The sequence below is a fragment of the Streptomyces sp. NPDC059909 genome (genome assembly GCF_042730885.1).
In the GTDB taxonomy this organism is placed as follows: domain Bacteria; phylum Actinomycetota; class Actinomycetes; order Streptomycetales; family Streptomycetaceae; genus Streptomyces.
Window position 1 is genome coordinate 1 of sequence record NZ_JBHWKX010000002.1, and the last position, 225,719, is coordinate 225,719.

Here is a 225,719-nt window from a genome sequence, read left to right on the forward strand (position 1 = left end):
GACCTGCGCACGTCCCCTGCCTCCGCAGCCGGGCCTGCAGGCACGGACGCACCCCGCTCGAGTCCCGTGTCCCGGCCGCCGGCCCGGCCACGGCCACGGTCGCGGCCGCGCTCACCGGCACGGTCGCGCACGAGCGGGATCCACGGCAGTACGGCGACGGCGGCGACCAGGGCCCACACCCCGAGGCCGGTGCGCCAACTGCCGCCCAGCGCCTCGGTCATGGGCACGGTGGCGGCCGCGGCGAGTGCGGTCCCGAGCGACAGGGCCATGGAGTAGAGCCCGGTGACGCTGCCGACGCGCTCCGGGAAGTACCGCTTGACGATCACCGGCATCAGGACGTTGCTGACGGCGATGCCCATGAGCGCGAGCGCGCTGGCGGCGAGGAAGCCGGGGGTGCCGCTCGCGAAGGGCCGTACCAGCAGGCCCGCGGTGATCGCCACCATGCCGGCACAGACGATCGCGGTGGGCCCGAAGCGGCGGGCGAGCCGCGGCGCGGCGAGGCCGAAGACCGCGAAGCACAGCGGCGGTACGGAGGTGAGGATCCCGGCCACGCTGCCGCTCATGTGGAGCCCTCCCCGCACCTCCTCGAGCAGCGCGCCGAGGCTGGTGATGGCGGGGCGGAGATTGAGGGCGGTGAGGACGAGTCCGACGAGGACGAGACGGGTGAGCCAGACTGAGGGCTTCCCGGCGGGAGAATCGGTGAAGGCACGCACTGCCGTGGCGGCGGGGCTCAGGGTCCTGGTACGGGTCCGGGTCTCGTCGGGCATGGGGCCATCATAGAATCATGGGATGATTAATTGTCCAATCCCGAACGAATCTCGTGGACAAGGAGCACCATGGCGCTGACCTCTCCCCGGCGCTCCGCACTCTCGGACCAGGTGATCACCGAGCTGCGGAACCAGATCACCTCGGGCGAGTGGCCGGTGGGCTCACGGATCCCGACCGAGCCGGAGCTGGTCGAGCAGCTGGGCGTGGCCCGGAACACGGTCCGCGAGGCGGTGCGCGCGCTCGCGCACAACGGCCTGCTGGACATCCGCCAGGGCTCGGGCACCTATGTCGTGGCGACGAGCGAGCTGGCCGGGGTCATGCACCGGAGGTTCGCCGACGCAGATCCGCGCCATGTCGCGGAGGTGCGCTCCACCCTCGAGTCGTCGGCGGCACGACTGGCCGCCGAGCGCCGCACGGAGCGGGATCTGAAGCAGCTGGACGCGCTGCTGGCGCGCCGCGAGGAGGCCTGGGAGACGGGCGACGCGGAGCGGTTCGTCACCGCCGACGCGACCTTCCACCTGGCCGTGGTCGCCGCGTCCCACAACGAGGTCCTGACCGGGCTCTACGCGGACCTCGGTGATCTGCTGCGCGACTGGCTCCGCGACGACGTGGGCCATGAGCTTCGGCCGGAGCACCACATGGACCATGCACGGCTGGTCGAGGCGATCCGCGAGGGCGCCGGGGCCACCGCCGCGTCGGAGGCCGCGAGCTACCCCTTCATGTGCCTGCGCAAGCCGGCGGACGGGGCGGAGGCGTAAGACCCCGCGGACCCGGACCCGGACCGCCGGACCATCGGACCCTCGGACCCTCGGACCCTCGGACCATCGGACTCGGACCGCTCAGGAGACGCGTACGTGGCTCACCCAGGCGGTGCGTATCTCCTTCCAGCAGCGCTCGGTGAGCGTGGCGTGGGCGGTCGGAGCGACATCGACGGCATGACTGTCCGCATCGAGGTCCCACCACCGCTCGCACTCGACGTGCAGCTGGACCCGATCCGTGTCGGGATAGGGGTTGCGGCAGTACGCCGTGGCACGCGAGCCCTCGACGACGACGTCGCAGGCGGCTCCGAACGGCCGCGGGGCGGACTCCCCGGGCGACAGCGAGGCGGCCTTGGAGACCGGCAGGAGCAGGGTCGCCAGCACCCCGAGTGCGGACATGGAACGCCAGGTCGTACGCACAGCAGACCTCCTCGGCCGTACTGCGGTATGCACCGCTGCTGCACCACAAGGGAGGGATTGCCCCTCCAGCCTCGCCGCTCGGCGCCCCGGGCGCCCGTTCCACTACTCCGAACGGGCGATGCCCCGGCCACCCGCACACAGCGGGTGACCGGGGCATCACGGGCGTACGGGTGAATCCGTACTCACAGGTAACGGTGCGTTACGCGCCCATCATGTGTACGCCGCCGTCGACGTGGACGATCTCGCCCGTCGTCTTCGGGAACCAGTCCGAGAGCAGCGCGACGACACCGCGGCCGGTGGGCTCCGGGTCGGACATGTCCCACTCCAGCGGGGAGCGGTGGTTCCAGACGTCCGCGAGCTCGCCGAATCCCGGGATGGACTTGGCGGCCATCGAGCCGATCGGTCCGGCCGAGATCAGGTTGCACCGGACGTTCTGCTTGCCCAGGTCGCGGGCGAGGTAGCGGGAGGTGGCCTCCAGCGCCGCCTTCGCCGGGCCCATCCAGTCGTACTGCGGCCAGGCGAACTGCGCGTCGAAGGTCAGGCCGACCACCGATGCGCCCTCGTGCGGGAACAGCGGCAGGCAGGCCATGGTGAGCGACTTCAGCGAGAACGCCGAGACGTGCATCGCGGTCGAGACGGACTCGAACGGCGTGTTCAGGAAGTTGCCGCCGAGCGCGTCCTGCGGCGCGAAGCCGATGGAGTGCACGACACCGTCCAGGCCGCCGAGCTCCTCACGGACCAGGTCGGCGAGGCGGCCGAGGTGCTCGTCGTTGGTGACGTCGAGCTCGATGACCTTGGCGGGCTTGGGGAGCTTCCTGGCGATCCGCTCGGTCAGGGTGGGCCGCGGGAAGGCTGTCAGGATGATCTCCGCACCCTGCTCCTGGGCCAGCTTCGCGGTGTGGAAGGCGATGGAGGACTCCATCAGCACACCGGTGATGAGGATGCGCTTGCTGGCGAGGATTCCACTCATGTGATCAGTGACCCATGCCCAATCCGCCGTCAACCGGGATGACGGCTCCAGTGATGTACGAGGCGTCGTCGGAGGCGAGGAACTTCACCGCGGCGGCGATCTCCTCCGGCTGCGCGTAGCGGCCGAGCGGCACCTGCGAGACGATGCCCGCGCGCTGCTCGTCGCTGAGCACCTTGGTCATGTCGGTGTCGACAAAGCCGGGTGCGACGACGTTGAAGGTGATGTTCCGCGATCCGAGTTCGCGGGCGAGGGAGCGGGCGAAGCCGACGAGACCGGCCTTGGAGGCGGCGTAGTTGGCCTGGCCCGCCGAGCCGAGCAGCCCGACCACGGACGAGATCAGGACGACACGGCCCTTCTTGGCGCGCAGCATGCCGCGGTTGGCGCGCTTCACGACCCGGAAGGTGCCGGTGAGGTTGGTGTCCAGGACGGAGGTGAAGTCGTCCTCGGACATCCGCATCAGCAGCTGGTCCCTGGTGACACCGGCATTGGCCACCAGCACCTCAACGGGACCGTGCTTGTCCTCGATCTCCTTGTAGGCCTGCTCCACCTGCTCGGCGTCGGTGATGTCGCAGCGGACCGCCAGGCAGCCCAGCTTGGTGAGCTCCTCCGGCGGCTCGCCCGACCGGTACGTGATCGCGACCTTGTCGCCGGCGTCGGCGAAAGCGCGGGCGATGGCGAGGCCGATGCCCCGGTTTCCTCCGGTGACGAGAACCGAGCGGCTCAACGGATCACCCTTTCGATAGCGGTCTGGTACCCGAAAACCTATCGGTACCGCCCGGCATCGGGGGAATCGGCCACCGACAGTGGCGCCGAGTGTCTGCTGTGGGGACCCTACAGTCGGTGTCCCCCGTGGCCGGGACGCGCGCCGATGCGGCCCTGTCCGGCACCGACGGCGGCGACGACTGTGGAAACTCCCTCGGAACTGTCCTGGGCGCGTGCTTGACTTCGCGTAGTGATCCGAGCACGCACGCGTGAAAAGGAGAGGCCGCCTGTGGCCCATGACATCGATCAGACGTTTCTCGCGCTGCCGCTGCGGGCGCTCGCCGACGCGGCACTCGCGCGGGCCCGTGCGCTGGGCGCCGAGCATGCCGACTTCCGGCTGGAGCGGGTGCGCAGTGCGGCGTGGCGGCTGAGGGACGCGAAGCCCGCCGGCTCGTCCGACACGACCGATCTCGGGTATGCGGTGCGGGTGGTGCACGGCGGGGCGTGGGGTTTCGCGTCCGGCGTGGATCTGACCATGGACGCCGCCGCCCGGGTCGCGGGCCAGGCGGTGGCGATGGCGAAGCTGTCCGCCCAGGTGATCGCGGCGGCCGGTTCGGACGAGCGGGTGGAGCTCGCCGAGGAGCCGGTCCACGCGGAGCGGACGTGGGTCTCGTCGTACGAGATCGACCCGTTCACCGTCGCCGACGAGGAGAAGTCCGGGCTGCTCACGGACTGGAGTGCCCGGCTGCTGGGCGCGGAGGGCGTGGCGCACGTGGACGCCTCGCTGCTGACCGTGCACGAGAACAAGTTCTATGCGGACACGGCCGGCACGGTCACCACCCAGCAGCGGGTGCGGCTGCACCCGCAGCTCACGGCCGTCGCGGTGGACGGGACGACCGGTGAGTTCGACTCGATGCGGACAATCGCGCCGCCCGTGGGCCGCGGCTGGGAGTATCTGACCGGCACGGGCTGGGACTGGGACTCCGAGCTGGAGGAGATCCCGGTGCTGCTCGCCGAGAAGATGCGCGCACCGAGCGTCGAGGCGGGGCGGTACGACCTGGTCGTGGACCCGTCCAATCTGTGGCTGACGATCCACGAGTCGATCGGCCACGCGACGGAGCTGGACCGGGCGCTGGGCTACGAGGCGGCGTACGCGGGGACGTCCTTCGCGACCTTCGACCAGCTGGGCAAGCTGCGGTACGGCTCGCCGGTGATGAACGTGACGGGCGACAGGACCGCGGAGCACGGTCTGGCCACGATCGGGTACGACGACGAGGGCGTCGAGGCACAGAGCTGGGATCTCGTCCGGGAGGGCACGCTCGTCGGCTACCAGCTGGACCGGCGCATCGCGAGGCTGACGGGCCTCGGCCGGTCCAACGGCTGCGCCTTCGCGGACTCCCCCGGGCATGTCCCGGTGCAGCGGATGGCGAACGTGTCGCTGCAGCCGGAGCCCGGCGGTCTGTCGACGGAGGACCTGATCGGGGGTGTGGAGCGCGGGATCTTCGTGGTCGGCGACCGGTCCTGGTCGATCGACATGCAGCGCTACAACTTCCAGTTCACGGGGCAGCGGTTCTTCCGGATCGAGAACGGCCGGCTGGCCGGTCAGCTGCGCGACGTCGCCTACCAGGCGACGACGACGGACTTCTGGGGCTCGATGGAGAAGGTCGGCGGCCCGCAGACGTACGTCCTGGGCGGCGCCTTCAATTGCGGCAAGGCCCAGCCGGGCCAGGTGGCGGCGGTCTCGCACGGCTGCCCGTCCGCCCTGTTCCGCGGCGTGAACATTTTGAACACGACGCAGGAGGCAGGCCGATGAGCACCGGTCGCGCCCACGTCCCAGGAACGCACAGCCCGAAGACCCCGCAGGAGGCCGGTCGATGAGCCCCGTCAGCAAGCCGCACGAGATCGTCGAGCGTGCCCTCGAGCTGTCCACCGCCGACGGCTGCGTGGTCATCGCCGACGAGCACTCGTCCGCCAATCTCCGCTGGGCGGGGAACGCGCTGACCACGAACGGCGTCACCCGCGGCCGCACCCTCACCGTCATCGCCACGGTCGACGGGACGCAGGGCACCGCGTCCGGTGTGGTGTCGCGGTCGGCCGTGACGGCAGAGGACCTGGAGCCTCTGGTGCGGGCGGCGGAGGCCGCCGCCCGGGCGGCCGGGCCCGCCGAGGACGCGCAGCCACTGGTGACCGGCGTGCCGGTCGCCGGTGACTTCACGGACGCGCCGGCCGAGACGTCGTCGGCCGTCTTCGCGGACTTCGCTCCCGCGCTGGGCGAGGCGTTCGCCCGGGCCCGTTCGGGCGGCCGTGAGCTGTACGGCTTCGCCCATCACACGCTGACCTCGACGTATCTCGGTACGTCCACGGGTGTGCGGCTCCGCCACGACCAGCCCACCGGCACGCTGGAGCTCAACGCCAAGTCCCCTGACCGGACCCGTTCCGCCTGGGCGGGCCGGGCGACGCGGGACTTCAAGGACGTGGACCCGGCCGCGCTGGACGCGGAGCTGGCGACGCGCCTGGGCTGGGCCGAGCGGCGGATCGAGCTGCCCGCCGGCCGGTACGAGACGCTGCTGCCGCCCACGGCCGTGGCGGACCTGCTGATCTACCAGCTGTGGTCGTCGACCGGCCGGGACGCCGCGGAGGGCCGCACGGTCTTCTCGAAGCCCGGCGGCGGCACCCGTATCGGCGAGACCCTGTCCGAGCTGCCGCTCACGCTGCGCAGCGACCCTCACGAGCCCGGTCTGGAGTCCGCGCCGTTCGTGATCGCGCACGCCTCCGGCGACGACGCCTCGGTCTTCGACAACGGTCTCCCGCTGTCCGCGACCGAGTGGGTCCGGGAAGGGAAGCTGGACCGGCTGGTCACCACCCGGCACAGCGCGGGCCTGACCGGCCTGCCGGTCTCCCCCGGTGTCGGCAACCTGATCCTGGAGGGCGGCGGTGAGCGCTCCCTGGAGGACATGGTCGCGAGCACGGAGCGCGGGCTGCTGCTGACCTGCCTCTGGTACATCCGCGAGGTCGACCCGGCGACGCTGCTGCTGACCGGGCTGACCAGGGACGGCGTCTATCTCGTCGAGAACGGCGAGGTGGTCGGCGAAGTGAACAACTTCCGGTTCAACGAGTCGCCCGTCGATCTGCTGTCGCGGGCCGCCGAGGCAGGCCGGACGGAGCGGACGCTGCCGCGCGAGTGGAGCGACTGGTTCACCAGGGCCGCGATGCCCGCGCTCCGGGTCCCCGATTTCAATATGAGTTCGGTCAGCCAGGGCGTATAACCTCGGAGACGTCCGCGAGGACGTTCGCGAGGACATTCGCGAGGACACCCGTAAGCACACCTGAGGAGACGAGAGAGACGTGACGGACATCGTCGACGAACTGCAGTGGCGGGGGCTGATCGCCCTGTCCACTGACGAGGACGCACTGCGCAAGGCGTTCGCGGACGGTCCCGTCACGTTCTATTGCGGCTTCGACCCGACCGCGCCCAGCCTGCACCTGGGGAATCTGGTCCAGATCCTGACCATGCGCCGGATCCAGCAGGCGGGCAACCGCCCGCTGGGTCTGGTCGGCGGTGCGACGGGCCTGATCGGTGACCCGAAGCCGAACGCCGAGCGCACGCTCAACGCGCCGGACGTCGTCGCGGCCTGGGTGGGACGGCTGCGCGGGCAGATCGAGCGGTTCCTCGACTTCGACGGTCCGCACGCCGCGACCATGGTCAACAACCTGGACTGGACGGCGGGCCTGTCGGCGATCGACTTCCTGCGTGACGTCGGCAAGCACTTCCGGGTCAACAAGATGATCGCGAAGGAGGCGGTCGCCCGGCGGCTGAACTCCGACGCGGGCATCAGCTACACCGAGTTCAGCTACCAGATCCTGCAGGGCATGGACTTCCTCGAGCTGTACCGGCGGTACGGCTGCGTCCTGCAGACCGGCGGCAGCGACCAGTGGGGCAATCTCACCGCGGGCGCCGATCTGATCCACAAGGTCGAGCCGCATGCCGCGGTGCACGCCCTGGCCACTCCGCTGATCACCAAGGCGGACGGCACGAAGTTCGGCAAGACGGAGTCCGGCACGGTCTGGCTGGATGCCGAGCTGACCACGCCGTACGCGTTCTACCAGTTCTGGCTGAACGCGGACGACCGCGACGTCTCCAAGTTCCTGCGGATCTTCAGCTTCAAGTCCCGCGAGGAGATCGAGGAGCTGGAGCGGCTGACCGAGGAGCGTCCGCAGGCGCGGGCGGCCCAGCGGGCGCTGGCGGAGGAGCTGACGACGCTGGTGCACGGCGCCGACCAGTGCGCGGCGGCCGTGGGCGCCTCGAAGGCGCTGTTCGGGCAGGGCGAGCTGACCGAGCTCGACGAGCCGACGTTGCGGGCGGCGCTCGCCGAGCTGCCGCAGGCGCGGGTGGCCGAGCTGGCTCCGGTCGTGGACCTCTTCGCCGAGGTCGGTCTGGTGGCCAGCAAGTCGGCGGCCCGCCGCACCGTGAAGGAAGGCGGGGCCTACGTGAACAACGTGAAGGTCACGGCCGAGGACGCGGTCCCGGCCCAGGACGATCTGCTGCACAGCCGCTGGCTCGTGCTGCGCCGCGGCAAGAAGAATCTGGCGGCCGTCGAGGTCGCGGCCGGCTGACCCCGCGCACAGGACGCGGCAGCGGCCGGGTGGGTACCGATCCCCACCCGGCCGCTGTCGTACCGGGATGTCGTGCCGAGGCCGCGCCCGTGCTCACGCCGTTCACCGTGGCCCGCCCCGGATCGCGCCGATCACGAGGCCCGTGGCGACGTCGAGGAGCGTGTGTCGTACCGGGGCCGCCCGGCGCCGGTCAGGCGTGCTGCTTTCTGCGGCGCAAGGCCATGTAGGCCATGTCGCCGAACCCGACGACGACCAGCGCAGCGACGATCTGCAGCGCGTGCCGTCCCCAGTCGATGCCCGGGGTCTCGCCGATGCCGAACGCCACGGCGAGGGAGTTGCCGACGATCCCGCCGATGATGCCGAAGATCGTGATGAGCCAGAGCGGGCTGTGCTGCTTCCCCGGCAGGATCGCCTTCGCCAGCAATCCGAGCACGAACCCGACAATGATCGCCCACAACCAGCCCATGGCTGCCTCCTGGTTCGGATTGACGTGAGCAGTTACGGGACAGTCTCGACGTATACGCCATACGGCGCATGTCGGACAGCTCCGTACCTGGTACGGCGGCGGGTGTATGCCCAGGTAAGCGGTGACCCGGTCTCGAACGCGTCGCAGCCGCGGCGTACCGTGGAGCCAGGACCGGGCCGGGGAGAGTCCGGCGTGGCGGTCGGGCGGTGGAATGTCATGCGGAAGCGGAGTACGGCGGAAGTCTTCCGGATCACCGGAGCCCGCAAGGGCCTCGCCGACGATGTGCGCGGCCGGCAGCGCCGCTACGTCATCTCGATGTCGATCCGGACCGTGTCGGTGATCCTGGCCGCGGTGCTCTGGAACGTCGAGCGGCATGTGGCGATCGTGGCGCTGGTGCTGGGTGCGCTGCTGCCCTACATCTCCGTGGTGATCGCCAATGCCGGCCGGGAAAACGCGCCGTCCCTGCCGTCGACGTTCATCGCCCCACCGGTGCGGCCGATGCTCGGCGCGGGCGGATCCGCGGCCGGCACGGCGACCCCCGCAGCGGAGGCTGGCGGACCCGGAGCGGAGGAACAGGCGGAACGGCCCGCCCATCAGAGCTGACGCCGCTGGGCCCCCGGGGGCCGGTGCGCCGCGGGCCTCGAGGCCCGGAAACCAGGCTCCGCGAAGCTCAAGAAAAGCTCAGATCAATCGTGAAGTTCCAGTGCACCGCAGCCGGTCCTGCGTGACATACTGCCTGTGCGCTCCGCATCCCCCGTCGGAGCGACGGACCGACGCCGGGCAGCTCCCCCCGTGGCTGCTCGGCGTCGCCATGTGGGGAGCCGTTGATCGTCGGCGATCGTGGACAATGATCGAATGAGTGACGAGACCCCGATCTGTTCCGCCAAGGGCTGCCGTGCCGCCGCCGTCTGGGTGCTGGCGTGGAACAACCCGAAGCTGCACACGCCGGAGCGCCGCAAGACCTGGCTCGCGTGCGACGAACACCGCCAGCACCTGTCAGAGTTCCTGGGTGTCCGGGGTTTCCTGAAGGACGTCGTGACGCTCGACGAGTGGGAGCGGGACTCAGCCGCCGATGGCTGACATGGGGCGCTCGGGCTGAAGGAACGACGGGTCGTCGAGACCGGACCCGGCCTTCTTGCCCCACATCGCGAGCTTCCAGATCCGGGCGACCTCCTCGTCCGGCGCGCCGGAGCGCAGGGCCCCGCGCAGATCGGTCTCCTCCTGCGCGAAGAGACAGGTGCGGACCTGTCCGTCGGCGGTGAGCCGGGTGCGGTCGCAGGCGCGGCAGAACGGGCGGGTGACGGAGCCGATGACCCCGACCCGATGCGGTCCGCCGTCCACGACCCAGCGCTCGGCGGGTGCGGATCCGCGGGCCTCGTCGCCCTCAGGGGTGAGGCTGAAGCGCGTACGCAGCGATTCCAGGATGTCACCCGCGGTGATCATGCCGTCGCGCTTCCAGCCGTGCTGGGCGTCCAGCGGCATCTGTTCGATGAACCGCAGCTCGTAGTCGTGCTCCACGGCCCAGGCGAGCAGGTCGGGGGCCTCGTCGTCGTTGAGCCCGGGCATCAGGACCGTGTTGACCTTCACGGGGGTCAGTCCGGCGTCGCGCGCGGCCTCCAGCCCCTCCAGGACGTCGTGGTGGCGGTCGCGGCGGGTGAGGGTCTTGAAGACGTCGGGGCGCAGGGTGTCCAGCGAGACGTTGACCCGGTCCAGGCCGGCGGCCTTGAGCGCGGTCGCGGTGCGCTTCAGGCCTATGCCGTTGGTGGTCAGCGACATCTTCGGACGCGGCTCGAGCGCGGCGCAGCGCTCGACGATGCCGACCAGTCCGGGCCGCAGCAGCGGCTCTCCGCCGGTGAAGCGGACCTCGGTGATCCCCAGGTCCGTGACGGCGATACGGATCAGCCGGACGATCTCGTCGTCGGTGAGCAGGGTCGACTTCGTCAGCCACTGCAGCCCCTCTTCGGGCATGCAGTACGCACAGCGCAGATTGCACCGGTCCGTGAGCGAAACCCTCAGGTCAGTGGCCACACGGCCGTAGGTGTCGATGAGCACTGCGGGCCCCCTCCCCGGTGTCCGGAAGTTGTACAGGAACTCGTGTATACAGCCGAGCCTACGTGACACCTGCGACATCGACAGGTGCTGATTACCACGACGAACGACGCGGCCGCGTCGTAGGACCCTACGACGCGGCCGCGCTCATCGGTATGACAGAACGCTCCTCAGTGGGCGCCCACGCCTGTGAGCGACTTGACCTCGAGCTCCGCGTACTTGCCCTTGTCCGGCTCCTCCTTGGAGAACAGGGAGCCCATCCAGCCGAGCAGGAAGCCCAGCGGGATGGAGACCAGGCCGGGGTTGTCCAGAGGGAACCAGGCGAAGTCCACCGACGGGAACATCGACGTGGGCTTGCCCGAGACGACCCCGGAGAACAGCACCAGCACGACCGACGAGATCAGGCCACCGTAGATCGACCAGAGGGCGCCCTGCGTGGTGAACCTCTTCCAGAAGAGGCTGAAGAGGATCGTCGGCAGATTCGCGGAGGCGGCGACCGCGAAGGCGAGTGCGACCAGGCCTGCCACGTTCAGATCGCGGGCCAGTGCGCCGAGCGCGATGGAGACGATGCCGATCAGGACCGTGGCCCAGCGGGCCGCGCGGACCTCTTCCTGCTCGGTGGCCTGTCCCCTGCGGATGACGTTGGCGTAGATGTCGTGCGCGAAGGACGACGAGGACGCCAGGGTCAGTCCGGCGACGACGGCGAGGATGGTGGCGAAGGCGACCGCGGAGATCACGGCGAGCAGGATCGCGCCGCCCGCCGAGTCGACCCCGCCGATGTGGAGCGCGAGCAGCGGTGCCGCCGTGTTCCCGGCCTTGTTGGAGGCGGTGATCTCCTCGGGTCCGACGAGCGCCGCGGCACCGAAGCCGAGCGCGATCGTCATCAGGTAGAAGGCGCCGATGATGCCGATGGCCCAGATGACGGACTTACGGGCGGCCTTGGCGGTCGGCACCGTGTAGAAGCGGATGAGGATGTGCGGCAGGCCCGCGGTGCCCAGCACCAGTGCGATGCCGAGCGAGATGAAGTCCAGCTTGGAGGTGCCGGTGGCGCCGTACTTGAGGCCGGGCTCCAGGAACGCCGCGCCCTTGCCGCTCTGCTCGGCGGCCCTGCCGAGCAGGTCGGAGACGTTGAAGTTGAACTTCCACAGCACCAGGAACGTGATGAGCAGGGTGCCCGCGATGAGCAGGACGGCCTTGACCATCTGCACCCAGGTGGTGCCCTTCATCCCGCCGATCGTGACGTACACGATCATCAGGACGCCGACGAGGGCGACGATCGCGATCTTTCCGGCGTCGGTGGTGATGCCGAGCAGCAGCGAGACGAGCACGCCCGCACCCGCCATCTGGGCGAGCAGGTAGAAGATCGAGACGACGATGGTGGAGGTGCCGGCGGCGGTACGCACCGGGCGCTGGCGCATGCGGTACGCGAGGACGTCGCCCATGGTGAACCGGCCGGAGTTGCGCAGCGGTTCGGCGACGAGCAGCAGGGCGACCAGCCAGGCGACCAGGAAGCCGACGGAGTACAGGAAGCCGTCGTACCCGAAGAGGGCGATGGCACCGGCGATGCCCAGGAAGGACGCGGCGGACATGTAGTCGCCGGAGATGGCGAGGCCGTTCTGGAAGCCGGTGAACTGGCGGCCGCCCGCGTAGAAGTCGGCGGCGCTCTTGGTCTGCCGGCCGGCCCAGACGGTGATGAACAGCGTCGCGACGACGAAGGCGGCGAAGAGCGAGATGATCAGCGGCCGGTGCTCGGAGGTGGCACTCGATGCCGCGAGCTGGACGCTCTGGAGGGTGGTGCTGCTCATGCGTCGGCCTCCATACGGGACTTGATCGCTTCCGCCTTGGGGTCGAGCTTCTCGGCCGCGTGCCGCGAGTAGAACCAGGCGATGAGGAACGTGGTGGCGAACTGGGCGAGCCCGAGGACGAGCGCCACGTTGATGTTGCCGAAGAGCTTGGTGCCCATGAAGCCGCCCGCGTAGTTGGACAGCAGGACGTACAGCAGGTACCAGGCGATGAAGGCGACGGTCAGGGGGAAGGCGAAGGAGCGGTACGTGCGGCGCAGTTCGCCGAATTCCGCACTCTCCTGCACCTCGGCGAACTGCTCCGTCGTGGGCTGTGCAGGACTGGTGTCCGTACCGCCCTTGGGCGGCGGTGCATCGGTAGCCACGGAATCTCCTCGCGACGCGGGTGCGGTAGTCATGGGTACGGGGACCTCACGGGGGAGGAAGTGATGGTGCTCCACTCCCTGACAACGGCACGGACGCGACAGCGAAGCGGTTCACTTCCGGTCCCTTCTCGTCAGGGTTTTCCATCGGAAGTCGTTGATGTACCCCGATGATCGGGATAACTTCACTCGTCATGTACCCGCCCATTCGCACCGGGTGTCTGGGCGGCTTTACGGATGATGTGGAGAACCCATGGCTCATCTGCGATCCAGACGGACGCGCGCAATAGCTCTGCCCGCCGGTCTGGCGCTCACGGCCTCGCTCGGTTTCCTGCCCTCGGGTGCGGCGTCGGCCGCTTCCCTCGACGACGCCACCCCGGCCGCGGTCACCACCGACGGTCCCAAGCTGTCGTACGTCGTCAACACGCATGGCGGTCACTCCACTGCCAAGGCCGTGAAGAGGGCGATCGCGAAGGCCGGCGGCACGGTGGTGATCGCCTACGACCAGATCGGCGTCATCGTCGTCCACTCGCAGAACCCCGACTTCGCGGAGCAGATCCGCACGGTCAAGGGCGTCACCTCGGCGGGCGCCACCCGCACCAACCCGCTGGCCCCGCAGACCGACACGGCCATCGACGTGGAGCAGCCCCTCGGCAGCGCCGAGGCGGCCCAGGCGGCGGCCGAGGCCACGGACGAGCAGGACCCGTTCGAGCCGCTGCAGTGGGACCTGCCCGCCATCAAGGCGGACAAGGCCCACCAGAAGACGCTGGGGAGCAGGAACGTCACCGTCGCCGTCATCGACACGGGCGTCGACGACACGCACCCCGACCTCGCGCCGAACTTCGACGTCGAGGCGTCCGCCAACTGTGTGTCCGGCGCGCCGGACACCACCCCCGGCTCGTGGCGTCCGGCCGTGGGCGAGAGCGACCACGGCACCCATGTGGCGGGCACCATCGCCGCCGCGAAGAACGGCGTCGGCGTGACCGGCGTCGCCCCCGGCGTCAAGGTGTCGGGCATCAAGGTGGCCAACCCCGACGGCTTCTTCTACACGGAGTCGGTCGTCTGCGGGTTCGTCTGGGCCGCCGAGCACGGTGTCGACGTCACCAACAACAGCTACTACACGGACCCGTGGCTGTTCGCCTGCAAGACCGACGAGGACCAGAAGGCCCTGCTCGAGTCAGTCACGCGGGCCGCGCGGTACGCCGAGCGCAAGGGCGCGGTCAATGTCGCCGCGGCCGGCAACTCGCGGATGGACCTGGCCGCGGACGAGCTCACCGACACCACCAGCCCCAACGACACCACGCCGGTGACGCGCGTCATCAACCCGCGCGACTGCCTCGACTACCCGACCATGCTGCCGGGTGTCGTGACCGTCTCCGCGACCGGTGCCAAGGGCCTGAAGTCGTCGTACTCGAACTACGGCAACGGCACCATCGACATCGCCGCGCCCGGCGGCGACTCGACGGCCTTTCAGAAGCCGGACGCCCCGGCCACGAGCGGCCTGATCCTGTCGACGGTGATGAACGGCGGCTACGGCTACAAGGCCGGTACGTCGATGGCGTCCCCGCATGTCGCGGGCGTCGCCGCGCTCATCAAGTCGACGCACCCGCGCGCCTCGGCGGCCGAGGTCAAGGCGCTGCTGTACGCGCAGGCCGACGACACGGCGTGCGGCGCTCCGTACGACATCAACGGTGACGGCACGATCGACGCCGTGTGCGAAGGCGGCACGAGCAAGAACGGGTTCTACGGGACCGGGATGACGGACGCGCTGGACGCGGTTCGCCGGTAACCGAGCTCTGCTGGGGGCCCGGACGTGGGGGATCGCGTCCGGGCCCTTCCCTTGCCGTCGTTGTCGTGCCGTCGTTGTCGTGCCGGCGCTGCTGTTCCGTCGCGCCCGTCCCATGGAGTGGCACGGAGTGCCATAGTGCGACCATGATGACCGACACTTCTTCGCACGGGACTTCGGACGGCCGTTCGGACCGGACTTCGCGCGGGGCCGAGCAGCTGTGGGCGGCTCTCGGCGGTGACCCCGAGCTGATGGGCCGTATCGCGTACAGCGGCCCACGGGGTCTGCTCGCTGCCCGGCTTCCCGTCATGGAACTGGCCCGTGCCACGGTTGCGGTGTGCGCGCTCGCGGCGGCGGAGTACGCCGCGCGCGGCGCCGGAGGCCCGGTCCCCGCCGTGCGCGTCGACGACGCCGCGGTCGCCACGGCCTTCGTCAGCGAGCGGCATCTTCTGGTGGACGGGCGGGCTCCGGTGACGTTCGCCCCGCTGTCCCGGTTCTGGCGCACGGCCGACGGCTGGGTACGTACGCACGCCAACTACCCGCACCACCGGGCGGCGCTGCTCACCGCGCTGGACACCGACGAGGACGGGGTGGAGAGCGCGCTGGCCGCGCGGCGGTCGCTGGACGTCGAGGAGGCGGTGTACGCGGCGGGCGGCCTCGCCGTCGCCCTGCGCACCCCCGGGGAGTGGGCGGCGCACCCGCAGGGCGTGCTGGCGGCCCGGCGGCCGCTGCTGACGCGGGAGCGGCTCGACGACACGGCCCCGCGGCGCCGTTCGCGCCCGCTGCGGGTGCTCGACCTGACCCGGGTCATCGCGGGCCCGGTCGCCACGCGGACGCTCGCGCTGCTCGGCGCGGATGTACTGCGCATCGACCCGCCCCGGCTGCCGGAGCTCCCCGACCAGCACGCCGACACCGGCTTCGGCAAGCGGTCCACGACGCTGGACCTCGACAGTCCGGCGGACCGGCGGACCCTGGACGAACTCCTCGACGCGGCCGACGTCCTGGTCACCGGCTACCGCCCGGGCGCGCTGGACGGCTACGGCCTCACCCGGCCCGGTCTGGTCGTCGCACAGCTGTCGGCGTGGGGCGACGACGGGCCGTGGGGCGGTCGGCGCGGCTTCGACAGTCTCGTACAGGTGGCGAGCGGGATCGCGGTCGTCGAGGGATCCCCGGACCGTCCGGGCGCCCTGCCCGCGCAGGCACTCGACCACGGCACCGGGTACCTGCTCGCGGCGGCGGTGCTGCGGTCGCTGACCGAGCAGGAGAGGGAGGGCGGCACGCGTCTCGTACGGCTGGCGCTGGCGCGTACGGCGCGCTTCCTGACGCACGGTCTGTCGCCGGCGGCGCCCGGGGGCGGCGCGGACGACGGCGACGCGGCCTACGGTCCCGGCCGCCGGCTGGCCGGGACCGACAGCCCGCTCGGCAGGCTGCGGTACGCGCTGCCGCCGGTTTCGTTCGCGGGCGCCCCGGAGGACTGGTCACGCCCGCCGGGCAAGTGGGGTGCGGACGCGCCGAGGTGGGCGTAGGCCGCCTTCGGCGGGCTTCTCTCCCCGCCCCCTTCCTGCCCTGGAGGCATGCCATCGGGCCAAGACTCCGCGACGCGCCCACCATTGGCCCCTGACGTCCGGCGGCCGCGGATCGAGCCATCCTCGACGGAGCTGAGCGGATGAGTAGCTGAGGAGCTGAGGCTCACCCAGCTTGCTCTGGACGGTGACGAAGCCACGGACAGGAGAAGTCATGCCGCACTCATCGAAGGCACCCCGGCATCTGAGCGGTCTGCGGAACGCTCGCTATGGCGAGATCCTGCTCATCTCGCCGGACGAGGGCGGAGCTCTCAAGGCGGCGGTCTACAACACTCTCGGTCTCAATGACTGTCCGCCCGAGCGGTGGAAGGCGCTCGACCCCCGCTCGCTGGCGGAAGAGTTCCGGGTGCCGATGGTGTTTCTGAACGGCCCGCGCTTCTGGGTGGTCGACGAGATCACGGCGTTCGCGTGGGGGGACACAGCCGTGTTCGACGGCCTGGAGGCCCGCCTGGTGGCGGAGCTCCGCATCCCCCAGGAGCTCGGCTTCACCAGCACACAGTCCAAGAACTTCTACGTCGATGCCACGGTCGAACGGGACACGGAGTACGTCCTGCACAGCGGTGAACCCGTCCACGAACTGCTCGCTCCGGGCGATCGGACCTACGTCATGCAGACGTACTCCCATATCGTGGACGACAGCCTGACGATGGACTCCCTGGCCGTGCTCGGCGAACGGCTGCAGCTCCCGCAAGGCTGGCGGTACCGGGTCCGCACCCCGGAGGACGACCTGACCATTCGCACGGTCGAGGGCGAGGCCCACGTCGTGCAGGACGAGCTGCAGAACACGTACATGCTCGTCCCCCGCTGAGTGGCTGCCGAGGCCCCGTTCGCGGGTGACTCCTGTGCCGGCGGGGTGGGAAAGGCCTGCGGCAGGCACCACCACGCCCACCCTCGCCGCACACGTCGCGCTACGGCTTGACCAGCACCTTCAGTGCCGTGCGTTCGTCCATGGCCTTGTAGCCGTCGGGGACACCGTCCAGTCCGACCGTGAGGTCGAAGACCGGGGACGGGTCGACGGTCCCGTCCAGGACGTCCGGCAGCAGCTCGGGGATGTACGCGCGGACGGGCGCGACCCCGCCCCGCAGCGCGATGTTGCGGTCGAACATGAGGCTGAGGTCCAGGCCGGTGCCGCTGCCGTGCGGGACGCCGACGTAGCCGATGGCGCCACCGTCGCGGGCGATCCCGACGGCAGTGCGCATGGACTGCTCGGTGCCGACGGCCTCGATGACGGCGTGCGCGCCCTGGCCGTCGGTCAGCTCACGCACCGCCGCCACGGCCTCGTCCCCGCGCGCCGCGACGACGTCCGTGGCCCCGAAGGTCCTGGCGATGTCCGTCCGCACCTGGTGGCGGCCGAGCGCGATGATCCGCTCGGCGCCCAGCCGCCTCGCGGCGAGCACCCCGCACAGGCCGACCGCGCCGTCGCCGACGACCGCGACGGTGCTGCCGCGGGTGACGCCCGCGCCGATGGCGGCATGGTGGCCGGTGCCCAGGACGTCGGAGAGCGCGAGGAGCGCGGTGAGCAGCCGGTCGTCGGAGGCGGCGCCGGCGGGGAGCTTGACGAGGGTGCCGTCGGCGAAGGGCACGCGCACGGCCTCGCCCTGGCCGCCGTCGGAGCCGGGCGAGCCCCAGAAGCCGCCGCGCGGACACGACGTCTGCAGGCCCTCGGCGCAGTACTCGCAGGTGCCGTCGGACCAGACGAACGGCGCGACGACCAGGTCGCCGGGTGCGAACCCGGACACCTCGGCGCCCGCCTCCTCGACGATGCCCAGGAACTCATGGCCGATGCGCTGCCCGGGCTGCCGTTCCGCCTCGCCGCGGTACGCCCACAGATCGCTGCCGCAGATGCAGGCCCGCAGGACCCTCACCACGACGTCCGTCGGCTGCTGCAGCTCCGGGTCGGGAACGTCCTCCACGCGCATGTCGAACGGGGCGTGGATCGTGGTGGCGCGCATGACGGGCGTGTCCTTGCTTCTCAGACGGCAGTACGGGCCTCACGGTACGCCCGGTCGGGTGCGGACGCGCACCCGAATGCGCCCAGGGCGCCCGTCACCAGCAGGTACTGGGCCCCCACGTACGTGAGCATGATCCAGAAGTCGGACGCCGGAAGCTGCGGCCATTCGGCGATCCCGGTCGCCAGGATCATGTCGGAGACCAGGAACAGCGCCCCGCCCACCCCGGCGGTCCGCCCGAGCGCGCTCGACCGGTAGGCCATGGCGGTCAGGAGCAGCGAGTAGACGCCGACGGGGATCCGCAGCCCGGCCGGCAGGTCCGTCCAGAGCAGCCCCATGGCGGCGACGAGGAACGCGCCGTACGCGAGGCCCAGCGCCGGGCTCGTACGCCCCCGGCCGAAGAGGGCGAGGTAGCAGACGTGCCCGGCGGCGAAGAGCCCCATCCCGACGAGGAAGGCCCAGTCGGCGCCGGCCATCAGGAACACGTCGCCGCCCCAGCCGCAGAGCAGCGCCGCGACGAGTAGCCGGGGCGCGCCCCGGGTCGCCGCGTACGCCGCGAGGAGCGACATCAGCAGCGGCTTGGCGATCAGATGGCCGGTCTCCCGGCCGGCGAGCTGCGCGCCGAGCTCGAGCAGGACGGCGGCCCCGAAGAGGGCCTGCAGGATCCGGGCGAGGTTCTCCCGGCCGCCGCGGCGGCCGGGGCCCGGCCGGGCGGCAGCGCCCGGCTCTCCGGCGGCGGAGGCGGGCGCGCTCACGCGGCGCGCTCCGCGGTGGCCGGCCGACCGGGCGCCGGGGTGTCCCCGGAGCTTCCCGGCCCGTCAGGACGCGGCTCCCATCCGGGTCCCCGGAACAGCCGCCCGGCGCGCTCGTGCCAGGTGCTCGCGGCGCGTACGTCGCGGGCGATGGCGACGTACTCGTGCGTGGCGACGCGCAGGGGGTTGTACGTCCGGATGTTCTTGGTGAGCCCGTACACGGGCCGCTCGGTCTCGGCCGCGAAGGACCGGAAGAGCCGGTCCCAGACGATCAGGATCCCGCCGAAGTTCCGGTCCAGGTAGCCGCCTTGGGACGCGTGGTGGACCCGGTGGTGGGAGGGGGTGTTGAGCACGAACTCGAAGGGCCGCGGCAGCCGGTCGATCCGCTCGGTGTGGATCCAGAACTGGTAGACGAGGTTCACGGAGGAGCAGAACGCGAGGGCGGCCGGGTGGACGCCGCAGGCGATCACCGGGAGGTAGAACGGCCAGGAGGTGAACCCGGTCCACGGCTGCCGCAGCGCGGTGCTGAGGTTGAACTTCCGGCTGGAGTGGTGCACGACGTGGCAGGCCCACAGGATCCGGATGACGTGATGGCCGCGGTGGGACCAGTAGTAGAAGAAGTCCTGCGCGAGCAGCATCAGCGGGATGGTCCACCACAGGACGGGGACGCGGAGCGGGGTGAGTTCGTACACCGCGGCGTAGATCGCGACGACCGGGATCTTCCAGAGGACGTCGAAGAAGAGGCTGCCGAGCCCCATGCTGATGCTGGTGGCGGCGTCCTTCGCCTCGTAGCCGGCGGCGTCGTCGTCGGGATGGAGCCGGTAGCTCACCATCTCCAGGACGGTGAGCAGGACGAAGGCCGGTATCGACCACAGCACGACATCGGGCAGGTTGGACGGCATGCGGGCACCGTAGAGGTGCGTGCGGCAGCTCGGCTAGATGCCGTTACCAACAAGTATGCGAGACAAGCTGTCAGCGACTTTTGGCCACTTCCGCCAAGCGGGTCCGGGGCCGGTTCGTGCGCCATAGAGTGATCTCCGTGGTGCAGGGACTGGAAGTCGCGCTGGCACGGCTCGCCGGCACGGTGATCGGTTCCGTGGCCAGATCACTCCTCGCGCCCCGCCCGGGTGCGGGTCTCGTACGGGCGCCGCTGCGCCCCCTCCCCCGCCCGGCCGGGCCCGACCGGCTGGCCAAGGTGCTGGGCGGCCGCCTCCAGGACGCGTACGGCGGGCTGCCGGAGCACGAGCGGCTGGCGGCCGTCGACGCGGTGCGGGACAGCTTCGCCGCGGCGGGGGTCATCGACGCCGAGCGGCTCTTCGCCGTCGGTCTCGACCCGGAGCGCCTGCGGGACACACTGCGCCGCGTGCCGGAGGCCGCCGGGCTGAGCGCGCGTGCGGACGAGCTGTACGAGGAACTGCTCGGCCTCTGCTGCACCCATCTGGTCGAACAGGTCACCGCGCAGCCGTCGTTCGCGGCGCGTGCGGCGGTGGAGCAGACACGCGCCGCGGGGCGGACCCTGGACGCGGTGGAGGCGCTGGCCGCGCAGGCGGCCCGCACCCCGGCCGCGGCGGCCCTGGAGTTCGAGCAGCGGTACGCGGAGTACGTGGCGGCGACGCACGGACGCCTGGAGCTGTTCGGGCTGACGCTGGGGCGGTCGGCGCGGGAGTGGCCGCTGGACACGGCGTACATCAGCCTGGGGGTGAGCGGGGACGCGGGCCACCAGGAGGGGTTCGAGCTGCCGCACACGGGCCAGGCCACCGTGAAGGCGGAGCAGATGCTGGCCGCAGCGGACCGGCTGGTGCTGCGCGGTCCGGCCGGATCGGGCAAGAGCACGCTGGTGCAGTGGCTGGCGCTGAACGCCGCCCGGCGCGGCTTCGACGGCGCTCTGGCGGACTGGAACCGGTGCATTCCGTTCGTCCTGCGGCTGCGCGCCTTCACGTCGGCCGACGCACTGCCGACTCCCGAGGACTTCCTGCGGGCGAGCGGGGTGCCGCTGAGCGCACCCGCGGGATGGGCCGAGGATCTGCTTGCCGGGGGCCGGGCACTGGTCCTGGTCGACGGCGTGGACGAGGTGCCCACGCGGCTGCGGCAGCGCACGGAGTCCTGGCTGAGGTCACTGGTCACGGCCTTCCCGCAGGCCCGCTACGTGGTGACGACCCGGCCGTCCGTGGTGCCCGGGGACTGGCCGGCACGGCAGGGATTCACGGCGCACTCGCTGCTGCCGATGGACCGGGACGACATCCGGGCGTTCATCGGCCACTGGCACGAAGCGGCCCGGCTGGAGTGCCCCGACGGCACCGAGCGCGACCAGTTGGAGGCGTACGAGGCCTCCCTGCTCCAGGCCGTGTCCACCCGCAGGGACCTCGGCAGGCTCGCCACCAACCCGCTGATGTGCGCACTGCTGTGCGCGCTGAACCGCGACCGCCGGATGCAACTGCCGCGTGCCCGCAAGGAGCTGTACGACGCGGCGCTCGACATGCTCCTCGTACGGCGTGACACGGAACGGGAGATCATCGGGGTCGAGGGCGTCGACCTCACCCGCGAGGAGCAGACGGCGCTGCTGCAGCGGCTCGCGTACTGGCTCATCCGCAACGGCCAGTGGGAGGCCGACCGGGCGGAAGCCGTCGAGATGGTGGCCGAGTGGCTCACGTCGATGCCGCAGGTGCGGGGCACGGCCGAGCAGGTGTTCTCGCATCTGCTGATCCGCAGCGGGCTGCTGTGCGAACCGGCGCCGGGTGCGGTGGACTTCGTGCACCGCACCTTCCAGGACTATCTGGGCGCGAAGGCGGCGGTGGAGGCGCGGGACTTCGGGGTGCTGGTGCGCAACGCGCACGACGACCAGTGGGACGACGTCGTCCAGATGGCGGTGGGGCATGCCCGGGCGGAGGAACGGGCCCGGCTGCTGAAGCAGTTGCTGCGCCGCGCCGACCGTGCGCCGAAACTGCGCCACCGGCTGGTGCTGCTGGCGGCGGCGTGCCTGGAGCATGCGCCGGAACTGGACCCGGAGGTGCGGGTCACGGTCCGGGCGCGCACGCGGGAGCTGGTGCCGCCGCGCAGCCTCGAGCAGGCGGAGGAACTGGCGAAGGTCGGCCCCCTCGTGCTGGAGCTGCTGCCGGGTCCGGAGGAGGGGCTGGACGAGGACGCGGCGGCGGCGGTGGTGCGGACGGCGGCGCTGGTGGGCGGCGACGCCGGCATGGAAGTCGTCGCCCGCTTCCGGGAGGACGAGCGCTATCCGGTGTGTCTCCAGCTGTCCCATGCCTGGCGCCTGTTCGACACCGAGGACTACGCGAGGGCGGTGGTGGCCGGCGGGACATGGGAGCACAGCTACCTGCACGTACGTACGGTGGAGCAGCTGTCCGCGCTGCGGCATGCACCGAAGGCCCGGAGTGTCCATCTGACGGGTGATCACACCGATCTCACCGCGCTGCACGTCCTGCGGAATCCGCGGGCGTTCCTGTTCCACAAGAACGCCGGCCTGACGGACCTTTCACCGCTGGGCAGGTTCCCCGGTCTCAAGGGGATCGCCTTCGATCAGTGCACCGGGCTGACCGACCTGTCACCGGTCGCGGGGCCGGCGCTGGAGCAGCTGTACCTCCACGAGATGGGGCCGGACGTACGCCTGGAACCGCTGCGGGAGATGACCGGGCTCGACCGCGCCGTGTTCGGCTACGCCGTTCCGGTACGCACCGTCGGCGAACTGCCGATCGGCCCCCAGCTCACCGAACTCGGGCTGCTCCCGGGCTCGCAGGACGTGCGGCTCGACGGGATCGAACGCTGGCCAGAGCTCCGCGACCTCACGGTGGTGGGCGACAGGCAGGGCCGGCAGGTCGCCGCGATGCCCTCACTCGCCGGGCTGACCCGCCTGCGGTTCCAGATGCAGAGCTCGCTCGACCTGCGCCGGATCGTTCACCTGACCGAACTGGACCGGCTGATCATGTGGCGCTGCGAGGTGCCGAGCGGGCTCGACGCGCTGCGGGAGCTGCCCGGGCTGACGTCGCTCTGGCTCTCGGAGTGCACAGGGCCCGAGGGGGGACTGGACCTGCGGCCGCTGCTCGGCCTGGAACAGTTGGTGCTCACCCTGAGCGGCGGCACGCCCGTGACCGGCGATGAGCTGTTCCCGCCCGGTCGTATCGTGCGCCGCGGCCAGGGCGGTGCCGGACGACAGGGTTAGACCCCCGCCGCCCCCAGCAACGACCCCGCCGCGTACGTCACCCCCATCGCCAGCGCTCCCCCGCCCACGTTCCGCACCATCGCCGGCCGTGCCGGCGCCGCCCCCAGCCGGGCGCTCCACCAGCCGGTGAAGGTCAGGGCGACGAGGACCGACACCACGGTCACCCACAGCCGGGACGAGGACGGCGGCAGCACCATCGCCAGCAGGGGGAGCAGGGCCCCGGCCGTGAAGGCGAGGAAGCTCGCGCCGGCCGCCTGCCAGGGGCTGGTCAGCTCGTCCGGGTTGATACCGAGCTCGACCCGCGCATGGGCGCGCAGGGCGTCGCGTTCGGTGAGCTGGATCGCGGCCTCGCGGGCGAGATCGCGGGTGAGGCCGCGTTCCTCCAGCAGGTCGGTGAGCTCGTCGAGTTCGGCCTCCGGCTCCTCGCGCAGCTCACGCTTCTCGACCGCCAGCGCCGCCTTCTCCGAGTCGCGCTGGGTGGAGACCGAGACGTACTCGCCGGCCGCCATGGACATGGAGCCGGCGAGCAGTCCGGCGAGGCCGGCCGTGAGCAGGGCCGCCCGGTCGCTGGTCGCGCCCGCGACGCCGACGACGAGGCCCGCCGTGGACACGATGCCGTCGTTGGCGCCGAGGACCGCGGCACGCAGCCAGTTGAGGCGGATGCCGAGGGATTCGCCGTGGGGCTCATGGTGCGTCGGTTCGGTCACCCGGGGAGGGTCTCATCCCGGGCGGTCACCAGACGCGCACCGACCCGCCCGGTGCGAAGGCGGGGCTGGTGGCGTCGGCCGGGACCTCCTTCAGGGGTTCGGCGATCTCCTCGACGGTCGGGCCGTGGACGGCGGCGATCCCGTCGAGGAAGGCGAGGTCGAAGCCGTACACCCGGGCCGCGTTGCCGCCCGTCATCGCCGCGATCTCGTCGCGGGGCAGTCCCGCGTAGGCGATGCGGAGGCCTTCGCGGGAGTACGGGGTCGTCCCCTCGTCGTGCGGGTAGTCACAGCCCCACATGATCTTGTCGAGGCCGATCCGGTCGCGCAGCGGCACCTCGTGGGGGCGCATGAAGCTCGCGCCGACGAAACAGTTGTCGCGCCAGACCTCGCTGGGCCCCTTGCCCATGGAGGCGGCGAGTCCCGCACCGAATTTGGACTCCGCGGTGGAGGCCCGGGAGGCCGCGGCGACGAGCCGGCCGTGGTAGTAGTCCAGCATCTCGACGACCGCCGGGATCCAGCCCGAGCCCTGCTCGGTCAGCACGAGCTTCAGCCCCGGGTGGCGGCGGAAGGCGCCGCCGAAGATCAGGTGCCAGAGCGCCCGGTGCGAGAACCACGTCGTCTCCACCATGAACACGGCCCGCGCGGCGGGTTCGTCGCCCAGCGGCGGGGACGCGGAGCCCCCGTGGTGGTTGACCGGTACGTCGAGCTCCTCGCACACCGCCCACAGCGCGTCGTACGTGGCCGAGTACAGCTCGGGGATGCCCGAGCCGGGCGGGGCGCCTGGCAGCAGGATGCCGCCGGTGAGGCCGGCCTCCTTGGTCCGGCGGATCTCCGCGACGGCCTCGTCCACGTCGTTCAGCAGGATCTGTGCGACACCCGCCCGTCGCCCCGGGACGAGGGAGCAGAAGTCGGCGAGCCAGCGGTTGTGGGCACGCAGCCCGGCCCACCGCTGCTCGTACTCCTCGCGCGTCGGCGCCGGTGCCATCAGCGAGGCGGACGGGAAGAAGGGCGGGATGGTGTTGGGGAAGACGACCTCGGCGACGATGCCGTCGGCCTCCAGTTCGGCGACCCTGCGGTCCGAGTTCCAGTTGCGGTCCGCGGTGTCGGCGAGCAGGTCCTCGTACGGATTGACGTACGTCGCCGCCCACGCGTCGAAGTCGTCGTGGTACCGCTTCTCCAGGTACGGCTTGTAGTCGAGCAGGTCCGCGCCGGCATGGCAGTCGGCGGAGATGACCGTGTAGCGGTCGCCCATCGGTCAGTTCACCCCCAGGACCGGGAAGTCGTGGTCGGTCAGCCAGTGGCGGCCGACCTCGCGCGAGCGCGCCCAGGACGCCTCGACCGCCGCCTGATCGTCGGGCTGGCCCAGGTCGGCCGGGGTCGGGCCGATCCGGCGTGCGATCGGCGCGAGCCCGGCGGTGTCGAAGCCGAACACCTCGGCGGCCGCGAGGCCGAGGATGCGGCGGGTCTCGGCGACCGGGATGTCGTGGAAGGTGTTCTTCAGCCAGGCGCGGGTGTTCGGCCAGGTGCCTTCGGGGTGCGGGAAGTCGGAGCCCCAGAGGATGTTGTCGATGCCGATCTCGTACCGCTGGGCGAGTTCGCGGCGCTTGGTGTTGGTGGCGCAGATGAAGACCTGCCGGTCCAGGTACTGGCTCGGCGGACGCCGCAGCTCGGCGAAGGGCGAGAGTTTCTTGCCGCCGTGCGCGCCGAGATAGAGCCGGTCCATGAACCAGAGCAGATTCGGCAGCCACCAGCAGCCCGACTCCGCGACGCCGAATTTCAGGCCGGGGTGCCGCTCGAAGACCCCGGACCAGAGCAGGAACCACAGGGGCCGGGCGGGCCACCAGGTCACCTCGGACACGTAGATCCCGAGGTGGTCGCCGTACTCGTGGCGCGGGGCGGCGCCCGAGTGGGTGACGAGCGGCATGGCGGTCTCGGCGGCGGCCGCCCAGACCGGGTCGTAACGCCGGTCGTGGTACGGGGCCTTGTCCACCCACATCGACGGGATCATCAGCGCGCCGAGCCCGGACTCCTTGGCCCGGTGGATCTCGGCGACGACCTTGTCGACCCCACCGGTGACGGGGAGCAGCGCGACTCCGCAGTGCCGTTCAGGGTTCTCGGACACGAAGTCCGCCAGCCAGCGATTGTGCGCCTGCGCACCCGCCATGCCGAGGTCCGGGTCCTGGTCTCCGGAGAGCCCGAGGCCGACGCCGAAGGGAGCGGCGGTCCGGCTGTCGACGGCGTCCGCGTCGGGGAAGACGACCTCGGCGGCCACCCCGTCACCGTCGAGTTCCTTCAGCCGCTGCGCGGTGTCCCAGCCGCCGCGCAGGCCTTCCTCGTTGTCGCTGAACCATTTGTTCGCGAAGGCCTCGTTGCGTACGCCGAGCCGGGTCATCTCCTCCCGGCGGCGGTCGCGCCCGGCGAGGAACTCGTCGAAGTCGCGGTGGAAGCGGGCGTCGAGGTAGGGCCGGTACCGCTCGGTGGGCAGCCCGGCGTGGCAGTCGGAGGAGATGATCAGGTAGGGGTCGTTCGGGTGCGGGTCCTTCGTGTGCGGTTCGTTCGGGTCCGTCATCACGGCTCCCTCGGTCAGGAATGCGAGCGCGGTCAGTCGAGAATGAAGCTCTCCAGGTACGACGGGTCGGCGCGGTCGAGCATCGACTGCGACCTCGCCCGGATCTGGCGGTCGCTGTGCTCGCTCGCCGGGAGCATCCAGAAGCGGTCGGCCCTGATCCCGTCCACGACGTGCTCGGCGACCTCCTCCACCGGCGTGAACGTCACCTCGTTCCCGGCTGCCCTCATCGCCGCCTCCCACTGGTCGAGGCTGCGGTACGGGGTCCTGCGCGGCCGCTCCTTGGCGTAGCGCGAGGGCCTGTTGCGGTGCGACTCCCACAGGCCGGTGCGGAGCATGTGCGGGCCGGGGAAGAGCACGGAGGCCCCCACTGCGGCTCCCTCGGCCCGCAGGTGCGCGTAGAGCGACTCGGTCATCGTCACGACGGCCGCCTTGGTGACGGCGTACACGGACGCGGTGGGCAGCGGGGCGATCCCGCCGTCGCCGGACGAGGTGTTCACGACGTGGCCGGGCTCGCCACCGGCGATCATGCGCGGGACGAAGGCCTGGATGCCGTGGAAGACGCCCCACACATTGACCGCGAAGGCCCACTTCCAGTCGTTCGGCTCGTGCTCCCACATCCGGCCCTCGGCTCCGGAGCCGACCCCCGCGTTGTTGCACAGGACATGGACGGCGCCGAAGGTCTCGTACGCGGTGTCGGCGAGCCGCTGCACGGAGTCGCGGTCCGACACGTCGACGACCCGCCCGAGGACGTGCGCGCCGTCCGCGGCGAGATCGTCCTCGGCCTTGCGCAGGGCGGCCTCCTCGACATCCGCGAGGACGACCCGCAGCCCCTCGGCGGCGAACCGCCGCGCCATCGCCAGCCCGATGCCGCTCGCCGCGCCGGTGACGACGGCGACCTGTCCCTCCTCGAGCCTCACCGGACGCTCCCCTCCGGCGGCCCGTCGAGGATCTGCTGCGGGTCGTCGTACCGCTGGTGGATGTACGGCAGAAGGGCCTGGGCGCTGACGCGTTCGACCACGCGCCCCTTCTGGTCGGTGGTCTTCTCGCCGATGGTGAGCTCCACGATTGTGCGTACGGGCAGGTCGGCGACCGGGTCGTACATCGACTCGCGCAGGACGACGTCGCCGGTGAGCCGCTCCAGCCTGCGGAACTTCTCGTTGCGTACGCAGTGGACGAGGACCGGGTCGGTGTCGAAGCCGGTACCGCCGCCGTCCACCGCCGGAAGGAACTTGAAGTAGAAGTCGACCTTCTCGGTGGGCCCGGGCAGCGGCAGCGGCCCGGACACCGCGCCCCGGACCTCGACGAACGCGATGCCGTGCCGGGCGAGGGACGCCCGTACGACCAGGCCGTCGCGCTCGACGCCGACCTCGCCCAGCTTCTTCGGCTCGCCGAAGACCTCACGGCCGCCGATGAGGGCGCGCTCATGGGTCATCGGCATGACGAGCGGATACCAGCCCTGCTGGTCGCCGTGGGCGGCGGCGACGGCGACCGAGCCCGCGCCGAGAGGATAGCCGGGGAGGTCGACCTTGCTGATGTTGGCCCGTACGAGCGGGCGTTCGGTGGGTTTGAGCGGCGGCGGCAGGACGGCCGCGACCGCGTCCGGGTCGGTCTCCCACACCGCCACGACGCCCGTGGACCAGATGTCGGGGAGCTTGGCACCGGCTGCGCGGGCGGCCGCGATCTCGGCCTCGGTGCGCGCGCCGTACCGTACGCGTGCCATGTCGTACCACCCTTCGTCGGGGCGCGTTCCCTGATGCGGGCTGCACAGTTACACGTGCCGGGCGAAGGGTCCAGAGACGTGCGCATCCGAGTCGGAACGCCCATTCGGGTGAACGCACCGGAGAAGCGGTCGACTTGAGGCAAGAGATTCGTACTGTCGTGCATGCACATCGCAGTTCGCCCGCGGCGTCGAGTGGCACCGCCCCCGTACCACCGGAGGATGGTGCGGGGCATCGGACCAGTCAGGCCTGGCCGGACTCGTTGCGCAACAGGGACTCCGCCCGCCGCGAACTGGATCACACGCAGGACGTGTGCCGCCGCCGCGGTGCGTACGCGGGGAACCAGGTCACCCAAGACCGTTCGGGGTGACCCGCTGCACAAGAGCTAGCCCCGCCTCGTAGCGCCAAGGAACGGTAAAGAGCCGTGCACGCCCCGGAGCAGGGGGGCGCCGACCCCGAATCTGGTCGGGCCTGTGAAGGGCCGTGCCGAGCCACACAGCTTCAGATCGTCGGCTTCGTCCTCGTCGAGCGGAACCGGGAGCGCGCGCCCGTGCAGTCCCCGGGCGAGGAGGAGCTGTGGGCCACCGAGACCGCCGAGCACGATCCGGCCCTGGCCCGTGCGCTGGCCCGGCGCGCCGATCCGGAGAAGCTCTTCGCCGTCTCCGTGAAAGCACTGGTGGAGTCGCTGCTCGCGCACGGGAACTGACGGAATCACCTGTCCGTGCCGGGGAACACGTACCAGCTGTACATCGACCAGGTGTTCACGCTGCTCCTGCAGTGGCCCGATCAGCGTGCGTGCTGTGCGGCACGGTCGGCGGCGTGCGCCCGGTCGCGCCGTGCGCGCATCTCGTGTGCCGGACCTGCTGGGACGGCGCGGACTACTCCGGCTGCCCGGTCTGCCACCGCCGCATCGACCGCACGGACCCCTTCTTCCGGCCGTACCGGCCCGCCGCACGCAAGGCCGACGGCTACGCGGGCCCGCTGAAGCCCCTCGCGCTCGGTATCGACGCGGGCGCCGACACGGCCAGGGCCCTGGAGAAGCTGCTCGCCCGCCGCACGCCGCTGCCACCGCGGGACCGGGACGACGTGAAGGTGCTCCTCGCGCACGCCCCGGCCGATCTCGACTGGCTGCCGGACGACATTCCCGTACCCGAGACCAAGGCCCTCGTCCTGGGCACGCTCCTGCTGGACCGGCGCACGCGCGAGACCGCACGGCCGCTGCTGCCCGCGTACCTGACCACCACGACCGATGTGCTGCGGCTGCTGTGCGTCTGGTCGGGCGGTGAGGCCGATCTGCTCGAGGAGCGGCGGTTCCGGTCGCTGCCGCGCGGGCTGCGGCGCGAACTGCTGGGCGTGCTCGACGCGCTGGACCCGACGTCACTCGTCGAGGACCTGCTGCGTCACTCGATGCGGTGGAAGCGGGCGGCGGAGATCCTTCACCCGTACGAGCGGTACGAGCGCCACCCGAGTGCGGCGCTCGCGTTCGCTGTGGTGCGTGCCACCGACCTGTCCGCAGGGCCGATGGGCGAGGCACTGCTGCGCACGGCAGCCGGGCATCCGGGGGCGGTACGGATCGACGACGCCGGCATCGGCGCCGGCGTCCGGGTCAAGCCGAACACCTGGACGGGACGGGTCGGGTCGGCGCTCGCCGAGCGCGAGCTGGACACGGCCGTCCGTCTCCTCGCGCAACGGCCCGGCGAGCTGCTGCGCCGGCTCGACCACGTCCTGCGTCTGCACGAGGACGGCGAGCCGTCGTCCGCGGTGCTGAACGTCCTGGAGCACGGGCTGGCCAAGGCGGGTCCCGGTCCCCTGCCGGCCGCGCTCGGACGGATGAGGATCCGTCAGCTGCCGGGCGAGCGCCGGGGTTCTTCCCGCGCGGCCAGGTGGCGCATTCGTACACGCTGGACGACACGCGCGCCCCGCTGCCCGCGGCCACGGTCGAGCGGGTGTGCGCGCTGCTGGAGCGCGAGGTCGTGCGCCGGCTGTCCGGTGCGTCCCGGTTCGACGTGGCCGTGCTGGACGCGGACCTGGCAGGTCTCACCGTCCCTGCGGCCGAGAGCAGGGCGGCGAGGGCGCTGGTCTCCCTGCCGCGCGGCAGCACCCAGCCGCTGCCGCAGGGCGAGGTCCGCGCCGATCTGGGCCGGATCGGCAAGGACCTGTACCAGTACTTCACGGCGGGCCGTACGACCCTGTGGGACCTGGCGGTCTGGCATGCGGCCGCGCGCACGGACGAGGTGGCGGTGGTGCGGCGCGAGGAGCTGTGGCACTACCGGCGGCGCGAGGGCGAGCAGCGCACGGACTTCGCCGCCCGTGTGCGGGGGCTGACGGAGCCGCAGGGCCGGGGCAGGGCCGTCGACGCGGAGCAGGTCGCGCAGGGGCGCGAGGTGCTGCTCGCGCTGGTGCAGGGCGACCTGGCACCGTCGGGTGCCGCCCGGTCCGTATACCGGCTGCTGCCGGGGCCTGTTGACAGCTGCGGGCTGGAACAACTGGCGGCGGGGGACCTTGTGGCGGCGCTCGGCTGACCGGTCGCTCCGGCCGACCGGTCACCACCGGCCCGGGACAGGCGTGTCAGTGGTGGCCCGTAAGCTCTGTGACCATGCTCGACGACCGTACGACAGCTGCAGCGTGGCCGGCCGCGTATCCCCAGGGGTACGCGGTCGTCGACGTGGAGACCACCGGACTCGCCCGCGACGACCGGATAGTGTCGGCTGCCGTCTACCGGCTGGACGCCCAGGGAAACGTCGAGGACCACTGGTACACGCTGGTGAATCCGGAGCGGGATCCGGGCCCGGTGTGGATCCACGGCCTGACGAGCGACCTGCTGGAGAGCGCGCCCCTTTTTACCGATATCGCCCATGAGTTCGCCCACCGGCTGGACGGCCGGGTCCTCGTCGCGCACAACGCGATCTTCGACTGGTCGATGATCGCGAGGGAGTACGCACGGGCGGAGCGCGTCGCACCGGTGCGCCAGCGGCTCTGCACGATCGCGCTGTCCAAGGAGCTCGCGCTCCCGCTGCCCAACCACAAGCTGGAGTCGCTCGCCGCCCACTTCGGCGTCGTGCAGCAGCGCGCGCACAACGCGCTGGACGACGCGCGGGTACTGGCCGAGGCGTTCCGGCCGAGTCTGCACGCGGCCGCAGAGCGCGGGGTGCGACTGCCCCTGCTGGAGTGCCGGCCGCTGACCGAGTGGTCGTCCGCGCCCACCGCTCCGCGCATCGGCCACCAGGCGTCGGGGTCCTCGTACCGGCTGAACAGCTGGCGCCCGTCCCGCCGACGGCCTGCGTGTCCGTACCCCAACCCGGGCCGCTATGAAGCGGACAAACCACTCAAGCAGGGCATGAGGGTGGCGTTTTCGGGCGACACCTCCATCGAGCGCGAGCTACTGGAGGACCGTGCGATCGAGGCAGGGCTTCATGTCGCGACGAGCGTCTCCCGGCTGACGAGCCTGCTCGTCACCAACGACCCCGACGCGGCGACCTCGAAGACGGTCAGGGCGAAGTCGTACGGGACGCCGATCGTCGACGAGGCGGCGTTCACACAGCTCCTGAGGGACGTGGCCCCGGCGGAGGAATGACGTCCGCGCCGAGGCCGTCCCGGCGCTCGGTGACGGCCCGCATGGTCCGGACGCCGGCTCCCGCGTCCGCGTGGTCGGCCGGTCTGCGCCCGTGACGTCCCGGGCAGGGCTCGCTGCGCCGGTCGGGTGCAGCCGCGCCGACCCGCCAGCAGGGATCTTGCTCCGGCGCCCCGCGCTCCGCAGCATGCGGCGCATGGCACGTTGCGAGGTCTGCGGAAACGACTACGGCATGTCCTTCGAGGTGCACGCGCAGGGCGCGGTGCACGTCTTCGACTGCTTCTCCTGCGCCATCCACCGGATGGCGCCCGTCTGTGAACACTGCCGGGTCCAGATCATCGGCCAGGGCGTCGAGGCCGACGGCCACTGGTACTGCGGCGCCCACTGCGCCCGCGCGGAGGGAAGGACGGGCATCGTCGACAAGGTCTGAGCCACCGACCGCGGGTCCGCACCCTCGGACTCCCCCGGCCTCATCCGGACCCCTCCGGATTCCCCGGGCTCCCCGACCCCTCCCTCCGAGCACCCCATGGCCGAGTTGTACGGTCATGGGGTGTACCGCTTCCTGTTGTCCCGGCAGTGGGTGATCCTCACCCTCGTCAGCCTCGTCCTCATCCCCGTGATCGTCGAGCTGGGCTTCTGGCAGCTGCACCGGCACCAGCACCGGGTCGCGCAGAACAAGCTGATCGCGGACAACCTCTCCGCCCGGCCCGTCCCGGTCACCGAGCTGACGTCCCCCGGAAACACCGTGCCGCGCGCCGACTACTGGCGGCGGGTCACCGCGACCGGCACCTACGACACCGCCCACGAGGTCGTCGTACGCCGCCGCACGAACGCCGACGACCGGGTCGGCTTCCACGTACTGACCCCCCTGGTCCTCGCCGACGGCCGCGCGGTCCTCGTGAACCGGGGCTGGGTGCCCGCCGCGGCCGACCAGGCGGCCTTCCCCGAGGTGCCGCCGGCGCCCAAGGGCGAGGTGAACGTCACCGGGCGGCTCATGGCCGACCAGACGACGGGCTCCAGCGGGATCAAGGATCTCTCCGGGCTGCCGCCCCGCCAGATCATGCTGATCAACAGCGGGCAGCAGGCGAAGAGCCTCGGCCGGCCCGTGCTCGGCGGCTATCTGGAGCAGACCGCGCCGGAACCCGCCGGGGGCTCGCCCGAGCTGATCCCCGACCCCGACCACGACTCCATCGGCCCGCACATGGCGTACGCCGTCCAGTGGTGGCTGTTCGGGGCCGGTGTGCCCGTCGGCTGGGGGATCCTCGTGCGCCGCGAGAAGCGTGACCGGGCGGCGGCCGCGGGCGAGCCGGAGGCGGCGGAGCCCGTGACGACGGCCGCGTAACGGACGACGGCCGCTAAAGCCCCCGGACTGTCGCCGGCCACACACGAGACGGCAGGATAGGGCCCATGGATCTTGGACTGAAGGACCGTGTGTACGTCGTCACCGGAGCGACGCGGGGGCTGGGGAACGCGGCGGCGCGGGCCCTGGCCGCGGACGGCGCGAAGCTGGTCATCACGGGGCGGGAACAGAAGTCGGTCACGGAAGCCGCCGCCGAACTGGGCCCGCACGCGGTCGGCGTCGCCGTGGACAACGCCGACCCGGCCGTCGCCGAGCGTCTGATCACGGCGGCGCGGGAGCACTTCGGCCGCTTCGACGGCATCCTCATCAGCGTCGGCGGCCCGGCGCCCGGCTTCGTCGCAGACAACACGGACGAGCAGTGGCGGTCGGCGTTCGACACGGTCTTCCTGGGTGCGGTGCGGCTGGCGCGGGGCGCGGCGGAGGCGCTCGGCGAGGGCGGGGTCATCGGGTTCGTGCTGTCGGGCTCGGTCCATGAGCCGATCCCGGGCCTGACCATCTCCAACGGTCTCCGCCCCGGCCTGGCCGGCTTCGCCAAGTCCATCGCCGACGAACTGGGCCCGCGCGGCATTCGGGTCGTCGGGCTGCTCCCGTCCCGCATCGACACGGATCGCGTCCGCGAACTCGACGCCCTCTCGGGCGATGCGGACGCGGCCCGAGCGGCCAACGAGTCCCGCATTCCGCTGCGGCGCTACGGCACTCCGGAGGAGTTCGGCCGTACGGCGGCGTTCCTGCTGTCCCCGGCCGCGTCGTACCTGACGGGCATCATGGTCCCGGTGGACGGCGGGGCCCGGCACGGCTTCTGAGCACGGCGCCGGGGCGGCGTCCGGGCCGGAGCCGCTTTCGTGGGGGGTGTGCACGCACACATAACCGGTGGCTGCTCGCGCCCGATGTGTCGCGAGCGGCCACCGGCCGGTGAGCGCCGGAGTGCATCACTCCTGGGGGTATATGTCCCCCGCACCCATGGCGCTCTCCTGCTCGCTCTGCTCCTGCAGCCTGCGGGCCTTGTCCTGGAGCCGCTGCCGCTCCTCCGGGTCGGTCGCCCTTTCCGCAGCCTGCTTCAATTCCTCTGCCTTCTGACGCATCTGCCGGACGCGCCCACCGGATTCACCTGCAACGCTCATGGTCACTCCTCGGACGTCGGGATGAGCGGGCACCACCAGCCAACCAGCGCCCCCGCACGCCCGCATCCCGAACGATTGCCCAGCGCGATCCCCCCAGGTCGTCCCCTGCACCCCGCTACGCCACGCGATGCGGGCAGGGGCAACGCCGACCGAGCCGATGTTCAGCCCGTGCGGCGTTCGAGGACGGACGATCGGAGCCGCCCGCGCGGTACCGGGCACGCCTCCCCGGGCGTTCGGGGCGGAGCCCCGGTGGGGTTCGGGCGAGAGCCCTGGGACCTGGAGCAGGGTCGTCACGTCACCCGGCGCGCCCGGTGCTTCTCCGCGCGCAGGCGAACCTCCGACGGCAGCGACGCGAGCCCCGCCGAGTCGCGCGCATGGGTCAGCGCCTCCATCGAGAGGCGGCGGAGCGTCTCGCCCGGGGACGCGTAGGGCTCAAGGAGGAGTCGGACACGGGCCGTCGGGGCCGTGCGGCGTCCGTGGAGGGCGATCTGCGCGCGGGCCACCCCCTCCAGGTCCTCCGCCTCGCCCCCGAGGACGGCCTCCAGCGCGCGCCCCCTGAGCAGCGCGCCCTCACCGTCGCCGCTCTCGACCAGCACCTCCGCGAGGCGGGAGCGGCGCAGCTGCGCCAGGAGCCACCACAGGGCGAGCAGCACGAGGACCGCGAGCGCCGCGATGGCGACCGGCCACCACCAGCCCTCGGCCCGCCACCGCTGCCGCGCGCCGGCGCTCAGCAGGACGTCGTCCGGACCCGACCAGGGCCACCACGACGGCACCCCGAGGCCGAGCCCGGCGGCGAGCACTGCTCCCCCGGCCGCCAGCAGCACCAGCCCGGCGAGGCCCAGCAGCACACGATTGACGACGCCCAGCATCCCGGTCACCCCTTCTTCGCGGGCCGTCGGACGACCACGGACAGCGCCGGCGGATGCGCCAGCCCCAGTTCCCGGATGGCCGCACCGAGCACCGCGTCCATATCGGCGCGTACGTCGTCGAGTTCACGGAAGTGGGACACCGCCCGCACACCGACCCGCCGCCGCCCCATCCGGACCCGTACGGACTGCACCCCGGACACCTCCGTCGCCCGGTCGCGCAGCACCAGCGCGGCGGCCTCCCGGTCCAACCCGGCCCGTACGTCCTTGTCGGCCGCGTCCCGCCGCATCGGCAGCAGTCCCCGCAGCCCGGGCGTCACGGCGAGCACCATCAGCCACACGCCGAGGGCCATCGCGACGCCCGCGCCCACCAGCACCCAGGTGTTGTCGAGGGGCCACCGCTCCAGCTGGTCGGCGAGCGACCGGCGCCAGGCCATGGCCGGCCGCTCCGCCCGTACCGCCACGACGTCGTACAGGAGCAGCCCCGTGCCGGCGGCCACCACCACCGCGAGCAGCCCGGCCGGGATCCGCCGCTTGGACCAGAAGCGTCCGCGGCGGTCGTGCCCGTCCGCCGCGGCGGGCCGGTACGCGGCGGCGGAGGCCGACTGGTCCAGCTCCTTCTCCTTCACGGACTCCTTCACGGACCCCGGCACCGGTCCGGTTCCCTCGACGGGTTCGGTCATCGGAGCCTCCCCTGGGCCGCCCGGCGCGTGTGGACGGAGTGCAGCCGCTCGACCTGTACGTCGACCTCGGGCACCTTCATCCCCGCCAACGCCTCTACCCGCTGCGTGACACGGCCACGCACGGCACCGCACTGCGCGCCGATGTCGGAGGGGTATTCGAGTTCGAGACTGATCCGCACGCGGGCGTGGTCATGGTGCACCGTGACCGTGGCATGGGGGGCCTCCGCCCCCTCCGGTACGTGTACGAGGGCTTCCCGCGCCGCCTGCGCGGCGATCTTCGCGACGACCCGGTCGGCGATCGTCGTCGCTCCCCGCTCGGCCGCCTCGATGTCCTTCGTCGCCACGGGCGGAGTCGACTCCGCGGCCACGCCGTGTCACCTCCGCCGGTCGCCGTGCTCGCGTCCCCGGAAGAAGTCGCCCGGTTCGAGGTCGCCGTCCAGGACGCGGCCGACCACGAACCCGACCGCGCCGAGCGCGGCCACGAGGAGAAAGGCCCCGAAACCGCCGAAGTAACCGGCGAAGCCGAGCGCCATGCCGGCCAGCAGGCCGGCCACCGCCATGCTCATCGTGAGCTCCTCTCGTGAGCTCGCTCCGCTACTGGATCCGCGGCTCCGGCTCTTCTTCTTCCTCTTCCGGCAGTTTCACGTCGCTGACCGCGATGTTGACCTCGACGACCTCGAGTCCGGTCATGCGTTCCACCGCGGCTACGACGTTCTCGCGGACGGCACGGGCCACGTCCGAGATCGACACCCCGTAGTCGACGACGATCTCCAGGTCGATCGCCGACTGGACCTCCCCCACCTCGGCCTTCACCCCACGGGTGGCGCTGGAACGCCCGCCGCCACCGGGCACGCGGTCGCGCATGGCCCCGAACGTACGGGAGATTCCGCTGCCCATGGCGTGGACGCCGAGCACTTCCCGGGCCGCGAGTCCGGCGATCTTCTCGACCACGCCGTCGGCGATGGTGGTACGCCCTCGGGTGCCCGGGTCTCCGCCGCCCCGCCTGACCGGGCCGGACGGCTCCTTCTTGACATTGACATCGGTCTCGGTCATGGCCATACGTCCCTTCGGGGCGGTGGTGGACTTCTGACTCCGCTGACCACACTAAGTGCGCTTGCCCCGTCTCGCGCCGGGGATGCGGCAGGCTGGAGCAATGACGAGGCGGAAGCCGTGAGGGGGCGCGGGCGATGACGACGGCGGGATGGGCCGGGGCGGTACGTGCCCGGCTGGCCCTGGGCAGGCTCCTCCCCCTCGGCGGCGCGGCGGACGGCGCCTGGCTGACGGAGCGCGCGGCGGAGGCGGTGCTGCGCGCGGTGGCGGCGCGGGAGGTGCGCGGCGCCGTGCTGGGCCGGCTGCGGATCGCGCTCGCCGATCCGGAGCTGGCTGCGGAACCCGTGGTCCCGCCCCCGCCCGGGGCCCTGCCGCCGGGCCTGTTGCGTATCGAGGCGGATTTCGCGGCGGCCCCTGACGAGCCGATCCCGGCCGTGGCGGACCGTCTTCGCGCGGCCCTCCACACCGCGGCCGTGGAGCGGCTGGACCTCGCCGTGACGGAGATCGATCTGCGGGTGACGGCGCTGCTGGACGCCGTACCGAAGCCGGAGCCGGCGAGTCCGCCGGCCGGCGTGCCCGCGGTGGGGCCGCAGGGCGAGGTGGGCACCACGGCAGCCGCCGTGCCGGGAGTCGCCCGCCTCACGGGCACGCTGGGTGTGCCGGTCCGTATCGAGGAGTCGTCCGTGCGCGTCGAATGCGCGACGGCACGCGGCCACCACCCCTTGGCGGTGGCGCTGGCCGTCCGGGAGGCGGTCACTCCGGTGCTCCCGTCGCCCGTGCCGGTGGCGGTCCTGATCACGGACGTGCCCACCGGGGCCTGAGGACACTGCGGCGTGCGCCCCGCCGCGCGGCGAGGCACGGCGGGGGCACAGGTGCGGTGCGCGCCGTCGGATCAGTCCGCGAGGCCCGCGAGGTCCCGCAGGCGCCGGGCCTGGGCGGCCCGCTCGGCCGTCCGCTGCTCCTCGTACGTACGCTCCTGGGCTCCCCGCAGCAGCGCCTTGGTCTCGATCACCGCGTCACGCGGCGCGGCGAGCAGCGCGGCCGCCAAGTCGCGTACGGACGCGTCGAGTTCGGCGGCGGGCACGACGAGGTTGGCGAGACCGATCCGCTCCGCCTCATCGGCCTGGACGAAGCGTCCGGTGGCGCAGATCTCGAGCGCGCGGGCGTAGCCGACGAGCGAGACGAGCGGGTGGGTCCCGGTGAGGTCGGGGACCAGTCCGAGACTGGTCTCGCGCATGGCGAACTGCACGTCCTGTGCGGCGATCCGCAGATCGCAGGCGAGGGCGAGCTGGAACCCGGCACCGATCGCATGGCCCTGGACCGCCGCGATCGACACGATGTCGTTGCGGCGCCACCAGGTGAAAGCCTCCTGGTACTCGGCGATGACCGCGTCCAGCTCCTCGTCCGAGCCGCGCGCGAGGTCGAGGAACGACGGCTCTCCGTCGAAGCCCTCGGGCGTGAATGCCTGCCGGTCGAGCCCCGCGGAGAAGGACTTGCCCTCACCGCGCAGCACGACGACCCGCACGTTGCCCGGCAGTGACCGCCCGGCCTCCGCCAACGCCCGCCAGAGAGCGGGGGATTGGGCATTGCGCTTGTCCGGGTTGGTGAGGGTCACCGTGGCCACCGCGTCTTCGACGGTGAGCCGTACGCCGTCCTTGTCGAGCACAGAGTCCAACGAGTCGAGCGAAGTCATGAGGTGCCTCCGGTTCCGGTGCGGTGCAGTCCGTACAGCGACGGTTAAGTGACTGCACAGTAACCACCCGGCCGACCCCGCGGTCGACCGGGTGGCCGGCACCGGAAACGGCCGGCCGGCCTCACACGCCGCTCTCGGCAGCTGCCCGCTCCGGCCGTCAGGCCGAGGCGGCCTTCTTGCCGCGCGTCGCTCCGCCGCGTCCCCGCAGCGTGACTCCGGATTCGCTGAGCATCCGGTGGACGAATCCGTAGGAGCGGCCGGTCTCTTCGGCCAGCGCCCGGATGCTCGCACCGGAGTCGTACTTCTTCTTCAGGTCTGCCGCGAGCTTGTCGCGCGCGGCGCCGGTCACCCGGCTGCCCTTCTTCAGAGTCTCGGCCACCCGTGCCTCCTCATGGGAAGTGCGCTCTGGACTCTCATGATCACCCCTCAAGGGCTTCATGGCCACCCATTCGACAAGGTCCGTACGACAAGCTTTGGCGGCCGCACGGCCGCCGTCACGACCGGAATCTGGGATTCCGGGGTTGACTGCCGAGACGTTTCGGCGTCTCGGAGGGTGAAATTCCAGGTCAGGGCGGCTGTGGTCCGGACGGGGCGGTTCCGGGTGCCGGGCAGGCCACGGCGGACCGTTTCGACAGATCGCCACGCCGGAGTACGAGACGCACTCACTCAGATGAAGGATCACTCATGAGCCGAATGATCCATACGAAGTGGATCAGGCCCGCCCGGCCAGAGCAGGGCGGGCCGGAACGCGGCCAGGCAGGGCCACGACCGGTGGCGACGGAGCCGGTCACACCGTGACCGGGCAGCTCCGCGACCGGCCGCGACAGGGTGTCCGACCATGGCCGGCCGGCGTCCGGCCGGTGGCGGCACCGTGGCCGGGCGGCCCGGGTCGGGTCGGGTCGGGTCGGGTCGGGTCGGGTCGGGTCAGGTCAGGCGAGCGCGACGAGGTCCGCGTAGTCCGCGCCCCACAGGTCCTCGATGCCGTCCGGCAGCAGGATGATCCGCTCCGGGCTCAGCGCCTCGACCGCGCCCTCGTCGTGCGTGACCAGCACGACCGCGCCCTTGTAGGTGCGCAGCGCGCCCAGGATCTCCTCGCGGCTGGCCGGGTCCAGGTTGTTGGTCGGCTCGTCGAGCAGCAGCACGTTCGCCGACGAGACCACCAGCGTCGCAAGGGCCAGCCGGGTCTTCTCACCGCCGGAGAGCACCCCGGCCGGCTTGTCGACGTCGTCGCCGGAGAACAGGAAGGAGCCCAGCACCTTGCGGACCTCGACCAGGTCGAGGTCGGGCGCGGCGGAGCGCATGTTCTCCAGCACCGTGCGGTCCGGGTCGAGGGTCTCGTGCTCCTGGGCGTAGTAGCCCAGCTTGAGGCCGTGTCCCTCGACGACCTGGCCGGTGTCGGGCGTCTCGACCCCGCCGAGGAGGCGCAGCAGCGTGGTCTTGCCGGCGCCGTTGAGGCCGAGGATGACGACGCGGGACCCCTTGTCGATCGCGAGGTCCACGTCGGTGAAGATTTCGAGGGAGCCGTACGACTTGGACAGGCTCTCGGCCGTGAGCGGCGTCCTGCCGCAGGGCGCGGGCTCGGGGAAGCGCAGCTTCGCGACCTTGTCGGCCGCCCGGACGTCCTCGAGGCCGGAGAGCAGCCGCTCGGCGCGGCGCGCCATGTTCTGCGCGGCGACGGTCTTGGTGGCCTTGGCGCGCATCTTGTCGGCCTGGGCGTTGAGCGCGGCGGCCTTCTTCTCCGCGTTCTGCCGCTCCCGCTTGCGGCGCTTCTCGTCGGCCTCGCGCTGCTGCTGGTAGAGCTTCCAGCCCATGTTGTAGATGTCGATCGTCGAGCGGTTCGCGTCGAGGTAGAAGACCTTGTTGACCACCGTCTCGACGAGGTCGACATCGTGGGAGATGACGATGAAGCCGCCGCGGTACGTCTTCAGGTAGTCGCGCAGCCAGACGATCGAGTCCGCGTCGAGGTGGTTGGTCGGCTCGTCGAGGAGCAGCGTGTCGGCGTCCGAGAAGAGGATCCGGGCGAGCTCGACACGGCGGCGCTGACCGCCGGAGAGGGTGTGCAGCGGCTGGCCGAGGACGCGGTCGGGCAGGTTGAGCGCGGCGGCGATGGTGGCGGCCTCGGCCTCCGCCGCGTAACCGCCCTTCGTCAGGAACTCGGTCTCCTGGCGCTCGTACTGCTTCATCGCCTTGTCGCGCGTGGCGCCCTTGCCGCTGGCGATGCGCTGCTCGTTCTCGCGCATCTTGCGGATCAGGAGGTCGAGGCCGCGGGCGGAGAGGATGCGGTCGCGGGCGAGGACGTCGAGGTCGCCCGTGCGCGGGTCCTGCGGGAGGTAGCCGACCTCGCCGGAGCGGGCGATCTGGCCGGAGGCGGGGATGCCTTCGCCCGCGAGGCACTTGGTGAGGGTGGTCTTGCCCGCTCCGTTGCGGCCGACGAGGCCGATGCGGTCGCCCTTGGCGATACGGAAGGTGGCGGACTCGATGAGGACGCGGGCGCCGGCGCGCAGCTCGATGCCGGAAGCGGTGATCACGGTAAAACTCCAGGACGGGACGGACGGCGGAAGGACGACGGGGCGTGCGGCAGCTTCGACGCCGTCTAATCCACGAGGAGAATTGCCATACGGGGCAGTCTACCGGGCATGTGCAACCGGTTTTCTGTGGTTCTCCCCACGGTGGAGCGGTCACCGGGAGCGCGGACGGAGCCCGCGAAGGTCGCAAAACGGGCGGAACATACGGGGCTGATCGATACTCGGGGGCATGCAGTTCGACGACAACGCCGACCTGGACACCTCCGAGGTCAGGGATGTGCGTCGCAGCCGCGTCCCGGGTGGCAGGGCCACCGTCGGGGGCGGCATCGTCGGATTCATCGCACTGATCGTGGGGCTGCTCTTCGGCGTGGGTCCCGACCAGCTCGGCCTCACCGACGGAGGCCAGGAGCCGGCCGTGAGCGCGTCCTCGGCGGCGGAGGTCGACCAGGCCTGCCGCAAGGGTGCGGCCGCGAACCTCCGGGAGGACTGCCGGACCGTCGCGGTGGTCAACAGCGTGCAGGACTTCTGGCGCGCGGAGTACGCGCGGCGCGGCGGGCGCTACTCGGACGCGCCGACCGTGATGTTCACGGGCAGCGTCCGCACCGCCTGCGGCACGGCCACATCGGCGGTCGGGCCGTTCTACTGCCCCGGGGACCATCAGATCTATCTGGACGTGGACTTCTTCAACGACCTGCGGACCAAGTTCGGTTCGAGCGGCGGCCCGTTCGCGCAGGCCTACGTCGTCGCGCACGAGTACGGCCACCACATCCAGAACCAGATGGGCACGCTGGCCCGCGCGCAGGACGGGGGCCAGGGCGCGGGCAGCAACGCCGTGCGCGTGGAACTGCAGGCGGACTGCTACGCCGGGGTATGGGCGCACCACGCCACGACCACGCCGGACGAGAGGACGGGCCGTCCGCTGCTGACACGGCTTACGGACGCCGACATCCAGGACGGTCTGAACGCCGCCGCCGCGGTGGGCGACGACCGGATCCAGGAGCGGTTCCAGGGGCGGGTCACTCCCGAGACGTGGACGCACGGTTCGGCCGCCCAGCGCCAGGAGTGGTTCTACAGGGGTTACCGCACGGGCGACATGGCCCAGTGCAACACCTTCCGCTGACACCTCGCCGCCGCGGACACCTTCGTCTTCCGCCGGCCGGCGCGGACGTCACCTTCCGCCGGCCCGCGCCGACGCCTCCGTCCCTCGGGTGCCGGGCATTGTCGGTGCCCCCTGCCAGACTGAGAGTCAGATCACATTCCTGTCGTCGAGCGAGGAGTTAGGGGTGATCGACATGGCGGAGGCACCGGACATCTGTCCGACGCTGGTGTACGCGGACGCCAAGGCCGCGATCAAGCAGCTCACCGAGGCCTTCGGCTTCACGGCGAACGCCGTGTACGAGGGTGAGGACGGCAGGGTCGTCCACGCCGAGCTGTCGTACGGGAACGGGTTGGTGATGCTCGGCAGCAAGGGCACGGGGAGCCAGTTCGACAAGCTGATGGAGGGCGCCGGGCCGGCCGGCGTCTTCGTGCACGTCGACGACGTGGACGTGCACCACAGCAGGGCCGCGGAGCACGGGGTGGAGATCGTGATGCCGCCCACCGACCAGGACTACGGCTCCCGGGACTACATGACGCGCGACCTGGAGGGCAACGTCTGGAGTTTCGGGACGTACCGGCCGGGGGCGGCGGAGGGCTAGGGGCCCGACCCTGCCGCTTCAGGTCCGCTGCCGGGCGCCTGTCAGGCACCCCCCGTGTGGACCTGGAAGGCCGCCCGCCGGACGGCCTTGGCGAGGGCGGGGTCGGGGTGGGCGGCCGCGAGGGCGACCAGGACCTGCACGGTGCGCGGGTGGCCGACCGCCCTGACCTCGTCCAGCAGGGCGGGGACGGTGCCCTGGACCGCCGAGTCGAGGTGGCGGACCAGCAGTGCGGCCTCGCCGTGGTCGGCGACGGCGGCCGCGGTGTCGACCCAGAGCCAGGTCGCCTCCTTGCGGGTGAGCACCTCGGCGGTGTCCTCGGGGTCCGCTCCCTCGTACTCGGCGAGCCAGAGCAGGGCGTACGGCCGCAGGGACGGCTCCTCGGCCGCTGCGCGGACCCCGGCCTCGGCCGGGGCGCCGACGACCCGGAGCGCCTCGAAGGCGACGCCGCGGAGCAGGGCGTCCTCGCCGCGGGCGGCGGCGAGGAGTTCGGTGACGGCGCTGGAGACGGTACGGGCGGCGAGCCAGGCGCGGTACTCGTCACGGGCGGGGCCGGGGGTGAGCAGGGCGCAGGCGCGGAGCATGTCCTCGGCGGACTGCTCGATATGGCCTGCGGGGCTCTGGGCGGCGACGCAGATCTGCTCGAGCTTGACCCAGACCGCCCAGTTGCCGAGCGGGGTGAGTGTGGCCTGGCCCGGACCGAGGGTGAGGGCGCCGACCGCGGCGAGGCCCTCCAGGGCCCAGTCAAGCAGGGCGGAGAGGGAGACGTCGGAGTCGGCCGCGGCGGGGGCGGTCGCGCCGGGGCCCACCGGGACGGAGTCGGCCGGGACGGAGTCGGGCTGGGGTCCGTAGGGCACTTCGCAGCGCTCCTCGCGGAGTTCCACGACGCGCTGCTGGAGCAGATCGAGCAGGGCCGGTACGAGCACGGGTCCTGCGGAGAGCTGGAGGAGGGAGAGCACCTGGGGGACGGCCTCGACGACCTCCGCGACGGCTGTGGGAGCGACGTCCGCGGGCGCGGGGTGGACGAGGGACCAGGCGTCGAAGAGGGCGACCCAGCCGCGCAGCACGGCGGTGTCGTCGCGGTCCCAGGCGTTCAGCCGCCAGCCGGGGCGCGCGGTGTCGCCGTGGAGCTCCACCAGTCCGGCGAGCCGGGCGCGGTCCCAGCCCGCGCTCACCTGGTCCGGCGTCAACTCCAGTGCGGCCGCGGCCCGTTCCAGCACAGCAGGGCCGACCGCCGCGTCGCGCTCGGCGGCGGCCCAGCGGGCGACACGGACCGCGTCGGCGAGCACCTCGCGCGCCTGGCGGGCCAGTTCCGCGGCCGGAGGAGTGCCCTCGGGCGGGCGCGGAGCGGGGCGCGTACGCCGGTTCGTCACGGCGCGGCGCGCCGTGACGGTGGGGCGGGGGCGGACAAGACGGAGTCTGGAGTCGCGCAGGTTACGGGACGTCACGGGAGCAGTCTTCCCGTTGACGGCCCGAAAGCCCAAACGGAATCCGTGATCTCGCGGAAAGGGGTGGCCGGGAGGCGGCTCCGGAGCGGCTCCGAGGCTGCTCGGAGGTGGCCGCGGGGTTGCCGGACGGGTGGTCAGACGAGGGGGGTGAGAAAGCGGCGGAGGGTCTCCTCGTAGCGGGCCGGGTCCACGTTCCACATGGCGCCGTGCGGGGCGTCGGGCACGGTCTGGAGGCTGACCAGGTCCGGGCGGCGGGCCGCGAGCTCCTGGGACGGGGCCCAGGGCGCGAGTCTGTCGTCAGGGCCGTGGAAGATCAGCGCGGGGACGCGTACGGCGTCCGGGTCGGCGGCCTCCCGCAGCCGGTCGCCGTGCAGCCCGGTGCGGCCCTTGGCCGCGCGCACGGCGAGGGGCAGCAGGAAGGACGGGGTGCGCCGGGCGGTGGCGAGGGCGCGCAGGGTGGTCTCCCAGTCGAGCACCGGGGAGTCCAGGACGAGCCCGGCGATCCGGTCCCGGTACGCCGAGTTCGCGGCGGCGTGCAGGGCCATCGAGGCGCCGGTGGACCAGCCGTGCAGGATGACGCGCTCGGCGCCGCGGCGGACGGCGTACCGGACGGCGGCGTCGAGGTCGCGCCACTCGGAGTCGCCGAGGTGGCCGAGGCCGTCCGGGGAGCCGGGCGCGCCGGGGTCGCCGCGGTAGGTGACGGCCAGCACGGGCAGCTGCCGGCCGACGAGGAAGGGCATGAGGTTCAGGGTGTGCTGCCGCGTGGCGCCGAGGCCGTGCACGGCGATGATCCAGGTGCTGCGGGGGCCGGGGACGAACCAGGCGGGAAGCGAGCCCAGTTCACCGGGGATGTCCACGTCCTCGTGGTCGATGCCGAGGGCGCTGGTCGGGGTGCCGCTGTGCACCTGCGGGGTGAGCCGCACCTTGGTGCCGATGTCGAGGCTGCCGTGCCCCACGCTCTCCAGCCGGCGCACGACGGTGTCCGCCGCGTGCGGCACGTCCTCGAGGACGGGGCCGACGACAGCGTGCACATCGGTGCCGGTGAGTCCGTAGGTACCGGGCCGGAGGGAGACGAGGCTGCGGGTGAGGGTGATCCTGCCCGGTCCTGTGGCGTGCACGGTGAGCCGGGGCTCGCCGGGCAGGGGCCGTCCGGGAGGTGCCTTGAGCGCGGCATCGCTGGCGTAACGTCCCGCCGCGAACGTGGCCGCGCCAAGACCTATCAGGGTGGTGACGGCCGCTGCCGTCGCTGTAACCGGGCGCACCGCTCCAGTGTCGGCACGTCCCGGCCGGGCTGCCAGTGGACGGGTCACGATGGGTGACGCTCCCCAGCGGTCCGGCCGACCGGTCAGCGGGGCTGTCCGTAGCTGCGGAGCTTGTCGCGCACCTCGTCGACCTGGGCGCGGGACAGCAGGGACGGCTCATGGCCGGGGACGGAGCTCGCGGTGAGCCAGACCCGGCACATCCACTCCAATTGGGCCGTTCGGTCGTACGCCTGGTCGAGCGAGGCTCCGTAGGCGACGGTTCCGTGGTTCTGGAGCAGGCATCCCGTGCGGTCCGCCAGGGCCCGGAGCATGTTCGCGGCCAGCTCGTCCGTTCCGTAGAGCGCGTACGGGGCGACGCGGACGGGGCCGCCGAGGGCCGCGGCCATGTAGTGGATCAGCGGCAGCTCGGTGACCAGGGTGGAGACGGCGGTCGCGTGCACGGCGTGGGTGTGCACGACGGCGGCCGCGTCCGTGGCCCGGTAGATCTCCAGATGCAGCGGGAGCTCGCTGGTGGGGGTGAGTTCGCCGAGCAGCTGCCGCCCGTCGAGGCCGACGGCGAGGGGGGCCTCCGTGCCGAGCCGTTCGTAGGGCACCCCGCTCGGGGTGACCAGGACCAGCTCGCCGTCTTCCGTGGAGACCCGTACGGAGACATTGCCCGAGGTCCCGACGACGAGTCCGTCCGCCGCGGTTCTGCGGGCCGTGGCCACGAGGTCCGCCCAGGCCCGCCCGATCACGTCCTGCCGCTGCCCCTGCTCCTGCTGCCTGGTCATGCGGTGATCCTTCCACCACGGCGCCGGCCTCCGGAGTGACCAGGATCTCCTCGGCGGACCGGCAGCCCCTGCCGAAGGGGGTCACCACCCGCCCACTGGCGGGCCCCTGCCCGTTTCTGGCGCCTCTTCCTGCACAAGCGGAACGACTGTAGCCATGTCGAGACACCGCACCGCCCGCCTCAGTTCACCTTCCGTTCACCCAGGTTGCCTACGGTCGCCGAGCCACTGACATCCAAAAGAAGCCTGGGTAAATGGAAAACATCACGCTTCTCCTCGGGATCGTGATCATCACCGCTCTCGTGTTCGATTTCACGAACGGTTTCCACGACACAGCCAACGCGATGGCGACGACCATCTCGACCGGCGCACTCAAGCCCAAGACGGCGGTGGCCATGTCCGCCGTGCTGAATCTTGTCGGCGCATTCCTGTCCGTCGAGGTCGCCAAGACGATCTCCGGCGGGATCATCAACGAAGAGGGCATCCGCACCGAAGTGATCTTCGCGGCGCTCGTCGGCGCCATTCTGTGGAACCTCTTCACCTGGCTGCTGGGCCTGCCGTCCAGCTCCTCGCACGCGCTCTTCGGCGGTCTCATCGGCGCAGCCGTGATGTCCGCCGGTTTCTCGGCCGTCAACGGCGGGACCATCGTCACGAAGGTCCTGATCCCGGCCGTCGCCGCGCCGATCGTCGCCGGTCTCGCCGCGCTCCTCGCGACGAAGCTGACGTACCGCATCGGCAGCAAGGCGGACGACAAGGCCACGTCCAAGGGCTACCGCGCCGGCCAGATCGCCTCGGCCGGACTCGTCTCCCTCGCCCACGGCACCAACGACGCGCAGAAGACCATGGGTGTCATCACCCTGGCCCTCGTGACCGGCGGCGTCCTCGCCCCCGGCTCGAACCCGCCGCTGTGGGTGATCGTCTCCGCCGGTATGGCGATCGCGCTCGGTACGTACCTGGGCGGCTGGCGCATCATCCGCACCATGGGCAAAGGCCTCACCGACCTCCGGCCGCAGCAGGGCTTCGCCGCCCAGACCAGCGCCGCGACGGTCATCCTGGCCTCCTCGCACCTCGGCTTCTCGCTCTCCACCACCCAGTCGTGCTCCGGCGCGGTCATGGGTGCGGGCCTCGGCCGCAAGGGCGGCGTGGTCCGCTGGTCCACCGCCACCCGGATGTTCATCGCCTGGGGCCTGACGCTGCCGGCCGCCGCTCTGGTCGGCGCCGGGGCCGAGTTCCTCACCAGCCAGGGCGCCTGGGGCGTCGGCGCCGTGGCGGTGCTGCTGATCGCGGGTGCCGCGGTCATCTGGTCCCTTTCGCGCCGCAAGCCGGTCGACCACACCAACGTCACGGACGACGAGATCGCCGAGCCCGCGGGCGTGGTCACCACCGCCATCGCGGCCGTCACCCCGCCCCCGGCCGGCGTCGCCACCGCCGCGGCGACCGAGCCCGAGGACCTGAGGGCCACCATCCCCGCCCCGGCCGCCGAGACCACCCCGGCCCCCGCGACCGTCCCGGCGCCCACGACCGCCCCCGCGACCACCGCGGCGCCCGCCGCCACGGTGTAAGGAAAGAACAGCATGAAGATCGACTGGGCAGCTCTGGGCTCCGTCTTCGGCGTGAGCCTCGTCGTCACCGTCGCCCTGGTGGGCCTGTTCACCCTGGGCATCGCGGGCCTCTCCAAGCAGGAGGCCGCAGCCGCACAGGGCGGCTCCGCCGGACTCGCCCGAACAGGTGCGTACGCCTGCTTCGCGCTCTGCACGGCAGCGGTGACCTACGGGATCTGGCTCATCGTCGCCTGATCACCGTCGGACGGCGCCGCCCGACGGTCGGCACGGCACATCCTCGGTACAGGGGCCGGGCACACCTCCGGGTGGGTCCGGCCCCTGTCGTGTGCGCCCCCGCGTGCGCCCCCATGTGGCACTCCGCACACTGTCCCGCCGCAGGTCAAGGGCGAGTTGACGGGTGTTCGCGGCCATGGTGGACTTCCGGAGCCATTTACGGCGGCAGAAGAGGAAGCCGGTGCGAATCCGGCGCGGTCCCGCCACTGTCACGGGTGCACTCCACTCCCGGAGCCAGGAACTCTCACCGCCGGTCACGTCGAGCCAGGGCGCGGACCCTGAGTGAGGACGAACATGCGTGCAGAGCGGACCTTTGCATGCGGTGCAGCTGCCGGACTCGCCGGCGACCTGCTCTTCGGCGATCCGCGCCGAGGACATCCGGTCGCCGCGTTCGGCCGGGCCGCCGCTGCCGTCGAGCGGGCGCTGTGGCGCGACCACCGCGGGTGGGGCGCGGTCCACACCGCCGTGTGCGCCGGGGGCGCCGTCGCCGCAGGCGCGCTGGCCGCTGCTTCCGTACGCCGTTCCCGTACCGCATCGATCGCGCTGACCGCGGCCGCCACCTGGGCCGTCGTCGGCGGAACGTCACTGGGACGGGAGGCCAGGGCCGTCGGCGGAGCGCTGGCGGCCGGGGACATCGAGGTCGCGAGGGAGCGGCTGCCCCATCTGTGCGGGCGGGACCCGCAGGCGCTGGACGGCCCCGGAATCGCCCGCGCGGTCGTCGAATCCGTCGCGGAGAACACCTCCGACGCGGTCGTCGGCGCGCTCGTGTGGGGCGCACTCGGCGGGGTCCCGGGACTGGTGGGCTTCCGTGCCGTGAACACGCTGGACGCGATGGTGGGTCACAAGTCGCCCCGCTACCGGCGGTACGGCTGGGCGTCGGCGCGGCTCGACGACGTCGCGGGCTGGCCGGGCGCACGTCTCACCGCCGCACTCGCGGTCCTGGCGGGGGGCGACCCGCGCGGCGCCGTACGGGCCTGGCGCGCCGACGCCGCGAAGCATCCGAGCCCCAACGCGGGACCGGTGGAGGCGTCGTTCGCGGGGGCCCTCGGCGTACGGCTCGGCGGGACGCTCTCGTACGGCGGACGGGTCGAGCACCGGCCCGTGCTCAACGGCGACGGCCGGGCCGTCGAGTTCGCGGACATCGAGCGTGCGGTACGGCTGTCGCGGCGCGTGGGCGTACTGGCGCTCGTGGCGTGCGCGGGCGCGCGGCTGGCCGCCGGGGCCCTGAAGGGGAGGCATGCATGAGCGGGGGCGGACTGCTGGTCGCCGGGACGACGTCGGACGCGGGCAAGAGCGTCGTCACGGCGGGGATCTGCCGGTGGCTGGTGCGCCAGGGCGTGAAGGTCGCGCCCTTCAAGGGACAGAACATGTCCCTCAATTCGTTCGTGACGCGCGAGGGCGCGGAGATCGGCCGTGCGCAGGCCATGCAGGCGCAGGCGGCGCGGGTGGAGCCCTCGGCGCTGATGAACCCCGTGCTGCTCAAGCCGGGCAGCGACCGGTCCAGCCAAGTCGTGCTGATGGGCAAGCCGGTGGGCGAACTGAGTGCACGCGGGTTCTTCGGGGGGTCTGGGGGGTCCCCCGGGAAAATGCTGCACGGCGGGCGGCAGCAGGCGCTGTTCGGGCCCGTCATGGAGTGCCTGGAGGAGCTGCGGGGCACGTATGACGCCGTGATCTGCGAGGGGGCCGGCAGCCCGGCCGAGATCAATCTGCGGCGCACGGACATCGTGAACATGGGCGTCGCCCGGGCTGCGGGCTTCCCCGTGGTGGTGGTCGGGGACATCGACCGGGGCGGGGTCTTCGCGCAGTTCTTCGGTACGACGGCGCTGCTCGCCGCGGAGGACCAGGCGCTCATAGCGGGCTACCTCGTCAACAAGTTCCGGGGCGATGTGACGCTGCTGGAACCGGGGTTGGAGATGCTGCACGGGCTGACCGGGCGGCGGACGTACGGCGTCCTGCCGTACGCGCACGGCCTCGGCATCGACGAGGAGGACGGGCTGCGCGTCTCCCTGCGGGGTGCGGTACGCGAGTCCGTCGTCGCCCCGCCGGTCGGCGAGGACGTGCTGCGCATCGCGGTCTGCGCCGTACCGCTGATGTCCAACTTCACCGATGTGGACGCACTGGCTGCCGAGCCGGGCGTGGTCGTGCGCTTCGTGGACCGCGCCGAGGAGCTTGCCGACGCCGACCTGGTCGTCGTGCCCGGCACGCGCGGCACCGTGCGCGCCCTGGAGTGGCTGCGCGAACGCGGCCTCGCGGATGCGATTGCCCGCCGCGCGGCGGAGGGCCGTCCGGTGCTCGGCATCTGCGGTGGCTTCCAGGTGCTGGGCGAGCGGATCGAAGACGAGGTCGAGTCACGGGCCGGGTCCGTGGCAGGGCTCGGGCTGCTGCCGGTGCGGGTGCGGTTCGCGCCCGAGAAGACCCTCGCACGGCCGGTGGGCGAAGCGCTCGGAGAACCGGTCGAGGGGTACGAGATCCACCACGGCGTCGCCGAAGTCCTGGGCGGAGAAGCCTTTTTGGACGGCTGCCGGGTCGGATCGGTGTGGGGCACCCACTGGCACGGCTCGCTGGAGAGCGACGGCTTCCGGCGGGCATTTCTGCGCGAGGTGGCCGCGGCCGCCGGGCGCCGTTTCGTACCGGCCCCCGACACGAGCTTCGGCGCGCTGCGCGAGGAACAGCTGGACCGGCTCGGCGACCTGATCGAGGAACACGCGGACACGGACGCGCTGCTGCGGCTGATCGAGGACGGCGCGCCCTCGGGGCTCCCGTTCATCGCACCGGGCGCGCCGTGAGCGCCTGCGGCGGGGCTCCTTCGGAGCCCGTCCGGCGCTTGAGGAAGAACACCCGGGCCCACCTGACGGTTCCGGTTTCCGATGGAGCCGACGCCCTCGGCAGGGCACGAACGAGCCGCGCAACCGGCGTGGCTCCAGCGAAGGAGTGATCACCCGATGAGCACCCCCTACCCGTTCACCGCCGTCGTCGGAATGGACGATCTGCGGCTCGGGCTCCTGTTGAACGCGGTCTCGCCCGCGGTCGGCGGTGTGCTCGTACGCGGTGAGAAGGGCACCGCCAAGTCGACCGCCGTGCGGGCGCTCGCGGCGCTCATGCCGGATGTGGACGTGGTCGCCGGGTGCCGGTTCTCGTGTGCGCCGGGGGCGCCCGATCCGGGGTGTCCTGACGGGCCGCACGAGGCCGCACCCGGCACCGCCCGGCCGGCCCGGATGGTCGAGCTGCCCGTCGGGGCCTCGGAGGACCGGCTGGTCGGGGCGCTCGACATCGAGCGGGCGCTCTCGGAGGGCGTGAAGGCGTTCGAGCCCGGGCTGCTCGCGGACGCGCACCGGGGCATTCTGTACGTCGACGAGGTCAACCTCCTCCACGACCACCTGGTGGACCTCCTGCTGGACGCGGCCGCCATGGGCGCCTCGTACGTGGAACGCGAGGGCGTGTCCGTGCGGCATGCCGCACGCTTCCTGCTCGTGGGGACGATGAACCCCGAAGAGGGCGAGCTGCGGCCGCAGTTGCTGGACCGGTTCGGGCTGACCGTCGAGGTGGCCGCGTCGCGGGAGCCGGAGCAGCGGGTCGAGGTCGTGCGCCGGCGGCTGGCGTACGACGACGACCCGGCCGGCTTCGCGGCGCGCTGGGCGGACGAGGAGGCGGCGCTGCGCCAGCGGATCGTGGCCGCGCGGGCGCTGCTGCCCGGCGTGGTGCTGGGTGACGGGGCCCTGCGCCGGATCGCGGCGACGTGCGCGGCGTTCGAGGTGGACGGCATGCGCGCCGACATCGTGATGGCCAGGACGGCGACGGCGCTGGCCGCCTGGGCGGGGCGCACGGACGTGCTCGAGGAGGACGTCCGGCAGGCGGCTCTGCTGGCGCTCCCCCACCGGCGGCGGCGTAACCCGTTCGACGCGCCGGGCCTCGACGAGGACAAACTCGACGAGACGCTCGAGCAGTTCGGCGGGGACGACGAGCCCGAGCAGGACCCCGACCACGATCCGGACCCGGATCCCGACGGCCCGGACGGCGGGCCCGGCGGCGGCCCGGGGGGCGGGGGCGGGATTCCGCCCCAGTCGCAGGGGCCCGAAGCCCCGGCGCCCGCCGAGGAGCGGCAGGCCCAGGGCCCGGGCGAGCAGTCCGCCGTACGGGCCGCCGAACCGTTCCGTACGAAGATGCTCAGCGTTCCCGGGCTCGGCGAGGGCGCGGCGGGGCGCCGCTCCCGCGCCCGTACCGAACACGGCAGGACGACCGGCGCCCGGCGGCCCCGGGGGGCGCTCACCAAGCTGCACCTGGCGGCCACCGTGCAGGCCGCGGCCCCGCACCAGCGGGCGCGCGGGCGGTCGGGCGCCGGTCTCGTGGTCCGGCGTGACGATCTGCGCCAGGCCACGCGCGAGGGCCGCGAGGGCAATCTCGTCCTGTTCGTCGTGGACGCGTCCGGGTCGATGGCGGCCCGGCAGCGGATGAGCGCGGTCAAGGGCGCGGTGCTGTCCCTGCTGCTGGACGCCTACCAGCGGCGCGACAAGGTCGGTCTCGTCACCTTCCGCGGTACGGGCGCCGAGGTGGCACTGCCGCCGACGTCGTCCGTGGACGCCGCGGCCGCACGCCTGGAGAAGCTGCCGACGGGCGGCCGGACCCCGCTGTCCGCCGGCCTGCTCAAGGCGCACGACGTGCTGCGCGTGGAGCGGCTGCGCGATCCCTCGCGCCGCCCCCTGCTCGTGGTGGTGACGGACGGACGGGCGACCGGCGGCCCCGACCCGGTGGCGCTGGCCGGGCGGGCCGCGCGGCTGCATGCCGCCGACGGCACCGCCTCCGTGGTCGTCGACTGCGAGACCGGCCCGGTCCGGCTCGGTCTCGCCGGACGGCTCGCCGCCGACCTGAGCGGCACCGCCATCACCCTGGACGAGCTGCGCGCGGACAGCATCGCGGGGCTCGTCAGGGACGTACAGGCAACGACAACGAGGAGGGCCGCGTAGTGCCGCAGGGACAACCGACCGTCGTACCGGACGACGGACTGACCACCCGTCAGCGCCGCAACCGCCCGCTGGTGATGGTGCACACGGGCATCGGCAAGGGGAAGTCGACCGCCGCCTTCGGGATGGCGCTGCGCGCCTGGAACCAGGGCTGGCCGGTCGGGGTGTTCCAGTTCGTCAAGTCGGCGAAGTGGAAGGTCGGCGAGGAGAACGCGCTGAAGGTCCTCGGGGCGTCCGGGGAGGGCGGGACCGTCGACTGGCACAAGATGGGCGAGGGGTGGTCCTGGATCCAGCGGGCCCCCGCCGACGGTGAGCTGTCGAACGAGGAGAAGGCGCGCGAGGGCTGGGAGCAGGTCAAGCGCGACCTCGCCGCCGAGAAGTACCGGTTCTACGTGCTGGACGAGTTCGCGTACCCGCTGCACTGGGGGTGGGTGGACACGGACGAGGTGATCCAGGTGCTGCGCGACCGCCCCGGCACCCAGCACGTCGTCATCACCGGGCGCAACGCCCCGCAGGCGCTGCTCGACTTCGCCGATCTCGTCACCGACATGTCCAAGGTCAAGCACCCGATGGACGCGGGTCAGAAGGGCCAGCGGGGCATCGAATGGTAGGCATCGAGTGGTAGCACGTCTCGTCATCGCCGCACCGGCGTCGGGCAGCGGCAAGACCACCGTCGCGACGGGCCTGATGGCCGCCTTCGCGGCGATCGGTCTCGCCGTCTCCCCGCACAAGGTGGGCCCCGACTACATCGACCCGGGCTACCACGCGCTCGCGACGGGCCGCCCCGGTCGTAACCTCGACGCGTACATGTGCGGTACGGAGCTGATCGCGCCCCTGTTCGCGCACGGCGCGCGCGGCTGCGACCTGGCGGTGATCGAGGGCGTGATGGGGCTGTACGACGGCGCGGCCGGCGCCGGTGAACTGGCCTCGACGGCCCAGGTCGCGAAGCTGCTGCGGGCGCCCGTGGTGCTGGTCGTGGACGCGTCGTCGCAGTCGCGGTCGGTGGCGGCGCTCGTCCACGGCTTCGCCTCCTGGGACCCGCAGGTGCGGCTCGGCGGCGTGATCCTCAACAAGGTCGCGACGGACCGCCACGAGGCGCTGCTGCGGGAGGCCCTGGAGGAGTCGGGGGTACCGGTGCTGGGCGTGCTACGGCGGGCCCCCGCGGTGGCGACGCCGTCCAGGCACCTGGGGCTGGTGCCGGTGGCGGAGCGGCACGCGGAGGCTGTGGCGGCGGTGGCCGCGCAGGCGGAGCAGGTGCGTCTGGGGTGCGACCTGGAAGGGCTGCTGGCGTTGGCACGGAGTGCGCCGGCGCTCCACGAGGAGCCGTGGGAGCCCACCGGGTTGTGGGAGCCCACCGGATTGCGGGCTGCCGACGACCGCAGGCCCGTCGTCGCCGTCGCCGGCGGTGCCGCGTTCACGTTCTCGTACGCCGAGCACGCGGAACTGCTCACCGCCGCCGGGGCGGAGGTCGTCCCGTTCGACCCCCTCCGGGACGAGGAGCTGCCCGACGGCACCGCAGGCGTCGTCATCGGCGGCGGTTTCCCCGAGGTGTACGCCCCGGAGCTGTCCGCCAACTCCCGTCTGCGCAAGGCGGTCGCCGAGCTGGCGCAGGCGGGGTCGCCCGTCGCCGCCGAGTGCGCCGGGCTGCTCTATCTCGCCCGTTCACTGGACGGGAAGCCCATGTGCGGGGTGCTGGACGCCGATGCGCGGATGTCGGAGCGGCTCACCCTCGGCTACCGGGACGCGGTCGCCGTGAGCGACAGCGTCCTGGCCGCGGCGGGGACGCGGATGCGCGGGCACGAGTTCCATCGCACGGTCCTGGAGCCGGGCGCCGGGCCGCAGGCGGCCTGGGGGCTGCGGCAGCCCGAGCGGCGGGTCGAGGGCTTCGTCCAGCAGGGTGTGCACGCGAGTTACGTGCACACGCACTGGGCCGGGGTGCCGGACACGGCACGCCGTCTCGTCCGGCGGTGCGCGGAATGGTCAGGGCGAGCATGAGGCACAGCCGCTGCCCGGCGTCACTCGGCCACACCCGTCACCAGCCAGATGAACGCCACGCCGGCCACGGTGCACAGCAGCGTGGAGCGGGCCGGATGGTCGTGGTGCGCCTCGGGCAGGATCTCCGCGGCGGCGAGGTAGAGCAACACTCCGCCGAAGAAGCCGAGATAGCTGCCGAGCAGCTCCTGCGGCATCGTGAACAGCAGGGTGGACGCCGCACCGGCCACGGGTGCGAGCGCGGCCGCGAAGAGCATGGCGAGGGCCTTGCGGCGCTCGTTCCCGTACAGGCTGGTGATCGTGTACGTGTTGAAGCCGTCGGCGAAGTCGTGGGTGATCACGGCGAGTGCGACGGTGGCGCCCATCCCGCCGCCGGCCTGGAACGCGGCGCCGATGGCGATGCCGTCCATGAGGCTGTGGCCGACCAAGGCCGCGGCGGCGGCCATGCCGAGCTGGGGTGCGTGGTGGTCGTGGCGTCCCCCGTTGTACGCGCCGTGCGACGCCTGACGTCCCGCCAGCAGCCGCTCCACGAGGTGCGCGAGCAGGAAACCGCCCACGAAGAGCAGCAGCGCCTGGGGGACCCCGAACACCTCGTGGCCCGCCGCCTCCACCGCCTCCGGCAGCAGATCGAGCCCGGCCGCGCCGAGCATGAGCCCGCCCGCGAGGCCCAGCACGAGGTGGCGCCGGTCGGTCACGCGCTGCGCCGCCCACCCGCCCACCAGCGTCATCAGGAACGCGCCGAGCGCGACGAACACCGCCATGGGTTCTTGCTAGCGGATGCACCCCCGTCGGCGCCGGGTGCCACGCCATGAGCGCTCTTGTCGTCGGTGTCGGCGCGCGCCGGGGTGCCCCCTTCGATGAGGTGCTCGGGCTGGTCCGCCGTGCGCTGCGGGAGGCAGGAGAGGCCTCGGAGGCGGTCGTCGCCCTGGCGACGGTGGACGGCAAGGCGGCCGAGCCCGGGCTCGTCGCCGCCGCTGCCGCGCTCGGCGTCCCCCTGCGGACGTACTCGGCCCGGGAGCTGGCCCTGGTGCCCGTGCCGCACCCGTCCGGTGCGGCGCGGGACGCGGTGGGTACGCCGTCGGTGGCGGAGGCCGCGGCGCTCGCGGGCGGCGGCGAACTCGTCGTGCCGAAACGGAAGTCGGGGACGGAGGGGCGACCCGGCGGTGTGACCTGTGCGATCGTACGGCTTCCGGACCCCGATGTTGCGGCCCCTCGTGTTCCGGAAGCAGCCGAGCTTGTTCCGGAAGAGGCCGGGCGCCGGGCGGCGGGGTCCGGCACGATGTCGTCGGCCGGCGTGGAAGCGCCGACGGCACCCGCCGGGCGTGGATCCGGCCGCGTTGGACATGATCGATACCGACAGGACCCGCAGGACCCGCAGGACCCCCAAGACCCGCATCACCGGCACCACAGCCCCGTTTCCGAGGAGAACGTGTGACTTCCCCGCCCGCACTGCTCATCGCCGCCCCCGGCGCCCGGCACGACGCCGCAGCGGCCGCGTTCCAGGACCTCGTGGCACTGCTGGGCCGACGCCACCCCGGGATTCCCGTCGCGGGCGGGCTCGTCGGGGCCGACCGGTGGCCGGTCGCCGAGGCCGTGGACGAGCTCGTCACGGCGGGCGCGAGCACGGTCGCCGCCGTGCCGCTGGCGCTGGCGCCCGATGCGCGCACGGACGACGGGATCGCCGGGGCGCTCGCGGACGCGGCCGGAGAACATCCCGGGCTGTCCGTCGCCCGGAGCCGGGCGCTCGGCCCTGACCCGGCGCTGCTCGCCGTACTGGAGCGGCGGCTGGACGAGGCGCTGGGAGCGGGCGCGGCGGGCCGTACGCCGCGGGACCGTGCCGAGGTGACCGTCCTGCTCGTGGCGCCCGGCTCGACCGATCCCGAGGCCAACGCCGAGGTGCACCGGGCGGCGCGGCTGTTCTGGGAGGGGCGGGGGTACGCGGGGGTCGAGACGGCGTTCGTGTCCTCCGCGGCGCCCGATGTGCCGGCCGGGCTCGACCGCTGCGTACGGCTCGGGGCGCGGCGGATCGCCGTCGTGCCGTACGTGCTGTTCGACGGCGGCCCGGTGGAGCGGGCGCGGCTGCACACGGAGGGCTGGGCGGCGGCGCATCCGGACACGGACGTGCGGTTCGCGGAAGTGATCGGTCCCGTCGGGGAGTTGGCCGACCTGGTCGTCGAGCGCTACCGGGAGGCCGTTTCCGTGCCCGAATCCGTGCCCGTACCGGCACAGCACCGACCACCGTCCGTTCAGCGGCAGGACACTCATGCCGGCGCACACTGACACCCACGATCTGCGCCACCACGGCGACGCGGAGGTCCGCGACGGGCGGCTGACCGATCTCGCGGTCAACGTCCGCACCGGCACTCCCCCGGCGTGGTTGCGCGAGCGCATCACCGAGGCGCTGATGTCGCTCGCCGCCTATCCGGACGGGCGCGCGGCGCGGGCGGCGGTCGCGGCGCGCCACGGGTTGCCCGTGGAGCGGGTGCTGCTGACGGCGGGGGCGGCCGAGGCGTTCGTGCTGCTCGCGCGGGCCCTGCGGGTCCGCAGACCGGTGGTCGTGCACCCGCAGTTCACCGAGCCGGAGGCGGCGCTGCGGGACGCGGGGCATGCGGTCGAGCGCGTGCTGCTGCGCGAGCAGGACGGCTTCCGGCTGGACCCGGGGGCCGTGCCCGAGTCGGCGGACCTCGTCGTCGTCGGCAATCCGACGAACCCGACGTCGGTCCTCCACCCGGCGGACGCCATCGCCGGGCTGGCCCGGCCGGGGCGGATCGTGGTGGTCGACGAGGCGTTCATGGACGCGGTGCCGGGCGAGCCGGAGGCGCTGGCAGCGCGGACCGACGTCCCCGGGCTCGTGGTGCTGCGCAGCCTCACGAAGACGTGGGGTCTCGCGGGGCTGCGCATCGGCTACGTACTCGCCGCGCCGGCGACGATCGCGGCGCTGGAGCGGGCACAGCCGCTGTGGCCCGTGTCGACCCCCGCGCTGGCGGCGGCGGAGGCGTGCATGTCGCCCCGGGCGCTGGCGGAGGCCGCCGAGGCGGCCGAACGCATCGCCAAGGACCGGGCCCATCTCATGGCCGGGCTGGCGGAGTTCGACGAGGTACGGGCGGTGACGGAGGCGGAGGGGCCGTTCGTCCTGCTCCGCATGGAGCGTGCGGACGAGGTACGGGAGCGGCTGCGCGGTCTGGGCTTCGCGGCGCGGCGGGGCGACACGTTTCCGGGGCTGGACCGGCGGTGGCTCCGTGTGGCGGTCCGTGACCGTACGACGACGAACCGCTTCCTCCAGGCCCTGGACCAGGCCCTGACGGCAGTCGGCGCGCCCTGAGCCCCTGGGGGCCCGGCCCCGGGGTACGGGCGGGGGCCGGGCGCGCCCGGTGCCGTGACGGTGGGCCGGGGTGTCCGTCACGGCACCGGACACACGCACCGCCGAAGGCTAGGGCGCGGGGGTCGTGATCAATGAGCACCGCAGCTTCCGGGGCGGGTGCCCCGTCTGGGGTACAGGGCCCGGCGATCTGCGGCTGCGCCCGTGTGGGCGCGAGTGACCGGAAGCGATGCCGCAGGCAGGCAGCGGCGGGGCCCGAGGGCCCCGGCTGCGTGCCCGCCGGGATGGTGTGTCAGACCACGGCGAGCCGGTCCACCAGCAGCTCCACCCTCCGCTCGGCGTCCCCTGTGGGCAGCCGTCCCGCCCGGGTCAGGGTCGCCAGCCCGTGCAGGGCCGCCCAGAACACCTCGGTGAACAGTCCCGGGTGGACGCCTTCCCCGGCGACCTCACCGAGGCTTTCCAGCAGGGCGGCGAAGCCATCCTTCAGAGGCTCCGGGGTCTCCTCGTCCGCGAACGCCAGGCCGCCGTCGAGCTCGAACATGGCGTCGTAGACCGCCGGATTGCGCTCGGCGAAGTCGAGGTAGGCGCGGGCGAGGGCGGTGACCCGGGCGCGCGGGCCGTCCGCGGCGGAGGCCGCGGCCCGCAGCGCCGCGGCCATCTCGGTGGCACCCTCGAGGGCGACGGCGCCGATGATCTCGCGCTTGCCGCGGAAATGGCTGTAGAGGACGGGCTGGCTGTATTCGATGCGCTCGGCGAGCCGGCGGGTGGTGACCGCGTCCCAGCCCTGCTGCTCGGCGAGTTCGCGGGCTGTCGCCACGATGAGGCGCTCCCGCTCCGCCCGTTCGCGCTGCTTGCGTTCCTGTACCGACATGATTCGATCCTAGCACCGCTAGACAATCAACCGTCAGCAGTACTAGCGTTGCCTCATCATCTAGCAACACTAGATTCCAGGAGGGGTAGTCATGCTCGACGCACTCGAGGTGTTCACCACCGTGGTCGTCGGCGTGATGGTGGGGGTGGAGTTCTCCGTCGCCTTCGTCATCAACCCGATCCTCAGCGCACTCCCCGAGGACAGTGGCCAACTCGGCCGCGCCCACGGGGGCCGGATGCTCGGCGCCGTGATGCCGGTCTGGTACATCGGCTCGCTCGTCCTCGTCGCGGTCTGGGCCATCGCCGGATGGCACCGCCCCGGCGCCGGACTCGTCGTCACCGCCGGCGCGCTGCTGATCCTCAGCGTGATCATGTCGATCCTGTTGCTCGTCCCGATCAACAACCGGGGCAAGACGTGGACCCCTGACAACCGGCCCGCCGACTGGAAGCAGCAGATGAACCGCTGGGACCGCTTCCACTACGTCCGCGTCGCCGTCATCATCGCCGCCTTCGCCCTGCTGGCCGCCGCCCTCGCCTGAGCCCGCGGGCCGACACCGCGCTGGTGGCGCACAATCCCCACTCTGCAGAGCTCGGCGTCGGGTCGACGGGGCGTCCCCCTTTGCGGCCCTTCCTCTTCCGGTTCCCCGGGCGGCAGCGGGCCACCGAAATCCCGACATCCGGGAATGCAGCTACCCGGAAAGCTACCTCGCCGGGCTTCACCTGCGTGCCTCGGTGGCCGACGGGCCCGCGGACGCGCACCTTGTCCAGCACGGGGATGAACTGCGGGCCGTCGGCGGCCTGCCCAGCGGTCAGGACGAACGCCGGCGGACGGCACCTGCGGTCGGCGGCGAGGTGGACCTTGCTGGTCTGCCCACCCCGGGGAGGTCCCAGGAGTGCGGCCTCCAGCCGGAGTTTGCAACGGCGCCGGATGCGCCGTCGCTCTTCCCACCCGGGATCATCGTCGGTCTTCCGCCCGATTTGCTCTTCGCAACCGCCCCCTTTGACCTGGGCTTCTCCTCGGTGGCCTTCTCCAGCGCGTCGAGCGCGCGGGGATCGAGGTGCATCCCGGCGGCGTCTTGGTGGGCTCGGGCGGTGGTGGAGTCAACGCTGAACCGATCGGCAGGTACGGCTCGATGAACTCCCACTCCACATCGGTCCGTTGCCCACGTGTCATGCAAGACGATCTACCGGATCGAAGATCAGCGTGAGGGGAGAACCCGCTCATTGATCACGACCCGATACGCGCCCTAGTCCCGGGCCTGGCGGCGGGCCAGGAACACCGCCGCCGCCCCCGTGGCCAGGAGCCCGAACGCCCCGGCCGCGAAGTACGGCGTCGTCGCGCTGCCGCCGGTCTCCGCCAGGTCGTCCCCGGAGTCGGAGGACGCCAACTCCGGCCCGGCGGCAGCCGGCTCCGCGCCCGTCTGGGGCTCCACATCCGCACCGCCGGCAGGCGAAGGCGCCTCGCACGTCGCCGCCACCAGCGTCACCACGCCCTCCACCTCCGCGACATTCAGCTTCAGCGGGTTGACGGACACGTTCAGTTCGAGCGCGGTCGCCGCGGCCGTGCGCGACGTCGTCTCCGTACGGGAGAGGTCGAGCGTGACGTCGCCGACGCCCGGCACCTCGATGCGCGTCGTGCCCCCCGACGTCAGCGTGACCTTCTTGCCCAGCACCCGGACGGTGCCGAGCACGTTCGACTCGGCCACCGGCTTCTTGCCGGCCTCGCAGAGCGCGCGGGCCGTGACCTTCTCGACCTCGATCAGGGAGAGCAGCGGCAGCCCGGGAACGTGCACCTTCGCATGGGCGAGGGTCGTGGTCCCCTCGGCCCTCTCGCGGTCCGCGGTCGCCTTCGCGCTCGCGACATCCGCCCGCAGCACGCTGAACGGCCGTCCCTGGTCGACGCCTTCCACCTGGACGGTGAGCGCGGTCTTCTCGGCGCTCGCGGGGGCCTGCACCTCGTTGAGGGTGGCCTTCAGCGGCACATGGACCGTCTTGTTGAGCAGGGAGACGTCCAGGCCGGTTCGGAGCACGACCGCGCTCGCGCGCCCGTCGCCGCCGCCCGTCGCGTGTGCGGCCGGGGCGGTGGCGAGTGCCACCGGCCCGGCGGCCAGCGCGACGGCGGCCGCCGCGGCTGCGGAGCGGCGTGCGGGCATGCGGAAGGTGTTGCTGTTCAAGGTGGTGGAACCCCCACAGGAGACATGACATCGCCAGGCCCGCCCGCCACGGGGACTCGTGCGCGACGGCGGCGATCGAGAACACCGGAATCTTTACGCACCCAGAGTGAACTGGCGGACACCTGTGGTGAGTTCACTCCAAAGTGGCGTTTCCGTGCCCGTATTCGATTAAGCAGGTACGGACGTTCTCGTGATCGCTCCTGCGGCTGACCCTCGGGGCGTACGCCGTTGGGACTGGTGGGCTCGCATGTTGAGGTGTCGCGTACTCCTCGGTGAGGTCGGTCCCAATATCACCGTGCGTGGTCGCCGGGGGGCGTATCGGCTCCAGGTTCCACCGGCTTCGGTGACCAGCCGTGTGGCGGTCTTGTCGTGGTAGCCGAGAGCCTTTGCGATGACGGGGGCCGGGGCCTGGAGGACGAGTTGGCGGATCGCGGAGGTCCTGCCGCGCTGCGGAGGAACGCTGGACCTCGATGGAGACCTTCGCGTCCTCGCCGGCCTCCTCCAGGCGCTCGGCCATCAGCTTCCATCCGGCGTCCAGCGCCGTCACACACGCCCGTCAACCGATGACGCGCCCCCGAAGGATCACCCTCCGCGGTGCCCCCAGCACCCGCACGTCCGCCCGCGGATCCGCCTCGTACACCACGAGGTCCGCCTCCGCGCCCTCCTCGAGCCCCGGCCTGCCCAGCCAGCTCCGCGCGCCCCATGCCGTGGCCGACAGCGCCTCCACGGGCGGGATGCCGGCCTTCACCAGCTCGGCGACCTCGGCCGCGACGAGCCCGTGCGGCAGGGAGCCGCCCGCGTCGGTGCCGACGTAGACGGGGATGCCCGCGTCGTACGCCGAGCGGACGGTGTCGTAACGGCGTTCGTGCAGGCGCCGCATATGGTCCGACCAGCGCGGGAACTTCTTCTCGCCGCCCACTGCGAGCTGCGGGAACGTCGCGATGTTGACGAGCGTCGGCACGATCGCGACACCTCGCTCGGCGAAGAGCGGGATGGTCTCGTCGGTCAGCCCGGTCGCGTGCTCGATGCAGTCGATGCCCGCCTCGACGAGATCCCGCAGCGAGTCCTCGGCGAAGCAGTGCGCGGTGACGCGCGCGCCCAGCCGGTGCGCCTCGGCGATGGCCGCCTCGACCGCGCCGCGCGGCCAGCAGGCGCCCAGGTCGCCCGACTCGCGGTCGAGCCAGTCCCCGACGAGCTTGACCCAGCCGTCGCCGCGCACCGCCTCCTTCGCCACGTACGCGACGAGGTCGTCGGGCTCGATCTCATGGGCGTAGTTGCGGATGTAGCGGCGGGTGCGGGCGATGTGACGGCCAGCCCGGATGATCTTCGGCAGGTCCTCGCGGTCGTCGATCCAGCGGGTGTCGGAGGGCGAGCCGGCGTCCCGGACGAGGAGCGTGCCCGCGTCCCGGTCGGTCAGCGCCTGCTTCTCGCTGGTCGCCTCGTCCACCGCGCCGTGCTGGTCGAGCCCGACGTGGCAGTGGGCGTCGACCAGGCCCGGCAGGGCCCAGCCCTCGACGGTCCGCACGTCGTCCGCGCCCACGGGCCGCCGGTACGTGATCCGGCCGCCGACCACCCACAGCTCGTCCCGGACCTCCTGCGGCCCGACCAGCACCCGCCCCTTGACATGCAGCACCACGCGATCGCTCATGACCAGCACTCTACGAGCCTGCTCTACCCTCGATCGAGGGCGGCCGAGAACCCCCGTTGAACCTACGTTTCGAAGAGAGCACCGCCGTGACGCACCCGTTTCTGGACCTGGCCCCGCTGACCGCCTCGCACTTCGCGGCGATCGAGTGGCGGTTCGCCGCCCTGCTCTCCACCGGGCAGGACGTCGTGATCACGCAGGGTGAGGCGCTGCTTCCACTGGAGGCCTGCATCCGCAGCGGCGCCCGGCCGGGTTCGGCCGCGCTGAACGTGGTGACGGGGCCCTACGGCCAGACCTTCGGGAACTGGCTGCGCGACTGCGGGGCGGCCGTCGTCGACCTGGAGGTCCCCTTCCACACCGCCGTGACCGCCGAGCAGATCGCCCGGGCGCTGGAGCAGCACCCTGAGATCGACTTCGTGTCGCTCGTCCACGCGGAGGCGGCCACCGGCAACACCAACCCGGTCGCGGAGATCGGCGAGGTCGTACGGGCCCATGGCGCCCTGTTCATGCTGGACGCCGTCGCCTCCGTGGGTGCCGAGCCGCTGCTGCCGGACGCGTGGGGCGTGGACCTGTGCGTGATCGGCGCGCAGAAGGCGATGGGCGGCCCGGCCGGGGTGTCGGCCGTCTCGGTGAGCGGGCGCGCCTGGGAGCGCTTCGCGGCGAACCCGGCCGCGCCCCGCCGCTCGTACCTCTCGCTCCTCGACTGGAAGGAGCGCTGGATCGACGGCGGCCGCAAGGCGCTGCTGCACGCGCCGGCACAGCTGGAGATGCTGGCGCTGGAGGCGTGTCTGGAGCGGATCGAGGCGGAGGGCCTGGACGCAGTGACGGCCCGGCACGCGTCGGCCGCCGCGGCGACCCGTGCGGGTGCGGTCGCGCTGGGTGGCGGTCTGGCTCCGTACGTCCACGAGGCGCAGGAGGCGGCTCCGGTGGCGACCACGCTGCGCGCCCCGGCCGGGATCGACGCCTCGGACCTGGTGGCGAAGGCGCGGGCCGCCGACCCGTCGGTGCCGCTGATCGCGGGCGGTGGCGCCCTGTCCGCGGAGATGATCCGGGTGAACCACTACGGCGCGGACGCGACGCCCGGCGCCGTGGAGTCCTCGCTGGCGGCGCTGGGCGCGGCGCTCGGCGAGTACGGCCTCGAGGTGGATCCGGAAGGCGCCCGCCGCGCGGCCGGCGACGCCTGGGGCATGTAATGTCCGACATCTTGGAAACAAATAAATAGCGTATGAATTCAAGAATGCGGGGAGTTGCTTTATCGAGAGCAGCTCCCCGCATTCTTCTGCCCGGTTTCCCAGGGGCTAAACGCCAAAGTTCCAACAAGATCGACGCGGCATTTCGGGCCCGTTGCAGGTGTGTGACCGACCCCACACCGACGTGTCTTGTTGCCCGATAACTCCCGGTCAAACAGGGAGAGTTCGCCACGGCTGAGGGCGGCTTCGCGCCTGCGCGCGCCCGCGCGATAACACATGCCATCGCGCCGCCCAACCCCACCACCCGATGCAATCTCCGAATTTGCTCGCTAAATTCAATCCGCATGACCACCGCATTGAGCATCAACAGCCCACGCGTGGAGGACGGAGCCGCGATCTGGCGAATCGCGCGGGACTCCGAGGTCCTGGACCTCAACTCCTCGTACAGCTATTTGCTGTGGTGCCGCGACTTCGCCGCTACCTCCGTGGTGGCCCGCGGCACGGACGGTGAGCCGATCGCGTTCGTCACCGGATACATCAGGCCCGAGCGCCCGGAGACGCTGGTCGTCTGGCAGGTCGCCGTCGACGCCGCGCACCGCGGCCGCGGACTGGCCGGGGCACTCCTCGACGCGCTGACCCACCGCGTCGCGGCCAGGCGCGGGGTCCGCTCGGTCGAGACGACCGTCACCCCGGACAACAGCGCATCCGACCGGCTCTTCGCCTCGTACGCCGCCCGGCGCGGCGCGTCGCTGGAGCGCGAAGTCCTGTTCGACGGCGGGCTGTTCCCCGACGGGGCCCATCAGCCCGAAGTGCTGTACCGCATCGGCCCGATCAGCGGCTGATCCACGCTCGAACTCCGTCCGACCCCCACATCAGGAGTGAAACGCTGTGACCATCACCCCTCCCGCCCTTAGTGTCTTCGAGACCCTGGAGTCGGAGGTGCGCAGCTACTGCCGCGGTTGGCCCGCCGTGTTCGACCGCGCGCAGGGCGCCCGCCTCACCGACGAGGACGGCCACACCTATCTCGACTTCTTCGCCGGCGCCGGATCACTCAACTACGGCCACAACAACCCCGTACTGAAACGCGCGCTGCTGGACTATCTGGAGCGCGACGGCATCACGCACGGCCTGGACATGGCGACGACCGCGAAGCGCTCCTTTCTGGAGTCCTTCCAGAACATCGTGCTGCGGCCGCGCGATCTGCCGTACAAGGTGATGTTCCCCGGCCCGACCGGCACCAACGCGGTCGAGGCCGCGCTGAAGCTCGCCCGCAAGGTCAAGGGCCGTGAGTCGATCGTGTCGTTCACCAACGCCTTCCACGGGATGTCGCTGGGCTCGCTCGCCGTCACCGGCAACGCCTTCAAGCGGGCCGGCGCCGGCATCCCGCTGGTGCACGGCACGCCGATGCCGTTCGACAACTATCTCGACGGGCAGGTCCAGGACTTCCTCTGGTTCGAGCGGCTGCTCGAGGACCAGGGCTCGGGTCTCAACAAGCCCGCGGCGGTCATCGTCGAGACCGTGCAGGGCGAGGGCGGCATCAACGTGGCCCGGCCGGAGTGGCTGCGGGCGCTCGCCGACCTGTGCCACCGCCAGGACATGCTGCTCATCGTCGACGACATCCAGATGGGCTGCGGCCGCACCGGCGCCTTCTTCTCCTTCGAGGAGGCGGGCATCACCCCCGACATCGTCACCCTGTCGAAGTCCATCAGCGGGTACGGACTGCCCATGTCCCTCTGCCTGTTCAACCCGGAGCTCGACATCTGGGAGCCGGGCGAGCACAACGGCACGTTCCGCGGCAACAACCCGGCCTTCGTCACCGCGGCCGCCGCACTGGACGCGTACTGGTCCGACGGCCAGATGGAGAAGCAGACCCTCGCCCGCGGCGAGCAGGTCGAGCAGGCGCTGCTCGGGATCGCCGACGAGAACTCCGCGGACGGGGCCCACTTCCGGGGCCGCGGCCTGGTCTGGGGCCTGGAGTTCGCCGACAGGAGCCGGGCGGCCGCCGTCTGCGCCCGTGCCTTCGAACTCGGTCTGCTGCTGGAGACCTCCGGCCCGGAGAGCGAGGTGGTGAAGCTGCTGCCGCCGCTCACCGTGACGCCCGACGAGCTGGACGAGGGGCTTCGCACGCTCGCCCGCGCCGTCCGCGAGACCGCCTGACCCTGCGGGCCCGCACACCCCGCAGGGCGTGCGGGCCCGCACGCCCTGCACGTACGAAAGGAAGCGCACCACCGTGATCGTCCGATCGTTCAAGGACATCGAGAACACCGACCGCCACATCAGGTCGAAGTCCGGCACCTGGGAGAGCAAGCGCATCGTGCTCGCCAAGGAGAAAGCCGGCTTCTCCCTGCACGAGACCGTGCTCTACGCGGGTACGGAGACGTCGATGTGGTACGCGAACCACATCGAGGCCGTGCTCTGCGTGGAGGGCGAGGCCGAGCTGACGAACGACGAGACCGGCGAGGCGCACTGGATCGAGCCCGGCACGATGTATCTGCTGGACGGCCATGAGCGTCACACCCTGCGCCCCAAGACGGACTTCCGCTGCGTCTGCGTCTTCACCCCGCCCGTCACCGGACGGGAGGACCACGACGAGAACGGCGTCTACCCGCTCCTGACCGAAGCCGAGGAGGGCTGACCATGACCACCGCGCTCACCGATCTCTACCCGACCCGCGGCGCCACCGAGACGGCTGTCCCCCGCCAGGACCCGGTGGTGTGGTCCCCGCCCGGGGCGCCCGGCCCGATCGCCCCGTCCGCGCTCCAGTCGTACGAGCGCGACGGCTTCCTGGCCATGGAGGAGCTGATCACTCCGGCCGAGGTGGAGATCTACCGCGCCGAGCTGGACCGGCTCGTCAACGACCCGCTGATCCGCGCCGACGAGCGCTCCGTCGTCGAGCCGACGTCCCGGGACGTGCGCTCGGTGTTCGAGGTGCACAGGATCAGCGAGATCTTCGGGGCCCTGGTGCGCGACGAGCGGGTCGTGGGCCGGGCACGGCAGATCCTCGGCTCGGACGTGTACGTCCACCAGTCGCGGATCAACGTCAAGCCGGGGTTCGGGGCTTCGGGCTTCTACTGGCACTCGGACTTCGAGACCTGGCACGCGGAGGACGGCCTGCCGCGGATGCGGACGGTGTCGGTGTCGATCGCGCTGACCGAGAACCTCGACACCAACGGCGGCCTGATGATCATGCCTGGGTCGCACAGGACGTTCCTGGGCTGCGCGGGCGAGACGCCGAAGGACAACTACAAGAAGTCGCTGCAGATGCAGGACGCCGGTACGCCGTCGAACGGCGCGCTGACCGCGTTCGCGGACCGGCACGGCATCCGGCTGTTCACCGGCAAGGCGGGCTCGGCGACCTGGTTCGACTGCAACGCGATGCACGGTTCAGGGGACAACATCACCCCGTATCCGCGCAGCAACGTCTTCATCGTCTTCAACAGCGTGGAGAACGCGGCGCAGGAGCCGTTCGCGGCGCCGGTGCGGCGCCCGTCGTTCATCGGGGCGCGGGACTTCACGCCTGTGCGATGACCCGGGCGCTGCCGGGGGTCCGGGGGTCGTCCCCCGGACGACGCAGCATCGGGGCGCGGGACTTCACTCCCGCGTGCCGAACCGGTGAAGAGGGCCAGGGGCCGGTCGCGGGGTGCGCGGTCGGCCCCTTTCCGTGCCCGGTTCCGGCAGGTCAGCCGGTGAGCGCCGGGTAGTCGGTGTAGCCCGTGTCGCCGCCGCCGAAGAAGGTCGCGGTGTCCGGGGTGTTGTACGGACCCGCGGTCCGCAGCCTGGCCGGCAGGTCGGGGTTGGCCAGGAAGAGTGCGCCGAAGGCGAGGACGTCCGCCGTGCCGTCCTCGATCAGCGGCAGCGCGCCGTGGTCGGTGAAGCCCTCGGTCGACGGGTTGAGCACGAAGGTGCCGCTGAACTGCTTGCGCAGGGCCAGCGTCAGGTCCCGGAAGTCGGGGACGTTCTCGGTGATGTGCAGATAGCCGATGCCCAGCGGCTCCAGCTCCTTGACGAGCGTGAGGTACGTCGCCTCGGTGTCGGTCTCGGCCATGTCGTTGTACGGGTTGCCGGGCGAGAGGCGCAGACCGGTGCGGGCCGCGCCGATCTCCGCGGCCACGGCCCTGGTGACCTCGAGGGCGAAGCGGATGCGGTTCTCGACGGGGCCGCCCCACTCGTCGGTGCGCCGGTTGGTGTTGGTGCTGAGGAACTGGTGGATGAGGTAGCCGTTGGCGCCGTGCAGCTCGACGCCGTCGAAGCCGGCTTCGACGGCGTTGCGGGCGGCCGCGGCGAAGTCGCCGATGGTGGCGCGCACCTCGGCGCCGGTCAGCTCGCGCGGCGGGAGGAAGTCCTTGGGCCCTTCGCGGGTGTAGAGCTGCCCCGTGGCGGCGACGGGGGACGGCGCGACGCTGAGCAGCTCCTGGTCCGGCCAGAGCACCGGGTGGCCGATCCGGCCGGCGTGCATGAGCTGGGCGAAGATCCTGCCGCCGTTGGCGTGCACGGCGTCGGTGACCTCGCGCCAGGCGGCGACCTGCCCGGCACTGTGCAGCCCGGGGGTGTCGGGGTAGCCCTGCCCGATGGCCGAGGGCTGGATGCCCTCGGTGATGATCAGGCCGGCCGAGGCGCGCTGGGCGTAGTACTCGACGGTGGAGTCGGTCGGGGTCAGGCCCGGGCCGAAGGCGCGGCTGCGGGTCATGGGCGCCATGGCGATGCGGTTGGCGAGCCGCGTGCCGGACAGGTCGATCGGGTCGAAGGCGATGGTCATGAAGGCTCCCGGAGCAGACAATATTGGTCGGCCAAGTAAGCGGGTCGGGATCACTGTAGCGTATTAATTGGCCGACCAAGGTAATCTGTACGCGGGAGCATGTGGGACCGTCGCAGTTACCCGCGCACCCCGCCGGAGAGGTCCTGAGGAGGCCCGATGAAACCCGAGGCCGACCCCGTCTGTACCGACGACAAGCTGCCCGCTGCGGCCCGCTGCGGCCCGGTCAGCCATGCCGTCTTCCGGGTCGCACGGCTCCATCGCATCGCGGCGGGCAGGCTCCTCAAGCAGGTCGGGCTCTACCCGGGCCAGGAAACGGTGATGATGCGCCTCTGGGAGGCCGGTCCCGTACGGCAGTCCGAGCTCATCAAGGTGTGCGAGCTCGACCCGTCGACCGTCACCAAAATGCTCCAGCGCCTCGAGCAGACCGGGCACGTCCGGCGCCGGCCCGACCCGGACGACCGGCGCGCGGTGCTCGTCGAGGCGACCGACGAGAGCTCCGCACTGCTCTCCGCCGTGGAGCGCGTATGGGGCGAACTGGAGGAGCACACGGTGGCCGGGCTCGACCCGGCCGAGCGCGCCGAGCTGGGCCGGCTGCTGGCCAAGGTCGAGGAGAACCTCTGCACGGAGGCCGCCGAGTGCCCGCAGCGGCCGAGGGCCGATCTGCGGCCGGCCCAGGTCCCGCCCTGTCCTGCCCCGTGAATCAGGCCCTGACTCCGGACAGGGCCTCAAGCGCCCGGTCCACATCGGCGGCCGAATTGTAGAGATGGAACGAGGCCCGCAGATTGCCCACGCGGGCCGAGACGACGACCCCGGCCCGGGCGAGCTCCGGCTGCCGGTCGCCCAGCCCGGGAACGGCGACGATTCCGGAGTCCCCCGGGACGGGTCCGTGGCCGAGCTCCGTCAGTCCCGCCCGGAAGCGGGCCGCGAGGGCGGTGTTGTGGGCGTGGACCGTCTCGATGCCGATCTCCTCCAGCAGTGGGAGGGACTGCTCCGCCCCGTGGTAGGCGAGGAAGGCCGGCGGCTCGTCGTAGCGCCGCGCCGACGTGGCGAACTCCTCGACCGGCCCGTAGGTGCTCCCCCACGGGTCCTGGCCGCCCAGCCAGCCCGCATGGGCGGGGACGAGTGACTCCTGCGCCTCGGCGGTGACCGTCAGGAACGACGTACCGCGCGGGCACAGCAGGTACTTGAAGCCTGCGGTGACGGTGTAGTCGTACGCCCCCGCGTCCAGTGGCAGCCAGCCGGCGGACTGGCTGGCGTCGACGAGGACCCGGGCGCCGTGCGCGGCCGCGGCGGCCCGTACGGACGGAAGGTCCGCGATCCGGCCGTCCGCGGACTGCACGGCGGACAGGGCGACCAGGGCGGTCCCGGGCCGTACGGCATCGGCGACACCGTCGAGCGGCGCGAACCGCACCTTCAGATCGCCGCGGACCGTGAACGGCGTGACTACGGAGCTGAACTCCCCCTCGGGGAGGACGACTTCGGCCCCGGACGGCAGCGAGGCCGCGATCAGCGCCACGTGCACGGCCACCGAGCCGCCGGTCGCGACGCGCTCCTCGGATACGCCGACCAGGCGGGCGAAGGAGGCGCGGGCGGCGTCGACCGCGTCGAAGCTGCCCGCGCCTCCCGGGCGGCCGTCCGCGCTCTCATCGGCGAGCTTCTTGACGGCCTCGACCGCGCGGCGCGGCAGCAGACCACAGCTGGAGCTGTTCAGGTACGTCGACGTCGGCGCGAACTCGGCGCCTCCCAGAGTGTCCATGTACCCATCTGTACCCACCCTGTCCGGTCCTTGTCCGCGCGATCAGGCCTGCGGGACCTCGCACGCGCCGTCGGTGTCGCACGCCGCGGCGTCCGTGGTGCCGACCGGGACCAGGGTCCGGCCCTGCCAGGCCTGCTCCAGCGCCTGGGTGAAGACCTCGGCGGGCTGCCCGCCCGAGACCCCGTAGCGGCGGTCGATGACGAAGAACGGCACGGCGTTGGCGCCGAGCGCGGCGGCCTCGCGCTCGTCCGCCCGGACCTCGTCGGCGTAGGCGCTGTCGTCCGTGAGGACCGCGCGGGCCTCGTCGGCGTCCAGCCCGGCCTCCACGGCGAGCCCGACCAGCACCTCGGGATCGAAGACGGACCGCTCGTCGGCGAAGTTGGCCCGGTAGGCGAGGTCGAGGAGCTCGTCCTGCCGGCCGCTGGCCCTGGCCAGGTGCAGGAGGCGGTGGATGTCGAAGGTGTTGCCGTGGTCCCGGCCCTCGGTGCGGTACGCGAGCCCCTCGGCGCGCGCGTTGGAGGCGACATGCTCCTCCATGGCGCGGGCCTCGTCCAGGGTGCGGCCGTACTTCTTCGCGACCATGTCGATCACGGGCGCGGTGTCGCCCTTGGCGAGGTGGGGGTCGAGCTCGAAGGAGCGGTGCACCACCTCGATCTCGTCGCGGTGGGCGAAGGCCGCGAGGCCCTTCTCGAAGCGTGCCTTGCCGATGTAGCACCAGGGGCAGGCGATGTCGCTCCAGATCTCGACGCGCATGTCTCCGCTCTCTGCTCTCTGCGTTTTGTCCGGACGGCCTGTCCGGACGGCGTACGGGCGCGGAGGATCCCTCCGCTCCCGCTCTCAACGCACACAGCAGCCGTCTCATTCCGCGCCGCCGGACGAGGACCTGTTACCCGTCCGTCCGCCGTCAGGATCCGTCGCGCAGGCCCTCCGGCCACGCGGGCCGGTACTCGATCCCGTCGAAGCTTGCGACGCACCCCTCGCCCACCGGGGACTGGGCCATGAAGCCGACGAGCGCGGCCTCCGCCTGCTCCCGGCTGCCGAGGGTGAAGATGCGGACGAAGGTCCAGTGTTCGCCGTCCACCGAGGCGTGGAAGGCGAAGGCGGCTCCGGTGCGGCTGATCCGCAGCCAGGCGCTGTCGCCCTCCACGACGAAGGAGTTGGCGTCGTCGGAGTGGCCCCGAGTGACGACAGTGCAGATCGTCGGCCTGTCCGGGGACAGCTCCAGGCAGAGCTTGGCCCATTCCCGCTCGGCGACGTGGAGGTAGAGCACGCCCGCGTCGAAGGCGGCGCCGAAGCCCACCTTCACGCGGGCGATCAGCTGGAAGTCGCCCTCCGGCGCGCCGAGGAGGCGGGGCGCGTCGGAGACCGGGTCGAGGGCGTCGCCGGTGGGCGGCACGAAGCGGTCCTGGCGTGCGCCCGCCCAGCCGGTGAGCATGCCGTTCTCGTACGACCAGTCGGCGTCGGGTCCGTACGGACGTAGCGGGAAGGGGAGTTCGGGCAGGGTGATCTCGTCGGTCACCCGGTCAGCTTTCCAGACGCTCCTGGCGCCCGTCGACCCGGCGCGGAAGTCCGAGCGGGTTGTCGTCGCGGAGCTCGGGCGGGAGGAGCGCGGGCGGTGCCGACTGGTAGGTGACCGGGCGCAGCCAGCGTTCGATCGCCGTCGTGCCGACCGAGGTGGAGGTGGAGGTGGAGGCGGGGTAGGGACCGCCGTGGTGCTGGGCCGGGGCCACCGCGACCCCGGTCGGCCAGCCGTTGACCAGGACCCGGCCCGCGAGGGGCGTGAGGGCCGCGAGGAGCGCTGCGGCCTCGGGGTCGTCGTCGACGGCGTGGAGGGTGGCGGTGAGATTGCCGGGCAGCCGTGACAGGACGCCGGTGATCTCGTCCTGCTCCGTGTACCGGGCGACGACGGTGACCGGCCCGAAGCACTCCTCCAGCAGCAGGTCGTGCGGACCTTCGGCGGCCAGGTGCTGCGCCGGTACGGTCAGGAAGCCCGCGCTCACGGTGTGGTCTCCGCCCGGACCGGGCGTGACGGGCGCCTCGACGCCGTCCAGCGCGGCGCGCTCGGCGACGCCCGCGACGAAGGCGTCCCGCATCCGGTGGTCGAGCATGACGCCGGGCTCGGTCTCGCTCACGGCGGCCGTCAGGGACTTGAGCAGCCGGTCGCCCACGTCGCCCGCGGGGGCCAGGACGAAGCCGGGCTTGGTGCAGAACTGGCCCTCGCCCAGGGTCATCGACCCGGCCAGGCCCGTGCCGATCGCCTCCGCGCGCTCGGCGGCCGCGGCCTCGGTGATCACGACGGGGTTGAGGGAGCCGAGCTCGCCGTGGAACGGGATGGGCGTGGGGCGGGCGACGGCCGCGTCGAAGAGGGCACGCCCGCCGCGTACCGAGCCGGTGAAACCGGCGGCCGCGACCAGCGGGTGGCGTACGAGCTCCACGCCCGCGTCGAAGCCGTGCACCAGGACCACGACGTCCTCAGGGAGCCCCACCTGACGGGCGGCCCTGCGCAGGACCGACGCGCACAGCTCGGAGGTGGCCGGATGGTCCGGGTGGGCCTTGACGACCACGGGGCAGCCCGCGGCGAGGGCGCTGGCGGTGTCGCCGCCCGGCACGGAGAAGGCCAGCGGGAAGTTGCTCGCGGAGTAGACGGCCACGACCCCGAGGGGGATCTTCCAGCGGCGCAGGTCGGGCCACGGCGGGGTGCGGTCCTGGTCCGCGTGGTCGATGCGGATGTCGAGGAAGGCACCCTCGTCGACGACGTCGGCGAACGCCCGCAACTGGGCGGTGGTCCTCGCCAGTTCACCGGTGAGCCGTGCGGGACCGAGCGCGGTCTCGGCGTCGGCGGCCTCGATGACGTGCTCGCCCGCCTCGTCGAGAAGGCCGGCGGCGGTACGGAGGAGGGCGGCACGTACCGTACGGTCGGCGAGCGCGGGGAGCGCGGCGTGCGCGGCCCGTACCGCCCGGTCGACCTCCTCGGCTGTGGCCTCCACCGCAACCTGCTCACGCGGCTTCCCGGTTCGGGGGTCCACACTCCAGACTGGTGCTGCTCCCACCGCGGCTTCCTTCCCGGAGTTGTTCGGTATTCTGAACAGAGTTCCTGATGCTGAATGTGTGGGGACTCTATTTCCGGGCGTTTGAAGGGGTCAAGGGCCATGGCAGCTGTCGAGCAGGGTGGGGCACAGGTCAAGTCCGCGGTGCGGACGGTGGAATTGCTCGAGTTCTTCGCGGGACGTCCCGGTATGCACTCGCTCGCCGCCGTGCAGGAGGCCGTCGGTTATCCCAAGTCCAGCCTCTACATGCTGCTGCGCACCCTCGTCGAGCTGGGCTGGGTGGAGACGGACGCGACGGGCACGCGGTACGGCATCGGCGTGCGCGCCCTGCTCGTCGGCACGTCGTACATCGACGGCGACGAGGTCGTCGCGGCCGCCCGGCCCACCCTGGACCGGCTCTCGGACGACACCACCGAGACGATCCACCTGGCGCGTCTCGACGGCACGAACGTCGTGTACCTCGCCACCCGCCAGTCCCAGCACTACCTTCGCCCCTTCACCCGCGTCGGCCGCCGGCTGCCCGCCCACTCCACCTCGCTCGGCAAGGCGCTGCTCGCCACCCACAGCGACGAGCAGGTCCGCAAGATGCTCCCGGAGACGCTGCCCGCGCTCACCGAGCACACGATCACGGACCGGGAGCAGCTCATCGAGGAGCTGCGGCAGATCCGCGAGCAGGGCTACGCCGTGGACCGCGAGGAGAACACCCTGGGCCTGCGCTGCTTCGGCGTCGCGATCCCGTACCGCACCCCGGCGCGCGACGCGATCAGCTGCTCGGTGCCGGTGGCCCGGCTGACGCCGGCGCACGAGCAGATGATCAAGGACGCGCTGTTCGACGCGCGGGACCGGCTCACGCTCGCGACGCGGCGGCTCTGATGGAGGTGACCCTGCGCAAGGTCGAGGCACCGGACCTCGATCTGTTCTTCACGCACTTCCAGGACCCCGAGGCGAAGCGCATGGCGGCATTCGGGCCCGCGGGGCCGGTGGACCGTGCCCGCTTCGACGCGCACTGGGCGCGGATCCTCACCAACGAGGTCGTACGGACCGTGCTCGCCGACAGTGAGGTCGTGGGGAGCGCCTGCGTATACGGGGAGCCGGGCGACCTTCAGGTGACCTACTGGATCGACCGCGCCCACTGGGGGCGCGGTGTCGCCACCGAGGCACTGCGGGCGCTGCTCGCTCTCGTACCGGAGCGTCCGCTGTACGCCCGCGTCGCCGCCGACAACGCGGGCTCCTTGCGCGTCCTGGCCAAGTGCGGCTTCACCGTCACCGGACACGACCGCGGTTTCGCCCATGCACGCGGCGAGGAGACCGACGAGCTGATCCTCACGCTCGGCGGCTGAGGCGCGGGCGCCGCCCCGGTCGGCCGGCCGATGCGCGGGTCCGCCGCACGGCGGAGAGGGTTCCTCTCCAGGCAGGAGGTGGCGCGGGCGGCGGGCCGGAAGCCTGGGTGTCATGACACAGACACCGGCACAGACACCGCTCGACGCCGTCCGCGTTCCGCCCGCGCCGCGCCTCGGCCAGGGCCGCAGGCTGCTGCGCGCCCTCGCCATCGTGTCCTGCGCCCCGTACATCTCGCTCAAGATCGCCTGGGTGGCCGGCAGCGAGATCGGCATCCCCGAGGGCAGTGGACTCCTGGACCACCGCGTGCAGATGGCCGTCGTGAACAGCATTACGGTCCTGATGGACGCGGCCGTCGTCGTCCTCGCGCTGCTGCTCACCCAGCCCTGGGGGCTCCGGGTGAGGTCGTGGCTCCTGGCGTTCCCCATGTGGGTGGCGACCGGCCTGCTCGTCCCGATCATGGTGGGATTCCCGCTCCAGCTGCTGGTGGCCCTCGGCGGCGGCACGACGGCGCAGGACGCTCCGAAGGAACCGTTCCTCGACGAATGGGTCTTCGGCGTCGTCTACAGCGGGTTCATCGTGCAGGGACTGACACTGGGCACGCTCTTCGTGCTGTACGCCCGCGGCCGCTGGGGGCACCTGTGGCACGGAACGGTCTGGGATCTGCCCACCGCCGTGACCGGGCCCCGGATGCGGGCGACCACCCTGGCCGGGTCGGTGCTCGCGCTGTTCCCCGCCGTCATGCATCTGCTGTGGGCGGCCGGTTCGACGGCCGGACTGTCCCCGGCCGGGCTGGACCAGCGCACCACCGACTTCTACGTACTGGAAGGCGTCCGGGTGCTGTTCGTGGTGCTCGCCGTGACGGGCGTGCTGCTCCTCGCCTTCCGGCGCGGGCCGCAGCTGCGGGTGCGGACGCCACTGGCGCTCGGCTGGGTGGGTTCGGGAGTCATGGGCGCATGGGGCGGCTTCATGCTGCTCGTCACGCTGATGCCCGAGGCCGATCCGGACAAGGCGGCCACAGCGCTGATGACCCTGACCTACGCTGGGGAAATGATCACCGGACTGCTCCTCGCCACCGGCATCGCGTCCTTCCTGCGGCGACGCGGCGCGTGACGCGCGTGCTCAGGGCGCTGTTCGGGGCGCGGGCCCGGCTGCGCTGGGCCCATCTGATCCTGGGCGGCGCACTGTTGATGCCGTACTGGCTGCTGGGCACGGTCGTCATAGGCCCGCTCGTGGACACTCCGGGCCTGTTCCGCGGCTCCCTGGCCGTGCAGTTCGGGGCGTACGGGATCGCCCTGCCGCTGGCCGCGATCAGCGCGCTCTTCCCGCTGGCCCGGCCGCTGTCGGTGGCTGCGGCCCGCGCGATGTGCGGGGTGGCGGCGGACCGGTTCGCGGACGGGCCGGCGCGGACCCGGCAGGCCAGAGCCCGTACCGCCGCCTGGTACACGCTCCACTTGGGGCTCGGCGGACTGGTCAGCGGGGCGACCCTGGCGCTGCCACCGTTCGCGGTGGCGATCATGGTGCTGCCGTTCTCCGCGTCGCTGCGCGAGTCCGCGCTCGCGGAGCTCTGGTCGCTGAACGAGTCCTGGGTCGTGTACGCGGGCCTGCCCGCGGGGCTGCTGATGCTGCTCGCCCTCGCGGCATGCGCGGCCGGAACCGGAGCGCTGCTCGCCCGCCAGGCGCCGCTGCTGCTGGGCCCGACGCCCGAGGACCGGCTGGCGGCGGCCGAGCGGCGGGCCGCCGAACTCGCCGTCCGCAACCGGCTCGCGCGTGAGCTGCACGACTCGGTGGGCCATGCGCTGAGTGCGGTGACGCTCCAGGCCGGTGCCGCCCGCAAGGTCCTGGACAGCGATGTGGAGTTCGTACGGGAGGCGCTGGCGGCGATCGAGGAGACCACGCGGCGGACGGTGGGCGAACTCGACTCGGTCCTCGGCCTGCTGCGGAAGGGAGAGGACGACGGCGAGCTGGCCACGCCGGGGCTCGACGCGCTGGACGGGCTGCTGCTCGCACACGCCGGACAGAACGTGGCGTACGAGGCGTCGGGCGACCCGGCCGCCGTACCCGAGGCGGTCTCCCGCGAGGCGTACCGGATCGTCCAGGAGGGACTGAGCAACGCGCTGCGGCACGGCGGCGCCGTGCCCGTGTCGCTTCATGTGCACGTACAAGACGAGGAGTTGGAGCTGATGATGGAGAACCCGCTGCCCGAGCGGGCACCGGTGGTACGCCCGGGCGGCGGACGTGGTCTGCGCGGCATCGCCGAGCGGGCCACGCTGCTCGGCGGCCACGCCGAGGCAGGACCGTGCGACGGCCTGTGGCGGCTGACGGCCCGCATCCCGCTGGGCGGTGCACGGTGAGCGCGATCCGGGTCGTCGTCGCCGACGACGAGCGGATGGTCCGCGCCGCACTGCGGGTCATCCTCGACGCCGAGCCGGACCTGGACGTGGCCGGGGAGGCGGCGACGGGTGCCGAGGCGGTCTCGGTGGTGCGCGAGCTGCGGCCCGACGTGGTGCTGATGGACGTCCGCATGCCGGAGATCGACGGCATCGGGGCCACCCGGCAGATCCTCGGCTCGATGGACGAGCCCCCGCGGATCGTGGTCGTGACGACCTTCGAGAACGATGCGTACGTGTACGACGCCCTGCGGGCCGGCGCCGCGGGCTTCCTGCTCAAGCGGGCCGCGGCGGAGGACCTGGTGGCTGCGGTCCGGCTCGTCGCCCACAGCGACTCGCTCCTCTACCCGGCCGCGCTCCGCGGCCTGGCCGCCGCGTACAGCACCCGCAAGGCCACCCCGCCGCCGTGGGCCGCGCGCCTGACGGAGCGGGAGGCGGACGTGCTGCGCCTCATGGCGACGGGCCTGACGAACGCGGAGATCGCCGAGCGGCTGCGGGTCGGCCCGGCGACGGTGAAGACGCATGTGGCGGCCGTCCTGGCGAAGACGGGCACCCGGGACCGTACACAGGCGGTGATCGCGGCGTACGAGTCGGGATTCATCACCCCGCGCTGAGCCGCACGCCCCGGTGCCGATGCCGCCACCGACCGCGGCACCGGGTGGGCCTGGATGTCGTTCACCCAGGACCTCAGGGACAAGGAATCGCATCCTGGTTCCGGCGGTGCGGAGCACCGCGGCGCCCGCTGGCGCGGAGCGCAGGGAAGGATCCAGACCGGATCAGGTGAATGTGCCGTGTTCGAATGTCGATGCCAGGGATGCCGGCTAGCGTCGCGGGTGTGAAACTGGTGGTTCAGGTGAAGTTGCTGCCGACGCCCGTGCAGGCAGCGGCACTTGAGGCGACCCTGCGCGCCTGCAACGAGGCCGCCACATGGGTGGGCAAGGTCGCATTCGAAAAGGATGTGAAGAAGAACTTCGCGCTGCGCAAGCTCACCTACGGCGAAGTGAAGGCGCGGTGGGGACTGGGGGCGCAGGCCGCTCAGCATGTGATCAAGAAGACGTGCGACGCCTACCGCACCCTGGCCTCGAACCTGAAGGCGGGGAATCTCGGCAAACCCGGCTCGAAGCGCTACCGGCGCGCGAGTGAGACGCCGATCGCCTTCCGCCCTGAGGGTGCGCAGCCGTATGACGACCGGATGCTGTCCTGGCAGGTCGACCAGCGGCGCGTCTCGATCTGGACAGTGACAGGCCGGGTCAAGGACATTGCGTTCACCGCTTCCCCGGAGCAACTGGCCTGCCTGGCCCTCCACCGCCAGGGCGCGTCGGACCTGATCGCGCGGGATGGCATGTGGTTTGTGATGGCGGCCTGCGAGATCCCCGAGGCTGAACTCACTACGGATCCATCTGACTTCCTCGGCGTCGATCTGGGGATCGTGAACATCGCCACCACCAGTGACGGCGAGATCATGGCAGGGCGCCGGCTCAACCGCATCCGCGCCCGAGAGCGCCACCTGCGGCAAAAGCTCCAGAAGAAGAACACCCCGTCCGCAAAGCGGCGGCTGAAGAAGCGCCGGCGCCAGGAGGCGCGGCGGGCACGGGACATCAACCACAAGATCGCGAAGCATGTGGTGGCCGAGGCTCAACGCACCGGTCGCGGGATCGCCCTGGAAGATCTCACGGGCATCCGCGAGCGGGTACGGCTGCGCAAGCCCCAACGGGCCACCCACTCCAGCTGGAGTTTCCACCAGCTGGGAGCCTTCATCGGACACAAGGCCCGCCGGGCGGGGGTGCCGGTGGTGTACGTCGATCCGGCGAACACCTCCCGCACCTGCGCCGAATGCGGCCACGTCGACAAGGCGAACCGCGTCTCGCAGGCCTGGTTCGCGTGCCGGAGCTGCGGATTCGTTGATCACGCGGACCGGAACGGCTCCCGTAATATCCGCGCCCGCGCGCGGGCGTTGTGGCGAAGCGGGGCCGAGTCAACGGCCCCTGCCCCACCCCCGGGAACTCTGGGTGGGACTGGACGCAAACGCCGCGTCACCGCCAGTGGCGCACGTTGTGCAAACCCGTCCCCTAGCGACGGGTAGTTGACTCTGCTCCTGGTGCTCGCTCTGCTGGTGCGGGCCACCTGGGTGAAGTAGCCCCCGGTTGCGGACCGGGGCGGGGCGCACGGTATGCAGGGGTCGTTCACCGTCAACACCCCCTCAACACCCCTTGTCTGCGGAGGACTTCTGTGCGAGCCCTGCCCCGTTCCCTGTCCGGCTGGACCATGGCGGTGTTCGGCGTCCTCGCCGCCGCCCTGGGCGTGGTGGGCCTGATCGCCCCCGACCCCCTGATCGGCCTTATGGGCTTCGAGTCCATATCCGACTCCAGCCGCGCGGAGGGCGACCACACGCTGGTCTTCCTCACTGCCTCCTCGATGGCCGCGGTCAATATGGGCGTCTACTACGTCCTGGCGTCCCTTGCGGACTGGAAGCCGTTCTTCCGCTGGACGGTCCCCTTCCGTCTGCTGACCTGCACGGTCTTCACCCTCGCGGTGATCGGGGGACGCGCACCGTCCGGCTTCCTCGGGGTCGGTCTGTGGGAGGGCGCCGGCGCGCTGGTGACGGGCGCGGCGCTCTGGTACGAGGGCAGGGGTGCCCGGCAGCCCGCGTGACGACTGCGGGCCAAGAGGTCATGCCGCACTGGCCGGACGGGCCGTCCGGATGTCCAGGGCGGCGCGGAGCCAGTCGTGGGCGGCTCCGGGGGTCGGCTGCGACGGGCCGGACAGTTCGGCGGCGAGTTGCCAGTAGTGGTCGATACGGGGATCGGTGGCGAGCTCACCGCTGAGCCGGCGGCGGTAGGCGGGAGTGTCGTGCGCGCCGCAGGCGTGGGCGTAGGCGGAGACGAAGCAGTCGAGTGCCTCGCCCTCGTGCGGGGGCCGCCCCTCCCGCAGGTCCGGCGCCGCCAGCGCGAAGGCCTCGCGGAGACCGTCGTAAAGCACGGCCGGGCGGTAGCCCTTGTCGGGCTGGTGGGCGGCGGGACGGCCGGCTTCGGTGCCGCGGCAGTCCCGGGAGACGAAGGCGTGCAGCCGGGCGAAGGCCAGCACCTGCGCCGGGGTCGGATCCGCGGGGGGCTGCGGAACGGCCTCATCGATGATCGCCGAGACCAGCCGGGCCGGCATCCGCGCGGGCAGCCAGCGCCGCCAGAAGCGCGCCGGCGCGGCCGTGCTGGGCGGGACGGACACGGCGCCGATCAGGAGCAGCCGGTCGGCGCGTTCCTCGGGGGTGCAGTCCTGGAGCAGCCGGAGGGCCGCCTCCCGCCAGCGCAGGGCGGACAGCCGCGTGCCGAGCTCCCGCAGCTGTCCGGCGACGACGTCCTCCAGCGCGTCCTCCTCGTCGAGGATCCGGCCCACGTCCGGGACCGGCAGGTCGAGGGTGCGCAGCGAGCGGATCGTCCGGAGCCGGTCGAGCGCCTCGGGGCCGTACCGGCGGTGGCCACCGGCGCTGCGGGCGGCTTCGGGCAGCAGGCCGCGGTCGGAGTAGAAGCGGACGGTCTTGACGGTGACGCCCGCACGTTCGGCGAGCTCGCCGATGCTCAACATACCGTCAGGGGACAAGGCTTGATCCTCCCTCAGGGGGAGTTCCTACCGTACCGGCGAGCGCGGACGGCCTCTACGGCCGGTCCCGCGGACGAGACGTGCGAGGGAGAGGGTCATGACGGCATTCGTTCTGGTGTCGGGCGCCCACACGGACGGCTGGATATGGCGGGAGGTGGCCGCCCGGCTGCGGGAGTCGGGGAGCGAGGTGCATCCGGTGACGCTCACCGGCATGGGTGACCGCCGACATCTGGCGGGCCCTGACACGGACCTGGAGACGCACATCCAGGATCTGGTGCAGGTGATCGACCATGTGGATGCGCCGGAGGTGGTGATCGTCGGCCACTGCTACGGCATCCACCCGGTGCTCGGCGCCGCCGACCGGCGCCCGGAGCGGATCGCCCGGATCGTCCACCTGGACGCGGGGATGCCCCAGGACCGCGACCCGGCCCTGAAGCTGGTGCCCGACCAGGCGCTCCGGGAACGGCTGCACGGGTCCGAGCACGGCGACGAGGACAGGCGCATTCCCCCGCCGCCGCTCGATGAGTGGCAGCGCTGGGGCAGCGTCGCCGGCGTCCCCGCGGACGTGTTGGCCCGGCTGTCCCGCCTTGCCGCTCCGCAGCCGCGGGGCACGCTCACCCAGCCGCTCCGGCTGTCGGGGGCGGTCTCCGGGCTCCCGACAACCGGCGTCCTCTGCATCGCCAACGGGTCGAGCATCGCCGCGGTCGAGGCCTTGGTGGGACTGGGCGATCCTCGCCTCCAGGCGCTCACCGACCCCCGGGTGAGCTTCTTCGAACTCGACACCGGGCACTGGCCGATGCTCTCCACGCCCGGTGAACTCGCTGAGGTACTGCTGCGAGCCGCCGCCGGAGAGGGACACCGGGTGGCCGCGAAGGTGGGCGAACAGCCCGCGCATCTCCGGCCCTTCCTCTTGGACGTGCCGGAGATGCGCCGCGAGCGGGTGGGCCAGGTCGATCTCCATCTGCCCGATGCCGACGGCCCTCGTCCGGCAGTGGTGTTCGTCCACGGCGGCCCGGTTCACCCCGAGGCGCGTCCGACACCGCGGGACTGGCCGGCCTTCGTCGGCTACGGCCAGTACGTGGCGAGCCGGGGCGCGGTCGGCGTGACGCTGGATCACGGGCTGCACGGTCTCGGCGACTACGGACATGCTGCCGACGATGTCGCCGCAGCGGTCGACCTCGTGCGCGCTGATCCGCGCGTCGACGGGGAGCGCATCGCGCTGTGGTTCTTCTCCGGCGGCGGGCTGTTGTCGGCGGACTGGCTCGCGGCACCCCCGCCGTGGTTGCGGTGTGTGGCGGCGACCTATCCCGTGCTCGCGCCGCTGCCGAACTGGGGGCTCGGGGATTCCCGGTTCCGCCCTGCGGCCGCGGTGCGTGCCGCAGGGCGGTTGCCGATCGTCCTGACCCGGGTGGAGCTGGAGCGCGCGGAGATCGCGGTGACGGTCGAGGAATTCCTGACCGCCGCCGAGGACTGCCGGGCCGAGGTCGAGCTGGTCGACGTCCCGCTCGGCCACCACGGGTTCGAGACGATCGACCACACCGAACAGGCGCAGGACGCCGTGGAGCACGCGGTCGGGTCCGTGCTGGGGCACCTGCGGGGCTGAGGCCCCGGGCCGGGGGGCCACAGCCCTCGGCCGGTTCCTAGATGCCCAGCAGTTCCTCGAGCGGGTCGATCGCGAAGTAGACCGCGAACAGGGCCGACACGGCCCACAGCAGCCAGTGCACGTCCCGCGCCCTGCCCAGCACCGTCTTGATGACGACGTAGGCGAGGAAGCCGGCGCCGATGCCATTGGTGATCGAGTACGTGAAGGGCATCACGGCGATCGTGAGGAAGGCCGGGATGCCGATCTCGTACCGCTCCCACTCGATGTGGCGGACCTGCGTCATCAGCAGGAAGCCGACCGCGACCAGGGCGGGGGCGGCCGCCTGGGCCGGGACGACCGTGGCGAGCGGGGTGAGGAAGAGGGCGAGGCCGAAGAGGGCGCCGGTGACGACGGAGGCGAGGCCGGTGCGGGCGCCTTCGCCGACGCCGGCCGCGGACTCGATGTAGGAGGTGTTGGAGGACGCGGAGGCCATGCCGCCGACGGAGGCCGCGGCACCGTCGATGAGCAGGACGCGGCCCAGGTTGGGGACGTCGCCCTTGTCGTCGAGGAGCCCGGCCTCGTTGGAGACGCCGACGATCGTGCCCATGGTGTCGAAGAAGTCGCTCAGGACGAGGGTGAAGATGAGCAGGACGAGGGTCACGATCCCCACCTGCTCGAACGCGCCGAAGAGGCTGAACGCGCCAACGAGCTGGAAGTCGGGTGCGGCAATGACGTCGGTGGGCACGCTGGGCACGGTCAGGCCCCAGGCGAGCGGGGCGATGTCGGCGATCTCGTTGATGACGATCGCGACGACGGTCATCGTGACGATGGAGATGAGGATCGCGCCGCGCACCCTGCGGGCCATCAGCGACATGGTGAGCAGGACGCCGAGGCAGAAGACGAGCACGGGCCAGCCGGAGAGCTGCCCGTTCGCGCCCAGTTGGACCGGCACCGACCCGGTCTCGCCGGGGATACGGGTCACGAAGCCCGCGTCGATGAAGCCGATGAACGCGATGAAGAGCCCGATGCCGACGCTGATCGCCTGCTTGAGCTGCTGCGGGATGGCGTGCATGACGGCTTCGCGCAGCCCGGTGACGACCAGGACGCAGATGACGATGCCTTCGAGGACCACCACGCCCATCGCGTCCGGCCAGCTCATCAGAGGCGCGAGCTGGAAGGCGACGACGGCGTTCAGGCCGAGCCCGGCCGCGATGGCGAGCGGGAGATTGCCGCCGAGACCCATGATCGCGGTCATCACGGCGGCGACGAGCGCGGTGGAGGTGACGAGCGCCGGGCCCGAGAGCTGCTGGCCGAACTTGTCCTCGGTCCCGCCCAGGATGATCGGGTTGAGCACGAGGATGTAGGCCATCGTGAAGAACGTGGCGAAGCCGCCTCGTACCTCACGGACGAGGGTCGATCCGCGTTCGCTGATTCTGAAGTAGCGGTCGACGGCGGTGTGCTGCGGCATGGGCTCTCCTCGCGGGTGACGGTCCTGCGGGTGCTGGTGGCTGGATTGTTCCCACCGATGAGGCCCTTCAGGTTTTCTCCGTGTTACGTCAGCCGGGTACGTCAGCTGTGTTACGTCAGATCGGCCGCGCTTAAGGACCCGGCACGCCGGAAAGTAGGTCAACTGCCCCATCCGGCCGGACCGCAGCCACTGCCACGATGCCCGGATGGGCAAGGTCATGGTCATCCGGGACCGCACCGCGGGGCTGTGTCTCGCGGGGGTCGTCGCCTCCGGCTTCGGGACGACGGCCATGTGGCTGGTCTCCGGCATCTGGGTCAAGTCGCTGACCGGCTCGGACAGTCTCGCGGCGCTGACGGTCTTCGTCCTGTGGGCGCCCTCGCTCGCCGGGCCGCTGCTCGGGGCGGTCGCCGACCGGATCCGCAGACGGCCGCTGCTCGTCGCGGTGAACGCCGCTCCGGCGGTGCTGCTGCCGTCGCTGCTGCTGCTCGACTCCGCGGACCGGGTGTGGCTGCTGTTCTGCGTCCTCGCGGTCTACGGGACCTGCGGCGTCGTCCAGGAGGCGGCGGAGGCCGCGCTGCTCGCGGGCGCGGTCGACCGGCGGCTGCTCGGGGACTTCAACGGGCTGCGGATGACGGCGAACGAGGGCATGAAGCTGATCGCGCCGCCCGCCGCGGCCTGGCTGTTCGCCCGGTTCGGCGGGGCGTCGGTGGCGCTGCTCGACGCGGCGACGTTCGCCCTGGCCGCCGGGATCTTCGCGCTGCCGCGGGTACGGGAGGAGAAGCCGGTCGGGTCCCGGCACGCGTGGGCCGGCACGGCGGAGGGTGCGCGGTTCCTGTGGCGTTCTCCCGTGCAGCGGCCCCTGGTGCTGGCGGGCGGCGCCACCATGCTGCTCGCCGGGCTGAACGGCGCGCTGCTGTTCGCGGTCGTGGACGAGGTGCTGGGCCATGCCCCCGCGTTCGTGGGGGTGTTGTACGGGGTGCAGGGCGCCGGTTCGGTCCTCGGCGGGCTGCTCGCGGGACCGCTGCTCCGGCGGCTGCCGGAGAGGGTGTACGCGGCGTGCGGCATCGCGCTGTTCGCCCTTGCGGTGGCGGGGCGGTCGGTGCCGCACGACGCGCTGGCGCTGGTGTGCAGCGGGGCGGTCGGGCTCGGGCTGCCGTGTGTGCTGGTCGCGGCGATGACGGCGGTGCAGCGCGAGACGCCGGACGCGGTGCTCGGGCGGACCGCCGCGACCGCCCAGACGCTCGTGTTCGTACCGAACGCGGTCGCGCTGGCACTGGGCGCCTGGCTGGTCGCGGTGGTGGACGTCCGGGCCGTGCTGCCGGTCGTCGGGGCGCTGGGGTTGCTGACGGCGGTGGCGCTCGTGACGGTCAGGCGAGCTGTGCCAGCGCGTCCCTGACCGCCGCCAGGTCCTGGCCGGAGGCCAGTCCCGCGTGGTAGAGCCGCAGTTCGTTCGCCCCGAGCGACCGGGCACGGGCGGCGTCGGCAGCGAGGGTGACCGGGCTGCCGCCCATGCCGCCGACCACGGTGAAGTTGGCGGCGACGACGGACGTCGCGGAGGCGTGCCGGGCGAAGGGGGGTACCGGTTGGGCTCCGCCCGTGCACGGCACGACGACGCCGTCGGCGAGGCCGAGGACGTGCGCGGGGTCGACCCCGGCGTTGGCCCCGCAGTGGTACGCCACCGGGTCGGCGTGCAGCAGCACCTGGAAGCCCTCGGGCGCCGCGGCCCGTACCGCGGCGACGGCGGCCTCCTGGAGGGTCCGCGCGGTCCGCGTACGGAACTCCAGGGTGACCGCGGCCGGTTCGGCGCCCAGCAGCTTCTCGACGGAGATGTCGGTGGGCGCGCTCCCCCGCCACACGGGTTCCAGCGCCTCGCGCACGCCCGCGCTCAGCTCGTCCGGGTCCGCGCCCTGGGCGGCGTACCCGTCGCGGCAGGCGGTGCAGAAGCAGAGCGACATGGCGTACTGGGCGGCGTCGCCGAGTCCGACTCCGGCGGTCTTGTCGTGGGCGTGCAGATGGGCGAGCCCGTACCAGCCGCAGGATTCGAGTTCGGTGCCGTGCGCCCTCGGCCGTGCCGCCGCCTCGGCAGCGAGGTCCGTGAGATACGCGCGGACGGCGGGCTGGGCGATGCAGGGCGCCCAGGGGTAGCGGTCGCCGTAGGCGTTGACGACGGAAGTGCCGGGATGCTCGGCGCCGAGGCGGGAGTTGTGGGCGAGGACGACCCAGGTGTGCACGTCGAGCCCGGCGGCCACGAGGGCCTCGGCGGCCTGCCCGTACGCGTCGCCGGGCGCCCAGTCCCCGGCCGCGTACGGACGCAGCTCACGTCCCGCCCAGCGCGTCTCGTCCGGCAGGTAGAGCACCGAAGCCTGCTCGGCGGTGACGATGCGGTGGCGGGGGTGGTGCGGTGTCAGGGCGCGCGTGGAGTGGTAGGCGGAGGCGAGGGTGACCTGCCGGACGCCGAGGCCGGCGATCCGGGCCGGGGCGCCGGGGTCGCCGATGATGTCCCAGGGGTAGACGAAGGCGCCCGCTCTCACTCGGCCGCTCCGCCCCCGAGGAGGGCGTAGCCGCGTTCGACGATGTCGGCGAGCTCCTTGATGTGGTCGGCGGTCGGCTCGCTGAGCGGGGGCCGCACCTCGCCGACGTCCAGTCCGCGCAGCCGTACCGCGGCCTTGACGAGCGAGACGGCGTAGCCGTTGCGCCGGGCGCGGAGTTCGACGAGCGGGCGGTAGAAGCCGTCGAGGAGGCGCTCGACGGTGGCGTCGTCGCCGGTGGTCAGGGCGCGGTGGAAGGCGAGGGCGATCTCGGGGGCGAAGCAGAAGACGGCGGAGGAGTAGAGGGTGATGCCGATGCCGCGGTAGGCGAGGCCGGTGAGTTCGGCGGTGGGCAGGCCGTTGAAGTAGAGGAAGTCGCGCCCGGGGGCTTCGGGGCCGGCTGCAGCGGTGCGTACGGCGCTGACGATGCGCTGCATCAGATCGAGGTCGCCGTAGCCGTCCTTGAGGCCGATGATGCCGTCGACGGCGGCGAGTTCGACGACGGTCTCGGGTGTGAACACGGCGTTGTCGCGCTGGTAGACGATGATGTCGAGTCCGGTGGCGGCGGCGAGCGCGGCGTAGTGGCGCAGCAGTCCGGCCTGGTCGGCGACGACGAGGTACGGGGGCATGGCGAGGATCCCGTCGGCGCCCGCGTCCTCGGCCAGCTTCGCGTACCGGATCGCGAGGGCCGTGCCGTATCCGGCGCCCGCGACGACCGGGACCCGGCCGGCGGTCTCCTCGACGGCCGCGGCGACGCAGTCGCGGAACTCCTCCGGGGTGAGCGCGTGGAACTCACCCGTGCCGCAGCAGGCGAAGACCGCGGCCGCACCGGCGTCGATGCCGGATCGCACATGGGCGCGGAAGGCGTCGAGATCGAGGGCGCCGTCGGGTCCGTACGCGGTGACGGGGAAGAACAGCGGCCCGTTGGCACGGGTGAGTCGGGCGGCGAGCGGGGCTGAGGACACGGGCGCTCCCTGGGCCGTGCACCGAGCGATCGAGGCTCGTGCATCAATCTGATTGATGTCTATATTTCTGAACGCCGCCACGCTAGGGCAGCCCCGACGTGCCGGTCAAGACGGAAATCCGCAACCCAGACGACGGAAGTGCGCAACTGAGACGCGGAGTCCGGCCCGCGGCGGGACACTTGACGTTGCGTGGAGCACCTCCCTAGCTTGTCCACGCATATGAATGCCGTCTACAGGTCAGACCCGCATCGCGTCGAGGGGAAACCACCCATGCCCGCACCCCGCATCGTCCTGCTCACCGGCGCAGCCGGCGGCCTCGGCACCCTGATGCGGGGGCTGCTTCCCGCGTACGGCTACGAGCTCCGCCTCTTCGACATGACCCCCATCGAGGGGGCACCCGGCGCGATCACCGCCGACCTCGCCGACAAGGAGGCGCTGCGCGAGGCGGTACGGGGAGTCGACGCGATCATCCACCTGGCGGGCATCTCCCTCGAAGCCCCCTTCGAGAAGATCCTCCGCGCCAACATCGAGGGCACCTACAACCTCTACGAGGCGGCCCGCGAGGAGTGGAGCGCCGGGGACTCCCCCGCCGCAGGCAGGGGGCGCATCGTCTTCGCCTCCAGCAACCACGCGGTCGGCTTCACTCCCCGCCCGCGCGAGGGCGATCCGCTCATCCCCATCGACACCCCGCGCCGGCCCGACACCTACTACGGCCTCTCCAAGTGCTTCGGCGAGGACCTCGCCCAGCTCTACTGGGACCGGCACGGCATCGAGACCGTCTCCGTCAGGATCGGCTCCTGCTTCCTCGAGCCCACGAGCGTACGGATGCTGTCCGTCTGGATGAGCCCCGGCGACGGGGCGCGCCTCTTCCACGCCGCGCTCACGGCGGAGGGCGTCGGCCACACCGTCGCCTACGGCTCCTCGGCCAATACCCGGCTGTGGTGGGACCTCTCGACGGCATGTGCGCTCGGGTACGAGCCACAGGACGACTCCGAGCAGTTCGCGGAGAAGCTCATCGCCGCACAGGGCGAGCTGGACCCGGATAACCCGGACCACGCACGCCTCGGCGGGCACTTCGTGACGAACCCGCCGATGTGGCCGCACTGAGCCGCTGTAATCGGGTGACCCCGCACGGGCCCGCGGGGCAGGATACGGACCATGCCCAGACCTTCCGGTTTCCGTTACGAGCAGCGCGGCGACGACATCGTCGTCATCAGCCACCACGGCCGCGCCGCCGGCACGCTGCGCGGCGCCCGCGCGGCGAAGTTCCTGGCCGAGGTGGAGTCGGGGGACGCACAGCTGGTCATGGCCCGCTGGACCGGTGCGTACCGGTTCGGGAACGAGCGGACGGCGCGCGAGCACCCGAGGAACCGGTCCGGCCGAAGGTAAGGGAACGGCAAAGGGGTGTCGCTCGTTACCCCAGTCATGACAGCTATGACCCCCGGCTCGAACATCCCCCTGACCGCCGTACGCGTGGCGGTGGACGTCGCCGCTCCGGTGCGGCTCGACGTATCGGGCCTGCTGCTCACGGCCGACGGCAAGGTGCGCTCCGACGACGACTTCATCTTCTACAACCAGCCGGCGGGCCCCGGTGTCACGTACCGGTCCGGCGGCGGCACGGCGCCCGACGCGATCGTCGTGGACACCGCGGCCGTCCCGCCCGGGATCGAGAAGATCGTGGTCACGGCGAGCCCGGACGCCGCAGGTCAGACCTTCCAGGGCATCGAGCCCACGGCCACGATCCGCAATGCCGACGACGGCGCGGCCCTGGCGACCTTCACCCCGCCCCGGCTGGGCACGGAGACGGCGCTGGTGATCGTGGAGATCTACCTGAGGAACGGGGCGTGGAAGGCCCGCGCGGTCGGCCAGGGGTACGCGAACGGGCTGGCGGGCATCGCCACCGACTTCGGCGTCTCGGTCGAGGAGGAGCCGGCCGCGGCCCCCGCTCCCACCCCCGTCCCTGCCCCTGCCCCTGTGGCGGACCCGCGCGTCGCCGCACCCCCCGCTCCCCCCGCCCAGGCGCCCGCTCCCGCCGCCGCGCCCGCACCCGGCACCGGGAAGATCAACCTGGACAAGGGCCGGGTCAGTCTCCAGAAGAACCAGACGGTGTCCCTGGTCAAGGGCGGCCGCCCGCTGCTCTCCCAGGTCAAGATGGGCCTCGGCTGGGAGCCCGCCTTCCGCGGCAAGGACATCGACCTGGACGCGTCCGTGATCGCGTACGGACCGCAGCGCAACCACCTGGACAGCTGCTACTTCGGCAAGCTGTCCATCCTGAACGGCGCGATCAAGCACTCCGGCGACAACCTGACCGGCGAGGGCGCGGGCGACGACGAGGTGATCGTCGTGGATCTCGGCCGTATCCCCGCCGAGGCGACGGGTCTGGTCTTCACGGTCAACTCCTTCTCGGGCCAGAAGTTCACCGAGGTCGCGAAGGCCTACTGCCGGCTGATCGACGCGGCGACGGGCGAGGAGCTGGTGCGCTTCGACCTGACCGGCGCGGAGCCGCAGACCGGCGTGATGATGGCCAAGCTGATCCGCCAGTTCTCCGGCGAGTGGGAGATGACCGCGATGGGCGAGTTCGTGAAGTCCCGCACGGTCCGCGGCATGGTCAAGCCCGCGGCACAGGCACTCTGAGGCGCCACCAACGGCGCCCTGACAGCCCTGGCCGTCCGGACCGGGCCCTGGGGTCGTCGCGGCATGCGCGGCGGCCCCAGGGCCGGCCCTGTCAGAGTTTGGCCAGTTTGGTGTATGGGCTCAGGATCCTTCCCTGTCGCCCGGCGAAGTCGATGAGGACGGCGTCTGCGCCCTCGACTGCGATGACTCTTCCGAGTCCGAACTGATCATGCGAAACCCGGTCTCCGACCTCGAACTGCTCGATCGGAGGGCTGACCGGGGTGGGGCGGTTGAAGGGACTGGAGGGCAGATGGCGCCGGGATCCGGCTGACTTTGTCATTACCCGAAGTATGCGCCCTCCGGCTACTACCGGTTCAAGCCCCCACCCAGGGCCAGTTCGCGTCCCGGCCCACTTCCAGGAGCGGAACCATCCGGAAGGCCGCGTCCGTCAGGCCCCCGAAGGGTGCCTGTTCCCCGTGCCGGAGGGGCCGTGACCTGCGCGGTAGCCAGCCAGGTTCCAGGTGTGGACGGGAATACCGTCCGGCACCTGCCCGGTCGGACCGCCGTGGTGACTGCACATCGCCGGCTCGTCGGTGACGATCAGCACCCGGTCGTGCTTCCGGTAGTGGCGGCGGACCGCCTCGGTGGTGTTCGTGCCGCCGAGGTCCCCGAAGCGCTCCAGCACCTTGAGCACCGACTCGCCCCGCCGGTACGCCACGGGCCGGCTGCTCGTCCCGAACTCGACCGGATCCGCGTCGGCCGCCCGCATCGCCGACGCCCGGCGCCGTACCGAAGATCGCCGCCGCGTCCGCCCGGCTGAGCTGCGACCGGTCGGACAGCCGCGTCCACATCGAGCCGGAGCGGTCGACCAGGATCAGCGTCCGGCCGGACAGCGCGGGCACCTGTGCGAGCGAGTGCCCGAGCGCCTTCTCCAGCGGGTGCGACCAGCGCAGCGCAGGTGCGTGCTGGTACGCGGCCAGGTAGCGGAAGGGGAACTGCCGCCGCGACCACGTCCGGGTCCGGGTCCGAGATCTTCGCGGCGACCCGCGCCGCGACCTCGTCCGAGACCCCGGCCTCGTCGAAGTTGCGCAGATTCCGCACGAGCGCCATCGCGCCCATCGAACGGGGTCACGGCCTCCCAGGCCGCCGCGCTCAGAGCGGCCTGGGGCGCCGTCTCGCCTCGGCCCGCTGCCGCGCAGTGCCTCACAGGCTGCACCGGTTGCTGCAGAAGCGTCCGGAACGCTTCGTCGTCAACGGCGCACCCGCATTGATCGGATGACCTGGACATATGTGAACGGTATGTCCAGCACCGCGCGGCAGGAGGCCAACTGGAATAGCTCACCCGTACGAGCTACGCCCCATTCAAAGTGAGCGCCGCCACGGGCCCGTGATGGCGAGCAGGATGCCCGGGGTCTGGATGCTGGCGAACAGGGTCCGCCCGTCGGGCGAGAAGACCACGCCGGCGAACTCGCTGTACTCCGGCTCCTCCTCGGTGCCGAGGTTCAGTTCGTTGCGGGCGATCGGGTACACGCGCCCCCGCTCGGTCGCGCCGAAGAGGTGCTGGATGCCCTCGCCGTCCTCGGCGATGATCAGGCCGCCGTACGGCGAGACGGTGATGTTGTCCGGGCCGTCGTACGCGCCGTCCTTGGACGGGTCCGCGTTCACGCCGAGCAGCACCTTGAGGGTGAGGGTCCGGCGCCGCGGGTCGTAGAACCAGACCTGGCCGTCGTGCGGCTGCCCCGGGCTCTCGTCGCGGGCGTACGAGGAGACCATGTACGCGCCCCCGTCCGCCCACCACATGCCTTCGAGCTTGCGCGCACGGGTGACCTCGCCCTCGCCGAACTGCTTGCGCACCGGCACGGCCTTGGCGTCGCGGTCCGGGACGTCGACCCAGTCCACGCCGTACACCGTGCCGGTCTTCGTGGCGCGGGACAGATCATCGACGAAACGGCCGCCCGCGTCGTAGCACTTGGGCGCCTGGAGCAGGCCGGCATCCTCGGGGATGTGGCGCAGCCGGCCACGGCCGTGCTGGAAGCCGTGCGGCGGGACCCATCGGTAGAAGAGGCCGTTGGGGCCGGAGGCGTCCTCGGTGAGGTAGGCGTGGCCGCGCTTGGTGTCGATCACGACGGCCTCGTGCTCGTAGCGGCCGAAGGCCTTGATCGGCAAGGGGTGGCGGTTGGCACGGCGGTCGTAGGGGTCGACCTCGAAGACGTAGCCGTGGTCCTTGGTCATGCCGTTCTGGCCGGCCCGGTCGGCGTTCTCCTCGCAGGTGAGCCAGGTGCCCCAGGGGGTGCGTCCGCCCGCGCAGTTCTGGGAGGTGCCGGCGATGCCGACCCACTCGGCGGTGCGGCCGTCGCGGTGGGTCTCGACCACGGTGCAGCCGCCGGCCGCGGCCGGGTCGTAGACGAGGCCGTCAGTGAGCGGGACGGGGTACTTCCAGTTGGCGCGGGGGCCCTTGAGCTCGTGGTTGTTGACGAGCAGGGTGACGCCGCGGGGGCCCTCGAAGGTGGCGGTGCCGTCGTGGTTGGAGGGGGTGAACTCGCCCGACTCCAGCTTGGTGACGCCGCTGTGGGTGACGATGCGGTACGAGAACCCGGCGGGGAGGGCGAGGATGCCGTTCGGGTCGGGGATCAGAGGGCCGTAGCCCGGGCCGTAGCCCGGGCCGTGGTCGTGGGCGGCCTCCGCGGCCGCCTCGTCGACGTTGTCCTCGGCGGCGAGCGCGCCGGGTGCGGTGGCGAGTGCGCCGACGGCGCCGGTGAGGGCGACTCCCGCGCCGGTGAGCGCGGACTGTCGGGCGAATTCCCTGCGGCTGAGCGGCATCGCGGTCTCCTGAGGGACGGGGTGGCGTGGTGCCCGGAGATCTGAGGTCCGGAGGTGCGGCGGTGCGGGTGTGCGGGGCAACGCTCCCGCTCACGCATAAACGGCGGTTGAACGCCGTGCGACATCACACAACACCGAGAGACCCGCTTCCATGAACCTCCCCGGGCCTCTTCACCACCCCGCCCCTTCCCGAAGCGGGGCTCGGCCCAGCACCCCCGGGGACGTGCCCGGTACCGACCGGGCGACCCGTGTGTCCGTCCTCAAACGCCGGACGGGCTCCAAGGGAGCCCCGCCGCCGGTGGAGGTGAACCCCCGTCCCCACGCCCGCAGGGCGTAGGGGGGAAGGGCCTGGAGCGAAGCCCCGGAACGGGGCCTGGGGCGGAGCCCCAGTTCGGGAAGGGGCGAGGAGGGGAAACGCTCCACGCAGCGGCCCCAGACGCCCGCCCCCACGCAGCGGCGTCGACGCGCAGCGTCACGTCCCCGGCCGGGAGCGGGCCTTGAACGCCGCCTTGCGGGCCTCCTTCGCCAACTTCCTGTCGCGGTGCAGCCGTCCCATCGCCTCCAGCACGTCCGCCGTCGCCGGATGGTCCACCCGCCACGCCGTGTCGAAGAACCCGGTGTGCCGGCCGACCAGCCCCTCCACGAGGTCCTGCAGTTCGCCCTCGCCCTGGTCCTGACCCGGACCCCGGCCCTCTCCCTCGGCGTCGAGCTGCGCCGCGATCGTGTCGATCGCGAGCCAGAAGATCATGGACTCCGGCGGCGCGGGCACGTCCGTGGTGCCCCGCTCCGCGAGCCATACGCGCGCGAGCCCGCCCAGCTCCCGGTCGTCGAGGACGTCGCGCACGGCGGGCTCGGCCTCAGCGCCGAGGAGCGACAGCGCCTGCTGGCAGTGCAGCCGCCGCAGCGGCGCCCCCCGGTCCGCGCCGCGGGCGGCACCGAGCAGCTCCGCGGCCGCGTCCGCCGGTTCGCGCCTGCCGAGCCACGCGAGGGTCTCCGCGCGCGCCGCCGTCTCCGGGTAGTGGGCCACCCCGTCGAGCAGCGCATCGGCGCCCCTGTCCGCGAGGTCCCCCACCGCGGGCGCGAGCGCCCCGGCCTCGAGCAGCCGGGCCCGTACGCCGAACAGCCCGAGCGGCGTGAGCTTCACGAGCCCGTACCGCGAGACGTCCTCGTCGTCCACCGAAGGCTCGGGCTCGGCGCCCTCCTCCACCATCAGCGCCTCGTCGACCGGCCGGTACTCCACGAGACCGATCGGCTCCAGCAGCCTGAACTGGTCGTCCAGCCGCATCATCGCGTCCGACACCTGCTCGAGGACGTCGTCGGTGGGCTCCCCCATGTCGTCGGGCACGATGACCGATGCCGCGAGGGCGGGCAGCGGTACCGGGCCTCCCCCCGCCCCGCCCTCCGTGACGGTGAGCAGGTAGAGGTTGCCGAGGACGCCCTCGAGGAGATCGGCCTCCGCATCGGGGTTCCAGTCGAGCGACTCGAAGTCGATCTCGCCGTCCTTGCCGACGACTTCGGAGAGATCGTCCAGGAAGGGTGCGATCGCGTCGGCGAAGACCACCTCGAAAGCGTCCTGCCAGAGCGCGAGCACGTCCTGCGGGCCGCCGCCGGTGATCAGCGACAGATTGCCGCCCGTGGTGACGGTGCCGTACCCGGCATCCTTGTCCTCGCCGCTGCCCCGGTCCCGGACCGTGCCCTCGCCTTCGCCCTCTCGCTCCTCACCGGCGTCGACGACCTCGACGAGACCGGTGTCCACGGCGATCCGCCATGCCTCGCTCGCCTCAGCCGCCCCGTCCTCGTCCCCGGGGAGTCCCAAGGCCTCTGCCGCCGCGGGCAGTTGCTCGTCCACGAGCTCCCCGCCGGCCCCGACCCTCGTCGCCGGCCCGGCCCAGCGCGCGAGGCGGACGGCCCGGGACAGCAGCGGTGTCCCGAGTGCGTCGCGCGCCAACTCCGCCTCCGAGTGCAGTCGCACCGGCGGCAGGGCGGGGCGTACGGCGGGGCGGTGTCCTGGCATCTGGCGGTTCTCCTCGGCTTGCGCGTACCGGCTCGGGGCGGCACCCAGCGTAGACGCATTTCGCCCGAAGACTTCCGGTTCATGAAGGCGTCAACGCCCGTATACCCGGCAGGTCTTGACAAGAGCCGTGCTCTGCCAAGAGATTGACGCGCGTAGACATCCGTACCACCCCCCATCCCTCACTCCGGAGTTCTCCGATGCCTTCGATACCGAGATCCGCCGCCGTCGCGACCGTCGTGGCCACCGCACTGGCCGCCGGTCTGCTCGCCGGTTCCTCCTCGGCCGCCGCCGACGCCGACATCGCCACCGACGCGGCCGGCGTACGCATTCACGACATCCAGGGCACCACCCGCGTGAGCCCGCTCGTCGGGCAGCAGGTCACGGACGTCGAGGGCATCGTCATCGGCGTCCGTACGTACGGCTCCTCGCGCGGCTTCTGGATCCAGGACCCGCAGGCGGACGCGAACCCGGCCACCAGTGAGGGCATCTTCGTCTTCACCGGCTCCACCCCGACCGTCGCCGTCGGCGACGCCGTGAAGGTCTCGGGCACCGTCGGCGAGTACGTCCCGGGCGGTCTGAGCTCCGGCAACCAGTCGCTGACCCAGATCTCCAAGCCGGTCGTCACCGTGGTCTCCTCCGGCAACGCGCTGCCCGAGGCCGTGACCGTCTCCGGTTGGACCGTCCCGTCGGCGTACGCGCCCGAGGGCGACCCGGCCGCGGCGAACAGCATCAACGCGCTCCCGCTCGAGCCCCGTTCGTACGCCCTGGACTACTACGAGTCGCTGGAGGGCAGCAACGTACGCGTCGGCACCTCGCGGGTCGTCGGCGCCACGGACCCGTACGCCGAGCTGTGGGTGACGGTGAAGCCCTGGGAGAACCCGACCTGGCGCGGGGGCACGCGCTACGGCTCGTACGAGTCCCAGAACACCGGCCGGCTGCAGATCCAGTCGCTGATCCCGCTCGCCCAGCAGCCGTTCCCCAAGGCGAACGTCGGCGATGTGCTGTCCGGGACGACCGAAGGACCGCTCGACTTCAACCAGTTCGGCGGCTACACGATCACCGCCCGCACCCTCGGCACGGTCACCGACCGCGAGCTGGAGCGCGAGTCGACGCGCCCGCAGCGCCGCGGCGAGCTCGCCATCGCCACGTACAACGTGGAGAACCTGGACCCGTCCGACCCCCAGGAGAAGTTCGACGCGCTGGCGAAGGCCGTCGTCGACAACCTCGCCTCGCCCGACATCCTCGCCCTGGAGGAGATCCAGGACAACAACGGCGCCAAGAACGACGGCACGGTCGCCGCGGACCAGACGCTGCGGAAGTTCACCGACGCGATCTCGGCGGCCGGCGGTCCCGCGTACGAGTGGCGCACGATCGACCCCGAGAACAACAAGGACGGCGGCGAGCCCGGCGGAAACATCCGCCAGGTGTTCCTCTTCAACCCGGAGCGGGTGTCCTTCACCGACCGTGCGGGCGGGAACGCGACGACCGCGACCGATGTCGTCCGGGAGGAGGGTCACGCGGCCCTCACCCTCTCCCCCGGCCGGATCGACCCGGCGAACCTCGCCTGGGAGAACAGCCGCAAGCCGCTCGTGGGCGAGTTCGTCTTCCGCGGCCGCACGGTCTTCGTCATCGCCAACCACTTCGGCTCGAAGGGCGGCGACGAGGGCCTGACCTCGCACCACCAGCCGCCGGTCCGCTCCTCCGAGGCCAGGCGGCTCCAGCAGGGGCAGGCCGTCAACGCCTTCGTCAAGGACGTCCTGACGGCAGAGCGCAGTGCCGATGTCGTGGTCCTCGGTGACATCAACGACTTCGAGTTCTCGGCGACGACGCAGGCGCTGACGAACGGCGGAGTGCTGTACCCGGCGATCAAGTCCCTGCCGCGCGGCGAGCGTTACTCGTACGTCTACCAGGGCAACAGCCAGGTGCTCGACCAGATCCTGACGAGCCCGTCGATCGACGACTTCAGCTACGACAGCGTGCACATCAACGCGGAGTTCGCCGACCAGAACAGCGACCACGACCCGCAGGTGCTGCGCTTCCGCCCGTAACCGGGAGCCGGTGACCGGGGTCCCGTCACCGGGGTCCGGTGACCAGGGGCCTGTGCCTACACGCCCGCGCTCATGCTGAGTGCGGGCGTGTAGCGCGTCACGCGGCTGCCCGTGAGCCCGGGGTAGTGCTGGACCCGCTCCCACTGCTCCGTGCGCGAGCCGACGCCGTCGCCGGGGGCCGCGAGTGCCTCCAGGTGTGCCTGCGCGCTCTCCCACTCGGCGTAGTTGACGACGCGGGTGCCGTCCGTGCGGGTGTGGAAGTGGGCCGCCATGCCGCCGGGATGCGGGTACGGATCGCTCTCGAGGGCGGCGAACACTGCGTCGATCCAGTCGCGCTGCCTCGCCGCGTCGGGGCCCTCGAAGTCGACCTCGACGATGACGACGCAGCCCGGGACCCGGTGGTCGTCCGGGATGCGCCGGCCGCTGCGGTAGAGCTCGTACGCGTGCAGTCCGAGCCGCTCGATGCCCGGCACGGCGGCGTCGACCTCGGCGTTCCACTCCTCCTTGAAGGCACTCCGGGTGCGCAGGAACTCCTGGAAGGCGTCGTCGCTCGCCCACTGCGTGTAGTGCAGCAGGGTCTCGCCGTCGTCGCTCGCGTACACGCTGTAGGACAGCAGGCCCGGATCCGGCCAGTCGCCGCGCTGCCAGGCTGCGGCCATCGCCTCGACGGCGGCCTTCTGCCGCTCGGGCGTCCCGACCCGCCAGCTGCTGATCCTGATCGCGCCGACGCCGGGACGGGTGAGGTCGGGAACGGGGGAAAGCTGCACGCTCATGATGGTCCTCCTCGCCGGTCGCACCCGTGTGGTGCACCGCTTCGACGACCATCGTGAAACTTCAACCAAGGTTCAGGTCAACCCGCATCAGCCTCTCGCTGTTCGCTCATGCTGTTCGCTCATGCTGTTCGCTCATGCTGTTCGCTCTCGTGTCGACCTCGTCCCGCCCGCCCGATCATGACAGTTGGCGCGGCCCCGCCTCACGGACACTTCAGTATTACTTTCCCTTCACCCCAAGCAGAACTAAGTGGAACTTCACGACCTGGCGGCCGACACTGCGAACATGACCACACCGAGCCGGCACCACGGCACGCACCCGGAGCACCCCCCGCGCCCCTTCGGCCGCGCCCTCTGCGCGATGATCACGCCCTTCACCCCCGCGGGCGACGTGGACCTGTCCGGAGCACAGAAGCTCGCCGCGCACCTCGTCGCGGAGGGCTGCGACGGGCTCGTGCTGAACGGCACGACGGGCGAGTCGCCGACCACCACGGACGCGGAGAAGACCGCGCTCGTCGGGGCGGTGCGCGAGGCGGTGGGCGACCGGGCGAGCGTCGTCGCCGGTGTCGGCAGCGCGAGCACCCGGCACACCGTCGAGCTGGCGCGGGCCGCCGAAGCCGCGGGCGCCGACGGACTTCTCGTCGTCACGCCGTACTACAGCCGCCCGCCGCAGGCCGCCGTCGAGGCGCACTTCCGGACGGTCGCGGACGCCGCGGGCGTTCCGCTGATGCTGTACGACATCCCGGGGCGCACGGGCACCCGCATCGAACCGGACACGTTGCTGCGGCTCGCCCGGCACCCGCGGATCGTGGCCGTGAAGGACTGCGCGTACGACCTGCTCGGCAGCACGAAGGTGATCGCGGGGACCTCGCTGGCGTACTACTCGGGCTGCGAGGAGCTGAACCTGCCCCTGTACGCGGTCGGGGGCGCCGGCTTCGTCAGTACGGTCGCGAACCTCGCGCCGCGCGTGCTGCGTGCGGTGCTCGACGCGTACGACGCGGGCCGGACGGCGGAAGCCGCCCGGCTCAACCGGCTGACGGTCCCGCTCGCCGAGCTGATGATGGCGTCCGGGCTGCCGGGGACGGTGACGGCGAAGGCGCTGCTCGACGCGCTCGGGCTGCCCGCGGGACCGGTCCGGGAACCGCTGCAGCCCGCCGGCCGGGAGTCGGTCGACGGGCTGCTGGCGGCGTACGAGGCACTGCGGGCGGGGCAGTTGCACCACCCCTAGGCCGGCCGGCCCCCTCAGGGCGTGTCCGAGGACCCGAGGATCGCTGCGTGCTCCAGGACGTCCTCGAGCGGGTCGTCGATCTGGCCGGTCGAGATCAGTGACACGGCCGGCCCGTTGTGGGAACCGGTGTGGGTCTCGTCGGCGAGAGCGGCTCCGGACGGCTGCACCACGGCCATGAGCGTCAGCGTTCCGAGGACGGCCGGCCTGGTCTTCATGTCGCTTCCTCGCCTTGGCTCTTCGAGTGACTCCGGGTCGGCCTGTTCATCCGCCTGGCGGTATGAAAAGTCACGCAGAGTCACACGAATGCGTCCGGCCAGGGTCGGCCGCGGTCAGTTGTGGCTGTGGAGAACCTCGTTGAGCCCGCCCCACACCGCGTTGTTCGGGCGGGCCTCGACGGCGCCGGTCACCGAGTTGCGGCGGAAGAGGATGTTGGACGCACCGGAGAGCTCACGGGCCTTGACGATCTGACCGTCGGGCAGCGTGACGCGCGTGCCGGCGGTGACGTACAGACCGGCCTCGACGACGCACTCGTCGCCGAGCGCGATGCCGACGCCCGCCTCGGCGCCGATCAGGCAGCGCTCGCCGATGGAGATGATGACGTTGCCGCCGCCGGAGAGGGTGCCCATGGTGGAGGCGCCGCCGCCGATGTCGGAGCCGTTGCCCACGACGACGCCCGCCGAGATGCGGCCCTCGACCATGGAGGTGCCCAGCGTGCCGGCGTTGAAATTGACGAAGCCCTCGTGCATCACGGTGGTGCCCGCGGCGAGGTGCGCGCCGAGCCGGACGCGGTCGGCGTCGGCGATCCGGACGCCCTTGGGGGCCACGTAGTCCGTCATCCGCGGGAACTTGTCGATCGAGGTCACCTGCAGGTGCAGGCCCTCGGCGCGGGCGTTCAGGCGCACCGTCTCGACGTCGTCGACCGCGATCGGACCGAGCGAGGTCCAGGCGACGTTGGAGAGCAGCCCGAAGAGGCCGTCCAGGTTCTGGCCGTGCGGCTTCACCAGACGGTGCGAGAGCAGGTGCAGGCGCAGGTAGGCGTCGTGCGCGTCCAGCGGCTTGTCGTCGAGCGAGGCGATGACCGTACGGACGGCGACGACCTCGACCCTGCGGCGGGCGTCCACACCGACGGCCTTGGCGGCACCCTCGCCGAGCAGGTTGACGGCCTGGTCGGGGGTGAGGCGCTCGGTGCCGGCGGGGCCGGGCTCGGCGGAGAGCTCGGGGGCCGGGAACCAGGTGTCGAGAACGGTGCCATCGCCGGCGATGGTGGCAAGGCCGGCGGCGACGGCGCCGGTGGTGCGAGGAGCAGTGGTGTCGGTCATGAGGAGAACCTAACCGGCCGGGGCGCGCACGAGCGAACCGGTCTCATGTGCCGGTCGCCGGACCGCCGGAGGCGTGCGGGGGGCCGCCGCGGGGGGGCGCGCCCGGCCGCCCAGGCACCCACGAACACCCGCGCCCGGCCCGCCCCCACGGCCCCGAAGGCACCCGGACGCGTCCCTCAGCCCAGCACCACCCGCCGGAGCATCTCGCGCGCGTACCCCTCGTCGTACGCCGTGTCGGTCAGCAGCACCTGCAGACAGATGCCGTCCATCAGGGCCGCCAGTGCCCGTGCCGTGACCGGGTCCGTCCTGCGCGAGAGGATCTCGACGACGCCGTCGGTCCACTCCGCGGCGACCGGACGCAGGGCGGGACGGCGCAGGGCGGCCAGGTAGAGCTCGCACTCGAGTTCCACGCCGGTGCGTTCGCCGCCGAGCCACTCCCCCATGAGCCGGGCGAGCTCCCCGGGGAGATCGGCGTCCGGGTCGGCGAGGGCGCCGCTCTCCCTGAGGGCCCGGCCGAAGCCCTCGTTCGCCTGCCGCAACGCGGCGACCAGCAGCTCGTCCAGGGAGGCGAAGTGGTACGTCGTCGAGCCGAGCGGCACATCGGCCTCCGCGGCGACGGACCGGTGGCTGAGTCCGGCGATACCGCTGCGCCCGACCACACGGATCGCGGCGTCGATGATGCGCTGGCGCCGCTCCGGGTCGTACCTCCGACCGCGCCCCATCAGTGCGCCCCGCCGAGGTTGAGGACGACGACCCCCGCGACGACGAGTCCAAGGCCCGCGATCTTGACCGGGCTGGTGGACTCGTTCATGAAGAGCATGCCGATCGCGGCCACGGCCGCGGTGCCGACGCCGGCCCAGATCGCGTAGGCCGTGCCCACCGAGAGTGTCTTCAGGGTTTGCGCGAGCAGGGTGAAGGCGAGCACATAGCCCGCCACGGTGATCAGCGACGGCCACAGCCGGGTGAAGCCCTCGCTGTACTTCATGGCCGTGGTGCCGGCCACCTCCGCCGCGATGGCCGCGGCCAGCAGTCCGTATCCCATGTGTACGAGTGTACGCAACGATGTGTACGCCTGTACACAGCAGCGGTGTCGTGAGCATGCTCCTGCACCGCTACCGTGTTCCGGTCAGACGGGGACGAGAACAGGACAGAGGGGGACGGGGAATGTCGGACAACGTGGGGTGGGGCCCGTACGGCGATGCGTACGGGGGCGTACCCGGGGGGCCGCCCGGCGCACAGGGCTGGGGCGGCTGGGCGCCGCCACCGCCGCCGAAGCCGGGCGTGATCCCGCTGCAGCCCCTCACCCTCGGCGACACACTGGGGGGCGCCTTCGCGACCATCGGCCGCTACAAGAAGCCGGCCATCGGCCTGCCGGCGGCCGTGTTCGGAGGCTTCACCCTCCTGATCGTCTGCGCCCTGCTCATCGCCTTCTCCGCCGTCAGCGACACGTTCTACGAGCTGATCGACCTGCCCCACGGCGTGGACCCGGAGTGGGACCAGATCCAGCCGCTGGTCGTCGCCTTCGTATGCATCTGGCTCGTCGCCGTGATCGGGTACGTCCTCGCCATGGCGATCGTGCAGGCCGGCATGCTCGCCCTCCTCCAGGACGCGGTCCTGGGGCGCCCGGCCACGTTCGGCTCGGTATGGCGGCAGGCCATGCCCCGAGTCCCCGCCCTGATCGGCACGGGACTGCTCAGCGGGCTGATCGCCGTGGTCCCGATCGTGCTGGCCATGACGGGCTTCGCGGCCGCCCTGATCGGCGCGTCGATGATCGGCTCCGACGAGGGCAGCGACGCGGGGGCGGGCGCGCTCGTCGCGATAGTCCTGCTCGGAGCCCTGGTGACCGTCGTACCCGCGGTCTGGCTCTGGGTGAAGTTCAGCCTGGCCCCCGCGGCCGTGGTGTTCGAGAAGCAGGGGCCCGTCCGGGCGATGCGACGCTCCTCGGAGCTGGTGCGCGGCCGCTGGTGGCCGGTCTTCGGCATCTCCGTGCTGGCCTATCTCATCGCCGCGGTCGTGGCCGGGCTGATCCAGCAGGTGCTCACCATGCTGGGGATGATCCCCGCTATGGCGGGCGCGGCCGGCCTCGGCCCCGAGCCGGAGCTGTCGGAGCTGCTGTCGGTCTTCGCCGTCTACATCGTGGTCGCCCTCGTGGCCCAGCTGATCGGCTACATCATCCAGACGACCTTCCCGCCCCTGGTGAACGGCCTGCTCTACGTCGACCAGCGCATCCGCAAGGAGAACCTGGCCCCGGTCCTGGCCGAGGCGGCCGGCATGTCCGCGCCGCAGCCGCCTGCCCCGCCCGTCAGTCCGTGAGCGACCTCTTCGGCCGCAGCACACAGAACTCGTTCCCCTCGGGGTCCGCCAGCACCACCCAGCTCACGTCGTCCCCCTGCCCGACGTCGGCCCGCCGGGCCCCGAGCGCGAGGATCCTCTCGACCTCGGCGGCCTGGTCGTCGGGCGTGAGATCGATGTGCAGCCGGTTCTTGACGGTCTTCTTCTCCGGCACGGGCACGAAGCACATGCCCGGCATCGCGAACTCATCGGCACCGATGACGACTTCGTCCTCGGCCTCGAAGAGCACCTGCCAGTCGAGCACCTGACACCAGAACCGGGCCAGGCCGGGCAGATCGTGGGCGTCGACGACGAGGTGGTACATGCGAACGGCCATGCCCGCCAGTGTGCCTGGCGGGCATGGCCGTCGGTCGGCTACGACGCGTGTCGGGTCAGACGTTGAAGCCGAGCGCGCGAAGCTGCTCGCGCCCGTCGTCCGTGATCTTGTCCGGGCCCCACGGCGGCATCCAGACCCAGTTGATCTTCAGCTCGCTGACGATACCGTCGGTCGCCGCCTTCGCCTGGTCCTCGATCACATCGGTCAGCGGGCAGGCCGCGGACGTCAGCGTCATGTCCAGGGTGGCGACGTTGGAGTCGTCGATGTGGATGCCGTAGATCAGGCCGAGGTTGACCACGTCGATGCCCAGCTCGGGGTCGACGACGTCGTACAGCGCCTCGCGGATCTCTTCCTCGGAGGCCGGCTTCATCGTGGCCTCGACGTTCTCAGTCATACGGTCTTCCCTTCGGACAGCGCCTGGGCCGTCGCGTCCTTCCATGCCATCCAGCTCAGGAGGGCGCACTTCACGCGCGCCGGGTACTTCGAGACACCGGCGAACGCGACCGCGTCCTCCAGCACCTCCTCCATCGCGTCGTCCGGCTCGATCTGTCCCTTGGACTGCATCAGCTCGAGGAACGTCGACTGGATCTTCTGCGCCTCGGCGAGCTCCTTGCCGACGAGCAGCTCGTTCAGCACGGAGGCGGAGGCCTGGCTGATGGAGCAGCCCTGGCCCTCGTAGGAGACGTCCTCGATGCGCGTGCCGTCGTACTTCACGCGCATCGTGATCTCGTCGCCGCACGTGGGGTTGACGTGGTGCACCTCGGCGTCACCCGCACGCAAGCCCCGCCCGTGCGGGTGCTTGTAGTGGTCCAGGATGACGTCCTGGTACATCGAATCAAGCTTCACGTCAGGCCCCTCACCCGAAGAAGTTGCGGACGTGCTCCAGGCCGTCGATCAGTGCGTCCACCTCGGCCGGCGTGGAGTACAGATAGAACGACGCCCGCGTGGTCGCAGGAATTCCGTAGCGCAGGCAGACGGGCCGCGCGCAGTGGTGGCCGACGCGGACCGCGATGCCCTGCTCGTCGAGGACCTGGCCCACGTCGTGCGGGTGGATGTCGCCGAGCACGAAGGAGATCGCCGCACCGCGGTCCTCGGCCGTGACCGGGCCGATGATCCGCAGGTCGGGGACTTCCTGGAGGCGCTTGACCGCGTACTCGGTGATCGCGTGCTCGTGCTGCGCGATCTTGTCCATGCCGATCGCGGTGAGGTAGTCCACGGCCGCGCCGAGGCCGACGGCCTGGGCGATCGGGGGCGTACCCGCCTCGAACTTGTGCGGGGCGGGCGCGTAGGTCGACGAGTGCATCGAGACGGTCTCGATCATCTCGCCGCCGCCCAGGAACGGCGGGAGGTCCTCCAGCAGCTCCTGGCGGCCCCAGAGCACACCGATGCCGGTCGGGCCGCACATCTTGTGGCCGGTGAAGGCCACGAAGTCGGCGCCCAGGGCCTGGACGTCCAGCGGCATGTGCGGGGCGGCCTGCGAGGCGTCGACGAGGACGAGCGCGCCGACGTCCTGCGCCCTGCGGACGATCTTGTCGACCGGGTTGACCGTGCCCAGGATGTTGGAGACCAGCGTGAAGGAGACGATCTTCGTCTTCTCGGTGATGATCTCGTCGATGTTGGAGAGGTCGAGACGGCCGTCGTCGGTGAGGCCGAACCACTTCAGCTTCGCGCCGGTGCGCTGCGACAGCAGCTGCCACGGAACGATGTTGGAGTGGTGCTCCATCTCCGTGATGACTATCTCGGTCTCGCGGTCCACGCGGTAGGGCTCGTCGGCCCAGCCCAGCATGTTGGCCACGAGGTTCAGCGACTCCGACGCGTTCTTGGTGAAGATCACCTCGTCGCGGCTCGGCGCGTTGATGAACGCGGCGACCTTGTCGCGAGCGCCCTCGTACAGCGCCGTGGCCTCCTCGGCGAGCACATGCACACCGCGGTGGACGTTGGCGTTGTAGCGCTCGTAGTACTCACTGAGTGCGTCCAGCACCTGACGCGGCTTCTGCGAGGTCGCCGCATTGTCCAGGTACACGAGCTTCTTGCCGTCGTGGACCAGACGGTCCAGGACGGGGAAGTCCTTGCGGATCGCCTCGGTGTCGAGGAGGCCCGGCAGCTGTGTCACGCGGATACGCCACCCTTCGTGTATGCCTCGTAGCCCTCGGCCTCGAGCTTGTCCGCGAGCTCGGCGCCGCCGGACTCGGCGATGCGTCCGTTCGCGAAGACGTGGACGAAGTCGGGCTTGATGTAGCGCAGGATGCGCGTGTAGTGCGTGATCAGCAGAGTGCCGACCTCGCCGGTCTCGCGGACGCGGTTCACACCCTCGGAGACGGTGCGCAGTGCGTCGACGTCCAGGCCGGAGTCGGTCTCGTCGAGGATCGCGATCTTCGGCTTGAGGAGCTCCAGCTGGAGGATCTCGTGGCGCTTCTTCTCACCGCCGGAGAAGCCCTCGTTGACGTTGCGCTCGGCGAAGGCGGGGTCCATCTGGAGACGCTCCATGGTCTCCTTGACCTCCTTCACCCAGGTGCGCAGCTTGGGGGTCTCGCCGCGGACGGCGGTGGCGGAGGTGCGCAGGAAGTTGGAGACCGAGACACCCGGGACCTCGACCGGGTACTGCATGGCGAGGAAGACGCCGGCGCGGGCGCGCTCGTCGACGGCCATCTCCAGGACGTCCTCGCCGTCCAGGGTCACGGTGCCACTGGTGATCGTGTACTTGGGGTGGCCCGCGAGGGAGTAGGCGAGGGTCGACTTGCCGGAGCCGTTGGGACCCATGATGGCGTGGGTCTCACCCTGCTTCACGGTGAGGTCGACACCCTTGAGGATCTCCCGGGGGCCGTTCTCGGCGTCGACGGAGACGTGCAGGTCGCGGATTTCAAGCGTTGCCATGGGTGACTCAGGACTCCTGGGTGACGGAGACGAGCACATCGTCCCCTTCGATCTTTACGGGGTACACGGGGACGGGGCGCGTCGCGGGAAGGCCGGACGGCTTGCCGGTGCGGAGGTCGAAGCTGGAGCCGTGCAGCCAGCACTCGATCTGACAGTCCTCGACCTCGCCCTCGGAGAGGGAGACGTTCGCGTGCGAGCAGATGTCGTGGATCGCGAACACCTCGCCCTCCGTACGGACGACGGAGACCGGCGTGCCGTCGAGTTCCACCCGCTTCGGGGTGTCCTCCTCCAGCTCGCTCAGCCCGCAGACTCGGACGAAGGCCATCAGAGCGCAGCCTCCAGCTCGGCCTCGATCTTGGCGATGAGGCGCTCCTCGACGTCCGGCAGACCGATCTGCTGGACCAGCTCGGCGAAGAAGCCGCGCACGACGAGGCGGCGGGCCTCCTGCTCCGGGATGCCGCGGGCCATGAGGTAGAAGAGCTGCTCGTCGTCGAAGCGGCCGGTCGCGGAGGCGTGGCCGGCGCCGACGATCTCGCCGGTCTCGATCTCCAGGTTCGGCACGGAGTCGACACGGGCGCCGTCGGTCAGAACCAGGTTGCGGTTCATCTCGTACGTGTCCGTGCCCTCGGCCTTGGCCTCGATGAGCACGTCGCCGATCCAGACGGCGTGCGCGTCGTCGCCCTGCAGCGCGCCCTTGTAGGCCACGTTGGACTTGCAGTGCGGGCTGTTGTGGGTGACCAGGAGACGGTGCTCCTGGTGCTGGCCGGCGTCCGTGAAGTACAGGCCGAGGAGCTCGGCCTCGCCGCCGGTGCCCGCGTACGAGACGCGCGGGTGGAGGCGCACGAGGTCGCCGCCGAAGGTGACCACGATGGACTTGAACGAGGCGTCCCGGCCGATCAGCGCGTTGTGCTGGGCGACGTGGACCGCCTTGTCGTCCCAGTCCTGGACGGAGACGACAGTCAGCTTGGCGCCGTCACCGAGGACGTAGTCGACGTTGGCGGCGAGGGCCGCCTCACCGGTGTGGTCGATGACGACGACGGCCTCGGCGAAGGCGCCGAGCTCGATGTGCTGGTGGCCGAAGGCGGTACCGCCCTCGCCGTGCACGGCGATCCGGATCGGCTCGGTGAGCACGGCCTCCTTGGGGACCGTGACGACCGAGGCCTTCTCGAAGGAGGAGTAGGCCTGGGCGGCGATCCGGTCCACGGGGGTACCGGCCGTGCCGAGCCGCGCGTCGTCGCGGCCGACCGTCTCCACCGTGACGCCCTCGGGGGCGCTGACCTCGACGGTCACACCGCCGGCGGTGGCGACCGCCGTGCCGTCGTGCAGCCCGGCGAGGCGGTCCAGCGGAGTGAACCGCCACTCCTCCTCGCGCCCGTGCGGGACGGGGAAGTCCGTCACGTCGTAGGACGGGGGCGCGCTCATGCGCGTGGCGACGGTGGACTCGGCGGCCACCGCGATCGAGCCGGCGGTGGTGGAGCCCGCCGGGATGTTCTGAGCGTCAGCCATGGCTGTCGTAGTGCTCGCTTTCTCGGATAAGACGGTGCTGATGGGAGGGGACGGTGGCGCTAGCCGACCGCGCCTTCCATCTGGAGCTCGATCAGCCGGTTGAGCTCGAGGGCGTACTCCATGGGCAGCTCCTTCGCGATCGGCTCGACGAAGCCGCGCACGATCATGGCCATCGCCTCGAACTCGGTGAGGCCGCGGCTCATCAGGTAGAAGAGCTGGTCCTCGGAGACCTTGGAGACGGTGGCCTCGTGGCCCATGGAGACGTCGTCCTCGCGGACGTCCACGTAGGGGTAGGTGTCGGAGCGGGAGATGGTGTCGACGAGCAGGGCGTCACAGAGCACGTTCGACTTCGATCCGGCCGCGCCCTCGCCGATCTCGACGAGACCGCGGTAGGAGGTGCGGCCGCCGCCGCGCGCCACCGACTTGGAGACGATGTTGGACGAGGTGTTCGGCGCCATGTGGACCATCTTGGAGCCGGCGTCCTGGTGCTGCCCCTCGCCCGCGAAGGCGATGGAGAGGGTCTCGCCCTTGGCGTGCTCGCCCATCAGGTAGACGGCGGGGTACTTCATCGTGACCTTGGAGCCGATGTTGCCGTCGATCCACTCCATGGTCGCGCCCTCGTACGCCACGGCGCGCTTGGTGACCAGGTTGTAGACGTTGTTCGACCAGTTCTGGATGGTCGTGTAGCGGCAGCGGGCGCCCTTCTTGACGATGATCTCGACCACGGCGCTGTGCAGGGAGTCCGAGGAGTAGATCGGGGCGGTGCAGCCCTCGACGTAGTGGACGTAGGCGTCCTCGTCGACGATGATCAGCGTCCGCTCGAACTGGCCCATGTTCTCGGTGTTGATCCGGAAGTAGGCCTGGAGCGGGATCTCGACGTGCACGCCCTTCGGGACGTAGATGAAGGATCCGCCGGACCACACCGCGGTGTTCAGCGAGGCGAACTTGTTGTCGCCCACCGGGATGACGGTGCCGAAGTACTCCTTGAAGAGCTCCGGGTGCTCCTTCAGCGCGGTGTCGGTGTCCAGGAAGATGACGCCCTGCTCCTCCAGGTCCTCACGGATCTGGTGGTAGACGACCTCGGACTCGTACTGGGCCGCGACACCGGCGACGAGGCGCTGCTTCTCCGCCTCGGGGATGCCGAGCTTGTCGTACGTGTTCTTGATGTCCTCCGGGAGGTCCTCCCAGGACTCCGCCTGCTTCTCGGTGGACCGCACGAAGTACTTGATGTTGTCGAAGTCGATGCCGGAGAGGTCGGAACCCCAGGTCGGCATGGGCTTCTTGTCGAAGAGACGCAGGCCCTTCAGACGCAGCTTCAGCATCCACTCCGGCTCGTTCTTCTTCGCCGAAATGTCACGGACGACGTCCTCGGAGAGACCGCGCTTGGCGGCCGCGCCTGCGGCGTCGGAGTCGGCCCAGCCGTATTCGTACTTGCCCAGGCCTTCGAGCTCAGGGTGGGCAGTCTCCGTGGGGAGAGTCATGCGGGGTTCCTCCCGGCCGTGCTTGCAGATGCTTGCGAAGTGGTCTTGTCGGTCTTGCTGGTCTCGCCGGCCCCGTCGTCGGGCCTGTGGCCGGCCTTCGGGATGAAGGTGGTGCACACGCCGTCGCCGTGGGCGATGGTCGCCAGACGCTGCACATGGGTGCCGAGCAGGCGGGAGAAGACCTCGGTCTCCGCCTCGCACAGCTGCGGATACCGCTCGGCGGCGTGGGCGACGGGGCAGTGGTGCTGGCACAGCTGCTCGCCCACCGGTGCGTTACGCGCCGTAGCAGCGTACCCGTCGGCAGTCAACGCCTTGGCGAGAGCCTCGGTGCGCTCCTCCGGGTCCGCGGTCTCCATGGCCGCGCGGTACGCCTCGGCCTGGCTCTCCATCCGGTCCCGGGCGAACGCGGCGACGGCGGCTTCTCCGGCAGCACCGCCGCCGGCGGCCCGCTCGATCCAGTGCAGGGCGTCGACAGCGAGCTTGTCGTACGACTGCTCGAAAGCGTCCCGGCCGCAGTCGGTGAGAGCGAACACCTTTGCGGGTCGGCCGCGGGTGCGCGCTCCGTAGACCCGCTGCTCGCGGGCGGCGACGACATCGTCGGAGACGAGTGCGTCGAGGTGGCGGCGAACAGCGGCCTGGGTGAGCCCGAGGCGCCCTGCGAGGTCGGCGACGGTGGACGGCCCGTGGTCCAGGATGGACCGCGCGACCCGGTTGCGCGTGGACCGCTCACCGGTCGCGAGTTCCTCCTGAGGAGCCTCACCGACGTTTTTCACAACGCCATTGTTGCGTAATTCCCGAGAGACTGACAAGCCGCGTCCCGATCACTGGACGGTGCCGTACATCACTTAGGGAAACCTAACCTGACCTGCAGGGATGATCATTCGTGGGATGAATCGGCACGGCTGCCGGGACACCGTCCGGCGAGGCCTGGAGCATGGCCGCAGCTCTGTGACCAGCCCTTTATGCCCCGTGTGTCCCGCAGGGCTCGATCCGGGCCCGGCAGGTGCCCCCCGGTGGTCCGGACGGGTGACGCCGTGCCCGTCGACCCCGCCCGAAAGCTCACAGCATGCCCTGCGGCACCTCGCCCCGGGGGGTGAGCCCGTCGACGGCCTGCGGGAGCGCCTCGGCGAGCCGGTCGGCCGCCTGCTCGGGGGTGACGCCCGCGCGTTGCGCGACGCTGTCGAGGACCTGGTACGGAAGGGCCTGGGCGAGCTCCGCACCGCTGATGGGCCGGTTCTCGCCCGTGCCGATCCAGGACTCCACCTTCGGGCCCAGACCGCCCTCGCCGAGCTCCCTCACCAGGCCCTGGAGCGGATTGCCACCGCCCTGCCCGCTGTCGCCGACCTCACTGAGCAGCGAAGCGAGCAGCTTTCCCGTCTCGGTGTCGGCGCCGCCGAACAGACGTTCAAGGTCGTTGTCCGCCATGGCTGCCGCCTTTCCGGTGTCCGGAGAGTGCTTCCCTCACGGTTCCTCACAGCGTTTTCCTTCACAGCGTTCCATTGCGTGGGTGCCCACGCAGGTTCACCGCATGCGGCCCGGGTCCCGCCCCTCAGGTCGCCCCGTCCGGCGTACGGGTCACCGTGCGTCCACGCGCCGCCAGCGCACGCGCGAAGCCGGCGGCGTCGTGCACGGCCGCCCCGCCGATGTCGTTGTTGAAGTACGCGTAGACGTCGGCCCGGTCCGGCCAGGCGTCGGCGATGCGCCCGGCCCAGCTGGTGAGCGCCTGGCGCCCGTAGCGCGGCGCCGGCTCGGCCAGCCCTCCGTGGAACCGCACGTACCCCCAGTCGGCCGTCCGCCACAGCGGCGACACCGGCCTTGACCCCCTGTCCGCCCAGCACAGCGCGGCGCCGCGGTCCTTCAGGACGTCCCTGACCTCGTCCGTCCACCACGAGTCGTGCCGGGGCTCGACGGCCACCCGGACCCGGCGCGGGAAGCAGGCGAGAGCCGCGTCAAGGGCCTTGGGGTCGCACCGGAGGGTGGGCGGCAGCTGGAGCAGGACGGGCCCCAACCGGTCCCCCAGCCCTTCGGCGTGCTGCATGAGCCGCTGCACGGGCTCCTCCGGATCGTGCAGTCGCTTGATGTGCGTGAGATAGCGGCTGGCCTTGACCGCCATGACGAATCCTCCGGGGGTGCGGTCGTGCCAGTCGGCGAAGGTCTTCTGCTCGGGGAGCCGGTAGAAGGCGTTGTTGTTCTCGACGGTCGCGAAGTGCCGTACGTACTCCTCCAGCCAGAGACGCTGGGGCCGCTCCTCGGGGTAGAGCACGCCGCGCCAGTCCTTGTACTGCCACCCGGAGGTGCCGATGAGCACGGGCATACCGTGATCCTTCCCCGCGGGACCGCGTCCTCACCCCCGCCGAGGCAGGCATCGCGCGGCCGATGACGGCTGTCCTCCTGGCGGACGGGAGGACAGCCACGGTCGCAGCCCGCGGTCACTCGCGTGCATGAGCCGGCCACGTACGCGCGACAGTCGCGCGTACGTGGCCGGCGGGGACGGGATCAGCCCAGATCGGACCGCTCGGTCACCCTGATCGAGTTGACCAGGGGCTTTCCTGCGTTGGCCACGAACCGGAGGTTCAGCCGGCCGTCGGTGACGGTGACATTGAATGCCCGGTCAAGGGCGGTTTTCCGGCCGGCCTCGAGAGCGAGGTCGAGGTTGGCCACGTATTGCGTCCCCTCGGCCATCACATCGAAGACCCGGTCGGTCGCACCCTTGGAGCCGAGCTCCGCGAAACCGAGCTCGATCCGGTAGGTGCCGGACGGCAGCCCGTCGAATCGGTACTCGTACATGTCCTGCCTCGCAGTGCGGTACAGCGTGGGATCGGTGGCACCGATGATCGGCTTCGACGTGGAGACGTCGGTGGTGGAGCCGAGATAGCCGTACGAACCGGCGGTGTACGGACGGTCGGGGCCCCAGGTGTCGCCGAGTACGTCCACCGAGGTCGTCCCGGCGCCCGTGTCCAGCGCCGTCTGATAGGCCGGTACGACCACGCTCACCGGGATCTCGACGACCGGGGCGCGGCCGCTCGCGCTGTTCAGCACCAGGGTGGCGGTGAGAACCGTGCCGGGGGTTGCTCCCGTGGTGTCGAAGGTGAGCGGCACCTGCACGGTCCTGCCCGTGGCGATCGTTCCCTCGACGGGCAGCGGCTTGATCCAGGCCACGTCCGCCTTCTCACTCACCGTGTAAGCCGAATCCGTTCCCGTGTTGGTCAGCTCCAGCGTGCGCTCACGGGTCTGACCTGCCGGAATGACCTCCCGGTACACGACCGTGGCCGGCGTCACCAGCGGGGTCTTCAGAGCGGTCTCGGTGTAAGCGATCCCGCCTCCCTCGACATCGGTGGTGCCGGTGACCGTCTCGTAGCGCGCCGAGGAGATCTCCAGGGGGTACGAGCCCGCCTCGGGCTGTACCGCGTACGTTCCGTCGGCGGCCGTGGTCGCCGTCTCGGCGCCGACCTTGACGGCGGCGCCGGCCAGCGGCTCCTTGTCATTGGCGTCGACGACCCGGCCTGCCACGACCCCGCGGCCCGCCGTGCGGAAGGAGACGCTGGAGCCGTCGGTCACGGACGCGGTGTTGAAGGAGTAGAGCAGTGCGTCAGTGCCGGTGGCGTTCTCCAGGCCGACGGTCGCGGAGGCGCCACCGCCGGGCACGGTCTCGTAGTGGTACGAGACCGCGCCGTCCTCGCCGATCACCGCGGAGAACGTGACCCGCTCCCCACCGGTCACGACCAGGGCGTTGCGCCACTCGACAACGACCTTGCGGTGCGGTGCGGTGCCGGTCGCCGACCAGTAGACGCCGGCCGCTGCGTCGATCGTCATGTTGTCCCACAGCGGGTACAGCGCGCCGTTGGGGAGCGACGTGGTCGGCAGGGTGGCGTTGGAGCTGTTCGTCGACGAGGTGCCGAAGGCCAGGACGCCTTCGGTCGTGGCCGTCGCCTTGCTGTAGCCCTTGCCGTACAACGGCACAGCGAACGGCAGGTTGAAGGTGGCCGAGCCCGATGTGGTGCTGGTGTACGTGAGCTTCGTGTCGCCCGTCGGGAAGTCGCCGCCGCCGACGCGACAGCTGTACCCGAAGGTGTCCGTCCGGTCGGCCAGGGTGATGTCCGGCAGGTTCGTGTCCTCGGCGGACACGGTGACCCGGACGGAGGTGCCCGACGCGCAGGCCCCGGCCGGGGTCACCACCAGGTCGTACGTACCCAGCGGGAGCGTGACGGAGTACGTGCCGTCGGCGGCGGTGGTGGCGTTCACCGGGGTGCCCTGGGCCACGACGGTGGCGCCGGCCTCCGGCCCCGCCGAGCTACGGACGATTCCGCTGAGAGTCCGTGACGGTGCGGCGGCGAGGGTGAAGTCCTTGGTGGCGGTCGCACCCTCTATGACGGTGACCGTCGCCTCGGCGGAGATGAATCCGAACTTGGCCACGGTCAGCTTGTAGTCGCCGACCATCAGCTTGGGCAGACCGTAGCCGCCGTCCGCACCGGTCGTGACCGTGGCCTTCATCGGCCCGTCGAAGGAGACCACGGCATCGGAAACCGGACCGGACGGGCCGGTCACCGTGCCGCTCGCCGCACCGAGCGGTCCCCGCGGGGTCGCGCTGACCGCGGCGAACGCGTCAAGCCGGCCCTCACCGAAAACGTTGTTCTTGGCGTCGGTGCCACCGCACTGGGAAGCAGGGGTGTCGACAGCGGACTTGTCGAGCAGTGCCTCGGTTGCGGCGATGTCTCCCTGGATGGCCGGCGACGCGGCCCACATCAGGGCAACGGTGGCGGCGGTGTGCGGGGAGGCCATCGACGTTCCGGAGATCACGTTGTAGCCGCCGCCCGCCCAGGAGGAGCGGACATTGACACCAGGGGCCGCGAGATCGGGTTTGATCCCGCCGTCTTCACCGGTGCCACGCGAGGAGAACGACGCGATGGCGTTGTTGATGTCGAAGGCGCCCGACGAGTAGGAGTTGGTGTAGGAGCCCGGGCTGCCGGAGGTGTTGCAGGCAGGGCCGGCGTTACCGTTGGAGAACGCCGGGAAGATGCCCCCGTCGCGCCACGACTGCACGACGGTCCGGTACCAGGGGTCGTAGACGTTGGCGCCCCACGAGTTGTTCACCACGTCGGGTGCGAGATCCGGGCGGGGGTTGCCGCCTGCCGGATCGGTCGGGGCGACGACCCACTGGCCCGCCGCGAGCAGCGAGCCACGCGAACAGGAGCTGGACTCGCACCCCTTGGCGGCGATCCACTTGGCGCCCGGGGCGACACCGATACCGTCCGCGCCCGCCATGGTGCCCATGGTGTGGGTGCCGTGGCCGTTGTTGTCGCACGGCGCCGTGCCGGAGCAGACCTTGGCCGGATCGAACCAGTTGTAGGCGTGGTCGAACGTGCCGTCGGCCTTGGCGCCGCGATAGGCGGCCTTGAGTGCCGGATGGTCGTACTGCACGCCGGTGTCGATATTGGCGACGACGACACCCTCGCCCCTGCTGCCGAGCTCGGCCCAGACCTTGGGAGCGTTGATGCGGTCGATGTTCCACTCGACGGAGTCGGCGCCCGGCTCGCCTTGACCAGGCAGCGGGTCGGGAATGGTGATCGGGTCGTCGGCCTCGATGGACGCCACATCGAAGCGCGCTGCAATCTTCTCCGCCAGCGCCTTGTCGACACCGGTGACCTTGATGGAGTTGGTGATCCAGTACGACGTGAACGACGCGCCGGCCTCACGCAGCAGGTCTGCCAGCGCGGCCTGCGACTTCTTGGCGTGTGCGGTCTTGGCCGCGTACAGCTTCCGTGCCTTGGTGTCCTTGTCACCGGCGGCGCGGGCTGCCTTGGTGTCCGCCTCCGAGGTGAGGTTGATCCAGAAGGTCGCCTTGTCATGCTTGTGCAGGCCGTCGACGACCTTGGATTCGGCCTTCTGCTGGAGCAGGGCAGGAGCGACGGGGTCGTCGGGACGGGCGTGGGCAGGGGCAGCGGCGAGCGCAAGGGGTAGGGCGGTCAGGGCTGCGGCGAGAGCCGCGAGGGATCTCTTACGGATGGAGCGTCTGGCCACGAGCTTCTCCTTCTCGGGATGGGTGAAGGAAGTGCGTTCGAGTGCCGTGACGCTCACGCTGTTACCAACCGTCACGCGATGGGGGGTATCAGTAACTGCCTGAGCTTGATGCACGATGGTGAAGCAGTCACAGGAGTTGCGGAAGTAGGCCTGCGTGGCGAGAATTCGCCAACGATGACGAGCGGATGACGGGCGGACGACGGGCGGGGGACCCGCACCAGGGGGCGCCGCAGGCCCCGCCTAGACTTCCCGGCATGCATAGCGAGCCCGCCGTCCTGATCCGGGGCCTGGTCAAGCGATACGGAACCAAGACCGCCGTCGACGGGCTCGACCTCGACGTCCGCCCCGGCACGGTGACGGCCGTCCTGGGCCCGAACGGGGCCGGCAAGACCACCACGGTCGAGACCTGCGAGGGCTACCGCCGCGCCGACTCCGGCACGGTCCGCGTCCTCGGCCTGGATCCGGTGGCCGACGCCGCGCGGCTGCGGCCACGCATCGGCGTGATGCTCCAGTCCGGCGGGGTCTACTCGGGCGCCCGCGCCGATGAGATGCTCCGCCACATGGCCACGCTGCACGCGCATCCGCTCGACGTGGACGCCCTGATCGAGCGCCTGGGTCTCGGCTCCTGCGGCCGTACGACGTACCGGCGGCTCTCCGGCGGGCAGCAGCAGCGGCTCGCGCTGGCCATGGCCGTCGTCGGCCGCCCCGAGCTGGTCTTCCTCGACGAGCCGACCGCGGGGCTCGACCCGCAGGCCCGCCGCTCCACCTGGGACCTGGTGCGCGAACTGCGGACGGACGGCGTCACCGTCGTCCTCACCACCCACTTCATGGACGAGGCCGAGGAGCTCTCCGACGACGTCGCGATCATCGACGCGGGCCGGGTCGTCGCCCAGGGCAGCCCGGAGCAGCTCTGCCGCGGCGGCGCCGAGAACACCCTGCGCTTCACCGGCCGCCCCGGCCTCGACGTCGGCTCGCTGCTGAAGGCGCTGCCGGACGGCACGTCCGCGGCGGAGCTGACGCCGGGCGCGTACCGGATCAGCGGCACGATCGACCCCCAGCTGCTCGCCACCGTCACCTCCTGGTGCGCGCAGCACGGCGTGATGCCGGACGGCATCTCGGTGGAGCGGCACACCCTGGAGGACGTGTTCCTGGAGCTCACCGGGAAGGAGCTGAGGTCGTGACGTCGGACGACGCCCCATCTGCCGGGGGTCCGGGGGTCGCCCCCCGGAAAAACACAGCCCTGGAGCTCACCGGGAAGGAGCTGACCTCGTGACACCGGACGACACCCCATCCACCGGGAGTCCGGGGGTCGCCCCCCGGAAAAACACAGCCCTGGAGCTCACCGGGAAGGAGCTGAGGTCGTGACCGCTGAGGTGACCACGGACGTGACGTCCGGTACGCCGGGCGGACCGGCGACGCCGGGTACGTACGCGCCGAAGCCGGGTGCCGCCCCCGTCGGGCGGATGATCGCGGCGCAGGCGGCGCTGGAGACGAAAATGCTCCTGCGCAACGGCGAGCAACTGCTGCTGACCGTGATCATCCCGTCGCTCCTGCTCGCGCTCTTCTCGACGGTCGACATCGTCGACACGGGTACGGGCAGGGCCGTCGACTTCCTCGCCCCGGGCGTCCTCGCGCTGGCCGTGATGTCCACCGCCTTCACCGGCCAGGCCATCGCCACCGGTTTCGAGCGCCGCTACGGCGTGCTCAAGCGGCTCGCCGCCTCACCGCTGCCGCGCTGGGCGCTGATGACGGCCAAGACGCTGTCGGTCCTGGTCACCGAGGTGCTGCAGATCGTCCTGCTCACCGGCATCGCCTTCGCGCTGGGCTGGTCCCCGCAGGGCGACCCCGTCTCCGTGCTCCTGCTGCTCGTCCTCGGCACCGCGGCCTTCTCGGGTCTCGGTCTGCTGATGGCCGGGACGCTGAAGGCCGAGGCGACGCTCGCCGCCGCGAATCTGGTGTTCCTGCTGCTGCTGGTGGGCGGCGGGGTGGTCGTCCCGCTGGAGAAGTTCCCGGACGCGGCGCAGTCTGTGCTCGGCCTGCTGCCGATCTCGGCGCTCTCGGACGGGCTGCGGGACGTGCTGCAGCACGGTGCCGCGATTCCGTGGGGCGACCTGGGGATCCTGGCGGCGTGGGCGGTGCTGGGCCTGGGCGCTGCCGCGAAGTTCTTCCGCTGGGAGTGAGCCGCCGGTTCCGGTGAACCGGCGGCCTACGGTGAACCGGCGGGCTCCGTGAACCGGCGGCCCCGGTGGGCGGTCAGCCCCGGCGGACCGGTACGGCGAGCAGCGCCACCGCGCACACCAGCGCGGCGCCCGCGAAGACGTAGAAGACCGTGACCGGTCCCAGCGCGGCCTGCAGGATCCAGCCGCCGAGCAGCGGTGCCACGATCGCGCCGCCGCGCCCGAAGCCGGACACACAGCCCAGTGCCGTGGCCCGGGCGGACGCCGGATAGCTGGACGCCACCCAGTCGTTGAGCATGGTGAGCGCCGACTGGGCGCCGACTCCCGCGAGCGCGGTGATGCCGAGGATGAGGGCGGTGCCGCCGCCCTGCGACAGTCCGAACACGGCGAGCGCCGCAAGGACCGCGCTGCCGGCGGTGACCAGGCGCGGGCCGATCCGGTCGGCGACCGCGGCGAGAACGAACGAGCCGACGACCGCGCCCAGGTTGAGGACGAGCGTGAACCGCAGGGCCGAGCCGAGCGGGTAGTCCATCTCCCGCATCAGTTGGGTCAGCCAGGTGTTCAGGCCGTACCAGGCCAGCAGCACGGCGAAGTTGGCGACGGTGAACAGCACGGTCCCGCGGGCGTACGCGCCGGAGAGCACCGTGCGCACACCCGTCCGCTCGCCGTCGCGGGCCACCGCCTGCGGCCGCGAGTCGGGCAGCAGGAAGTACGCGGCGGCGACGACGGCCGCCGACAGCGCGGCGCCGACGCCGAACAGGCCTCGCCAGCCCAGCGGAGCACCCCAGGCGGTGGCGGTCAGCGCGGCCAGTACCCCGCCGACCGGGATGCCGGCCAGCACCGCCGTCGCGACGAGCGCGGAGCGGCCGCGCGGGGCGTACTCCTTGGAGAGGGCCACGCAGGACGGCATGACACCGCCCATGCCGATGCCGGCGAGCAGCCGGAACAGGCCGAACTGCCAGGGGTCGGCGGCGACCGCGCACGCCACCGTGAACAGGGTGAAGAGCGCGCCGGACGCGAGGACGAGCCGGCGCCGTCCGAGGCGGTCGGCCAGCGGCCCGCAGACGAGGGCGCCGATGAGCATGCCCGCGTAGGCGAGGCTGCCGAGGGTTCCGGCGAGGGATTTGTCGAGCTCCAGGGAGGCGTCGGCGAGCATCGAGGGCAGCGCGACGCCGTAGACGATGAGGTCGAACCCCTCCACCGTGATCGCCGCCGTGCACAGGGCGACGACCGCCAGGGTCAGGGCGCGGGTGCGGGCGTCGGCGGGATCGGAGGGACCGGAAGGGTCGGAAGGGGGCGAGACGGGGACTCGAGCGTCGATGGTCATGCGGCCACGTCCTGTCACGGGGAGGCGGGGAGCCGGGCCAGGCCGCGGCATCGGATGCCGGTGTCCCTCCGGCGCCGTACGGCGACCTGCCGGTGACCGGGATGGAAACAGCGTTGTTACGCTGAGAGCAATGGATTGGCCGAGAAATTCCGCTCTGCGGTACAGGGGCCCCGAGCGCTTGCGCAGGCGGCGCCCGTCCGTACGATGCTCGGCCCGGGCCTGCGTACCTTCACGGCTCGCACGCGCACGGTCCGCGGCTCAGAACGCGGCCTCCATGCGGTGCACGGCCTCCCGCAGCACCGCCGCGGCCTCGTCGAGACGGGCGCGGGTGAAGCGCAGCGAGGGCGCCGAGACGGTGATCGCGGCCACGGCCCGGCCGCCCGGCTCGTGCACGGCGGCACCCACGGCAGAGACGCCTCGCTCGGTCTCGCCGATGTTGACGGCGTATCCGCGCCGGCGTACGGCGCCGAGCCGGCGGTGCAGCGTCTCGGGGTCGGTGTCCGGGTGCCCGGCGCCCTGCGCGCCGTAGATCTCGGCGAGCTCGGCCACGCTCAGCTCGGCGAGGAGCGCCTTGCCGCCGGAGGCGAGATGCGCGGGCAGCACGGCGCCGGCCCGGCTGCCGACGCGCAGGGCGTGCGTGCCCTCGATGCTGTGCAGGAAGCGCGCCTCGGCCCCTGCCCGGATCACCAGGTGCACGGTCTCGCCGAGCCTCTCGTTGAGCCAGAGCATGTGCGGCCTGGCGCTCTCCACGAGTTCGTAGTCGGAGCGCTGCGACATGCCGAGGCGGTAGAGGGCGGGCCCCGGGCGGTACGCCTTGTCGGCGCCCTGCACCGCGAAGCCGCGGCCGCGGAGCGTGGCCAGCAGTCGGTGGGCGGTGGAGCGGGCGACGCCGAGGTGGTCGGCTGCCTCGCTCAGCCGCACCCGCCCCTGCTTGCGGAGCAGGAGCAGCAGCGAGAGGGCGTTCTCCACGGATTCCAGGCCGTGCGCGGGGGTCGGGGAGGTCTGGTGCGAGGCGGCTGAATTCTTCACAGAGGAATTCTAACCCCGAGATTGTTCCGTTCTGGAAAACGACTCGTAATGTCCCGGACATGGGAGGCGCCGCCCATCAGGGGCAGCGCCCGGCAGCCGAAAGGACGTGCCCCGTGTCCGGACAGGAAGCGACGGCGGAGCCGCAGGACCCCCGGCTCACCGAGCTGTACAAGGAGTTCGACTCGCTCGGACTGATCCCGCTGTGGACCGAGCGCGAGGACCTGATGCCGCTGCACCCGCACCCCGCGGCGGTCCCCCATCGCTGGCGCTGGTCCGAGCTGTACGCGGCCGCGGTCAGGGCCGGTGAACTGGTGCCGGTCGGCCGGGGCGGCGAGCGCCGTGCGATCTCGCTCTCCAACCCGGGGCTGCACGGTCTGCCGCACGCGACTCCCACCCTTTGGGCCGCGATCCAGTACCTCGGCCCCCACGAGGTGGCGCCGGTCCACCGCCACGCCCAGAACGCCTTCCGGTTCGTCCTGGAGGGCGAGGGCGTGTGGACGCTCGTCGACGGCGACCCGGTCGCCATGCGCCGCGGTGACCTGCTGCTGACCCCGGGCTGGGCCTGGCACGGCCACCACAACACCACCGACCGGCCGATGGCCTGGCTGGACGGGCTCGACATCCCGCTGTCGTCCGCCCTGAACACGGAGTTCTTCGAGTTCGGCCCGGACACGCTGGAGGACCGCTCCACACCGGAGCGCTCGCGCGCCGAGCGTCTGTGGGGCCACCCGGGTCTGCGCCCGCTCTCCCGGCTCGCGGACACCCCCAGGTCACCGCTCGCCGCCTACCGCTGGGAACACACCGACGCCGCGCTCGCCGGCCAGCTGGAGCTGGAGGCCGAGGGCCACGACGGCGTCACCGCGCACACGGGCCACGCGGCCGTCCGCTTCTCGAACCCGACCACAGGCGCCGATGCGCTGCCCACCCTCCGTACGGAGATGCACCGGCTGCGCGCCGGAGCCGCCGTGCCCGCGTCGCGCGAAGTCGCCTCGTCGGTGTGGCAGGTCTTCGACGGCTCGGGCGCGTTCGTCGTGAACGGTGAGCGGTTCGAGGTCACCCGCGGCGACCTCGTCACCGTCCCCTCCTGGGCCGAGGTGTCCATCGAGGCGGGAGCGGGGGCGGGCGCGCCGCTCGACCTCTTCCGCTTCAGCGACGCCCCGGTCATGGAGAAGCTCCACTTCCACACCCTGCCCACCACGGTCGCCGAAGGGACCACGCACCGATGAAGCTCGCCACCATCCGCACCGCAGGCGCCACCGCCGCCGTACGCATCGACGGGGACACCGCCGTCGAGACGGGCCACCGCGATCTGGGCGCCCTGCTCGCCGACCCGGACTGGAAGCGGCTCGCTGCGGCAGCGGCCGGCACCGCGCACGCCGTCGGCTCGCTCGACTACGCACCCGTCGTCCCCCGTCCGGGGAAGATCATCTGCGTCGGCCTCAACTACCGGAACCACATCCTCGAGATGGGCCGCGAACTTCCGCAGTACCCCACGCTGTTCGCCAAGTACCCCGAGGCCCTGATCGGTCCGTACGACGAGATCGTGCTGCCCGCCGCGTCCGAGGCCGTCGACTGGGAGGCCGAGCTCGCCGTCGTCATCGGCGCGCCCGTCCGGCACGCGGGCAAGGAGGCCGCGGCCGCGGCCATCGCGGGCTACTCGGTCCTCAACGACGTGACCGCCCGGGACTGGCAGTACCGCTCGCCGATGTGGCTGCAGGGCAAGACGTTCGAGGCCACCACACCGTTCGGGCCCGTCCTGGTCACGCCGGACGAGGCCGACCCGGCCGCCGGGCTCGCGCTCAGCGGCGCGGTCGACGGCGAGACCGTGCAGCGGGCCGACACCGCCGACCTGGTCTTCGACGCGGCGACCCTCGTCTCGTACATCTCGACGATCCTCACGCTTCAGCCGGGCGACGTGATCGCCACGGGCACCCCGGGCGGCGTCGGCCACGCCCGCAGGCCGCAGCGGTACCTCGCCGAGGGCCGGACCCTGACCACCGCGGTGGCCGGCATCGGCGAGCTGCGCAACGTGTGCCGCGCCGAGAAGGTGGACGAAAAGGTGGAGGAGCCGACCGATGGCTGAGCACGGATTCGCCCGCGCACTCGGTTGGGTGCACGAGGGCTCGGCGCTGCTCCACAAGCGGCTCGACGAGCTGGGCGACACGGCCGCCGGGGGAGCGTCGCTGCTGCCCGGATGGTCCCGCGCACACGTCCTGACCCATCTCGCACGCAACGCGGACGCCCTGGTCAACCTGCTGACCTGGGCCCGTACCGGTGTCGAGACGCCGATGTACGCCGACCCGCAGCGGCGCCTCGCCGACATCGAGGAGGGTGCGGGCCGCCCGGCCCCGGCCGTCCTCGCCGACGTCCGGGACGCCGACGCCCGGCTGCTGGCCGCCGTCGACGCGCTGCCCGCCGAGGCCTGGCAGGCCACCGTCCGCAGCGCCCTCGGCCGCACCGTCCCCGCGAGCGAGGTGCCGTGGATGAGGACCCGCGAGGTCTGGGTGCACCTGGTCGACCTGGGCACCGGCGACGACACCGACGCCTTCCCGGACGATCTCGTCGACGCGCTGCTCGCAGAGGTGTCGGCGACGGTCGGCGCCAAGGAGGACTGCCCCGCGGTGCTGCTCCGCCCGACGGACCGGGACGGTGCCGCATACCGGCTCGGCCCGGACGGATCCGGGCCCGAGGTCGTCGCCGCTCCCGCCGCCGGTCTCTGCGCCTGGCTGCTGGGCCGCGACACGGAGGCCGCGCGTGCGGCGCGCGCCACCACACGGGCGGTACTGCCCCGCTGGCTCTGAAGAGGCCCCGGCCGACAGGACCCGGCGAACGGGTCCCGGCCGGCCCGACCCTGCAACACCCTGCAAAGGAACACGTCATGAGCAACGACAGGCTCATCGTCATCGGCGGCGGCATCGGCGGCACGGCGACGGCCCTCGCCGCACGCCGCGCCGGCCGCGAGGTGACGCTGCTGGAACAGGCCCCCGCCTTCACCGAGGTCGGCGCGGGCCTTCAGATGGCACCCAACGCGACCCGCGTCCTGCGCCGGCTCGGCGTACTCGACCGGGTCCTCGAGGCCGGCGTCCGTCCCGGCCACCTCGTCTTCCACAACGCGGTCGACGGGCGGGAGCTGACCCGCGTCCGCCTGGACCGGGCGTACGAGGAGCACTTCGGCGGCCCGTACGTCGTCGTCCACCGCAGCGACCTGCTGGACATCCTGGTCGACGCCGCCGTCGGGGCGGGCGCCGAGCTGGTGACCGGCCGCCGCGTCGAGGAGATCGACCAGCACCCGGACTCGGTGACGGTCCGCACGGGTGACGGCACCGCGTACACGGGCGGCGCGGTCGTCGCCGCCGACGGTCTGCACTCGCGCACGCGCGCGTTGTTCTCGGACGACGAGCCGGTCCAGTCGGGCTACGTTGCCTACCGCGGGACGGTCCCGATCGAGGACGTCGCGGGCGGCGCGAACCTGCGCGACGTCCTCGTCTGGATGGGCCCCGGGCTGCACCTGGTGCAGTACCCGCTGCGCTCGGGCTCCCTCTACAACCAGGTGGGCGTCTTCCGCAGCCCGCGGTTCGACGACGGCGCGGAGCGGTGGGGCGGGCCCGACGAGCTGGAGCAGGTGTTCGCCGCGACCTGCGAGCCCGTGCGCCGCGCCCTGCCCGGCCTGGGCCGCGAGCGCTGGTGGCCGATGGCCGACCGCGAGCCGATCGCCTCCTGGGCCAAGGACCGGGTGGCGCTGCTCGGCGACGCGGCACACCCGATGCTCCAGTACCTGGCGCAGGGCGCCTGCCAGGCCATCGAGGACGCCGCCGCGCTCGCCGCATCGGCCACCCGCCACTCCGGCCCCGACGGCACGGTCGCCTGGCCTTCCGCACTGGAGGAGTACGCGGCCGAGCGTGCCCCGCGCACCGCCCGCGTCCAGTCCACCGCCCGCGTCTGGGGTGAGATGTGGCACGTCGACGGGGTCGCCGCACTGCTGCGCGACGAGGTGTTCAGCCGCCGGGCCACGGACGACCTCGGGGCGGCGGAGTGGCTGTGGGGCCACCGAGCAGGGTGAACGCGGTGCGGTCCGGATCCCGGCAGCGGCGGGGTCCGGGCCCCGCCGCCCATGACGGTGGTGGTGGTCTGTCCGGACATGCCCACCCACGTGAATCCGTGCACAAGCGGGCGCCTACGATAGTCGCCGTGCAGACCCCCCTCGCCTACATCGCCCAGCGCTGGACGCCGTCCCCCCGGACCGTCCGGCGCGCCGCGCTCGCCGCCGTCGTGATGAGCGTGGCCATCATCGTCACCGGCGGCGCGGTCCGGCTGACCGGCTCCGGCCTCGGCTGCGACACCTGGCCCAAGTGCACGGACGACAGCCTGTTCGCGACGCCGGAGCAGGGTATCCACGGCGCGATCGAGTTCGGCAACCGCATGCTGACGTACGTCCTGTGCGCGGCGGTCGGCTGGGCCATCATCGCGGCGCGGGCCACGAAGCCGCTGCGGCGCGGGCTGGTCAGGCTCGGCTGGGCGCAGTTCTGGATCGTCATGGGCAACGCGGTCATCGGCGGGATCACGGTGTGGGCCGGGCTCAACCCCTGGACCGTCGCCGGGCACTTCCTGCTCGCGAACGCGCTGCTGACGGTGGCCACGATCACCTGGCTCCGGTCGTGCGAGGGCGACAGCGCGCCGCGGCCGCGGGTCCCGCGCCCGGTGCGGAAGCTGTCCTGGGTGCTGGCCGGCGCCTCCGCGCTGCTGATCGCGGCCGGTACGACGGTGACGGGCTCCGGCAAGCACGCGGGCGACAGCAGCGATGTGCCCCGGATGCCGTTCGACTGGGTGGACGCGGCTCATGTGCACGCCGCGCTGGCCTGGCTGGTGTGCGCGCTCGCCGTGGCGATGTGGCTCGTGCTGCGGGTCGTGGACGCACCCGACGACACCCGGGCCCGTGCGCGCGAGCTGCTGATCGTGCTGCTCGCGCAGGGCGCCGTCGGCTATGTGCAGTTCTTCACCGATGTGCCCGAAGTGCTGGTCGGCATCCACATGCTCGGCTCCTCGTTGATGTGGATCGCGGTGCTCCGGCTGGCGCTGTGCCTGCGGGAGCGGCCGCTGGACACCGCGGCGATCCCGGCGCAGCAGGACCAGGCGGTCCCGGTGGCCTGACCGGGCGGCCCGCTCAGCCGGCGAGTCCGTAGAGGCGGCGGGCATTGTCCGCCGCGATCATCTCGGCGACCCGCTGGGCGTCCGTACGGCACCACGCGCCGTCCATCACCCAGCCGTTCAGCACCCGGCCGAGCGCCTCCCGGAAGATCCGCGCCCCGACCACATGCAGTTCGGGCAGCCCGCGGGCGCCGCTGGAGAACAGCAGCTTCCCGAACGGCGCCAGCTCCAGGATCTCCGCGAGCACCGTTGCGGCCCCGGCCCCCGTGTGGGCGAGCGCGGGCCCGACGTCCGCGTACACGTGCGGGAAGACGCTCGTCAGATGGGCGGCGTGCCGGTGGTACGGATAGCCGTGCAGCAGGACGAGATCGGTGCCGAGGCCCGAGGTGGCCGCCGCGAAGTCCGTGAGCAGCAGCGGATCGTCGACGCCGACGTGGAGCTGCAGGGGGCGCCCGGAGGCGACGGCGATCCAGAGGAGATGCCGCAGCAGTACGGGATCGGTGAGCCGGCCGCCGACCTGACGCCCGGCCAGCCAGCGTCCCGTCGCACCGCGCACCTCGCCGGGGCCCGGCGGCTCGGGGGCGAGCGCGAGCCCGTGCCGTACGCCGGCGACGGAGGTGAAGGCGACGGCCGAGTCGGCGGCTCCGTGCACGGCCTCGGCGAGGTTGGCGAGAAAGCCGTCGACGGTACCGGAGGTGTCGGCGACCTGCTCGGCGAGCTGCTCGAGCCGGACGATCTCATGGGCGTCGGCCGCGCCCGCGGCGGCGATCTCGGGGAGTCCGGTGAGGTCCCCGGGCAGCCCGGTGTCCACCAGATAGGTGGCGATTCCGGTGGCCCGCAGCAGCCGCCTGCCCGACTCCAGGACCCCGAGCTCCCGGCGCCGGGCGAGGTAACGGGCAGGCTGGCAGTGCGGCTCCAGCCCGAGCAGTGGCGGACACCAGCGGCGCACCGCGAAGCCGGTCTGCGTGTCGAAGAAGGTGGTCCCGGGCGCGGGCGGCCCGGCGGTCCTGCCGAGATGGGCCTCGAAGGTGCCGAGACCGAGCTCGGTGCGGAGGACGCCGTGACAGTACTGATCCACCATGGACGGCGTATCGATCATCCGGGGCTCCCAGCGGTGGACGTGCTTCCACACGTCCTAACGGGTGAGCCCCGCGCGAGGTGTTGCCCCGATCCCCACGCACGGCCGGGCGGGGCGCCTGCGGCGGGTCTTCTCTTCACCCCGCCCCTTCCCGAACCGGGGCAAGCCCCGGGGTCCGTACGGCCTTCGGCCGTGTCCGGGAACGCGGGACGGGCTGCTTCTCGGGGCTTCGCCCCGGACGACAAGCCTCGCCGCCGGCGCTCGGGACACGGAGGTCCCTCACGACCACAGGGCGTAGGGCCGGCGGGCCCCAATGGAGCCCGTCCGGCGTTGGACGAGGGACGCCCGTGACGACTGGCCGGCAGTGATCACGTCCCTGGGCCTGGAGGCGGAGGACGGACCCCCGGTCCGACCGGACGGTACCGGTCACGTCCTGGAAGGTCCGGTCGCTTGCACCAGCGCGCCCCCACGCCCTCAGGGCGTAGGGGAAGTTCGAGCCGCGGGGTTCGGTGGGCGCAGCCCCCGGAATCGGGTTCAGGGCGAAGCCCCGAGAACCAGCCCGTCCTGCGCGAACACGGCCGAAGGCCGTACGGGGTCCGGGGCGGAGACCCGGTTCGGGAAGGGGCGGGGTGGGGAAAGGCTCCGCGCAGCGGCTCACGCCCCCGCGCACGCCCCCCACCCGGACCCGGAACCGCCGCGGGTCAGTCGTTGGACGGGCCGCCCACCTGGATGCCGGCCATGCGCGTCCACTCGTACCGGCCCGTGCGGACCTTCGCCGCGAAGTCGCCGTCGAAGGACTCGTGCATCGTGATGCCGGACTTCTCCGCGGCGCTGACCGCGATCGCGTGGCTCGGCGCGACCAGGTCGCCCCACCCGCCGTCCTCGCCGACGAGCACGATGCGGGTGCCCATCTGCCCGATGTACGCGAGCTGGCCCTCGGCGCCGCCGTGCGCCTTGGCGAAGGCGCCGATCTGCTTGGCGAGCTTCGCCGCCTTGCGCTCCGCCTTCGCGGCCTGCTTCGCCTGCTTCTCGTCAACCTGCGTGTCTGCCATGACCAGGATGCTACTCGCGGGTAGATCGACTGGCGACACTCAGGCCACGTGGCCTGGGCCACGCCCTTCAACGGCGAGCCGACGGGTCGACGGCGAGCCGCGCGTCAGCGCAGGAAGGGATCCACGGCCACGGCCACGAACAGCAGCGAGACGTACGTGATCGACCAGTGGAAGAGCCGCATCTCCTTGAGCTTGCCGCCCGTCACGCCGGCCTTCGCGCGGCTCTGCAGGGCGTGCGCCTCCCACAGCCAGCAGCCGCCCGTCAGCAGCGCCACCGCCGTGTAGAACCAGCCCGTGTAGCCGAGCGGCGTCAGCAGCAGGGAGACGGCGACCATGACCCAGCTGTAGAGGACGATCTGGCGTGCGACGACCTTGTTGGAGGCGACGACCGGGAGCATCGGCACGCCGACGCGGGCGTAGTCCTCCTTGACCTTCATCGACAGCGGCCAGTAGTGCGGCGGCGTCCAGAAGAAGATGACCAGGAAGAGGATGACCGCTGCCCACGACATCGAGTTCGTGACGGCGGACCAGCCGATCAGCACCGGCATGCAGCCGGCGATGCCGCCCCACACGATGTTCTGCGCGGTGCGCCGCTTCAGCAGCATCGTGTAGACGATGACGTAGAAGAGGAGCGCACCCAGCGAGAGCGCCGCGGACAGCCAGTTGACCAGGAGTCCGAACCAGAGGGTGGAGACCACGGCGAGGGTGATGCCGAAGACCAGGCCCTCGCGGGGCGTAACCACGCCTGTGACCAGCGGGCGCTGCGACGTGCGGTCCATGAGGGCGTCGATGTCGCGGTCGATGTACATGTTGAGCGCGTTCGCGCCGCCCGCGGACAGGTACCCGCCGACGCAGGTCGCGACGACGAGCCAGAGGTCCGGCACGCCCTGCGCGGCCAGGAACATCACGGGGACCGTGGTGATCAGCAACAGCTCGATGATCCGCGGCTTCGTGAGCGCCACGAATGCCTTGACGCGGGCCCCGAATGGCCGATGGCCCCCTGGGCTGGGAGTCAAGACGACCCCTGCGGGTCGGGACTCGACGGCCGTCACGCACACCCCTGACAGAGAATTCCCAGCAAGCTCCCGGGGATACCTCCCTCCCATGCCGGGGGGCTATGGGGGCGTGAATACCCGTGAAGACTTGCGCGTACCACGCCACTCTAGACGTTGGCCGCATGCTGATCTTCGCGGGGGTGGGGTCGTGTTGAGCGGTGCAGGGCCCCGCTGCGTACTCACCGGTGAAACCGCCGACGAGAGCCGACGAGAGGCGAAGTCGGGCCGCGGAGCGCACCCTGGCAAGTGCGGACTCCGTGTCCGAGGGGAGAGACGTGCTCCGACAAGGACGCCCCCTGCTGCGAGGGTAGGCTCGACAGCGCCCGGTACACCTGTCGTCACCGGGACCGAACATGTGGAGAGGAGCCCTGACTCAGGGTGAGCACCAAGCCGACCACCACAGACCTCGAGTGGACCGCATTGGACCAGCGGGCCGTGGACACCGTCCGTGTCCTTGCCGCTGACGCCGTACAGAAGGTCGGCAACGGCCATCCGGGTACGGCCATGAGCCTGGCCCCTGCGGCGTATGTCCTCTTCCAGAAGCTGATGCGGCACGACCCCGCCGACGCGGACTGGACCGGCCGTGACCGGTTCGTGCTCTCCGCGGGTCACTCCAGCCTGACTCTCTACATCCAGCTCTACCTGGCCGGCTACGGCCTGGAGCTGGACGACCTCGAGTCCTTCCGCACCTGGGGCTCCAAGACCCCGGGCCACCCGGAGTACGGGCACACGGTGGGCGTCGAGACGACGACCGGCCCGCTGGGCCAGGGTGTCGCCAACGCCGTGGGCATGGCGATGGCCGCCCGCTACGAGCGCGGTCTGTTCGACCCGGACGCCGCGCCGGGCACCTCCCCGTTCGACCACACCATCTGGGCCATCGCCGGTGACGGCTGCCTCCAGGAGGGCATCTCCCACGAGGCGTCCTCGCTGGCCGGTCACCAGAAGCTCGGCAACCTGGTGCTGCTGTGGGACGACAACCACATCTCGATCGAGGGCGACACCGCGACCGCCGTCTCCGAGGACACGCTGCAGCGGTACGAGGCGTACGGCTGGCACGTCCAGCGTGTGGAGCAGCTCCCGAACGGCGACCTGGACCCGGCCGGTCTCTACCGGGCGCTGAAGGCGGCCCAGGAGGAGACCGAGCGCCCCTCCTTCATCGCGGCCCGCTCGATCATCGCCTGGCCCGCCCCGCACGCGCAGAACACCGAGGCCGCGCACGGCTCGGCGCTCGGCGACGACGAGGTCGCGGCCACCAAGCGCGTCCTCGGCTTCGACCCGGAGAAGTCCTTCGAGGTCTCCGACGAGGTCATCGCACACACCCGCAAGGCCCTGGACCGCGGCCGTGAGGTCCGTGGCGAGTGGGAGAAGACCTTCGCCGAGTGGCGCAGCGCCAATCCGGAGCGCGCCGCCGAGTTCGACCGGATCCGCTCGACCGAGCTGCCGACCGGCTGGGAGGAGAAGCTCCCGGTGTTCGAGGCGGGCAAGGGTGTGGCCACCCGTGCCGCGTCCGGCAAGGTGCTGCAGGCGCTGGGTGAGGTCATCCCCGAGCTGTGGGGCGGCTCCGCCGACCTCGCCGGGTCGAACAACACGACGATCGACAAGACGTCGTCGTTCCTCCCGAAGGGCAACCCGCTGCCCGAGGCCGATCCGTACGGCCGCACGATCCACTTCGGCATCCGCGAGCACGCGATGGCCGCCGCGATGAACGGCATCACGCTGCACGGCAACACCCGGGTCTTCGGCGGCACCTTCCTGGTGTTCTCCGACTACATGCGCAACGCGGTGCGGCTGTCCGCGCTGATGCACCTTCCGGTGACGTACGTCTGGACACACGACTCGATCGGCCTCGGCGAGGACGGCCCCACCCACCAGCCGGTGGAGCACCTGGCCTCGCTGCGCGCCATCCCGGGTCTGAACATCGTGCGCCCGGCCGACGCCAACGAGACCGCGATCGCCTGGGCCGAGATCCTCCGCCGCTGGACCAAGAAGTTCGGCGTGGGCGCGCCGCACGGACTGGCGCTGACCCGCCAGGGCGTGCCGACGTACGAGCCCAACGAGGACGCGGCGAAGGGCGGTTACGTCCTGTTCGACGCCGAGGGGGCCGACGGGCAGAGCGCGGACGCCCAGGTCGTGCTGATCGGTACGGGCTCCGAGGTGCACGTGGCCGTGGAGGCGCGCGAGCAGCTGCAGGCCGCGGGCATCCCGACGCGCGTCGTCTCGATGCCGTCGGTGGAGTGGTTCGAGGAGCAGGACCAGGCCTACAAGGACAGCGTCCTGCCGCCGTCGCTGAGGGCGCGTGTGGCGGTCGAGGCCGGGATCGGTCTGACCTGGTACCGCTACGTCGGCGACGCCGGCCGGATCGTCTCGCTGGAGCACTTCGGTGCGTCGGCCGACGGCAAGGTGCTCTTCCGCGAGTTCGGGTTCACCCCCGAAGCGGTGGCCGCCGCCGCCCGGGAATCGATCGCCGCCGCCGCGCGCTGACGCCGGTACACGACTAGTAGGAGATGCAACTCTCATGACAGACGCACTCAAGCGCCTCTCCGACGAAGGCGTGGCGATCTGGCTCGACGACCTGTCGCGCAAGCGGATCACCTCCGGCAACCTCGCCGAGCTGATCGACCAACAGCACGTCGTCGGCGTCACCACCAACCCGTCGATCTTCCAGAAGGCCATCTCGTCCGGCGACGGCTACGAGCAGCAGCTCGCGGACCTCGCCGCGCGCAAGGTGACCGTCGAGGAAGCCCTCCGCATGATCACGACGGCGGACGTGCGGGACGCGGCGGACGTCCTGCGTCCGGTCTTCGACGCGACGGGCGGTCAGGACGGCCGGGTGTCGATCGAGGTCGACCCGCGCCTCGCGCACAACACGAGGGCGACGATCGCCGAGGCCAAGCAGCTGGCCTGGCTGGTGGACCGGCCGAACACCTTCATCAAGATCCCGGCGACCAAGGCGGGCCTGCCGGCGATCACCGAGGTCATCGGCCTCGGTATCAGCGTCAACGTCACGCTGATCTTCTCGCTGGAGCGCTACCGCGAGGTCATGGACGCCTACCTGGCCGGTCTCGAGAAGGCGAAGGCCGCCGGCCTGGACCTGTCGAAGATCCGTTCGGTGGCGTCGTTCTTCGTGTCCCGCGTGGACACCGAGATCGACAAGCGGCTGGACGCGCTGGGCACGGACGAGGCGAAGGGGCTGCGCGGCAAGGCGGCTCTGGCCAACGCCCGGCTCGCGTACCAGGCGTACGAGGAGGTCTTCTCCTCGGACCGCTGGCTCGCGCTGGACAAGGCGCAGGCCAACAAGCAGCGTCCGCTGTGGGCCTCGACCGGTGTCAAGGACCCGGCCTACAAGGACACGCTGTACGTGGACGAGCTGGTCGCCCCGGGCACGGTGAACACCATGCCGGAGGCAACCCTGAACGCGACCGCTGACCACGCGCAGATCACGGGCGACACGGTGCGCGATACGTACGAGCAGGCGCGCGCCGAGCTCGACGCCGTCGAGAAGCTCGGGATCTCGTACGACGACGTGGTGCAGCTGCTGGAGGACGAGGGCGTCGAGAAGTTCGAGGCGTCCTGGAACGACCTGCTCAAGTCGACGGAGGCGGAACTCGAACGCCTCGCTCCTTCGGAAGGCTGAAAGACCTTGACCCCCGCACACGGAGCCAATCCGCTTCGTGACGCCGCGGACCGACGGCTCCCGCGTATCGCGGGGCCGTCGGGCCTGGTGATCTTCGGCGTCACCGGCGATTTGTCCCGCAAGAAGCTGATGCCTGCCGTCTATGACCTCGCCAACCGCGGGCTGCTGCCGCCGGGCTTCTCGCTCGTCGGCTTCGCCCGCCGTGAGTGGGACGACCAGGACTTCGCCCACGAAGTCCATGAGGCTGTCAAGGAGCACGCGCGCACCCCCTTCCGTGAGGAGGTGTGGCAGCAGCTCATCCAGGGAATGCGTTTCGTCCAGGGCAACTTCGACGACGACAACGCGTTCGAGACGCTGAAGAAGACGATCGAGGAGCTCGACCAGGCCCAGGGCACCGGCGGCAACTTCGCCTTCTATCTCTCCGTGCCGCCGAAGTTCTTCCCCAACGTCGTCCAGCAGCTCAAGAAGCACGGACTGGCCGAGCAGAAGAACGGCTGCTGGCGGCGCGCCGTCATCGAGAAGCCCTTCGGCCACGACCTCGCCTCAGCGATAGAGCTCAACTCGATCGTCCACGAGGTCTTCGCGCCGGACCAGGTGTTCCGCATCGACCACTACCTGGGCAAGGAGACCGTCCAGAACATCCTGGCCCTCCGCTTCGCCAACACCCTCTTCGAGCCGCTCTGGAACCGGTCGTACGTCGACCACGTACAGATCACCATGGCCGAGGACATCGGCATCGGCGGCCGCGCCGGCTACTACGACGGCATCGGCGCCGCCCGCGACGTCATCCAGAACCACCTGCTCCAGCTGCTCGCGCTGACCGCGATGGAGGAGCCCGCCTCCTTCGACGCGGACGCGCTGGCCGCGGAGAAGACCAAGGTGCTGGGCGCGGTGAAGCTGCCCAAGGACCTGGCGGCGAACACGCTCCGCGCGCAGTACACGGCGGGCTGGCAGGGCGGCGAGAAGGCCGTCGGCTATCTCCAGGAAGAGGGCATCGACCCGAAGTCGAAGACCGACACGTACGCGGCCGTCAAACTGGAGATCGACAACCGCCGCTGGGCGGGCGTGCCCTTCTATCTCCGCACCGGCAAGCGGCTCGGACGCCGTGTCACCGAGATCGCGGTCGTCTTCCAGCGCGCTCCGCACTCCCCCTTCGACCACACGGCCACCGAGGAGCTGGGGCAGAACGCCCTGGTGATCCGGGTCCAGCCGGACGAGGGCGTGACGATGCGGTTCGGCTCGAAGGTGCCGGGCACGTCGATGGAGGTCAGGGACGTGTCGATGGACTTCGCGTACGGCGAGTCCTTCACGGAGTCCAGCCCCGAGGCGTACGAGCGGCTGATCCTGGACGTCCTGCTCGGTGACTCCAACCTCTTCCCGAGGCTGGCGGAGGTCGAGCTGTCCTGGAAGATCCTCGACCCGATCGAGCAGTTCTGGGACAAGCACGGCAAGCCCGCGCAGTATCCGGCCGGGACGTGGGGTCCGGTCGAGGCGGACGAAATGCTCGCACGAGACGGACGGAGCTGGCGTCGGCCATGAAGATCGACCTTACGGACACCACCGCCAGCAAGATCAACAAGGCCCTGGTGGAGGGACGGCGGGCCATCGGCACGCCGGCCGTCGGCATGGTCCTCACGCTGGTCATCGTCACGGACGAGGAGAACGCCTACGACGCGCTGAAGGCGGCCAACGACGCGTCCCGCGAGCACCCTTCGCGCACGCTCGTCGTCATCAAGCGGATCTCGCGCTCGCCGCGCGACCGTGCGAAGGCGCGCCTCGACGCGGAGGTGCGCGTCGGCGTCGAGGCCGGCACCGGCGAGACGGTCGTGCTGCGGCTCTACGGCGAGGTCATCGACCACGCCCAGTCCGTGGTCCTGCCGCTGCTGCTGCCGGACGCTCCGGTCGTGGTGTGGTGGCCGGTGGCCGCGCCCCAGGATCCGGCGTCCGACCCGCTGGGCGCGCTGGCGCAGCGCCGGGTGACCGACACCTACGCCTGCGAGCAGCCGATCCAGGAGCTCACGGCCCGCGCCGAGGCCTACACCCCGGGGGACACGGATCTGTCGTGGACCCGGATCACCCCGTGGCGCTCGATGCTGGCGGCTGCCCTGGACCAGGTGACGTGCGAGGTCACGGCGGCCGAGGTGGAGGGCGAGGAGTTCAACCCGAGCTGCGAACTGCTCGGGATGTGGCTCGCGGACCGGCTGGGGGTGCCGGTCAAGCGCTCGGTGTCGGCGGGTCCCGGGCTCACGGCCGTACGGCTGACCACGAGCTGCGGCCCGATCGTGCTGGACCGGGCGGACGGGTCGCTGGCGACGCTGTCCATCCAGGACCAGCCCGACCGTGCGGTGGCGCTGAAGCGGCGTGACACGGCGGAGCTGATCGCGGAGGAGCTGCGGCGGCTGGACCCGGACGACACGTACGCGTCGGCGCTGCGGTACGGGGTCGACCGGCTCGGCGAGGAGTCGTCGGCGGAGGCGGCGGACGGCGGCGAGGCCGCGGCGGCGAAGGCCTCGGCGGCTTCGGCGGCGAAGAAGACCTCGGCGAAGGCCCCGGCCAAGAAGGCGGCGGCGAAGTGAGTGCCCCTCAACTCGTCGTCCACCGGGACAAGGAGCTGATGGCACAGGCCGCGGCGGCCCGGCTGATCACGAAGATCGTGGACGCCCAGGCCGCGCGCGGCTACGCGTCGGTCGTCCTCACCGGCGGGCGCAACGGCAACGGCCTGCTGGCCGCTCTCGCCGCGGCGCCCGCGCGGGACGCGATCGACTGGTCGCGGCTCGACCTGTGGTGGGGGGACGAGCGCTTCCTGCCCGAGGGCGACCCGGAGCGCAACGTCACCCAGGCTCGCGAGGCCCTGCTGGACTCGGTCCCGCTGGACCCGCCCCGGGTCCACGCGATGCCCGCGTCCGACGGCCCCCACGGCAAGGACGCGGACGCGGCGGCGGCGGCCTACGCGGCGGAACTCGCCGCCGCGGCCGGCCCCGAGGACCACGGTGACGTGCCCACCTTCGACGTCCTGATGCTCGGCGTCGGCCCGGACACGCACGTCGCGTCCCTGTTCCCCGAGCTTCCGGGCGTCCGGGAGACGGAGCGGACCGTCGTCGGCGTCCACGGCGCGCCCAAGCCGCCGCCGACGCGCATCTCGCTGACACTTCCGGCGATCCGCGCGGCACGTGAGGTGTGGCTGCTCGCGGCGGGCGAGGACAAGGCGAACGCGGCGAGGATCGCCCTGTCGGGCGCCGGGGAGATCCAGGCTCCGGCGGCGGGTGCGTACGGCCGGTCGAGGACGCTGTGGCTCCTCGACTCGGCAGCGGCGTCCCAGCTCCCGCGAAGCCTCTACCCGCCGGCGTCACCCTGACCCCACGGGCCCCCTGCCCCACCCCTCCGGCCCGGTTCCGCACGTGCGGAACCGGGCCGGAGTCCTTCGGGGCACGCTCAGCCGGTCCGGCGCTCGAGGACGGACACGCCGGGCCCACCCCGCGGTACCGCCCACACCGCGGGCCCCGCCGAAGGGTTACCGCGGCGCCGGGGGGGCCTCCGTCAGGGGTGGGAGGCACGGTCCAGGAAGGGGGCCAGCAGACCCGGGACCGCGTGGGAGGCGAAGTCGAGCGCCTCGTGCTCATCGGCGTCGTACACCGAGTACGCCCCGTCGCCCGCCGCGGTCGTCGCCGTCAGCGTGAGGACCCCCGCGCGGCGCTGGAACCAGGACTGTTTGAGCGTCCAGCCGATGACCCCACCGCGCTGGAGCGCAACGGTCCCGCGCCGGACCGTTCCGGAGCGGGCCAGCAGATAGTCGCCGCTGATCGCATGGCCCAGGCTCCGGTACGCGTCCAGGGCGAGCAGCACCGCGAACGGCAGGAACACCACCGCGCAGGCCGCGGCGACGTAGAGCAGGACCTCGGTGAGCAGCAGCCCCAGCACGGTCAGGGTCACCAGCGGCAGCAGCGCCGCGCCGAGTGCCCAGCGCAGCCTGCGCGTACGGGCCGCGCGCGGATGCGGGATCAGCGGCGCACCCGTCGGCGCGGCGGTCTCGCGCAGCACCAGCGCCGCCACCTCGTCCGCGACGGCTCGTGGCGCGGGCGGCAGGAGCGTCTTGAGGTCGGTGTGCTGGTCCTCCTCGTCGTTCACCAGACCGGTCGCGACCGCATCGACGCGCGCCGCGCCGAACAGCCGCACCCCGAGCGGTTCGACGAGCTCGACCCCGCGCAGCCGCCGCTCCTCGATGGAGATCGACCGGGTGGTGAAGAGCCCGCGGCGGACTCGCAGGGTGCCGCCGGGCTCACGCTCCAGCCGGTAGTTGAACCACATCTCGACCCAGAGTCCGAGCGCCCCCACGACCCCGGCGAGCAGAGCCCCGAGGGCCAGCACGACGACCACCCAGAAGACCGGGGTGTCCTGGAAGCGCTCGGCTATCCAGTCGATCACCTCGCCCTGCGCCCCGAACCACTTGCTGACCTGCATGACCGCACCGGCCGCCGCGCCGCCGAGCAGGGGGGCGACGAACGACACCGGTGCGTACCGGATCCAGGCGGGGTCGAAGGCCGCCAGTTCACCCTCCCGGTGGGTCCCCGGGGCGTCCACCACTGCGCGGGCCAGCAGCTCACGCCGCAGCCGCTCGCCCTCCGTCCTGCTGACGGGGTCGAGCTCCAGCGTGGACTCGCCGCCGCCGGTGTGCTCCCCCGTGCCGATCCGCACCTTGACCAGGCCGAGTATCCGCAGGAGCGGATTGGCCGTCAGATCGACGCTGCGGATGCGCTCCCGTGCCAGCGAGCGCCGCTTTATCAGCAGCAGCCCCGTGTGGAGTTCGGCGCGCTCCGGGCCGATCCGGTACCGCGTGCGCCGCCACCGTACGTAGTCCGCGCCCGCGCCGCCCATGATGAGGAGGACGGCCCCTGCCAGGACCCATCCGAGCGCCTGCCACCACGGCATGTCGCCGGCGAGGCCGAACAGGATCGGCAGGCCGGCGCCGCCCGCGACCCCGGTCATGACGGCGGCGGTGACGAGGACGGTGCGCCGGTCGAGCCGCAGCCAGCCGTCGCTCATGTGGCGTCCCCGGGCGTGGTCTGCGTGATCCGGGTCAGCTGCGCGGCCAGCTCCGCCGCGAGCTCGTGGTCCAGGCCCTCGATCCTGATCGCGCCCCTGGAGGAGGCGGTGGTGACGGTGACCGTGGCGAGCCGGAACGCCTGCTCCAGCGGTCCGCGCACGGTGTCCACGGTCTGGATCCGGGACATGGGCGCGATCCGCCACTCCTGCCAGAGCGCGCCGGTGCGGACGTAGACCGCCTCGTCCGTGACCTCCCAGCGGTGCACCCGGTACCACCAGGCGGGGAAGAAGACCGTGCCGGCCAGGCCGAGAACCGCCCCCGCAACGGCGGCGGTCAGCAGCCAGCCCCGGGCGGGCGCGATGACCGCGCCCAGCACCGCGAGCACGGCCACCGGCACCAGCGTCGTGAGCAGGCACTGGGCCCGCCACCAGCCGACGGCCCGCTCGTTCAGCCTGTTGTTCGGCGGCCGCAGCCGCACGGTCCCCTCCCCCGCCATCCGGTCACCTGCCGCGCAGGGTGCGGTACGTGCCCACGAGCGACGCGGTCGAGCTGTCGAGGTCCTCGCCACCGCCCGCCGCGTCAGCGGCTGATGTCGCGGTCCTGGTCAGTACCGGCTCGATCCGCTTGGCCAGGACCTTGCCGAGCTCGACGCCCCACTGGTCGAAGGAGTCGATGTTCCAGACGGCTCCCTGGACGAACACCTTGTGCTCGTAGAGCGCGATCAGCTGGCCGAGGACCGACGGGGTCAGCTCCTTCGCGAGGATCGTCGTCGTCGGGTGGTTGCCGGCGAACGTCTTGTGCGGCACCAGCTCCTCCGCGACGCCCTCCGCCCGCACCTCGTCGGGGGTCTTGCCGAAGGCCAGCGCCTGCGTCTGGGCGAAGAAGTTCGCCATCAGCAGGTCGTGCTGGGCGACGAGCCCGGGCAGCAGATCCGGGACGGGCTGCGCGAAGCCGATGAAGTCGGCCGGGATGAGCTTCGTCCCCTGGTGGATCAACTGGTAGTACGCGTGCTGACCGTTGGTACCGGGCGTGCCCCAGACGACGGGTCCGGTCTGCCAGTCGACGCGGTTGCCGTCGCGGTCGACGGACTTTCCGTTGGACTCCATGTCCAGCTGCTGGAGATACGCCGTGAACTTGCTCAGGTAGTGCGAGTACGGCAGCACCGCGTGCGACTGGGCGTCGAAGAACCCGCCGTACCAGACACCCAGCAGGCCGAGCAGCATCGGCGCGTTCTCTGCGGCCGGGGCGGTGCGGAAGTGCTCGTCGACGAGGTGGAAGCCGTCGAGCATCTCGCGGAAGCGGTCCGGGCCGATGGCGATCATCAGCGAGAGCCCGATGGCCGAGTCGTACGAGTACCGCCCGCCGACCCAGTCCCAGAACTCGAACATGTTCGCCGTGTCGATGCCGAACTCGTCGACCTTCCCGGCGTTCGTGGACAGGGCCACGAAGTGCTTGGCGACGGCCTCCTGACCGGCCTTCAGCTCGGTGAGCAGCCAGTCGCGGGCGGAGGTCGCGTTGGTGATGGTCTCGATCGTGGTGAACGTCTTGGACGCGATGATGAACAGTGTCTCGGCCGCGTCGAGGTCGCGCACCGCCTCGTGCAGATCGGCCCCGTCCACGTTCGAGACGAAGCGGAACGTCAGGTCCCGCGCGGTGTAGGAGCGCAGCGCCTCGTACGCCATCGCCGGGCCGAGGTCGGAGCCGCCGATGCCGATGTTGACGACGTTCTTGATGGGCTTTCCGGTGTGGCCGGTCCAGCTGCCCGAGCGGATCCGCTCGGAGAACGCGCTCATCTTGTCGAGCACGGCGTGCACCGCCGGCACCACGTTCTCGCCGTCGACCTCGATGACGGCGTCGCGAGGGGCGCGCAGCGCCGTGTGCAGCACGGCCCGCTTCTCGGTGATGTTGATCTTCTCGCCGCGGAACATGGCGTCCCGCAGACCCGTGACGTCGGTGGCCTCGGCCAGCTCGCGCAGCAGCGCCAGCGTCTCGTCGGTCACCAGGTGCTTGGAGTAGTCGAGGTGGAGGTCGCCGACCTGGAGCGTGTACCGGCTGCCGCGGTCGGCATCGGCGGCGAAAAGCTCCCGCAGATGTGTGTCGGCCAGCTGCTCACGGTGCTTGCCCAGCGCCGCCCACTCGGGCATCCGGTTGAGCCGGGTACGGCTTTCTGCGTTCATTCTGGACATCAGCCCACTTCTTCTCGTACCTGCCTGCGTGCCCCGCTGCCCCACCAACCTAATTGATCTGGGGGGCCAGAGACGCGACGGCGAGCGTGAACAGGCCGGCCGCCAGCAGCGCAGGCGTGTTCAGCCCCCATGCGGCCGCCGACGCGCCGCCGAGCAGTGCCCCGAGCGGCGCCCCGGCGATGGCGAGCGTGCGGAAGGCCGAGCTGATCCGGCCCAGCATGCCGTCGGGGCTGCGCTCCTGCATCAGCGTCACCTGGTTGGTGTTCCACACCATTCCCATGAGGCCGAACAGCGCCATCGCCACGAGCGTCGCCCACAGCTCGTGGACCGTTCCCAGGGCGACGAGGCAGCCGGTCTGCACGATCCCGGCCAGGAACACGCCGCGTATCCTGCCGGTCCGCTCGGATATCCGGCGTGCGAGCAGCCCGCCGGCGACACTGCCCACTCCGTAGGCCGTGACCACCGCGGCATAGCCGCCGTTGCCCGCGTCCAGCCAGCCGGTGACGTGCAGGACGAGGGTGGCGATGAGCGCGCCCATCCCGATGTTGCACAGGGTCGTTGCGGTGCACAGCGACCGCAGGGCCGGGTCCCGCCACAGGGCCCGGATGCCCTCGGCGATCTCGGCCCGCAGCGTCGACCCGGCCTTGCGGGGCGGCCGCTCGGGCCCGGCGACCCGCAGCGAGGCGACGAGCAGGGCCGCCAGGACGTAGGTCGCCGCGTCCACGGCGTAGGGCGCGGCCGCGCCCGCGACGAGCAGCACGGGCACGAGTGGGGCCGCCAGGAAGGTGCCCGCCATCTGCTGCCCTGTCTGCAGCCGGGCGTTGGCGCTGCCGAGCGCTTCACCAGGCACGAGGGACGGCAGCAGGGCCGTCGCCGCGTTGTCGAACAGGGTCTGGAGCGTGGTGAGCGCGAAGGCCACCGCGATCAGCACGGCGACCGAGGCGTGGCCCAGCGCCACGGCCGCCGCGAACGCGGCCATCAGCGCGCCTCGCACAAGGTCCACGGCCCACATGGCCCGCCGCTGGTCGACCCGGTCGGCGACCGCCCCGCCGAGTAGCCCGAAGAGCAGCCACGGCAGATAGCCGCAGGCCGTCACCGACGCGATGAGCACGGGGTCGTCGGTGAGGGAGGCGGCAAGCAGCGGCATCGCGGCCGTACGCAGCGAGTCGCCGAACTTCGACACGACCGCGGCCGCCCACAGCCGCCCGAATCCGCCCCGCCATGCGGGTGTCGTCCGGGTGGTGCTCACAGCCTCGGCTGTCGTCACGGTCTCCCCCTCGGCCCGTTGATCGTCCACTGCACACGACCGTAGAGGAGACCACTGACACTGCCCCGGGATCAGTGTCCGCCGCGGTGCAGCCGCCCGTGGTAGCGGGCTTCGAGCACGGCGTTGCGCTCGTACCCGCCCGGCACGTTGGCGGAGATGTACACGGGGGCCTCGTGGCCCTCGGCGCCGAGCAGGGCGACGGCCTCGGCGACGGTCATCTGGACGAGGAGCGAGGAGGTGAGCGTGGAGACCCCGCACAGGGCGTTGCCGTCGGGCAGCGGAAGGAGGGCGTCGCCGGTGGGCGCGCAGTTGTCGAGCACGGCGTCGGCGAGGTCGGCGAGCCGCTTTCCGCTGCTGTGCAGGGTTGGCACGGAGTTGGTGTGCTCCAGCGAGGTGAGGGCGACCAGCGGGTGGCCCTGGGCTTTCACATGGAGCGCCATGTCGACGATCGAGTTGTTGACGCCCGAGTTGGAGATGATCACGAACATGTCCTGCGGGCGCGGCGTGGCCAGCGCGTAGAGCCGGCCGGCCAGGTCCGGGGAACGCTCCAGCAGCGGGTCGTCGAGGACGGAGCGGTCCTCGCCGCCGCGGAGCACGAGATCGGCGAGGGAGATCCGGCTGGTGGGGACGAGTCCGCCGGCCCGGCCCGCGATCTCCAGGGCGGCGGCCTGCGAGTGCCCGGTGCCGAAGGCGTGGACGACGCCGTCCGCGGCGACACAGTCCGCGATGAGCCGGGCCGCCGCGGCGACGGAGTCCCTGTTGGCCTCGACCGTCCGCTCGAAGGCCGCGCGTCCCTGCTCGACGAACAGGCCGGCGCCGAGCTGCGCGTGCGGACCGTGGTGCGACTGAGGCATGACTGACTCCCAGGAGATCGCCGACGACTGGCTCATCGCGTGCATCGGACGTGCCCACACCTGCCCACACCGCGAATCACTGATTGAATGATTCACTGCCCCATGCACTTTCCGGCTCAATGAATCAGTCGGCGCGGGCTCACGTCAAGAGCCGCGCGAGTTCCACCGCCCCGGCCGCGCCGTCCGTGACGGGTTCGGGCCGCAGCCCCAACACCTCTGTACGAGCCGTCAGTCGCTCCAGCAGCGGCCCCTGCGGCCCCAGCAGTCCGCCACTCGTGACCAGGGGTTCTCCCGGGGTCGGCTGCAACGCGCCCACCGTGGCCGCCAGTTCGTCCGCGGCGCGGTCGAGCAGTCCTCGGGCCACGTCGTCGCCCGCCTCCTCCGCCGCCACCACGAAGGGGCTGAGCGCCGCGAGCCGCACCGGGTGCCCCTTGAACGCATATCCGATGACGGCTTCCCGGAGCGATCTGCGCCCGGCCCAGGACTCCGGCAGCCCTTCCTGATGGCCCAGGCAGTGCGCGAGGAGCGGCTCCGCCAGAGCGGTCCGCGGCCCGCGCCCGTCCAGCGCCCTCAGCACCGCGATCAGCGCCTCCCGGCCCAGCCAGAAACCGCTTCCCGCATCACCCAGGAGCCAGCCGTCCCCGTCGGCCGTGCGCGCCGCCCGGCGGTCCTCCACGCGCGCCGCGACCGCGCCGGTGCCGGCGATGACGACGAGCCCGTCGGCCGGTGCCCCGCGGCCCGAGGCGAAGGCGACGTCCACGTCTCCGTACACGTCCAGGACCGCGGGCGCCGCCCCCACCGCGGAGAGCGCTTCGCCAAGGCAACGGAGGGCGAGGGACCGTCCCTTGCCGGGACCGCCCCCGGTCGACCCGCCGGCGAAGCCGCCGACGACGGCGGTGACCGCGCCGCCGAGGCCGGGCGGAACGGCCCCGGTGAGAGCGGCGGTCAGATGGCGGGTGAGGGCATCACGCTCGACGCTCATCGCATTGCCGGGCCCGCCCGTGCCCTCGCCGAGGAGGACGCCGCTGCGCGCCTCCGCCAGCCGCGCGCGAACCCGCGTGCCGCCCGCGTCGATGCCGATGACCAGTGGCCGGCTGATGGATTCACTCATGAGCCCGCATCGTGGTTGATAGATTTACCGAGGACAAGCCCCGAGCGCCGAGCGTCAGAGACGAGTCACCATGATCACCGCACTGATCCGGTCCGAGCTGCCCCGGATGACGGGCTCCCTGCGCAAGGTCGGCGAGCACGTCCTGGCCGATCCGCAGAGCGTCACCCTCGCCTCGGCCGCCGAACTCGGCCGCCGCACCGGGACGTCCCAGGCCTCCGTGACCCGTTTCTGCCGGGCGCTCGGCCTCGACTCGTACCAGCACCTGCTGCTCGAACTCGCCAAGGAACAGGGCGGCCGTCCCGCCGACGAACGACCCATCGGACACGGAATCGGCCCCGACGACCCGCTGGACCATGTCGTCGCGGTCGTCGCCCAGGCCGATCTGCAGGCCCTGCGACGGACCGTGGAGTGCCTCGACCGGGACGCGCTGGAGCGGGCCGCACAGGCCGTCGCCCGCGCGCGCCGGATCGACGTCTACGGAGTGGGCGCCTCGGGAATCGTGGCGCGGGAGACGGAGGCCCGGCTCTTCGGCATCGGCTGCGCCGCCCGGAGCTGGACCGAGGTCCATGCCGCGGAGACCTCCGCCGCCCTTCTCACGCCCTCCGACACGGTCGTGGCCCTTTCCCACTCCGGGACCACCCGGGAGGTCCTCAGCCCGCTTCAACTCGCCGCCGAGCGGGGCGCCGCGACCGTGGCGGTCACCGGCGATCCGCGCTCACCCATCGCCGCCGCGGCATCGGTCCACCTCACGTCGACCTCGGCCGAGACCAGTTTCCGGCGTGGCGGTTTCGGCACCCGCCACTCGGTACTGCTGATCCTCGACTGCCTCTTCGCACGGGTGGCGCAGCTGACCTACGAACGTGCCACCGCCTCGCTCGCATTGACGGCGCACATCGGCGAGGCACACGCCGTGCGCGCGCGACGCCGCTGAAAGGCGTCCGGGCCCGGTCCGCGGAAGAACCTCACGGTTCTTCCGCGGACCGGGCCCAGGCGTCAGGTGCTCAGATCTCGCCCCGGAGCTTGGCCAGCGCCTCGGCGAGGATCGCCTCCCCGTCCGCGTCGCTGCGCCGCTCGCGCACATACGCCAGATGCGTCTTGTACGGCTCGGTGCGCGGCGGGTCCGGCGGATTGTCGCGGTCCTGACCGGCCGGGAACCCGCAGCGCGGGCAGTCCCAGCTCTCCGGAACCTGTGCGTCACTGGCGAAGCTCGGCTGCGTCTCGTGCCCGTTCGAGCACCAGAAGGAGATGCGGAGACGCGGTGCGGACTCTCCCCGCTCGGCCTCCCCCATCGGCCCCGCTCCGACCCGGCTTCCCCGGATCGCGTTGCCACTTGCCACGGTCGTAACTCCCTGCGTGATGGTGCTCGAAGATGCCCCAGTCTACGTAAGGCCCAACGCGCGTCCAGTGATTGGAGTTACACCCCCACCCCCGGGACGCCCGGAGCGGGTCAGCTGCCCAGCTTCATCAGCAGACCAAGTACGACAATGCACGCGAACCACATCAGACCGAGGACGATGGTGATGCGGTCGAGGTTGCGCTCGGCGACCGAGGAGCCACCGACGGACGACTGCATTCCGCCACCGAACATGTCGGAGAGACCGCCCCCCTTCCCCTTGTGCATCAGCACCAGCAGCATCAACAGCAGGCTGAAGACGATCAGGGCGATCGAGAACCCCAAAATCACGGCTGGACCAACTTCCTCGGACGGGACAGGACTGAACAACTGATCAATGAGACGGGGGCCGGGCCCGGGAAGGCTCGGCCCCCGCAAGGGTACGACGGATCGGCCCTACGGCCTACTCACTGGTCACGGAACCGGACGATCTTGACGAACTCGTCCGCGTCCAGCGCCGCCCCGCCGACCAGGGCGCCGTCCACATCGGGCTGCGCCATGATCGCCGCGACGTTGCCGGCCTTCACCGAGCCGCCGTACTGGATCCGGACCTTGTCGGCCAGCTCCTGGCTGTACAGCTCAGCCAGCCGGCCGCGGATCGCCCCGCAGACCTCCTGGGCGTCCTCCGGGGTGGCCACCTCCCCGGTGCCGATGGCCCAGACGGGCTCGTACGCGATCACGATGGACTCGGCCCGCTCGGCCGGGACGTCCTTCAGACCGCCGTCGATCTGGTTCAGCGTGTACTGGACCTGCTGGCCGGCCTTGCGGACGTCCAGGCCCTCGCCGACGCAGAGGATCGGGGTCAGGCCGTGCTTGAAGGCGGCCTTCACCTTGGCGTTGCAGAGCGTGTCGGACTCGCCGTGGTACTGGCGTCGCTCGGAGTGACCCACGGCGACGTAGGTGCACTTCAGCTTGGCGAGCATGGGGCCCGAGATCTCACCGGTGTACGCACCGGAGTCGTGCGCCGAGATGTCCTGGGCGCCGTACTTGATCTTGAGCTTGTCGCCGTCCACCAGGGTCTGCACGGAGCGCAGATCGGTGAAGGGCGGCAGGACGGCGACCTCGACGGCGTCGTAGTCCTTGTCCGCCAGGGCGAACGCGAGCTTCTGGACGTGGGCGATGGCCTCGAGGTGGTTGAGGTTCATCTTCCAGTTGCCCGCCATCAGCGGGGTACGCGTAGTCATGAAAGGGTCAGTCCTCCAGTGCTGCAAGGCCGGGCAGCGACTTGCCCTCGAGGTACTCGAGGCTCGCGCCGCCGCCGGTCGAAATGTGGCCGAATGCGTTCTCGTCGAAGCCGAGCGTGCGGACGGCGGCGGCCGAGTCGCCACCGCCGACGACGGTGAAGGCCTTGCTGTCCACGAGCGCCTGGGCGATCGCGCGGGTGCCGCCCGCGTAGTCGGGGTGCTCGAAGACGCCCACCGGACCGTTCCAGAAGACGGTCTCGGCATCGGCGATCTTGGACGCGTACAGCTCGCGGGTGCGCGGGCCGATGTCCAGCCCCTCCTTGTCGGAGGGGATCTTGTCGGCATCGACCGTGATGTACTCGGCCGGGGCCTTGGTCTTCAGGTCCGGGAAGTCCGACGAGGCCAGGATGTCGACCGGCAGGACGAGCTCGACGCCGTTCTTCTCGGCGCGCTCCATGTACTCGGTCACCGTCGGGATCTGGTCCTCCTGGAGGAGGGAGATGCCGACCTCGTAGCCCTTGGCCTTGAGGAAGGTGTACGCCATGCCGCCGCCGATCAGCAGGCGGTCGGCCTTGCCCAGCAGTTCGTCGATGACGGCGAGCTTGTCGGACACCTTGGCGCCGCCGAGTACGACCACGTACGGCCGCTTGACGTCCTCGGTGAGCTTCTTGAGGACGCCGACCTCGGTGGCGATGAGGTAACCCGCCGCGTGCGGCAGGCGCGCCGGGAGGTCGTACACCGAGGCGTGCTTGCGATGGACGGCCCCGAAGCCGTCACCGACGTACACATCGGCGAGAGCGGCGAGCTGGTCGGCGAAGGCGCCGCGCTCGGCGTCGTCCTTGGACGTCTCGCCGGCGTTGAAGCGGAGGTTCTCGATAACGGCGACGCGACCGTCGGCGAGACCGTCGACGGTCGCACGCGCCGACTCGCCGACCGTGTCGGTCGCGAACGCCACGTCGGTGCCGAGCAGTTCACCGAGGCGGGCGGCGGCCAGGGCGAGCGTGAACGCCGGGTCCGGGGCACCCTTCGGGCGGCCCAGGTGCGAGGCGACGACGACCCGGGCACCCGCCTCGGCGAGGGCCTTCACGGTGGGCAGCACGGCGCGGATCCGGCCGTCGTCTGCGATCTTTGCGGTGGCGGTGCCGTTTTCGAGCGGCACGTTGAGGTCGGCGCGGACGAAGACCCGCTTGCCGGTGACGCCTTCGGCGAGAAGTTCGTCGATCGTCTTCATGGGTGATGACTCCTTGGAGAGGACAAGCCACAGGGCCCGTCCAGCGCGTCGTTGCGCTGCCCGAGCCCTGCGCTTACATCGAGATGCCTACCGGCCGCTGATCAGAGCTGGTTGCCGACGAAGACGGTCAGGTCGACCAGACGGTTGGAGTAGCCCCACTCGTTGTCGTACCAGCCGACGACCTTGACCTGCTTGCCCTGGACCATGGTCAGGGAGGAGTCGAAGGTGCAGGAGGCGGGCCAGTTCACGATGTCCGAGGAGACGATCGGGTCCTCGGTGTACTCCAGGATGCCCTGGAGCTGGCCCTCGGCGGCCTTCTGGAAGGCGGTGTTGATTTCGTCCTTGGTGACCTCGCGGTCGAGCTCCAGCACCAGGTCGGTGACGGAGCCGGTCGGGACCGGGACGCGCATGGCGATGCCGTCGAGCTTGCCCTTGAGCTGCGGGAGGACCAGGGCGGTGGCCTTGGCGGCACCCGTCGAGGTCGGGATGATGTTCTCCGCTGCGGCGCGGGCGCGGCGCAGGTCCTTGTGCGGGAAGTCCAGGATGCGCTGGTCGTTCGTGTACGCGTGGACCGTGGTCATCATGCCCTTGACGATGCCGAAGTTCTCGTCGAGAACCTTGGCCATCGGCGCCACGCAGTTGGTGGTGCAGGAGGCGTTGGAGATGACGTGGTGCTTGGCCGCGTCGTACTTGTCCTGGTTGACGCCCATGACGATGGTGATGTCCTCGTCGGTGGCCGGAGCCGAGATGAGGACCTTCTTGGCGCCGCCGGCGATGTGCTTCTCGGCGTCGGCCTTCTTCGTGAAGATGCCGGTCGACTCGATGACGAGGTCGACGCCCAGCTCACCCCACGGGATGTCGGCCGGGTTGCGCTCGGAGAGCACCTTGATGGTGTGGCCGTCGACCGTGATGGTGTCGGCGGTGTGGCTGACGTCCGCCTTGAGGCGGCCCATGATGGTGTCGTACTTCAGCAGGTGAGCAGTGGTCGCGGTGTCACCCAGGTCGTTGACAGCCACGATCTCGATGTCAGCACCCTGCTCCAGCAGCGCGCGGAAGTAGTTACGACCGATGCGGCCAAAGCCGTTGATGCCTACGCGGATCGTCACGAAACCGATCTCCTCGTTGGTACGCCGGGTTTCGACGCCGGCGAGCTGTATGGGATGTCCCCGACCGCTTATGACCCTACCTCTCCGGGGCAGCCGGAGTGACATCGAGCACGCCCGCACATCACGGGGCACACCGATGGCCCGTACCTACCGACAAGTACGGGCCATCGGGGCCCTCGGTGCGGCTACACAGTGTCAGCGCCGGAGCGCGCTGAGCGCCTTTCCGATGATCTGCTTGCGCTCGGCCGCGGTCCTCACATGCTCCAGGCCGAAGCCGAGGAGCACGGTGTCGTGCGTCGTGACGGCCGCGTAGGAGTGGAAGAGGGCGGGTGAGCGCGCCCAGTCGGAGGCGTTGCCCGGGCTGCCCGCCGGCGGTCCGGTCACGCTCCAGGGGCCGAGGGAGGTCTCGAAGCCCTCCGCGCCCTGAGGGGTGCCGCCGACGACGAGGCGTGTGTTGTCGGCGAAGACGCCGAGGCCTCCGGTGCCCGGGTCGGAGACGTAGGAGATGGACAGCTCGACCTGCTTGCCCGCGTAGGCGCTGAGGTCGAAGGAGACCGGCTGCCAGCCGTTGGAGCTGCCGGTGAAGCGGTTCCAGGCGCCCGTCGTGCCGGTGGGCGCGCAACTGTCCGTGCCGATGGTGAGGTAGTGGGCGAGGAAGGGGTGACCGCCGATGTAGAAGCCCGCGTCGCATTCCGCGGGTGTCTCTGTGGTGGTGCCGCCGTTGGCGTCGGGCAGGGTCGTCCAGTCGTCCTGGCCGACGGTGCGGGCCTCGACGACCACGTTGTCGTAGTCCGGCTCCGTGTCGTAGCTGAGCTGGAACTCGAGGCTGGGTCCGGCGGATGCCGTCGTGCCGGTCAGGTCGACGGTCCGGCTGAGCCTCATCCATGCGTCGTCGCTGTGCCGGGCCGCGGCGAAGCTCGTGCCTTCGTACGGCTCGAAGGGGGTCCGTACGCCCGGGTAGTCGCCCGCGGAGCTGCTGCGGAACTGCGGGAACTCGTCGGGCTTCAGGGTGTCGGAGGTGACGGTGTAGGCGCCCGCGGCGTTCAACGGGTTGTCCGTGGCGTCGCCGAGGGCGGCCTGTGTGCCGGCGAAGGCTCCCGTTCCGGAGAAGCCGGGCGGGCTCTTCAGACCGGCGCGGTTGTACGCCCCGAGGTAGTACTGGGCGAAGTCGTCGGAGTCGGCGCGGCCGATGTCGACCGTGCCGCCGTTCTCCTCACCGGCGTTGATCAGTTTGCCGCCCTCGTTGACGTAGTCCCGGACGGCGAACATCACCGGGCCCGAGGGCTTGCCGGAGCCCGTGTACCAGACGACGGTCCTGAAGTGCGAGAGCACACCGAGGGCGTGCGGGGTGCCCTGGGTGGCGACGTCCCAGACGGCGGCCTTGCGGCCGTTGTCGGCGAGCGCCTGGGTGTAGGCGGCGGTGTGCCGGGCGGGGGTACCGGGGGCGCCTTCCTCGGCGATGACGAGGGTGTCGGCGCGGGGCCTTTCGGCGACGGTGTACGTGAACGGGGTGCTGGAGACGCGTTTGCCGTCGCGGGTGCGGCCGGTGAACCAGACCTCGACCTTGTCGCCCGGTTCGGTGTCCTCGACCTCGGCGCGGTACTGGTCGAAGCGGATGTTGTCCTCGCCGCCGTAGACGTCGCCGCCCTTCCAGGGCGTCAGGTCCTCGTCGTGCGTGCGGCCGCCGTTGATGCGGTAGTTGAGCTCCTTGTCGCGCAGCGACCTGCGGGCGGTGACGGAGACTTCCTGGTCGCCGCGGGCGTACGAGACCGGGAAGGCGTCCGGAGTGAAGTCCGGGGCCTCGATGCCGACCGGGGACGACGGCTGGTCGGGGTGGGCTGCGGTCTCGGCGACGGCGAGCGCGAACGGGATGTTCTTGGCGAACTCCTGCTGGATCAGCTTCTCGTCGTCGGGGAAGGTGAAGACGGACGCGCAGGCGGCCGGCTCCCAGGGGTCGTTGGGGTCCACCCGTGACGCGGTCGCACACGTCGACATCTCGGGGGTGAACATCATCATTCCGTTGACGTTGGCCGCGTGGCCGTCGGCCTCGCCGTTGGTGGTGTAGAGCTCGGAGGAGAGCTGCGGGCGGTAGCCGGGGACGGCGGAATTCTGCGGCGTCCCGGCGAGGGACTTGTAGAGGACGTCGTCCGGGGTCGGGGAGCCGACCTGCCAGCCCACGCCGTAGAGCAGCAACTGGGCGGCGGAGTGGTAGTTGATGCCGTACGCGAAGCCGATGCGCTTCTCGAAGGCGTCGAGGGCCTTGGTCTCGGGCTCGGAGCCGGGGGCCGTGCCGCGGTAGGTCTCGTCGGCCGGGTCGGGGGACGAACCCTCGTTGTCGTAGCCCCACTTGTAGGCGAAGTTGCGGTTGAGGTCGACGCCGTCGCCGGGGGTGATCCTGCCGTCGCCGTTGTTGTCGCGGAGGTTCTTGCGCCACTGGCGCTCGCCGTCCGGCGCGTGCGTGTAGTCGTACCCGTCAGGGTTGGCGGAGAGCACGAACCACAGCTCGGTGGAGTCCACGATCCTGGTGATGCGCGGGTCCTTGCCGTAACCCGCGAGGTAGTGGTGGAGCAGCCGCCGGGTCATCTCGGGGGTGATCCACTCGCGGGCGTGCTGGTTGGAGAGGTAGAGGGTGGCCGGTTTGGCGCCGTCACGGGTCTTCTTGGCGCCCTTGGTGAGCTTGAGGGCGAGGATGTCCTGGCCCTTGAGGCTCTTGCCGATGCTGACGACCTTGGTGATCGAGGGGTTGGCCGCGGCCGTGGCGAGGATCTCCTGCTTCAGGCCGCCTTCACCGCCGTACGGGCGGAAGACGCCGTCCCCGGCGGCCGCGGCCCGCCTCTGTGCCGCGGCGGCGACGGTGTGCTCGCTGATGCTGACGCCCTGGCCGCGGAGCTGACCGGCCTGGTCGTCGGTGAGGTACATCTCGATGGTGGCGGTGCCCTTGTCGGGCACCTGCTCGGTCAGCTCGTGCCCGTCGGCACCGGCCGCGAGGAGCAGCGGCACTTGCGCCTTGGTGACTTTCGCATGCCATACGGAGAGTCCTTCGTCCTCTCCGCCCTGGTCGGCCTGGGCGAGCGGTGCCGCTGCCAGTCCGGCGATCAGGAGTGAGGTCGCGGCGAGGATCGATCTCGCTCTTCGTCTCATTGGCCCCCCTTGCATTCGTCTGTCGCGAAAGAAAACAGATGCCAGGCTCATGACAGTTCATGATCATGTCAAGATGCCCGGAAGCGGGGCGACACGCCGCTGCCGACGCCCCAATGGGCGTCGGCAGCGGGGAAATTCACTCTCCGGGGGGACAGCGCCAGCCGTTATCCCACCAGCCCGTCGGCCATCTCCTCGGTGAGACTGGACTCCGTGCCGGGGATGCCGAGGTCCTGGGCGCGCTTGTCGGCCATCGCCAGGAGGCGGCGGATACGGCCCGCGACCGCGTCCTTCGTCAGCGGCGGGTCCGCCAGGGCGCCCAGCTCCTCCAGGGATGCCTGCTTGTGCTCCATGCGCAGCCGGCCCGCGGCGGCGAGGTGCTCGGGCACCTCCTCGCCGAGGATCTCCAGCGCGCGCTGCACCCGGGCACCGGCGGCCACCGCGGCGCGGGCCGAGCGGCGGAGGTTGGCGTCGTCGAAGTTGGCGAGGCGGTTGGCCGTGGCGCGGACCTCACGGCGCATCCGCCGCTCCTCCCAGGCCAGCACCGACTCGTGCGCGCCCAGCCTGGTGAGCAGCGCACCGATGGCGTCGCCGTCACGGACCACGACCCGGTCCACGCCGCGCACCTCACGGGCCTTCGCCGCGATGGAGAGCCGGCGCGCCGCGCCGACCAGCGCCAGAGCGGCCTCCGGGCCGGGGCAGGTCACCTCCAGCGAGGAGGAGCGGCCGGGCTCGGTGAGCGAGCCGTGCGCCAGGAAGGCGCCGCGCCAGGCCGCCTCCGCGTCACACGTCGCGCCCGAGACGACCTGTGGGGGCAGACCGCGGATGGGGCGGCCCCGGCCGTCGACCAGACCCGTCTGCCGGGCCAGCTGGTCACCGCCCGCCACGACCCGTACGACATAGCGCGAGCCGCGCCGCAGTCCGCCGGGAGCCATCACCACGAGGTCCGAGGAGTGGCCGAAGATCTCCAGGATGTCCTTGCGGAGCCTGCGCGCCGCGATCCCCGTGTCCAGCTCCGCCTCGATCACGATGCGGCCGCTGACCAGGTGCAGCCCGCCCGCGAACCGAAGGATCGCCGAGACCTCCGCCTTTCTGCAGCAGGTCCGGGTGACGGGGAGCCGGGAGATTTCGTCCTTCACCGCTGCCGTCATCGCCATGGGCCGATCCTTCCATGCATCCGAAAAATACGGTCGTACGCGGCGGCCAGGAGCTCCGGGTCGTGCTTCGGAGTACCGTCCGGCCGGGCCACCGGCGCCAGCTCGACCGCGGCACCGAACCGCTCGGCGGCGTCGGCGAGGGACTCGCGGTCGGGCACGGCGGCCTCGTCGGCCAGCACCACGTCCAGGGCGAGTTTAGGGGCGTGTCGTCCCAAAACCTCCAAATGACGCTGCGGGGAGAAGCCTTCCGTTTCTCCGGGCTGCGGCGCCAGATTGAGGGACAGCACACGACGGGCCTTCGTCTCGACGAGCGCGTCCAGCAGCTCGGGGACGAGCAGGTGCGGGATCACCGAGGAGAACCAGGAGCCGGGTCCGAGCACGACCCAGTCGGCGTCGAGGACGGCCGCGACGGCCTCCGGGACGGCCGGCGGATCGTTCGGCACGAGGTGTACGGACTGCACCTCGCCAGGGGTGAGCGCGACCGTCGCCTGCCCCCGGACCGTCTCGATCCGGTCGGGCTGCGCCGGGTCGTGGCCCCTGACCAGCGCCTGCAGCTCCAGCGCCACGGCGGACATGGGCAGCACCCTGCCGTGCGCGCCGAGCAGCCTGCCGACCAGATCCAGGGCCTGCACATGGTCGCCGAGCTGCTCCCACAGAGCCACGATCAGCAGATTGCCGACCGCGTGCTCGTGCAGCGCGCCGTGCGACTGGAAGCGGTGCTGGATGACCCGCGCCCAGGTCTGTCCCCAGTCGTCGTCGCCGCACAGCGCCGCGAGCGCCTTGCGGAGGTCGCCGGGGGGCAGCACGCCGAGCTCCTCCCGGAGCCGGCCGCTGGAGCCGCCGTCGTCGGCGACGGTGACGACCGCCGTGAGGTCGCCGGTGATGCGGCGGAGGGCCGCGAGCGACGCCGAGAGCCCCATACCGCCGCCGAGCGCGACGACCTTGGGCTGGGCGCCGCGTCTGCGGCCGGTGCGGAGAGCGTCGCTGCCCCGCAGCCGGCGCAGACGGAGAGTACGACCGGTCACTCGCGCCCCATGTCCCTGTGGACGACGACGGTCTCGATCCCCTCGGAGCCGAGGCGGGCGGCGAGCTTCTCGGACATGGCGACGGAGCGGTGCTTGCCGCCGGTGCAGCCGACGGCGATGGTCACGTACCGCTTGCCCTCGCGGCGGTAGCCCGCCGCGATCAGCTGGAGCAGTTCGGTGTACTGGTTGAGGAACTCCTTGGCGCCCGGCTGGTCGAAGACGTAGGCCGACACCTCCTCGTTCAGGCCGGTGAAGGGGCGCAGCTCCGGGACCCAGTGCGGGTTCGGCAGGAAGCGGCAGTCCACCACGAGGTCGGCGTCGACCGGCAGACCGTACTTGTAGCCGAACGACATGACGGTGGCCCGCAGCTCGGGCTCCTCGTCACCCGCGAACTGGGCGTCCATCTTGGCGCGCAGCTCGTGGACGTTGAGGCTGGAGGTGTCGATCACCAGGTCGGCGTCGCCGCGCAGCTCCCGCAGGAGGTCCCGCTCGGCGGCGATGCCGTCGACGATCCGGCCGTCGCCCTGCAACGGGTGCGGACGGCGCACGGACTCGAAGCGGCGCACGAGCGCCTCGTCGGAGGACTCCAGGAACACGATCCGCCGCGTGACCTGCTTGGCGTCGAGGTCCGCCAGGGACTGGCGGAGGTTGTCGAAGAACCGCCGGCCGCGGACGTCCACGACGACGGCGATACGGGCCACGTTGCCCTGGGACCGTGCGCCGAGCTCCACCATGGTGGGAATCAGCGCGGGTGGCAGGTTGTCGACGACGAACCAGCCGAGGTCCTCCAGGCACTTCGCCGCGGTGCTGCGGCCCGCGCCCGACATACCGGAGATGATCACCAGCTCGGGGATGGCCGCGTCGGCGGCCTGCCCGGCCTCGCTCGTCGTACCCGTACTCACGTCTCCTGCTCCGTGTTCTTCTCGGTCTGTGCGGCCGTGCTGCTCAGCACCGTCCCGCTGCCCGGCTCTGTCCTGAGCGGTCATTCCGTACTTCCCCCGTCCTCGGTCGTACGTGCTGCTGGAACCCCGTCGTCCGCTTCCTCTTCAATGATCTCTCCTGTCGCCGTGTTCACGGCGGGCGCGGCCGGGGCTGCCTGCGCAAGGGCAACGACGAGGGACTCGGCCGTCTTCCTGCCCATGCCCGGCACCTCGCAGATCTGCTCGATTGTCGCCTGCCTCAGGCGCTTCACCGAGCCGAAATGCTTGATCAGAGCCTGCTTGCGGGTCTCGCCGAGGCCGGGGACGGCGTCCAGCGGGCTGGTCCGCAGCCGCTTGGTGCGCTTGGAGCGCTGGTAGCGGATCGCGAAGTCGTGAGCCGTGTCACGGACGCGCTGGATGAGGTAGAGCCCCTCGCTGGAGCGCGGGAGCACGACCGGGTCGTCCTCGCCCGGCAGCCATATCTCCTCCATGCGCTTCGCGATGCCGCACACGGCGACATCGTCGATGCCCAGCTCGTCCAGGGCCCGCTGGGCGGCCGCGACCTGCGGCTGTCCGCCGTCGACGAGCACGAGCTGGGGAGGGTACGCGAACCGCTTCGGCTTCCCGTTGCCCTCGTCCGCCGGCACCTCACCGTCCTCGGCCGACCACTCCCCCGTCCTCTCCTTCTCGGCCAGATAGCGCTTGAAGCGCCTGCTGATCACCTCATGCATGGAGCGGACGTCGTCCTGGCCCTCGAAGCCCTTGATCTGGAAGCGCCGGTACTCGCTCTTGCGGGGCAGCCCGTCCTCGAAGACGACCATGGACGCGACGACGTCCTCACCCTGCAGATGCGAGATGTCGAAGCACTCGATCCGCAGCGGCGCCGAGTCCAGGTCCAGCGCCTCCGCGATCTCCTCCAGTGCCCGGGAACGGGTCGTGAGATCGCTGGCGCGCTTCGTCTTGTGCAGGACGAGGGCCTGCTGCGCATTGCGCTCGACCGTCGCCATCAGGTCCTTCTTGTCGCCGCGCTGCGGGATGCGCAGCGACACGTTCGCCCCCCGGCGGCCGGTCAGCCACTGGGTGACCGCGTCGAGATCCTCGGGGAGGGCCGGGACGAGGACCTCCTTGGGGACGGCGTCGCCGCTCTCCTCCCCGTAGAGCTGCTGCAGTGCGTGCTCGACCAGTCCCGCGGTGTCGACCGCCTCGACCTTGTCCGTGACCCAGCCGCGCTGGCCGCGGACCCGACCGCCGCGTACGTGGAAGATCTGGACGGCTGCCTCCAGCTCGTCCTCGGCGACCGCGATCAGATCGGCGTCGGTGGCATCGGCCAGCACCACCGCGTTCTTCTCCATGGCCCGCTTGAGGGCCTCTATGTCGTCGCGGAGCCGGGCCGCCCGCTCGTACTCCATCTCCTCGGCCGCCGCCATCATGTCCTTCTCCAGGCGGCGGATGTACGTGCCGGTGCGGCCGGCCATGAAGTCGCAGAACTGTTCGGCCAGTTCGCGGTGCCCCTCCGGGGTGACGCGCTCCACACAGGGCGCCGAGCACTTGCCGATGTACCCGAGCAGGCAGGGGCGGCCGGTCCGGGCGGCGTTCTTGAAGACCCCGGCCGAGCAGGTCCGCACGGGGAAGACCCGCAGCATCAGATCGACGGTCTCGCGGATCGCCCAGGCGTGCCCGTACGGACCGAAGTAGCGCACGCCCTTCCGCTTGGCCCCGCGCATGACCTGGACCCGCGGGAACTCCTCGTTCATGGTCACCGCGAGATACGGATAGCTCTTGTCGTCCCGGTACTTGACGTTGAACCGGGGGTCGAACTCCTTGATCCAGGAGTACTCCAGCTGCAGCGCCTCCACCTCGGTGGAGACGACCGTCCACTCCACGGAGGCCGCGGTCGTGACCATCGTGCGCGTGCGTGGGTGCAGACTCGCCAGGTCCTGGAAGTAGTTGGCGAGACGCTGCCGCAGGCTCTTCGCCTTGCCGACGTAGATCACCCGGCGGTGCTCGTCACGGAACCTGTAGACCCCTGGCGAGTCGGGGATCTGTCCCGGCTTGGGACGGTAGCTGGAGGGGTCTGCCATGCCGCCCACCCTACTGGCGGCCACCGACAACCGGGGCCCGCCGTGGGAGGCCGTGACCCGGCGGGTGACGGTGCCTGACCGACCTGGGGGAAGCCGCCGTGACCCTGAGTGCGGGCGGTTACGCGTCCGGGCCCGCGACGAGCTTTCCGTCTCGCACGGTGACCGGGACCTCCGGGAGCGGCACGGTCGCCGGGCCCCGGACGGCCTCGCCGGTCGTGACGTCGAAGCGGCTGCCGTGGCAGGGGCAGTTGCCCTCGGTGCCCTCCAGCTTGTCCAGGAGGCAGCCCGCGTGGGTGCACTGGGCGCTGAACGCCTTGTACTCACCCTTCGCCGGGCAGTGCACGACGAGCCGCTGCTCGCGGTACAGCTTGGCGCCGCCGACCGGGACCGCGTCCGCGGCACCGAGGTCGACCGGCGCGGTCGGGGTCGGGACCTGGGCATGGCCGAGCTTGGACTCGGTGGAGCACGCGGCGACCCCCAGCCCGGCGGCCCCGGCGAGGGCAGCGCCTTTCAGCACGGTACGGCGGGCTGCGGGCTGGCCGGGCATGAAGTCTCCACTGGTCGGGGCGGGTGTGCGGGTGTCGGTGACAGACCCGACGATACCGGCGCAGATCGCGGCACCCGCGGGCGGGTCGGGGCCAGGCCGGGACGACGGGGCCGGGGCGAGGGGCTTGGTCGAGGCCCGGGCGAGGCCGCGCCGGGGCGAGGGGCTGGGCCGGCGCGGGCCGGAGCACGGACGCACTGTCGTCGACCGGAACGATGGGTTACGTTTTCGGGCGTGATCGTCGTCGCCGGTGAAGCCCTGATCGACCTGGTCCCGCAGCAGGCGTCGGCCGACGGCGAACCGCTGCCGCCGCTGCTGCCGAGGCTCGGCGGGGGCCCCTACAACACGGCGGTGGCCCTGGGGCGGCTCGGTTCCCGCGTCACCTTCTGCTCGCGCATCTCGACGGACGGCTTCGGCGAGGCGCTGCTGGGCGGGCTGCACGCGGCGGGGGCCGGGACGTCCCTGGTGCAGCGGGGGCCGGAGCCGACGACGCTCGCGGTCGCCGCGATCGACGCGGACGGTTCCGCGGGATACGGCTTCTACACGTCCGGGAGCGCGGACCGGCTCTTCGAGCTGCCGCCCGAACTGCCGTCAGAGGTGCGGGCGTTGGTGCTCGGGACATGCTCGCTGGTGCTGGAGCCGGGAGCGAGCGCGTACGAGGCGCTCCTGCGGCGCGAGGCGGAGCGCGGGGTCTTCACCCTGCTCGACCCGAACATCCGCCCGGGGTTGATCGACGACCCCGATGCATACCGGGCGCGTTTCGAGGGCTGGCTCCCGTCGGTGTCGCTGCTGAAGGTCTCCGAGGACGATGCGAAATGGCTGGGGGGCTCCCCGGAGCGGTGGCTGGCCAAGGGCCCGGCCGCGGTGGTGCTGACGCGCGGCGAGCGGGGCCTCACGGTGTTCACCCGGGACGGCAGGGAGGCCTCCGTCCCGGCCGCCCCCGTTACGGTGGCCGACACCATCGGTGCGGGCGACACGGTGAACGCGGCGCTCCTCCATGAGCTGGCGCGCCGGGACGCCCTCTCGCCGGGCGCGCTCGATGGTCCGACCGCACGCACCTGGACCGAGGTCCTCGCCTTCGCCGCCCGCGCGGCCGCCGTCACCTGCTCCCGCACGGGCGCGGAGCCGCCGTACGCGTCGGAGCTGACGTAGCCCGTCGGGACAGGCCCCGATCCCCCACCCGGTACCGGGCGCGGCTTGGATGTCCGTCCTCGAACGCCGTACGGGCTTGGCACGTGCCCCGCACCGGCAGGTGAACCCGCATGTCCGTCCTCGAACGCCGGACAGGCTGACTGCGCCCGGGTGCGGGGCCGGCGCGGCCCCGCCTCCCGGGCGCGGCATCACGCCTGGCGCGTGGCCCGGGCCTTGCGGACCGGCACCGTGGCCGTGGCCGCCTTCTTCGTGGGCGTGGAGTTCGCCGCCACCGCCGCCTTCTTCGTCGCCCTCTTCCGCGACTGCGGCGGCACCGCGTCGCTGATGCGCTCCGCGCTGAGGATGTCCCGCAGGAACTTGCCGGTGTGGCTCGCCGGGACGCCCGCGACCTCCTCGGGGGTGCCCTCGGCGATGACGAGGCCACCGCCGCTGCCGCCCTCGGGGCCCATGTCGACGACCCAGTCCGCGGTCTTGATGACGTCCAGGTTGTGCTCGATGACGATCACCGTGTTGCCCTTGTCGACCAGGTTGGACAGCACCTTGATCAGCTTCGAGATGTCCTCGAAGTGCAGACCGGTGGTCGGCTCGTCGAGCACATAGACCGTGCGGCCCGTGGACCGCTTCTGGAGCTCGCTCGCCAGCTTGACGCGCTGCGCCTCGCCACCCGACAGCGTCGGTGCGGACTGCCCGAGCCGGACGTATCCGAGCCCCACCTCGTTCAGCGTCTTCAGATGGCGGGCGATCGTCGGAACGGCCTCGAAGAAGTGCAGGGCCTCCTCGATGGGCATGTCCAGCACCTCGGCGATCGACTTGCCCTTGTAGTGAACCTCCAGGGTCTCCCGGTTGTAGCGCGCGCCGTGGCAGACCTCGCACGGGACGTACACGTCCGGCAGGAAGTTCATCTCGATCTTGATGGTGCCGTCGCCCGCGCAGTTCTCGCAGCGCCCGCCCTTGACGTTGAAGGAGAAGCGGCCGGGCAGATAGCCCCGCACCTTCGCCTCCATCGTCTCGGCGAAGAGCTTGCGGACGTGGTCGAAGACGCCGGTGTACGTCGCCGGGTTGGAGCGGGGCGTACGGCCGATGGGCGACTGGTCGACGTGCACGACCTTGTCGACGAGGTCGTCGCCGTCGACGCGCGTGTGCCGCCCGGGGACCGACTTCGCGCCGTTCAGCTCGCGCGCCAGGTGCGTGTACAGGATGTCGTTGACCAGGGTCGACTTTCCGGAGCCGGAGACTCCGGTGACGGCCGTGAAGACTCCGAGCGGGAACGACACATCGATGTCCCGCAGGTTGTTCTCCCGGGCGCCGTGCACCGTCAGCCGTCGGGTCGGGTCCATGGGGCGCCGGATGTCGGGCGTCGGGATGGACTTCTTCCCGGACAGATACAGCCCGGTCATCGACTCCTTGTTGCTCAGGAGCTCCTTCAGCGGTCCGGAGTGGACGACCTTGCCACCGTGCTCGCCGGCACCCGGGCCGATGTCGACGACCCAGTCGGCGTGCTTGATGGTGTCCTCGTCGTGCTCGACGACGATCAGCGTGTTGCCCATGTCGCGCAGGCGGACGAGCGTCTCGATGAGCCGGTGGTTGTCGCGCTGGTGCAGTCCGATGGACGGCTCGTCCAGCACGTACAGCACACCGACCAGACCGGAGCCGATCTGGGTGGCGAGCCGGATGCGCTGGGCCTCGCCGCCCGAGAGGGTGCCCGCGGCGCGGTTCAGCGACAGGTAGTCGAGGCCGACGTCGACGAGGAACCGCAGCCGCTCGTTGACCTCCTTCAGCACCCGCTCGGCGATCTTCTTGTCCCGGGCGTCCAGCTTCAGCTGCGCGAGGAAGTCGGCGCAGTCGCTGATCGACATCGCGGAGACCTCGGCGATGGACTTCTCCATCACCGTGACCGCGAGGACGATCGGCTTGAGGCGGGTGCCCTCGCAGGTCGGGCAGGGCACCTCGCGCATATAGCCCTCGAAGCGCTCGCGGCTGGCGTCGCTCTCGGCCTCGCTGTGCCGCCGCCGGACGAACTCGACGGCGCCTTCGAACGCCGGGGTGGTGTACGCCCGCTCCCGTCCGTACCGGTTCCGGTAACGGACCTCGACCTGGGTCTTGTGCCCGTACAGCAGGGCCTTCCTGGCGCGCAGCGGCAGCCCGGCCCAGGGCATGCCCGTGCTGAAGCCGAGTGCCTGCGCCAGCCCGCCGATCAGCCGCCCGAAGTACTCCTTGGTGTGGCCGTGGGACCACGGGTGGATCGCGCCCTCGTCGAGCGACCGCTCCTCGTCGGGGACGATCAGGTCGGGGTCGACCTCCATGCGCGTACCGATACCGGTGCAGTCCGGGCAGGCGCCGAAGGGCGAGTTGAAGGAGAAGGAGCGGGGCTCCAGCTCCTCGAACGACAGGTCGTCGTACGGGCAGTACAGATGCTCCGAGTACATCCGCTCGCGCTCGGGGTCGTCCTCGGGGAGGTCGACGAAGTCGAGCACGACCATGCCGCCGGAGAGGCCCAGCGCGGTCTCGACGGAGTCGGTGAGCCGGCGCTTGGCGCTCTCCTTGACGGTGAGGCGGTCGATGACCACCTCGATGGTGTGCTTCTCCTGCTTCTTCAGCTTGGGCGGATCGGTGAGCTGGATGGTCTGCCCGTCGACCCTGGCCCGGGCGTAGCCCTTGGTCTGGAGGTCGGAGAAGAGGTCGACGAACTCTCCCTTGCGCTCGCGCACGAGCGGCGAGAGCACCTGGAAGCGGCTGCCCTCGGGCAGCTCCAGCACCTTGTCGACGATGGCCTGCGGCGACTGGCGCGAGATGGGGCGGCCGCACTCGGGACAGTGCGGCTTGCCGATCCGGGCGAAGAGCAGCCGGAGGTAGTCGTAGACCTCGGTGATCGTGCCGACCGTCGAGCGAGGGTTGCGCGAGGTGGACTTCTGGTCGATCGAGACGGCCGGGGAGAGGCCCTCGATGAAGTCGACGTCCGGCTTGTCCATCTGCCCGAGGAACTGCCGGGCGTACGAGGACAGCGACTCGACGTACCGGCGCTGTCCCTCGGCGAAGATCGTGTCGAACGCGAGCGACGACTTGCCCGACCCCGAAAGCCCGGTGAAGACGATGAGTGAGTCACGCGGGAGGTCGAGCGAGACGTTCTTGAGATTGTGCTCGCGAGCGCCACGGACGATGAGACGGTCGGCCACGCCGGGTCCGCACCTTTCTTGAGTCTGAGAGAGGTCGTGAAAACGGGGGACGGCCCCCGTCCCGGACTGCTCCAGGCTAGGGGCGCCACCTGATCGATGACGGCCGGACGGATGAATGCCTGACTACCAAGGATGCCTCTACCGAGCCTATAGCACGCGCATTCGATTTTCGGGGCGCCTCCACCACCTTCACGCGAACGTGTGGCGGGGCTATCGTCTTCCCCATGATCGAACCTGTGCGCGACCTGACCGCCGTGCGTGAGGCCACCGACCGGCTCCTCCACGCAGCCTCCGGAATGGACAACGCGGCGGTCGCCGAGCCGTCACGGCTCCCCGGCTGGAGCCGCGGCCACGTCCTCGCCCACGTCGCCCGTAACGCGGACGCACTCGTCAACGTTCTCCAAGGCCGTCCGATGTACGTGACCGGCGAAGCCCGCGACGCCGACATCGAGCGGGATGCACCCAGGCCGCTCTCCGTCCAGCTCGACGACGTACGCGAGAGTGCCGGCCGCTTCCAGGCCGCGGGCGCCGGGGACGCCGACTGGTCCCGCACCGTCGAGCTGCGCAACGGCGTGAAGGACGCGGCGGCCCGCATCCCCTTCCGGCGCCTCGTCGAGGTCGAGCTGCACCACGTCGATCTCGGCGTCGGCTACGAGCTGGAGGACCTCCCTGCGGACTTCGTGGAGCGCGAGATCGACTTCCTCACCGAGCGCTACACGGGGCACAAGGACGTGCCGGCCACCACCGTCGTCGCCGACGACGGCCGGGCGTGGACCACGGGCGGCGGCGCCGACGGCGGGCCCGTCACCGTCAAGGGCCCGGCGCCCGACCTGCTCGGCTGGCTGGCCGGCCGCCGGGACGGCTCGGTCCTGGAGGTCTCGGACGGACCGCTTCCGGTGCTGCCGCCTCTCTAGGTAGGGCCTGTCCGGCGGACCATCCGAGGCTTTCACTTCGAGATGACGTCGTGGTGGAGGGGCGGGTGCGGGCCTGGTTTGTGAGGCATCCCGCCGGGGGCGATCCGACCCGCACCTGGCTGAAGCGGATGCAGCACCGGCCTCGCCTCCTGGAGGCCTCGTCGCCGAGACCGGCGCCACACTCTGATGCGACCATGACGTCCCTCGAAGCGAAAACTCAGTAGCGAGCCTGGGCCGCTACAGACGATCATGCGACCCATGAGTGACCAACCCGCGCGATGGACCCAGGCAACCGTCTACCCCGATATGTGGGCCGATCCGGACGACGACCCCCGCGACAGAGATGGGGCCAGTCCGGACGGCGAGCTTGCGACGCTGCAGGACTTCCTGAGCGGCTACCGCTTGACGTTGCGGATGAAGTGCGAGGGCCTGGATGCGGAGCAACTGGCCCGTCGGGCGGTTCCGCCGTCGACGATGTCGCTGCTCGGTCTTGTCCGGCACCTCGCCGAGGTGGAACGGGACTGGCGCAACTGGATCACCGACGGTGACCCGCTGCCGAAGCTGTACGGCGAGAAGGACGCGGACTTCAACGGCGCGGTCGCCGAGCCGGCCGAGGTCGACGCCGCGTTCACCGCCCTGGAGCGCGAGCAGGCCGCGACCGACGCCGCGCTGGCCGAGCACCCGGATCTGGGCGAGCGTGTGGGGAAGGAAAAGATCGCAGTCCGGGAGCTGCTGGTGCACATGATCGAGGAATACGCCCGTCACTGCGGGCACGCCGACCTGTTGCGCGAGTGCGTCGACGGAAGGGTGGGCCAGTAACGAGGGCCGGGATCCAGTCCCGCCCCCACCCGCACGTCACCTCGAAGTGAAAGCCTCAGAGGTGACTGGTCTGTGCTCGTGTCGTTGACCCGGGCATGGGGCGGGCGGTCTCACGCATGAGGAGGGGGCACGGCTGGAACGGCATCTGCCCAGGCCAGGGCGGCGTGGTGGCCGGTGGAGTGATCACCGCACGGTGATCAACGGGATCCTCTTCCGGGGTCGTACGGGCACCGTCACCGTCGCCTCGATCCGGCTCTGGCTCCGCCCATGATCCGCCGGACAGGCCCTGGCTGGTCGGTGCTGCCGCCGCTGCGGTCGGCTGAGTACGCTGACCCCATGACATACAGCGGAGCGGTCAAGGTCGGCGGTCCGGCGGAAGTGCACGAGCTGGCGGACCTGATGATCTCCAAGGTCGCGGTCGGACCGATGGACAACAACGCGTACCTGCTGCGCTGCCGGACGACCGGCGAGCAGCTCCTGATCGACGCGGCCAACGAGCCCGAGACCCTGCTCCGGCTGATCGGTGACGACGGCATCGCGTCCGTCGTCACCACCCATCGGCACGGCGACCACTGGCAGGCGCTGGCCGAGGTGGTCGCGGCCACGGGGGCCCGTACGTACGCGGGCCGCCTCGACGCCGAGGGCATTCCGGTGCCCACCGATGTCCTCCTCGATGACGGCGACACCGTCCGGGTCGGCCGGGTCGGGCTCACCGCCCGCCATCTGGTCGGCCACACCCCGGGGTCCATCGCCCTGGTCTACGACGACCCGCACGGCCATCCGCACGTCTTCACCGGTGACTGTCTCTTCCCCGGCGGGGTCGGCAACACCCACAAGAACCCCAAGGCCTTCGAGAGCCTGATCAACGACGTGCAGACGAAGCTCTTCGACCAGCTCGCGGACGAGACCTGGGTCTACCCGGGGCACGGCAACGACACGACGCTCGGCGCCGAGCGGCCGCATCTTCCGGAGTGGCGCGCCCGCGGCTGGTGAGTTCCCGCGCCGGGTGCCGACATCGGTCCATGTCGCGCTTCCTCGCGCCCCCGTAACCACGGGTGATCACGGGTAGTTGGCGCGACATGCGCGAAAGTCACGCTCCGTTGCCTGCTACTTCTTCCGATCCCTCCGACACCTCCGCTTCCTCCAGCCCCTCCGATTCCTCCCCCGCTGTTCCCGCCGTTTCGATGCCGCGGCTCGCCGCGGCATCGCTCGCCGGGACGGCCGTGGAGTTCTACGACTTCTTCGTCTACGGCACCGCCGCCGCCCTGGTGCTCGGGCCGCTGTTCTTCCCGACGTTCTCTCCGCTCGCGGGGACGCTGGCCGCCTTCGGCACGTTCGCGGTCGGCTTCGTCGCGCGTCCGCTCGGTTCCGTGCTGTTCGGGCACGTCGGCGACCGCTACGGGCGGCGGCCGGTGATGTTCGCCTCGCTGCTGCTGACCGGGCTGGCCACGGTCCTGGTCGGCTGTGTCCCGTCGTACGCGACCCTCGGCGTCGCCGCTCCCGTACTGCTGCTGGTGCTGCGCTTTCTGCAGGGGCTCGGGCTCGGCGGTGAGTGGGGCGGGGCCGTGCTGCTGACCGCCGAGCACGCGCCCGCCGCACGGCGGGGACTGTGGGCGAGCTTCCCGCAGATCGGGCCGGCCGTCGGATTTCTGCTGGCCAACGGGGTGATGCTGGCGCTGTCGGCAGGGCTGAGCGATGACCGGTTCCGGGAGTGGGGCTGGCGGGTGCCGTTCTGGGCGGCGGGGCTGCTCGCGGCGGGCGGACTGCTGCTGCGCAGCTCGCTGGCGGAGACCCCGCATTTCCGGGAGATCGGCGAACCGGCCAGGCTGCCGCTGGCCGAGGTGCTGCGCGGGCACTGGCGGCTGGTGCTGCTGACCGCGGGGGCGCTGGCCGTGGGGTACGCCGTCTTCTACGCCGTCTCCACCTGGTCGCTCGCGTACGGCACCGAGCGGCTCGGTGTCAGCCGGACGGCCATGCTCACGTGCATCATGGCGGCCGTGGCGATCAAGGGCGCCGTCACGCCGTTCGCCGCCATGCTCGGCGACCGCTACGGACGGCGGCCGCTCTGTCTCATCGGCTGCACGGCCACCGCGCTGTGGATGTTCCCGATGGTGGCGCTGCTGCAGACCGGCGAGCCGCTGCTGATGTTCGCCGGGTTCCTGGGCGCCATGCTGGCGTTCATCACCATGTTCGCGGTCGTCGCGGCGTATCTGCCGGAGCTGTACGAGCCGAGGGTGCGGTGCACCGGCGCGGCCGTCGGCTACAACCTGGCAGGGGTCCTGGGCGGCGCGCTGACCCCGATCGTGGCCACGGCCGTGGCGGGCGGGAGCGGTCCGCCGTGGGGCGTCGCCGCGTACCTGACGGGGATCGCCCTGCTCAGCCTGGCGTGCTTCGCGCTGCTGCCGGAGACCCTGCCGAAGCGGGTGGCGGCGGATCCCGCGCAGGAGGGAGCCGCCGCCTGAGCACCGGTCGCGGCCGCTGCGACCGCCGTCGACCGGGCCGCGGTGCGCCGCAAACGGGAACACCGGCCGGGGTTGCCGGCAACCCCGGCCGGTGTCCTGTCGCGTACGTCGCCTGGATGCCACGCGCTCGGTCACGCGGGGCGCGGACGGCGCCTTTCCGGCGCACCCAGGTGGGTCAGGCGTCCGCTCCCAGGCGGGTCAGTAATCCGGTCGCCTGACGGCGACACCCTGCGTGCGTGAAAATCGGTGTGTGGTCGTCCGGCGGACGTCGTGCCGCCGCACCGGCCGGGCCAGGCAGACCTGACGCCTGGTCAGCCAGCTCAACCAACTCGGCTACCAAGCGACCCTCCAAGCAGAAGGAGCTGCCTGACCAGCGGCTACGGACGCGGGAGGGGGGATTTTCGAATCAGGCGTCGATGCTGTTCTTCTGCGCCGTGTCGCCCGCCTCGGCAGCCGCCTTCTCGGCCGCCTCGCGCTCCTCCTGCTTCCTGGAAGCGATGAGGCTGGTGATCGTGGTGATGATCAGCACGCCGCAGATGAACACCAGCGAGAACGGGATGGAGATCTCGGGGACATGGAGCCCGGACTCGTGCATCGCGTGCAGCACCAGCTTGACGCCGATGAAGCCGAGGATCACCGACAGGCCGTAGCTCAGGTGGACCAGCTTCCTCAGGAGTCCACCGATCAGGAAGTACAGCTGGCGCAGTCCCATCAGCGCGAACGCGTTGGCCGTGAAGACGATGTACGGGTCCTGGGTCAGGCCGAAGATCGCGGGAATGGAGTCCAGCGCGAAGAGCACGTCGGTGGTGCCGATGGCGAGCATGACGACCATGAGCGGCGTCAGCACGCGCTTGCCGTTGGCGCGGATGAAGAGCTTCGTGCCGTGGTACCGGTCGGCGACGCCGAACTTCTTCTCGATGGACTTGAGGAGGCGGTTCTCCTCGAACTCGTCCTCCTCCTCGTCCGAGCGCGCCTCCTGGATGAGTTTCCAGGCGGTGTAGATCAGGAATGCGCCGAAGATGTAGAAGACCCACGAGAAGCTGGCGATGATCGCGGCGCCCGCGGCGATGAAGATGGCCCGCAGGACCAGGGCGATCAGGACACCCACGAGCAGCACCCGCTGCTGGAGGTGGGACGGCACCGAGAACTTCGCCATGATCAGGACGAACACGAAGAGATTGTCGACACTGAGCGACTTCTCGGTGATGAAGCCCGCGAAGAACTCGCCGGAGGCCTGGGTCTCGCCGGCCACCAGCAGGCCGAGGCCGAAGAGTGCGGCGAGAACGATCCAGACGACCGTCCAGATTCCGGCTTCCTTGATCGACACGTCATGCGGCTTGCGCCCGATGAAGAAGTCGACCGCGATCAGGGCGATCAGACCAAGAATGGTCAGCACCCACAGGGTCCATGAAACGTCCACTGCGCCTCCGGCGTCGTACGGCTACTGATCAGCGTCGTCGCTGCCGGAGGTCTCTTCCACCCGGGCGGCCTGCTGCCGCACCACGGGCCGGCGCCCCGGGACCGGTCATGTCCTGTCCGTCCGTACTGACGGGCACGCCGCACGTGGGAGTACTCCCCTCCGTGCAAAGAACATTACAGGAAAGACCAAAGGAAGGTAAAGGAGAGAGTAATGAAAGCGTCAAGCAAGCAGGTCAGCGGCCTGGTGATGCTCTCGTCCGAAGAGTGCTCCCGGTGCTTCCCGGGCTCAGCGGCGCCAGGTCCTGCGCGCCTCGGCGACCTGGGCAAGGACCTGCTGGAGGACCTGGCTGCCCGGCGGGATGCGCGGCGGCTCGTACGTCCAGGAGTGCTGGACCCAGGGGTCGGCGAGGTGGTCGTCCGGGACCGGGGTGATCCGCAGCAGGGAGCGCCAGAGCGGGTCGAGCACCGGGCCGTACGCGCTCGCGTCCTCGCGGTCCGCGACCATCAGCAGATGCACGCCCACCGCCGGGCCCTCGTCGGCGAGATAGCGCAGCTGGGTCACGGCCCGGTCGTCGAAGCCGTGCGGGAAGTCGTTGACGATCAGCAACTGCTCGGCGGTGTCCAGGTCCGGCGGCAGGGCATCGGCCGCACCGCCCCGCACCGCCATCTGTACGAGGTCGACGCGCTGGGTCAGTTTCGCAAGCACGGACGAGACGCCCTGCGCACCGACGGCGGGCGGCTGGTCCAGCACTCCGGAGTGCACCAGCGGGGCGAGCGAGGCCGCCGCGGAGCCGGCCGGGTCGATCACATGGACCGTGAACTCGCCCGCCGGGTAGACCGCGAGCAGCCGGGCGGCGTGCGCGACCGCCGTGTCCATGGCGAGCCTGCGTAGCCGGCCCTCGTCCATCAGCGATGCCGCCTCGGACGCGGCGCGGCCGCTGTCGACCCAGAGGCCTCGCTCCAGCGGCAGCCGGATGAGCATGGGGATGCGCAGCTCCGGGCGCTCGGGGAGGTGCAGGTCCCCGAGGCGCAGGGCCATCGGGATCTCCATCGGGACGCGGTAGGCGTGCCAGACGGGGTTGTCCCAGCGGGCGAAGGCGGCCGGCAGGGCCGGCTCGACGACATCGGACTCGGCGGCGAGCTGGGCGAGATCGCGGTCGAGAACCTCGCGGGCCTGTTCGGTCAGCTTGTCGTGCTTGGCGCGGGCCGCCGCGCGGGCGGCGTCGCCGGAGCCCGCGATGCGGCTGCGCGGGTCGGAGAGGGCGCGGTCGAGCTCCTGATCGAGCCGGGACTCGGCGAAGTCGACGGCGCTGCGGTACGCCGCCGTGGTGCGGGCCAGGTCCTCGAACATGCCCCACACCTGGTTGTACAGCCGCTCCTCCATGGACCAGCCGGTGGCGTCCCCGGCGACCGGCGTGGGCGGCCGGCCCGGCTCGGTGGGCGGTGCGGCCGGGGGCGGCGGCGGGGGCGCGACCGACTGCCTGCGGGGGTGCGTGTAGTTGATGGGGCCGTCGTGGGGCTGCGCCGGGGGCTCGGGCGGCGTCGGAGCCGGCGGCTGGGTGGTGGCTCCCGGCGCGGGACCGGGGTCGCCGACCGTGCCGCCGGCGGCCGTCGCCGCGCTGTGCCGCACCTCCGTCGTACGGGGCGGGGGCGTCCCGACCGTACGGGCGAGGCCGGGCGCGACGGCCTCCTGGACGGCGGCCGACAGCTCACCGGCGCGGTCGAGGCCCTGGTCGGCCAGGAGGGCGGAGAGGCCGCCCGCGTACCCCTGGCCGACGGCGCGGACCTTCCACGCGCCCTGGCGGCGGTAGAGCTCAAGGGCGACGACGGCGGACTCCGCGTCCAGCCCGGTTATGGTGTAGTTGGCAATCTCGCCGCCGTCGGGGCCGGTGACGGCGACGAACGGCGCGGCGACGGAGCCGAAGCGGACCGGGAGTGCGGGTCCCAGGGGCAGGGCGAGCAGCAGCGTCACCCGGTGCACGGCCGCGGGCACGGCGTCCAGGTCGACGCCGAGCCGGTGGTCGGCGGTGGCCTGTCGGGAGACCTCGATCCCGGGGAGGGCCGGCTGGCCGGGGTGGGCGACCCATTCGGTGCCCGGGACCCTGCCGTCCTCGTCGCCGAGCGTGGCGCCGGCCACGACCGGTTTGCCGGCCGATACCCGGATCTCGAGTCGGGTGTGGGGCAACGGATGGTTCTGCCCCCTGACCAGCTCGGCCGTCATCGCCTCTGTCCCCTCGTTGCCTCGTGCCTCGGTGCCTCGGTGGTGAGCGGTGCAGCTCCCGGCGGCCTGGAGCCTCCGGGAGCTGCGTGGTCACGACGTGCGGAAGCCGTGCCTACAGGTGCGGCAGGATCGACGGCATCAGGTCCTGGAACGTACGGCCGTTGGCCGGGTTGCCGAGGGCCGTCATCTGCCAGCCGGAGCCGGCGCGGTGCACCTTCGCCATGATCTGCGCGGTGTACTGCCCGCCGCCGTCCAGGGTGTAGCGCGCGAGCTCCTGGCCGTTGGTCTCGTCGACGATGCGGCAGAACGCGTTCTGCACTTCCTGGAACGTCTGGCCGGTGAACGAGTTCACCGTGAAGACGATCTGGTCGATGTGGACCGGAACGCGCTGCAGATCGACCAGGATCGCCTCGTCGTCGCCGCCCTGGCCGGCCCCGCCGACCAGATTGTCACCGGTGTGCCGGACCGAGCCGTCGTCGCTGACGAGGTGGCGGAAGAACACCACGTCGACCGGCTGCTTGTCGGCGAAGAGCACCGCCGACGCGTCCAGGTCGATCTCCCGCGTGCGCGAGCCGAAAAGACCGCGCCGGGGTGCCGCCTGCCAGCCGAGCCCCATCCGCACCGCGGTGAGGGTGCCGCCGCCCTTCTTCTCCAGGCTGATGGCCTGACCCTTGGTCAGATTGACGCCGGGACCTCCGGGCGCGCCGCCCTTGGATACGTCCACCACGCGCTGTCCCCTCTCCATGGTTCCCCCGCAACCGTCCGTGTGTGCGGTTGTCCCGTACAGTACGCAGTCGCTCCGACAGCGCAGCAGACTTGGACAGCTTTTGTGTCGGTCTTGAAACACAGCTGCCGGTGCGTCAGGCCAGGCCGGTCTCCTCGGGCCCCAGCCGTCCCCCTCGTCAGGCCAGGCCCGCCTCCTTCATCTGCCGCAGCTCCTTCTTGAGCTCGCCGACTTCGTCCCGCAGCCGGGCGGCGACCTCGAACTGGAGCTCCGCCGCCGCGGCCCGCATCCGGTCGGTCATCTCCTCGATGATCCCGGCCAGTTCGGCGGCCGGGCGGTCGCTCATGATCTCGCCCTTCTTGGCGGTGGCCTTGCCGCCCTTGCCCCCCTTGACGGCGTGTGCCGCCAGCGACGGCACCGGCGCCTTGGCGCCCTTGCCGTCCTTGCCCTGGCGGTAGCCGGTGCCGAGCAGCTGCTCGGTGTCGACCTCCTCGCGGGCGATGGTGGCCACGATGTCGTTGATCTTCTTGCGGAGCGGCTGCGGGTCGATGCCGTTCGCCTTGTTGTACGCGACCTGCTTCTCGCGGCGCCGGTTGGTCTCGTCGATCGCCTTCTCCATCGCCGGGGTGATCTTGTCGGCGTACATATGGACCTGGCCGGAGACATTGCGCGCCGCACGGCCGATGGTCTGGATGAGCGAGGTGCCGGAGCGCAGGAAGCCTTCCTTGTCGGCGTCGAGGATCGCGACCAGCGACACCTCGGGGAGGTCGAGGCCCTCACGGAGCAGGTTGATGCCGACCAGGACGTCGTACTCACCGGAGCGCAGCTCGCGCAGCAGCTCGACGCGGCGGAGGGTGTCGACGTCGCTGTGCAGATAGCGGACCTGGATGCCGAGCTCCAGGAAGTAGTCGGTGAGGTCCTCGGCCATCTTCTTGGTGAGCGTGGTGACCAGGACGCGCTCGTCCTTGTCGGTGCGCTTGCGGATCTCGTGCACCAGGTCGTCGATCTGGCCCTCGGTGGGCTTGACGACGACCTCGGGGTCGACGAGGCCCGTGGGGCGGATGATCTGCTCCACGAAGCCGTCGGAGCGCGAGAGTTCGTACGTGCCGGGGGTGGCGGAGAGGTAGACGGACTGGCCGATCCGCTCCTGGAACTCCTCCCACTTCAGCGGCCTGTTGTCGAGCGCCGACGGGAGCCGGAAGCCGTGCTCGACGAGGGTCCGCTTGCGGGACGCGTCGCCCTCGTACATCGCGCCGATCTGCGGGACCGTCACATGCGACTCGTCGATGACGAGCAGGAAATCCTCCGGGAAGTAGTCGAGGAGGGTGTTCGGCGGGGTCCCGGGGGCGCGGTCGTCGAAGTGCATCGAATAGTTCTCGACGCCGGAGCACGAGCCGATCTGGCGGAGCATCTCGAGGTCGTACGAGGTGCGCATGCGCAGCCGCTGGGACTCCAGCAGCTTGCCCTGCTTCTCCAGCTCGGCGAGGCGCTCCTCGAGCTCGCGCTCGATTCCGTTGACCGCCTTCTCCATGCGCTCCGGACCGGCCACGTAGTGGCTGGCGGGGAACACGTACAGCTCCTGGTCGTCGCTGATGACCTCGCCCGTGATCGGGTGGAGCGTGGAGAGCGCCTCGATCTCGTCGCCGAACATCTCGATGCGGACGGCCAGCTCCTCGTAGACCGGGAAGATCTCGATGGTGTCGCCGCGGACCCGGAAGGTGCCCCGGGCGAACGCCACGTCGTTGCGCGTGTACTGGATGTCGACGAAGCGGCGCAGCAGCTGGTCGCGGTCGATCTCCTCGCCGACCTTCAGCTGCACCATGCGGTCCACGTACTCCTGCGGGGTGCCCAGGCCGTAGATGCACGAGACGGAGGCGACCACGACGACGTCCCGGCGGGTCAGCAGCGAGTTCGTCGCGGAGTGGCGCAGCCGCTCGACCTCCTCGTTGATCGAGGAGTCCTTCTCGATGTACGTGTCCGACTGCGGGACGTACGCCTCGGGCTGGTAGTAGTCGTAGTACGAGACGAAGTACTCCACCGCGTTGTTCGGCAGGAGCTCGCGGAACTCGTTGGCCAACTGGGCGGCCAGCGTCTTGTTCGGCGCCATGACCAGGGTGGGGCGCTGGAGCTTCTCGATCATCCAGGCCGTGGTCGCCGACTTGCCGGTGCCGGTCGCACCGAGCAGGACGACATCCTTCTCACCGGCGCGGATGCGCCGGTCGAGCTCGGCGATGGCCGTCGGCTGGTCACCGCTGGGCCGGTAGGGGCTGACGACCTCGAAGGGCGCCATCGTGCGTTCGATCTGGGAAACGGGCCGCATGGAACCACCGTACGACCCACCACTGACAGCCGGGCCTGATCGCTGCTCCTGCCCAGGTCCGGCCATGTGAGCGGCCCGGGGAGCGGGGGCGTCGACGGGCCCGGGGAGCGGGGCATGAGCCCCCCGGGAAGCCCGCGGGGGAAGCCGAAGGCCTGCGGTCAGCGGTTGCGGGAGCGGTGGGAGGTGCGGCGTGCGGACCGGGAGGGCGCCGACCAGTTCGCCGGCTCGCCGTACGAGGGCAGCTGCCGCTGCGCCGGCACGCCCGCCCGGACCCTGCGCCCGGCCGTTCTCCGCCCGGCCCCGGGCTGCTGCCAGTCGGGTTCGCCCATGACGAGCAGCGGGTCGAACATGACGACCACGCCCGCCAGGACCAGGAAGACCGCGGGACCGATCAGCATCGGGGCGATGAGCGTGGCGGGAGAGTCGCCGACGGCGCCGGGCAGGACCGTGCCGTGCAGATGGACGTCGACGGCGGCCATGCCGACGTAGTGCATTCCGCTCACGGCGACGCCCATCACCAGGCTGGCGCCGAGACTCGGCAGGAAACCGTGGATGGACACGGCCGCCCAGAGGGCGGAGGTGGCCGCGACGACGGCGATCACGACGGAGAGGGCGACCGTCAGGGTGTCGTACTCGAGCCGGCCCTGGAGCTGCATGCCGGCCATGCCCAGGTAGTGCATGGACGCGATGCCCAGACCGGTGATGGCGCCCCCGGTGACCAGGGCCATGGCGGTCGCGCCGCGGTAGCCCACGATGAAGATCCCGATGCCGGTCATGACGACCGCGACGCCGAGGCTGGCGAAGGTCGTCGGACGGTCGTAGCTGATCGGGGCCTCCGCGACGGTGAACCCCATCATCGCGATGAAGTGCATGGTCCAGATACCCGAGCCGATGGACGTGGCGCCGAGCGCAAGCCAGCCGGGCTTGAAGGATCCGTTGTCGCGCACGGATCTGGTGGTGCAGCGCAGCCCCAGGGCACCACCGAGGCAGGCCATGAGATAGGCGGCCACAGGTGTGACGACGCCGTACGTGAAACCGTCGACTGTGCCCTGCATCCTTCTCTGTCCTTCGCCCCTTGTGCCGCCCGTGCCCCCGTGTCCCCCGTCGAGGAAGCCGTGTCGGGGGCGAGAGTATGGCGAGCGGGGCCGCAAGCAAACATCGGGGGCCGGATTCGCAGGTCGGGGCCGTTGTCGGTGGGCGGTCGTACGGTGGTCCGCATGAACAGCTTCGAGTGGACCGTGGTGGGCTCCGACATCGGACCGCTGCTGCTCGCCGCCACCGGGGAGGGGCTGGTGAGCGTGGTCTTCCACGCCGACGAGCGGGTGCGGGACAGGGCGCTCGGCCGGCTTGCCGCGCGACTGGGCGCGGAGCCGGTCGAGGTCGCGCCGGGGATCGGGTCGGACGTCGCGCCCGGGGACCGGGCCGAGGACGGTTCGGGCGACGGGTCCCGGGTCCCTGCGGACCCGGTTCTGCTCGCCGAGCCGATACGCCAGCTCGCGGAGTACTTCGCGGGGAGACGCCGGGACTTCGAGCTCCCCCTGGACTGGTCGCTTTCGTCCGGCTTCAACCGCGAGGTGCTGCGCGAGCTGGCCTCCGGCGTGCCGTACGGATCGGTCGTCGGGTACGGCGACCTTGCCGACCGGGTGGGCCAGCCCGGCGCGGCACAGGCGGTGGGCACGGCCATGGGGTCGAATCCGCTGCCGGTGGTGGTGCCGTGCCACCGGGTGGTGGAGAGCAATGGGGGCCTGGGGGGCTTCGGGGGCGGACTGGAGACGAAGCGGCAACTGCTGGCCCTGGAGGGGGTGCTCCCCCAGCCGCTGTTCTGAGAGCCCGGCCGGCAGGACGGTTCCGTACGGCGTGGGTAATTGGCACACTGGCGCGATGGCCAGTACATCTCCTGAACTGCCCCCCGCGGTCGCCCGGTGAACGCCGGGAAGAAGACCGCCGCGACCGGTCGGGCCGGCGTCAGTGCCGCCGATCTTCCCGCGCTGCGGCGGAGGATCACACCCGTCCTGATCGTCAGCCAGATCCTCGGCGGGCTCGGCGTCGCTACGGGCATCGCCCTGGCCACGGTGCTCGCGCAGGAGATGAGCGGGACCGAGGCGCTGGCCGGGCTCGCCCCGACCGCGTCCGTCGCCGGGACGGCGCTGCTGTCCGTGCCGCTTGCCGCGCTCATGACCGCACGCGGGCGCCGGCCGGGACTGGTGCTGGCGTATCTGATCGGGGCGGCCGGTGCGGGTGTGGTGGTCCTGGCCGCGGTGGTCGGGAGCTTCCCGCTGCTTCTGGTGGGGATGGCGGGATTCGGCGCGGCCTCGTCCGCCAATCTGCAGGCGCGGTTCGCGGCGGCGGATCTGGCGGAGCCGGAACGGCGGGCACGGGCCATCTCCACGGTGGTGTGGGCGACCACGATCGGCGCGGTGCTCGGGCCGAACATCGCGGCGCCGGCGGGACGGAGCGTCTCAGGGCTCGGCATACCGGAGGCGGCCGGTCCGTTCCTCTGGGCGACGGGGGTGTTCCTGATATCGGCGCTCGTCGTCGCGGTGCTGCTGCGCCCGGACCCGCTGCTGACGGCGCGGGCGCTGGTCCCGGCCGAGGACGGCGGGCGGGAAGGGCGTTCACTGCGGGCCGGTGTGCGAGCGGTGCGGGAGTCCCCACGGGCCCGGCTCGCGCTCGTCACCGTCGCGGTCTCGCACACCGCCATGGTGTCGATCATGTCGATGACACCGGTCGCGCTGAGCCACCATGGCGCGGGCATCGAGCTGATCGGGCTGGTCATCAGCGGCCATATCGCGGGCATGTACGCCTTCTCGCCGGTGATGGGCTGGCTGTCCGACCGCCTCGGACGGCTCTCGGTGATCGGCCTGGCCGTGGGACTGCTCTCGTGCGCCGCGCTGCTGGCCGGTACGGCAGGGGCGAGCCATGCCCGTAGCGCGGCGGGCCTGTTCCTGCTCGGCCTGGGCTGGTCCGCGGGTCTCGTCTCGGGCTCCGCGCTCCTCACGGACTCCGTCCCCGGACCCGCCCGTGCCGCGGTCCAGGGTCTCTCCGACCTGACGACGAACGCGTCGGCGGGAATCGGCGGTGTCGCGGCGGGCGTCATCGTCGCGCAGGCGGGCTACGGCTGGCTCAACGCGATCGGGGCCTGCCTGCTCCTCCCCCTCGCCGCCCTGGCCCTCCTGACCGGCAACCGTGCTTCACCGGCCCGGTCGTCGCGTCCGGATGCCCCGGACACCGCCGTGCGTCCGGACGCCCCCAGCCTCAAAGACTGATCTGGTACGCCTTCCGCAGCGTCTCGTGCACCGTCCAGGTCGTCCGGTCGCCCTCCCGCAGCACGCAGGCGTCGCCGGGCCCGACGTGAAGGATTCCGCCGCCCTCGACCTCGATCGTGGCGCGGCCGCTGACGACGACGAAGAGCTCGTTGGCCTCGGTGTCGGTCACCACGCCCGGGGTGATCTGCCAGATGCCGCGGAGCTGCTTGCCGTCCTCGGACTCCCACAGCACCTTTCCGGTCACGACCGGGTCCCCGGAGACGATCTGAGCGGGGTCGAGCGGCTCGGCCTCCAGCTCGGCGTCCGGGATGTGCACGGCGAACGAAGGGGAAGCGGGGGTGGCGGCACGGTGATCAAAGGTCGTCATGGCGCGTCACCTTAGCGGGGGCGGGCGGACGCGGTGCGCTCAGGACGGGCTGGAAGCAGCCGGTACGTTCCGGGTCCCGCCACTCGGCCCGCGAAAGCCCGCGAGGTCCACGACATACGTTGTCTGCCGGGCGGTGAGGGCCGAGTAGCGGGCACGCCGGGCGGGTGGTCCACTCCCCGCCCGCCACCGAGGACAGCTGGAACAGCTCGAACCGACACGTCGTCCGAAGTGGGACGGAGCACTGCGGAAACGTTTGCGCAGGGGGTTTGCGTGCCAGGGATGGGACATGCCCGAGACCACACTGCTGTTGTCGGAAGAGGTACGGGAGGCGCTGGACGCGCGCCGGCCCGTCGTCGCGCTCGAGTCCACGATCATCGCGCACGGGCTGCCGCGCCCGCGCAACCTGGCGGTCGCGGAGGAGCTGGAGTCACTGGTCAGAAGCGGGGGCGCGGTGCCCGCGACGATCGCCGTGCTGGACGGGCGGGCCCATGTCGGCCTGGACAAGGACCGGTTGGAGCGGGTCGCCACCGACCCCGAGGTGCGCAAGCTCGGCCACCGCGATCTCGCGCCCGCCCTCGCGGCGGGAGCGAGCGGGGCGACGACCGTGTCGGCCACCGCGTTCCTCGCCGCCCGTGCCGGGGTCAGGGTGTTCGCGACGGGCGGGCTCGGCGGGGTGCACCGGGAGTGGACCACGACCCAGGACGAGTCGGCGGACCTGCGACTGCTCGCGCAGACCCGGATCGCCGTCGTCTGTGCCGGCGTGAAGTCGATCCTCGACGTCCCGGCGACCCTCCAGCGACTCGAGACCCTGGGCGTCGGCGTCCTCGGCTACGGCACCGGCCATTTCCCCGGCTTCTATCTGGCCTCCTCCGGGGAACCGGTCGACTGGACGGTCCGAACGCCGGAGGAGGTCGCGGAGGTGATACGCGCCCAGGACGCGCTCGGCGGCCCGGACACGGCACTGATCGTCGCCCAGCCCGTGCCCGAGGACGAGCAGCTCGACCCTCGGCTGCACGACCGGGTGCTGGCGGAGGCGCTGGACGAATGCCGGGAGCGGGGCATCACGGGCCAGGCGGTCACCCCCTTCCTCCTCGACCATCTGATGCGGCGCACGGGGGGCGCGTCCCTGGAGGCGAATCTGGCGGCCGTACGCGGAAACGTGCGGCTGGCGGCCCGGATCGCGGCGGCGCTGTGACGCGTCCCGCCGCCGCCACGGCCGGTGCGCTGCTGGTGATCGGGGACGTGGCCACCGATGTCGTGGCCCGGCACGGTTCGGCGCTCGCGCACGGGACGGACACGGCGGCCGAGATACGGACCCTGCCCGGCGGCGCCGGCGCCAACGCCGCATGCTGGGCAGCGCACTCGGGCTGTACGGACGTACGCCTGCTCGGCCGGGTCGGCGCCGATACCGCGTCCTGGCACGACGGACACCTGCGCCGGGCGGGCGTCCGTCCGCTCCTGGTGCCCGACCGCCAGGCCGGGACCGCCACGGTCGTCGCGCTCGTCGACGCGCACGCCGAACGCACGTTTCTCACCGACAGCGGGGCCGCCCTCCGGATATCGCCAGCCGACTGGTCGCCCGACCTGCTCGACGGGGTCGGCCGCCTCCATCTGTCCGGCTACCTCTTCTTCGCGCGGCCCAGCCGGGAGCTGGCCGTCCTCGCCCTCGCGGACGCCCGCGAGCGGGGCATCCCCGTGAGCGTGGATCCGGCGTCGGCGGGCTTCATCGCCACGCTCGGGGTGGACCGCTTCCTCGCGGCGGCCGCAGGGGCGGACGTGCTGCTGCCCAACGCCGACGAGGCCCGGCTCCTCACCGGCATCCCGGACATCGCCGACGCCGCCGCGAAGCTGAGTCTGCAGGTGCCGCTGGCAGTCGTGACCCTCGGCGCGGGCGGGGCACTGGTGGCCGAGTCGGGGGCACTGACGGCCCGGGTGCCGCCGGTCCCGGCGACGGCGGTCGACTCGACGGGCGCGGGCGACGCGTTCACCGGTGCGTTCCTCGCCGCCCTCCTGGCGGGCGCGGACCCGGCTGCCGCCGCGCACGAGGGCTGCCGGGCGGGAGCGCTCGCCGTGACCCTGCACGGGGGCCGCCCGCCGGGGCCCGACGGCACGGGTCCGTGAGGCACGGCGCCGGCTCCTGAACCCCCGCCCGGAGGACGGTTACTTCCGCCACGGGTCGTTCCACGCCGGGTGGCGCGGGTCGTCGGTGCGGACGACGACCTCCGCGGCCTCGTCCGGGCCGGCCTCGCGTTCGTACCGCTCGAAGGCGGGCAGCGTCCACCACTGCGCCTCGTCGGTGCGGCGGCGGAGCGCGCCCGCCGAGAGCCTCAGGTGCAGGGTCAGGTCGAAGGGGAACCAGTGCCCGAGGAGCAGGGGTCCGTGCAGCACCAGCACACCGCCGGGCGGGAGTTCGTGGTGCGGGCTGCGCGTCGCCCGGTCGGTGACCGGGTCCCACAGGTCCGGCAGCACCCGTCCGGACCCGCCCGGCTCCAGTGGCCCGAACACCTCACGCCAGAGCGCTCCGGTGTCGAACCAGCCCGCGTAGTAGGTGTCCGGGTCCTCGCGACCGTACTCGTACCGCAGCGAGGCGGGCCGCAGAAACCCCTCCGTACCGACCACGAGCACCGAGCGCCCGCGCACCCGCAGGGCCTCGGCGAGTGCCTCCGCCGCCACGCCGGTCCCGGCGGCGGGGGCTCCGTCAACGGCGATGCGCAGCCAGGGGCTCCCGTCGTCGGCCGTGGTCTCCATGACCCGGTCGGCGACGGCTTCGGTCAGCCGTTCCCAGGTGATCGGTTCGAGTCGCACCGGCCCATCATGTCTTCTCCGGCTGCGCGGGGCCGGATCACGTCCCCACGCCGGCCGAGGCCGCGGCGCCGCGCAGCGCGACGGCGAGAGGTCCTTCGCCGAAGACGGCGATGCGCCCGTCCCGTACGCCCTCCTCGACGGTGAGGCTGCCCCGGCTCACGGCGAGACACGTATCGGCGTCCAGCTCGATCCGTGTGACGGCGGCGCCCGCTGCCGTCACCGGGCCGTCGCCGTACCCGGATCCGGACGCGGGCAAGGACGCGGATCCGGCCGTGGGTCCGGACGCGTTCGCCAACCCGTCGCTCCCGACCGGGACCCCGACCCGTAGATGAAACACGCCCTCGGGCAGCCGGACTTCGACGACGTCCGCCACCCCGGTGCCCTCCAGGCGGCGCAGCAGCGGCAGGGCGAACCAGTGGGCCCGCACCGCGTCCGTGGGCCGGCGCTCGGCCAGTTCGGGCGTTCCCCACTCGGCCAGGGCGGTGACGACGGGGAGCAACGCCCTGCCCCGCGCGGTGAGTTCGTAGACGAACGCGGAGACGGGGGCGGGAAGGCGGTGTCGCGTGGCCAGGCCGTCCCGCTCCATGTCCTTGAGACGCGAGGCGAGGACGTCCGTGCTGACCCCGGGCAGATCGGCGTGCAGATCGGTGTACCGCCGGGGTCCCGCCAGCAACTCCCGCACGATCAGCAGGGTCCAGCGGTCGCCGACGGCGTCGAGGGCGCGGGCGGCGGCGCAGTACTGGTCGTAGCTTCGGCGGCGCGGAGGATGTGGCATGCGACGCAGTCTAGACATGTTGTTGGACTTTCCAAGCTCCCGCTTGGTAAAACCAAGTAACACCGTTTCTGGGGAGGCCCCGCATGGAGTTCCGGCAGTCGAGCAAGCTCAGCGAGGTCTGCTACGAGATCCGCGGCCCGGTGATCGAGCATGCGAACGCCCTGGAGGAGGCCGGCCACAGCGTCCTGCGCCTCAACACCGGAAACCCCGCGCTCTTCGGCTTCGAGGCGCCGGAGGAGATCGTCCAGGACATGATCCGGATGCTCCCGCAGGCCCACGGGTACACCGACTCCCGGGGCATCCTGTCGGCGCGCCGCGCCGTGGCCCAGCGCTACCAGTCGCTCGGGCTCACCGAGGTCTCCGTCGACGACGTCTTCCTCGGCAACGGCGTCTCCGAGCTCGTCTCCATGGCGGTGCAGGCCCTGCTGGAGGACGGCGACGAAGTCCTCATCCCGGCGCCCGACTTCCCGCTCTGGACCGCCGTCACCACCCTCTCGGGCGGAAAGCCCGTCCACTATCTGTGCGACGAGTCCGCCGACTGGTACCCGGACCTGGACGACATGGCGTCGAAGATCACCGATCGGACCAAGGCCGTCGTGATCATCAACCCCAACAACCCCACCGGTGCCGTCTATCCGCCCGAGATCATCGAGGGCATTCTCGATCTGGCGCGCCGGCACCAGCTGATGGTGTTCGCCGACGAGATCTACGACCAGATCGTGTACGACGACGCCGTCCACCACAGCACGGCCGCCCTCGCCCCGGACCTGGTCGTCCTGACCTTCAGCGGGCTGTCGAAGACGTATCGCGTGGCCGGTTTCCGTTCGGGCTGGCTGGTCGTCACCGGCCCCAAGCAGCACGCGCGCAGCTACCTCGAGGGGCTCACGATGCTGGCCTCCATGCGGCTGTGCCCCAACGCGCCCGCGCAGTACGCCATCCAGGCCGCGCTCGGCGGACGCCAGTCCATCCACGAACTCACCGCACCCGGCGGGCGGCTGCACGAGCAGCGCGACCGCGCATGGGAGCGGCTCAACGAGATCCCGGGGGTCTCGTGCGTGAAGCCGAAGGGCGCCCTGTACGCGTTCCCGCGCCTGGACCCCAAGGTGCATCCGATCCACGACGACGAGAAGTTCGTGCTGGATCTGCTGCTGCGCGAGAAGATCCAGGTCGTCCAGGGCACCGGCTTCAACTGGCCGCGGCCGGACCACTTCCGGATCCTGACGCTCCCGTACGCCGACGATCTCGACGCCGCCATCAGCCGGATCGGGCGCTTCCTGAGCGGATACCGCCAGTAGGCGGTGGGGCCGCGATCCGCGACGGGTCCCGGAGAGAGGAGCGGGCCGGCAGCGGGAGCGGGCCCGGAGACGGGAGCGGGCCCGGGGGCGTAGCCGGCCCCCGAGCCCTGTTGATGCCACTCACATGCACACGCCGGCACGCTTGAGGACCCAGGTCAGTCTTCTCGTCGCCGCGTCTTTCCTTTCGACCACCGCAGATCGAGCTCCGCGGGCCGGAGTCGAACCGGCATCTCGACGCACTGGGGGCCCGGGCCCGGTCGATCCGGCGATGAGCGGCGAATGCTGAGTCTGGAGCGAGAGTCTGAGATTCATCGCGGTCTGCCTCTGCCGATTTGGGCCACCCCGGCCCGTAGTGCCGGGGGGAGGATTCGAACCTCCACTGGAACCGCGCGGTTCACGACAAGCTTCAGCTTCAGCTTTGCGCTCCTCGCGCACCCCGGCCGTGGTGCTGTGGCCGGGGAGTCTGTGTGCGGCTACCCGAAGAGGTAGCCGAATACGGCGTCACCCACCCTCTGGTCGGTGACCTCCGCGCCGTTCGCCTCCTCGCGGGCGAACTTCACGGCCTGCTGAAGCTTCTCCACGCGGTCCAGCAGTTCGTTGACCCGGCGGGCGGGCAGCGCACCGGAGAACTTCACCGTCGTCCAGTACCCGACGGGAATGTCCTCGTAGTACACCTCGACCTGCGCCGGGTGTTTGTCGGTGGCCTCCGCCTTCACATGGTTGCGGGGCACCTTCTTCGTCCGGACCGTCTTGACCGGCTCGGTCTTCCAGGAGTCCGTGGAAGGGTCCTGCGTCCAGGACTCGGCGGCATCCAGCACCGGCAGCTTGCGCACAAAGGTGTTGATGTCCGTGAGCTGCTTCTCCAGGAAGAGGAGGTACGCGACGGGCACATCGGCCACCAGGACGCGTCCGTCGACGGTGATGTCGGCGCGGGCCGTGCAGTTCGCCCAGTCCTTGGTGGCGGTCACGTCGAACAGCCGGGTCAGCGTCTTCGCGGTGTCGCGCAGCACGTCCTCGGCCTTGACCTGGACCAGCGTGGACTCGGGCGGAAGCTGCTCGCCCTCTTCGTCCTTGGGCTGGTACGTCCGGGAGATGCCGGCCAGCAGTGCCGGCTTCTGGAGGCCGTGATGAGCCGCCGTGAGGTCCTGGTGCGCCTTGGACTTGACGCCTTTCTCCACCGCGATGATCTGATTGAGTTTCGCCACGTCCAGGAAAGTAGCAAGACCAACGTCCGCTCCTCGAACGAATATTGGACGGAAAAGGCGGTCAGGCAGCGCGCCGGACACGCGCGGCAGGAGAGGTCCGGGAACGGGAGGTGGGTTCGGGGTGGCGGATCCGCTGGTGGTCGTCGAGCCGCTGAAGGCACGGCGCTGCGCCGAGTGCCGACGGGGGCCGCTCGAGCGGATGGTCCTGGAGTTCAACGCGCCGCGCTGCCTGGACTGCGCGGACCTCGGACATCTCGTCTTCCTGCCGCGCGGGAACGCGGCACTGACCCGGCGGGCCCGCGAGGCGAGTTCCCTGTGGGCCGTCGTCGTACGGCACAACAAGCGCCGTACGCGGTACGAGCGCCAGGGACTGCTCGTCGAGGAGGCCGCGCTCGGCCGGGCCGAGGCGGCGTGCCTGGCCGACGCGGACGTACGGGCCCGTCGCCGGGCGCGCGACGCGGCGCGGCGGGCGGCGGAGGACGTGCGCTTCACGGGCACCTTCACCGCGGAGATCCTGCGGCTCTTCCCGGGCTGCCCGCTCGACCGGGCGCTGGGCATCGCGGAGCACACGTCGGTGCGCGGCAGCGGGCGGGTGGGGCGGACCGCGGCGGGCCGTGCGCTGGATGAGGGAGCGGTGACGGCGGCGGTGCGTGCGTCCGTACGCCATCTGGACACGCCGTACGACGCGCTGCTGATGCAGGGGGTCCCCCGCCATGAGGCACGCGCGCGCGTGGCGCCGGCGATCGCGGCGGTGCTCGCCACGTGGCGCGACTGAGGCGTCACCGGCGGCTGAAGCAGCACTGGCGGCAGCACGCAGCACGCAGCGTGCACGGCAGCGGCAGCGGCAGCAGCAGCGGCAGCGGCAGCGGCAGCGGCAGCGGCAGCGGCAGCGGCCGGAGCATCGTCGGCAACGGCAGAGAGGGGCACCGGTTTCGGATCCGGGCCCCTCTTTCCTTACCGTCCGGCCGCTCCATCCGCTCTAGGCGTCGGAGGCGGTGGCGCGGAAGCGGCGGTAGAGGACCGCGCCGCCGAGGATCAGGGCGGCACCGGCCGGGACGGCGAGGCCGATCCCGGTCGGGGTGCCGGTCTCGGCGAGGTGTCCGGGACCCGGCCGGGGCTGGTGAACCGGTTCTGCGGGTCGCGTCTTCGGCGGGGTCACCGGCTTCGGCGCGACCGGGGGCTTGCCGGGGGTGTTCGATGAGGAGTTCCCGTGGGCCGCGTTGCCGATGCCGACGACATTGACGGAGTTGCCGGTGACATTCACGGGCACATCGACGGGCAGCTGGATCACGTTGCCGGAGATCACCCCGGGCGAATCCTTTCCGCTCCCTTCGGCGACGGCACCGCCCCCGCCGTTGCCGCCCTTGCCCGCTCCTTCGTTCTCGCAGCTGTTGCCGACCGCCGGATTCAGCAGACCGACCACATTGACGGTGTTGCCGCACACATTCACCGGGACGTGCACCGGGAGCTGAATCGTGTTCCCGGAGATCAGGCCCGGCGACCCGGTCGCGCTTCCGTGCGCACCCGAGTCGGCGTGGGCGGCCCCGGCCGCGGCAAGGGCGCCGCCCGTGACCATCACTGCCACCAGACCTGTTCGGCGAATCTGCCTCATTGGTTCCTGCCTTCCGGAGGATGAACACGGGTACTTACCCGCACCGGAAATAACGCGATTGCGCCAATCAGGTTATGGCCTACAATCCTTTCACCCGATCGAGGAGACAGTTCGTCGAACCTCCTTGCACCGTCCGGGTGTTCACCTCATTGCGCTGACCTCCCTCATCCTGCGCCGCCGAGCCCGGCATCGTATTCCTGAATACGTCGCCCGTGTCCGCGGTCCGTCAACTCAGGCAGCAGCCGGGCGAGTTCGCTCACGATCTCCTCGACGTCGAGCGTCAGCAGTTTCCGGTCGCGCATCAGGACGCGGCCGTCGACGATCGTGGTCACCACGTCCGCGGACCGTGCGCTGAGGACCAGCGCCGTGGCGAGGTCGTGCAGCGGGCGCACATGGGGGCCGGTGAGGTCCACCAGGATCAGATCGGCGCGCCGCCCCGGCGCGAGCGCCCCCACCCGCTCCCCCAGCCCCGTGGCCAGCGCGCTCTGGGTGGTCGCGTGGTCGAGCGCCTGGCGGGCGGTCAGCCAGCGCGGGTCGCGCTCCGTCGACTTCTGCACCAGCGCGGTGAGCGTCATGCTCTCCCACACGTCCAGCGTGTTGTTGGACGCCGCCCCGTCCGTGGCCAGGCCCACTGGGATGCCGATCGAACGCAGCGCCCTGATGGGGGTCGTGTCCCAACCGAACTTGAGGTAGCCCTTGGGAGCGGTCGCGATGCCGATGCGGCCTGTGCCCCGCTGAAGCACCGGCAGGTCCCGCTCGACGATGCCGGTGCCGTGCGCGATGAGGACGTCCACGTCGAGCAGGCCCGCGCGGTGGAGGGTCTCGATCGGCGTGCGGCCGTGCTGCTGGAGGCTGCTGTCGGTCTGCGCCCGGCTCTCGGCGGCATGGAGGTGGACGGGCAGTCCGTGCTCGCGCGCCAGCTCGGCCGTGGCCGCCAGGTCCGCGTCCTCGACGGTGTACGGGGCGTGGGGCGCGAGTGAGGTGGTGATCCGGCCCCCGGCGCCTCCGGCCGTGCGCAGGGCGAAGTCGAGGGAACGCTCGCGCCCTTCGGGTCCCTGGCTGGAGAAGTATGCCCAGCCGAGGTTGGCCCGCAGACCGCTCCGTACGACCGCGGCGGCGACCCGGTCCATCGAGAAGTAGTGGTCGGCGAAGGCGGTGACCCCGCCGCGGATCATCTCGGCACATGCGAGCAGCGCGCCGAGCTCGACGATCTCGTCGGTGAGGTTGCTCTCGATGGGCCAGATCCAGTCGTTGAACCACTCCTCGACCGGGACGTCCTCCGCGATGCCGCGCAGGGCCACCATCGGGGTGTGCGTATGGCAGTTGATCAGACCGGGCATGGCCGGCCGGCCCTGCGCGTCGATGCGCTCGCGGGCCGGCAGCCGGGCCGCGTCACGGGCGGAGGTGACCGCCTCGATCGCCCCGTCGCGTACGACGACGGCGCGGTCCTCCTCGAATCGGATTCCGCCGTCCTGCGCGTGCACGAGCGCGGTGCACCCCTCGACGACGAGATCGGCGGGTCCGTCCTTCGCGTGCTCACCGGTCATTCTGGCTCCTGAGTGTCCACGGGCATCCGGTCCAGGGCGTTCGGTGCGGGTTGCTCGGTGCGGGCCGTGCGTTAACGGGGCATCCGGTACGGCCGGGCGGTACCGGGGCGTCCGCCCCGGCGCACGGTCCAGCCGTCGGTCCGTGGGGCACGGCCCGGGTACCGCCGTCCGCGCGTACGGTCAGCGGCCGAGCAGGGCGGCGAGCGCTCCGACGGGGTCCGCGTCGGGGGTGCCGCGGGGCCACCAGTCGTCGCGCCCGGGGTCCGACTCATAGCCGTACCACAAGCCGTCGCGGCCCAGGCGCAGTTGCAGCGCGGAGGTGGAGAGACGGTTGCGCGAGGGCCGGAAGTCCGGGAAGTCGGCGGCGGCCAGTGCGGGTCGGGCCCGGTCGAAGGGGCCGGCCGGCGGGTCCCATGCCTCTTCCATGACGGCCAGGCCCGCGAGGCCGCCCTGCCGCCAGGCGGCGACGGCGCGGGCCAGGTCCGTCGGGGTGCGGTCGGTCGCGCGGGCCAGCGCGGTGTACAGCGCCCGGGTGGAGGCGGTGAGTCCGGAACCGGGATGGGCGGCGGCCAGCCGGACCGCGTCCTGCCAGGGGGTGAGCCCCGCGAGGGGATCGCGGCCGGTCCGGAGGGTGGTGTGGGCGCGGGCCGCCGCCTCGGTGGCCAGGAGATCGAGGGCGAGCGGGTCGGGGGCGCCGGGCGCCTGCGGGTAGACCGGCGGGCGGCCCGGGTGCGGGGGGACGGGCAGCGGCGGTGGGAGCGGTGGCAGCGTGCGCGGCGCGAGGGCGTCGCGGGCGGGGACGGTCGCCAGGGCGGGCGGGGTGCCGTGCGCCTCCGCGGCGGTCCGCTCGGCCGCGGAACGGGTGGCGTTGCGCCGGGTGAGCTCCGCGAGGATCTCCTGTTCACCGCGGCCGCGCATGAGGAACAGCACGAACGGGTCCTCGTCGAGGATCCGCGCCGTCTGGTAGCAGAGAGCCGCCGCGTGCTTGCAAGGGAAGCCGTCGTCGGGGCACGAGCAGTCGGGGATCAGATCGCCGGGGGCGGGCAGCAGGTCCGCCGCGTTCGCGAGCGCGTGCGGGACGTCCTTGTCGAGCAGGGCCGCGATGTGGTCGGGGCGGGCGGCCGCGATGTCGAGCAGCCGGTCCCAGTCGTCGTCGCCGAGGGTGCGCAGCCGGATGTCCGTGCGGTACGGGCGCGGGCGGGACCCGTGCACGTACGCGGTGACCCGGCCGGGCGTGACGGTGATCGCGTCGACCTGGCCCCGCCCGGCGTACGCGCGGCCGCGGGCGAGGCGGGCCGGGTCGAGGGCCGTGTCCTCCAGCGCGTCCACCCATGCGTTGCCCCACCAGGACGCGGCGAACGACTCGTCGGCGGACCGTGGTGCGAGCTGCGGGAACGTACGCCGCCGGTCGCCCGGCCTGCGCAGCCCGTCCCGGCGCGGCCGCCCGGCCCCGGAGCGGTGGGCGATCATGTCGGCCTCCGCAGCGAGACGAGATCGGCCAGCTCCCGGTCGGTGAGCTCGGTCAGCGCCCTCTCCCCCGAGCCCAGCACCGCGTCGGCCAGCGCCCGCTTGGAGAGCAGCATCTCGGCGATGCGGTCCTCGACCGTGCCCTCGGCGATGAGGCGGTGGACCTGCACCGGCTGGGTCTGTCCGATGCGATAGGCCCGGTCGGTGGCCTGGTCCTCCACGGCCGGGTTCCACCAGCGGTCGTAGTGGACGACATGGCCGGCACGGGTCAGGTTCAGTCCGGTGCCCGCGGCCTTCAGGGAGAGGATGAACACCGGGATCTCGCCGGCCTGGAAGCGGTCCACCATCCGCTCCCGCTCCGGCACGGGGGTGGACCCGTGGAGCAGCTGGGACGGGATCCCCCGGGCCTCGAGGTGGCCTGCGATGAGGCGCGCCATCGACACGTACTGCGTGAAGACCAGCACCGAGCCGTCCTCCGAGAGGATCGTGTCGAGCAGCTCGTCGAGCAGGGCGAGCTTGCCGGAGCGGGCGGCGAGGCGGCCGGTGTCCTCCTTCAGATACTGCGCGGGGTGGTTGCAGATCTGCTTGAGCGAGGTCAGCAGCTTCATGACCAGACCGCGGCGCGCGATGCCCTCGGCGCTCTCGATCTGTGCCATGGTCTCGCGCACGACCGCCTCGTACAGCGACGCCTGCTCCCTGGTGAGCGGCACGGGGTGGTCGGACTCCGTCTTGGGCGGCAGCTCCGGCACGATGCCGGGGTCGGACTTCCTGCGGCGCAGGAGAAAGGGACGCACGAGCCTGGAGAGGCGCTCGACGGCCGCCTCGTTCTCCACGTGCTCACTGTTCTCGACGGCGCGGGCGTGGCGGGCACGGAAGGACTTGAGCGGGCCGAGCAGTCCGGGCGTGGTCCAGTCGAGGAGGGACCACAGCTCTGACAGGTTGTTCTCGACGGGGGTGCCGGTGAGCGCCACGCGCGCGGGGGCGGGGATGGTGCGCAGCGCCCTGGCGGTGGCGGAGAAGGGGTTCTTGACGTGCTGGGCCTCGTCCGCGACGACCATGCCCCAGTCCCGCGCCGCCAGGTCGGCGGCGCTCGTGCGCATCGTGCCGTACGTGGTGAGGACGAAGCCGGGGCGGTCGCCGGGCACATGGACGCCGTCGAGGGAGCGCTCGGCGCCGTGGAAACGGCGCACGGGCACGCCCGGCGCGAAACGGGCGATCTCCCGCTGCCAGTTGCCGAGCAGCGAGGCCGGGCAGACGACCAGGGTGGGCGTCGTGCGCCCGCGGCGCTCGGCGCGGTGCAGATGGAGCGCGATGACCGTGACGGTCTTGCCGAGGCCCATGTCGTCGGCGAGGCAGCCGCCGAGGCCGAGCGAGGTCATCAGGTCCAGCCATCCGAGGCCGCGGAGCTGGTAGTCGCGCAGGGTGGCGTCGAGTCCGGCCGGCTGGGCGAGGGCGGCCGGGCCCTCGGTGAGCCGGTCGCGCAGCGCGGCCAGCGCACCCTCGGGGACGGCCTCGACCGTCTCGCCGTCCACTTCGGCGGCGCCGGTGAGCGCCACGGCCAGCGCGTCCACCGGCTCCAGGAGCCCGAGTTCCCGCTTGCGCGCCTTGCGGACGAGATCGGGATCGACCACGACCCACTGGTCGCGCAGCCGGACGATCGGGCGGTGCGCCTCGGCCAGTGCGTCCATTTCGCGCTCGGTGAGCGGATCCCCGTCCAGGGCCAGCTGCCAGTTGAACCTGAGGAGCTGCTCGCTGTCGAAGAACGGCGTGCCGTCCGTGGCGGAGCCGGGCGCGGGCGCGCGCACGACAGCGGCCGCGCTGAGCGTCCTCGCCAGCTCCTTGGGCCAGTGCACGGTCACACCCGCCGCGCCGAGCCGGGCGGCGGCCTCGCCCAGTAGCTCGTAGAGCTCGTCCTCGGTGAGCGGAAGCACGTCGGGGACGTCGCGCTCCATGAGGCGCCCGAGCGGGGGCCATACCCGGGCGGCCCGGCGCAGCGCGAGCACGGCGTCGATACGGGCCCGCGGCCCGAAGTGCTCCTCCCCGTCGCCCACCCAGAGCCGGGCCGCGTCCAGCACGAGCGTCGGGTCGGCGAGGCTGTGCACCTGGACGAGCGCGGCGCCCGCCTGCCGCTCGGCCCCGCCCTCCTCCGCGATGTCGAACAGCTCGTACGCCGACAGGTCGAGGCGCAGCGAGATCCGCACGCCCGCGTCCATACCGGCCGCGGCCTCCGCCGCCCAGTCACGGGCCCCCGGCAGATGCTGCGGGGCCACCGCGGCGAAGGGCCGCCCCGCCGCGTGCTCGGCGGCGGGCGTGCGGGGCAGGGTGTCCGCGACCGCATCCAGGAACGACCTGATCAGCGCCTCGGGCTCGGGCAGCTGGAGGGGGCGCAGGCCGGGCAGCGGGGTGGCATGGGCCTCGTACGGCATGGCGGCGGCGATGGCACGCAGATGGGCGATGTCGTCGGCGTCCAGCGGGCCGGCCCGCCAGGCGTCGTGGTCATCGGGGGTCAGCCCGGGCAGGAGTCTGCCGCGCGCGGCAAGCTGCAGGGCGTGCAGGGCGGCGGCGCCCCAGCACGCGGTGGCGGGATGCGCCGCGGCGTCGTGCCGGGCGCGCACGAGGAGGGGCACGGCGTCGGGGACCGGCAGCAGCAGTGCGGGGACAGTGCGGCTGCGCACGCCGCTGCCGTGCGGCCGCACGACCGTCAGCTCACCGAGCTCGGCGCCCTCGCCGAAGTCGACCGCCGTCCCGGACCCGGCCGCCCCGCCGGACCCGACGGCTCCGCTCTGCCCGACCGGGAGCGCACCGACAGGAAGCGCACCGCCGTCCGGGCTCCAGAAGGCGACCCGCCCTTCCCGGGGCAGCGCGGCCGGTACGAACACGGCGGCACAGACGTGCAGCATGCGCGGGGGCACCTCCCCTCCCATTGGTCGAGTCCTTGGAACCACGACCATACGGGCGGGGTCTGACAATGCCCCTCCACCGGCCTCCGGCCTGCGCCTTTACCGCTCGCTGGGTTCGTCGACGGGCTTGCGGCCGGCCGCGCCGTGGCCGTCGACGCCGTGCGCGTGCACCTCACGCTCCAACGGGATCTCCGACGCGTCCGGCACCTCCGAGCCCGGCAGTTCGAGGCCCTCCGTACCTGCCGGCCCTTCCAGAGCCGCCTGTCGCTGCTCGGCCGGCGCGCCGATCGGTTCGCCGGGTTCGCTCGATGCGACGGGCTGCGGAGAGGCCTGCGGTGCGGCCTCCGAGCCGGCCTGTGCGGCAGCCTCCGAACCGGCCTGCGGAGCGCCCTGCGCGCCCCGCTCCAGGAAGCGCAGCAGCTCCACCGGGATGGGCAGCACCAGCGTGGAGTTCTTCTCGGCGGCCACGGCCATCACGGTCTGCAGCAGCCGCAGTTGCAGGGCCGACGGCGCATCGGCCATCTGGTGCGCCGCCTCGGCCAGCTTCTTCGACGCCTGCAGTTCGGCGTCGGCGTTGATGACCCGGGCCCTGCGTTCCCGGTCCGCCTCGGCCTGCCGTGCCATCGAGCGCTTCATCGTCTCGGGCAGGGACACGTCCTTGATCTCCACCCGGTCGACGCTGATTCCCCACCCGAGGGCCGGGCTGTCGATCATCAGCTCGAGGCCCTGGTTGAGCTTCTCCCGGTTGGACAGCAGGTCGTCGAGCTCGCTCTTGCCGATGATCGACCGCAGCGAGGTCTGCGCCATCTGCGAGACGGCGAAGCGGTAGTCCTCGACCCTGATGATCGCGTCGGCCGCGTCCACCACCTTGAAGTACACGACGGCGTCCACGCGCACCGTGACGTTGTCGCGCGTGATGCCCTCCTGGGCGGGCACGGGCATCGTGACGATCTGCATGTTCACTTTGTGCATCCGGTCCACGATCGGAACGATCATGGTGAACCCCGGCTCACGCACCTTGCTCCGCAGCCGCCCGAGGCGGAGCACCACACCGCGTTCGTACTGCTTGACGACCTTCGCCGCGGCCAGCCCGTAGACCAGGCAGGCGGATCCTGCCGCCAAGCCTGCCGCCACCAGCTCTTCGACCATCACGGCACCCCCTGCCGTCCGCGCGTTCGGGAGGTTCGATCTGTGATTCAACGGTATTCCTGTCATGACCCCCGGTCGAGCGTCCGGAATCCCCTGAGCGGCTGCACGTGGGGTGCCGTGCCGCCGGGAGTCCGGCAGGGTGGCGAGCACGAGTCCGGAACGTCCGGAGCCGCGTGAACCGCGTGATCCACGTGAACCACGTGAACCACGTGAACCACGTGAACCACGTGAACCACGTGAACCACGTGAACCACGTGAACCACGTGAACCACGTGAACCGCCGACGACAGACGACAGACGACACACGACAGACGAGGACCAGCCATGTCCCATCTCCGGCGTCCCGGCATCGCCGCCGGGGCAGTGATCCTGACCCTCGCCGTCGCGGGCTGTTCCGGCCTCGGCCGGACCGCGGTGGGCCCCGTCATCTACGAAACCCAGGCCAAAAAGGTCGTCAAGGTGTTGAACCCCGGCGTGAACGGCTGCCACCGGCTCGCACCGTCCGGTGCCCACCGGGTCGAGAACGCCACGATGATCGACATGATCATGTACACGACGCCGAACTGTACGGGGAGCCAATCGGCATACATCCCGACGACGCTGTTCGACAACATCGCTCCCGGCACGCCGCCGTGGCGCAGCTACACGTTCGTGCACTGAGCCGGCGCCCGTACGCAACAGGGCCCCGGCCGGATGTCCGGCCGGGGCCACGGGCCGATGACTGCGACCGGCGAGCTGCACCGCACGAGTCCCGCGCGCTGTGCGTCAGAGTCGCGCTCCGACCAGGGCGAAGAGCTCGGCAGTACGGTTCCGCCGCGTCCACGCGATGACGACGAGCGGTTCGAACGCGGCCCGCGGGGCTGCCCCCACCAGTCCGAACGGCGCCGAGCGCATCACCGTGCCGCAGCCCTTGGACTGTGCGTCGACCGGGCCGTGCCCGCCCAACTCCCCCGCCGGATCGGACACATGCTCCTGGGCCAGCCCCGTCAGACAGGCGTTTCCGGGCGCCCGCCGCGCGTACAGGAAGGGCTGCTCCCCCAGCCAGCCGGTCCGCATGAGGGTGCCCCGCGCTCGCGCCGGGAGTGCGGGATGGTTCTGTGTGTCCAGCCAGCGCAGATAGGCGTGCCGCAGGACGGCGGTCTCGGCGCCGCCGATCCCCTTGCCGACCGCCCTGGCGTCGGCGCGGATGAGCCCCTCGGCCGTGAAGAGGGTCATCTGGGTGTCGTCCGTGATCCGGCCGATGACGCCCTCGCTGTCCGGATGACGCCCTCGCTGTCCGGTACGAAGCCGGTGATGCCGCGCTCCCCGTGCTCGCGGCGGATCGCCGCAAGGGACTGGAACTCCACCGGATTACCGAGGGCGTCCCCGATCGCACCTCCCAGGAGGCAGCCCCGCACGCGGGAGCGGCGGACCGCCACGCTCTGCCAGGACCTGTCGGATCGTACGTGCACGGCTCGGCTCCCCGGCTCGCTCGCCGGGTCCACCTCGTCGGCGCGGCGTAACCGGCGGAAATCGGGTACATCCTGGAGTAGAAGGCGGCGATTGCCATGCGCACTGGGAGTGAACCGGCTACAGCACGCAGTCCTCTCCGGCTGCGATTCTGGCTGAGTGTATGGGGACTGCTGTGGGCGGTCGCGGGCACGGCCGTGTTCGCGCTCGCGGAGCGGCCGGGCTGGGCGATCGCCTGCGCCGTGCTCTGCCTGATCGTTTCGGCGGATCTGATGATCGTGGTGCACCGGCTCCATCAGGGGCCGCACTACCAGCCGGGTCCCGACATCCCGCCGTACGAACCGGACCACGGTGACAACAGGCCGTACCGCAGCCCCGGGCCACCACGCGCCCCAGGTCCCAGGCCCCGGGCGCCGTAGCGGCGGGGGCCGCGCTGCCTGGCCGGCCGTCGAGGCCCGAGGCATCGAGGCACCGGGATCAGGACTCGAACCGGGCCGCCTCCAGGTACTCCGGCTTGGGGTCGAGCGCCGCGGCCAGCCGGAAGTGCCGCAGAGCCTGGTCCGGGCGGCCGGACCGCTGGAAGGTGCGGGCCAGCGCGAAGTGGGCGAACGCGTTGTCCGGCTCGCGGTCCACGATGTGCTGGAATTCGCGCTCCGCCGCACGCAGTTGGGCAGCGGCGAAGTAGGCGCGCGCTCTCAGCAGACGGGCAGCTCCGCTCTCGGGATGCGCCGCGATGACCGAGTCGAGCAGCTTGATGGCGCCGCGCGGGTCCCGGGCCGCGAGCAACTGCTCGGCCGCGCGGAAATCAATGACGTGAGTCTCCGGGTTCGTCTCGGGCACGCTGCCATCCTTCCCCTCGATCGGTGGATTCAACATCCCGCACGGCGGGACTGTTCCGATGATCAGAACGCGGTGACAGCCAGTGCCAGCCCGACCAGGACGAACAGCGCACCGGCCACCACGAAGCCCCGGTCGGCACGGCTGCCCCCCTGGCCGAGCAGGACGACCTCGCGCGGGTCGCCGGGGTCGTACGAGATCCGGACGGTGGACCCCGGCACCGGCGCCCGGCCGCGGCCCGGCGGAGCGGGAGCGGGGAGCTCCATGACGCGGCCGTCCTCGGTCTCGTACTGGAGGAGCGGCCGGTCCGTGCCCGGGGCGGCGGGCTTGACGAGGGCGACGGCAACGGGGCCCGTCACGGCGATCCGGCGGGTCCGGTGCAGTCCGTACGCGCCGGCGAGCAGGGTGACGAGCCCCCCGATCAGGGTGAAACCCGCGAAGACGATCCGCACCGCATCCATGGCGGAAGCCATGGTCGCGCACAGACGCCGCCGTGGCCTGCCGTACGGCGGACCCCGTACGGCGTCCTAACGGCCGACGCGTTCGGTCAGGGCCGCCCACACCTTGCGGACCTGCGGCTCCAGCGCCTCCAGCGGTCCGTCGTTGTCGATGACGATGTCGGCGATGGCGCGCCGCTCCTCGCGGCCGGCCTGGGCGGCCATGCGGGCCCGCGCGTCGGACTCGCTCATTCCGCGCAGGCGTACGAGCCGGTCCAGCTGGGTCTCGGAGGACGCGTCCACCACCACGACCAGGTCGTACAGCGGGGCGAGCCGGTTCTCGGTGAGCAGTGGTACGTCGTGGATCACCACGGCGTCCGCACCCGCCGCCGCCTCCAGTTCGGCCGAGCGTGCGCCGACCAGGGGATGGATGATCGCGTTGAGCTCGGCCCTGCGGCCGGCGTCGGCGAACACGATCGAGCCGAGTTTCGGCCGGTCGAGGGTGCCGTCGGCGGCGAGGACCTCGGGCCCGAAGGCCTCGACGATGGCAGCCAGCCCGGGTGTCCCGGGCTCGACGACCTCTCGTGCGATCTTGTCGGCGTCGATCAGCACCGCTCCGTACGACGCGAGCAGCCGCGACACCTCGCTCTTGCCGGCGCCGATTCCACCGGTCAGGCCCACCTTCAGCATGTGCGGAAGCTTAGGCCTCGGGCCCGGTCGGCCGGGGATCGGGTCCACCCGGCCAGGAGTCCGGCCCGGCCGGTCAGGCGTCGCCCTCCCGCTCCGCCAGGAACCGCTCGAACTCGCGCCCGATCTCGTCCGCGGAGGGCAGATCCACCGGTTCGGCGACCAGGCTGCCGCGCGTCTCGGCGCCCGCGACCGCGTCGTACTGATGCTCGAGCCCCTGCACCAGGGCCACGAGCTCCTCGTCGCCCTCGCCGATCTGCCGGTCGATCTCGGTCTGCGTGCGCTGAGCCTGGGCGCGCAGGGCGTGCGCGACGCCCGGCAGGACGAGACCCGTCGCGGCCGTGATCGACTCGAGGGCGGTGAGCGCCGCATCGGGGTAGGCGGAGCGGGCGACATAGTGCGGCACGTGCGCGGCGACGCCGAGGACGTCGTGGCCCGACTGCATCAGCCGGTACTCGACGAGCGACTCCGCGCTGCCCGGCACCTGGGCCTCGTCGAAGGGGCTGCGGTGACCCGGCATCAGGTCGGTGCGGTTGCCGTGCGGGGTGATGCCGACCGGACGGGTGTGCGGAACACCCATGGGGATGCCGTGGAAGTTGACCGAAAGACGTACGCCGAGACGCTCGACGATCTGCCGGACGGCGACCGCGAAGCGCTCCCACTCGACGTCGGGCTCGGGTCCGGAGAGCAGCAGGAAGGGCGCACCCGTGGCGTCCTGGACCAGCCGGACCTCGAGAGCCGGGGTTTCGTAGCCCGTCCAGCGGTCGCGCCGGAAGGTCAGCAGCGGGCGGCGCGCTCGGTAGTCCACGAGCCGGTCGTGGTCGAAGCGGGCGACCACCTGGTGCGGAAGCGAGTCCAGCAGGCTCTCGACGATCTGCTCGCCGGTCTCCCCCGCGTCGATGTATCCGTCGAAGTGGTACAGCATGACCAGTCCGGCCGACTCCTGCGCGAGCGCCATGTCGACGACGGCCAGGCCTTTCGGCTCCCACTCGTACAAACCCTGCGGATCAAGCACGATTACCGCTCCTCCTCGTGTCCGTAGGGAAGAACGTCGCGAGCGGGACCGGCATTCCCCTCAGGCACGTTCCTTCTCGAAGGTGGCGGACCCTCAACTGCGCCCGACCGCGGCCGCATTGGTCCAGACCTTGACATGCTCACACCCCGTCTCTACGGTCACGGACAGCTCAAGTTCACGAACGCGCCCAGCATCCACATACGCGAACGTGACACGAGCGCGAACACGAGGGCTCGCAAGCTCGCACCTTCACCCCACCACCCCACGACGGGAAGGCACCCCATGCGCAGCCGAACCCTGCTCCCCCTGCTGTCCGCGCCGCTGCTCGCGGCGGCCGTACTGGTGTTGCCCGCCCCGCCGGCCGGAGCAGCCACCGTCATCGAGGTGTCCACGGCCACCCAGCTGAAGGCCGCCCTCTCCGCGGCCGTCCCCGGCGACACGATCCACCTCGCGGACGGCACGTACAGCGGCAACTTCAAGACGACGGTCGACGGCACATCGAGTTCCCGTATCACGCTCACCGGCTCGTCCAGGGCCGTGCTGACGGCCGGCGGCGGCTACGGTCTCCACCTCAACGGCGCCTCGTACTGGACCGTCCAGGGCATCACGGTCACCGGCGGCCAGAAGGGGATCATGATGGACGCCGCCGACGGTGTCGTCATCGACTCCGTGACCGTGCACGGCCTGGACATGGAGGGCGTCCACTTCCGCACGTCCAGCCGCAACGGCGTCATCAGGAACTCGCGGATCTACGACACCGGCAACGACGGCCGCGGCATGGGAGAGGGCGTCTACGTCGGCTCGGCCGGCGGAACCTCCGACAGGAGCGACAACGTACAGATCCTCGGCAACACCATCGGTCCTGACGTCGGCGGCGAGAGCGTCGACATCAAGGAGGGCACCACCGGAGCGAAGATCATCGGCAACACGTTCGACGGCCGCGGGCTGACCGGCGCCAATTTCGACGACTCGTGGGTCGACATCAAGGGCAACGACGTCCTCGTCGAGAACAACACCGGCACGAACACCACGAACAACGGCTTCGAGACCCACACCCAGCAGAGCGGCTGGGGCTGCGGGACGGTCTTCCGCGGCAACCACTCCGATCTGACCGGCGCGACCGGCTCCGGCCGGCTGGCCATCAACGTCACCAACCACAGCGGCAGCTGCCCGACGACGGTCCACGCGAGCAATACGGTCACCGGCGGCAACGGCCTGACCAACATTCCCGTGACCCCCTGAGTCCCGCCCGCCCCCCTTGAGGCCGGCCGCTTGAGGCCGGCCGCCTCCGGACATGACCGAGGCCCGCTCCCCGATGGGGAGCGGGCCTCGGCTATGAGCTACGGACTAGCGGTGAGCCATCAGCTCTGGCCGCCGGCCAGCTTCTCGCGGAGCGCGGCCAGGGCCTCGTCCGACGCCAGGGCGCCGGAGGTGTCGTCCGACTCCGAGGAGTACGAACCGCCCTGCGGCGCGGCGGCCGGAGCGGCGGCGCCACCCTCGGCAGCAGCGGCCTCGTCGGCCTCGCGGGACTTGATGACCTGCGCCTGGTGCTGCTCGAAGCGCTGCTGCGCCTCGGCGTACTGGCGCTCCCACTCCTCGCGCTGCTTCTCGAAGCCCGGCAGCCAGTCGTTGGTCTCCGGGTCGAAGCCCTCGGGGTAGATGTAGTTGCCCTGGTCGTCGTAGGACGCGGCCATGCCGTACAGGGTCGGGTCGAACTCGACCGACGCCGGGTCGGCACCGAAGGACTCGTTGGCCTGCTTCAGGGACAGCGAGATCCGGCGACGCTCGAGGTCGATGTCGATGACCTTGACGAAGATCTCGTCGTTGACCTGGACGACCTGCTCCGGGATCTCGACGTGGCGCTCGGCCAGCTCGGAGATGTGGACCAGACCCTCGATGCCCTCGTCCACGCGGACGAACGCACCGAACGGAACGAGCTTCGTGACCTTGCCCGGGACGACCTGACCGATCTGGTGCGTACGGGCGAACTGCTGCCACGGGTCCTCCTGCGTCGCCTTCAGCGACAGGGAGACACGCTCGCGGTCCATGTCGACGTCGAGGACCTCGACGGTGACTTCCTGGCCGACCTCGACAACCTCGGACGGGTGGTCGATGTGCTTCCAGGACAGCTCGGAGACGTGGACGAGACCGTCGACGCCACCCAGGTCCACGAAGGCACCGAAGTTGACGATCGAGGACACGACGCCGGAGCGGACCTGACCCTTCTGCAGGGTGGTGAGGAACGTCTGGCGGACCTCGGACTGGGTCTGCTCGAGCCAGGCGCGGCGGGACAGGACCACGTTGTTGCGGTTCTTGTCCAGCTCGATGATCTTCGCCTCGAGCTCCTTGCCGACGTACGGCTGGAGGTCGCGGACGCGGCGCATCTCGACGAGAGAGGCCGGGAGGAAGCCGCGGAGGCCGATGTCGAGGATGAGACCACCCTTGACGACCTCGATGACGGTACCGGTGACGATGCCGTCCTCTTCCTTGATCTTCTCGATGGTGCCCCAGGCACGCTCGTACTGGGCGCGCTTCTTCGAGAGGATCAGGCGGCCTTCCTTGTCCTCCTTCTGGAGGACCAGGGCCTCGATCTCGTCGCCGACGGCCACGACCTCGTTCGGGTCGACGTCGTGCTTGATCGAGAGCTCGCGGCTCGGGATGACACCTTCGGTCTTGTAACCGATGTCGAGCAGGACCTCGTCCCGGTCGACCTTCACGATGACGCCGTCGACGATGTCGCCGTCGTTGAAGTACTTGATCGTCTCGTCGATCGCGGCGAGGAAGGCTTCCTCGTTACCGATGTCGTTGACCGCAACCTGCGGGGTGGTGGCGGTGGTCTCGGTGCTGCTCGTCATGTGGGAAAGGGCTCCGGTACGGACATTGAAGTCGTAGGTACTGCTACGCCGAGAGCCCGTATCGCAGCTGAAGAAGCCGGACAGCCAAGGAAGCGCCGACCCGAGAGGAAAGGCGCCTCGAAAACCGAGGGGACATACAACAGATGCGAGCGCGGCCTGCTCCGTCTGAGGCGCGCAAGCCCGCAGCGCAACCTTTAGCATAAGGGGACGGCAGGGCACGGTCAATGCGCGAAGGCCCCCACCCGGGGCGGAACGGCCCATAACCGGCACAACTAAGGTTTCCCGAGGCCACAATGGCCGCGCCTCGCTCGTCCGCGACACGTCGGCGACACGCCTGCTGCACGTCCGGGCGGGGCTTGAGCAACGTACAACGACGGGCGAGATGATCCAAGAGTACGAACCCGAAGCAACGGTGTACGCACCGGAAACCGAGCCCGACGCGGAGCCCGAGGCCACCCGGCGTGTCGCCGGGGACGCGGAGAGCAGCCGGGCGAGCCGCGGCTGGTGGGACCGGAACGCGGACGAGTACCAGAGCGAGCACGGAACGTTCCTGGGCGACGACCGCTTCGTATGGGGCCCGGAGGGGCTGGACGAGGCGGAGGCGCGGCTGCTGGGCCCCGCGGACTCCCTCGCGGGACGGGACGTGCTGGAGATCGGCGCGGGCGCGGCGCAGTGCTCGCGCTGGCTGGCGGCGCAGGGCGCGCGGCCGGTGGCCCTCGACCTGTCGCACCGGCAGCTTCAGCACGCGCTGCGCATCGGCACCGGCTTCCCGCTCGTGGAGGCGGACGCGGGGGCGCTGCCCTTCGCGGACGGCTCCTTCGACCTGGCGTGCTCGGCGTACGGCGCGGTGCCGTTCGTGTCGGACCCGGTGAAGGTGTTCCGCGAGGTCCGGCGTGTCCTGCGGCCGGGCGGGCGGTGGGTCTTCTCGGTCACGCATCCGATCCGCTGGGCGTTCCCCGACGAGCCGGGCCCCGAGGGGCTGAGCGTGGCGGCCTCGTACTTCGACCGCACCCCCTATGTGGAACAGGACGAGCGGGGCCGGGCCGTGTATGTGGAGCACCACAGGACGATCGGCGACCGGGTACGGGACGTGGTGGCCGGCGGCTTCCGGCTGGTCGACCTGGTGGAGCCGGAGTGGCCGGCCTGGAACAACCAGGAATGGGGCGGCTGGTCGCCGCTGCGGGGGAATCTGATCCCGGGAACGGCGATCTTCGTGTGCGAGCGAAGCGAGATGGAGAGTCCTTCCGGCCGAAGGCTGGTGGAGGGACCAGGAGCGTGATCCGCGAGGACGTCCTGGCGGGGCTGCCCGTCCGCACGGCCCTGCCCGCGCTGGAGCGGGCACTGGACGGGCACGGGGCCGCGGTGCTGTGCGCGCCGCCCGGGACCGGGAAGACGACGCTGGTGCCGCTGGCGCTGGCGGAGCGGGGTGCGCGGGTGGTGGTCGCCGAGCCGCGGCGGATCGCCGCGCGGGCGGCGGCGAAGCGGATGGCGTGGCTGCTGGGCGAGAAGGTCGGCGGGCGGGTCGGGTACACGGTGCGCGGGGAGCGTGCGGTGGGGCGCGGGACGGTCGTGGAGGTGGTCACCACCGGTGTGCTGCTGCAGCGGCTCCAGCGGGACCAGGAGCTGGCGGGCGTCGACGTGGTGATCCTCGACGAGTGCCACGAGCGGCATCTGGACGCGGACACGGTGGCGGCGTTCCTGCTGGACGTACGGGAGGCACTGCGGCCCGAGCTGCGGCTGGTGGCGGCGTCGGCGACGACGGACGCGGCGGGCTGGGCACGGCTGCTGGGCGACGCGCCGGTGGTCGAGGCGGAGGGCGTCGCGCATCCGGTGGAAGTGGTGTGGGCTCCCCCGGCCCGCCCGGTGCGGCCGCCGCACGGAATGAGGGTGGACCCGGCACTGCTGGCACATGTGGCGTCGGTGGTGCGGCGGGCGCTGGCCGAGCGCGAGGGCGACGTGCTGTGTTTTCTGCCGGGGGTCGGGGAGATCGCCCGGGTCTCGGGACTGCTCTCGGGTGTGGACGCCGAGGTCCTGCAGGTGCACGGGCGGGCACCGGCGGCGGTGCAGGACGCGGTGCTGGCCGGTTCGGCCGCGGGGCGCCGGGTCGTGCTGGCCACGTCGGTGGCGGAGTCGTCGCTGACCGTGCCGGGCGTACGGATCGTCGTGGACTCGGGCCTGGCCCGGGAGCCGCGGACCGACCACGCCCGCGGCATCGGGTCGCTCACGACGGTACGGGCGTCGCAGGCGGCGGCCCGCCAGCGCGCGGGCCGGGCCGGGCGCCAGGCGCCCGGTGCCGTGTACCGCTGCTGGTCGCAGGCCGAGGACGGACGGCTGCCGCGCTTCCCCGCGCCGGAGATCCAGGTCGCGGACCTGACCGCGTTCGCCCTCCAGGCCGCCTGCTGGGGTGACCCGGACGCGTCAGGACTCGCTCTGCTGGACCCGCCCCCGGGCGGTGCGATGGCGGCCGCCCGGTCCGTGCTGGCCGCGATCGGCGCGGTCGACGCCTCGGGCCGGGCCACGGACCGCGGTGCCCGGATGGCCCGTCTCGGCCTGCACCCCCGGCTGGCCCGCGCCCTGATCGACGGCGCTCCCGAGGTGGGCACCCGGCGCGCGGCGGAGGTCGTGGCCCTGCTGAGCGAGGAGCTGCCGCGGGAGTACGGCGACGACCTGACAGCGGCGTGGCGCTCCGCGCGCGGGGGCGGGGACACGTACGGGGCGCGCTGGAGGGCGGAGGCGGGGCGCCTGGCGCGCGCGGCCGAAGCCGGGGGCGGGCCAGGTGTCGTGCACCCGGCCCCCGGCGACTCCGGAGTGGGGATGCCGGGCGCAGCCGGGCAGCCCGCGCAGCCGGCCGCACCGGCGTTCGGGACCCGTGGTCCGGGGCGCGGCCCCGAGGGGGTCCATCTCTCCGACGACGCCGTCGCGGGATTCGTCACCGCGCTCGCCTTCCCCGAGCGGGTCGCACGGGCCCGCGGCGATGCCGCGTATCTGATGGCCTCCGGGACCGGGGCCGAGCTGGGCGAGGGGTCGCGGCTTCGGAGTGCGCCCTGGCTGGCCGTGGCCGTCGCGGACCGGCCCGCCCACTCCGCCTCGGCGCGGGTGCGGCTCGCCGCCGTCGTGGACGAGGACACCGCGCGTACCGCCGCGTCGCACCTGCTGAGCAGGGGCGAGGAGGTGCACTGGGAGGGCGGTGACGTGGTGGCCCGGCGCGTGGAGCGGCTGGGTGCGGTGGAGCTGTCCGTCCGTCCGCTGAAGGAGCCGGGTCCCGGTCTCGTACGGGACGCCCTGCTGGAGGGCCTGCGGCGCGAGGGGCTCGGGCTGCTCGCCTGGCCCCGGGACGCGGAGGGTCTGCGGCAGCGGCTGGCGTTTCTGCACCGGGTGCTGGGCGCGCCCTGGCCGGACGTGTCGGACGGCGCCCTGCTGGACCGTTCCGGCGAGTGGCTGGAGCCGGAGCTGTCCCGGGCGCGCCGCCGGACGGACCTCGCCCGCATCGACGCCGGGCAGGCACTGCAGCGGCTGCTGCCGTGGGCGAGCGGCGACGCGGTCCGGCTGGGCGAGCTCGCGCCGGAGCGCATCGAGGTGCCGAGCGGTTCGCGGATACGGGTCGACTACACGGGCGAGCAGCCCGTCCTGGCCGTGAAGCTCCAGGAGCTGTTCGGGCTGTCCACGACCCCGGCCGTCGCGGGCGTGCCGGTGCTCGTGCACCTGCTGTCCCCCGCCGGGCGGCCCGCGGCCGTCACCGCCGATCTGGCGTCCTTCTGGCGTGACGGCTACCGGTCCGTACGGGCGGAGTTGCGCGGACGCTATCCGAAGCACCCCTGGCCCGAGGACCCGTCGACGGCGGAGCCCACGCGCGGGGTCAAGCGCTGACCGGCTCCGGCTCGCGCTGCTCGACGACCGGGTCGTCCGGCCGCCGGGACCGCGCTTCCAGGTAGAGGGAGAGCGCCAGGAGGAGGAGCCCCAGGGTCACGAAGCTCCACGGCAGGTACGAGACGAGGAGCAGCACCGTCGTGCGGTTCTTCGCGACCAGGTCGACGGTGAAGTCGACGTAGTCCTCGCGCATCTTCACGTGCCCGGAGAACGCCGTGACCTTGTCCCGGCCGCCCAGCAGGGAGCCGCCGCGCAGCTCCTCGGTGTGGATCTCCTCGCCGTTGACGGGCGCGCCGGTGACGGGCTCGACCCAGAACATCCGCTTGGTGGTGTACCAGCGGGTGGTGCCGGTCTGCTTCTCCAGGGTCGTTGCGTCGATGCCGGGCATCGGCATCTTCTTGGGGTACGCGACCTTGGTCCACGGGATCGTCTGCTCGAAGTAGTAGACCTCCATGCCCCGGAAGGTCCGCGTGCCCTTGTAGTGGATGGGCGCTGAGGTGCGGGTCTGGGCGTCGAAGTACTCGTAGTCCCGCTTCTCGGTCAGGAAGGGCCACTTGAACTCGATGCCCTCGCGCCGCACCGCGGCCCCGTCGACCGTCTCGCCGGTCGCGTGCACGGGCGCCTGGGTGTGGGCGTCGAAAATGTAGCGCTCGGGGATCTGGGAGACCATCTTGCCGTCGGGGCCCTGGACGTACGACAGCGAGTCCCAGACCACGACGTCCCGGCCGGCGTCGCGCTCGATCTTCTCGGACTCCTCGACGTTGCCCTTGAGGGTCTGGACGATGGTGACCTTCTCGACCTCTTTCGCCTGCATCGTGTCGTACTGCAGCAGGGTCGCGGGCTTCGCCTCCAGCACCATCTCCTGGTACTGGCTGGGCGGGATCTTGGCCAGCCGCGGGAAGGCGTACCAGCGCAGGACCGGCGCCAAGGCGGCGAAGAAGACGGCGAAGGCCAGGAGGACGAGGCTGGCTCGGCGGCGCATGGCGGCTGGTCCTCCCGCTACTTCTTGGGGCCGGGGACGGTGGTGTACAGCGGCTTGGGGGAGGTCTCCCCGGGCGGTACGTCGAGGACCGCGATGAGCAGCATGACGAGGAGCACCGGGGCCAGCCCGATGGCGGCGGCGACGAGGGCGCGCAAGGTCGGCCTCCCGGGGATGCGGATCTGATACGGCGTCAGGGCGTCGGGGCTGGGGCACCGTAGCAACGCGGCCGCGAGATGAGAACACGTTGCACCGCACCCGGGTACCCGGTTCCGCCCGGCAGGTGCTCCCCCGCGCTCCCCCGCCCGCCCCGGCCCCCCTGGCCGGCCTCCCGGCACGGGCGTCGGCCGCGGGGTCGAGGGCACGCCGCGTGCTGCGGCACCCGCAGGCCCGCCGGCCGGCGGCCCATGAACGCTCAGCGCCCCGCACCGTGATGACCACGGTGCGGGGCGCTGAGCGCGATCCGGTCCTGCTAGGCCGCCGGCGGGGCGGCGACCTTCAGGTCGAGGGTGAGGGTGGCACCGCCCGGGGCGGTGAGGCGGAGCAGGAAGGTGCCGGTCTGGTCGTCGGCGTAGAGCTTCGGGAGGACGACGGCGCCGTTCGCGTCGGTCTTCAGGTCGGCGAGCGTGCGGACCGGGTTGCCCTCCGCGTCCTTGAAGTACGGGCCCTTGGTGTTCTCGGCCGGGTCGTCCGCGGCGGTGATCAGGGTGGCGGTGACCGCGACACCGGCGGCCGCGGCGCCCTTGAACGTCGCCTTGACCTCGACCGCGTCGGCGAACTCGGCGCCGGGCGCGGCCGTCAGCTCCTTGTCGGCGGTCCTGGCCAGTGCGTCCGCCTGGCGCGGGGTGACGCTCGCGGTGTAGTCGAGCCCGGGCAGGCTACGGCCGGGGATGGTGACCCGGACCGTGAAGTCGCCGGTCTTCTCGCCCGCGCGCAGGACCGGGGCGACGGCCAGTCCGTCGGCTCCGGTGACGACGACGGCCTTGGTGCTGCCGTCGGCGAAGCGGGCGTCGGTGTCACCGACGATCTCGAAGGCAAGCGTCGTCCTGGCGACACCGCCGCCGTTGCGGTTCTCGGCACGGACCTTGACGCGCTCGGCGAACTCCGTGCCCGTGAAGGCGGTGAGCGGCCCGCTGCCCGCGTCCTCGACGCGCGCGACACCCAGGATGGGCGGCGGAGTCGTCGTGGGGGGCGGCGTCGGGGTGGGCGTGCCGGGCTTCGGCGGCGGGGTCGTCGTGGGGGGCGGTGTCGGGGTGGGCGTGCCGCTGGGCAGGCCGGGGCTGGTGGGCCCCGGCGTGACGGGGGCGGTCGGCGTGGGGTTCGCTCCGGTGCCGCCGTCGCTGCGGTCGGCCGGCAGGATGCCCGTACCGTCCGGGACCTGGTGGCTGCCGCGCTTGTAGTACTCGAACCACGACAGCACCGTCCGCAGGTACTCCTGCGAGTGGTTGTAGCTCAGGATCGCCCGGTCCAGATCGGCCTGCCGGGACAGGTCGCGACCGCCGGCGCACAGGTACTTGCCGGCCGCGAGGGCCGCGTCGTAGATGTTGTTCGGGTCCCTGCGGCCGTCGTTGTTGGCGTCCTGACCCCAGGTCTCCCAGGTGGACGGGATGAACTGCATCGGCCCGACGGCCCTGTCGTGGGTGCGGTCGCCGTCGTACGCACCGTTGTCGGTGTCGGAGATGTTGGCGAAGCCGACCCCGTTGAGGACCGGGCCGAGGATCGGGGACGTCGTCGTGCCGTTGGCGTCGACACGGCCGCCGCGCGCCTGGCCCGACTCGACCTTGCCGATCGCGGCGAGCAGTTGCCAGGGGAGGCGGCAGGCGGGGTCGGAGGCCGCCAGCGCCGTCTCGGCCTGCTTGTACGCGGCGAGGACCGTGGCCGGTATGCCCGCTTCTGCCGGACCCGTCACCACGGGCAGGTCGACGGAAGTGCCCGGCTTGTTCGGCGTGTTGAGCGGGGGGAGATCGGTGTAGTACGGGGAGTTGCCGGTGGCCGAATCGGGCGGGGTGGTGGACCCGGCCGCGTTCCCGTCACCTCCGGAGGCGGCCGACGTGACACCCGGCGCCTGTGACGCGGAGAGCGCGGCCACCGCGGCCGCGGCCACCGCGGTGGTCGTCGCCCCCCTGCGCAGCCGGCGGCCGAATTGCGCTGCCATACGTCTGTTCCCTCCCCATCGACGGATGTTCGCGCTCCCCGCGCAATGACTCAGGTGACACTACGGCAACTCCCGGCCGCGTAACACCGGCCCCCCGGCCGCTCTTCCGTGTTGTTCACCGAGCGGTCATCCCGCGTGCGGCGAGCGGCCTGCGGAACAGCCTGTTCGCCTGGCGGACGGACGGCGTCACGCATACTGGACGGCATTCTTCGACGTCGGTCGCACGGGGGGCACGTCATGCCGTTCACACTCAGCCATGCCGCGGCGGTGCTGCCGGCCCTGCGCAGAAACGGTACGGCCCGTGGTCGGCTGGTCGGTTCGGCGCTCGTCGCGGGGGCGTTCTCGCCGGATATGACGTACTTCGCGGCGAGTGTTCTGCCAGGGGCCATGGAGCTCGGGGACCTGACGCACGGACCGCTCGGCGTCCTGACGGTGGATGTCGCCATCACCGCGGCGCTCGTGGGGCTCTGGCTGACGATCCGTGACCCGCTGGTGGCGCTGCTCCCGCTCGGCCGGCAGGGGCGGGTGCACGCGCTGCTGCGGGGGCGCGCCTGGCGTGAACGGCCGTTCAGGGCCGTGGCGCTCTGGTTCTACGTATCCGCGGTGCTCGGCGCGACAACGCATGTGGTCTGGGACGCTTTCACCCATTTCGACCGCTGGGGCGTGCAGTTGCTGCCCGTGCTGGGCGAAGTCGTGGCCGGCTTCCCCCTCTACACGTACACGCAGTACGGGAGTTCGGTGCTGGGCCTCGTCGGCATGGTGTGGTTCACGGCGACGGCGTTCAGGCGGCTTCCGGCGACGACACCGCCGCCCGCGTCGGTGCCGGTGCTCGGCCGCGCGGAGCGGCGGGCGGCCGTGGCGGTGCTCGCGGTGTGCGTGCTCGCGGGGATCGTCCACCGGTGCGTGCGCTGGTACCAGTACTGGGGCCGCATCGAGACGCCGCTCGACATCATCCCGACCGCGTGCTTCGGCGCGGGTGCGGGGCTGGCCGTGGGGCTGGTGCTGTACGGGACCGTCGCCCGGCTCCGGAAGCGCCGCTCCACGACGGCGGTCCCCGACGCCGGCCGCGCGGACCACGTGGTGTGACGGGGGTGCCCGGTACGGGGCGCGCGTCCGGTGCCGTGCGGGCGGCCGGTGTGTCCGTCCTCAAACGCCGGACGGGCTGGGTCAATGGGCGTGCCGGGCAGCCCCATGGCACCGGGCACAGCGAACCCCGCACCCCGCCGGAGGCACCCCGCACCGGCCACCCCCGGCGCGGGCCGACGGAGGCTGTCAGCTTCCCGTCAAAGAACCCCCGTCAAAGAATCAGTGCGCCGCCGACTCCCAGTCCGCGCCCACCCCCACCGACACATCCAGCGGCGCCCTCAGCTCGACCGCCGCCGACATCTCACGGCGCACGATCTCCTCGACCTGGGCGCGCTCGCCCGGCGCGAGTTCCAGGACGATTTCGTCGTGGACCTGGAGCAGCATCCGGGACCTGAGCCCCGCCTCCCTCAACGCGCCGTCCACCCGCAGCATCGCGACCTTGACGATGTCCGCGGCGGTGCCCTGGATCGGCGCGTTGAGCGCCATGCGCTCGGCGGCCTCACGGCGCTGCCTGTTGTCGCTGTTCAGGTCCGGCAGGTAGCGGCGGCGGCCGAGCATCGTCGCCGTGTACCCCGTGGCCCTCGCCTCGTCCACGACGCGCCGCAGATAGTCGCGGACCCCGCCGAAGCGCTCGAAGTACGTGTCCATCAGCGCCCGCGCCTCGGCCGCCTCGATGTTCAGCTGCTGGCTGAGTCCGAAGGCCGACAGGCCGTACGCCAGTCCGTACGACATGGCCTTGATCTTGCGCCGCATCTCCGCGTCGACCGCCGACCGTTCGACGCCGAAGACCTGGGAGGCCACCGTCGTGTGCAGGTCCTCACCCGAGGTGAACGCCTCGATCAGGCCCTCGTCCTCGGACAGATGGGCCATGACACGCAGCTCGATCTGGCTGTAGTCCGCGGTCATCAGGGCCTCGAAGCCCTCACCGACCACGAACCCGCGCCGGATCGCCCGCCCCTCGTCCGTGCGCACCGGCACGTTCTGCAGATTGGGGTCGGTCGAGGACAGGCGTCCGGTCGCCGCGACCGTCTGGCTGAACGTCGTGTGGATCCGGCCGTCCGCCGCGATCGTCTTGATCAAACCCTCGACCGTGGAGCGCAGCCGGGCCTGCTCGCGGTGGCGCAGCATGATCACCGGCAGCTCGTGGTCGGTCTGCCCGGCCAGCCAGGCCAGGGCGTCGGCGTCCGTCGTGTAACCGGTCTTGGTCTTCTTGGTCTTGGGGAGGTTCAGCTCACCGAAGAAGACTTCCTGGAGCTGCTTGGGCGAGCCCAGATTGAACTCGTGGCCCACGGAGGCGTGCGCCTCCTTCACGGCCTGCTGCACGGCACCCGCGAACTGCTGCTCCATCGCCTCCAGATGCGCGCGGTCGGCCGCGATGCCGTGCCGCTCCATCCGGGCCAGCAGCAGGGAGGTGGGCAGCTCCACGTCGTGCAGCAGCCCTTCCGCGCCGACCCCCTTCAGCTTCTCGCCGAACGCGTCGCCCAGGTCGAGGACCGCACGGGCCTGGGCCATCAGGGCATCGGCCTCGGCCTGCTCGTCGGTGCCGAAGGCCAGCTGCCCGTCGGCGGCGGCGGGCGCCAGCTCCCGGTGGAGGTACTCCACGGAGAGGGCGTCCAGCGCGAAGGAGCGGCGGCCCGGCTTGACCAGGTACGCGGCGAGCGCGGTGTCCATCGCGATGCCCGCGATGTCCCAGCCGTGCTCGGGGAAGACACGCAGCGCGTCCTTGGCGCCGTGCATGACCTTGGGCCGGTCCGCGTCGGAGATCCAGGCGGAGAAGGCACGCTCGTCGGACTCGTCGAGCTGGGTCGTGTCGAACCAGGCCGCGGCTCCTCCCCCATGGCCTTCGGCATGGGAGGTACCCCCAGCGGCCGCCAGCGCGATCTCGCTGACGTTGCCGACGCCCAGCGCCCAGGAGGTGACGGTGGCCACACCGAGCGGCTGCCCGCCGTGCCGCTCCAGCCAGGAGGCCAGCTCGCCGGCGCCCAGCACGGTGCCGTCCAGCTCGACTCCAGCCTCCGGGGCCGGGGCCTCGGACTCCTCCGCGCCCGGGTCGACGGCGAGCAGACGCTCCCGCAGGCTCGGGTTGCGGATCTCCAGGACCTCCAGGAAGCCCTTCAGCGCCGTCCTGTCGTACGGCGCGCGCTCGAGATCGGCGACGGACCTGGGCAGCTCGACGTCGCGCACCAGCTCGGTGAGGTGACGGTTGAGCTTGACCGACTCCAGATGGTCGCGCAGGGCCTGGCCGACCTTGCCCTTGACCTCGTCGGCGCGCTCCACCAGCTCCGCGAACGAGCCGAACTGGTTGATCCACTTCGTGGCGGTCTTCTCACCGACGCCGGGGATGCCCGGCAGGTTGTCGGAAGGGTCGCCGCGCAGGGCGGCGAAGTCCGGGTACTGCTGCGGGGTCAGTCCGTACTTCTCCTGGACCTTCTCCGGCGTGAAGCGGGTCAGCTCGGAGACGCCCTTCGTCGGGTACAGCACGGTCACATGGTCGGAGACCAGCTGGAAGGAGTCGCGGTCTCCGGTGACGATCAGCACCTCGAAGCCGGCGGCCTCGGCCTGGGTGGCGAGCGTGGCGATGATGTCGTCGGCCTCGAAGCCGTCCACGGCGAACCGCTCCGCGTTCATGGTGTCCAGGAGCTCGCCGATCAGCTCGACCTGGCCCTTGAACTCGTCGGGGGTCGAGGAGCGGTTCGCCTTGTACTCCGGGAAGTCCTGGGAGCGCCAGGTCTTGCGGGACACGTCGAAGGCCACGGCGAAGTGCGTGGGCGCTTCGTCGCGCAGCGTGTTCGCCAGCATCGACGCGAAGCCGTAGACGGCGTTGGTCGTCTGGCCGCTCGCGGTCGAGAAGTTCTCCGCGGGCAGAGCGAAGAACGCCCGGTACGCCAGGGAGTGCCCGTCCATGAGGAGCAGGCGCGGACGGTTTTCGTCTGGGGTCTTCTTCGATGCTGTCTCAGCCACGCACACGATCCTGCCACGGACCACCGACAATGCCGCTCACGGCGGTGGGCGGGAACCCGCTGTGGGTGGCGCGTGACAGGATCTGTGGACGACGAACCGATCCCGCGCTCGAAGAGGAGCACGATGGCCAGCAAGCCGCCCGCAGGTGACCCGGTCCAGGACTCGCCGCAGGTCGAGACACCCCGGCACGCCGCGGCCGGCCTGCCCGCGATCGGGCACACGCTCAGGATCGCCCAGCAGCAGATGGGCGTGCGGCGCACCGCGCAGACCCTCCTCAAGGTGAATCAGAAGGACGGATTCGACTGCCCGGGCTGCGCCTGGCCCGAGGGCGACAAGCGGCATGTGGCGGAGTTCTGCGAGAACGGCGCGAAGGCGGTCGCCGAGGAGGCGACGCTGCGCCGGGTCACGCCCGAGTTCTTCGCCGCGCACCCGCTCGCGGATCTCGCGTCCCGCAGCGGGTACTGGCTGGGCCAGCAGGGCCGTATCACCGAGCCCATGTACCTCGCGGAAGGTGCGGTGCGGTACGAGGCGGTGACGTGGGAGCGGGCCTTCGCGATCATCGCGGAGGAGCTCCGGGGACTCGGCTCCCCCGACGAGGCCGTCTTCTACACGTCGGGGCGGACGAGCAACGAGGCGGCGTTCCTGCTGCAGCTCTTCGCCCGCGAGTTCGGCACCAACAACCTCCCCGACTGCTCGAACATGTGCCATGAGTCCTCGGGCTCGGCGCTCACGGAGACCCTCGGCGTCGGCAAGGGCAGTGTCTCCCTGGAGGATCTGCACCAGGCGGATCTGATCATCGTGGCCGGGCAGAACCCGGGGACGAACCATCCGCGGATGCTGTCCGCGCTGGAGAAGGCCAAGCTCGCCGGCGCGAAGATCATTTCGGTGAATCCGCTGCCCGAGGCGGGCCTGGGGAAGTTCAAGAACCCGCAGACCCCGCAGGGAATGCTCAAGGGCGTCTCCCTCACCGACCTCTTCCTCCAGATCCGGATCGGCGGCGACCAGGCCCTCTTCCGCCTCCTCAACAAGCTGATCCTCGGCACACCGGGCGCCGTCGACGAGGACTTCGTACGGGACCACACGCACGGCTACGAGGAGTTCACCGCCGCCGCGAGGGCGGCCGACTGGGACGAGACGCTCGCAGCGACCGGACTGGACCGGGCGGAGATCGAGCGGGCCCTGGGCATGGTCCTCGCCTCGAAGCGCACGATCGTCTGCTGGGCGATGGGCCTGACCCAGCACAAGCACGCCGTCCCGACCATCCGGGAGGTCGTCAACTTCCTGCTGCTGCGCGGCAACATCGGCCGGCCGGGCGCCGGGGTGTGCCCGGTGCGCGGGCACTCCAATGTGCAGGGCGACCGCACCATGGGCATCTTCGAGCGGCCCGCGCCCGCCTTCCTGGACGCCCTGGAGAAGGAGTTCGGCTTCGCGCCGCCGCGCCGGCACGGCCTCGACGTGGTCCGGGCCATCCGGGCGCTGCGCGACGGCGAGGCCAAGGTGTTCTTCGCGATGGGCGGCAATTTCATCGGTGCCACGCCGGACACGGAGGTCACCGAGGCGGCCATGCGCCGCGCCCGCCTGACCGTGCATGTGTCGACGAAGCTCAACCGCTCGCACGCCGTCACGGGCACACGCGCGCTGATCCTGCCCACGCTCGGCCGCACCGACAAGGACGTACAGAAGAGCGGCAAGCAGTTCGTGACCGTCGAGGACTCGATGGGCATGGTCCATGCCTCGCGGGGCAATCTGCCGCCCGCGAGCCCGCATCTGCTCTCGGAGCCGGCGATCGTGGCGCGCATGGCGCGTGCCGTGCTCGGCGCGCGGTCGCAGACGCCCTGGGAGGAGTTCGAGAAGGACTACGCGACGATCCGCGACCGCATCTCCCGGGTCGTCCCCGGCTTCGAGGACTTCAACGCGAGGGTCGCGCACCCGGGCGGCTTCACCCTGCCGCACGCCCCGCGCGACGAGCGCCGCTTCCCCACCGCCACCGGCAAGGCCAACTTCACGGCGGCCCCCGTCGAGTACCCCGAGGTCCCGGAGGGCCGGCTGCTGCTGCAGACCCTGCGCTCCCATGATCAGTACAACACCACGATCTACGGGCTGGACGACCGCTACCGCGGCATCAAGGGCGGCCGCCGCGTCGTCCTCGTCAACCCGGCGGACGCCGCCGAGCTGGGCCTCGCGGACGGTGCGTACACGGATCTGGTGAGCGAGTGGAAGGACGGCGTGGAGCGCCGGGCGCCCGGCTTCCGGGTCGTGCACTACCCGACCGCGCGCGGCTGCGCGGCCGCGTACTACCCGGAGACCAATGTGCTGGTGCCGCTGGATGCCACCGCGGACGTCAGCAACACCCCCGCCAGCAAGTCCGTGGTCGTGCGTCTGGAACAATCGCCGTCCGCCTAAGCGTTTGCTCAGGCAGCAGCTGAGGACGTACAGCCGTACGACGACGTACGCACATGAACGGAGCCGGGCCCATGGGCGAGCAGACCACCGTTAAGTTCCCGCAAGAGGTCATCGACGAGTACGCCGAGCTCGGCGTCGACCTGCCCGCGCTGTTCTCCGCCGGGCATCTCGGCAACCGGATGGGCGTGCAGATCGTCGAGGCCTCGGCGGACCGGGTCGTCGGCACCATGCCCGTCGAAGGCAACACCCAGCCCTACGGGCTGCTGCACGGCGGGGCCTCCGCGGTCCTCGCCGAGACGCTCGGCTCGGTGGGCTCGATGCTGCACGGCGGAGTCTCCAAGATCGCCGTCGGTGTGGATCTGAACTGCACCCATCACCGGGGCGTCCGCTCCGGCCTGGTCACCGGAGTAGCCACCCCGGTGCACCGGGGCCGCTCGACGGCCACGTACGAGATCGTGATCACCGACGAGCACGACAAGCGGGTCTGCACGGCCCGCCTGACCTGCCTGCTGCGCGACGTCGGCCCCAAGGACGCGGACAACGTCCCGGGTGCTGCCGGCTGACCGCACGGCCGGTCGGCCCGAGCGCCCGCCCTCCGGCACGGGACGGGCTCCTTCGTGCCCGGTACCGGCGGGCCCTTCCGCCGAAGGCTCACCCGCAGGATGACGCTGCTGGTCCCGGCCCGGACGGACGGTTCCGTCCCGGCCGGGTACCGGAGCGTGCAGTCGTGGTCGGTGGAGATCAGCACCACACCCAGCGGATGCCCCTTCTTGAAGACGTGGTCCTGCGGCTGCGTCCCCCACTCCGGTCGGTATCCCCGGCCCTCGACGACCGGGCTCCGGCGCTCCGCCGAGTGCCGGTTCCGGATGCGACGAGCAGCGCAGTGACGTACGGCGACGAGCCCGCGAGCGAGGCGCGTACCGACACCTCCGGGATCCCGTTGACGCGCAGATCGGCCGGGAGCGGCCCCGTCGTGTACGCGAGCCGGTCGGGGCGGGCCGCATCAAGCGCGGCCATCAGCTGCTCGGCAGGCACCGCACGGCCCGCGTCGGTCATTGTCTGCCGCACCGGCATTGCCGGGCAGCGGCGCCGGCTCGCCGGCCGCGTTCAGCCGCAGGGTGAGGTCACGCATTCGGCGAGAGTCGCCGTCCCCCAGCTCCCGACTCCCCGTACGAATCGGGATGTCCGGGGCCGTCCGTACTCGGGTGGGACTCGCCATCGCGCCTGCCTCCAGGGCCGGGATGAGTGACGATCACGCGGGAAGCACGGACGACAATCCACCGCCCGCGCACCAGCCGTACCGGACCCGGCACCGCCAACACCCGCGTTCCCCCTGCCCTCTTGCCCAACCGGCCGATCACCGCTTCACTGTCGCTCTCCCCACAGGAGGTCGCCCGTCCCCACCACACGCAGAGGGGTTCTTCTTGACCGCCGTACGCACCACCGCGCTCACCGCCGCCACCGCGGCCGCCTGCGCCGCCGTCCTCGCCACCGCGATCCCGTCCGCGGCCATCAACTCGTACAACGCCACGCCCGCTCCCGAGCGCACCGAAGTGGGCGCCCTGGTCGCCACGTGGGACAACGACGGCGATCCGGCCACCCCCGACCGTGTCGACTGGGTCTGCTCCGGCACGATGATCGACGCGAACACCTTCCTGACCGCCGCGCACTGCACCACCGACTGGCCGGCGAACGTGAAGTTCTACGTCTCCCTCGACCAGGACGTGCAGTCCGGACTCGACAAGGCCGCGGTCGAGCACCCGGGCGACCCGGCCGCCGTCGCGAACGCCGTCGCCGTCCAGGGCACCGCGCACAGCCACCCGGCCTACCCCGGGCCCGCCTCCGACACGCACGACATCTCGGTGATCGAACTGCCCGCGGCCAAGGTCAAGGCCCGTTGGTCCTTCACCCCGGCGGCGCTCCCCAAGGCCGGGGCGCTCGCGGCACTCGGTCCGCAGGGTCTGAACGACACCTCGTTCTTCGTCGCCGGCTACGGCACCCAGGAGGCCCGGCGCGGACCCGGCGGCCACACCCACCCCGGCGGCGGGGTCCGGATGAAGGCCCCGGTCACCTACAACGCGCTGAACGACGCCTGGCTGCGGCTGGCCATGACCGCCCCGCAGGGCAACGGAGGCGCCTGCTACGGGGACTCGGGCGGCCCGAACTTCGCCACCCTGGCGGGCAAGCGCACCCTCGTCGCCACGACGATCACCGGCGACACCCCCTGCTACGCCACGAACGTGACGTACCGGCTCGACACCCCCGGTGCGCGCGCCTTCCTCTCCCCCTTCGTGGCGCTGCCCTGAAACCCCTGCGGGCACGGGATGTTGTGCCCCCGCAGGCGAGGTCCTAGCGTTCCCTCATGAGGCACAAGGCTTACCGCCCGGCCAGGGCCGCCGTCCGCGCGGCCCTGGCCGCAGGTGTTCTCACGGCCCTGGCGGGCTGCTCCGACGGAGGCGCGCCCGCCGGCGGACCCGCCGCCCCGTCCCCTCGCACCACCTCACCTCAGGAGCTCTGCACCACGCTCATCGCCAAGTGGGGACACAAGCTCCTCACCGACGGTGACAGCGGCTACGGCGACTACCAGTCGATGGGCCTGTCCAACGCCCAGTACGAGATCCTGCGCGAAACGCTCGACGCCGCACGCGCCGAGAAGCAACGCAACGGCCCCGACTCCGCAGGCACGTTGATCGACCGTCAGTCCGGGGAGCGCTGTGCGGAGCGTTACCGGAACGGTGTGCCGACCGCCGGGCCGTGGCAATGAGCGGCGTCGGCCCCGTGGAGCCCGGTGGGTACACGTACGTCGCGGAGACCCCCGGGCCGTCGCCGCGCCGCGGGCCGGCGGGCCCCTGGGCGGCGCTCCCCGCGCGCCACCGCCGGATCATCCTGACCGTCCTGCTGCTCCTCGCGATCGTCGCGGGCTCCGCCTGCCTCTACGCCACCCGCCCGCGCCCCGATCCCGGCCCCTGGCCTGCGCAGATGGTCTCCATCTCGTACGAGGGCGCCGCCCCGGCCCCCAGCCGCCCCGACGGAGCGCTGCGCTTCTCCGTACGGATCACCGCCGATGCGGGCCCGCCCGTCACGGTCGAGAACATCCGACAGCCGTCGGCGGGACTGCGGCTGGGAGCCTCCCCGAATCCTCCCTTTACGGTGAAAGCCGGGTCTGCCCGCAGTGTGGAAATCGTGATCAACGTGGACGACTGCGGAAGAGCGCCCCGGAATGCCGGACTCCCTTTCCTGGATGTAACGCTGCGTAATGCGCGCGCAAAACAGGACCAGAGTTTCATCCTCGGAGACCGCTACGCACGGGACCTGTCCCGGGCCGTGACCGACTACTGCGAGCAACCACCACGGCTGTCATGACCAAAAACGGGAAACAGTCATGCACTCCATCCCGCAAATCCGTTCGGGATAACAAGAGCGTCACAGCCTCGGCAGACCAGTGCTGAATTCCCATTTACCCGCTTAGAGTCACGGCCAGTCACCGCGCCACCGGATTCCTTGTCAGTGAGGCTCCAGCGCTCGACTCGGCGCTCCAAAGGGAGACGCCGTGCCAGGTGAAAGGACCAGACAGTGCGTCAACGCTCGCTCATAGCCATAACCGCTGCACTTGCCGCGGGGGCACTCACCCTCACCGCCTGTGGCTCGCGCGACGACAATGGCGGAGGCTCCGCTGCCGGTGGCGACACCACCGTGGTCATCGGCGTCGACGCGCCCCTGACCGGCGACCTCTCTGCGCTCGGACTCGGCATCAAGAACTCGGTCGACCTCGCCGCCAAGCAGGCCAACGAGAAGAAGTACGTCAAGGGCGTCACCTTCAAGATCGAGGCCCTGGACGACCAGGCCCAGCCCTCGTCCGGCCAGCAGAACGCCACCAAGCTCGTCGCCGACAAGGACGTCATCGGCGTCGTCGGCCCGCTGAACTCCTCGGTGGCCGAGTCGATGCAGAAGGTCTTCGACGACGCCAAGCTCGTCCAGGTCTCCCCCGCCAACACCAACCCGGCCCTGACGCAGGGTCCGGCGTGGAACAGCGGCACCAAGAAGCGCGTCTACAACTCGTACTTCCGCACGGCCACCACGGACGCCATCCAGGGCCCGTTCGCCGCGCAGTACCTGTTCAACGACGCCAAGAAGAAGAAGGTCTTCGTCGTCGACGACAAGAAGACCTACGGCGCCGGCCTCGCGGCCACCTTCAAGGCCGAGTTCACCAAGCTGGGCGGCGCGGTCGCCGGCGAGGACCACGTGGACCCGGACACGAAGGACTTCTCCTCCGTCGTCACCAAGATCAAGGCCTCTGGTGCGGACGTCGTCTACTACGGCGGCGAGTACCCGGCGGCCGGCCCGCTGAGCAAGCAGATCAAGAAGGCCGGTGCCAAGATCCCGCTCGTCGGCGGCGACGGCATCTACAGCGCCGACTTCATCAAGCTCTCCGGCAAGGAGGGTGAGGGCGACCTCGCCACCTCCGTCGGCGCACCGGTCGAAACCCTCCCGTCCGCCAAGGAGTTCGTGGCGAACTACAAGGAGGCCGGTTACAAGGAGGCCTACGAGGCCTACGGCGGCTACTCCTACGACTCCGCCTGGGCGATCATCGAGGCCGTGAAGAAGATCGTCGACGACAACGGCGGCAAGCTGCCCGAGTCCAAGGACGCCCGCGCCAAGGTCCTCGACGCGATGAAGGGTGTCTCCTTCGACGGTGTGACCGGCAAGGTCTCCTTCGACGAGTTCGGCGACGCCACCAACAAGCAGCTCACCGTGTACGCGTACAAGGCCGGTGCCTGGGCCCCCGTCAAGTCCGGTACCTTCACGGGCTGAACCGGCTGATCAACAACCCGCAACACATTCTGGCCGCGCGGGGCGCTGCAAACTGGCGCCCCGCGCGGAGTCACATCCGGCGAAAGACTTCGGAGGACCTGCGGTGAACGAACTGCCGCAACAGCTGGTCAACGGCCTGCTACTCGGATCGATGTACGGGCTGGTCGCCATTGGCTACACGATGGTCTACGGCATCGTCCAGCTCATCAACTTCGCCCACGGCGAGATCTTCATGACCGGAGGGTTCGGAGCCCTCACGGTCTGGCTGATCCTCCCCAGCGGCACCACCATGTGGCTGGCCCTGCCACTCATGATCATCGGGGCGATCATCGTCGCCACCACCATCGCCGTCGGAGCCGAACGCTTCGCATACCGGCCACTGCGCGGAGGACCACGCCTCGCACCACTCATCACCGCGATCGGGCTCTCCCTCGCTCTCCAGCAGGCCGTATGGGCGTGGTACCCCGGTGCCAAGTCCTCCCGCACCTTCCCGGAAATCCCCGGCGGGCCATTCCACATCGGTGACATCACCATCCAGACCGGTGACATCTTCCTGCTGATCGCAGCCCCCATCTCGATGGCCTTCCTCGGCTACTTCGTGATGAAGACCCGCACCGGCCGCGGCATGCAGGCCACCGCGCAGGACCCCGACACCGCCAAGCTCATGGGCATCAACACCGACCGCATCATCGTGGTCGCCTTCGCCCTCGGCGCCGCGTTCGCCGCCATCGGAGCCGTCGCCTACGGCCTCAAGTACGGCGAAGTCCAGTTCCGCATGGGCTTCCTCCTCGGCCTCAAGGCCTTCACCGCGGCCGTCCTCGGTGGCATCGGCAACATCTACGGCGCCATGATCGGCGGACTCGTCCTCGGTGTCGCCGAGACCATGGCCGCCGCATACGTCAGCGAAATCCCCGGCATGCAGCAGCTCGGCGGCCAGTCCTGGGCCAACGCCTGGGCGTTCGTACTCCTCATCCTCGTGCTCCTCTTCCGGCCCCAGGGTCTCCTGGGTGAGCGCGTCGCGGACAGGGCGTGACCACCATGACCACACAGACCAGCACCGCGGACACCCCGCAGACCTCCGCCCCCGCCGCCACGAAGAACGGTGCCCTGCCCCCGCACATCGCCCGGGCCACCGCCACAGCCGGCGGTGTCCTCACCGTCATCTCCGCCTTCATGGCCTGGACCTGGACCGCCGCCTTCCCCGGCGACCTCACCGTCTACGGCTACCCCGGCGGCCTCCAGTGGCTCGTCCTCGTCGGCGGCGCCCTGACAGCGCTCTTCGGCCTCGCCTCGTACGGGGTCAAGGGACTCCGGTGGCTCGTACCGGCCGGCGCCGACCCGGCGATCAGGCTCTCCGCACTCGCCGCATTCGCCACCGCCTGGTACACCGTCATCGCCATCAGCGTCCAGCTCGGCGGCATCGTCAACCTGGAACCCGGCGGCTACGTCGCGGCTCTCGCCAGCCTCACCGCCCTCATCGGAGCGCGGTCTCTGCCCTACGAGCGTCCGAAGCTGGAGCCGGCCGACCCCGAGGACAGCACCTGGCAGCGGTTCCTGCACAACCGCAGGAACCGTATGACGACGATCAAGGCGGCCTACGCCTCGGGCACGCCCTCGCCGACTCCCAAGCTCCCGGGATACGCCGAGATCCTCATCATCACCGCGGTACTCGCACTCGGGCTGCTCGTCTTCACATACGGCATCACCACCGAGTACGACGAGCTCTTCGTCGGCTTCCTGATCACGGCGGGCTTCGGCTTCGGCGCGCTCTTCAAGTCCGGGCTCATCAGCCGCGCATCGGCGTTCACCGCGCGCCACCGCAACGTGACCATGACCGGCGCCTTCGTCGCCGCGGCCGCGTTCCCGCTCACGCAGTCCGACGACCAGTACGCGACCATCGGCGTGAACATCCTGATCTTCGCCACCGTCGCCCTGGGCCTCAACATCGTCGTCGGCCTCGCCGGCCTCCTCGACCTCGGCTACGTCGCCTTCCTCGGCGTCGGCGCGTACGCCGCGGCCATGGTCTCCGGCTCACCGTCCTCGCCCTTCGGCGTGCACCTCCCGTTCGGGTGGGCGATCCTCGTCGGCGCCACCGCTTCCATGGTCTTCGGCGTCCTCATCGGCGCACCGACCCTGCGGCTCCGCGGCGACTACCTCGCGATCGTCACCCTCGGCTTCGGTGAGATCTTCCGCATCACCGTGCTGAACCTCGACGGCACCTCCGGACCCGACATCACCAACGGCTCCAACGGCATCTCGTCGATCCCGAACCTCGACATCTTCGGCTTCGACTTCGGTGCCGAGCACATCCTCGGCGGCATCGCCATCGGCCGATTCGCCAACTACTTCTACCTGATGCTGCTCGTCACCCTCATCGTGGTCGTGGTCTTCCGCCGCAGCGCGGAATCCCGCATCGGCCGCGCCTGGATCGCCATCCGCGAGGACGAGACCGCCGCGGAAGCCATGGGCATCAACGGCTTCCGCGTCAAGCTCATCGCCTTCGCCCTCGGCGCCGCGCTCGCCGGCCTCGCCGGTGCCGTCCAGGCGCACGTGACATACACCGTGACCCCGGAGCAGTACCAGTTCGCCCACGTCGTACCTCCGAACTCGGCGTTCCTGCTCGCCGCCGTCGTCCTCGGCGGCATGGGGACCATCAGCGGCCCCCTCGTCGGCGGTGCCCTGCTCTTCCTCATCCCGGCGAAGCTGCAGTTCCTGAGTGACTACCAGCTCTTCGTCTTCGGTCTGGTGCTGGTCGTGCTGATGCGCGTCCGCCCCGAGGGCCTCATCCCCAACCGCCGCCGCCAGCTCGAGTTCCACGAGAACGAGGAAGCGCCCGCCACCCTCACCAAGGCAGGTGCCTGATCATGACGACCATCACTACGGCAACCGCCACGGCGACCGGCGAGGCGGTCCTCGACGCCCGCGGTGTGACGATGCGCTTCGGCGGCCTCACCGCCGTACGCAACGTCGACCTCACCGTCAACAGCGGCGAGATCGTCGGCCTCATCGGCCCCAACGGCGCCGGCAAGACCACCTTCTTCAACTGCCTCACCGGCCTCTACATCCCCACCGAGGGCGAGGTCCGGTACAAGGGCACGGTCCTGCCGCCCAAGTCCTTCAAGGTCACCGCGGCCGGCATCGCCCGGACGTTCCAGAACATCCGGCTCTTCAGCAACATGACGGTCCTCGAGAACGTCCTCGTCGGACGCCACACCCGCACCAAGGAAGGCCTCTGGTCCGCCCTGCTGCGCGGCCCCGGCTTCCACAAGGCCGAAGCCGCATCGCGCGAGCGCGCCATGGAACTACTCGAGTTCGTCGGCCTCGCCGCCAAGGCCGAGCACCTCGCCCGCAACCTCCCCTACGGCGAGCAGCGCAAGCTGGAGATCGCCCGCGCGCTCGCCAGCGAGCCGGGACTGCTGCTCCTCGACGAGCCCACCGCGGGCATGAACCCGCAGGAGACCCGGGCCACCGAGGAACTCGTCTTCGCCATCCGGGACCAGGGCATCGCCGTCCTCGTCATCGAGCACGACATGCGGTTCATCATGAACCTCTGCGACCGCGTCGCCGTCCTCGTCCAGGGCGAGAAGCTCATCGAGGGCGACAGCGCCACCGTCCAGAGCGACGAGCGCGTCATCGCCGCCTACCTCGGAGAGCCCTTCGACGGCGCCCCGGGCGAGGAAGAAGCGGCGGAGGTCGCGAAGGCGGAGGCGCACGCCACCGAGACCGAAGCCGACGCCGACTCGGCTCCGGCCAACGCTCCGGAAGCCTCGACCGACGGCGAAGGCGACAGCGACGCCGACGACAGCACCACCGCCCAGGCCTCCGGCTCTGGCAAGGAGAACGACTGATGACCGCACTGCTCGAAGTCGAGGACCTGCGCGTCGCCTACGGCAAGATCGAGGCCGTCAAGGGCATCTCTTTCAAGGTCGAGGCAGGCGAGGTCGTCACCCTCATCGGCACCAACGGCGCCGGCAAGACCACCACCCTGCGCACCCTCTCCGGGCTCCTCAAGCCCGTCGGCGGCCAGATCAAGTTCAACGGCAAGTCACTGCGCAAGGTCCCCGCCCACCAGATCGTCTCGCTCGGACTCGCCCACTCCCCCGAGGGGCGGCACATCTTCCCGCGCATGACGATCGAGGACAACCTGCTCCTCGGCGCCTTCCTCCGCAGCGACAAGGAAGGCATCGCCAAGGACGTCCAGCGCGCCTACGACCTCTTCCCCATCCTCGGGGAGCGGCGCAAGCAGGCGGCGGGCACCCTCTCCGGCGGTGAGCAGCAGATGCTCGCGATGGGCCGGGCCCTCATGTCCCAGCCCAAGCTGCTGATGCTGGACGAGCCGTCGATGGGCCTCTCCCCGATCATGATGCAGAAGATCATGGCGACCATCGCCGAGCTCAAGGCCCAGGGCACCACCATCCTGCTCGTCGAGCAGAACGCCCAGGCCGCGCTCTCGCTGGCCGACCACGGCCACGTCATGGAGATCGGCAAGATCGTCCTCACCGGCACCGGACAGGACCTGCTCCACGACGAGTCGGTCCGCAAGGCCTACCTCGGCGAGGACTGAGCCCACGGAAATACGAGGAGGCCCGCCCCCCGGCAGGGGGTGCGGGCCTCCTCGTATGCACGTAAGGCGCACGTACAGCTGGGGCTACTGCCCCTTCGCGGCCTTCTTCTCCTCGGCGTCCTCGATGACCGCCTCCGCGACCTGCTGCATCGACAGCCGGCGGTCCATCGACGTCTTCTGGATCCACCGGAACGCGGCGGGCTCCGTCAGCCCGTACTGCGTCTGCAGAATGCTCTTCGCGCGGTCCACCAGCTTCCGCGTCTCCAGCCGCTGAGCAAGGTCCGCGACCTCCGTCTCCAGCGCCTTCAGCTCCGCGAACCGCGACACCGCCATCTCGATGGCCGGCACCACATCGCTCTTGCTGAACGGCTTCACGAGATACGCCATCGCCCCGGCGTCCCGGGCCCGCTCGACGAGATCGCGCTGCGAGAACGCGGTCAGCATCAGGACCGGCGCGATCGACTCCTCGGCGATCTTCTCCGCGGCGGAGATCCCGTCCAGGATGGGCATCTTCACATCGAGGATCACCAGATCCGGCCGGTGCTCCCGGGCGAGCTCGACGGCCTTCTGCCCGTCACCCGCCTCGCCGACGACCTGGTAGCCCTCTTCCTCGAGCATCTCTTTGAGGTCGAGGCGGATCAGCGCCTCGTCCTCGGCGATGACGACACGGGTCGTCAGCGGCGGGACGTGCGACGTGTTGTTGTCGTCGGCGGCGGGCTGGGGCGACTCGGGCTCGGGGGCGGTCACGGTACTCCTTGGTACGGGGCGGGGTACTGCTTCCCCTGAGCCTACCTAGTGGGCCTGGTCAACGCGCACACGGTATGCTGCACGCGGTAATCCGGCCGGGTTGGCGCAACTGGCTGACGCGGAGGTCTCAAACACCTCTGTCCGAAAGGACGTGTGGGTTCGAATCCCATACCCGGCACACCGATCGAAAGCGGATGTCCACGTTCTCGTGAACATCCGCTTTTTGCCACCCTGCGGCACGATCAGTTGCCCAGAGTGGTCGTATGAACTTCCACGGCACTGATGTACGACAGAGGGCTCTGTCACTGCTGCGGGGCGGGGCAAGGAACGCGGACGTTGCTCGCCGGCCCCAGGTACCCATCGGCACCGTCGGCTATTGGAAACACAAGGATCGAGCGCAGCGCGGCGAGTGCCCAGGCAGGCACGATCCCGAGTGCCCCCGGTGCGACGGGCGAGACCTGGACGAGCCCGCATACGCCTATCTGCTCGGCCTGTATCTCGGCGACGGGCACATCATCCAGTACTCGGGGCACCGCGTACCCAACCTCGTGATCACCTGCGCCGAGGACTGGCCCGGCCTCATGGACGAGTGTGAGACGGCGATGCAGGACGTCTTTCCCGACAACTCGGTCTGCCGGGTCCGCAGGACGGGCTGCCGCAACGTAAAGGTGTACTCCAACCACCTCTGGTGCATGTTCCCGCAACACGGGCCTGGCAAGAAGCACGAGCGCAAGATCGCGCTCGAGCCCTGGCAGCAGGAGATCGTGGACGCCCATCCGTGGGAGTTCATCCGAGGCCTCATCCATTCCGACGGATGCCGGATCACCAACTGGACCACCAGAGTGGTCGGCGGCGAGCGCAAGCGCTACGAGTACCCGCGGTACTTCTTCTCCAACAAGTCGGACGACATCCGGGGGCTCCTCACCGACGCCCTGGACAAGGTCGGCGTCCGGTGGACAACGCTGGCCCGCGGAAGCGACCCCTTCAACATCTCCGTCGCCCGCAAGGAATCCGTCGCCCTCATGGACGCCCACGTCGGCCCCAAGTACTGACCCCCCTACTTCGGGCTGTCGTCCTCGCCGATGTGGTGCACCCGCACCAGGTTCGTCGAGCCCGGGACGCCGGGCGGGGAGCCGGCCGTGATGACCACGGTGTCGCCCTTCTCGCAGCGCCCGATCTTCAGGAGCATCTCGTCGACCTGGGCGACCATCGCGTCCGTGGAGTCGACGTGCGGGCCGAGGAAGGTCTCCACGCCCCAGGTGAGGGTGAGCTGGGAGCGGGTGGCCGGGTCGGGGGTGAAGGCCAGGAGGGGGATCGGGGAGCGGTAGCGGGAGAGGCGGCGGACGGTGTCGCCGGACTGGGTGAAGGCGACCAGGAATTTCGCGCCGAGGAAGTCGCCCATTTCGGCGGCTGCGCGGGCGACGGCTCCGCCCTGGGTGCGGGGCTTGTTGCGTTCGGTCAGGGGCGGGAGGCCCTTGGTGAGGATGTCCTCCTCGGCGGCTTCGACGATGCGGGCCATGGTCTTGACCGTTTCGACGGGGTACTTGCCGACGCTGGTCTCGCCGGAGAGCATCACGGCGTCGGTGCCGTCGATGACGGCGTTGGCGACGTCGGAGGCCTCGGCGCGGGTGGGCCGGGAGTTGTCGATCATCGAGTCGAGCATCTGGGTGGCGACGATGACCGGTTTGGCGTTGCGCTTGGCGAGTTTGATCGCGCGCTTCTGGACGATCGGGACCTGCTCCAGGGGCATTTCGACGCCGAGGTCGCCGCGGGCGACCATGATGCCGTCGAAGGCGGCGACGATGTCGTCGATGTTGTCGACGGCCTGCGGTTTTTCGACTTTCGCGATGACGGGGAGGCGGCGGCCTTCTTCGTCCATGATGCGGTGGACGTCTTCGATGTCGCGTCCGCTGCGGACGAAGGAGAGGGCGATGACGTCGGCGCCGATTCTGATCGCCCAGCGGAGGTCGTCGACGTCCTTTTCGGAGAGCGCCGGGACGGAGACGGCGACGCCGGGGAGGTTGAGGCCCTTGTGGTCGGAGATGACGCCGCCTTCGACGACGGTGGTGCGGACGCGGGGTCCGTCGACGGCGGTGACTTCGAGGGCGACGCGGCCGTCGTCGACGAGGATGCGCTCTCCGGTGGTGACGTCGGCGGCGAGGCCGGAGTAGGTGGTTCCGCAGGTGTGGCGGTCGCCTTCGACGGGTTCGACGGTGATGGTGAACTCGTCGCCGCGTTCAAGCAGTACGGGGCCTTCGCGGAAGCGTCCGAGGCGGATCTTCGGGCCTTGAAGGTCGGCGAGGACGCCGACGCTGCGGCCGATCTCGTCGGATGCCTTGCGGACGCGCTGGTAGCGCTCCTCGTGCTCGGCGTAGGTGCCGTGGCTGAGATTGAAGCGGGCAACGTCCATTCCGGCTTCGACCAGTGCCTTGATCTGGTCGTATGCCTCGGTGGCGGGACCCAGTGTGCAGACGATTTTTGCTCGGCGCATGATGCGAGCCTATGGCTTACCGGCGGGTAGAGAATCGGCTGCACATGACTACTCAACAACCTTTATGTGAAGGGTTATTGACAAGTATTGAATTGTGCATGGGGGCGCTCTTTTGAGCAATTGAACACCCCCGGACAGCGGTGGCAGTGGTGTTCCCCGCGTGTCAGAGCTGCGGCGGCGTCATCGTGAAGCGCGCATTCACCTGGGCGTAGACGGTCTGGCGCTGGGGTTCGAGGTCGAGGGCGGGGGCGGCCTCGGTGGCGGCGCCGGCGAAGGCGGCCGCGCGCATGGCGCCGGGGGCCTGGGGCATGCCGTACGCCATGGGGGCTTCGGCGCCGAGGTCGGCGAGCTCGACGAGGGCGGCGAGGCGGGCGCCGAGGGCCTCGGCGTATTCGCGGGCGCGCTGGACGGCTTCGTGGACGGCCTGGCGGCGGGCCTCGCCGTGGGCCGGGGAGTCGGGGCGCAGGGACCACCAGGGGCCGTCGACGCGGGTGAGTTCGAGGTCGGCGATGCGGGTGGTGAGCTCGCCGAGTGCGGTGAAGTCGCCGAGCACCGCGGTGATGTGGACGCGGCCGTGGTAGGCGCGGACGCGTTCGCCGCGCCCGTGCTGGGTCAGCTCGGGGCTGATGGAGAAGGCGCCCGTCTCCAGCTTCTCGACCGCGTCACCGTAGGACTTGATCAGGTCGAGCACCTGGCCGTTGCGGCGGGTCAGGTCCTCAAGGGCGGCCCGGCGGTCCTTGCCGCGTGCGCTGACCATGACGCCGATCCTGGCGATCTCCGGGTCGACCTCGAGCCGTGCTTCGCCGCGGACCGCGACGCGCGGCGTCTCGGGCGTTCCGTAGGGTGCGGGTGCTGCGGTGTCGCTGCTCACGGTGCGCTCCCTCGTCGTTGTCCTCGAATCACTTTCGCATGTGGCCGTGCTGCGCCAGAATCTACGCGCGTTGTGTCATTGGACGAGGGAGATCACATGCCGCTGAATCGCAGGACGTTCCTTGGCCGTTCGGCCGCCGCGGGGGCCGGGATGGCCGTCGCGGGGAGCGTCGCCGGGCCCGCCGAGGCACATGGTCACGGAGGGCAATCCAAGCGGTACTCGTTCACGGTGATGGGGACGACGGATCTGCACGGCAACGTCTTCAACTGGGACTACTTCACGGACAAGGAGTTCGACGACAAGAACCGCAACGATGTGGGCCTGGCCAAGATCTCGACCCTGGTCGACCAGGTGAGGAAGGAGAAGGGGCGGCGCAACACCCTTCTCATCGACGCCGGTGACACCATTCAGGGCACCCAGCTGTCGTACTACTACGCCAAGGTCGACCCGATCACCGCCCGCAGCGGCCCGGTCCACCCGATGGCCCAGGCGATGAACGCGATCGGCTACGACGCCGCGGCGCTGGGCAATCATGAGTTCAACTACGGCATCCCGGTGCTGCGGAAGTTCGAGGAGCAGTGCGACTTCCCGCTGCTCGGTGCGAACGCCCTGGACGCCACGACCTTGCGCCCGGCGTTCCCGCCGTACAGCATGCACCGCCTCTGTACCCCGCACGGCCGGGATGTGCGGGTCGCGGTTCTCGGGCTCACGAACCCGGGCATCGCGATCTGGGACAAGGCCAATGTCAGCGGGAAGATGGTGTTCCCCGGCCTGGAGGAGCAGGCGGCGAAGTGGGTGCCGAAGCTGCGGTCGATGGGTGCGGACGTCGTCGTCGTGTCGGCGCATTCGGGGTCGAGCGGGACGTCCTCGTACGGTGATCAGCTCCCGTACATCGAGAACGCCGCCGCTCTCGTCGCCGAGCAGGTGCCGGGCATCGACGCGATTCTCGTCGGGCACGCGCACACGGAGATCGTCGAGTACTTCGTCACGAACAAGGAGACCGGCAAGCAGGTCGTGCTGTCGGAGCCGCTGAAGTGGGGTCAGCGGCTGACCCTCTTCGACTTCGACCTGGTGTGGGAGAAGGGCCGCTGGACGGTCGAGAAGGTGGGCGCGAAGGTCCTGAACTCCAACACCGTGGCCGAGGATCCGAAGATCGCCGGGCTTCTGGGTGACGAGCACAAGAAGGTCGTCGCGTACGTCAACCAGGTCATCGGTACCTCCACCGCCGCGATGGCGACGGCCGATGCGCCGTGGAAGGACGAGCCGATCATCGACCTGATCAACCATGTCCAGGCGGTGACGGTGAAGGCGGCGCTGGCCGGCGGTCCTCACGCGGCGCTGCCGGTCCTGTCGCAGGCGTCGTGTTTCTCCCGTACGGCGGCGATTCCGGCCGGGCAGGTCACGATCAAGGACGCGGCGGGGCTGTATCCGTTCGAGAACACGCTGGAGGCGCGACTGCTGACCGGTGCGCAGCTGAAGGACTATCTGGAGTATTCGGCGCGGTACTACGTGCAGACTCCGGCGGGGGCGCCGGTGGACACGGCGAAGCTGACGAACGCCGACGGCATCCCGGACTACAACTACGACGCCGTGTCCGGACTGACGTACGAGATCGACATAGCCAAGCCGGCCGGGTCGAGGATCGTGAATCTGTCGTTCGAGGGCGCGCCGCTGGATCCTGCGGCGCAGTTCGTGCTGGCGGTGAACAACTACCGGGCCAGTGGCGGCGGGGCGTTTCCGCATGTCGCCAGGGCCCAGCAGCTGTGGGCGAATTCGGACGAGATCCGTAACACGATCATCCAGTGGGTGCAGGCGCAGGGGACGGTGGATCCGGCCGCGTTCGCGTCGGTGGGCTGGCAGCTGACCCGGGACGGGGTCCCGGTCTTCCAGCGGGTCCCCGGGGCCGGTTTCTAGCGCCGGTCCTCCAGGGGAGTGAGCGGGGGCGCCTGGCCGGGAATGCCGGGCGCCTCTCGCCGTTCCAGGCCGAAGCTGGTGAAGGCGGTGCGGCGCGGGAGCGGGTAGTGCTCCTTGCCGGTGAGCGAGTTCAGGATGGTCGCGCTGCGCCAGGCGGCGAGGCCGAGGTCGGGTGCGCCGACTCCGTGGGTGTGCCGTTCCGCGTTCTGGACGTACACCGAGCCGGTGACGGACGGGTCGATGACGAGGCGGAACTGGTCGTCGATGCGCGGGCGTTCGGAGGAGTCGCGGCGCACGTAGGGGTCGAGGC

The 225,719-nt window shown here is 71.4% G+C and carries 208 protein-coding genes, 2 tRNA genes, 4 pseudogenes and 1 riboswitch (1 of these 215 running past the window's edge); of the genes and pseudogenes, 95 read left to right on the forward strand and 119 right to left on the reverse strand.

Annotated features, from left to right (window positions below; translation table 11 throughout):
* The coding region (locus tag ACFV9O_RS02000; protein WP_385411137.1) for an MFS transporter at positions 1-767 on the reverse strand (767 nt) is incomplete at its 3' end.
* A 69-nt stretch (positions 768-836) separates the two neighbouring features.
* Here ACFV9O_RS02000 and ACFV9O_RS02005 point away from each other — a divergent pair.
* Positions 837-1,526 (forward strand): FadR/GntR family transcriptional regulator, encoded by a 690-nt coding sequence (locus tag ACFV9O_RS02005; RefSeq protein ID WP_385411139.1) that lies wholly within the window; start codon positions 837-839, stop codon positions 1,524-1,526.
* Between the two features lie 81 nt (positions 1,527-1,607).
* Here ACFV9O_RS02005 and ACFV9O_RS02010 read toward each other — a convergent pair whose 3' ends face one another.
* The 3 genes from ACFV9O_RS02010 to fabG form a co-directional block, all read right to left on the reverse strand.
* A complete protein-coding gene (locus ACFV9O_RS02010) occupies positions 1,608-1,925 on the reverse strand; it encodes a hypothetical protein (RefSeq protein ID WP_385411756.1) in 318 nt (105 codons plus the stop codon).
* Positions 1,926-2,145: 220 nt separating this feature from the next.
* Complete coding sequence (fabI, locus tag ACFV9O_RS02015; protein ID WP_385411141.1) at positions 2,146-2,916, reverse strand: enoyl-ACP reductase FabI; 771 nt, start codon at positions 2,914-2,916, stop codon at positions 2,146-2,148.
* A 4-nt stretch (positions 2,917-2,920) separates the two neighbouring features.
* Entirely contained in the window at positions 2,921-3,640 is a 720-nt protein-coding gene (fabG, locus tag ACFV9O_RS02020; protein ID WP_385411143.1) for a 3-oxoacyl-[acyl-carrier-protein] reductase, read from the reverse strand.
* 267 nt (positions 3,641-3,907) lie between these two features.
* Between fabG and ACFV9O_RS02025 the strand changes: the two genes are divergently transcribed.
* The 3 genes from ACFV9O_RS02025 (at position 3,908) to tyrS (ending at position 8,232) form a co-directional block, all read left to right on the forward strand.
* Positions 3,908-5,431 carry a TldD/PmbA family protein gene (locus ACFV9O_RS02025; RefSeq protein ID WP_385411144.1) on the forward strand — a complete coding sequence of 508 codons (1,524 nt, stop codon included), beginning with the start codon at positions 3,908-3,910 and terminating at the stop codon, positions 5,429-5,431.
* A 61-nt stretch (positions 5,432-5,492) separates the two neighbouring features.
* Positions 5,493-6,884: a metallopeptidase TldD-related protein gene (locus ACFV9O_RS02030; RefSeq protein WP_385411146.1), complete on the forward strand. Its 1,392-nt coding sequence runs from the start codon at positions 5,493-5,495 to the stop codon at positions 6,882-6,884.
* A 79-nt stretch (positions 6,885-6,963) separates the two neighbouring features.
* Positions 6,964-8,232, forward strand: a complete 1,269-nt coding sequence (tyrS, locus tag ACFV9O_RS02035) for a tyrosine--tRNA ligase (RefSeq protein ID WP_385411147.1) — start codon at positions 6,964-6,966, stop codon at positions 8,230-8,232.
* 190 nt (positions 8,233-8,422) lie between these two features.
* Here tyrS and ACFV9O_RS02040 read toward each other — a convergent pair whose 3' ends face one another.
* A complete protein-coding gene (locus ACFV9O_RS02040) occupies positions 8,423-8,698 on the reverse strand; it encodes a GlsB/YeaQ/YmgE family stress response membrane protein (protein ID WP_385411149.1) in 276 nt (91 codons plus the stop codon).
* A 216-nt stretch (positions 8,699-8,914) separates the two neighbouring features.
* Here ACFV9O_RS02040 and ACFV9O_RS02045 point away from each other — a divergent pair, with 216 nt between their 5' ends.
* Positions 8,915-9,301 carry a DUF3099 domain-containing protein gene (locus ACFV9O_RS02045; protein WP_385411151.1) on the forward strand — a complete coding sequence of 129 codons (387 nt, stop codon included), beginning with the start codon at positions 8,915-8,917 and terminating at the stop codon, positions 9,299-9,301.
* A 252-nt stretch (positions 9,302-9,553) separates the two neighbouring features.
* On the forward strand, positions 9,554-9,778 hold the full coding sequence (locus ACFV9O_RS02050) for a hypothetical protein (RefSeq protein WP_385411153.1): 225 nt from the start codon (positions 9,554-9,556) through the stop codon (positions 9,776-9,778).
* Here the strand turns inward: ACFV9O_RS02050 and moaA are convergent.
* The 3 genes from moaA to ACFV9O_RS02065 all read right to left on the reverse strand — a co-directional run bounded on the left by moaA (position 9,761) and on the right by ACFV9O_RS02065 (position 12,914).
* Positions 9,761-10,750 (reverse strand): GTP 3',8-cyclase MoaA, encoded by a 990-nt coding sequence (gene moaA / locus ACFV9O_RS02055; protein WP_385411155.1) that lies wholly within the window; start codon positions 10,748-10,750, stop codon positions 9,761-9,763. The genes ACFV9O_RS02050 and moaA overlap by 18 nt on opposite strands.
* Positions 10,751-10,917: 167 nt before the next feature.
* Positions 10,918-12,552, reverse strand: a complete 1,635-nt coding sequence (locus ACFV9O_RS02060) for a cation acetate symporter (RefSeq protein ID WP_385411157.1) — start codon at positions 12,550-12,552, stop codon at positions 10,918-10,920.
* Positions 12,549-12,914 carry a DUF485 domain-containing protein gene (locus tag ACFV9O_RS02065; protein WP_385411159.1) on the reverse strand — a complete coding sequence of 122 codons (366 nt, stop codon included), beginning with the start codon at positions 12,912-12,914 and terminating at the stop codon, positions 12,549-12,551. Before ACFV9O_RS02065 ends, ACFV9O_RS02060 begins: the two co-directional genes overlap by 4 nt.
* A gap of 250 nt (positions 12,915-13,164) precedes the next feature.
* Here ACFV9O_RS02065 and ACFV9O_RS02070 point away from each other — a divergent pair, with 250 nt between their 5' ends.
* From ACFV9O_RS02070 to ACFV9O_RS02080, 3 genes are all read left to right on the forward strand, one after another.
* Complete coding sequence (locus ACFV9O_RS02070) at positions 13,165-14,700, forward strand: S8 family serine peptidase (protein WP_385411161.1); 1,536 nt, start codon at positions 13,165-13,167, stop codon at positions 14,698-14,700.
* Between the two features lie 146 nt (positions 14,701-14,846).
* Complete coding sequence (locus tag ACFV9O_RS02075; protein ID WP_385411163.1) at positions 14,847-16,223, forward strand: CoA transferase; 1,377 nt, start codon at positions 14,847-14,849, stop codon at positions 16,221-16,223.
* 211 nt (positions 16,224-16,434) lie between these two features.
* Complete coding sequence (locus tag ACFV9O_RS02080; RefSeq protein WP_385411164.1) at positions 16,435-17,088, forward strand: hypothetical protein; 654 nt, start codon at positions 16,435-16,437, stop codon at positions 17,086-17,088.
* 100 nt (positions 17,089-17,188) lie between these two features.
* Here ACFV9O_RS02080 and ACFV9O_RS02085 read toward each other — a convergent pair whose 3' ends face one another.
* From ACFV9O_RS02085 to ACFV9O_RS02095, 3 genes are read right to left on the reverse strand one after another with little or no spacing between them, the layout of a single operon-like run.
* Positions 17,189-18,232, reverse strand: coding sequence for a zinc-dependent alcohol dehydrogenase family protein (locus ACFV9O_RS02085; protein ID WP_385411166.1), 1,044 nt, complete (start codon positions 18,230-18,232; stop codon positions 17,189-17,191).
* Positions 18,233-18,252: 20 nt separating this feature from the next.
* A complete protein-coding gene (locus tag ACFV9O_RS02090; protein ID WP_385411168.1) occupies positions 18,253-18,984 on the reverse strand; it encodes a lysoplasmalogenase in 732 nt (243 codons plus the stop codon).
* Entirely contained in the window at positions 18,981-19,883 is a 903-nt protein-coding gene (locus tag ACFV9O_RS02095) for a sterol desaturase family protein (RefSeq protein ID WP_385411170.1), read from the reverse strand. Before ACFV9O_RS02095 ends, ACFV9O_RS02090 begins: the two co-directional genes overlap by 4 nt.
* A gap of 137 nt (positions 19,884-20,020) precedes the next feature.
* Between ACFV9O_RS02095 and ACFV9O_RS02100 the strand changes: the two genes are divergently transcribed.
* The gene (locus ACFV9O_RS02100) at positions 20,021-23,152 is read left to right on the forward strand and encodes an NACHT domain-containing protein (protein ID WP_385411172.1); all 3,132 of its coding nucleotides are present in this window, start codon (positions 20,021-20,023) and stop codon (positions 23,150-23,152) included.
* Here the strand turns inward: ACFV9O_RS02100 and ACFV9O_RS02105 are convergent.
* From ACFV9O_RS02105 to ACFV9O_RS02125, 5 genes are read right to left on the reverse strand one after another with little or no spacing between them, the layout of a single operon-like run.
* Positions 23,149-23,859, reverse strand: coding sequence for a VIT family protein (locus ACFV9O_RS02105; protein WP_385411173.1), 711 nt, complete (start codon positions 23,857-23,859; stop codon positions 23,149-23,151). The genes ACFV9O_RS02100 and ACFV9O_RS02105 overlap by 4 nt on opposite strands.
* A gap of 25 nt (positions 23,860-23,884) precedes the next feature.
* A complete protein-coding gene (locus tag ACFV9O_RS02110) occupies positions 23,885-25,111 on the reverse strand; it encodes an amidohydrolase family protein (RefSeq protein ID WP_385411175.1) in 1,227 nt (408 codons plus the stop codon).
* Between the two features lie 3 nt (positions 25,112-25,114).
* The gene (locus ACFV9O_RS02115) at positions 25,115-26,428 is read right to left on the reverse strand and encodes an amidohydrolase family protein (RefSeq protein ID WP_385411177.1); all 1,314 of its coding nucleotides are present in this window, start codon (positions 26,426-26,428) and stop codon (positions 25,115-25,117) included.
* A 32-nt stretch (positions 26,429-26,460) separates the two neighbouring features.
* Complete coding sequence (locus tag ACFV9O_RS02120; protein ID WP_385411179.1) at positions 26,461-27,345, reverse strand: SDR family NAD(P)-dependent oxidoreductase; 885 nt, start codon at positions 27,343-27,345, stop codon at positions 26,461-26,463.
* A complete protein-coding gene (locus ACFV9O_RS02125) occupies positions 27,342-28,148 on the reverse strand; it encodes an acetoacetate decarboxylase family protein (RefSeq protein ID WP_385411181.1) in 807 nt (268 codons plus the stop codon). Before ACFV9O_RS02125 ends, ACFV9O_RS02120 begins: the two co-directional genes overlap by 4 nt.
* Positions 28,149-28,570: 422 nt before the next feature.
* On the opposite strand from ACFV9O_RS02125, the gene ACFV9O_RS02130 reads away from it, so the two are divergent.
* Complete coding sequence (locus ACFV9O_RS02130; RefSeq protein WP_385411182.1) at positions 28,571-28,852, forward strand: hypothetical protein; 282 nt, start codon at positions 28,571-28,573, stop codon at positions 28,850-28,852.
* A 671-nt stretch (positions 28,853-29,523) separates the two neighbouring features.
* On the opposite strand, the gene ACFV9O_RS02135 is transcribed toward ACFV9O_RS02130, so the two are convergent.
* A complete protein-coding gene (locus tag ACFV9O_RS02135) occupies positions 29,524-29,928 on the reverse strand; it encodes a hypothetical protein (protein WP_385411813.1) in 405 nt (134 codons plus the stop codon).
* Positions 29,929-30,029: 101 nt separating this feature from the next.
* On the opposite strand from ACFV9O_RS02135, the gene ACFV9O_RS02140 reads away from it, so the two are divergent.
* From ACFV9O_RS02140 to ACFV9O_RS02160, 5 genes are all read left to right on the forward strand, one after another.
* Entirely contained in the window at positions 30,030-30,668 is a 639-nt protein-coding gene (locus ACFV9O_RS02140) for a hypothetical protein (protein WP_385411815.1), read from the forward strand.
* A gap of 68 nt (positions 30,669-30,736) precedes the next feature.
* A complete protein-coding gene (locus ACFV9O_RS02145) occupies positions 30,737-31,720 on the forward strand; it encodes a DEDDh family exonuclease (RefSeq protein ID WP_385411184.1) in 984 nt (327 codons plus the stop codon).
* Between the two features lie 193 nt (positions 31,721-31,913).
* Positions 31,914-32,147 carry a hypothetical protein gene (locus ACFV9O_RS02150; protein WP_385411186.1) on the forward strand — a complete coding sequence of 78 codons (234 nt, stop codon included), beginning with the start codon at positions 31,914-31,916 and terminating at the stop codon, positions 32,145-32,147.
* Positions 32,148-32,267: 120 nt separating this feature from the next.
* Positions 32,268-33,059 (forward strand): SURF1 family protein, encoded by a 792-nt coding sequence (locus ACFV9O_RS02155; RefSeq protein ID WP_385411758.1) that lies wholly within the window; start codon positions 32,268-32,270, stop codon positions 33,057-33,059.
* A gap of 65 nt (positions 33,060-33,124) precedes the next feature.
* A complete protein-coding gene (locus ACFV9O_RS02160) occupies positions 33,125-33,880 on the forward strand; it encodes an SDR family oxidoreductase (RefSeq protein WP_385411187.1) in 756 nt (251 codons plus the stop codon).
* Positions 33,881-34,006: 126 nt separating this feature from the next.
* On the opposite strand, the gene ACFV9O_RS02165 is transcribed toward ACFV9O_RS02160, so the two are convergent.
* The 6 genes from ACFV9O_RS02165 to ACFV9O_RS02190 form a co-directional block, all read right to left on the reverse strand.
* Positions 34,007-34,198: a DUF6381 family protein gene (locus ACFV9O_RS02165; RefSeq protein WP_351225188.1), complete on the reverse strand. Its 192-nt coding sequence runs from the start codon at positions 34,196-34,198 to the stop codon at positions 34,007-34,009.
* A gap of 290 nt (positions 34,199-34,488) precedes the next feature.
* Positions 34,489-35,067, reverse strand: a complete 579-nt coding sequence (gene amaP / locus ACFV9O_RS02170) for an alkaline shock response membrane anchor protein AmaP (RefSeq protein ID WP_385411761.1) — start codon at positions 35,065-35,067, stop codon at positions 34,489-34,491.
* Positions 35,068-35,072: 5 nt separating this feature from the next.
* On the reverse strand, positions 35,073-35,747 hold the full coding sequence (locus ACFV9O_RS02175; protein ID WP_385411189.1) for a DUF6286 domain-containing protein: 675 nt from the start codon (positions 35,745-35,747) through the stop codon (positions 35,073-35,075).
* On the reverse strand, positions 35,744-36,115 hold the full coding sequence (locus ACFV9O_RS02180; RefSeq protein ID WP_385411191.1) for an Asp23/Gls24 family envelope stress response protein: 372 nt from the start codon (positions 36,113-36,115) through the stop codon (positions 35,744-35,746). Before ACFV9O_RS02180 ends, ACFV9O_RS02175 begins: the two co-directional genes overlap by 4 nt.
* A gap of 6 nt (positions 36,116-36,121) precedes the next feature.
* Positions 36,122-36,313, reverse strand: a complete 192-nt coding sequence (locus ACFV9O_RS02185) for a hypothetical protein (RefSeq protein WP_385411193.1) — start codon at positions 36,311-36,313, stop codon at positions 36,122-36,124.
* A gap of 28 nt (positions 36,314-36,341) precedes the next feature.
* A complete protein-coding gene (locus tag ACFV9O_RS02190; RefSeq protein WP_385411195.1) occupies positions 36,342-36,806 on the reverse strand; it encodes an Asp23/Gls24 family envelope stress response protein in 465 nt (154 codons plus the stop codon).
* Between the two features lie 128 nt (positions 36,807-36,934).
* On the opposite strand from ACFV9O_RS02190, the gene ACFV9O_RS02195 reads away from it, so the two are divergent.
* On the forward strand, positions 36,935-37,618 hold the full coding sequence (locus ACFV9O_RS02195) for a hypothetical protein (protein ID WP_385411197.1): 684 nt from the start codon (positions 36,935-36,937) through the stop codon (positions 37,616-37,618).
* 71 nt (positions 37,619-37,689) lie between these two features.
* Here the strand turns inward: ACFV9O_RS02195 and ACFV9O_RS02200 are convergent, their stop codons facing one another.
* From ACFV9O_RS02200 to ACFV9O_RS02210, 3 genes are all read right to left on the reverse strand, one after another.
* Positions 37,690-38,490, reverse strand: a complete 801-nt coding sequence (locus ACFV9O_RS02200) for an enoyl-CoA hydratase/isomerase family protein (protein ID WP_385411199.1) — start codon at positions 38,488-38,490, stop codon at positions 37,690-37,692.
* A 157-nt stretch (positions 38,491-38,647) separates the two neighbouring features.
* A complete protein-coding gene (locus ACFV9O_RS02205; protein WP_006123601.1) occupies positions 38,648-38,869 on the reverse strand; it encodes a helix-turn-helix domain-containing protein in 222 nt (73 codons plus the stop codon).
* Positions 38,870-39,419: 550 nt separating this feature from the next.
* A complete protein-coding gene (locus ACFV9O_RS02210) occupies positions 39,420-41,018 on the reverse strand; it encodes an ABC-F family ATP-binding cassette domain-containing protein (RefSeq protein WP_385411200.1) in 1,599 nt (532 codons plus the stop codon).
* 226 nt (positions 41,019-41,244) lie between these two features.
* Between ACFV9O_RS02210 and ACFV9O_RS02215 the strand changes: the two genes are divergently transcribed.
* Together ACFV9O_RS02215 and ACFV9O_RS02220 are read left to right on the forward strand one after the other, a co-directional pair.
* Complete coding sequence (locus ACFV9O_RS02215) at positions 41,245-42,135, forward strand: neutral zinc metallopeptidase (RefSeq protein WP_385411202.1); 891 nt, start codon at positions 41,245-41,247, stop codon at positions 42,133-42,135.
* Positions 42,136-42,307: 172 nt separating this feature from the next.
* Positions 42,308-42,712, forward strand: a complete 405-nt coding sequence (locus tag ACFV9O_RS02220; protein WP_385411764.1) for a VOC family protein — start codon at positions 42,308-42,310, stop codon at positions 42,710-42,712.
* 41 nt (positions 42,713-42,753) lie between these two features.
* On the opposite strand, the gene ACFV9O_RS02225 is transcribed toward ACFV9O_RS02220, so the two are convergent.
* From ACFV9O_RS02225 to ACFV9O_RS02235, 3 genes are all read right to left on the reverse strand, one after another.
* On the reverse strand, positions 42,754-44,157 hold the full coding sequence (locus ACFV9O_RS02225) for a hypothetical protein (RefSeq protein ID WP_385411204.1): 1,404 nt from the start codon (positions 44,155-44,157) through the stop codon (positions 42,754-42,756).
* A 134-nt stretch (positions 44,158-44,291) separates the two neighbouring features.
* Positions 44,292-45,419: an alpha/beta hydrolase gene (locus tag ACFV9O_RS02230; protein ID WP_385411206.1), complete on the reverse strand. Its 1,128-nt coding sequence runs from the start codon at positions 45,417-45,419 to the stop codon at positions 44,292-44,294.
* 83 nt (positions 45,420-45,502) lie between these two features.
* A complete protein-coding gene (locus tag ACFV9O_RS02235; RefSeq protein ID WP_385411208.1) occupies positions 45,503-46,189 on the reverse strand; it encodes a class II aldolase/adducin family protein in 687 nt (228 codons plus the stop codon).
* Positions 46,190-46,440: 251 nt separating this feature from the next.
* Between ACFV9O_RS02235 and ACFV9O_RS02240 the strand changes: the two genes are divergently transcribed.
* The 7 genes from ACFV9O_RS02240 to ACFV9O_RS02270 all read left to right on the forward strand — a co-directional run bounded on the left by ACFV9O_RS02240 (position 46,441) and on the right by ACFV9O_RS02270 (position 54,974).
* Complete coding sequence (locus ACFV9O_RS02240; protein WP_385411210.1) at positions 46,441-47,748, forward strand: anion permease; 1,308 nt, start codon at positions 46,441-46,443, stop codon at positions 47,746-47,748.
* A 12-nt stretch (positions 47,749-47,760) separates the two neighbouring features.
* Entirely contained in the window at positions 47,761-47,982 is a 222-nt protein-coding gene (locus tag ACFV9O_RS02245) for a hypothetical protein (protein WP_385411212.1), read from the forward strand.
* Between the two features lie 162 nt (positions 47,983-48,144).
* Positions 48,145-48,285: riboswitch (cobalamin riboswitch) on the forward strand.
* Between the two features lie 30 nt (positions 48,286-48,315).
* A complete protein-coding gene (locus ACFV9O_RS02250) occupies positions 48,316-49,266 on the forward strand; it encodes a cobalamin biosynthesis protein (protein ID WP_385411214.1) in 951 nt (316 codons plus the stop codon).
* The gene (locus ACFV9O_RS02255) at positions 49,263-50,807 is read left to right on the forward strand and encodes a cobyric acid synthase (protein ID WP_385411216.1); all 1,545 of its coding nucleotides are present in this window, start codon (positions 49,263-49,265) and stop codon (positions 50,805-50,807) included. Before ACFV9O_RS02250 ends, ACFV9O_RS02255 begins: the two co-directional genes overlap by 4 nt.
* A 156-nt stretch (positions 50,808-50,963) precedes the next feature.
* The gene (locus ACFV9O_RS02260; RefSeq protein ID WP_385411217.1) at positions 50,964-52,982 is read left to right on the forward strand and encodes a putative cobaltochelatase; all 2,019 of its coding nucleotides are present in this window, start codon (positions 50,964-50,966) and stop codon (positions 52,980-52,982) included.
* Positions 52,982-53,590: a cob(I)yrinic acid a,c-diamide adenosyltransferase gene (gene cobO / locus ACFV9O_RS02265; RefSeq protein ID WP_385411219.1), complete on the forward strand. Its 609-nt coding sequence runs from the start codon at positions 52,982-52,984 to the stop codon at positions 53,588-53,590. Before ACFV9O_RS02260 ends, cobO begins: the two co-directional genes overlap by 1 nt.
* Before the next feature lie 7 nt (positions 53,591-53,597).
* The gene (locus tag ACFV9O_RS02270) at positions 53,598-54,974 is read left to right on the forward strand and encodes a cobyrinate a,c-diamide synthase (RefSeq protein WP_385411221.1); all 1,377 of its coding nucleotides are present in this window, start codon (positions 53,598-53,600) and stop codon (positions 54,972-54,974) included.
* A 20-nt stretch (positions 54,975-54,994) separates the two neighbouring features.
* Here the strand turns inward: ACFV9O_RS02270 and ACFV9O_RS02275 are convergent, their stop codons facing one another.
* Positions 54,995-55,732: a ZIP family metal transporter gene (locus tag ACFV9O_RS02275; protein ID WP_385411223.1), complete on the reverse strand. Its 738-nt coding sequence runs from the start codon at positions 55,730-55,732 to the stop codon at positions 54,995-54,997.
* A gap of 47 nt (positions 55,733-55,779) precedes the next feature.
* On the opposite strand from ACFV9O_RS02275, the gene ACFV9O_RS02280 reads away from it, so the two are divergent.
* From ACFV9O_RS02280 to cobC, 3 genes are read left to right on the forward strand one after another with little or no spacing between them, the layout of a single operon-like run.
* Positions 55,780-56,406, forward strand: coding sequence for a cobalamin biosynthesis protein (locus tag ACFV9O_RS02280; protein ID WP_385411224.1), 627 nt, complete (start codon positions 55,780-55,782; stop codon positions 56,404-56,406).
* Positions 56,403-57,251 carry a sirohydrochlorin chelatase gene (locus ACFV9O_RS02285; protein WP_385411225.1) on the forward strand — a complete coding sequence of 283 codons (849 nt, stop codon included), beginning with the start codon at positions 56,403-56,405 and terminating at the stop codon, positions 57,249-57,251. Before ACFV9O_RS02280 ends, ACFV9O_RS02285 begins: the two co-directional genes overlap by 4 nt.
* Positions 57,235-58,293, forward strand: coding sequence for an Rv2231c family pyridoxal phosphate-dependent protein CobC (gene cobC, locus ACFV9O_RS02290; RefSeq protein ID WP_385411227.1), 1,059 nt, complete (start codon positions 57,235-57,237; stop codon positions 58,291-58,293). The genes ACFV9O_RS02285 and cobC overlap by 17 nt, the downstream gene beginning before the upstream one ends.
* A 289-nt stretch (positions 58,294-58,582) precedes the next feature.
* Here the strand turns inward: cobC and ACFV9O_RS02295 are convergent, their stop codons facing one another.
* Positions 58,583-59,161: a TetR/AcrR family transcriptional regulator gene (locus ACFV9O_RS02295; RefSeq protein WP_385411229.1), complete on the reverse strand. Its 579-nt coding sequence runs from the start codon at positions 59,159-59,161 to the stop codon at positions 58,583-58,585.
* Between the two features lie 91 nt (positions 59,162-59,252).
* Between ACFV9O_RS02295 and ACFV9O_RS02300 the strand changes: the two genes are divergently transcribed.
* Complete coding sequence (locus ACFV9O_RS02300) at positions 59,253-59,699, forward strand: anthrone oxygenase family protein (protein WP_385411231.1); 447 nt, start codon at positions 59,253-59,255, stop codon at positions 59,697-59,699.
* A 61-nt stretch (positions 59,700-59,760) separates the two neighbouring features.
* Here ACFV9O_RS02300 and ACFV9O_RS02305 read toward each other — a convergent pair.
* The 3 genes and pseudogenes from ACFV9O_RS02305 to ACFV9O_RS02315 form a co-directional block, all read right to left on the reverse strand.
* Positions 59,761-60,269: pseudogene (locus ACFV9O_RS02305) on the reverse strand (hypothetical protein); the annotation flags it as partial.
* Between the two features lie 138 nt (positions 60,270-60,407).
* On the reverse strand, positions 60,408-61,334 hold the full coding sequence (locus tag ACFV9O_RS02310) for an SCO1860 family LAETG-anchored protein (RefSeq protein ID WP_385411233.1): 927 nt from the start codon (positions 61,332-61,334) through the stop codon (positions 60,408-60,410).
* Positions 61,335-61,890: 556 nt separating this feature from the next.
* Complete coding sequence (locus ACFV9O_RS02315) at positions 61,891-62,982, reverse strand: amidohydrolase family protein (protein ID WP_385411235.1); 1,092 nt, start codon at positions 62,980-62,982, stop codon at positions 61,891-61,893.
* 86 nt (positions 62,983-63,068) lie between these two features.
* On the opposite strand from ACFV9O_RS02315, the gene ACFV9O_RS02320 reads away from it, so the two are divergent.
* From ACFV9O_RS02320 to thpD, 5 genes are all read left to right on the forward strand, one after another.
* Positions 63,069-64,172: a pyridoxal-phosphate-dependent aminotransferase family protein gene (locus ACFV9O_RS02320; protein WP_385411236.1), complete on the forward strand. Its 1,104-nt coding sequence runs from the start codon at positions 63,069-63,071 to the stop codon at positions 64,170-64,172.
* A 341-nt stretch (positions 64,173-64,513) separates the two neighbouring features.
* Complete coding sequence (gene ectA, locus ACFV9O_RS02325) at positions 64,514-65,011, forward strand: diaminobutyrate acetyltransferase (RefSeq protein ID WP_385411237.1); 498 nt, start codon at positions 64,514-64,516, stop codon at positions 65,009-65,011.
* 46 nt (positions 65,012-65,057) lie between these two features.
* Complete coding sequence (ectB, locus tag ACFV9O_RS02330; RefSeq protein ID WP_385411238.1) at positions 65,058-66,326, forward strand: diaminobutyrate--2-oxoglutarate transaminase; 1,269 nt, start codon at positions 65,058-65,060, stop codon at positions 66,324-66,326.
* Positions 66,327-66,399: 73 nt separating this feature from the next.
* Positions 66,400-66,804 (forward strand): ectoine synthase, encoded by a 405-nt coding sequence (locus tag ACFV9O_RS02335; protein ID WP_385411240.1) that lies wholly within the window; start codon positions 66,400-66,402, stop codon positions 66,802-66,804.
* Positions 66,805-66,806: 2 nt separating this feature from the next.
* Positions 66,807-67,697, forward strand: a complete 891-nt coding sequence (thpD, locus tag ACFV9O_RS02340; protein ID WP_385411241.1) for an ectoine hydroxylase — start codon at positions 66,807-66,809, stop codon at positions 67,695-67,697.
* Positions 67,698-67,848: 151 nt separating this feature from the next.
* Here thpD and ACFV9O_RS02345 read toward each other — a convergent pair whose 3' ends face one another.
* Positions 67,849-68,925 (reverse strand): alkene reductase, encoded by a 1,077-nt coding sequence (locus ACFV9O_RS02345; protein WP_385411243.1) that lies wholly within the window; start codon positions 68,923-68,925, stop codon positions 67,849-67,851.
* Between the two features lie 156 nt (positions 68,926-69,081).
* On the opposite strand from ACFV9O_RS02345, the gene ACFV9O_RS02350 reads away from it, so the two are divergent.
* Complete coding sequence (locus tag ACFV9O_RS02350) at positions 69,082-69,624, forward strand: MarR family winged helix-turn-helix transcriptional regulator (RefSeq protein ID WP_385411245.1); 543 nt, start codon at positions 69,082-69,084, stop codon at positions 69,622-69,624.
* 1 nt (position 69,625) lies between these two features.
* Here the strand turns inward: ACFV9O_RS02350 and ACFV9O_RS02355 are convergent, their stop codons facing one another.
* The 4 genes from ACFV9O_RS02355 to ACFV9O_RS02370 form a co-directional block, all read right to left on the reverse strand.
* Positions 69,626-70,681, reverse strand: coding sequence for an aminotransferase class V-fold PLP-dependent enzyme (locus tag ACFV9O_RS02355; RefSeq protein ID WP_385411247.1), 1,056 nt, complete (start codon positions 70,679-70,681; stop codon positions 69,626-69,628).
* A 42-nt stretch (positions 70,682-70,723) separates the two neighbouring features.
* Entirely contained in the window at positions 70,724-71,434 is a 711-nt protein-coding gene (locus ACFV9O_RS02360; protein WP_385411248.1) for a DsbA family oxidoreductase, read from the reverse strand.
* A 151-nt stretch (positions 71,435-71,585) separates the two neighbouring features.
* Positions 71,586-72,200 carry a DUF1349 domain-containing protein gene (locus tag ACFV9O_RS02365; RefSeq protein WP_385411250.1) on the reverse strand — a complete coding sequence of 205 codons (615 nt, stop codon included), beginning with the start codon at positions 72,198-72,200 and terminating at the stop codon, positions 71,586-71,588.
* A 4-nt stretch (positions 72,201-72,204) separates the two neighbouring features.
* Complete coding sequence (locus ACFV9O_RS02370; protein WP_385411251.1) at positions 72,205-73,731, reverse strand: aldehyde dehydrogenase (NADP(+)); 1,527 nt, start codon at positions 73,729-73,731, stop codon at positions 72,205-72,207.
* Positions 73,732-73,830: 99 nt separating this feature from the next.
* On the opposite strand from ACFV9O_RS02370, the gene ACFV9O_RS02375 reads away from it, so the two are divergent.
* The 7 genes from ACFV9O_RS02375 to ACFV9O_RS02405 all read left to right on the forward strand — a co-directional run bounded on the left by ACFV9O_RS02375 (position 73,831) and on the right by ACFV9O_RS02405 (position 80,108).
* Positions 73,831-74,601 (forward strand): IclR family transcriptional regulator, encoded by a 771-nt coding sequence (locus ACFV9O_RS02375; RefSeq protein WP_385411252.1) that lies wholly within the window; start codon positions 73,831-73,833, stop codon positions 74,599-74,601.
* Positions 74,601-75,068: a GNAT family N-acetyltransferase gene (locus ACFV9O_RS02380; protein WP_385411254.1), complete on the forward strand. Its 468-nt coding sequence runs from the start codon at positions 74,601-74,603 to the stop codon at positions 75,066-75,068. Before ACFV9O_RS02375 ends, ACFV9O_RS02380 begins: the two co-directional genes overlap by 1 nt.
* Before the next feature lie 112 nt (positions 75,069-75,180).
* Complete coding sequence (locus ACFV9O_RS02385) at positions 75,181-76,179, forward strand: hypothetical protein (RefSeq protein ID WP_385411255.1); 999 nt, start codon at positions 75,181-75,183, stop codon at positions 76,177-76,179.
* A complete protein-coding gene (locus ACFV9O_RS02390; protein ID WP_385411257.1) occupies positions 76,176-77,420 on the forward strand; it encodes a sensor histidine kinase in 1,245 nt (414 codons plus the stop codon). The genes ACFV9O_RS02385 and ACFV9O_RS02390 overlap by 4 nt, the downstream gene beginning before the upstream one ends.
* Before the next feature lie 35 nt (positions 77,421-77,455).
* Positions 77,456-78,070 (forward strand): response regulator, encoded by a 615-nt coding sequence (locus tag ACFV9O_RS02395; RefSeq protein WP_385411767.1) that lies wholly within the window; start codon positions 77,456-77,458, stop codon positions 78,068-78,070.
* 221 nt (positions 78,071-78,291) lie between these two features.
* Complete coding sequence (locus ACFV9O_RS02400) at positions 78,292-79,539, forward strand: RNA-guided endonuclease InsQ/TnpB family protein (protein ID WP_385411259.1); 1,248 nt, start codon at positions 78,292-78,294, stop codon at positions 79,537-79,539.
* 182 nt (positions 79,540-79,721) lie between these two features.
* A complete protein-coding gene (locus tag ACFV9O_RS02405) occupies positions 79,722-80,108 on the forward strand; it encodes a hypothetical protein (protein WP_385411770.1) in 387 nt (128 codons plus the stop codon).
* A gap of 18 nt (positions 80,109-80,126) precedes the next feature.
* Here the strand turns inward: ACFV9O_RS02405 and ACFV9O_RS02410 are convergent, their stop codons facing one another.
* Positions 80,127-81,035, reverse strand: coding sequence for a MerR family transcriptional regulator (locus ACFV9O_RS02410; protein ID WP_385411260.1), 909 nt, complete (start codon positions 81,033-81,035; stop codon positions 80,127-80,129).
* Positions 81,036-81,147: 112 nt separating this feature from the next.
* On the opposite strand from ACFV9O_RS02410, the gene ACFV9O_RS02415 reads away from it, so the two are divergent.
* Positions 81,148-82,653 carry an alpha/beta fold hydrolase gene (locus ACFV9O_RS02415; protein ID WP_385411261.1) on the forward strand — a complete coding sequence of 502 codons (1,506 nt, stop codon included), beginning with the start codon at positions 81,148-81,150 and terminating at the stop codon, positions 82,651-82,653.
* A 37-nt stretch (positions 82,654-82,690) separates the two neighbouring features.
* Here the strand turns inward: ACFV9O_RS02415 and ACFV9O_RS02420 are convergent, their stop codons facing one another.
* Positions 82,691-84,100 (reverse strand): NCS2 family permease, encoded by a 1,410-nt coding sequence (locus tag ACFV9O_RS02420; RefSeq protein ID WP_385411262.1) that lies wholly within the window; start codon positions 84,098-84,100, stop codon positions 82,691-82,693.
* A 205-nt stretch (positions 84,101-84,305) separates the two neighbouring features.
* On the opposite strand from ACFV9O_RS02420, the gene ACFV9O_RS02425 reads away from it, so the two are divergent.
* Positions 84,306-85,496 (forward strand): MFS transporter, encoded by a 1,191-nt coding sequence (locus tag ACFV9O_RS02425; RefSeq protein ID WP_385411264.1) that lies wholly within the window; start codon positions 84,306-84,308, stop codon positions 85,494-85,496.
* Here the strand turns inward: ACFV9O_RS02425 and ACFV9O_RS02430 are convergent.
* Both ACFV9O_RS02430 and ACFV9O_RS02435 read right to left on the reverse strand, forming a co-directional pair.
* The gene (locus tag ACFV9O_RS02430) at positions 85,468-86,631 is read right to left on the reverse strand and encodes a hypothetical protein (protein WP_385411266.1); all 1,164 of its coding nucleotides are present in this window, start codon (positions 86,629-86,631) and stop codon (positions 85,468-85,470) included. The genes ACFV9O_RS02425 and ACFV9O_RS02430 overlap by 29 nt on opposite strands.
* Positions 86,628-87,593, reverse strand: coding sequence for a 5-dehydro-4-deoxyglucarate dehydratase (locus ACFV9O_RS02435; RefSeq protein ID WP_385411267.1), 966 nt, complete (start codon positions 87,591-87,593; stop codon positions 86,628-86,630). The genes ACFV9O_RS02430 and ACFV9O_RS02435 overlap by 4 nt, the downstream gene beginning before the upstream one ends.
* A 270-nt stretch (positions 87,594-87,863) precedes the next feature.
* Here ACFV9O_RS02435 and ACFV9O_RS02440 point away from each other — a divergent pair, with 270 nt between their 5' ends.
* From ACFV9O_RS02440 to ACFV9O_RS02450, 3 genes are read left to right on the forward strand one after another with little or no spacing between them, the layout of a single operon-like run.
* Positions 87,864-88,700 (forward strand): NAD-dependent epimerase/dehydratase family protein, encoded by an 837-nt coding sequence (locus ACFV9O_RS02440; RefSeq protein WP_385411268.1) that lies wholly within the window; start codon positions 87,864-87,866, stop codon positions 88,698-88,700.
* 51 nt (positions 88,701-88,751) lie between these two features.
* Positions 88,752-88,982, forward strand: a complete 231-nt coding sequence (locus ACFV9O_RS02445; RefSeq protein WP_385411269.1) for a hypothetical protein — start codon at positions 88,752-88,754, stop codon at positions 88,980-88,982.
* A gap of 36 nt (positions 88,983-89,018) precedes the next feature.
* A complete protein-coding gene (locus tag ACFV9O_RS02450) occupies positions 89,019-90,227 on the forward strand; it encodes a TerD family protein (RefSeq protein ID WP_385411271.1) in 1,209 nt (402 codons plus the stop codon).
* A gap of 91 nt (positions 90,228-90,318) precedes the next feature.
* On the opposite strand, the gene ACFV9O_RS02455 is transcribed toward ACFV9O_RS02450, so the two are convergent.
* From ACFV9O_RS02455 to ACFV9O_RS02470, 4 genes and pseudogenes are all read right to left on the reverse strand, one after another.
* Complete coding sequence (locus ACFV9O_RS02455; protein WP_385411273.1) at positions 90,319-90,546, reverse strand: hypothetical protein; 228 nt, start codon at positions 90,544-90,546, stop codon at positions 90,319-90,321.
* Positions 90,547-90,580: 34 nt separating this feature from the next.
* Positions 90,581-91,356: pseudogene (locus ACFV9O_RS02460) on the reverse strand (TROVE domain-containing protein); the annotation flags it as partial.
* A gap of 212 nt (positions 91,357-91,568) precedes the next feature.
* Positions 91,569-93,026: an alkaline phosphatase PhoX gene (locus tag ACFV9O_RS02465; protein WP_385411275.1), complete on the reverse strand. Its 1,458-nt coding sequence runs from the start codon at positions 93,024-93,026 to the stop codon at positions 91,569-91,571.
* Between the two features lie 472 nt (positions 93,027-93,498).
* Positions 93,499-95,040: a hypothetical protein gene (locus ACFV9O_RS02470; protein ID WP_385411276.1), complete on the reverse strand. Its 1,542-nt coding sequence runs from the start codon at positions 95,038-95,040 to the stop codon at positions 93,499-93,501.
* Between the two features lie 197 nt (positions 95,041-95,237).
* Between ACFV9O_RS02470 and ACFV9O_RS02475 the strand changes: the two genes are divergently transcribed.
* Positions 95,238-97,088, forward strand: a complete 1,851-nt coding sequence (locus ACFV9O_RS02475; RefSeq protein WP_385411278.1) for an endonuclease/exonuclease/phosphatase family protein — start codon at positions 95,238-95,240, stop codon at positions 97,086-97,088.
* Between the two features lie 56 nt (positions 97,089-97,144).
* Here ACFV9O_RS02475 and ACFV9O_RS02480 read toward each other — a convergent pair whose 3' ends face one another.
* Positions 97,145-97,861, reverse strand: coding sequence for an antibiotic biosynthesis monooxygenase (locus tag ACFV9O_RS02480; RefSeq protein ID WP_385411279.1), 717 nt, complete (start codon positions 97,859-97,861; stop codon positions 97,145-97,147).
* 283 nt (positions 97,862-98,144) lie between these two features.
* Between ACFV9O_RS02480 and dapA the strand changes: the two genes are divergently transcribed.
* Entirely contained in the window at positions 98,145-99,086 is a 942-nt protein-coding gene (gene dapA, locus ACFV9O_RS02485; RefSeq protein ID WP_385411281.1) for a 4-hydroxy-tetrahydrodipicolinate synthase, read from the forward strand.
* A 14-nt stretch (positions 99,087-99,100) separates the two neighbouring features.
* On the opposite strand, the gene ACFV9O_RS02490 is transcribed toward dapA, so the two are convergent.
* The 4 genes from ACFV9O_RS02490 to ACFV9O_RS02505 all read right to left on the reverse strand — a co-directional run bounded on the left by ACFV9O_RS02490 (position 99,101) and on the right by ACFV9O_RS02505 (position 101,447).
* The gene (locus tag ACFV9O_RS02490) at positions 99,101-99,301 is read right to left on the reverse strand and encodes a hypothetical protein (RefSeq protein WP_385411283.1); all 201 of its coding nucleotides are present in this window, start codon (positions 99,299-99,301) and stop codon (positions 99,101-99,103) included.
* A gap of 114 nt (positions 99,302-99,415) precedes the next feature.
* The gene (gene dapD / locus ACFV9O_RS02495) at positions 99,416-100,405 is read right to left on the reverse strand and encodes a 2,3,4,5-tetrahydropyridine-2,6-dicarboxylate N-succinyltransferase (protein WP_385411284.1); all 990 of its coding nucleotides are present in this window, start codon (positions 100,403-100,405) and stop codon (positions 99,416-99,418) included.
* A 176-nt stretch (positions 100,406-100,581) separates the two neighbouring features.
* Complete coding sequence (locus tag ACFV9O_RS02500) at positions 100,582-101,127, reverse strand: TetR/AcrR family transcriptional regulator (protein WP_385411286.1); 546 nt, start codon at positions 101,125-101,127, stop codon at positions 100,582-100,584.
* A complete protein-coding gene (locus tag ACFV9O_RS02505; RefSeq protein ID WP_385411287.1) occupies positions 101,127-101,447 on the reverse strand; it encodes a DMT family transporter in 321 nt (106 codons plus the stop codon). Before ACFV9O_RS02505 ends, ACFV9O_RS02500 begins: the two co-directional genes overlap by 1 nt.
* 122 nt (positions 101,448-101,569) lie before the next feature.
* Between ACFV9O_RS02505 and ACFV9O_RS02510 the strand changes: the two genes are divergently transcribed.
* Positions 101,570-102,718, forward strand: a complete 1,149-nt coding sequence (locus ACFV9O_RS02510; RefSeq protein WP_385411288.1) for a hypothetical protein — start codon at positions 101,570-101,572, stop codon at positions 102,716-102,718.
* Here ACFV9O_RS02510 and ACFV9O_RS02515 read toward each other — a convergent pair.
* From ACFV9O_RS02515 to ACFV9O_RS02570, 12 genes are all read right to left on the reverse strand, one after another.
* Positions 102,708-103,073 (reverse strand): VOC family protein, encoded by a 366-nt coding sequence (locus tag ACFV9O_RS02515; RefSeq protein WP_385411289.1) that lies wholly within the window; start codon positions 103,071-103,073, stop codon positions 102,708-102,710. The two genes, ACFV9O_RS02510 and ACFV9O_RS02515, sit on opposite strands and share 11 nt — an antisense overlap.
* A gap of 55 nt (positions 103,074-103,128) precedes the next feature.
* Entirely contained in the window at positions 103,129-103,467 is a 339-nt protein-coding gene (locus tag ACFV9O_RS02520; RefSeq protein WP_385411290.1) for a metal-sulfur cluster assembly factor, read from the reverse strand.
* Positions 103,464-103,919, reverse strand: coding sequence for a Fe-S cluster assembly sulfur transfer protein SufU (sufU, locus tag ACFV9O_RS02525; RefSeq protein ID WP_385411291.1), 456 nt, complete (start codon positions 103,917-103,919; stop codon positions 103,464-103,466). The genes ACFV9O_RS02520 and sufU overlap by 4 nt, the downstream gene beginning before the upstream one ends.
* A 10-nt stretch (positions 103,920-103,929) precedes the next feature.
* Positions 103,930-105,186, reverse strand: coding sequence for a cysteine desulfurase (locus ACFV9O_RS02530; RefSeq protein WP_385411293.1), 1,257 nt, complete (start codon positions 105,184-105,186; stop codon positions 103,930-103,932).
* Positions 105,183-105,947 (reverse strand): Fe-S cluster assembly ATPase SufC, encoded by a 765-nt coding sequence (gene sufC, locus ACFV9O_RS02535; RefSeq protein ID WP_385411295.1) that lies wholly within the window; start codon positions 105,945-105,947, stop codon positions 105,183-105,185. The genes ACFV9O_RS02530 and sufC overlap by 4 nt, the downstream gene beginning before the upstream one ends.
* Before the next feature lie 7 nt (positions 105,948-105,954).
* Entirely contained in the window at positions 105,955-106,272 is a 318-nt protein-coding gene (locus tag ACFV9O_RS02540) for a non-heme iron oxygenase ferredoxin subunit (RefSeq protein ID WP_385411296.1), read from the reverse strand.
* Positions 106,272-107,453, reverse strand: coding sequence for a Fe-S cluster assembly protein SufD (gene sufD, locus ACFV9O_RS02545; RefSeq protein WP_385411297.1), 1,182 nt, complete (start codon positions 107,451-107,453; stop codon positions 106,272-106,274). The genes ACFV9O_RS02540 and sufD overlap by 1 nt, the downstream gene beginning before the upstream one ends.
* A 59-nt stretch (positions 107,454-107,512) precedes the next feature.
* Positions 107,513-108,934 carry a Fe-S cluster assembly protein SufB gene (sufB, locus tag ACFV9O_RS02550; protein ID WP_385411299.1) on the reverse strand — a complete coding sequence of 474 codons (1,422 nt, stop codon included), beginning with the start codon at positions 108,932-108,934 and terminating at the stop codon, positions 107,513-107,515.
* Positions 108,931-109,707, reverse strand: coding sequence for a helix-turn-helix transcriptional regulator (locus tag ACFV9O_RS02555; RefSeq protein ID WP_385411301.1), 777 nt, complete (start codon positions 109,705-109,707; stop codon positions 108,931-108,933). The genes sufB and ACFV9O_RS02555 overlap by 4 nt, the downstream gene beginning before the upstream one ends.
* Positions 109,708-109,993: 286 nt before the next feature.
* Complete coding sequence (locus tag ACFV9O_RS02560) at positions 109,994-110,359, reverse strand: YidB family protein (protein ID WP_385411303.1); 366 nt, start codon at positions 110,357-110,359, stop codon at positions 109,994-109,996.
* A gap of 124 nt (positions 110,360-110,483) precedes the next feature.
* Entirely contained in the window at positions 110,484-111,248 is a 765-nt protein-coding gene (locus ACFV9O_RS02565; RefSeq protein WP_385411304.1) for a DUF72 domain-containing protein, read from the reverse strand.
* Between the two features lie 182 nt (positions 111,249-111,430).
* Positions 111,431-115,027, reverse strand: a complete 3,597-nt coding sequence (locus ACFV9O_RS02570; RefSeq protein ID WP_385411306.1) for a S8 family serine peptidase — start codon at positions 115,025-115,027, stop codon at positions 111,431-111,433.
* A gap of 179 nt (positions 115,028-115,206) precedes the next feature.
* Between ACFV9O_RS02570 and ACFV9O_RS02575 the strand changes: the two genes are divergently transcribed.
* Both ACFV9O_RS02575 and ACFV9O_RS02580 read left to right on the forward strand, forming a co-directional pair.
* On the forward strand, positions 115,207-116,133 hold the full coding sequence (locus ACFV9O_RS02575; RefSeq protein ID WP_385411307.1) for an ABC transporter ATP-binding protein: 927 nt from the start codon (positions 115,207-115,209) through the stop codon (positions 116,131-116,133).
* A gap of 282 nt (positions 116,134-116,415) precedes the next feature.
* Entirely contained in the window at positions 116,416-117,132 is a 717-nt protein-coding gene (locus tag ACFV9O_RS02580; protein ID WP_385411773.1) for an ABC transporter permease, read from the forward strand.
* Positions 117,133-117,205: 73 nt separating this feature from the next.
* Here ACFV9O_RS02580 and ACFV9O_RS02585 read toward each other — a convergent pair whose 3' ends face one another.
* A complete protein-coding gene (locus ACFV9O_RS02585; protein ID WP_385411309.1) occupies positions 117,206-118,456 on the reverse strand; it encodes an MFS transporter in 1,251 nt (416 codons plus the stop codon).
* Between the two features lie 258 nt (positions 118,457-118,714).
* Complete coding sequence (locus ACFV9O_RS02590) at positions 118,715-119,485, reverse strand: IclR family transcriptional regulator (RefSeq protein ID WP_385411311.1); 771 nt, start codon at positions 119,483-119,485, stop codon at positions 118,715-118,717.
* A 59-nt stretch (positions 119,486-119,544) separates the two neighbouring features.
* Between ACFV9O_RS02590 and ACFV9O_RS02595 the strand changes: the two genes are divergently transcribed.
* From ACFV9O_RS02595 to ACFV9O_RS02615, 5 genes are all read left to right on the forward strand, one after another.
* On the forward strand, positions 119,545-120,711 hold the full coding sequence (locus ACFV9O_RS02595; RefSeq protein WP_385411313.1) for a cupin domain-containing protein: 1,167 nt from the start codon (positions 119,545-119,547) through the stop codon (positions 120,709-120,711).
* The gene (locus tag ACFV9O_RS02600; protein WP_385411315.1) at positions 120,708-121,568 is read left to right on the forward strand and encodes a fumarylacetoacetate hydrolase family protein; all 861 of its coding nucleotides are present in this window, start codon (positions 120,708-120,710) and stop codon (positions 121,566-121,568) included. Before ACFV9O_RS02595 ends, ACFV9O_RS02600 begins: the two co-directional genes overlap by 4 nt.
* Positions 121,561-122,286 (forward strand): maleylpyruvate isomerase family mycothiol-dependent enzyme, encoded by a 726-nt coding sequence (locus ACFV9O_RS02605; RefSeq protein WP_385411316.1) that lies wholly within the window; start codon positions 121,561-121,563, stop codon positions 122,284-122,286. The genes ACFV9O_RS02600 and ACFV9O_RS02605 overlap by 8 nt, the downstream gene beginning before the upstream one ends.
* A gap of 77 nt (positions 122,287-122,363) precedes the next feature.
* On the forward strand, positions 122,364-123,545 hold the full coding sequence (locus tag ACFV9O_RS02610; protein WP_385411318.1) for an FAD-dependent oxidoreductase: 1,182 nt from the start codon (positions 122,364-122,366) through the stop codon (positions 123,543-123,545).
* A gap of 119 nt (positions 123,546-123,664) precedes the next feature.
* The gene (locus ACFV9O_RS02615; RefSeq protein ID WP_385411776.1) at positions 123,665-124,633 is read left to right on the forward strand and encodes a heme A synthase; all 969 of its coding nucleotides are present in this window, start codon (positions 123,665-123,667) and stop codon (positions 124,631-124,633) included.
* Positions 124,634-124,646: 13 nt separating this feature from the next.
* Here the strand turns inward: ACFV9O_RS02615 and ACFV9O_RS02620 are convergent, their stop codons facing one another.
* The 3 genes from ACFV9O_RS02620 to ACFV9O_RS02630 all read right to left on the reverse strand — a co-directional run bounded on the left by ACFV9O_RS02620 (position 124,647) and on the right by ACFV9O_RS02630 (position 127,812).
* Complete coding sequence (locus ACFV9O_RS02620; RefSeq protein WP_385411319.1) at positions 124,647-125,729, reverse strand: amidohydrolase family protein; 1,083 nt, start codon at positions 125,727-125,729, stop codon at positions 124,647-124,649.
* 680 nt (positions 125,730-126,409) lie between these two features.
* Positions 126,410-126,760: a hypothetical protein gene (locus tag ACFV9O_RS02625; RefSeq protein ID WP_385411320.1), complete on the reverse strand. Its 351-nt coding sequence runs from the start codon at positions 126,758-126,760 to the stop codon at positions 126,410-126,412.
* A 104-nt stretch (positions 126,761-126,864) separates the two neighbouring features.
* The gene (locus ACFV9O_RS02630; RefSeq protein ID WP_385411321.1) at positions 126,865-127,812 is read right to left on the reverse strand and encodes a heme o synthase; all 948 of its coding nucleotides are present in this window, start codon (positions 127,810-127,812) and stop codon (positions 126,865-126,867) included.
* 381 nt (positions 127,813-128,193) lie between these two features.
* On the opposite strand from ACFV9O_RS02630, the gene tkt reads away from it, so the two are divergent.
* From tkt to pgl, 5 genes are read left to right on the forward strand one after another with little or no spacing between them, the layout of a single operon-like run.
* Positions 128,194-130,296 carry a transketolase gene (gene tkt, locus ACFV9O_RS02635; RefSeq protein WP_385411323.1) on the forward strand — a complete coding sequence of 701 codons (2,103 nt, stop codon included), beginning with the start codon at positions 128,194-128,196 and terminating at the stop codon, positions 130,294-130,296.
* A gap of 34 nt (positions 130,297-130,330) precedes the next feature.
* Positions 130,331-131,449: a transaldolase gene (gene tal / locus ACFV9O_RS02640; RefSeq protein ID WP_385411324.1), complete on the forward strand. Its 1,119-nt coding sequence runs from the start codon at positions 130,331-130,333 to the stop codon at positions 131,447-131,449.
* A 6-nt stretch (positions 131,450-131,455) separates the two neighbouring features.
* Positions 131,456-132,988 carry a glucose-6-phosphate dehydrogenase gene (gene zwf / locus ACFV9O_RS02645; protein ID WP_385411326.1) on the forward strand — a complete coding sequence of 511 codons (1,533 nt, stop codon included), beginning with the start codon at positions 131,456-131,458 and terminating at the stop codon, positions 132,986-132,988.
* Positions 132,985-134,025: a glucose-6-phosphate dehydrogenase assembly protein OpcA gene (opcA, locus tag ACFV9O_RS02650; RefSeq protein ID WP_385411327.1), complete on the forward strand. Its 1,041-nt coding sequence runs from the start codon at positions 132,985-132,987 to the stop codon at positions 134,023-134,025. The genes zwf and opcA overlap by 4 nt, the downstream gene beginning before the upstream one ends.
* On the forward strand, positions 134,022-134,804 hold the full coding sequence (gene pgl / locus ACFV9O_RS02655) for a 6-phosphogluconolactonase (protein ID WP_385411328.1): 783 nt from the start codon (positions 134,022-134,024) through the stop codon (positions 134,802-134,804). Before opcA ends, pgl begins: the two co-directional genes overlap by 4 nt.
* A gap of 182 nt (positions 134,805-134,986) precedes the next feature.
* Here pgl and ACFV9O_RS02660 read toward each other — a convergent pair whose 3' ends face one another.
* The 6 genes from ACFV9O_RS02660 to ACFV9O_RS02685 all read right to left on the reverse strand — a co-directional run bounded on the left by ACFV9O_RS02660 (position 134,987) and on the right by ACFV9O_RS02685 (position 141,908).
* Entirely contained in the window at positions 134,987-136,489 is a 1,503-nt protein-coding gene (locus tag ACFV9O_RS02660) for a PH domain-containing protein (protein ID WP_385411330.1), read from the reverse strand.
* Positions 136,486-136,986: a PH domain-containing protein gene (locus tag ACFV9O_RS02665; protein WP_385411332.1), complete on the reverse strand. Its 501-nt coding sequence runs from the start codon at positions 136,984-136,986 to the stop codon at positions 136,486-136,488. The genes ACFV9O_RS02660 and ACFV9O_RS02665 overlap by 4 nt, the downstream gene beginning before the upstream one ends.
* A gap of 4 nt (positions 136,987-136,990) precedes the next feature.
* Entirely contained in the window at positions 136,991-138,667 is a 1,677-nt protein-coding gene (gene pgi, locus ACFV9O_RS02670; protein ID WP_385411779.1) for a glucose-6-phosphate isomerase, read from the reverse strand.
* A gap of 58 nt (positions 138,668-138,725) precedes the next feature.
* A complete protein-coding gene (locus ACFV9O_RS02675) occupies positions 138,726-139,943 on the reverse strand; it encodes an MFS transporter (protein WP_385411333.1) in 1,218 nt (405 codons plus the stop codon).
* A gap of 71 nt (positions 139,944-140,014) precedes the next feature.
* On the reverse strand, positions 140,015-140,797 hold the full coding sequence (locus tag ACFV9O_RS02680) for a sugar isomerase domain-containing protein (protein WP_385411335.1): 783 nt from the start codon (positions 140,795-140,797) through the stop codon (positions 140,015-140,017).
* Positions 140,798-140,936: 139 nt separating this feature from the next.
* Entirely contained in the window at positions 140,937-141,908 is a 972-nt protein-coding gene (locus tag ACFV9O_RS02685; protein ID WP_385411336.1) for an N-acetylglucosamine kinase, read from the reverse strand.
* Between the two features lie 70 nt (positions 141,909-141,978).
* Between ACFV9O_RS02685 and ACFV9O_RS02690 the strand changes: the two genes are divergently transcribed.
* Positions 141,979-142,839 carry a MurR/RpiR family transcriptional regulator gene (locus tag ACFV9O_RS02690; protein ID WP_385411338.1) on the forward strand — a complete coding sequence of 287 codons (861 nt, stop codon included), beginning with the start codon at positions 141,979-141,981 and terminating at the stop codon, positions 142,837-142,839.
* A gap of 70 nt (positions 142,840-142,909) precedes the next feature.
* Here the strand turns inward: ACFV9O_RS02690 and ACFV9O_RS02695 are convergent, their stop codons facing one another.
* The 11 genes from ACFV9O_RS02695 to ACFV9O_RS02745 all read right to left on the reverse strand — a co-directional run bounded on the left by ACFV9O_RS02695 (position 142,910) and on the right by ACFV9O_RS02745 (position 155,690).
* A complete protein-coding gene (locus ACFV9O_RS02695; protein WP_351225356.1) occupies positions 142,910-143,245 on the reverse strand; it encodes an RNA polymerase-binding protein RbpA in 336 nt (111 codons plus the stop codon).
* A 110-nt stretch (positions 143,246-143,355) separates the two neighbouring features.
* Positions 143,356-143,592, reverse strand: a complete 237-nt coding sequence (gene secG, locus ACFV9O_RS02700; RefSeq protein WP_385411340.1) for a preprotein translocase subunit SecG — start codon at positions 143,590-143,592, stop codon at positions 143,356-143,358.
* Positions 143,593-143,708: 116 nt separating this feature from the next.
* Positions 143,709-144,485: a triose-phosphate isomerase gene (gene tpiA / locus ACFV9O_RS02705; RefSeq protein ID WP_385411341.1), complete on the reverse strand. Its 777-nt coding sequence runs from the start codon at positions 144,483-144,485 to the stop codon at positions 143,709-143,711.
* A gap of 7 nt (positions 144,486-144,492) precedes the next feature.
* Positions 144,493-145,716: a phosphoglycerate kinase gene (locus ACFV9O_RS02710; protein ID WP_385411342.1), complete on the reverse strand. Its 1,224-nt coding sequence runs from the start codon at positions 145,714-145,716 to the stop codon at positions 144,493-144,495.
* A 101-nt stretch (positions 145,717-145,817) separates the two neighbouring features.
* Positions 145,818-146,822 (reverse strand): type I glyceraldehyde-3-phosphate dehydrogenase, encoded by a 1,005-nt coding sequence (gap, locus tag ACFV9O_RS02715; RefSeq protein WP_385411344.1) that lies wholly within the window; start codon positions 146,820-146,822, stop codon positions 145,818-145,820.
* A 195-nt stretch (positions 146,823-147,017) separates the two neighbouring features.
* Positions 147,018-149,963, reverse strand: a complete 2,946-nt coding sequence (locus ACFV9O_RS02720; RefSeq protein ID WP_385411346.1) for a M14 family zinc carboxypeptidase — start codon at positions 149,961-149,963, stop codon at positions 147,018-147,020.
* A gap of 164 nt (positions 149,964-150,127) precedes the next feature.
* Positions 150,128-151,117 (reverse strand): DNA-binding protein WhiA, encoded by a 990-nt coding sequence (gene whiA / locus ACFV9O_RS02725; RefSeq protein ID WP_385411348.1) that lies wholly within the window; start codon positions 151,115-151,117, stop codon positions 150,128-150,130.
* Positions 151,108-152,142, reverse strand: a complete 1,035-nt coding sequence (gene yvcK / locus ACFV9O_RS02730) for a uridine diphosphate-N-acetylglucosamine-binding protein YvcK (protein WP_385411350.1) — start codon at positions 152,140-152,142, stop codon at positions 151,108-151,110. The genes whiA and yvcK overlap by 10 nt, the downstream gene beginning before the upstream one ends.
* On the reverse strand, positions 152,139-153,044 hold the full coding sequence (rapZ, locus tag ACFV9O_RS02735) for an RNase adapter RapZ (protein ID WP_385411351.1): 906 nt from the start codon (positions 153,042-153,044) through the stop codon (positions 152,139-152,141). The genes yvcK and rapZ overlap by 4 nt, the downstream gene beginning before the upstream one ends.
* 80 nt (positions 153,045-153,124) lie before the next feature.
* Positions 153,125-155,143: an excinuclease ABC subunit UvrC gene (gene uvrC / locus ACFV9O_RS02740; protein ID WP_385411353.1), complete on the reverse strand. Its 2,019-nt coding sequence runs from the start codon at positions 155,141-155,143 to the stop codon at positions 153,125-153,127.
* Between the two features lie 118 nt (positions 155,144-155,261).
* Complete coding sequence (locus ACFV9O_RS02745) at positions 155,262-155,690, reverse strand: Rieske (2Fe-2S) protein (protein ID WP_385411355.1); 429 nt, start codon at positions 155,688-155,690, stop codon at positions 155,262-155,264.
* Positions 155,691-155,921: 231 nt separating this feature from the next.
* Between ACFV9O_RS02745 and ACFV9O_RS02750 the strand changes: the two genes are divergently transcribed.
* Positions 155,922-156,839 (forward strand): carbohydrate kinase, encoded by a 918-nt coding sequence (locus tag ACFV9O_RS02750; protein WP_385411357.1) that lies wholly within the window; start codon positions 155,922-155,924, stop codon positions 156,837-156,839.
* A 188-nt stretch (positions 156,840-157,027) separates the two neighbouring features.
* On the opposite strand, the gene uvrA is transcribed toward ACFV9O_RS02750, so the two are convergent.
* The gene (gene uvrA, locus ACFV9O_RS02755) at positions 157,028-160,012 is read right to left on the reverse strand and encodes an excinuclease ABC subunit UvrA (protein WP_385411358.1); all 2,985 of its coding nucleotides are present in this window, start codon (positions 160,010-160,012) and stop codon (positions 157,028-157,030) included.
* A gap of 224 nt (positions 160,013-160,236) precedes the next feature.
* Between uvrA and ACFV9O_RS02760 the strand changes: the two genes are divergently transcribed.
* The 5 genes and pseudogenes from ACFV9O_RS02760 (at position 160,237) to ACFV9O_RS02780 (ending at position 164,207) form a co-directional block, all read left to right on the forward strand.
* Entirely contained in the window at positions 160,237-160,926 is a 690-nt protein-coding gene (locus ACFV9O_RS02760) for a maleylpyruvate isomerase family mycothiol-dependent enzyme (RefSeq protein WP_385411360.1), read from the forward strand.
* 258 nt (positions 160,927-161,184) lie between these two features.
* On the forward strand, positions 161,185-161,745 hold the full coding sequence (locus tag ACFV9O_RS02765; protein WP_385411361.1) for a DinB family protein: 561 nt from the start codon (positions 161,185-161,187) through the stop codon (positions 161,743-161,745).
* 133 nt (positions 161,746-161,878) lie between these two features.
* Positions 161,879-161,974: pseudogene (locus tag ACFV9O_RS02770) on the forward strand (IS5/IS1182 family transposase); the annotation flags it as partial.
* Between the two features lie 107 nt (positions 161,975-162,081).
* Entirely contained in the window at positions 162,082-162,738 is a 657-nt protein-coding gene (locus tag ACFV9O_RS02775) for an MBL fold metallo-hydrolase (RefSeq protein ID WP_385411363.1), read from the forward strand.
* 191 nt (positions 162,739-162,929) lie between these two features.
* Complete coding sequence (locus ACFV9O_RS02780; protein WP_385411364.1) at positions 162,930-164,207, forward strand: MFS transporter; 1,278 nt, start codon at positions 162,930-162,932, stop codon at positions 164,205-164,207.
* A 406-nt stretch (positions 164,208-164,613) separates the two neighbouring features.
* On the opposite strand, the gene ACFV9O_RS02785 is transcribed toward ACFV9O_RS02780, so the two are convergent.
* The 5 genes from ACFV9O_RS02785 to ACFV9O_RS02805 all read right to left on the reverse strand — a co-directional run bounded on the left by ACFV9O_RS02785 (position 164,614) and on the right by ACFV9O_RS02805 (position 171,946).
* On the reverse strand, positions 164,614-165,627 hold the full coding sequence (locus tag ACFV9O_RS02785; protein ID WP_385411366.1) for a TerC/Alx family metal homeostasis membrane protein: 1,014 nt from the start codon (positions 165,625-165,627) through the stop codon (positions 164,614-164,616).
* Positions 165,628-165,912: 285 nt separating this feature from the next.
* Positions 165,913-167,847 (reverse strand): TerD family protein, encoded by a 1,935-nt coding sequence (locus ACFV9O_RS02790; protein ID WP_385411367.1) that lies wholly within the window; start codon positions 167,845-167,847, stop codon positions 165,913-165,915.
* Between the two features lie 112 nt (positions 167,848-167,959).
* Positions 167,960-168,526 (reverse strand): TerD family protein, encoded by a 567-nt coding sequence (locus ACFV9O_RS02795; protein ID WP_283297706.1) that lies wholly within the window; start codon positions 168,524-168,526, stop codon positions 167,960-167,962.
* A 223-nt stretch (positions 168,527-168,749) separates the two neighbouring features.
* On the reverse strand, positions 168,750-170,891 hold the full coding sequence (uvrB, locus tag ACFV9O_RS02800) for an excinuclease ABC subunit UvrB (RefSeq protein WP_385411369.1): 2,142 nt from the start codon (positions 170,889-170,891) through the stop codon (positions 168,750-168,752).
* Between the two features lie 158 nt (positions 170,892-171,049).
* A complete protein-coding gene (locus ACFV9O_RS02805) occupies positions 171,050-171,946 on the reverse strand; it encodes an MHYT domain-containing protein (protein WP_385411370.1) in 897 nt (298 codons plus the stop codon).
* Positions 171,947-172,108: 162 nt separating this feature from the next.
* Between ACFV9O_RS02805 and ACFV9O_RS02810 the strand changes: the two genes are divergently transcribed.
* A complete protein-coding gene (locus ACFV9O_RS02810; RefSeq protein ID WP_385411372.1) occupies positions 172,109-172,717 on the forward strand; it encodes a methylated-DNA--[protein]-cysteine S-methyltransferase in 609 nt (202 codons plus the stop codon).
* 96 nt (positions 172,718-172,813) lie between these two features.
* On the forward strand, positions 172,814-174,157 hold the full coding sequence (locus ACFV9O_RS02815; RefSeq protein WP_385411373.1) for an MFS transporter: 1,344 nt from the start codon (positions 172,814-172,816) through the stop codon (positions 174,155-174,157).
* On the opposite strand, the gene ACFV9O_RS02820 is transcribed toward ACFV9O_RS02815, so the two are convergent.
* Positions 174,147-174,524, reverse strand: a complete 378-nt coding sequence (locus ACFV9O_RS02820; protein WP_385411375.1) for a cupin domain-containing protein — start codon at positions 174,522-174,524, stop codon at positions 174,147-174,149. The two genes, ACFV9O_RS02815 and ACFV9O_RS02820, sit on opposite strands and share 11 nt — an antisense overlap.
* Positions 174,525-174,810: 286 nt before the next feature.
* Here ACFV9O_RS02820 and ACFV9O_RS02825 point away from each other — a divergent pair, with 286 nt between their 5' ends.
* On the forward strand, positions 174,811-175,719 hold the full coding sequence (locus ACFV9O_RS02825) for a pseudouridine-5'-phosphate glycosidase (RefSeq protein WP_385411376.1): 909 nt from the start codon (positions 174,811-174,813) through the stop codon (positions 175,717-175,719).
* A complete protein-coding gene (locus ACFV9O_RS02830) occupies positions 175,716-176,645 on the forward strand; it encodes a carbohydrate kinase family protein (RefSeq protein WP_385411378.1) in 930 nt (309 codons plus the stop codon). Before ACFV9O_RS02825 ends, ACFV9O_RS02830 begins: the two co-directional genes overlap by 4 nt.
* 39 nt (positions 176,646-176,684) lie before the next feature.
* Here ACFV9O_RS02830 and ACFV9O_RS02835 read toward each other — a convergent pair whose 3' ends face one another.
* Both ACFV9O_RS02835 and ACFV9O_RS02840 read right to left on the reverse strand, forming a co-directional pair.
* A complete protein-coding gene (locus ACFV9O_RS02835) occupies positions 176,685-177,329 on the reverse strand; it encodes a uridine kinase (protein WP_385411380.1) in 645 nt (214 codons plus the stop codon).
* Positions 177,330-177,366: 37 nt separating this feature from the next.
* On the reverse strand, positions 177,367-178,122 hold the full coding sequence (locus ACFV9O_RS02840) for a winged helix-turn-helix transcriptional regulator (protein WP_385411382.1): 756 nt from the start codon (positions 178,120-178,122) through the stop codon (positions 177,367-177,369).
* Between the two features lie 65 nt (positions 178,123-178,187).
* Between ACFV9O_RS02840 and ACFV9O_RS02845 the strand changes: the two genes are divergently transcribed.
* Positions 178,188-179,399, forward strand: a complete 1,212-nt coding sequence (locus ACFV9O_RS02845; RefSeq protein WP_385411384.1) for a pyridoxal phosphate-dependent aminotransferase — start codon at positions 178,188-178,190, stop codon at positions 179,397-179,399.
* 353 nt (positions 179,400-179,752) lie between these two features.
* On the opposite strand, the gene ACFV9O_RS02850 is transcribed toward ACFV9O_RS02845, so the two are convergent.
* Together ACFV9O_RS02850 and ACFV9O_RS02855 are read right to left on the reverse strand one after the other, a co-directional pair.
* A tRNA-OTHER gene (locus ACFV9O_RS02850) sits at positions 179,753-179,840 on the reverse strand.
* Between the two features lie 32 nt (positions 179,841-179,872).
* The gene (locus ACFV9O_RS02855; RefSeq protein WP_385411386.1) at positions 179,873-180,604 is read right to left on the reverse strand and encodes a hypothetical protein; all 732 of its coding nucleotides are present in this window, start codon (positions 180,602-180,604) and stop codon (positions 179,873-179,875) included.
* Positions 180,605-180,725: 121 nt separating this feature from the next.
* On the opposite strand from ACFV9O_RS02855, the gene ACFV9O_RS02860 reads away from it, so the two are divergent.
* Entirely contained in the window at positions 180,726-181,379 is a 654-nt protein-coding gene (locus ACFV9O_RS02860; RefSeq protein WP_385411387.1) for a DUF2293 domain-containing protein, read from the forward strand.
* Positions 181,380-181,383: 4 nt separating this feature from the next.
* On the opposite strand, the gene ACFV9O_RS02865 is transcribed toward ACFV9O_RS02860, so the two are convergent.
* The 6 genes from ACFV9O_RS02865 to ACFV9O_RS02890 all read right to left on the reverse strand — a co-directional run bounded on the left by ACFV9O_RS02865 (position 181,384) and on the right by ACFV9O_RS02890 (position 189,279).
* Positions 181,384-181,515: a hypothetical protein gene (locus tag ACFV9O_RS02865; RefSeq protein WP_385411389.1), complete on the reverse strand. Its 132-nt coding sequence runs from the start codon at positions 181,513-181,515 to the stop codon at positions 181,384-181,386.
* 68 nt (positions 181,516-181,583) lie between these two features.
* A complete protein-coding gene (locus ACFV9O_RS02870) occupies positions 181,584-182,216 on the reverse strand; it encodes a chaplin (RefSeq protein WP_385411390.1) in 633 nt (210 codons plus the stop codon).
* A gap of 164 nt (positions 182,217-182,380) precedes the next feature.
* Positions 182,381-183,763, reverse strand: a complete 1,383-nt coding sequence (locus tag ACFV9O_RS02875; protein ID WP_385411392.1) for an amidohydrolase — start codon at positions 183,761-183,763, stop codon at positions 182,381-182,383.
* A 180-nt stretch (positions 183,764-183,943) separates the two neighbouring features.
* Positions 183,944-185,233: an SWIM zinc finger family protein gene (locus ACFV9O_RS02880; RefSeq protein WP_385411394.1), complete on the reverse strand. Its 1,290-nt coding sequence runs from the start codon at positions 185,231-185,233 to the stop codon at positions 183,944-183,946.
* Positions 185,230-188,130, reverse strand: a complete 2,901-nt coding sequence (locus ACFV9O_RS02885; RefSeq protein WP_385411396.1) for a DEAD/DEAH box helicase — start codon at positions 188,128-188,130, stop codon at positions 185,230-185,232. Before ACFV9O_RS02885 ends, ACFV9O_RS02880 begins: the two co-directional genes overlap by 4 nt.
* 99 nt (positions 188,131-188,229) lie before the next feature.
* A complete protein-coding gene (locus ACFV9O_RS02890; protein ID WP_385411783.1) occupies positions 188,230-189,279 on the reverse strand; it encodes a slipin family protein in 1,050 nt (349 codons plus the stop codon).
* 324 nt (positions 189,280-189,603) lie between these two features.
* On the opposite strand from ACFV9O_RS02890, the gene ACFV9O_RS02895 reads away from it, so the two are divergent.
* Positions 189,604-189,939 carry a hypothetical protein gene (locus ACFV9O_RS02895; protein ID WP_385411399.1) on the forward strand — a complete coding sequence of 112 codons (336 nt, stop codon included), beginning with the start codon at positions 189,604-189,606 and terminating at the stop codon, positions 189,937-189,939.
* Between the two features lie 105 nt (positions 189,940-190,044).
* Here the strand turns inward: ACFV9O_RS02895 and ACFV9O_RS02900 are convergent, their stop codons facing one another.
* Together ACFV9O_RS02900 and ACFV9O_RS02905 are read right to left on the reverse strand one after the other, a co-directional pair.
* Positions 190,045-190,494: an ADP-ribosylglycohydrolase family protein gene (locus ACFV9O_RS02900; RefSeq protein ID WP_385411401.1), complete on the reverse strand. Its 450-nt coding sequence runs from the start codon at positions 190,492-190,494 to the stop codon at positions 190,045-190,047.
* Positions 190,491-190,763 (reverse strand): ADP-ribosylglycohydrolase family protein, encoded by a 273-nt coding sequence (locus ACFV9O_RS02905; RefSeq protein ID WP_385411403.1) that lies wholly within the window; start codon positions 190,761-190,763, stop codon positions 190,491-190,493. The genes ACFV9O_RS02900 and ACFV9O_RS02905 overlap by 4 nt, the downstream gene beginning before the upstream one ends.
* A 63-nt stretch (positions 190,764-190,826) precedes the next feature.
* Between ACFV9O_RS02905 and ACFV9O_RS02910 the strand changes: the two genes are divergently transcribed.
* A complete protein-coding gene (locus ACFV9O_RS02910; RefSeq protein WP_385411405.1) occupies positions 190,827-191,147 on the forward strand; it encodes a DUF6343 family protein in 321 nt (106 codons plus the stop codon).
* Positions 191,148-191,205: 58 nt separating this feature from the next.
* Here ACFV9O_RS02910 and ACFV9O_RS02915 read toward each other — a convergent pair whose 3' ends face one another.
* The 4 genes from ACFV9O_RS02915 to ACFV9O_RS02930 all read right to left on the reverse strand — a co-directional run bounded on the left by ACFV9O_RS02915 (position 191,206) and on the right by ACFV9O_RS02930 (position 193,704).
* Complete coding sequence (locus ACFV9O_RS02915; RefSeq protein ID WP_351225425.1) at positions 191,206-191,568, reverse strand: tetratricopeptide repeat protein; 363 nt, start codon at positions 191,566-191,568, stop codon at positions 191,206-191,208.
* Between the two features lie 62 nt (positions 191,569-191,630).
* Positions 191,631-192,038, reverse strand: coding sequence for a DUF3592 domain-containing protein (locus tag ACFV9O_RS02920; protein WP_385411407.1), 408 nt, complete (start codon positions 192,036-192,038; stop codon positions 191,631-191,633).
* A 54-nt stretch (positions 192,039-192,092) separates the two neighbouring features.
* The gene (gene coaE, locus ACFV9O_RS02925; RefSeq protein ID WP_385411410.1) at positions 192,093-192,692 is read right to left on the reverse strand and encodes a dephospho-CoA kinase; all 600 of its coding nucleotides are present in this window, start codon (positions 192,690-192,692) and stop codon (positions 192,093-192,095) included.
* 73 nt (positions 192,693-192,765) lie between these two features.
* Entirely contained in the window at positions 192,766-193,704 is a 939-nt protein-coding gene (locus ACFV9O_RS02930; protein WP_385411413.1) for a PAC2 family protein, read from the reverse strand.
* Between the two features lie 282 nt (positions 193,705-193,986).
* Between ACFV9O_RS02930 and ACFV9O_RS02935 the strand changes: the two genes are divergently transcribed.
* Positions 193,987-194,946, forward strand: coding sequence for a right-handed parallel beta-helix repeat-containing protein (locus ACFV9O_RS02935; protein ID WP_385411415.1), 960 nt, complete (start codon positions 193,987-193,989; stop codon positions 194,944-194,946).
* Positions 194,947-195,065: 119 nt separating this feature from the next.
* On the opposite strand, the gene rpsA is transcribed toward ACFV9O_RS02935, so the two are convergent.
* Positions 195,066-196,559 (reverse strand): 30S ribosomal protein S1, encoded by a 1,494-nt coding sequence (gene rpsA, locus ACFV9O_RS02940; protein ID WP_385411417.1) that lies wholly within the window; start codon positions 196,557-196,559, stop codon positions 195,066-195,068.
* 382 nt (positions 196,560-196,941) lie between these two features.
* On the opposite strand from rpsA, the gene ACFV9O_RS02945 reads away from it, so the two are divergent.
* Positions 196,942-197,838, forward strand: a complete 897-nt coding sequence (locus tag ACFV9O_RS02945) for a class I SAM-dependent methyltransferase (protein ID WP_385411419.1) — start codon at positions 196,942-196,944, stop codon at positions 197,836-197,838.
* Positions 197,835-200,426: an ATP-dependent RNA helicase gene (locus ACFV9O_RS02950; RefSeq protein ID WP_385411421.1), complete on the forward strand. Its 2,592-nt coding sequence runs from the start codon at positions 197,835-197,837 to the stop codon at positions 200,424-200,426. The genes ACFV9O_RS02945 and ACFV9O_RS02950 overlap by 4 nt, the downstream gene beginning before the upstream one ends.
* Here the strand turns inward: ACFV9O_RS02950 and ACFV9O_RS02955 are convergent.
* The 3 genes from ACFV9O_RS02955 to ACFV9O_RS02965 form a co-directional block, all read right to left on the reverse strand.
* Positions 200,416-201,408, reverse strand: coding sequence for a DUF3068 domain-containing protein (locus ACFV9O_RS02955; protein ID WP_385411424.1), 993 nt, complete (start codon positions 201,406-201,408; stop codon positions 200,416-200,418). The genes ACFV9O_RS02950 and ACFV9O_RS02955 overlap by 11 nt on opposite strands.
* Positions 201,409-201,425: 17 nt before the next feature.
* The gene (locus tag ACFV9O_RS02960; protein ID WP_385411426.1) at positions 201,426-201,563 is read right to left on the reverse strand and encodes an SPW_0924 family protein; all 138 of its coding nucleotides are present in this window, start codon (positions 201,561-201,563) and stop codon (positions 201,426-201,428) included.
* Positions 201,564-201,877: 314 nt separating this feature from the next.
* Positions 201,878-203,560, reverse strand: coding sequence for a lytic transglycosylase domain-containing protein (locus tag ACFV9O_RS02965; protein WP_385411429.1), 1,683 nt, complete (start codon positions 203,558-203,560; stop codon positions 201,878-201,880).
* A gap of 237 nt (positions 203,561-203,797) precedes the next feature.
* Here ACFV9O_RS02965 and ACFV9O_RS02970 point away from each other — a divergent pair, with 237 nt between their 5' ends.
* Positions 203,798-204,646 (forward strand): DUF4184 family protein, encoded by an 849-nt coding sequence (locus tag ACFV9O_RS02970; RefSeq protein WP_385411431.1) that lies wholly within the window; start codon positions 203,798-203,800, stop codon positions 204,644-204,646.
* Positions 204,647-204,865: 219 nt separating this feature from the next.
* Here the strand turns inward: ACFV9O_RS02970 and polA are convergent, their stop codons facing one another.
* Positions 204,866-207,550, reverse strand: a complete 2,685-nt coding sequence (gene polA / locus ACFV9O_RS02975; RefSeq protein WP_385411786.1) for a DNA polymerase I — start codon at positions 207,548-207,550, stop codon at positions 204,866-204,868.
* A gap of 180 nt (positions 207,551-207,730) precedes the next feature.
* Between polA and ACFV9O_RS02980 the strand changes: the two genes are divergently transcribed.
* Together ACFV9O_RS02980 and ACFV9O_RS02985 are read left to right on the forward strand one after the other, a co-directional pair.
* Positions 207,731-210,010, forward strand: a complete 2,280-nt coding sequence (locus tag ACFV9O_RS02980) for an FdhF/YdeP family oxidoreductase (protein WP_385411433.1) — start codon at positions 207,731-207,733, stop codon at positions 210,008-210,010.
* A 71-nt stretch (positions 210,011-210,081) separates the two neighbouring features.
* The gene (locus tag ACFV9O_RS02985) at positions 210,082-210,573 is read left to right on the forward strand and encodes a PaaI family thioesterase (protein ID WP_385411436.1); all 492 of its coding nucleotides are present in this window, start codon (positions 210,082-210,084) and stop codon (positions 210,571-210,573) included.
* 167 nt (positions 210,574-210,740) lie between these two features.
* Here ACFV9O_RS02985 and ACFV9O_RS02990 read toward each other — a convergent pair.
* Positions 210,741-211,084 (reverse strand): annotated as a pseudogene (locus tag ACFV9O_RS02990) (CocE/NonD family hydrolase C-terminal non-catalytic domain-containing protein); the annotation flags it as partial.
* 350 nt (positions 211,085-211,434) lie between these two features.
* Here ACFV9O_RS02990 and ACFV9O_RS02995 point away from each other — a divergent pair.
* The 8 genes from ACFV9O_RS02995 (at position 211,435) to ACFV9O_RS03030 (ending at position 219,386) form a co-directional block, all read left to right on the forward strand.
* Positions 211,435-212,316: a trypsin-like serine protease gene (locus ACFV9O_RS02995; RefSeq protein ID WP_385411439.1), complete on the forward strand. Its 882-nt coding sequence runs from the start codon at positions 211,435-211,437 to the stop codon at positions 212,314-212,316.
* A 56-nt stretch (positions 212,317-212,372) separates the two neighbouring features.
* Complete coding sequence (locus tag ACFV9O_RS03000) at positions 212,373-212,774, forward strand: hypothetical protein (RefSeq protein ID WP_385411441.1); 402 nt, start codon at positions 212,373-212,375, stop codon at positions 212,772-212,774.
* A complete protein-coding gene (locus ACFV9O_RS03005) occupies positions 212,771-213,373 on the forward strand; it encodes a Tat pathway signal sequence domain protein (RefSeq protein ID WP_385411789.1) in 603 nt (200 codons plus the stop codon). Before ACFV9O_RS03000 ends, ACFV9O_RS03005 begins: the two co-directional genes overlap by 4 nt.
* A 210-nt stretch (positions 213,374-213,583) precedes the next feature.
* Positions 213,584-214,822 carry a branched-chain amino acid ABC transporter substrate-binding protein gene (locus ACFV9O_RS03010; protein ID WP_385411444.1) on the forward strand — a complete coding sequence of 413 codons (1,239 nt, stop codon included), beginning with the start codon at positions 213,584-213,586 and terminating at the stop codon, positions 214,820-214,822.
* Positions 214,823-214,925: 103 nt separating this feature from the next.
* Positions 214,926-215,855 carry a branched-chain amino acid ABC transporter permease gene (locus tag ACFV9O_RS03015; protein ID WP_385411445.1) on the forward strand — a complete coding sequence of 310 codons (930 nt, stop codon included), beginning with the start codon at positions 214,926-214,928 and terminating at the stop codon, positions 215,853-215,855.
* A 5-nt stretch (positions 215,856-215,860) separates the two neighbouring features.
* Positions 215,861-217,684, forward strand: a complete 1,824-nt coding sequence (locus tag ACFV9O_RS03020) for a branched-chain amino acid ABC transporter permease (protein ID WP_385411448.1) — start codon at positions 215,861-215,863, stop codon at positions 217,682-217,684.
* 2 nt (positions 217,685-217,686) lie between these two features.
* Complete coding sequence (locus ACFV9O_RS03025) at positions 217,687-218,670, forward strand: ABC transporter ATP-binding protein (RefSeq protein WP_385411450.1); 984 nt, start codon at positions 217,687-217,689, stop codon at positions 218,668-218,670.
* A complete protein-coding gene (locus ACFV9O_RS03030; RefSeq protein ID WP_385411452.1) occupies positions 218,670-219,386 on the forward strand; it encodes an ABC transporter ATP-binding protein in 717 nt (238 codons plus the stop codon). Before ACFV9O_RS03025 ends, ACFV9O_RS03030 begins: the two co-directional genes overlap by 1 nt.
* Positions 219,387-219,470: 84 nt before the next feature.
* Here the strand turns inward: ACFV9O_RS03030 and ACFV9O_RS03035 are convergent, their stop codons facing one another.
* On the reverse strand, positions 219,471-220,133 hold the full coding sequence (locus ACFV9O_RS03035; RefSeq protein ID WP_385411455.1) for an ANTAR domain-containing response regulator: 663 nt from the start codon (positions 220,131-220,133) through the stop codon (positions 219,471-219,473).
* A 94-nt stretch (positions 220,134-220,227) separates the two neighbouring features.
* On the opposite strand from ACFV9O_RS03035, the gene ACFV9O_RS03040 reads away from it, so the two are divergent.
* Together ACFV9O_RS03040 and ACFV9O_RS03045 are read left to right on the forward strand one after the other, a co-directional pair.
* A tRNA-Leu gene (locus tag ACFV9O_RS03040) sits at positions 220,228-220,311 on the forward strand.
* Between the two features lie 85 nt (positions 220,312-220,396).
* Positions 220,397-221,185: a helix-turn-helix domain-containing protein gene (locus ACFV9O_RS03045; RefSeq protein ID WP_385411457.1), complete on the forward strand. Its 789-nt coding sequence runs from the start codon at positions 220,397-220,399 to the stop codon at positions 221,183-221,185.
* Positions 221,186-221,190: 5 nt separating this feature from the next.
* On the opposite strand, the gene pyk is transcribed toward ACFV9O_RS03045, so the two are convergent.
* Both pyk and ACFV9O_RS03055 read right to left on the reverse strand, forming a co-directional pair.
* A complete protein-coding gene (gene pyk, locus ACFV9O_RS03050; protein ID WP_385411458.1) occupies positions 221,191-222,624 on the reverse strand; it encodes a pyruvate kinase in 1,434 nt (477 codons plus the stop codon).
* A gap of 163 nt (positions 222,625-222,787) precedes the next feature.
* On the reverse strand, positions 222,788-223,495 hold the full coding sequence (locus tag ACFV9O_RS03055) for an SIMPL domain-containing protein (protein ID WP_385411460.1): 708 nt from the start codon (positions 223,493-223,495) through the stop codon (positions 222,788-222,790).
* Positions 223,496-223,591: 96 nt separating this feature from the next.
* On the opposite strand from ACFV9O_RS03055, the gene ACFV9O_RS03060 reads away from it, so the two are divergent.
* The gene (locus tag ACFV9O_RS03060) at positions 223,592-225,409 is read left to right on the forward strand and encodes a bifunctional metallophosphatase/5'-nucleotidase (protein ID WP_385411463.1); all 1,818 of its coding nucleotides are present in this window, start codon (positions 223,592-223,594) and stop codon (positions 225,407-225,409) included.
* Here ACFV9O_RS03060 and ACFV9O_RS03065 read toward each other — a convergent pair.
* Positions 225,406-225,719, reverse strand: the 3' portion of a protein-coding gene (locus tag ACFV9O_RS03065) for a lysine N(6)-hydroxylase/L-ornithine N(5)-oxygenase family protein (RefSeq protein WP_385411466.1). Its footprint extends 1,123 nt past the window's final position; 314 of the gene's 1,437 nt are visible here — the last part of the coding sequence; its start codon lies beyond the right edge, outside the window; its stop codon occupies positions 225,406-225,408. The two genes, ACFV9O_RS03060 and ACFV9O_RS03065, sit on opposite strands and share 4 nt — an antisense overlap.

What these genes read in the sequence shown, in the direction of transcription:
- uvrB (WP_385411369.1), bottom strand. Translation starts at nt 170,891, where the DNA reads ATGCGGCCCGTTTCCCAGATCGAACGCACGATGGCGCCCTTCGAGGTC.
- ACFV9O_RS02875 (WP_385411392.1), bottom strand. Translation starts at nt 183,763, where the DNA reads ATGACCGGTGAGCACGCGAAGGACGGACCCGCCGATCTCGTCGTCGAG.
- ACFV9O_RS02300 (WP_385411231.1), top strand. Translation starts at nt 59,253, where the DNA reads ATGCTCGACGCACTCGAGGTGTTCACCACCGTGGTCGTCGGCGTGATG.
- ACFV9O_RS03020 (WP_385411448.1), top strand. Translation starts at nt 215,861, where the DNA reads ATGACCACACAGACCAGCACCGCGGACACCCCGCAGACCTCCGCCCCC.
- ACFV9O_RS02190 (WP_385411195.1), bottom strand. Translation starts at nt 36,806, where the DNA reads ATGGCCATGACCGAGACCGATGTCAATGTCAAGAAGGAGCCGTCCGGC.
- fabI (WP_385411141.1), bottom strand. Translation starts at nt 2,916, where the DNA reads ATGAGTGGAATCCTCGCCAGCAAGCGCATCCTCATCACCGGTGTGCTG.
- ACFV9O_RS02010 (WP_385411756.1), bottom strand. Translation starts at nt 1,925, where the DNA reads ATGTCCGCACTCGGGGTGCTGGCGACCCTGCTCCTGCCGGTCTCCAAG.
- ACFV9O_RS02765 (WP_385411361.1), top strand. Translation starts at nt 161,185, where the DNA reads ATGAGTGACCAACCCGCGCGATGGACCCAGGCAACCGTCTACCCCGAT.
- ACFV9O_RS02945 (WP_385411419.1), top strand. Translation starts at nt 196,942, where the DNA reads ATGATCCAAGAGTACGAACCCGAAGCAACGGTGTACGCACCGGAAACC.
- ACFV9O_RS02985 (WP_385411436.1), top strand. Translation starts at nt 210,082, where the DNA reads ATGGGCGAGCAGACCACCGTTAAGTTCCCGCAAGAGGTCATCGACGAG.
- ACFV9O_RS02165 (WP_351225188.1), bottom strand. Translation starts at nt 34,198, where the DNA reads ATGAGCGTTGCAGGTGAATCCGGTGGGCGCGTCCGGCAGATGCGTCAG.
- ACFV9O_RS02690 (WP_385411338.1), top strand. Translation starts at nt 141,979, where the DNA reads ATGATCACCGCACTGATCCGGTCCGAGCTGCCCCGGATGACGGGCTCC.
- ACFV9O_RS02415 (WP_385411261.1), top strand. Translation starts at nt 81,148, where the DNA reads ATGACGGCATTCGTTCTGGTGTCGGGCGCCCACACGGACGGCTGGATA.
- amaP (WP_385411761.1), bottom strand. Translation starts at nt 35,067, where the DNA reads ATGCTGGGCGTCGTCAATCGTGTGCTGCTGGGCCTCGCCGGGCTGGTG.
- ACFV9O_RS02565 (WP_385411304.1), bottom strand. Translation starts at nt 111,248, where the DNA reads ATGCCCGTGCTCATCGGCACCTCCGGGTGGCAGTACAAGGACTGGCGC.
- ACFV9O_RS02890 (WP_385411783.1), bottom strand. Translation starts at nt 189,279, where the DNA reads ATGGTCGAAGAGCTGGTGGCGGCAGGCTTGGCGGCAGGATCCGCCTGC.
- ACFV9O_RS02405 (WP_385411770.1), top strand. Translation starts at nt 79,722, where the DNA reads ATGGCGGTGTTCGGCGTCCTCGCCGCCGCCCTGGGCGTGGTGGGCCTG.
- ACFV9O_RS03005 (WP_385411789.1), top strand. Translation starts at nt 212,771, where the DNA reads ATGAGCGGCGTCGGCCCCGTGGAGCCCGGTGGGTACACGTACGTCGCG.
- ACFV9O_RS02355 (WP_385411247.1), bottom strand. Translation starts at nt 70,681, where the DNA reads ATGGACACTCTGGGAGGCGCCGAGTTCGCGCCGACGTCGACGTACCTG.
- ACFV9O_RS02280 (WP_385411224.1), top strand. Translation starts at nt 55,780, where the DNA reads ATGAGCGCTCTTGTCGTCGGTGTCGGCGCGCGCCGGGGTGCCCCCTTC.
- ACFV9O_RS02110 (WP_385411175.1), bottom strand. Translation starts at nt 25,111, where the DNA reads ATGGGCGACCGCTACACGGTCATCTCCGCCGACTGCCATGCCGGCGCG.
- ACFV9O_RS02095 (WP_385411170.1), bottom strand. Translation starts at nt 19,883, where the DNA reads ATGCCGTCCAACCTGCCCGATGTCGTGCTGTGGTCGATACCGGCCTTC.
- ACFV9O_RS02125 (WP_385411181.1), bottom strand. Translation starts at nt 28,148, where the DNA reads ATGGCACGCGTACGGTACGGCGCGCGCACCGAGGCCGAGATCGCGGCC.
- ACFV9O_RS02500 (WP_385411286.1), bottom strand. Translation starts at nt 101,127, where the DNA reads ATGGGGCGCGGTCGGAGGTACGACCCGGAGCGGCGCCAGCGCATCATC.
- ACFV9O_RS02490 (WP_385411283.1), bottom strand. Translation starts at nt 99,301, where the DNA reads ATGAAGACCAGGCCGGCCGTCCTCGGAACGCTGACGCTCATGGCCGTG.
- ACFV9O_RS03060 (WP_385411463.1), top strand. Translation starts at nt 223,592, where the DNA reads ATGCCGCTGAATCGCAGGACGTTCCTTGGCCGTTCGGCCGCCGCGGGG.
- ACFV9O_RS02575 (WP_385411307.1), top strand. Translation starts at nt 115,207, where the DNA reads ATGCATAGCGAGCCCGCCGTCCTGATCCGGGGCCTGGTCAAGCGATAC.
- dapA (WP_385411281.1), top strand. Translation starts at nt 98,145, where the DNA reads ATGACCACACCGAGCCGGCACCACGGCACGCACCCGGAGCACCCCCCG.
- opcA (WP_385411327.1), top strand. Translation starts at nt 132,985, where the DNA reads ATGAAGATCGACCTTACGGACACCACCGCCAGCAAGATCAACAAGGCC.
- ACFV9O_RS02385 (WP_385411255.1), top strand. Translation starts at nt 75,181, where the DNA reads ATGACACAGACACCGGCACAGACACCGCTCGACGCCGTCCGCGTTCCG.
- ACFV9O_RS02505 (WP_385411287.1), bottom strand. Translation starts at nt 101,447, where the DNA reads ATGGGATACGGACTGCTGGCCGCGGCCATCGCGGCGGAGGTGGCCGGC.
- ACFV9O_RS02920 (WP_385411407.1), bottom strand. Translation starts at nt 192,038, where the DNA reads ATGGCTTCCGCCATGGATGCGGTGCGGATCGTCTTCGCGGGTTTCACC.
- sufD (WP_385411297.1), bottom strand. Translation starts at nt 107,453, where the DNA reads ATGGCTGACGCTCAGAACATCCCGGCGGGCTCCACCACCGCCGGCTCG.
- ACFV9O_RS02070 (WP_385411161.1), top strand. Translation starts at nt 13,165, where the DNA reads ATGGCTCATCTGCGATCCAGACGGACGCGCGCAATAGCTCTGCCCGCC.
- ACFV9O_RS02790 (WP_385411367.1), bottom strand. Translation starts at nt 167,847, where the DNA reads ATGACGGCCGAGCTGGTCAGGGGGCAGAACCATCCGTTGCCCCACACC.
- ACFV9O_RS02820 (WP_385411375.1), bottom strand. Translation starts at nt 174,524, where the DNA reads ATGACGACCTTTGATCACCGTGCCGCCACCCCCGCTTCCCCTTCGTTC.
- ACFV9O_RS02410 (WP_385411260.1), bottom strand. Translation starts at nt 81,035, where the DNA reads ATGTTGAGCATCGGCGAGCTCGCCGAACGTGCGGGCGTCACCGTCAAG.
- ACFV9O_RS02605 (WP_385411316.1), top strand. Translation starts at nt 121,561, where the DNA reads ATGGCTGAGCACGGATTCGCCCGCGCACTCGGTTGGGTGCACGAGGGC.
- coaE (WP_385411410.1), bottom strand. Translation starts at nt 192,692, where the DNA reads ATGCTGAAGGTGGGCCTGACCGGTGGAATCGGCGCCGGCAAGAGCGAG.
- ACFV9O_RS02060 (WP_385411157.1), bottom strand. Translation starts at nt 12,552, where the DNA reads ATGAGCAGCACCACCCTCCAGAGCGTCCAGCTCGCGGCATCGAGTGCC.
- ACFV9O_RS02345 (WP_385411243.1), bottom strand. Translation starts at nt 68,925, where the DNA reads ATGACCATCGCCTTCGACCCGATCGACCTGTCCGGCACGCGGCTCGCC.
- ACFV9O_RS02450 (WP_385411271.1), top strand. Translation starts at nt 89,019, where the DNA reads ATGACAGCTATGACCCCCGGCTCGAACATCCCCCTGACCGCCGTACGC.
- ACFV9O_RS02260 (WP_385411217.1), top strand. Translation starts at nt 50,964, where the DNA reads ATGAGCACCCCCTACCCGTTCACCGCCGTCGTCGGAATGGACGATCTG.
- ACFV9O_RS02420 (WP_385411262.1), bottom strand. Translation starts at nt 84,100, where the DNA reads ATGCCGCAGCACACCGCCGTCGACCGCTACTTCAGAATCAGCGAACGC.
- ACFV9O_RS02425 (WP_385411264.1), top strand. Translation starts at nt 84,306, where the DNA reads ATGGGCAAGGTCATGGTCATCCGGGACCGCACCGCGGGGCTGTGTCTC.
- ACFV9O_RS02780 (WP_385411364.1), top strand. Translation starts at nt 162,930, where the DNA reads ATGCCGCGGCTCGCCGCGGCATCGCTCGCCGGGACGGCCGTGGAGTTC.
- cobC (WP_385411227.1), top strand. Translation starts at nt 57,235, where the DNA reads ATGCCGGCGCACACTGACACCCACGATCTGCGCCACCACGGCGACGCG.
- ACFV9O_RS02585 (WP_385411309.1), bottom strand. Translation starts at nt 118,456, where the DNA reads ATGACCATCGACGCTCGAGTCCCCGTCTCGCCCCCTTCCGACCCTTCC.
- ACFV9O_RS02620 (WP_385411319.1), bottom strand. Translation starts at nt 125,729, where the DNA reads ATGATCGATACGCCGTCCATGGTGGATCAGTACTGTCACGGCGTCCTC.
- ACFV9O_RS02660 (WP_385411330.1), bottom strand. Translation starts at nt 136,489, where the DNA reads ATGAGCGACGGCTGGCTGCGGCTCGACCGGCGCACCGTCCTCGTCACC.
- ACFV9O_RS02580 (WP_385411773.1), top strand. Translation starts at nt 116,416, where the DNA reads ATGATCGCGGCGCAGGCGGCGCTGGAGACGAAAATGCTCCTGCGCAAC.
- ACFV9O_RS02515 (WP_385411289.1), bottom strand. Translation starts at nt 103,073, where the DNA reads ATGGCCGTTCGCATGTACCACCTCGTCGTCGACGCCCACGATCTGCCC.
- ACFV9O_RS02360 (WP_385411248.1), bottom strand. Translation starts at nt 71,434, where the DNA reads ATGCGCGTCGAGATCTGGAGCGACATCGCCTGCCCCTGGTGCTACATC.
- ACFV9O_RS03025 (WP_385411450.1), top strand. Translation starts at nt 217,687, where the DNA reads ATGACGACCATCACTACGGCAACCGCCACGGCGACCGGCGAGGCGGTC.
- ACFV9O_RS02760 (WP_385411360.1), top strand. Translation starts at nt 160,237, where the DNA reads ATGATCGAACCTGTGCGCGACCTGACCGCCGTGCGTGAGGCCACCGAC.
- sufC (WP_385411295.1), bottom strand. Translation starts at nt 105,947, where the DNA reads ATGGCAACGCTTGAAATCCGCGACCTGCACGTCTCCGTCGACGCCGAG.
- ACFV9O_RS02600 (WP_385411315.1), top strand. Translation starts at nt 120,708, where the DNA reads ATGAAGCTCGCCACCATCCGCACCGCAGGCGCCACCGCCGCCGTACGC.
- ACFV9O_RS02745 (WP_385411355.1), bottom strand. Translation starts at nt 155,690, where the DNA reads ATGCCCGGCCAGCCCGCAGCCCGCCGTACCGTGCTGAAAGGCGCTGCC.
- ACFV9O_RS02845 (WP_385411384.1), top strand. Translation starts at nt 178,188, where the DNA reads ATGGAGTTCCGGCAGTCGAGCAAGCTCAGCGAGGTCTGCTACGAGATC.
- ACFV9O_RS02935 (WP_385411415.1), top strand. Translation starts at nt 193,987, where the DNA reads ATGCGCAGCCGAACCCTGCTCCCCCTGCTGTCCGCGCCGCTGCTCGCG.
- ACFV9O_RS02150 (WP_385411186.1), top strand. Translation starts at nt 31,914, where the DNA reads ATGGCACGTTGCGAGGTCTGCGGAAACGACTACGGCATGTCCTTCGAG.
- ACFV9O_RS02685 (WP_385411336.1), bottom strand. Translation starts at nt 141,908, where the DNA reads ATGAGTGAATCCATCAGCCGGCCACTGGTCATCGGCATCGACGCGGGC.
- uvrC (WP_385411353.1), bottom strand. Translation starts at nt 155,143, where the DNA reads ATGGCAGACCCCTCCAGCTACCGTCCCAAGCCGGGACAGATCCCCGAC.
- ACFV9O_RS02050 (WP_385411153.1), top strand. Translation starts at nt 9,554, where the DNA reads ATGAGTGACGAGACCCCGATCTGTTCCGCCAAGGGCTGCCGTGCCGCC.
- ACFV9O_RS02350 (WP_385411245.1), top strand. Translation starts at nt 69,082, where the DNA reads ATGAAACCCGAGGCCGACCCCGTCTGTACCGACGACAAGCTGCCCGCT.
- whiA (WP_385411348.1), bottom strand. Translation starts at nt 151,117, where the DNA reads ATGGCGATGACGGCAGCGGTGAAGGACGAAATCTCCCGGCTCCCCGTC.
- ACFV9O_RS02625 (WP_385411320.1), bottom strand. Translation starts at nt 126,760, where the DNA reads ATGGCAGACACGCAGGTTGACGAGAAGCAGGCGAAGCAGGCCGCGAAG.
- ACFV9O_RS02810 (WP_385411372.1), top strand. Translation starts at nt 172,109, where the DNA reads ATGAACAGCTTCGAGTGGACCGTGGTGGGCTCCGACATCGGACCGCTG.
- polA (WP_385411786.1), bottom strand. Translation starts at nt 207,550, where the DNA reads ATGGACGGGCACTCCCTGGCGTACCGGGCGTTCTTCGCTCTGCCCGCG.
- ACFV9O_RS03030 (WP_385411452.1), top strand. Translation starts at nt 218,670, where the DNA reads ATGACCGCACTGCTCGAAGTCGAGGACCTGCGCGTCGCCTACGGCAAG.
- ACFV9O_RS02775 (WP_385411363.1), top strand. Translation starts at nt 162,082, where the DNA reads ATGACATACAGCGGAGCGGTCAAGGTCGGCGGTCCGGCGGAAGTGCAC.
- ACFV9O_RS02885 (WP_385411396.1), bottom strand. Translation starts at nt 188,130, where the DNA reads ATGCTGCACGTCTGTGCCGCCGTGTTCGTACCGGCCGCGCTGCCCCGG.
- ACFV9O_RS02970 (WP_385411431.1), top strand. Translation starts at nt 203,798, where the DNA reads ATGCCGTTCACACTCAGCCATGCCGCGGCGGTGCTGCCGGCCCTGCGC.
- ACFV9O_RS02910 (WP_385411405.1), top strand. Translation starts at nt 190,827, where the DNA reads ATGCGCACTGGGAGTGAACCGGCTACAGCACGCAGTCCTCTCCGGCTG.
- ACFV9O_RS02315 (WP_385411235.1), bottom strand. Translation starts at nt 62,982, where the DNA reads ATGAGCGATCGCGTGGTGCTGCATGTCAAGGGGCGGGTGCTGGTCGGG.
- ACFV9O_RS02720 (WP_385411346.1), bottom strand. Translation starts at nt 149,963, where the DNA reads ATGAGACGAAGAGCGAGATCGATCCTCGCCGCGACCTCACTCCTGATC.
- ACFV9O_RS02440 (WP_385411268.1), top strand. Translation starts at nt 87,864, where the DNA reads ATGCCCGCACCCCGCATCGTCCTGCTCACCGGCGCAGCCGGCGGCCTC.
- ACFV9O_RS02075 (WP_385411163.1), top strand. Translation starts at nt 14,847, where the DNA reads ATGACCGACACTTCTTCGCACGGGACTTCGGACGGCCGTTCGGACCGG.
- ACFV9O_RS02045 (WP_385411151.1), top strand. Translation starts at nt 8,915, where the DNA reads ATGCGGAAGCGGAGTACGGCGGAAGTCTTCCGGATCACCGGAGCCCGC.
- ACFV9O_RS02540 (WP_385411296.1), bottom strand. Translation starts at nt 106,272, where the DNA reads ATGGCCTTCGTCCGAGTCTGCGGGCTGAGCGAGCTGGAGGAGGACACC.
- ACFV9O_RS02965 (WP_385411429.1), bottom strand. Translation starts at nt 203,560, where the DNA reads ATGGCAGCGCAATTCGGCCGCCGGCTGCGCAGGGGGGCGACGACCACC.
- ACFV9O_RS02980 (WP_385411433.1), top strand. Translation starts at nt 207,731, where the DNA reads ATGGCCAGCAAGCCGCCCGCAGGTGACCCGGTCCAGGACTCGCCGCAG.
- ACFV9O_RS03045 (WP_385411457.1), top strand. Translation starts at nt 220,397, where the DNA reads ATGAACTTCCACGGCACTGATGTACGACAGAGGGCTCTGTCACTGCTG.
- ACFV9O_RS02455 (WP_385411273.1), bottom strand. Translation starts at nt 90,546, where the DNA reads ATGACAAAGTCAGCCGGATCCCGGCGCCATCTGCCCTCCAGTCCCTTC.
- ACFV9O_RS02465 (WP_385411275.1), bottom strand. Translation starts at nt 93,026, where the DNA reads ATGCCGCTCAGCCGCAGGGAATTCGCCCGACAGTCCGCGCTCACCGGC.
- ACFV9O_RS02895 (WP_385411399.1), top strand. Translation starts at nt 189,604, where the DNA reads ATGTCCCATCTCCGGCGTCCCGGCATCGCCGCCGGGGCAGTGATCCTG.
- ACFV9O_RS03000 (WP_385411441.1), top strand. Translation starts at nt 212,373, where the DNA reads ATGAGGCACAAGGCTTACCGCCCGGCCAGGGCCGCCGTCCGCGCGGCC.
- ACFV9O_RS02870 (WP_385411390.1), bottom strand. Translation starts at nt 182,216, where the DNA reads ATGAGGCAGATTCGCCGAACAGGTCTGGTGGCAGTGATGGTCACGGGC.
- ACFV9O_RS02880 (WP_385411394.1), bottom strand. Translation starts at nt 185,233, where the DNA reads ATGATCGCCCACCGCTCCGGGGCCGGGCGGCCGCGCCGGGACGGGCTG.
- pgi (WP_385411779.1), bottom strand. Translation starts at nt 138,667, where the DNA reads ATGAACGCAGAAAGCCGTACCCGGCTCAACCGGATGCCCGAGTGGGCG.
- tal (WP_385411324.1), top strand. Translation starts at nt 130,331, where the DNA reads ATGACAGACGCACTCAAGCGCCTCTCCGACGAAGGCGTGGCGATCTGG.
- ACFV9O_RS02395 (WP_385411767.1), top strand. Translation starts at nt 77,456, where the DNA reads ATGGTCCGCGCCGCACTGCGGGTCATCCTCGACGCCGAGCCGGACCTG.
- ACFV9O_RS02710 (WP_385411342.1), bottom strand. Translation starts at nt 145,716, where the DNA reads ATGAAGACGATCGACGAACTTCTCGCCGAAGGCGTCACCGGCAAGCGG.
- ACFV9O_RS02665 (WP_385411332.1), bottom strand. Translation starts at nt 136,986, where the DNA reads ATGGCGGGGGAGGGGACCGTGCGGCTGCGGCCGCCGAACAACAGGCTG.
- ectA (WP_385411237.1), top strand. Translation starts at nt 64,514, where the DNA reads ATGACCACCGCATTGAGCATCAACAGCCCACGCGTGGAGGACGGAGCC.
- ACFV9O_RS02560 (WP_385411303.1), bottom strand. Translation starts at nt 110,359, where the DNA reads ATGGCGGACAACGACCTTGAACGTCTGTTCGGCGGCGCCGACACCGAG.
- ACFV9O_RS02080 (WP_385411164.1), top strand. Translation starts at nt 16,435, where the DNA reads ATGCCGCACTCATCGAAGGCACCCCGGCATCTGAGCGGTCTGCGGAAC.
- ACFV9O_RS02245 (WP_385411212.1), top strand. Translation starts at nt 47,761, where the DNA reads ATGAAGATCGACTGGGCAGCTCTGGGCTCCGTCTTCGGCGTGAGCCTC.
- ACFV9O_RS02175 (WP_385411189.1), bottom strand. Translation starts at nt 35,747, where the DNA reads ATGACCGAACCCGTCGAGGGAACCGGACCGGTGCCGGGGTCCGTGAAG.
- dapD (WP_385411284.1), bottom strand. Translation starts at nt 100,405, where the DNA reads ATGACCGACACCACTGCTCCTCGCACCACCGGCGCCGTCGCCGCCGGC.
- ACFV9O_RS02955 (WP_385411424.1), bottom strand. Translation starts at nt 201,408, where the DNA reads ATGCGCCGCCGAGCCAGCCTCGTCCTCCTGGCCTTCGCCGTCTTCTTC.
- ACFV9O_RS02220 (WP_385411764.1), top strand. Translation starts at nt 42,308, where the DNA reads ATGGCGGAGGCACCGGACATCTGTCCGACGCTGGTGTACGCGGACGCC.
- ACFV9O_RS02005 (WP_385411139.1), top strand. Translation starts at nt 837, where the DNA reads ATGGCGCTGACCTCTCCCCGGCGCTCCGCACTCTCGGACCAGGTGATC.
- thpD (WP_385411241.1), top strand. Translation starts at nt 66,807, where the DNA reads ATGACCACCGCGCTCACCGATCTCTACCCGACCCGCGGCGCCACCGAG.
- ACFV9O_RS02470 (WP_385411276.1), bottom strand. Translation starts at nt 95,040, where the DNA reads ATGCCAGGACACCGCCCCGCCGTACGCCCCGCCCTGCCGCCGGTGCGA.
- ACFV9O_RS02475 (WP_385411278.1), top strand. Translation starts at nt 95,238, where the DNA reads ATGCCTTCGATACCGAGATCCGCCGCCGTCGCGACCGTCGTGGCCACC.
- ACFV9O_RS02085 (WP_385411166.1), bottom strand. Translation starts at nt 18,232, where the DNA reads ATGCGCGCCACCACGATCCACGCCCCGTTCGACATGCGCGTGGAGGAC.
- sufB (WP_385411299.1), bottom strand. Translation starts at nt 108,934, where the DNA reads ATGACTCTCCCCACGGAGACTGCCCACCCTGAGCTCGAAGGCCTGGGC.
- ACFV9O_RS02240 (WP_385411210.1), top strand. Translation starts at nt 46,441, where the DNA reads ATGGAAAACATCACGCTTCTCCTCGGGATCGTGATCATCACCGCTCTC.
- ACFV9O_RS02295 (WP_385411229.1), bottom strand. Translation starts at nt 59,161, where the DNA reads ATGTCGGTACAGGAACGCAAGCAGCGCGAACGGGCGGAGCGGGAGCGC.
- rpsA (WP_385411417.1), bottom strand. Translation starts at nt 196,559, where the DNA reads ATGACGAGCAGCACCGAGACCACCGCCACCACCCCGCAGGTTGCGGTC.
- ACFV9O_RS02900 (WP_385411401.1), bottom strand. Translation starts at nt 190,494, where the DNA reads ATGACCCTCTTCACGGCCGAGGGGCTCATCCGCGCCGACGCCAGGGCG.
- ACFV9O_RS02375 (WP_385411252.1), top strand. Translation starts at nt 73,831, where the DNA reads ATGGCAGCTGTCGAGCAGGGTGGGGCACAGGTCAAGTCCGCGGTGCGG.
- ACFV9O_RS02235 (WP_385411208.1), bottom strand. Translation starts at nt 46,189, where the DNA reads ATGACCAGGCAGCAGGAGCAGGGGCAGCGGCAGGACGTGATCGGGCGG.
- ACFV9O_RS02825 (WP_385411376.1), top strand. Translation starts at nt 174,811, where the DNA reads ATGCCCGAGACCACACTGCTGTTGTCGGAAGAGGTACGGGAGGCGCTG.
- ACFV9O_RS02160 (WP_385411187.1), top strand. Translation starts at nt 33,125, where the DNA reads ATGGATCTTGGACTGAAGGACCGTGTGTACGTCGTCACCGGAGCGACG.
- pyk (WP_385411458.1), bottom strand. Translation starts at nt 222,624, where the DNA reads ATGCGCCGAGCAAAAATCGTCTGCACACTGGGTCCCGCCACCGAGGCA.
- ACFV9O_RS02255 (WP_385411216.1), top strand. Translation starts at nt 49,263, where the DNA reads ATGAGCGGGGGCGGACTGCTGGTCGCCGGGACGACGTCGGACGCGGGC.
- ACFV9O_RS02480 (WP_385411279.1), bottom strand. Translation starts at nt 97,861, where the DNA reads ATGAGCGTGCAGCTTTCCCCCGTTCCCGACCTCACCCGTCCCGGCGTC.
- ACFV9O_RS02030 (WP_385411146.1), top strand. Translation starts at nt 5,493, where the DNA reads ATGAGCCCCGTCAGCAAGCCGCACGAGATCGTCGAGCGTGCCCTCGAG.
- ACFV9O_RS02215 (WP_385411202.1), top strand. Translation starts at nt 41,245, where the DNA reads ATGCAGTTCGACGACAACGCCGACCTGGACACCTCCGAGGTCAGGGAT.
- ACFV9O_RS02520 (WP_385411290.1), bottom strand. Translation starts at nt 103,467, where the DNA reads ATGACTGAGAACGTCGAGGCCACGATGAAGCCGGCCTCCGAGGAAGAG.
- ACFV9O_RS02840 (WP_385411382.1), bottom strand. Translation starts at nt 178,122, where the DNA reads ATGTCTAGACTGCGTCGCATGCCACATCCTCCGCGCCGCCGAAGCTAC.
- ACFV9O_RS02275 (WP_385411223.1), bottom strand. Translation starts at nt 55,732, where the DNA reads ATGGCGGTGTTCGTCGCGCTCGGCGCGTTCCTGATGACGCTGGTGGGC.
- ACFV9O_RS02185 (WP_385411193.1), bottom strand. Translation starts at nt 36,313, where the DNA reads ATGAGCATGGCGGTGGCCGGCCTGCTGGCCGGCATGGCGCTCGGCTTC.
- ACFV9O_RS02250 (WP_385411214.1), top strand. Translation starts at nt 48,316, where the DNA reads ATGCGTGCAGAGCGGACCTTTGCATGCGGTGCAGCTGCCGGACTCGCC.
- ACFV9O_RS02805 (WP_385411370.1), bottom strand. Translation starts at nt 171,946, where the DNA reads ATGCAGGGCACAGTCGACGGTTTCACGTACGGCGTCGTCACACCTGTG.
- ACFV9O_RS02195 (WP_385411197.1), top strand. Translation starts at nt 36,935, where the DNA reads ATGACGACGGCGGGATGGGCCGGGGCGGTACGTGCCCGGCTGGCCCTG.
- ACFV9O_RS02445 (WP_385411269.1), top strand. Translation starts at nt 88,752, where the DNA reads ATGCCCAGACCTTCCGGTTTCCGTTACGAGCAGCGCGGCGACGACATC.
- ACFV9O_RS02680 (WP_385411335.1), bottom strand. Translation starts at nt 140,797, where the DNA reads ATGCCTCAGTCGCACCACGGTCCGCACGCGCAGCTCGGCGCCGGCCTG.
- ACFV9O_RS02610 (WP_385411318.1), top strand. Translation starts at nt 122,364, where the DNA reads ATGAGCAACGACAGGCTCATCGTCATCGGCGGCGGCATCGGCGGCACG.
- ACFV9O_RS02040 (WP_385411149.1), bottom strand. Translation starts at nt 8,698, where the DNA reads ATGGGCTGGTTGTGGGCGATCATTGTCGGGTTCGTGCTCGGATTGCTG.
- ACFV9O_RS02510 (WP_385411288.1), top strand. Translation starts at nt 101,570, where the DNA reads ATGTCGGACAACGTGGGGTGGGGCCCGTACGGCGATGCGTACGGGGGC.
- ACFV9O_RS02200 (WP_385411199.1), bottom strand. Translation starts at nt 38,490, where the DNA reads ATGACTTCGCTCGACTCGTTGGACTCTGTGCTCGACAAGGACGGCGTA.
- tpiA (WP_385411341.1), bottom strand. Translation starts at nt 144,485, where the DNA reads ATGACTACGCGTACCCCGCTGATGGCGGGCAACTGGAAGATGAACCTC.
- ACFV9O_RS02380 (WP_385411254.1), top strand. Translation starts at nt 74,601, where the DNA reads ATGGAGGTGACCCTGCGCAAGGTCGAGGCACCGGACCTCGATCTGTTC.
- ACFV9O_RS02595 (WP_385411313.1), top strand. Translation starts at nt 119,545, where the DNA reads ATGGGAGGCGCCGCCCATCAGGGGCAGCGCCCGGCAGCCGAAAGGACG.
- ACFV9O_RS02115 (WP_385411177.1), bottom strand. Translation starts at nt 26,428, where the DNA reads ATGACGGACCCGAACGAACCGCACACGAAGGACCCGCACCCGAACGAC.